206 protein-coding genes, 1 tRNA gene, 4 pseudogenes and 3 riboswitches (1 of these 214 cut by a window edge) are annotated in these 230,686 nt (G+C 52.8%); of the genes and pseudogenes, 110 read left to right on the plus strand and 101 right to left on the minus strand.

What is annotated here, in order from left to right:
- The 3 genes and pseudogenes from OGX93_RS03230 to OGX93_RS03240 form a co-directional block, all read right to left on the minus strand.
- The coding region (locus OGX93_RS03230) for a dimethylsulfoxide reductase iron-sulfur subunit DmsB (RefSeq protein ID WP_012132456.1) at positions 1–614 on the minus strand (614 nt) is incomplete at its 3' end.
- 10 nt (positions 615–624) lie between these two features.
- Positions 625–3,060 carry a selenate/tellurate reductase subunit YnfF gene (gene ynfF, locus OGX93_RS03235; protein ID WP_049011015.1) on the minus strand — a complete coding sequence of 812 codons (2,436 nt, stop codon included), beginning with the start codon at positions 3,058–3,060 and terminating at the stop codon, positions 625–627.
- A gap of 142 nt (positions 3,061–3,202) precedes the next feature.
- Positions 3,203–4,237: pseudogene (locus OGX93_RS03240) on the minus strand (molybdopterin dinucleotide binding domain-containing protein); the annotation flags it as partial.
- A gap of 57 nt (positions 4,238–4,294) precedes the next feature.
- Here OGX93_RS03240 and OGX93_RS03245 point away from each other — a divergent pair.
- The 7 genes from OGX93_RS03245 (at position 4,295) to OGX93_RS03275 (ending at position 10,116) form a co-directional block, all read left to right on the plus strand.
- Positions 4,295–5,902 carry a site-specific integrase gene (locus OGX93_RS03245; protein WP_170955165.1) on the plus strand — a complete coding sequence of 536 codons (1,608 nt, stop codon included), beginning with the start codon at positions 4,295–4,297 and terminating at the stop codon, positions 5,900–5,902.
- A gap of 494 nt (positions 5,903–6,396) precedes the next feature.
- Positions 6,397–6,765, plus strand: a complete 369-nt coding sequence (locus OGX93_RS03250; RefSeq protein WP_000113586.1) for a hypothetical protein — start codon at positions 6,397–6,399, stop codon at positions 6,763–6,765.
- A gap of 432 nt (positions 6,766–7,197) precedes the next feature.
- Positions 7,198–7,713, plus strand: a complete 516-nt coding sequence (locus OGX93_RS03255; protein ID WP_001091024.1) for a hypothetical protein — start codon at positions 7,198–7,200, stop codon at positions 7,711–7,713.
- Positions 7,703–8,203 (plus strand): hypothetical protein, encoded by a 501-nt coding sequence (locus tag OGX93_RS03260; RefSeq protein WP_000199921.1) that lies wholly within the window; start codon positions 7,703–7,705, stop codon positions 8,201–8,203. Before OGX93_RS03255 ends, OGX93_RS03260 begins: the two co-directional genes overlap by 11 nt.
- Before the next feature lie 6 nt (positions 8,204–8,209).
- Positions 8,210–8,434: a hypothetical protein gene (locus tag OGX93_RS03265; RefSeq protein ID WP_286487771.1), complete on the plus strand. Its 225-nt coding sequence runs from the start codon at positions 8,210–8,212 to the stop codon at positions 8,432–8,434.
- 128 nt (positions 8,435–8,562) lie between these two features.
- Positions 8,563–9,054, plus strand: coding sequence for a DUF6971 family protein (locus OGX93_RS03270; protein ID WP_078309555.1), 492 nt, complete (start codon positions 8,563–8,565; stop codon positions 9,052–9,054).
- A 75-nt stretch (positions 9,055–9,129) separates the two neighbouring features.
- Positions 9,130–10,116, plus strand: a complete 987-nt coding sequence (locus OGX93_RS03275) for a hypothetical protein (RefSeq protein WP_078309553.1) — start codon at positions 9,130–9,132, stop codon at positions 10,114–10,116.
- A 601-nt stretch (positions 10,117–10,717) separates the two neighbouring features.
- Here the strand turns inward: OGX93_RS03275 and OGX93_RS03280 are convergent.
- Positions 10,718–12,142 (minus strand): annotated as a pseudogene (locus OGX93_RS03280) (molybdopterin-dependent oxidoreductase); the annotation flags it as partial.
- 171 nt (positions 12,143–12,313) lie between these two features.
- Positions 12,314–12,622, minus strand: coding sequence for a DUF1161 domain-containing protein (locus OGX93_RS03285; protein WP_012132453.1), 309 nt, complete (start codon positions 12,620–12,622; stop codon positions 12,314–12,316).
- Positions 12,623–12,725: 103 nt separating this feature from the next.
- On the opposite strand from OGX93_RS03285, the gene OGX93_RS03290 reads away from it, so the two are divergent.
- Complete coding sequence (locus tag OGX93_RS03290; RefSeq protein WP_286449506.1) at positions 12,726–13,460, plus strand: YnfC family lipoprotein; 735 nt, start codon at positions 12,726–12,728, stop codon at positions 13,458–13,460.
- A gap of 4 nt (positions 13,461–13,464) precedes the next feature.
- On the opposite strand, the gene speG is transcribed toward OGX93_RS03290, so the two are convergent.
- Together speG and OGX93_RS03300 are read right to left on the minus strand one after the other, a co-directional pair.
- Complete coding sequence (gene speG, locus OGX93_RS03295; RefSeq protein WP_012132451.1) at positions 13,465–14,025, minus strand: spermidine N1-acetyltransferase; 561 nt, start codon at positions 14,023–14,025, stop codon at positions 13,465–13,467.
- A gap of 34 nt (positions 14,026–14,059) precedes the next feature.
- Positions 14,060–14,401: a DUF1283 family protein gene (locus tag OGX93_RS03300; RefSeq protein ID WP_012132450.1), complete on the minus strand. Its 342-nt coding sequence runs from the start codon at positions 14,399–14,401 to the stop codon at positions 14,060–14,062.
- Positions 14,402–14,546: 145 nt separating this feature from the next.
- Between OGX93_RS03300 and OGX93_RS03305 the strand changes: the two genes are divergently transcribed.
- The 5 genes from OGX93_RS03305 (at position 14,547) to OGX93_RS03325 (ending at position 20,311) form a co-directional block, all read left to right on the plus strand.
- Complete coding sequence (locus OGX93_RS03305) at positions 14,547–14,873, plus strand: YnfA family protein (protein ID WP_024130346.1); 327 nt, start codon at positions 14,547–14,549, stop codon at positions 14,871–14,873.
- A gap of 109 nt (positions 14,874–14,982) precedes the next feature.
- Entirely contained in the window at positions 14,983–16,197 is a 1,215-nt protein-coding gene (gene rspA / locus OGX93_RS03310) for a starvation-sensing protein RspA (protein ID WP_012132448.1), read from the plus strand.
- 13 nt (positions 16,198–16,210) lie between these two features.
- A complete protein-coding gene (locus tag OGX93_RS03315) occupies positions 16,211–17,230 on the plus strand; it encodes a Zn-dependent oxidoreductase (protein WP_012132447.1) in 1,020 nt (339 codons plus the stop codon).
- Positions 17,231–17,283: 53 nt separating this feature from the next.
- On the plus strand, positions 17,284–18,663 hold the full coding sequence (locus tag OGX93_RS03320) for an MFS transporter (protein WP_012132446.1): 1,380 nt from the start codon (positions 17,284–17,286) through the stop codon (positions 18,661–18,663).
- A gap of 175 nt (positions 18,664–18,838) precedes the next feature.
- Positions 18,839–20,311 (plus strand): mannitol dehydrogenase family protein, encoded by a 1,473-nt coding sequence (locus tag OGX93_RS03325; protein WP_286449510.1) that lies wholly within the window; start codon positions 18,839–18,841, stop codon positions 20,309–20,311.
- Between the two features lie 107 nt (positions 20,312–20,418).
- Here the strand turns inward: OGX93_RS03325 and OGX93_RS03330 are convergent, their stop codons facing one another.
- Together OGX93_RS03330 and ydfG are read right to left on the minus strand one after the other, a co-directional pair.
- Positions 20,419–21,105, minus strand: a complete 687-nt coding sequence (locus OGX93_RS03330; RefSeq protein WP_012132443.1) for a GntR family transcriptional regulator — start codon at positions 21,103–21,105, stop codon at positions 20,419–20,421.
- An 87-nt stretch (positions 21,106–21,192) separates the two neighbouring features.
- Positions 21,193–21,939 carry a bifunctional NADP-dependent 3-hydroxy acid dehydrogenase/3-hydroxypropionate dehydrogenase YdfG gene (gene ydfG / locus OGX93_RS03335; protein ID WP_024130344.1) on the minus strand — a complete coding sequence of 249 codons (747 nt, stop codon included), beginning with the start codon at positions 21,937–21,939 and terminating at the stop codon, positions 21,193–21,195.
- A 137-nt stretch (positions 21,940–22,076) separates the two neighbouring features.
- On the opposite strand from ydfG, the gene dcp reads away from it, so the two are divergent.
- The 3 genes from dcp to OGX93_RS03350 all read left to right on the plus strand — a co-directional run bounded on the left by dcp (position 22,077) and on the right by OGX93_RS03350 (position 26,574).
- The gene (gene dcp / locus OGX93_RS03340) at positions 22,077–24,122 is read left to right on the plus strand and encodes a peptidyl-dipeptidase Dcp (RefSeq protein WP_286449512.1); all 2,046 of its coding nucleotides are present in this window, start codon (positions 22,077–22,079) and stop codon (positions 24,120–24,122) included.
- A gap of 200 nt (positions 24,123–24,322) precedes the next feature.
- Positions 24,323–25,501: a serine hydrolase domain-containing protein gene (locus OGX93_RS03345; protein ID WP_286449514.1), complete on the plus strand. Its 1,179-nt coding sequence runs from the start codon at positions 24,323–24,325 to the stop codon at positions 25,499–25,501.
- Positions 25,502–25,683: 182 nt separating this feature from the next.
- Positions 25,684–26,574 carry a diguanylate cyclase gene (locus OGX93_RS03350; protein WP_024130343.1) on the plus strand — a complete coding sequence of 297 codons (891 nt, stop codon included), beginning with the start codon at positions 25,684–25,686 and terminating at the stop codon, positions 26,572–26,574.
- A 332-nt stretch (positions 26,575–26,906) separates the two neighbouring features.
- Here OGX93_RS03350 and mgtS read toward each other — a convergent pair whose 3' ends face one another.
- Entirely contained in the window at positions 26,907–27,002 is a 96-nt protein-coding gene (gene mgtS / locus OGX93_RS03355) for a protein MgtS (protein WP_000901367.1), read from the minus strand.
- A gap of 329 nt (positions 27,003–27,331) precedes the next feature.
- On the opposite strand from mgtS, the gene OGX93_RS03360 reads away from it, so the two are divergent.
- The 6 genes from OGX93_RS03360 (at position 27,332) to urtE (ending at position 34,167) form a co-directional block, all read left to right on the plus strand.
- A complete protein-coding gene (locus OGX93_RS03360) occupies positions 27,332–28,435 on the plus strand; it encodes a cobalamin-independent methionine synthase II family protein (RefSeq protein ID WP_286449516.1) in 1,104 nt (367 codons plus the stop codon).
- Positions 28,436–28,698: 263 nt separating this feature from the next.
- Positions 28,699–29,970 carry an urea ABC transporter substrate-binding protein gene (gene urtA / locus OGX93_RS03365; RefSeq protein ID WP_012132435.1) on the plus strand — a complete coding sequence of 424 codons (1,272 nt, stop codon included), beginning with the start codon at positions 28,699–28,701 and terminating at the stop codon, positions 29,968–29,970.
- A 44-nt stretch (positions 29,971–30,014) separates the two neighbouring features.
- Positions 30,015–31,589 carry an urea ABC transporter permease subunit UrtB gene (gene urtB / locus OGX93_RS03370; protein WP_012132434.1) on the plus strand — a complete coding sequence of 525 codons (1,575 nt, stop codon included), beginning with the start codon at positions 30,015–30,017 and terminating at the stop codon, positions 31,587–31,589.
- The gene (gene urtC / locus OGX93_RS03375) at positions 31,589–32,662 is read left to right on the plus strand and encodes an urea ABC transporter permease subunit UrtC (RefSeq protein ID WP_012132433.1); all 1,074 of its coding nucleotides are present in this window, start codon (positions 31,589–31,591) and stop codon (positions 32,660–32,662) included. Before urtB ends, urtC begins: the two co-directional genes overlap by 1 nt.
- Positions 32,662–33,459 carry an urea ABC transporter ATP-binding protein UrtD gene (gene urtD, locus OGX93_RS03380; protein ID WP_024130341.1) on the plus strand — a complete coding sequence of 266 codons (798 nt, stop codon included), beginning with the start codon at positions 32,662–32,664 and terminating at the stop codon, positions 33,457–33,459. Before urtC ends, urtD begins: the two co-directional genes overlap by 1 nt.
- Before the next feature lie 9 nt (positions 33,460–33,468).
- Entirely contained in the window at positions 33,469–34,167 is a 699-nt protein-coding gene (gene urtE, locus OGX93_RS03385) for an urea ABC transporter ATP-binding subunit UrtE (protein WP_012132431.1), read from the plus strand.
- Positions 34,168–34,213: 46 nt separating this feature from the next.
- On the opposite strand, the gene ydeE is transcribed toward urtE, so the two are convergent.
- Complete coding sequence (ydeE, locus tag OGX93_RS03390; protein ID WP_286449518.1) at positions 34,214–35,401, minus strand: efflux MFS transporter YdeE; 1,188 nt, start codon at positions 35,399–35,401, stop codon at positions 34,214–34,216.
- A gap of 195 nt (positions 35,402–35,596) precedes the next feature.
- On the opposite strand from ydeE, the gene eamA reads away from it, so the two are divergent.
- A complete protein-coding gene (gene eamA / locus OGX93_RS03395; RefSeq protein ID WP_047457143.1) occupies positions 35,597–36,496 on the plus strand; it encodes an O-acetylserine/cysteine exporter in 900 nt (299 codons plus the stop codon).
- Between the two features lie 32 nt (positions 36,497–36,528).
- Here the strand turns inward: eamA and marB are convergent, their stop codons facing one another.
- The 3 genes from marB to marR are packed head-to-tail and all read right to left on the minus strand — an operon-like array spanning position 36,529 to position 37,614.
- Positions 36,529–36,747, minus strand: coding sequence for a multiple antibiotic resistance protein MarB (gene marB / locus OGX93_RS03400; RefSeq protein ID WP_071258310.1), 219 nt, complete (start codon positions 36,745–36,747; stop codon positions 36,529–36,531).
- A 30-nt stretch (positions 36,748–36,777) separates the two neighbouring features.
- On the minus strand, positions 36,778–37,161 hold the full coding sequence (gene marA, locus OGX93_RS03405; protein WP_024130339.1) for an MDR efflux pump AcrAB transcriptional activator MarA: 384 nt from the start codon (positions 37,159–37,161) through the stop codon (positions 36,778–36,780).
- An 18-nt stretch (positions 37,162–37,179) separates the two neighbouring features.
- Positions 37,180–37,614 (minus strand): multiple antibiotic resistance transcriptional regulator MarR, encoded by a 435-nt coding sequence (marR, locus tag OGX93_RS03410; protein WP_012132424.1) that lies wholly within the window; start codon positions 37,612–37,614, stop codon positions 37,180–37,182.
- Between the two features lie 250 nt (positions 37,615–37,864).
- Here marR and OGX93_RS03415 point away from each other — a divergent pair.
- Positions 37,865–38,532, plus strand: a pseudogene (locus OGX93_RS03415) (MarC family NAAT transporter).
- 54 nt (positions 38,533–38,586) lie between these two features.
- Here the strand turns inward: OGX93_RS03415 and OGX93_RS03420 are convergent.
- From OGX93_RS03420 to ptrR, 3 genes are all read right to left on the minus strand, one after another.
- Positions 38,587–39,780 carry a sugar transporter gene (locus OGX93_RS03420; protein WP_012132421.1) on the minus strand — a complete coding sequence of 398 codons (1,194 nt, stop codon included), beginning with the start codon at positions 39,778–39,780 and terminating at the stop codon, positions 38,587–38,589.
- A 164-nt stretch (positions 39,781–39,944) separates the two neighbouring features.
- Positions 39,945–40,889: an L-lactate dehydrogenase gene (locus OGX93_RS03425; RefSeq protein WP_024130338.1), complete on the minus strand. Its 945-nt coding sequence runs from the start codon at positions 40,887–40,889 to the stop codon at positions 39,945–39,947.
- Between the two features lie 81 nt (positions 40,890–40,970).
- A complete protein-coding gene (gene ptrR / locus OGX93_RS03430) occupies positions 40,971–41,837 on the minus strand; it encodes a putrescine utilization regulator PtrR (RefSeq protein ID WP_115626687.1) in 867 nt (288 codons plus the stop codon).
- Positions 41,838–41,941: 104 nt separating this feature from the next.
- Between ptrR and sad the strand changes: the two genes are divergently transcribed.
- The 5 genes from sad to OGX93_RS03455 all read left to right on the plus strand — a co-directional run bounded on the left by sad (position 41,942) and on the right by OGX93_RS03455 (position 47,972).
- Positions 41,942–43,330, plus strand: coding sequence for a succinate-semialdehyde dehydrogenase (gene sad, locus OGX93_RS03435; protein WP_012132418.1), 1,389 nt, complete (start codon positions 41,942–41,944; stop codon positions 43,328–43,330).
- Positions 43,331–43,432: 102 nt separating this feature from the next.
- A complete protein-coding gene (locus OGX93_RS03440) occupies positions 43,433–45,022 on the plus strand; it encodes a methyl-accepting chemotaxis protein (RefSeq protein ID WP_286449519.1) in 1,590 nt (529 codons plus the stop codon).
- 63 nt (positions 45,023–45,085) lie between these two features.
- Complete coding sequence (gene glsB / locus OGX93_RS03445; RefSeq protein WP_058669100.1) at positions 45,086–46,012, plus strand: glutaminase B; 927 nt, start codon at positions 45,086–45,088, stop codon at positions 46,010–46,012.
- Positions 46,012–46,371, plus strand: a complete 360-nt coding sequence (locus tag OGX93_RS03450; protein WP_060815906.1) for a DUF4186 domain-containing protein — start codon at positions 46,012–46,014, stop codon at positions 46,369–46,371. The genes glsB and OGX93_RS03450 overlap by 1 nt, the downstream gene beginning before the upstream one ends.
- A 149-nt stretch (positions 46,372–46,520) precedes the next feature.
- Positions 46,521–47,972, plus strand: a complete 1,452-nt coding sequence (locus tag OGX93_RS03455; RefSeq protein ID WP_286449520.1) for a tagaturonate reductase — start codon at positions 46,521–46,523, stop codon at positions 47,970–47,972.
- A gap of 159 nt (positions 47,973–48,131) precedes the next feature.
- Here OGX93_RS03455 and OGX93_RS03460 read toward each other — a convergent pair whose 3' ends face one another.
- Positions 48,132–48,458, minus strand: a complete 327-nt coding sequence (locus OGX93_RS03460) for a GFA family protein (RefSeq protein ID WP_198448198.1) — start codon at positions 48,456–48,458, stop codon at positions 48,132–48,134.
- Between the two features lie 323 nt (positions 48,459–48,781).
- On the opposite strand from OGX93_RS03460, the gene OGX93_RS03465 reads away from it, so the two are divergent.
- Positions 48,782–49,303: a GNAT family N-acetyltransferase gene (locus OGX93_RS03465; protein WP_286449521.1), complete on the plus strand. Its 522-nt coding sequence runs from the start codon at positions 48,782–48,784 to the stop codon at positions 49,301–49,303.
- A 35-nt stretch (positions 49,304–49,338) separates the two neighbouring features.
- Here the strand turns inward: OGX93_RS03465 and OGX93_RS03470 are convergent, their stop codons facing one another.
- Positions 49,339–50,052: a GNAT family N-acetyltransferase gene (locus tag OGX93_RS03470; protein ID WP_012132412.1), complete on the minus strand. Its 714-nt coding sequence runs from the start codon at positions 50,050–50,052 to the stop codon at positions 49,339–49,341.
- 243 nt (positions 50,053–50,295) lie between these two features.
- On the opposite strand from OGX93_RS03470, the gene OGX93_RS03475 reads away from it, so the two are divergent.
- Positions 50,296–50,808: a GNAT family N-acetyltransferase gene (locus OGX93_RS03475; protein ID WP_286449522.1), complete on the plus strand. Its 513-nt coding sequence runs from the start codon at positions 50,296–50,298 to the stop codon at positions 50,806–50,808.
- Positions 50,809–51,165: 357 nt separating this feature from the next.
- Here OGX93_RS03475 and OGX93_RS03480 read toward each other — a convergent pair whose 3' ends face one another.
- Positions 51,166–51,945, minus strand: a complete 780-nt coding sequence (locus OGX93_RS03480) for an HAD-IIB family hydrolase (RefSeq protein ID WP_286449523.1) — start codon at positions 51,943–51,945, stop codon at positions 51,166–51,168.
- A 202-nt stretch (positions 51,946–52,147) separates the two neighbouring features.
- Positions 52,148–52,222, plus strand: a riboswitch (Fluoride riboswitch).
- A gap of 236 nt (positions 52,223–52,458) precedes the next feature.
- Here OGX93_RS03480 and OGX93_RS03485 point away from each other — a divergent pair.
- Together OGX93_RS03485 and eno are read left to right on the plus strand one after the other, a co-directional pair.
- Positions 52,459–52,887 carry a universal stress protein gene (locus tag OGX93_RS03485; protein ID WP_012132409.1) on the plus strand — a complete coding sequence of 143 codons (429 nt, stop codon included), beginning with the start codon at positions 52,459–52,461 and terminating at the stop codon, positions 52,885–52,887.
- Between the two features lie 15 nt (positions 52,888–52,902).
- Positions 52,903–54,189, plus strand: a complete 1,287-nt coding sequence (gene eno, locus OGX93_RS03490) for a phosphopyruvate hydratase (protein ID WP_286449524.1) — start codon at positions 52,903–52,905, stop codon at positions 54,187–54,189.
- Here the strand turns inward: eno and OGX93_RS03495 are convergent.
- Positions 54,186–55,721: a MutS-related protein gene (locus OGX93_RS03495; protein ID WP_286449525.1), complete on the minus strand. Its 1,536-nt coding sequence runs from the start codon at positions 55,719–55,721 to the stop codon at positions 54,186–54,188. The two genes, eno and OGX93_RS03495, sit on opposite strands and share 4 nt — an antisense overlap.
- A complete protein-coding gene (locus tag OGX93_RS03500; RefSeq protein WP_286449526.1) occupies positions 55,718–57,277 on the minus strand; it encodes a MutS-related protein in 1,560 nt (519 codons plus the stop codon). The genes OGX93_RS03495 and OGX93_RS03500 overlap by 4 nt, the downstream gene beginning before the upstream one ends.
- 50 nt (positions 57,278–57,327) lie before the next feature.
- Positions 57,328–57,390: riboswitch (Fluoride riboswitch) on the minus strand.
- A gap of 75 nt (positions 57,391–57,465) precedes the next feature.
- Between OGX93_RS03500 and OGX93_RS03505 the strand changes: the two genes are divergently transcribed.
- Positions 57,466–58,788: a glycoside hydrolase family 10-like protein gene (locus tag OGX93_RS03505; protein ID WP_286449527.1), complete on the plus strand. Its 1,323-nt coding sequence runs from the start codon at positions 57,466–57,468 to the stop codon at positions 58,786–58,788.
- Positions 58,789–58,826: 38 nt separating this feature from the next.
- On the opposite strand, the gene OGX93_RS03510 is transcribed toward OGX93_RS03505, so the two are convergent.
- The 3 genes from OGX93_RS03510 to OGX93_RS03520 form a co-directional block, all read right to left on the minus strand.
- The gene (locus OGX93_RS03510) at positions 58,827–60,095 is read right to left on the minus strand and encodes a type II toxin-antitoxin system HipA family toxin (protein WP_286449528.1); all 1,269 of its coding nucleotides are present in this window, start codon (positions 60,093–60,095) and stop codon (positions 58,827–58,829) included.
- Positions 60,088–60,402 (minus strand): helix-turn-helix domain-containing protein, encoded by a 315-nt coding sequence (locus tag OGX93_RS03515; RefSeq protein WP_286449593.1) that lies wholly within the window; start codon positions 60,400–60,402, stop codon positions 60,088–60,090. The genes OGX93_RS03510 and OGX93_RS03515 overlap by 8 nt, the downstream gene beginning before the upstream one ends.
- Positions 60,403–60,606: 204 nt before the next feature.
- Positions 60,607–62,550, minus strand: a complete 1,944-nt coding sequence (locus tag OGX93_RS03520) for a methyl-accepting chemotaxis protein (protein WP_275375336.1) — start codon at positions 62,548–62,550, stop codon at positions 60,607–60,609.
- Positions 62,551–63,276: 726 nt separating this feature from the next.
- Between OGX93_RS03520 and OGX93_RS03525 the strand changes: the two genes are divergently transcribed.
- From OGX93_RS03525 to OGX93_RS03555, 7 genes are read left to right on the plus strand one after another with little or no spacing between them, the layout of a single operon-like run.
- Complete coding sequence (locus OGX93_RS03525; RefSeq protein ID WP_012132399.1) at positions 63,277–64,143, plus strand: MurR/RpiR family transcriptional regulator; 867 nt, start codon at positions 63,277–63,279, stop codon at positions 64,141–64,143.
- Between the two features lie 14 nt (positions 64,144–64,157).
- Positions 64,158–64,745 (plus strand): D-alanyl-D-alanine dipeptidase, encoded by a 588-nt coding sequence (ddpX, locus tag OGX93_RS03530; protein ID WP_286449529.1) that lies wholly within the window; start codon positions 64,158–64,160, stop codon positions 64,743–64,745.
- A gap of 16 nt (positions 64,746–64,761) precedes the next feature.
- Positions 64,762–66,324, plus strand: coding sequence for an ABC transporter substrate-binding protein (locus OGX93_RS03535; RefSeq protein WP_047463668.1), 1,563 nt, complete (start codon positions 64,762–64,764; stop codon positions 66,322–66,324).
- Between the two features lie 44 nt (positions 66,325–66,368).
- Positions 66,369–67,391, plus strand: a complete 1,023-nt coding sequence (locus tag OGX93_RS03540) for an ABC transporter permease (RefSeq protein WP_012132396.1) — start codon at positions 66,369–66,371, stop codon at positions 67,389–67,391.
- Positions 67,388–68,284: a D,D-dipeptide ABC transporter permease gene (gene ddpC / locus OGX93_RS03545; protein WP_012132395.1), complete on the plus strand. Its 897-nt coding sequence runs from the start codon at positions 67,388–67,390 to the stop codon at positions 68,282–68,284. The genes OGX93_RS03540 and ddpC overlap by 4 nt, the downstream gene beginning before the upstream one ends.
- Complete coding sequence (locus OGX93_RS03550; protein ID WP_047463664.1) at positions 68,281–69,267, plus strand: ABC transporter ATP-binding protein; 987 nt, start codon at positions 68,281–68,283, stop codon at positions 69,265–69,267. The genes ddpC and OGX93_RS03550 overlap by 4 nt, the downstream gene beginning before the upstream one ends.
- Positions 69,260–70,204, plus strand: coding sequence for an oligopeptide/dipeptide ABC transporter ATP-binding protein (locus OGX93_RS03555; RefSeq protein WP_286449530.1), 945 nt, complete (start codon positions 69,260–69,262; stop codon positions 70,202–70,204). Before OGX93_RS03550 ends, OGX93_RS03555 begins: the two co-directional genes overlap by 8 nt.
- Before the next feature lie 102 nt (positions 70,205–70,306).
- On the opposite strand, the gene osmC is transcribed toward OGX93_RS03555, so the two are convergent.
- Positions 70,307–70,738 (minus strand): peroxiredoxin OsmC, encoded by a 432-nt coding sequence (gene osmC / locus OGX93_RS03560; protein ID WP_012132392.1) that lies wholly within the window; start codon positions 70,736–70,738, stop codon positions 70,307–70,309.
- 169 nt (positions 70,739–70,907) lie between these two features.
- On the opposite strand from osmC, the gene sra reads away from it, so the two are divergent.
- Together sra and maeA are read left to right on the plus strand one after the other, a co-directional pair.
- On the plus strand, positions 70,908–71,051 hold the full coding sequence (sra, locus tag OGX93_RS03565; protein WP_024130331.1) for a stationary-phase-induced ribosome-associated protein: 144 nt from the start codon (positions 70,908–70,910) through the stop codon (positions 71,049–71,051).
- Positions 71,052–71,224: 173 nt separating this feature from the next.
- Positions 71,225–72,922 carry a malate dehydrogenase gene (maeA, locus tag OGX93_RS03570; RefSeq protein ID WP_012132390.1) on the plus strand — a complete coding sequence of 566 codons (1,698 nt, stop codon included), beginning with the start codon at positions 71,225–71,227 and terminating at the stop codon, positions 72,920–72,922.
- A 137-nt stretch (positions 72,923–73,059) separates the two neighbouring features.
- Here the strand turns inward: maeA and fdnI are convergent, their stop codons facing one another.
- Genes fdnI through fdnG form a run of 3 tightly spaced genes read right to left on the minus strand, consistent with a single transcriptional unit; the run spans position 73,060 to position 77,654 of the window.
- Complete coding sequence (gene fdnI / locus OGX93_RS03575; protein WP_012132388.1) at positions 73,060–73,716, minus strand: formate dehydrogenase-N subunit gamma; 657 nt, start codon at positions 73,714–73,716, stop codon at positions 73,060–73,062.
- Positions 73,709–74,593, minus strand: a complete 885-nt coding sequence (fdxH, locus tag OGX93_RS03580; protein ID WP_012132387.1) for a formate dehydrogenase subunit beta — start codon at positions 74,591–74,593, stop codon at positions 73,709–73,711. Before fdxH ends, fdnI begins: the two co-directional genes overlap by 8 nt.
- A gap of 13 nt (positions 74,594–74,606) precedes the next feature.
- Positions 74,607–77,654 (minus strand): formate dehydrogenase-N subunit alpha, encoded by a 3,048-nt coding sequence (gene fdnG / locus OGX93_RS03585; protein ID WP_077956900.1) that lies wholly within the window; start codon positions 77,652–77,654, stop codon positions 74,607–74,609.
- A gap of 233 nt (positions 77,655–77,887) precedes the next feature.
- Here fdnG and yddG point away from each other — a divergent pair, with 233 nt between their 5' ends.
- From yddG to OGX93_RS03600, 3 genes are all read left to right on the plus strand, one after another.
- On the plus strand, positions 77,888–78,769 hold the full coding sequence (yddG, locus tag OGX93_RS03590; RefSeq protein ID WP_012132385.1) for an aromatic amino acid efflux DMT transporter YddG: 882 nt from the start codon (positions 77,888–77,890) through the stop codon (positions 78,767–78,769).
- A gap of 568 nt (positions 78,770–79,337) precedes the next feature.
- Positions 79,338–80,411: a porin OmpD gene (ompD, locus tag OGX93_RS03595; protein ID WP_248622957.1), complete on the plus strand. Its 1,074-nt coding sequence runs from the start codon at positions 79,338–79,340 to the stop codon at positions 80,409–80,411.
- Positions 80,412–80,494: 83 nt separating this feature from the next.
- Entirely contained in the window at positions 80,495–80,935 is a 441-nt protein-coding gene (locus OGX93_RS03600) for a GFA family protein (RefSeq protein ID WP_024130326.1), read from the plus strand.
- 1 nt (position 80,936) lies between these two features.
- Here the strand turns inward: OGX93_RS03600 and OGX93_RS03605 are convergent, their stop codons facing one another.
- Positions 80,937–82,424, minus strand: coding sequence for an MFS transporter (locus OGX93_RS03605; protein WP_012132380.1), 1,488 nt, complete (start codon positions 82,422–82,424; stop codon positions 80,937–80,939).
- A 118-nt stretch (positions 82,425–82,542) separates the two neighbouring features.
- Here OGX93_RS03605 and OGX93_RS03610 point away from each other — a divergent pair, with 118 nt between their 5' ends.
- The 9 genes from OGX93_RS03610 (at position 82,543) to OGX93_RS03650 (ending at position 95,322) form a co-directional block, all read left to right on the plus strand.
- Complete coding sequence (locus OGX93_RS03610) at positions 82,543–83,121, plus strand: TetR family transcriptional regulator (protein ID WP_058669179.1); 579 nt, start codon at positions 82,543–82,545, stop codon at positions 83,119–83,121.
- A gap of 215 nt (positions 83,122–83,336) precedes the next feature.
- Positions 83,337–84,731, plus strand: a complete 1,395-nt coding sequence (locus OGX93_RS03615; RefSeq protein WP_286449531.1) for a NarK family nitrate/nitrite MFS transporter — start codon at positions 83,337–83,339, stop codon at positions 84,729–84,731.
- A gap of 124 nt (positions 84,732–84,855) precedes the next feature.
- Positions 84,856–88,596 (plus strand): nitrate reductase subunit alpha, encoded by a 3,741-nt coding sequence (locus tag OGX93_RS03620; protein WP_114847899.1) that lies wholly within the window; start codon positions 84,856–84,858, stop codon positions 88,594–88,596.
- Positions 88,593–90,137: a nitrate reductase subunit beta gene (gene narH / locus OGX93_RS03625; RefSeq protein ID WP_012132376.1), complete on the plus strand. Its 1,545-nt coding sequence runs from the start codon at positions 88,593–88,595 to the stop codon at positions 90,135–90,137. The genes OGX93_RS03620 and narH overlap by 4 nt, the downstream gene beginning before the upstream one ends.
- Positions 90,137–90,832 carry a nitrate reductase molybdenum cofactor assembly chaperone gene (gene narW / locus OGX93_RS03630; protein WP_286449533.1) on the plus strand — a complete coding sequence of 232 codons (696 nt, stop codon included), beginning with the start codon at positions 90,137–90,139 and terminating at the stop codon, positions 90,830–90,832. Before narH ends, narW begins: the two co-directional genes overlap by 1 nt.
- Positions 90,829–91,509 (plus strand): respiratory nitrate reductase subunit gamma, encoded by a 681-nt coding sequence (gene narI / locus OGX93_RS03635; protein ID WP_012132374.1) that lies wholly within the window; start codon positions 90,829–90,831, stop codon positions 91,507–91,509. The genes narW and narI overlap by 4 nt, the downstream gene beginning before the upstream one ends.
- Positions 91,510–91,825: 316 nt before the next feature.
- Positions 91,826–93,034, plus strand: coding sequence for a ribokinase (gene rbsK / locus OGX93_RS03640; RefSeq protein ID WP_115614784.1), 1,209 nt, complete (start codon positions 91,826–91,828; stop codon positions 93,032–93,034).
- A 13-nt stretch (positions 93,035–93,047) separates the two neighbouring features.
- Positions 93,048–93,974, plus strand: coding sequence for a nucleoside hydrolase (locus OGX93_RS03645; RefSeq protein WP_049009887.1), 927 nt, complete (start codon positions 93,048–93,050; stop codon positions 93,972–93,974).
- Positions 93,975–93,996: 22 nt separating this feature from the next.
- Positions 93,997–95,322, plus strand: a complete 1,326-nt coding sequence (locus tag OGX93_RS03650) for an APC family permease (protein WP_286449534.1) — start codon at positions 93,997–93,999, stop codon at positions 95,320–95,322.
- 35 nt (positions 95,323–95,357) lie between these two features.
- Here OGX93_RS03650 and nhoA read toward each other — a convergent pair whose 3' ends face one another.
- The gene (gene nhoA, locus OGX93_RS03655) at positions 95,358–96,203 is read right to left on the minus strand and encodes an N-hydroxyarylamine O-acetyltransferase (RefSeq protein WP_047463652.1); all 846 of its coding nucleotides are present in this window, start codon (positions 96,201–96,203) and stop codon (positions 95,358–95,360) included.
- A 234-nt stretch (positions 96,204–96,437) separates the two neighbouring features.
- Here nhoA and OGX93_RS03660 point away from each other — a divergent pair, with 234 nt between their 5' ends.
- Together OGX93_RS03660 and OGX93_RS03665 are read left to right on the plus strand one after the other, a co-directional pair.
- On the plus strand, positions 96,438–97,007 hold the full coding sequence (locus tag OGX93_RS03660) for a flavin reductase family protein (RefSeq protein ID WP_049009885.1): 570 nt from the start codon (positions 96,438–96,440) through the stop codon (positions 97,005–97,007).
- A 107-nt stretch (positions 97,008–97,114) separates the two neighbouring features.
- Positions 97,115–98,164: a GGDEF domain-containing protein gene (locus tag OGX93_RS03665; RefSeq protein WP_286449594.1), complete on the plus strand. Its 1,050-nt coding sequence runs from the start codon at positions 97,115–97,117 to the stop codon at positions 98,162–98,164.
- Between the two features lie 24 nt (positions 98,165–98,188).
- On the opposite strand, the gene OGX93_RS03670 is transcribed toward OGX93_RS03665, so the two are convergent.
- Complete coding sequence (locus OGX93_RS03670; RefSeq protein WP_286449535.1) at positions 98,189–98,806, minus strand: glutathione S-transferase family protein; 618 nt, start codon at positions 98,804–98,806, stop codon at positions 98,189–98,191.
- Between the two features lie 296 nt (positions 98,807–99,102).
- Here OGX93_RS03670 and ansP point away from each other — a divergent pair, with 296 nt between their 5' ends.
- The gene (ansP, locus tag OGX93_RS03675; protein ID WP_024130324.1) at positions 99,103–100,602 is read left to right on the plus strand and encodes an L-asparagine permease; all 1,500 of its coding nucleotides are present in this window, start codon (positions 99,103–99,105) and stop codon (positions 100,600–100,602) included.
- 104 nt (positions 100,603–100,706) lie between these two features.
- On the opposite strand, the gene yncE is transcribed toward ansP, so the two are convergent.
- Positions 100,707–101,768: a 7-bladed beta-propeller protein YncE gene (gene yncE / locus OGX93_RS03680; protein WP_286449536.1), complete on the minus strand. Its 1,062-nt coding sequence runs from the start codon at positions 101,766–101,768 to the stop codon at positions 100,707–100,709.
- Between the two features lie 265 nt (positions 101,769–102,033).
- Between yncE and pqqU the strand changes: the two genes are divergently transcribed.
- On the plus strand, positions 102,034–104,157 hold the full coding sequence (pqqU, locus tag OGX93_RS03685) for a TonB-dependent receptor PqqU (protein WP_286449537.1): 2,124 nt from the start codon (positions 102,034–102,036) through the stop codon (positions 104,155–104,157).
- A gap of 75 nt (positions 104,158–104,232) precedes the next feature.
- On the opposite strand, the gene curA is transcribed toward pqqU, so the two are convergent.
- Together curA and OGX93_RS03695 are read right to left on the minus strand one after the other, a co-directional pair.
- The gene (curA, locus tag OGX93_RS03690; RefSeq protein WP_049008493.1) at positions 104,233–105,270 is read right to left on the minus strand and encodes an NADPH-dependent curcumin/dihydrocurcumin reductase; all 1,038 of its coding nucleotides are present in this window, start codon (positions 105,268–105,270) and stop codon (positions 104,233–104,235) included.
- A gap of 48 nt (positions 105,271–105,318) precedes the next feature.
- Complete coding sequence (locus OGX93_RS03695; protein WP_286487772.1) at positions 105,319–105,894, minus strand: helix-turn-helix domain-containing protein; 576 nt, start codon at positions 105,892–105,894, stop codon at positions 105,319–105,321.
- Between the two features lie 37 nt (positions 105,895–105,931).
- Between OGX93_RS03695 and OGX93_RS03700 the strand changes: the two genes are divergently transcribed.
- Both OGX93_RS03700 and OGX93_RS03705 read left to right on the plus strand, forming a co-directional pair.
- Positions 105,932–106,450 (plus strand): GNAT family N-acetyltransferase, encoded by a 519-nt coding sequence (locus OGX93_RS03700; protein ID WP_286449538.1) that lies wholly within the window; start codon positions 105,932–105,934, stop codon positions 106,448–106,450.
- Positions 106,447–106,896, plus strand: coding sequence for a DMT family transporter (locus OGX93_RS03705; protein WP_047463644.1), 450 nt, complete (start codon positions 106,447–106,449; stop codon positions 106,894–106,896). The genes OGX93_RS03700 and OGX93_RS03705 overlap by 4 nt, the downstream gene beginning before the upstream one ends.
- A gap of 82 nt (positions 106,897–106,978) precedes the next feature.
- On the opposite strand, the gene OGX93_RS03710 is transcribed toward OGX93_RS03705, so the two are convergent.
- Together OGX93_RS03710 and OGX93_RS03715 are read right to left on the minus strand one after the other, a co-directional pair.
- Positions 106,979–107,212, minus strand: a complete 234-nt coding sequence (locus OGX93_RS03710; protein ID WP_012132361.1) for a YdcY family protein — start codon at positions 107,210–107,212, stop codon at positions 106,979–106,981.
- Between the two features lie 17 nt (positions 107,213–107,229).
- A complete protein-coding gene (locus OGX93_RS03715; RefSeq protein WP_286449539.1) occupies positions 107,230–108,828 on the minus strand; it encodes an ABC transporter substrate-binding protein in 1,599 nt (532 codons plus the stop codon).
- Positions 108,829–109,110: 282 nt separating this feature from the next.
- Here OGX93_RS03715 and OGX93_RS03720 point away from each other — a divergent pair, with 282 nt between their 5' ends.
- Genes OGX93_RS03720 through OGX93_RS03730 form a run of 3 tightly spaced genes read left to right on the plus strand, consistent with a single transcriptional unit; the run spans position 109,111 to position 115,587 of the window.
- A complete protein-coding gene (locus OGX93_RS03720; protein WP_286449540.1) occupies positions 109,111–110,442 on the plus strand; it encodes an SrfA family protein in 1,332 nt (443 codons plus the stop codon).
- Positions 110,443–110,446: 4 nt separating this feature from the next.
- Positions 110,447–113,428 (plus strand): virulence factor SrfB, encoded by a 2,982-nt coding sequence (locus tag OGX93_RS03725; protein ID WP_286449541.1) that lies wholly within the window; start codon positions 110,447–110,449, stop codon positions 113,426–113,428.
- Complete coding sequence (locus OGX93_RS03730) at positions 113,425–115,587, plus strand: virulence factor SrfC family protein (protein WP_286449542.1); 2,163 nt, start codon at positions 113,425–113,427, stop codon at positions 115,585–115,587. Before OGX93_RS03725 ends, OGX93_RS03730 begins: the two co-directional genes overlap by 4 nt.
- Before the next feature lie 64 nt (positions 115,588–115,651).
- Here OGX93_RS03730 and OGX93_RS03735 read toward each other — a convergent pair whose 3' ends face one another.
- Positions 115,652–115,825: a GhoT/OrtT family toxin gene (locus OGX93_RS03735; protein ID WP_049008504.1), complete on the minus strand. Its 174-nt coding sequence runs from the start codon at positions 115,823–115,825 to the stop codon at positions 115,652–115,654.
- Positions 115,826–116,016: 191 nt separating this feature from the next.
- Here OGX93_RS03735 and yncL point away from each other — a divergent pair, with 191 nt between their 5' ends.
- On the plus strand, positions 116,017–116,112 hold the full coding sequence (gene yncL / locus OGX93_RS03740) for a stress response membrane protein YncL (RefSeq protein WP_071818853.1): 96 nt from the start codon (positions 116,017–116,019) through the stop codon (positions 116,110–116,112).
- A 98-nt stretch (positions 116,113–116,210) separates the two neighbouring features.
- Here yncL and patD read toward each other — a convergent pair whose 3' ends face one another.
- From patD to OGX93_RS03770, 6 genes are all read right to left on the minus strand, one after another.
- Positions 116,211–117,635 (minus strand): aminobutyraldehyde dehydrogenase, encoded by a 1,425-nt coding sequence (patD, locus tag OGX93_RS03745; protein ID WP_286449543.1) that lies wholly within the window; start codon positions 117,633–117,635, stop codon positions 116,211–116,213.
- 319 nt (positions 117,636–117,954) lie between these two features.
- Positions 117,955–119,364 (minus strand): aminotransferase-like domain-containing protein, encoded by a 1,410-nt coding sequence (locus OGX93_RS03750; RefSeq protein ID WP_110494249.1) that lies wholly within the window; start codon positions 119,362–119,364, stop codon positions 117,955–117,957.
- A 51-nt stretch (positions 119,365–119,415) separates the two neighbouring features.
- Complete coding sequence (locus tag OGX93_RS03755; protein ID WP_286449595.1) at positions 119,416–119,832, minus strand: type II toxin-antitoxin system HicB family antitoxin; 417 nt, start codon at positions 119,830–119,832, stop codon at positions 119,416–119,418.
- Positions 119,833–119,878: 46 nt separating this feature from the next.
- Positions 119,879–120,055, minus strand: a complete 177-nt coding sequence (locus tag OGX93_RS03760; RefSeq protein ID WP_071818852.1) for a type II toxin-antitoxin system HicA family toxin — start codon at positions 120,053–120,055, stop codon at positions 119,879–119,881.
- A gap of 221 nt (positions 120,056–120,276) precedes the next feature.
- Positions 120,277–122,238 carry a peptidase U32 family protein gene (locus tag OGX93_RS03765; RefSeq protein ID WP_286449544.1) on the minus strand — a complete coding sequence of 654 codons (1,962 nt, stop codon included), beginning with the start codon at positions 122,236–122,238 and terminating at the stop codon, positions 120,277–120,279.
- 78 nt (positions 122,239–122,316) lie between these two features.
- Positions 122,317–122,853 (minus strand): helix-turn-helix domain-containing protein, encoded by a 537-nt coding sequence (locus tag OGX93_RS03770; protein ID WP_286449545.1) that lies wholly within the window; start codon positions 122,851–122,853, stop codon positions 122,317–122,319.
- Positions 122,854–122,945: 92 nt separating this feature from the next.
- Between OGX93_RS03770 and OGX93_RS03775 the strand changes: the two genes are divergently transcribed.
- Positions 122,946–124,112 carry a benzoate/H(+) symporter BenE family transporter gene (locus OGX93_RS03775; RefSeq protein ID WP_286449546.1) on the plus strand — a complete coding sequence of 389 codons (1,167 nt, stop codon included), beginning with the start codon at positions 122,946–122,948 and terminating at the stop codon, positions 124,110–124,112.
- Here OGX93_RS03775 and OGX93_RS03780 read toward each other — a convergent pair.
- Positions 124,089–124,964, minus strand: a complete 876-nt coding sequence (locus OGX93_RS03780) for an AraC family transcriptional regulator (protein ID WP_283314193.1) — start codon at positions 124,962–124,964, stop codon at positions 124,089–124,091. The two genes, OGX93_RS03775 and OGX93_RS03780, sit on opposite strands and share 24 nt — an antisense overlap.
- Positions 124,965–125,157: 193 nt before the next feature.
- Between OGX93_RS03780 and OGX93_RS03785 the strand changes: the two genes are divergently transcribed.
- Positions 125,158–126,066 carry a DMT family transporter gene (locus OGX93_RS03785; RefSeq protein WP_286449547.1) on the plus strand — a complete coding sequence of 303 codons (909 nt, stop codon included), beginning with the start codon at positions 125,158–125,160 and terminating at the stop codon, positions 126,064–126,066.
- 32 nt (positions 126,067–126,098) lie between these two features.
- Here the strand turns inward: OGX93_RS03785 and OGX93_RS03790 are convergent, their stop codons facing one another.
- From OGX93_RS03790 to tehA, 3 genes are all read right to left on the minus strand, one after another.
- On the minus strand, positions 126,099–126,767 hold the full coding sequence (locus OGX93_RS03790; protein WP_047463635.1) for a DUF3313 domain-containing protein: 669 nt from the start codon (positions 126,765–126,767) through the stop codon (positions 126,099–126,101).
- Between the two features lie 151 nt (positions 126,768–126,918).
- Positions 126,919–127,515: a tellurite resistance methyltransferase TehB gene (tehB, locus tag OGX93_RS03795; RefSeq protein WP_012132341.1), complete on the minus strand. Its 597-nt coding sequence runs from the start codon at positions 127,513–127,515 to the stop codon at positions 126,919–126,921.
- Positions 127,515–128,516, minus strand: coding sequence for a dicarboxylate transporter/tellurite-resistance protein TehA (gene tehA / locus OGX93_RS03800; protein ID WP_058669188.1), 1,002 nt, complete (start codon positions 128,514–128,516; stop codon positions 127,515–127,517). Before tehA ends, tehB begins: the two co-directional genes overlap by 1 nt.
- A gap of 112 nt (positions 128,517–128,628) precedes the next feature.
- Here tehA and ydcK point away from each other — a divergent pair, with 112 nt between their 5' ends.
- Positions 128,629–129,609: a YdcK family protein gene (ydcK, locus tag OGX93_RS03805; protein ID WP_286449548.1), complete on the plus strand. Its 981-nt coding sequence runs from the start codon at positions 128,629–128,631 to the stop codon at positions 129,607–129,609.
- Here ydcK and rimL read toward each other — a convergent pair.
- From rimL to OGX93_RS03835, 6 genes are all read right to left on the minus strand, one after another.
- Positions 129,601–130,146 carry a 50S ribosomal protein L7/L12-serine acetyltransferase gene (gene rimL, locus OGX93_RS03810; protein ID WP_286449549.1) on the minus strand — a complete coding sequence of 182 codons (546 nt, stop codon included), beginning with the start codon at positions 130,144–130,146 and terminating at the stop codon, positions 129,601–129,603. The genes ydcK and rimL overlap by 9 nt on opposite strands.
- Positions 130,147–130,287: 141 nt before the next feature.
- Positions 130,288–130,512: an HP1242/YdcH family protein gene (locus OGX93_RS03815; protein WP_012132337.1), complete on the minus strand. Its 225-nt coding sequence runs from the start codon at positions 130,510–130,512 to the stop codon at positions 130,288–130,290.
- Positions 130,513–130,690: 178 nt separating this feature from the next.
- Positions 130,691–132,346, minus strand: a complete 1,656-nt coding sequence (locus OGX93_RS03820) for a glucan biosynthesis protein D (RefSeq protein WP_115626704.1) — start codon at positions 132,344–132,346, stop codon at positions 130,691–130,693.
- Positions 132,347–132,590: 244 nt separating this feature from the next.
- Complete coding sequence (locus tag OGX93_RS03825; protein ID WP_283314188.1) at positions 132,591–134,099, minus strand: carboxylesterase/lipase family protein; 1,509 nt, start codon at positions 134,097–134,099, stop codon at positions 132,591–132,593.
- A gap of 41 nt (positions 134,100–134,140) precedes the next feature.
- Positions 134,141–135,484: a 2-oxoadipate dioxygenase/decarboxylase HglS gene (hglS, locus tag OGX93_RS03830; RefSeq protein ID WP_275055020.1), complete on the minus strand. Its 1,344-nt coding sequence runs from the start codon at positions 135,482–135,484 to the stop codon at positions 134,141–134,143.
- 81 nt (positions 135,485–135,565) lie between these two features.
- Positions 135,566–136,468, minus strand: coding sequence for a DHHA2 domain-containing protein (locus tag OGX93_RS03835; RefSeq protein WP_071258352.1), 903 nt, complete (start codon positions 136,466–136,468; stop codon positions 135,566–135,568).
- Positions 136,469–136,543: 75 nt separating this feature from the next.
- A riboswitch (Fluoride riboswitch) is annotated at positions 136,544–136,616 on the minus strand.
- Positions 136,617–136,846: 230 nt separating this feature from the next.
- Here OGX93_RS03835 and OGX93_RS03840 point away from each other — a divergent pair.
- On the plus strand, positions 136,847–137,770 hold the full coding sequence (locus OGX93_RS03840; protein WP_012132331.1) for a LysR substrate-binding domain-containing protein: 924 nt from the start codon (positions 136,847–136,849) through the stop codon (positions 137,768–137,770).
- 62 nt (positions 137,771–137,832) lie between these two features.
- Here the strand turns inward: OGX93_RS03840 and OGX93_RS03845 are convergent, their stop codons facing one another.
- The 4 genes from OGX93_RS03845 to cybB all read right to left on the minus strand — a co-directional run bounded on the left by OGX93_RS03845 (position 137,833) and on the right by cybB (position 141,851).
- The gene (locus OGX93_RS03845; RefSeq protein WP_012132330.1) at positions 137,833–139,521 is read right to left on the minus strand and encodes a methyl-accepting chemotaxis protein; all 1,689 of its coding nucleotides are present in this window, start codon (positions 139,519–139,521) and stop codon (positions 137,833–137,835) included.
- Between the two features lie 169 nt (positions 139,522–139,690).
- Positions 139,691–140,809, minus strand: a complete 1,119-nt coding sequence (locus OGX93_RS03850) for an S-(hydroxymethyl)glutathione dehydrogenase/class III alcohol dehydrogenase (protein WP_012132329.1) — start codon at positions 140,807–140,809, stop codon at positions 139,691–139,693.
- Positions 140,810–140,841: 32 nt separating this feature from the next.
- Positions 140,842–141,117: a metal/formaldehyde-sensitive transcriptional repressor gene (locus OGX93_RS03855; protein ID WP_012132328.1), complete on the minus strand. Its 276-nt coding sequence runs from the start codon at positions 141,115–141,117 to the stop codon at positions 140,842–140,844.
- Between the two features lie 203 nt (positions 141,118–141,320).
- On the minus strand, positions 141,321–141,851 hold the full coding sequence (gene cybB / locus OGX93_RS03860; RefSeq protein WP_286449550.1) for a cytochrome b561: 531 nt from the start codon (positions 141,849–141,851) through the stop codon (positions 141,321–141,323).
- A 190-nt stretch (positions 141,852–142,041) separates the two neighbouring features.
- On the opposite strand from cybB, the gene gap reads away from it, so the two are divergent.
- On the plus strand, positions 142,042–143,043 hold the full coding sequence (gene gap / locus OGX93_RS03865) for a type I glyceraldehyde-3-phosphate dehydrogenase (RefSeq protein ID WP_104868635.1): 1,002 nt from the start codon (positions 142,042–142,044) through the stop codon (positions 143,041–143,043).
- Positions 143,044–143,175: 132 nt separating this feature from the next.
- Positions 143,176–144,102: an alpha/beta hydrolase gene (locus OGX93_RS03870; protein ID WP_286449551.1), complete on the plus strand. Its 927-nt coding sequence runs from the start codon at positions 143,176–143,178 to the stop codon at positions 144,100–144,102.
- 39 nt (positions 144,103–144,141) lie between these two features.
- Here OGX93_RS03870 and aldA read toward each other — a convergent pair whose 3' ends face one another.
- On the minus strand, positions 144,142–145,581 hold the full coding sequence (gene aldA, locus OGX93_RS03875) for an aldehyde dehydrogenase (RefSeq protein ID WP_275166124.1): 1,440 nt from the start codon (positions 145,579–145,581) through the stop codon (positions 144,142–144,144).
- A gap of 204 nt (positions 145,582–145,785) precedes the next feature.
- Complete coding sequence (locus tag OGX93_RS03880; protein ID WP_047463612.1) at positions 145,786–146,586, minus strand: YdcF family protein; 801 nt, start codon at positions 146,584–146,586, stop codon at positions 145,786–145,788.
- A 270-nt stretch (positions 146,587–146,856) separates the two neighbouring features.
- Between OGX93_RS03880 and OGX93_RS03885 the strand changes: the two genes are divergently transcribed.
- The 3 genes from OGX93_RS03885 to OGX93_RS03895 are packed head-to-tail and all read left to right on the plus strand — an operon-like array spanning position 146,857 to position 151,006.
- Entirely contained in the window at positions 146,857–148,509 is a 1,653-nt protein-coding gene (locus OGX93_RS03885) for an MFS transporter (RefSeq protein ID WP_047463611.1), read from the plus strand.
- A gap of 41 nt (positions 148,510–148,550) precedes the next feature.
- Positions 148,551–149,633 (plus strand): HlyD family secretion protein, encoded by a 1,083-nt coding sequence (locus OGX93_RS03890; RefSeq protein ID WP_104868631.1) that lies wholly within the window; start codon positions 148,551–148,553, stop codon positions 149,631–149,633.
- Positions 149,630–151,006 (plus strand): efflux transporter outer membrane subunit, encoded by a 1,377-nt coding sequence (locus OGX93_RS03895; protein WP_286449552.1) that lies wholly within the window; start codon positions 149,630–149,632, stop codon positions 151,004–151,006. Before OGX93_RS03890 ends, OGX93_RS03895 begins: the two co-directional genes overlap by 4 nt.
- Positions 151,007–151,008: 2 nt before the next feature.
- On the opposite strand, the gene OGX93_RS03900 is transcribed toward OGX93_RS03895, so the two are convergent.
- Entirely contained in the window at positions 151,009–151,644 is a 636-nt protein-coding gene (locus OGX93_RS03900; RefSeq protein WP_114847928.1) for a LysE family translocator, read from the minus strand.
- 128 nt (positions 151,645–151,772) lie between these two features.
- Here OGX93_RS03900 and OGX93_RS03905 point away from each other — a divergent pair, with 128 nt between their 5' ends.
- Positions 151,773–152,678: a LysR family transcriptional regulator gene (locus OGX93_RS03905; RefSeq protein ID WP_047463606.1), complete on the plus strand. Its 906-nt coding sequence runs from the start codon at positions 151,773–151,775 to the stop codon at positions 152,676–152,678.
- A gap of 8 nt (positions 152,679–152,686) precedes the next feature.
- Here the strand turns inward: OGX93_RS03905 and hrpA are convergent, their stop codons facing one another.
- Positions 152,687–156,589, minus strand: a complete 3,903-nt coding sequence (hrpA, locus tag OGX93_RS03910) for an ATP-dependent RNA helicase HrpA (RefSeq protein ID WP_286449553.1) — start codon at positions 156,587–156,589, stop codon at positions 152,687–152,689.
- 201 nt (positions 156,590–156,790) lie between these two features.
- On the opposite strand from hrpA, the gene azoR reads away from it, so the two are divergent.
- The gene (gene azoR / locus OGX93_RS03915) at positions 156,791–157,396 is read left to right on the plus strand and encodes an FMN-dependent NADH-azoreductase (protein WP_012132314.1); all 606 of its coding nucleotides are present in this window, start codon (positions 156,791–156,793) and stop codon (positions 157,394–157,396) included.
- 72 nt (positions 157,397–157,468) lie between these two features.
- On the opposite strand, the gene OGX93_RS03920 is transcribed toward azoR, so the two are convergent.
- The 7 genes from OGX93_RS03920 to OGX93_RS03950 form a co-directional block, all read right to left on the minus strand.
- The gene (locus OGX93_RS03920) at positions 157,469–158,338 is read right to left on the minus strand and encodes an aldo/keto reductase family oxidoreductase (RefSeq protein WP_047463600.1); all 870 of its coding nucleotides are present in this window, start codon (positions 158,336–158,338) and stop codon (positions 157,469–157,471) included.
- Positions 158,339–158,455: 117 nt separating this feature from the next.
- The gene (locus OGX93_RS03925; RefSeq protein WP_024130313.1) at positions 158,456–158,779 is read right to left on the minus strand and encodes a YdbL family probable chaperone protein; all 324 of its coding nucleotides are present in this window, start codon (positions 158,777–158,779) and stop codon (positions 158,456–158,458) included.
- A 7-nt stretch (positions 158,780–158,786) separates the two neighbouring features.
- A complete protein-coding gene (locus tag OGX93_RS03930) occupies positions 158,787–158,969 on the minus strand; it encodes a YnbE family lipoprotein (protein WP_012132311.1) in 183 nt (60 codons plus the stop codon).
- The gene (locus OGX93_RS03935; RefSeq protein WP_286449554.1) at positions 158,966–161,605 is read right to left on the minus strand and encodes a YdbH family protein; all 2,640 of its coding nucleotides are present in this window, start codon (positions 161,603–161,605) and stop codon (positions 158,966–158,968) included. The genes OGX93_RS03930 and OGX93_RS03935 overlap by 4 nt, the downstream gene beginning before the upstream one ends.
- 344 nt (positions 161,606–161,949) lie before the next feature.
- Positions 161,950–162,393, minus strand: coding sequence for a DUF417 family protein (locus tag OGX93_RS03940; protein WP_110494236.1), 444 nt, complete (start codon positions 162,391–162,393; stop codon positions 161,950–161,952).
- Between the two features lie 47 nt (positions 162,394–162,440).
- On the minus strand, positions 162,441–162,902 hold the full coding sequence (locus OGX93_RS03945; protein WP_110494235.1) for a helix-turn-helix transcriptional regulator: 462 nt from the start codon (positions 162,900–162,902) through the stop codon (positions 162,441–162,443).
- A 48-nt stretch (positions 162,903–162,950) separates the two neighbouring features.
- Positions 162,951–163,973 carry a YadA-like family protein gene (locus OGX93_RS03950; protein WP_286449555.1) on the minus strand — a complete coding sequence of 341 codons (1,023 nt, stop codon included), beginning with the start codon at positions 163,971–163,973 and terminating at the stop codon, positions 162,951–162,953.
- Between the two features lie 1,458 nt (positions 163,974–165,431).
- Here OGX93_RS03950 and ldhA point away from each other — a divergent pair.
- Complete coding sequence (ldhA, locus tag OGX93_RS03955; protein ID WP_012132304.1) at positions 165,432–166,421, plus strand: D-lactate dehydrogenase; 990 nt, start codon at positions 165,432–165,434, stop codon at positions 166,419–166,421.
- Positions 166,422–166,534: 113 nt separating this feature from the next.
- Positions 166,535–166,957 (plus strand): heat shock protein HslJ, encoded by a 423-nt coding sequence (gene hslJ / locus OGX93_RS03960; protein ID WP_012132303.1) that lies wholly within the window; start codon positions 166,535–166,537, stop codon positions 166,955–166,957.
- On the opposite strand, the gene OGX93_RS03965 is transcribed toward hslJ, so the two are convergent.
- Positions 166,954–167,220, minus strand: a complete 267-nt coding sequence (locus tag OGX93_RS03965; protein ID WP_286449556.1) for a putative hemolysin — start codon at positions 167,218–167,220, stop codon at positions 166,954–166,956. The genes hslJ and OGX93_RS03965 overlap by 4 nt on opposite strands.
- 275 nt (positions 167,221–167,495) lie before the next feature.
- Between OGX93_RS03965 and nifJ the strand changes: the two genes are divergently transcribed.
- The 5 genes from nifJ (at position 167,496) to ttcA (ending at position 174,533) form a co-directional block, all read left to right on the plus strand.
- Positions 167,496–171,020 (plus strand): pyruvate:ferredoxin (flavodoxin) oxidoreductase, encoded by a 3,525-nt coding sequence (nifJ, locus tag OGX93_RS03970; protein WP_115181609.1) that lies wholly within the window; start codon positions 167,496–167,498, stop codon positions 171,018–171,020.
- A 364-nt stretch (positions 171,021–171,384) separates the two neighbouring features.
- A complete protein-coding gene (gene ompC, locus OGX93_RS03975; protein ID WP_104868624.1) occupies positions 171,385–172,509 on the plus strand; it encodes a porin OmpC in 1,125 nt (374 codons plus the stop codon).
- 141 nt (positions 172,510–172,650) lie between these two features.
- On the plus strand, positions 172,651–172,869 hold the full coding sequence (locus OGX93_RS03980) for a KTSC domain-containing protein (protein WP_012132297.1): 219 nt from the start codon (positions 172,651–172,653) through the stop codon (positions 172,867–172,869).
- Positions 172,870–172,944: 75 nt separating this feature from the next.
- Complete coding sequence (gene uspF, locus OGX93_RS03985; RefSeq protein ID WP_012132296.1) at positions 172,945–173,379, plus strand: universal stress protein UspF; 435 nt, start codon at positions 172,945–172,947, stop codon at positions 173,377–173,379.
- A gap of 218 nt (positions 173,380–173,597) precedes the next feature.
- The gene (ttcA, locus tag OGX93_RS03990) at positions 173,598–174,533 is read left to right on the plus strand and encodes a tRNA 2-thiocytidine(32) synthetase TtcA (protein WP_012132294.1); all 936 of its coding nucleotides are present in this window, start codon (positions 173,598–173,600) and stop codon (positions 174,531–174,533) included.
- 81 nt (positions 174,534–174,614) lie between these two features.
- Here ttcA and dbpA read toward each other — a convergent pair whose 3' ends face one another.
- The 3 genes from dbpA to zntB form a co-directional block, all read right to left on the minus strand.
- Complete coding sequence (gene dbpA / locus OGX93_RS03995; RefSeq protein WP_115609282.1) at positions 174,615–175,988, minus strand: ATP-dependent RNA helicase DbpA; 1,374 nt, start codon at positions 175,986–175,988, stop codon at positions 174,615–174,617.
- 29 nt (positions 175,989–176,017) lie between these two features.
- Positions 176,018–176,200 (minus strand): proline-rich small protein YnaL, encoded by a 183-nt coding sequence (gene ynaL / locus OGX93_RS04000; RefSeq protein ID WP_072025335.1) that lies wholly within the window; start codon positions 176,198–176,200, stop codon positions 176,018–176,020.
- Positions 176,201–176,475: 275 nt separating this feature from the next.
- Positions 176,476–177,459, minus strand: coding sequence for a zinc transporter ZntB (zntB, locus tag OGX93_RS04005; RefSeq protein ID WP_012132292.1), 984 nt, complete (start codon positions 177,457–177,459; stop codon positions 176,476–176,478).
- A 537-nt stretch (positions 177,460–177,996) separates the two neighbouring features.
- On the opposite strand from zntB, the gene OGX93_RS04010 reads away from it, so the two are divergent.
- Positions 177,997–179,229: a sensor domain-containing diguanylate cyclase gene (locus tag OGX93_RS04010; protein ID WP_114847872.1), complete on the plus strand. Its 1,233-nt coding sequence runs from the start codon at positions 177,997–177,999 to the stop codon at positions 179,227–179,229.
- Between the two features lie 40 nt (positions 179,230–179,269).
- On the opposite strand, the gene smrA is transcribed toward OGX93_RS04010, so the two are convergent.
- A complete protein-coding gene (gene smrA / locus OGX93_RS04015) occupies positions 179,270–179,833 on the minus strand; it encodes a DNA endonuclease SmrA (protein WP_012132289.1) in 564 nt (187 codons plus the stop codon).
- A gap of 521 nt (positions 179,834–180,354) precedes the next feature.
- Here smrA and ogt point away from each other — a divergent pair.
- The 4 genes from ogt (at position 180,355) to uspE (ending at position 183,742) form a co-directional block, all read left to right on the plus strand.
- Positions 180,355–180,870 carry a methylated-DNA--[protein]-cysteine S-methyltransferase gene (gene ogt / locus OGX93_RS04020; protein ID WP_110494227.1) on the plus strand — a complete coding sequence of 172 codons (516 nt, stop codon included), beginning with the start codon at positions 180,355–180,357 and terminating at the stop codon, positions 180,868–180,870.
- A gap of 194 nt (positions 180,871–181,064) precedes the next feature.
- Positions 181,065–181,817, plus strand: a complete 753-nt coding sequence (gene fnr / locus OGX93_RS04025) for a fumarate/nitrate reduction transcriptional regulator Fnr (RefSeq protein WP_003020397.1) — start codon at positions 181,065–181,067, stop codon at positions 181,815–181,817.
- Positions 181,818–182,328: 511 nt separating this feature from the next.
- The gene (gene ydfZ, locus OGX93_RS04030; RefSeq protein ID WP_024130312.1) at positions 182,329–182,532 is read left to right on the plus strand and encodes a putative selenium delivery protein YdfZ; all 204 of its coding nucleotides are present in this window, start codon (positions 182,329–182,331) and stop codon (positions 182,530–182,532) included.
- Positions 182,533–182,791: 259 nt separating this feature from the next.
- Positions 182,792–183,742, plus strand: coding sequence for a universal stress protein UspE (uspE, locus tag OGX93_RS04035; RefSeq protein WP_199972051.1), 951 nt, complete (start codon positions 182,792–182,794; stop codon positions 183,740–183,742).
- A 56-nt stretch (positions 183,743–183,798) separates the two neighbouring features.
- Here the strand turns inward: uspE and OGX93_RS04040 are convergent, their stop codons facing one another.
- Positions 183,799–184,059 (minus strand): DUF2534 family protein, encoded by a 261-nt coding sequence (locus tag OGX93_RS04040; RefSeq protein ID WP_012132282.1) that lies wholly within the window; start codon positions 184,057–184,059, stop codon positions 183,799–183,801.
- A gap of 236 nt (positions 184,060–184,295) precedes the next feature.
- On the opposite strand from OGX93_RS04040, the gene OGX93_RS04045 reads away from it, so the two are divergent.
- Positions 184,296–185,327, plus strand: a complete 1,032-nt coding sequence (locus tag OGX93_RS04045; RefSeq protein WP_286449557.1) for a mechanosensitive ion channel family protein — start codon at positions 184,296–184,298, stop codon at positions 185,325–185,327.
- Positions 185,328–185,369: 42 nt separating this feature from the next.
- Here OGX93_RS04045 and OGX93_RS04050 read toward each other — a convergent pair whose 3' ends face one another.
- The gene (locus OGX93_RS04050; protein ID WP_200090644.1) at positions 185,370–186,989 is read right to left on the minus strand and encodes a peptide ABC transporter substrate-binding protein; all 1,620 of its coding nucleotides are present in this window, start codon (positions 186,987–186,989) and stop codon (positions 185,370–185,372) included.
- Between the two features lie 228 nt (positions 186,990–187,217).
- On the opposite strand from OGX93_RS04050, the gene mpaA reads away from it, so the two are divergent.
- On the plus strand, positions 187,218–187,946 hold the full coding sequence (gene mpaA, locus OGX93_RS04055) for a murein tripeptide amidase MpaA (RefSeq protein WP_012132279.1): 729 nt from the start codon (positions 187,218–187,220) through the stop codon (positions 187,944–187,946).
- Here the strand turns inward: mpaA and ycjG are convergent.
- On the minus strand, positions 187,921–188,886 hold the full coding sequence (gene ycjG / locus OGX93_RS04060; protein WP_012132278.1) for an L-Ala-D/L-Glu epimerase: 966 nt from the start codon (positions 188,884–188,886) through the stop codon (positions 187,921–187,923). The genes mpaA and ycjG overlap by 26 nt on opposite strands.
- Before the next feature lie 135 nt (positions 188,887–189,021).
- Here ycjG and tpx point away from each other — a divergent pair, with 135 nt between their 5' ends.
- A complete protein-coding gene (tpx, locus tag OGX93_RS04065) occupies positions 189,022–189,528 on the plus strand; it encodes a thiol peroxidase (protein ID WP_012132276.1) in 507 nt (168 codons plus the stop codon).
- A gap of 57 nt (positions 189,529–189,585) precedes the next feature.
- On the opposite strand, the gene tyrR is transcribed toward tpx, so the two are convergent.
- From tyrR to OGX93_RS04080, 3 genes are all read right to left on the minus strand, one after another.
- Positions 189,586–191,127 (minus strand): transcriptional regulator TyrR, encoded by a 1,542-nt coding sequence (tyrR, locus tag OGX93_RS04070; protein ID WP_200075795.1) that lies wholly within the window; start codon positions 191,125–191,127, stop codon positions 189,586–189,588.
- A 148-nt stretch (positions 191,128–191,275) separates the two neighbouring features.
- On the minus strand, positions 191,276–192,337 hold the full coding sequence (locus tag OGX93_RS04075) for a YcjF family protein (protein ID WP_012132270.1): 1,062 nt from the start codon (positions 192,335–192,337) through the stop codon (positions 191,276–191,278).
- Complete coding sequence (locus tag OGX93_RS04080; protein WP_286449559.1) at positions 192,334–193,731, minus strand: YcjX family GTP-binding protein; 1,398 nt, start codon at positions 193,729–193,731, stop codon at positions 192,334–192,336. The genes OGX93_RS04075 and OGX93_RS04080 overlap by 4 nt, the downstream gene beginning before the upstream one ends.
- Positions 193,732–193,886: 155 nt before the next feature.
- Here OGX93_RS04080 and OGX93_RS04085 point away from each other — a divergent pair, with 155 nt between their 5' ends.
- Positions 193,887–194,897, plus strand: coding sequence for a LacI family DNA-binding transcriptional regulator (locus tag OGX93_RS04085; protein WP_114847868.1), 1,011 nt, complete (start codon positions 193,887–193,889; stop codon positions 194,895–194,897).
- A 31-nt stretch (positions 194,898–194,928) separates the two neighbouring features.
- Here the strand turns inward: OGX93_RS04085 and OGX93_RS04090 are convergent, their stop codons facing one another.
- The 15 genes from OGX93_RS04090 to pspA form a co-directional block, all read right to left on the minus strand.
- Complete coding sequence (locus tag OGX93_RS04090) at positions 194,929–195,834, minus strand: OmpG family monomeric porin (RefSeq protein ID WP_071258376.1); 906 nt, start codon at positions 195,832–195,834, stop codon at positions 194,929–194,931.
- 71 nt (positions 195,835–195,905) lie between these two features.
- Positions 195,906–196,988: an ABC transporter ATP-binding protein gene (locus OGX93_RS04095; protein ID WP_286449560.1), complete on the minus strand. Its 1,083-nt coding sequence runs from the start codon at positions 196,986–196,988 to the stop codon at positions 195,906–195,908.
- Between the two features lie 10 nt (positions 196,989–196,998).
- The gene (pgmB, locus tag OGX93_RS04100; RefSeq protein WP_071258378.1) at positions 196,999–197,661 is read right to left on the minus strand and encodes a beta-phosphoglucomutase; all 663 of its coding nucleotides are present in this window, start codon (positions 197,659–197,661) and stop codon (positions 196,999–197,001) included.
- Positions 197,658–199,928, minus strand: coding sequence for a glycoside hydrolase family 65 protein (locus tag OGX93_RS04105; protein ID WP_286487773.1), 2,271 nt, complete (start codon positions 199,926–199,928; stop codon positions 197,658–197,660). The genes pgmB and OGX93_RS04105 overlap by 4 nt, the downstream gene beginning before the upstream one ends.
- On the minus strand, positions 199,925–200,980 hold the full coding sequence (ycjS, locus tag OGX93_RS04110; RefSeq protein WP_286449561.1) for a D-glucoside 3-dehydrogenase: 1,056 nt from the start codon (positions 200,978–200,980) through the stop codon (positions 199,925–199,927). Before ycjS ends, OGX93_RS04105 begins: the two co-directional genes overlap by 4 nt.
- A gap of 10 nt (positions 200,981–200,990) precedes the next feature.
- Positions 200,991–201,779, minus strand: coding sequence for a 3-dehydro-D-guloside 4-epimerase (gene ycjR, locus OGX93_RS04115; RefSeq protein WP_115181601.1), 789 nt, complete (start codon positions 201,777–201,779; stop codon positions 200,991–200,993).
- 19 nt (positions 201,780–201,798) lie between these two features.
- On the minus strand, positions 201,799–202,851 hold the full coding sequence (gene ycjQ / locus OGX93_RS04120) for a D-guloside 3-dehydrogenase (RefSeq protein ID WP_071258382.1): 1,053 nt from the start codon (positions 202,849–202,851) through the stop codon (positions 201,799–201,801).
- A gap of 28 nt (positions 202,852–202,879) precedes the next feature.
- A complete protein-coding gene (locus OGX93_RS04125; protein WP_071258384.1) occupies positions 202,880–203,722 on the minus strand; it encodes a carbohydrate ABC transporter permease in 843 nt (280 codons plus the stop codon).
- A complete protein-coding gene (locus tag OGX93_RS04130; RefSeq protein WP_286449562.1) occupies positions 203,709–204,590 on the minus strand; it encodes a carbohydrate ABC transporter permease in 882 nt (293 codons plus the stop codon). Before OGX93_RS04130 ends, OGX93_RS04125 begins: the two co-directional genes overlap by 14 nt.
- A 21-nt stretch (positions 204,591–204,611) precedes the next feature.
- Positions 204,612–205,904: an ABC transporter substrate-binding protein gene (locus tag OGX93_RS04135; protein WP_071258387.1), complete on the minus strand. Its 1,293-nt coding sequence runs from the start codon at positions 205,902–205,904 to the stop codon at positions 204,612–204,614.
- 13 nt (positions 205,905–205,917) lie between these two features.
- On the minus strand, positions 205,918–207,627 hold the full coding sequence (locus OGX93_RS04140) for a sugar phosphorylase (protein WP_286449563.1): 1,710 nt from the start codon (positions 207,625–207,627) through the stop codon (positions 205,918–205,920).
- A gap of 164 nt (positions 207,628–207,791) precedes the next feature.
- On the minus strand, positions 207,792–208,022 hold the full coding sequence (gene pspD, locus OGX93_RS04145) for a phage shock protein PspD (RefSeq protein ID WP_198448156.1): 231 nt from the start codon (positions 208,020–208,022) through the stop codon (positions 207,792–207,794).
- 10 nt (positions 208,023–208,032) lie between these two features.
- Positions 208,033–208,392, minus strand: a complete 360-nt coding sequence (pspC, locus tag OGX93_RS04150; protein WP_012132267.1) for an envelope stress response membrane protein PspC — start codon at positions 208,390–208,392, stop codon at positions 208,033–208,035.
- Positions 208,392–208,616, minus strand: a complete 225-nt coding sequence (pspB, locus tag OGX93_RS04155; protein ID WP_012132266.1) for an envelope stress response membrane protein PspB — start codon at positions 208,614–208,616, stop codon at positions 208,392–208,394. Before pspB ends, pspC begins: the two co-directional genes overlap by 1 nt.
- 54 nt (positions 208,617–208,670) lie before the next feature.
- Complete coding sequence (gene pspA / locus OGX93_RS04160; RefSeq protein ID WP_012132265.1) at positions 208,671–209,339, minus strand: phage shock protein PspA; 669 nt, start codon at positions 209,337–209,339, stop codon at positions 208,671–208,673.
- Between the two features lie 172 nt (positions 209,340–209,511).
- Here pspA and pspF point away from each other — a divergent pair, with 172 nt between their 5' ends.
- Both pspF and OGX93_RS04170 read left to right on the plus strand, forming a co-directional pair.
- On the plus strand, positions 209,512–210,486 hold the full coding sequence (gene pspF / locus OGX93_RS04165) for a phage shock protein operon transcriptional activator (RefSeq protein WP_199972032.1): 975 nt from the start codon (positions 209,512–209,514) through the stop codon (positions 210,484–210,486).
- A gap of 178 nt (positions 210,487–210,664) precedes the next feature.
- Positions 210,665–211,165 carry a DUF3828 domain-containing protein gene (locus OGX93_RS04170; protein ID WP_230011015.1) on the plus strand — a complete coding sequence of 167 codons (501 nt, stop codon included), beginning with the start codon at positions 210,665–210,667 and terminating at the stop codon, positions 211,163–211,165.
- Positions 211,166–211,612: 447 nt separating this feature from the next.
- Here OGX93_RS04170 and OGX93_RS04175 read toward each other — a convergent pair whose 3' ends face one another.
- A complete protein-coding gene (locus tag OGX93_RS04175; protein ID WP_373681810.1) occupies positions 211,613–211,834 on the minus strand; it encodes a hypothetical protein in 222 nt (73 codons plus the stop codon).
- Positions 211,835–211,919: 85 nt separating this feature from the next.
- A complete protein-coding gene (locus OGX93_RS04180; protein WP_286449564.1) occupies positions 211,920–212,147 on the minus strand; it encodes a DNA polymerase V in 228 nt (75 codons plus the stop codon).
- A 118-nt stretch (positions 212,148–212,265) separates the two neighbouring features.
- Here OGX93_RS04180 and OGX93_RS04185 point away from each other — a divergent pair, with 118 nt between their 5' ends.
- The 9 genes and pseudogenes from OGX93_RS04185 (at position 212,266) to OGX93_RS04225 (ending at position 220,348) form a co-directional block, all read left to right on the plus strand.
- Entirely contained in the window at positions 212,266–212,748 is a 483-nt protein-coding gene (locus OGX93_RS04185) for an Hcp family type VI secretion system effector (protein ID WP_071258395.1), read from the plus strand.
- The gene (locus OGX93_RS04190) at positions 212,745–213,227 is read left to right on the plus strand and encodes a DUF2778 domain-containing protein (protein ID WP_071258396.1); all 483 of its coding nucleotides are present in this window, start codon (positions 212,745–212,747) and stop codon (positions 213,225–213,227) included. Before OGX93_RS04185 ends, OGX93_RS04190 begins: the two co-directional genes overlap by 4 nt.
- A 466-nt stretch (positions 213,228–213,693) precedes the next feature.
- A pseudogene (locus OGX93_RS04195) lies at positions 213,694–214,074 on the plus strand (tyrosine-type recombinase/integrase); the annotation flags it as partial.
- A 72-nt stretch (positions 214,075–214,146) separates the two neighbouring features.
- Entirely contained in the window at positions 214,147–215,790 is a 1,644-nt protein-coding gene (gene sapA, locus OGX93_RS04200; RefSeq protein WP_115181595.1) for an ABC transporter substrate-binding protein SapA, read from the plus strand.
- Positions 215,787–216,752, plus strand: coding sequence for a peptide ABC transporter permease SapB (gene sapB, locus OGX93_RS04205; RefSeq protein ID WP_047463560.1), 966 nt, complete (start codon positions 215,787–215,789; stop codon positions 216,750–216,752). Before sapA ends, sapB begins: the two co-directional genes overlap by 4 nt.
- Positions 216,739–217,629: a peptide ABC transporter permease SapC gene (gene sapC / locus OGX93_RS04210; protein WP_012132258.1), complete on the plus strand. Its 891-nt coding sequence runs from the start codon at positions 216,739–216,741 to the stop codon at positions 217,627–217,629. Before sapB ends, sapC begins: the two co-directional genes overlap by 14 nt.
- On the plus strand, positions 217,629–218,621 hold the full coding sequence (gene sapD / locus OGX93_RS04215; protein WP_012132257.1) for a peptide ABC transporter ATP-binding protein SapD: 993 nt from the start codon (positions 217,629–217,631) through the stop codon (positions 218,619–218,621). Before sapC ends, sapD begins: the two co-directional genes overlap by 1 nt.
- A gap of 1 nt (position 218,622) precedes the next feature.
- Entirely contained in the window at positions 218,623–219,429 is an 807-nt protein-coding gene (sapF, locus tag OGX93_RS04220; RefSeq protein WP_012132256.1) for a peptide ABC transporter ATP-binding protein SapF, read from the plus strand.
- A gap of 85 nt (positions 219,430–219,514) precedes the next feature.
- Positions 219,515–220,348, plus strand: coding sequence for an SdiA-regulated domain-containing protein (locus tag OGX93_RS04225; protein ID WP_012132255.1), 834 nt, complete (start codon positions 219,515–219,517; stop codon positions 220,346–220,348).
- Between the two features lie 109 nt (positions 220,349–220,457).
- Here the strand turns inward: OGX93_RS04225 and OGX93_RS04230 are convergent.
- Positions 220,458–220,533: transfer RNA gene (locus tag OGX93_RS04230), tRNA-Thr, on the minus strand.
- A 477-nt stretch (positions 220,534–221,010) separates the two neighbouring features.
- Between OGX93_RS04230 and fabI the strand changes: the two genes are divergently transcribed.
- The 7 genes from fabI (at position 221,011) to osmB (ending at position 229,168) form a co-directional block, all read left to right on the plus strand.
- A complete protein-coding gene (fabI, locus tag OGX93_RS04235; protein WP_024130306.1) occupies positions 221,011–221,799 on the plus strand; it encodes an enoyl-ACP reductase FabI in 789 nt (262 codons plus the stop codon).
- 243 nt (positions 221,800–222,042) lie between these two features.
- Entirely contained in the window at positions 222,043–223,200 is a 1,158-nt protein-coding gene (locus tag OGX93_RS04240; protein WP_286449565.1) for a carboxymuconolactone decarboxylase family protein, read from the plus strand.
- 88 nt (positions 223,201–223,288) lie between these two features.
- Entirely contained in the window at positions 223,289–225,223 is a 1,935-nt protein-coding gene (locus tag OGX93_RS04245) for an exoribonuclease II (RefSeq protein ID WP_286449566.1), read from the plus strand.
- A 248-nt stretch (positions 225,224–225,471) separates the two neighbouring features.
- Positions 225,472–227,463 (plus strand): cyclic di-GMP phosphodiesterase, encoded by a 1,992-nt coding sequence (pdeR, locus tag OGX93_RS04250; protein WP_286449567.1) that lies wholly within the window; start codon positions 225,472–225,474, stop codon positions 227,461–227,463.
- A 183-nt stretch (positions 227,464–227,646) separates the two neighbouring features.
- Positions 227,647–227,829: a YciZ family protein gene (locus tag OGX93_RS04255; protein WP_024130304.1), complete on the plus strand. Its 183-nt coding sequence runs from the start codon at positions 227,647–227,649 to the stop codon at positions 227,827–227,829.
- Between the two features lie 88 nt (positions 227,830–227,917).
- Positions 227,918–228,670 (plus strand): DNA-binding transcriptional regulator YciT, encoded by a 753-nt coding sequence (yciT, locus tag OGX93_RS04260; RefSeq protein ID WP_024130303.1) that lies wholly within the window; start codon positions 227,918–227,920, stop codon positions 228,668–228,670.
- A 279-nt stretch (positions 228,671–228,949) separates the two neighbouring features.
- Complete coding sequence (gene osmB / locus OGX93_RS04265) at positions 228,950–229,168, plus strand: osmotically-inducible lipoprotein OsmB (RefSeq protein WP_012132246.1); 219 nt, start codon at positions 228,950–228,952, stop codon at positions 229,166–229,168.
- 112 nt (positions 229,169–229,280) lie between these two features.
- Here osmB and yciH read toward each other — a convergent pair whose 3' ends face one another.
- The 3 genes from yciH to lapB form a co-directional block, all read right to left on the minus strand.
- Positions 229,281–229,607 carry a stress response translation initiation inhibitor YciH gene (yciH, locus tag OGX93_RS04270; RefSeq protein WP_012132245.1) on the minus strand — a complete coding sequence of 109 codons (327 nt, stop codon included), beginning with the start codon at positions 229,605–229,607 and terminating at the stop codon, positions 229,281–229,283.
- Positions 229,607–230,344, minus strand: coding sequence for an orotidine-5'-phosphate decarboxylase (gene pyrF / locus OGX93_RS04275; protein WP_134769376.1), 738 nt, complete (start codon positions 230,342–230,344; stop codon positions 229,607–229,609). The genes yciH and pyrF overlap by 1 nt, the downstream gene beginning before the upstream one ends.
- A 189-nt stretch (positions 230,345–230,533) precedes the next feature.
- Positions 230,534–230,686: the 3' end of a lipopolysaccharide assembly protein LapB gene (gene lapB, locus OGX93_RS04280; protein ID WP_012132243.1), read on the minus strand. Its footprint extends 1,017 nt past the window's final position; 153 of the gene's 1,170 nt are visible here — the last part of the coding sequence; its start codon lies off the right edge, out of view — the gene reads right to left on this strand; its stop codon occupies positions 230,534–230,536.

Consider the following 230,686-nt stretch of genomic DNA (forward strand, 5'->3'; position numbering starts at 1 on the left):
ACCTCCTTCGGATTTGCCAGATAACCCGTGGTATCCCCGGTCGGGCGGCTGTTGGCGTTGGGTTTAATCACAATGTTCGGTCTGGTGAAGTGCGCGCCCGGCAGCGGCGCAACGGCCGCCAGCGTGCCATGTTTTTTCCGCAGCTCTTCTATCGGGCCAAAGTCCAGCGCGCGCAGCGGGCAGGACTCGACGCAGATCGGTTTTTTGCCGTCGGCAACGCGGTCATGACAACCGTCGCATTTGGTCATGTGGCCTTTGGCGGCGTTGTACTGCGGCGCACCGTACGGGCAGGCCATATGGCAGTAGCGACAGCCGATGCAGACGTCCTCATCCACCACCACAAAGCCGTCCTCGCGTTTGTGCATCGCGCCACTCGGGCACACTTTCGTGCAGGCCGGGTCTTCGCAGTGGTTGCAGGAGATGGAAAGATAGTAGGCAAAGACATTCTGGTGCCAGACGCCGTTATCCTCCTGCCAGTCGCCGCCCGCATATTCATAGATGCGGCGGAAGCTGACGTCCGGGGTTAAATCTTTGTAGTCTTTGCAGGCCAGTTCGCAGGTTTTGCAACCGGTGCAACGACTGGAGTCAATAAAAAATCCATATTGGGTTGTCATCGGTTACTCCTTATACCTTCTCAACCTGAACGAGATTGCTGTGAGACGGGTTCCCCTTCGCCAGCGGAGAAGGACGATGTGATGTCAGAATGTTGATGGAACCGCCGTGATCGACCTGGTCGCCAAACATATCCGCCTTGAGCCAGGCGCCTTGCCCGATGGCGGTAACGCCCGGCAAAATGCGCGGCGTGACTTTTGCCGGGATCAGCATCTGCCCGTTATTGTTAAATACGCGCACCGTGTCGCCCTGTTTGATGTTGCGCGCTTTCGCGTCAATGGGGTTAATCCAGATCTCTTGCGGGCACGCTTGCTGCAACACGTCAATATTGCCGTAGCTGGAGTGGGTGCGGGCTTTATAGTGGAAGCCGGTCAATTGCAGTGGATAGGTTATTCGGATGGGATCGTCCCAGCCATCAAACCCTGGCGCATAGGCGGGCAGCGGATGAACGATCTCATCGTTTTCCAGCTCCCAGGTGTCGGCGATGGTCGCCAGCCGCTCGGAGTAGATTTCAATCTTCCCTGATGGCGTTTTCAGCGGACTGGAGGCAGGATCTTCGCGGAATGCGCGGAAGGCGACATAGTGTTCCTCCGGGCATTTTTTCTTGAAGATGCCGGTGGTTTTCATCTCTTCGTAGTCCGGCATTTCCGGGTTACGCGCTTTGGTTTTGGCATGCAGGTATTTCACCCACTCGTGCTGGGTACGGCCTTCCGTAAATGTCTGGTAGACGTCCGGGCCGAGGCGTCTGGCGATTTCGCTCAGCGTCCAGTAGATCGGCTTTCTTTCAAATTTTGGTGAGGTGGCCGGTTGCCCCAGGATGACATAACCCATGTTGCCTGCGGATTCGTGCGAAATAAGATCTTCCTGTTCCGTTGGCATCAGATCCGGCAGCAGAATGTCGCAGTATTTGGCGGACGCCGTCATGAAGTGCTCAATCCCGACGATCATTTCGCACTTGCTGTCGTCCTGTAATACGTCATGGGTGTGGGCGATGTTGCCATGCTGGTTAATCAGCGTATTGCTGGCGTAGCACCACATAAATTTGATCGGGACGTCAAGCTTATCTTTACCGCGCACGCCGTCGCGTGTGGCGGTCATTTCCGCGCCATGATCGATGGCGTCTGTCCAGGTAAAGACGGAGATCTGCGTTTTTACCGGGTTATCCAGCATAGAAAACCACTCTACGCCGAGGTCCCAGGTGCCTTCACGCACGCCGGAGTTGCCGCCGTTGATCCCGACGTTGCCGGTCAGGATAGAGAGCATGGCGATCGCGCGCGCAGTCTGTTCGCCATTGGAGTGACGCTGCGGCCCCCAGCCCTGACAGATATACGCCGGTTTTGCCGAGCCGATTTCCCGTGCCAGCTGGATGATTTTTTCCGCCGGGATACTGGTGATATGCGCGGCCCATTCCGGTGTTTTGGCAATACCGTCCGGGCTATCGCCCAGAATATAGGCTTTATAGTGCGCATTACGCGGCGCGCTGGCGGGTAAGGTCGTTTCGTCGTAACCGACGCAGTATTTATCGAGGAAAGGCTTGTCGATCAGATTTTCGGTGATGAGCACCCAGGCGATCCCCGCCGCCAGCGCGGCATCAGTACCGGGACGAATAGGGAGCCATTCATCTTCGCGACCCGCCGCCGTATCGTTATAACGCGGATCGATGACGATCATTCTGGCGTTGGAGCGTTCGCGAGCCTGTTCCACATAGTAGGTCACGCCGCCGCCGCTCATGCGCGTTTCTGCCGGGTTGTTGCCGAACATTACCACCAGTTTACTGTTGGCGATGTCATCCGGGCTGTTGCCGTCATTCGTGCCGAACATATAACTCATTGCGGCGCTGATTTGTGCGGTACTGTAGCTGCCGTAACGGCTGAGATAACCGCCGCATGAGTTCATCAGACGATAAGGCACGTTGGAGTTCGTGATGTTCCCGCCATCCACGCCGGTGCCATACAGCACATGTACGGCTTCGTTGCCGTAGTCTTTCAGAATACGCTTCAGGTTGTCGCCAATGGTATCCAGCGCTTCGTCCCAGCTGATACGTTCAAATTTGCCTTCGCCGCGTTTACCGACGCGTTTCATCGGGTATTTAAGGCGATCCGGGTGATTCATGCGGCGACGGATCGAGCGTCCGCGCAGGCAGGCCCGCACCTGATGATTGCCGTAGACGTCATCGCCGGTGGTGTCGGACTCGACCCAGTACACCGCATCATCTTTCACATGCAGCCGTAGCAGACAGCGACTCCCGCAGTTGACGGTACAGGAACTCCAGACCGCTTTTTCTTCCACTGGCGCAGGCGAAAGGCCGTCAGCGGCGCGGGCGATTCGGGAGAAAGGAAGCGTGAAGGCGCTACTGGCGAGCGCGAGACCGCTAATGGCGGATGTTTTCACCAGACTACGACGGCTGATAGTGGCCGTCATGAGCGCCTCAGGCGTGGTGATTTTCATAGTTACTCACTTTGCTTATTGATTAAAAAAAAGAAACGCGATTTATAAAATTTGTTTTTACAGGACGTTGGTTTGTTCGCATGACCGATGGACGTGCGAACACATCCCCCGAAACGCCTGTAATCGTTTCAGGGGATGGGGGTTACACTTTCTCGATTTCGACCAGATTGGTGTGCTGCGGATTTCCTTTCGCCAGCGGAGAGGGGCGCTGCGTCGTTAACGTATTCACGCAGGCGCCATGATCGATGCGGTCGCCTGACATATCGGCATCGTGCCAGGCGCCCTGGCCCATCGCGCTCACGCCGGGGAGAATGCGTGGCGTGACTTTCGCCGGAATGCGGACTTCACCGCGATCGTTAAATACCCGCACCATATCCCCGTTGGCGATACCGCGTTTTTGCGCATCCACGGGGTTAATCCAGACTTCCTGACGGCAGGCGGATTTGAGAACATCAATGTTGCCGTAAGAGGAGTGCGTGCGTGATTTATAATGAAAACCAAAGAGTTGCAGTGGGAATACGCTGCGCTTAGGATCGTCCCATCCTTCGAACGTTGAAGCATAAATGGGAAGCGGGCTGATGACGTCGCCTTTTTCCAGCTCCCAGGTTTGGGCGATTTTAGCCAGGCGGCTGGAGTAAATTTCTATCTTGCCGGACGGCGTTTTCAGCGGGTTTGCCTGTGGGTCTTCACGGAATTTTTTATAGGCCACGAAATGGCCGTTGGGATCTTTACGCTTGTAGATCCCCATTTTTTTCAGCTCGTCATAGCCCGGTAACTCCGGGTCTTTAGCCAGCATTTTGGCGTACAGATATTGCAGCCACTGTTCCTGGGTTCGCCCCTCGGTAAACCTCTGGTGCACGTCCGGGCCCAGCCGCTTCGCGACTTCGCTCATTATCCAGTAAATGGGCTTACGCTCGAATTTAGGGGCGGTCGCGGGCTGGATGAAGATTAAATAACCCATATTGCCCGCGTAGTCGTTAGGAATGATGTCTTCCTGTTCGACCGTCATCAGGTCCGGCAACAGAATATCGGCGTATTTCGCGGAAGAGGTCATAAAGTTGTCGATGACCACGATCATTTCGCACTTTGATTCGTCTTGCAGGATCGCGTGTGTTTTATTGATATCCGAATGCTGGTTGGTGATGGTATTGCCCGCGTAATTCCAGATGGACTCCACTGTCAGACGGATGGACGGACTTGAAGTAGTTGACTCAACGCTACTTAAGGTCCTGATATGACTGACATTAATCATGATAACACTGTATATCCATCCAGTTTTTCCTCTGGGTCTCCCTATCTGTATCAGCAAGTCTACACCTCAAGCCCTGACACAAGGCTGACACAAATCAATCTACTCAGCGTAGCTAAGCCTCAGTTAGTCCGTAGAGCCAATGGTCGATATACTATCCGCTTCAGACTCAAGGGACAGACCATCCCGTTTCTTTCAGTATCGACCCGAAGCACAGACAGGAGAGTAGCCACAATGCGTCAGAGAGAGCTCGCAGCCACAGCTAAGGCCTTCATGTTGGATAGGCCTGAAGTCTCACTACAGGAGCTTACAGAGCATCTCCGGTCTATGGCTGAGCAGTTCCTGACAGACGCTAGTGACGATTACTGGAATGGACTTGAGGTCGCTACTCTGGTCGACGAGAAGTCCAACCTGAGGGAGCTAGCCGCTACGCAAGCCTTAAGTCTGGACCAGCAGAAGGGCATAAGGTTAGCGCTTGAAGTCCTGACCGCAGCACAGCAGAGGGTAGACACTGGTGATACCTCTGGTCTGATTAAGCTGATTGATGATAATAACCATACTGATTACTCAACTATAGGCGACTCTACGTCAATTCTGAAGAATGAGCAGGGGGATAGACCAGTAGTTTTCACACAGGAGCGCCAACCTGAGGTCACTATCGCTGACCAACCAGCTATCTGTAGTTTTTCTGAGCTAGTGTCCTCGCTGCTGGCTGAGAAGGTCCAGACCCTGAAGTCCTCCAGCTACAAGGACCTCTCGTCCTCACTAAATACTGTCTCCCGGTTCCTGCCTGAAGACATGGACCTGATGTCTCGCTCTGAGTGGCTGGCTGTCAGGGACGCTATGCTGGCTTCTGAGGTGAGACCGTCGACGATTAACAAGCTGCTGACTAAGGCGAAGATGTGTCTGGACTATGGCCTGATGAATGGGCAACTTGAGGGCCGCAACCCGATTGAGCGCATGAAGTTAACTAAGGATGTAGACTCCAAGCGTAGAGCATTCACTGACGAGGAGCTGGAGAGACTTCTGGTCCGTGTTGAGTCTGAGTATCAGTTCACACGACACACGGCTCACACGACCTCTGAGGCCCGTAGATGGGCGTCTCTGGTATCTGTGGTCACTGGAGCTAGGTCTGCTGAGGTCTGCCACCTGACTAAACGTGACATTGTAACCTTGGACAATGGGCTGGTCTGTATCGACATCAATGAAGATGGGGAAGGTAAGTCTGTGAAGAACAAGCATTCAGTCCGACTTGTGCCGTTGACCGATGGGGCCTGTGGTCTTGACCTGAAGTCCTTCCTCGAATGGGTAGACATGCAGCCTGACGAGGGTCCTCTCTTCGGGATGACTCCAAGCGCATACTCAAGCTGGTTTAACTCAAGGGTCATGACTGAAGCTCTGGGAGACGCTACGGATGTCTCTCTCCACAGTCTGAGGCATTGGCTGGCTACACGAATGAAAGAGCGTGGAGTTAATCTGGTGGACGCTCAGGGCATCTTAGGTCACAGTAGTCAGTCCATTACGTATGACCTGTACGGGAAAGGACACGCTGTTGGTAGGCTGGCTGAGGTGCTGAAGACAGCTTTACTTTAAGTAGGAAGACCCAAGGTGTAGACCATATACGGCTTGATGGTTGAGACCTTGGGTCACTGAAGTCTGACTGAAGTTAGGGAGGGTGATAATAATCATAATCCCTCCTGACTATAGGTCCACCGGTTCGCCTTCGGCTGTCCGACTTTAAGTCTGTCTGTTGTCTTATTTAAACTGGTTCCCTAACTCAGGTCCCTCCAAATTCCTATGGTCTCCTCTTGACATTCCTGTTTGACTGTGAGTCGCCTCTGGTCTCTCTTTATATATACTTCCTTAATTCCTGAGGCGTCTTTAGTCCTTGACATTCGGTCCAACCTGTGAGTCACATCCGGTCCTCCCTCTTTATATTTACTTCCTTAATTCCTAGGGTCGCCTTAATCCTTGACATCCAGTCCAGCCTGTGAGTCACATCCTGTCGCGCTACTGTATGTATCACCAGTGGTGGACTTGATTATCACTATAGGGGAACCAACTAATTCAACGACAGGAGATACTCTATGGCACGACCAATCGCAACTCACGACAACACGTTCACCAAAGCCTACTTGCAGCAGCACTGCGGGGACCTGCTGTCATTCGATGGTCAGGGTGACTTGAGTGGCTGGCTGGATGATGTCCTTACTGGTGCTGGTCGCCTGAGCGAATCAATGGCAAGCAATACCAAGCCTGTCAGCCCATACTTGATTCTGACCCAACTACTAACGCACGACACATTAACTGTAAGCGCTGTGCAGGAGTCCCTGAGCCGTAAGCGTGTTGCCTTGGGTGAACCTATGGTTTCAACTCGCTACGCTCGCTACGTCTATGCTGCCGTCGTCAGCGCCAGTAAATCCGTCCAGTACCACGCCAGTAAAGCTGGTTCATGATTACGGACCCTAAACTATCACTATAGGGAGACCTGCTTCCGCCTCTGAGTCTGATGCGTCAGAACATGCGAGCATCTGGTCAACCGACATTAAGTATCTCTCCTAAGTAATCAAGGCCCGTGACCGCCTCTGTCAGACCTCCTGTATCGACCTCCAGCTCGTTAGCGTTCTTTAGTCGTCTGTTAGTAGCTCGTCTACTCACTACTCATTGGCTTAAGTTTATCACCGCTCACCATCTGGAAGTCCTTACAACTCGTCCTGACATGCGGTCCCGCCTTTATACATATGGAGACACCCGGTCACTCCAGACCGTCAACATTTAACCATTCACTTTCGTTAAGCACTTTCTGATGGGGGTCCGTTTAGGATGCGTCTGAATGGTGCGGACTCCATGTGGAGACAGAAAGTGCTTTACCAAAGGAGCATCTTTGTATGAATACCGAATTACCTGTAACTAACCGCCAGTTCTTAATCATCCTGCTGACCAATGCAGAGTCCAGTGTCGATTGCTGTCGCTATAACTTAGACCTGCTGAAGTTATCCCGATGGTATGCCCAAGCGGAAGACTGGGACTATGAGAAAATCCGGGAGATGTACGCGGAGCCTATCCAGTCATACCTCCAGACACACACCGAGGAAGAGCTGAAGCGTGGCCTACAGGACATCTTCTATTTCAACAATCCTTACACCTGTGAGGGTGACTCAGAAGAGATGGATTGGATAGCGTCACGCTCTGATGCCGACTTGAAGCACATCTCTAACGCGATGATGCAGGTGGAGAGCAAATGGTCCCGCCGCCTTCAGGTCCTAACTGAAGATTACGAAAACGGCACCTTTGATAAGCTGGTCCCACCTGATGCCGAACGCCTTCAGGCGAAAGCTGACCAAGAACAGCGCTTCAAGTCCTTTGCCGAAGCTCTGGCGGGAGGTGCCTCTTATGACTTCTGACAATAAGCAGGAATACACCATTCATATCTTCGGTCAGGACATCACCAGTCAGGACGGATTGTTTCGACTGGATGAGATACGCCGGGTAGGCATTCAGATTGGTAAGGTAGAAGATAACCGTAGTACCGAGGTTGCTCGCTTCATGAGGACCAAGGCTGGTAGAAGTCTAACCAACCCAGAAAACGGGTTTGTTAAAAAGATTAACATGGGTCACTTAGGGACCTCGTGGCTGGCTGACCCAGTAGCCGCTATAGAGTTCGGTCGGTGGTTGGACCTTGGGTACGGACTGGCAGTAACCCGAGCCTTCGTGTCTATGACCTCCAGCGCCACCGTGCAGTCTGCTGTAGCGTCTGCTGAGGACATCAAGCCGGAGACCAAGGAATTCATCCAGCGTCATGGCACAGGCCTCTACATCGCCGGACGTGAAGTCTCACAGGCTGAGTATTCAGACTATCAAGCTGTGACCGCTGGTCGCTGTGAGTGGAGGTAAGTAATCATGGCTATGATTGACCCTCGTACACCTATCGGCAAAGCGACCCTTCGTTACCGTGTCCTGCCCACACGTCATCTGCTGTCTCTGCTGAGACTTGGAGTCGAAGACCCTGAGCGTCCTTACTACAGCCGTGACGAGCTGATAGCAATGCTGGTCGACCGTGATTTGAATAATCAGTTACGTCGAGCCTTTGCGAAGTCTAGCGCAGCTAGTGAACTGGAGTCTTAACCTTCCGGAAATCTCCGGATGAACCTAATTTAAACACCTTTTGAGAATGACCGATGCGGGGAGACCCGTAGGCATAACTGTGTCTGCGATACCGATAATTCTCACCTTCTCAATAGGAGTACCACCTTATGTTATTCAACAACAACGACTGGAAACTGTCAGTCACCGACATCAATCTCTACGAGAATACTGTGAGTCTGGACGGTCAGTCCTACCCACTGTCCTTCGCTATCAAGACCCTGATTCCGGGCTACCTGTCAGGCTTACCGTCCACCAGCCGCGAGGCGATGGAGTTACTGGAAGCTCTGGCTGAAGCTGGCGTGACCATTGGTAACTTCTTCAGTAATGACCTGATGACCGCCTACCAACGTCGCCAGCAGAACAAGCGAGCCGAGGCTGAGCGTATCGCTAAAGAGCAGCGCATTCAGGCTGAGCGTATGCGTGAAGAGAACATGACCGATGCAGAGTGGCAGAAAGAGCTACAGCGCCGCGAACAGGTCAAAGCTGAGCGCCGGACCTATGGTGAGAACCTCCGCAGTGCTACCCATTCCGCTGGTCGCTCCCGTGCCGCTATTGTCGCTGACATTGAGTCAGGCGGTAACTGGATGGACAGCCTCTAAGACACAGACACACAAGTGGTCCTGACCCGATGTCGGGACCCACAGTATCCAAACTAATTTAGGAGATTGATTATTATGACTATGACTAAAGACGCTTTCCAGTTCGGCATTGAGCCAGTACGTATCACCGACACCGACAACATTCAGGTTAACGGAGGTCTGCCAACTAACGCTGACCCACAGGTCTATGCCCTCCAGTTAGCTAAGACGGTTAAGGCTATGCTGAACGGTGTACTTAAAGACGCTCAGGATAACATTCCGTTCCCTGTAGAAGTCCTGCCTACCCGCAATAGCCTGCCTACCCCAATCATCGCCCACACTCTGTCTGACCGCTCTGTGGTCGTCCCTGTACGCGGTGGTGAGCGACCTGAAGTCGTGACCGTTCCGTCTGGTCAGGAGATTGTCGTCGAACCTATCGAACAGGCAATCCTCATCTCGGAGCAAACTAAACTGTGGGACGCCAAGTCCTCCACTGGTTTCACTCATGGCACACTCCAGCAGGACGCTATGAACATCTGTGAGAATGTGGTCCGTACCATCAACGCTCGCATGGTTGACGTTCTGGAGTCCTCCAAGCTGCTGAAGACCGTAGAGCTGCCAGTCCTGACTGGAAGCCTGACCACTAAGGCAGACGCTATCATGGACGCTCTGTTTGAGAACACCGAGTCCTCTTTCGGCTCTGAAGTGTCTGATTACGGCATCATCGCCCATGAGTCCCAACTGAAAGCGCTGTCCCGTCTGGCTGCTAAACAGGGCTTCTCTGGTGAAGACGCTATCGTGGATATGCTGGGTACCGACATCGCGTATTACAACGGTGAAGACAAAGGCGTATTCATGCTGGCTAAACGCTTCACGGCCCTGAGCTTCGGCTGCTTCCGTCACGACGGTGAAAATATTACGGTCGTCCTGTCTCGTGATGGTGACACCCAGTCTCACTCTCTGGAAATCCTCGGTAAGGTGTTCGTTGTCGCTGAAGCTGCTACGACAGTTAAGCTGGACACTGGCGCTGCAACCGCAGTCCTGCCTGTAGTCAAACGCCTGAAGTTCACCAAGGCTGAATAATGGGTAAGAGCGTCAGTAAGGGCCTCCGGTCCATCGCTAAGGGCTTCTCTGCTGGTGGTGGTACATCCGTATCACCTCCGGTCCCTGCGCCTGCTGTGGAGCTTCCTGTAGAGCCTGATGCGTCACCAGTGGTGGAGACACAGAGCGACACCCCGGTTAAGACTCCTAGCATGGGTAAGGCTGGGCTGAATGTTGGCAGGACTTCAGGTGGTGGATTATCAATGTAATTAATAACTATGGTCTGGACTTCGGTCTGGACCTTGTTTAATGTAATAATATAACATAACAGGATGGCGCATGGACCTGCATAAAGTCTATCTTGTCGTCTTCCTGCTGAAGCTGGTGCTGGTGGTCGTGCTTACAGTCAGGGTACGATGAGTTTTGGACCAAAAGTTAGAGACCTCATTCAATACAATTAAGACACCAATGTTCCCCGGTGCCACCCTGAGTCCTGACAAAGAGGCCACCGGGGTCCTGACCAGCCGTCTAGACATCCCGTCTAATGACACAAGGCTGACACAAAGCCTGACACAAAGCCTGACACAAAGTCCTTGACTCAATGCAGGACCTCAGGCCTACTAAGGGTCCGCTTCAAGTCCTTGAAGTTCCAGATGAACTTGATCGGCACATCCAGCTTTTCTTTACCGCGCACGCCGTCGCGCAGGGCGGTCATTTCCGGGCCGCGGGCAATGGCGTCCGTCCAGGTAAACACGGAGATCTGCGTTTTTACCGGGTTTTCCGGTAACGGCATGCGTTCAATGGTGATGGTGTAGGTGGATTCGCGCGCGCCGCTGTTCCCGCCGTGAATACCGACATTGCCCGTCAGAATCGGCAGCATCGCAATCGCGCGTGCGGTGAGTTCACCGTTCGCCTGACGCTGCGGGCCCCATCCCTGACAAATACAGGCCGGTTTAGCTGCGCCAATCTCTCTGGCGAGCTTAATGATGCGATCCGCCGGAATACCGGTAATGCGCGACGCCCACTCAGGCGTTTTGGCCGTGCCGTCTTCGCCCTGGCCCAGAATATAGGCTTTATAGTGACCATTCGCTGGCGCATCGGCCGGTAGCGTTTTTTCGTCGTAACCCACGCAGTAGTTGTCGAGGAAAGGCTGGTCGACAAGATCTTCGGTGATGAGCACCCAGGCCAGTCCGGCGACCAGCGCGGCATCGGTGCCGGGACGAATAGGTATCCATTCGTCTTCACGTCCTGCCGCGGTATCGGTATAGCGTGGATCGATAACGATCATGCGCGCATTTGAACGTTCCCTGGCCTGTTCCAGGAACCAGGTAATTCCGCCGCCGCTCATACGGGTTTCTGCCGGGTTATTACCGAACATCACCACCAGTTTGGTGTTTTCGATATCGGAGGTGCTGTTACCCTCGTTCGAACCATAGGTGTAGGGCATAGCCGCCGCGATTTGCGCGGTGCTGTAGGTGCCATAGTGGCTAAGAAAACCGCCGTAACAGTTCATCAGGCGGGCCACCAGAGAGGCGTAAGGCGAGGAGCGGGTGATGTTGCCGCCGACGATACCGGAGGTGTAGTTAATGTACACCGCCTCGTTACCGTATTTATCGACCGTGTTTTTCAGGCTGTTGCTGATGGTATCCAGCGCTTCTTCCCAACTGATGCGCTCAAATTTTCCTTCGCCGCGTTTGCCTGTGCGTTTCATCGGGTAGTTGAGGCGATCAGGATGGTTAATTCGCCGACGGATTGAACGTCCGCGCAGGCAAGCGCGCACCTGGTGATTGCCATAGACATCTTCGCCAGTGTTGTCGGTTTCCACCCACCAGACTTCATCATCTTTGACGTGGAGACGTAGGGCGCAGCGGCTACCGCAGTTGACCGAACATGCTCCCCAGACCACTTTGTCTTTAGCGGGCTGGATTGCCTGCTGCACGGCAGCCGCAGCGGTACGCATCCCGAAAGGCAAGGAGACCCCTCCGGCAGCGAGCGCCAGCGATCCTATCGCGGTGGATTTCACTAACGTCCTGCGGCTGATGCCTCCCTGTTGTTCAACATCGGACATAATTCACTCCATTATAGTTATCGTTATATAATTATGTTTATAACGAAATTAATAGGATACTAATGAAAGAGTGATTTTAACCCCTTATAGGTAGGGGTTATTAATCCATGTCAAAATTGAGGGAATCTTTCTAAGAGGGAGTAAGAGCCTGGTATATCAGGCTCTTATCTGTTATTGAGGTTCGACAGCATGCCCGTCCTGAGAAGGACTGGTACTGGCGGGGGCGTTTCCGCTGCTGGTGCGGGTATACAAAATTTTATGGGTATCGTTTGCACAGTGGCCTACGACCTGGGAATCGGGCTGATCCGCCTGGTCATTAGGAACAATAGTTAACGTAAAACTGGACTCCGCCACACCATTGTTAATGATGCGCTGTTCGATGTCGCTTTTGACTCTTTCACATGACTCCGGCGCCGCCAGTACCTGCGGGGAGGCGACGATGAGCAGACACGCTGCAATTCCTGCTGAGATTTTCATCATTCACTCCTTTTATGAACACGATAATGAAAGCTTAGCATTTCTAGTGTAAACAACTGTATTTGCTAATATGATTGAGAATCATCTCCTTATCCTGGTGAATAACGTGAAGAAACAGACCCTGGTGAGCTTTCTGTGTGTGCTGCTTGTTGGATGTGATAACGCCACTGTTCTGGTCTCCTTTACCCCGGAAATGGCCAGCTTTTCCAATGAGTTCGATTTTGATCCGTTGCGCGGCCCGGTTAAAGATTTCAGCCAGACGTTGATGAACGACAAAGGGGAAGTGACGAAGCGCATCAGCGGAACGCTTTCGCAGGAAGGCTGCTTTGATACGCTGGAACTGCACGATCTGGAAAACAATACCGGGTTGGCGTTGGTACTGGATGCAAACTACTACCGCGATGCCGAGACGATGGAGAAAAGAGTGCGCTTGCAGGGGAAATGTCAGTTGGCGGAGTTGCCCTCGGCAGGCGTGGTCTGGGATACGGACGATAACGGTTTTGTTGTTTCCGCAACGGGAAGAGAGACGAAGGTACAATACCGCTATGATGCGGAAGGGTATCCGTTGGGTAAGACCACCATCAGTAAAGACAAAACGTTATCTATTGATGCAAAACCGTCGGCGGACCCGCTTAAAAAGCTCGACTATACGGCGGTCAGCCTGCTAAACGATCGCCCGTTAGGCAATGTGAAGCAGACGTGTGAATATGATAATTACGCCAATCCGATCAACTGCCAGCTTGTGATCGTTGATGAAAGCGTCGAACCCGCCGTTGCGCGGAGCTATACCATTAAAAATACGATTGATTATTACCCGGCTGTGTCTGACACAGCCGGGTAGCGGCTTACTGTGCGGTAGGCTTCAGCAGGCTTGAGCCCGGCGTTTTGTGATCGTCCAGATATTGCTGCTGGAAAATGCACATACGAATGGTGTTGCGGTATTGGCCATTGATAAAGAACTCATGAATCAGTTCACCTTCAACCATAAAACCTAACTTACGGTAAATGTGAATGGCTTTTTCGTTTTCTTTATCAACGATCAGATACAGCTTATAAAGGTTGAGTACGGTGAATCCGTAGTCCATCGCCAGCTTCGCTGCGCGCGAAGCCAGCCCTTTTCCCTGGTATTCCGGCGAGATGATGATTTGAAACTCAGCCCGGCGGTGAACGTGATTAATTTCTACCAGTTCGACCAGACCGGCTTTTTCGCCGTTGCACTCCACGACAAAGCGCCGTTCGCTCTGGTCATGAATGTGCTTATCATACAGGTCAGACAGCTCGACAAACGCTTCGTACGGCTCTTCAAACCAGTAACGCATTACGCTGGCGTTGTTATCAAGCTGGTGGACGAATCGTAAATCTTCGCGCTCCAGCGGGCGCAACTTAACACTGTTGGCGTGGGTCATTTTGTGTCCTTACCGTCTGTCGCTCAACGCACTGTTATGGCGCAACGGTACGGCCAGTACGACGATCCAGGCAACGCAGCGTATTCGGTTCCCAGTACGCGTTAAGGTTGGCGCTCTGCTCGCACTTGTCGCGGTTATCAAACGCGGCGTCGGCTTTGTCCCACTCTTTCTCCGTGCGCGTGTTCACTTTCTGGCGCAGGCTGCGGGTATCATTCCATTGTTCCTTTTCCATGGCTGCGTGTTGGCGGCTTTGCGCGCTGTCTCCAGATTCAATGATCAGTTTGCTGGTATTCGCGAATGCGGAGGTGGTATACACGACAGCACCCAGCGCAAGCATTGCCGTCAGGCACAGGCGTTTGCTAAGTGTATTGTTCATGGTTAATTCCTTTCATGATAGAGGGACAAAACTTGTTTAAATTCTACACCATTCCTGGCGCAGGGCATACCCATCCTGCGGGTATGGATACGAAGGCGCTATTCTGGCGTATCATGCTTAAACCTGACGTAACGCAATGATGATGATGCTAAAAACAACACTTCTTTTTTTCATGACCGCACTGTGCGAAATCGTGGGCTGTTTTCTGCCCTGGCTATGGTTGAAGCGGGGCGCGACGGCCTGGCTGCTGGTTCCGGCGGGAGTCTCACTGGCGTTATTTGTCTGGCTGCTGACGTTGCATCCGGCCGCCAGCGGCCGCGTCTATGCGGCTTATGGCGGGGTCTATGTCTGTACTGCGCTGTTATGGTTACGCTTTGTTGACGGCGTCAGACTCAGTCTTTATGACTGGTCAGGCGCACTGATCGCACTCTGTGGAATGCTGATTATCGTTGCCGGGTGGGGGCGCGCTTAAGCGCCTTATTTTGTGATCGATGAGCGATTTTTTGATCATTATACTTGTATGGTAGTAGTTCAGGTGTGTAAATTTCCTGCATCGCACAGAAGAGATGTAAGGAACAACAATGAAGATTGTAGGGGCTGAAGTTTTTGTCACATGTCCGGGACGTAACTTTGTCACGCTGAAAATCACCACCGAGGACGGTATCACCGGCCTGGGCGACGCTACCCTGAATGGCCGTGAGCTGTCGGTGGCATCCTATCTGAAAGATCACCTTTGCCCGCAGCTTATTGGCCGCGATGCGCACCGTATCGAAGATATCTGGCAGTTCTTTTATAAAGGCGCCTACTGGCGTCGCGGGCCGGTCACGATGTCTGCTATTTCTGCCGTTGACATGGCGCTGTGGGATATCAAAGCGAAAGCCGCCAACATGCCGCTGTATCAGTTGCTGGGCGGCGCATCCCGCGAAGGCGTGATGGTCTATTGCCACACGACGGGTCACACCATTGATGATGTGCTGGAAGATTATGCGCGTCACAAAGAGATGGGGTTTAAAGCGATTCGCGTGCAGTGCGGCGTGCCGGGTATGAAAACCACCTACGGCATGTCTAAAGGCAAAGGTCTGGCCTACGAACCCGCTACGAAAGGCCAGTGGCCGGAAGAGCAACTCTGGTCAACCGAGAAATATCTCGATTTCACGCCGAAACTGTTTGACGCCGTACGTGCTGAATTTGGTTTTGAAGAGCATTTGCTTCACGACATGCACCACCGCCTGACGCCGATTGAAGCCGCCCGTTTTGGTAAGCGCGTTGAGGATTATCGTCTGTTCTGGATGGAAGACCCGACGCCTGCGGAAAACCAGGAATGCTTCCGTCTGATTCGTCAGCATACGGTGACGCCGATTGCCGTCGGGGAAGTGTTCAACAGCATCTGGGACTGCAAGCAGCTCATTGAAGAGCAACTGATTGACTATATCCGCACCACCATTACCCATGCCGGCGGCATTACGGGGATGCGCCGCATTGCGGATTTTGCCTCGCTTTACCAGGTGCGCACGGGGTCTCATGGGCCTTCTGATTTGTCGCCGGTTTGCATGGCCGCAGCGCTTCACTTTGATCTGTGGGTGCCTAACTTTGGCGTTCAGGAATACATGGGGTACTCCGAACAAATGCTTGATGTCTTCCCGCATAGCTGGACGTTCGATAACGGCTATATGCACCCAGGCGACAAGCCAGGTCTTGGTATTGAGTTTGATGAAAAACTGGCGGCGAAATATCCGTATGACCCTGCGTATTTGCCGGTCGCCCGTCTGGAAGATGGCACGTTGTGGAACTGGTAAGGAGTGATATGACATGAAAAGTATAGTGATTGAAAAACCTGACACGCTGGTTTTAGCGGAGCGTCCTATCCCTGAGCCTGCGGCCGGGGACGTTCGGGTTAAAGTGAAACTGGCGGGGATCTGCGGTTCTGATAGCCATATCTATCGTGGGCATAATCCTTTTGCAAAGTATCCGCGTGTTATCGGGCATGAATTTTTTGGTGTGATTGACGCCGTAGGCGAAGGTGTTAGCCACGCCAGAGTGGGGGAACGCGTATCGGTCGATCCCGTCATCAGTTGCGGGCATTGCTATCCCTGTTCAATAGGCAAGCCCAATGTATGTACCTCGCTGGTTGTTCTGGGCGTACACCGCGACGGCGGATTTAGTGAATATGCGGTCGTTCCGGCGAAAAACGCGTTTACGATCCCGGATGCCATTGCTGATAAGCACGCGGTGATGGTTGAACCTTTCACCATTGCGGCGAACGTCACCGGGCAGGTTAATCCGACAGAGAACGATATTGCGCTGATTTATGGCGCAGGGCCGATGGGACTGACGACGGTTCAGGCGCTGAAGGGCGTTTATAACGTTAAAGAGGTGATTGTTGCCGATCGTATTGATGAACGACTGGAGATGGCGAAAGAAAGCGGCGCCGACTGGGTTATCAATAATGGACAGCAATCTCTGCAAGATTTCCTGGATGAAAAAGGGTTAAAACCGACGCTGATCGTCGATGCGGCGTGTCATCCGTCTATTTTACAAGAAGCTATCTCGCTGGCGTCGCCCGCCGCGCGCATTGTACTGATGGGGTTCTCCAGCGATCCTTGCCAGATTGTGCAGCAGGGGATTACCGGCAAGGAGCTGTCAATTTATTCCTCCCGTTTGAATGCGAATAAATTCCCGGTCGTTATTGGCTGGCTGGAAAAAGGTCTGATCGATCCCGATAAGCTCGTCACGCATACGTTTAATTATCACCATGTCACTGACGCGATTGAATTGTTTGAGAAAGACCAACGGCACTGCTGCAAGGTTTTACTCACATTCTCTGAATAATATTAATAAATGCGAGAGAGTGGTACGCATCTTACCTCTTAGAGATTGCCAATATGACTCAACAAAAACATGAACGGTCAACAAAAGATTTAATCAGAGCCGCCGTATCCGGTTGGCTGGGAACCGCCCTTGAATTTATGGATTTCCAGTTATATTCTCTGGGCGCTGCATTAGTTTTCCATGAAATATTTTTCCCGGAACAGTCCGCCGCAATGGCGCTTATTCTGGCGATGGGAACCTATGGCGCAGGATATATCGCACGTATTGTCGGCGCGTTTATTTTCGGAAAAATGGGCGACAGTATTGGGCGTAAAAAGGTCTTGTTTATCACTATCACCATGATGGGGATTTGTACAACCCTCATTGGGGTTCTGCCGACCTATGCGCAAATTGGTATATTTGCGCCTGTTTTACTGGTGACGTTACGTATTGTTCAGGGGTTAGGCGCCGGGGCGGAGATCTCCGGGGCGGGAACGATGCTGGCTGAGTATGCGCCTAAAGGGAAACGCGGCATTATTTCCTCGCTTGTCGCAATGGGAACAAACTGCGGTACGCTGAGCGCAACGGCAATCTGGGCAGTGATGTTCTTTGCGCTTGACAGAGAACAGCTTCTGGCCTGGGGATGGCGTATCCCATTCCTGGCGAGCGTTGTTGTCATGATCTTCGCTATCTGGCTGCGTATGAACCTCAAAGAAAGCCCGGTATTTGAAAAGGTCAATGAAAGCGAAAATGCGCCGGCGTTAAATAACGCATCAGAAAACACATTGGGTGCCATGTTTAGCAGTAAATCCTTCTGGCTGGCAACTGGTTTACGTTTCGGTCAGGCGGGCAATTCTGGGTTAATTCAGACATTCCTTGCAGGATATTTAGTGCAGACGTTATTATTCAATAAGGCGATTCCTACCGACGCGTTAATGATTAGCTCTGTCATTGGTTTTATTACTATTCCACTTTTAGGGTGGTTATCTGATAAATATGGCCGTCGCCTGCCTTATATTTTATTGAATATATCTGCGATTATTCTTGCGTACCCGATGTTGTCTATCATCGTGGATAAAACCTATAGCCCCGGCGTGATTATGACCGCGCTTATTGTTATTCATAACTTTGCCGTGCTGGGTCTCTTCGCGCTGGAAAACATTACGATGGCCGAGATGTTTGGTTCGCGTAATCGCTTTACCCGGATGGCGATTTCAAAAGAAGCCGGTGGCTTAGTCGCCGTTGGATTTGGTCCTGTACTGGCAGGTATTTTCTGTAATATGACCGATTCCTGGTTGCCTATATTAGCGATGATCATTGCCTATTCTCTTATCGGCTTAATTTCAGCGATTTTGATGCCGGAAGTGAGAGATCGCGATCTGAGCGTGCTGGAGGATGCAGCGGACCTAAAGGCGGCAAGTAGCGTTCAGGGTTCGGCAACGCAGGTAGGGTAACGTCGCACAGGGCATGACCGGAATGGACAGGGAGTGTTGAATTTCGGTCATGTTGTCACATAACTTTAAAATGATGTCATACCAATTGCAAAAAGCTTAATTCAAATCAAATCATACAACCCTACAGGCGTTACTCTGAGACGGTCCTGAATTCATTCATACAATAGGTCATACCATGCAAAACAAGCTCTTAACGGCTAAGGCTTCGCTTCCTCATTACGATCGCGCCAGACTGGTTCCTCGCATTGTGCATTTGGGCTTTGGCGCATTCCATCGCGCGCATCAGGGTGTCTACGCGGATATCCTCGCGGCGGAACACAACAGCGACTGGGGATATTGTGAAGTCAACCTGATTGGCGGCGAGCAGCAGATTGCCGACCTGAAACAGCAAGACAACCTGTATACCGTGGCGGAAATGTCAGCGGATGCCTGGACCTCAAGGGTTGTTGGGGTGGTAAAAAACGCGCTGCACGCGCAGGTTGACGGTCTGGAAACCGTCCTGGCCGCCATGTGCGAGCCGCAGGTGGCGATTGTTTCCCTGACGATAACAGAAAAAGGGTACTGCCACTCTCCGGCGACCGGTCAGTTGATGCTGGATCACCCGATGATCGCCGCCGATCTGCAAAACCCGCAGCAGCCGAAGTCCGCGCCTGGCGTGGTGGTGGAAGCGCTGGCGCGTCGTAAAGCGGCTGGCCAGGCGCCATTTACCGTGATGTCCTGCGATAACATGCCTGAAAATGGACACGTCATGCGCAATGTGGTTACTGCCTATGCCCGTGCGGTAGATGCAGAGCTGGCCGCGTGGATTGAGCAACATGTGACGTTCCCGTCCACGATGGTTGATCGTATTGTACCGGCGGTGACGGCTGACACGCTGGATAAGATCGAACAGTTAACCGGCGTACGCGATCCTGCGGGTGTGGCGTGTGAACCGTTCCGTCAGTGGGTGATTGAGGATAATTTTGTCGCGGGTCGCCCTGAATGGGAAAAAGCGGGCGCTGAACTGGTGGCAGATGTTATCCCGTTCGAAGAGATGAAACTGCGTATGCTTAATGGCAGTCACTCATTCCTGGCGTACCTCGGGTATCTGGCGGGCTATCAGCACATTAATGACTGCATGGAAGATGAGAATTACCGCCTGGCCGCGCATGCGTTGATGTTGCAGGAACAGGCGCCGACGCTGAAAGTGAAGGGGGTGGATCTGAAGCGTTATGCCGATTTGCTGATCGCGCGCTACAGCAACCCGGCGTTGCTTCACCGTACCTGGCAAATTGCGATGGACGGTAGCCAGAAACTGCCGCAGCGTATGCTGGACTCCGTTCGCTGGCATATCGCGCATAACAGCCGTTTCGACCTGCTGGCCTTAGGCGTGGCGGGCTGGATGCGTTACGTTGGCGGCGTTGATGAGCAGGGGAATCCGATTGAAATTAGCGATCCGCTGCTGCCGGTTATTCAGCAAGCGGTTCAGGGCAGTGAAGAAGGGGAAAGTCGCGTTCAGGCGCTGCTGGCCATTGATGCGATTTTCGGTAACGAATTGCCGCACGTTGAGCTGTTTACGGATAAGGTGAAAGAAGCGTATCTGTCGCTGCTTGCCAACGGCGCGAAAGCAACCGTTGCAAAATATGCGGCGAATATCGCATCAGCGTAATCTCTGCGTGGTTGTAGGCCGGATAAGGCCTGCAACGTTCAACATTATTGACTATTGTAGGCCGGATAAGGCGGTTACGCCGCCATCCGGCTTGTTTGTCAGCGGGATTACTCTTCGCTGAACCAGTCGCTGTTTTCCTGGCGGATAAGCTGAACGGACTCGCCAATCTCCTGTAGATGCACAGTCATGGCGCGTTCCACCGCGTCGGCGTCATGCTTTTCCAGGGCGGCAAAAATATCATGATGCTGGCGCAGCAACATTTCAGGCGGTGACACATGATCCAGACTCATATAACGCACGCGGTCGATGGTGGCTTTAATATTTTCAACCGTATCCCACGCCAGCTGACAATCGGCAATTAATGCCAGTTTCTGGTGAAATTCATCATCAAGCTGGAAGAAATCGTTGAGCTGCTTGCGGTCGATGGCGATCCGCTGCTGGTGAAGGTTCTGCTCCAGCTGATAGCACTGGCTGTCGGTGATCATCAACGCCGCGCGACGAACGACCGCACATTCGATGGCCTGTCGGACAAAACACCCATTCTGCACCTGCGATAATGAAATCTTATTCACATAGCTGCCGCGCTGAGGGCGGATTTGAATCAAACCGTTTTCCGCCAGCTTAATAAACGCTTCACGTACAGGCTGGCGCGACACGTTAAAGCGCACGGAAACCTCTTTCTCGGAAAGCGGTGTGCCTGGCGCAATCAGACAGTGCACGATGTCACGTCGGAGAATGCGGTAAATTTGCTGATTTACAGGCTGCGTAGGATTGAGTTGGGTTTCAACGGTCATTCGTTCTTACTTTTTAGAGAGTTAACCAGAGTACTCTACCACTTTTTTGTCACTATCTATACCCGACCCGCAGACCGGGTATAAAAATTAACCCCGATGAACGCTCAGTCCGGCAAAAGACTGCGTAACCGGCATCATTTCCAGCGTATTAATGTTCACATGCGCAGGCAGATTAGCGACCCACCATACCGCTTCTGTGACATCATCCGGCGTGAGCGCGGTTGTGTTCTCGTAGGTTTTACCCGCTTTGTCGTCATCGCCTTTAAAGCGGACGTTAGAAAACTCCGTGCCGCCGACCAGACCGGGTTCAATATCGGTAACGCGTACTGCCGTACCGTGTAAATCCGTGCGCAGATTCAGACTGAACTGGCGCACAAACGCTTTGGTTGCGCCATATACGTTGCCACCCGCGTATGGCCAGCTACCTGCGGTAGAGCCAATATTGATGATGTGGCCGCGATTGCGCTCCACCATGCCAGGCAGAACCGCGCGGGTCATGTAAATAAGACCTTTGTTGTTCGTGTCGATCATGGTTTCCCAGTCTTCCACGCTGGCTTTATGCGCGGGTTCAAGCCCCAGCGCCAGCCCGGCGTTGTTGACCAGCACATCAATGTTGCGCCACTCTGCGGGTAATGACGCCAGCATATCTTCAATGGATGCACGGTTACGCACATCTAAACGAGCGATAAACAGATTGTCGCCCAGCTCATCTTTCAGTTCTTGCAGGCGTTCCTGGCGACGGCCAGTGGCAATCACTTTGTGTCCATTCTCAATAAAACGACGTGTAATGCATTCGCCGAAACCTGCGGTCGCACCGGTGACTAAAACGATCATCTCACTGTTCCTCAACGCTTTTTGTGTTGTATTACCATAGCACGCCATCTCTGTTCAGGGGTAATCCTCGTTAATGGGATTGCGGTCATTTCAAGGGAGACCTACTCTAATGAACAAATCGTTTGCAGGAGTGAAAAATGTCGTTAACGAATCCATTCTTTAGCCAGAGCGTATTGCCTTACCAGGCCCCGCGTTTTGATCTGATTGAAGACCGCCATTACCGCCCGGCGTTTGACGAAGGGATGCGGCAAAAGCGTGCTGAAATTGATGCGATTGTCCAAAACCCGCAGGCGCCTGATTTTGAGAACACGTATCTGGCGCTGGAGCAAAGCGGCGCGTTGCTCACCCGTGTGACAAGCGTGTTTTTCGCCATGACAGCGGCGCATACCAATGACGAATTACAGCGCCTTGATGAAGCCTTTTCCGCTGAACTGGCGGCGCTGGCAAATGATATTTATCTCAACAGTACGCTCTTTGCGCGTGTGGATGCGGTCTGGCAACAGCGGGAGACGCTGGCGCTGGATGCCGAGTCGTTGCGTCTTGTGGAGGTTATCCACCAGCGTTTTGTACTTTCCGGCGCGCAGCTTGGCGATGACGATAAAGCGCAGCTCAGGAGCCTGAATACCGAATCCGCCACGCTGACCAGCCAGTTTAATCAGCGGCTGTTGGCGGCGAATAAATCCGGTGGGATGGTGGTTGATTATCGCCATCAACTGGACGGATTGAGTCAGGAGGAGGTCGCTCTTGCCGCTGGTGCCGCCAGGGAAAAAGGGCTGGCGGATCGCTGGCTTATTCCGCTTCTCAATACCACACAACAACCGACACTGGCCGTTTTACGCGATCGCCAGACCCGTGAAAATCTGTTTAACGCCGCATGGACTCGTGCGGAAAAGAACGACGCCAACGACACGCGTGCGATTGTTCAGCGTCTGGTGGACATCCGTACCCGGCAGGCAACATTACTCGGGTTTGCCAGTTATGCCGCCTGGAAAACCGCCGATCAGATGGCGAAGACGCCTGACGTGGCGCTCGCTTTTATGCGCGCCATTGTCCCGGCCGCGCGTCAGCGCGCGCTGGATGAGCAGGCTGAGATCCAGAAAGTGATCGATGATGAGCAGGGAGGATTCACGACCCAGGCGTGGGACTGGGCGTACTATGCTGAGCAGGTACGCCGTGGAAAATACGTGCTGGATGAAGCGCAGCTCAAACCTTACTTTGCGTTAGATACGGTACTGAACGACGGCGTGTTCTGGACGGCAAACCAGCTGTTCGGCATTAAATTTATCGAGCGCTTTGATATCCCGGTTTACCATCCTGATGTGCGCGTCTGGGAAATTTTCGATCATGATGGCGTCGGCCTGGCGTTGTTTTATGGTGATTTCTTTGCCCGCGAGTCAAAAAGCGGCGGCGCATGGATGGGCAATTTTATTGAACAATCCACGCTTAACGAAACCAGACCGGTTATCTACAATGTCTGTAATTACCAGAAGCCAGCGGCAGGGCAGCCCGCATTGTTGCTTTGGGATGATGTGATCACCTTGTTCCATGAATTTGGTCACACGCTGCACGGCCTGTTTGCGACACAGCGCTATGCGACGCTGTCGGGGACGAACACCCCGCGCGATTTTGTCGAATTTCCTTCGCAGATTAATGAGCACTGGGCGAGTCATCCGCAGGTGTTCGAACGCTATGCGCGCCACGTCGGGACGGGTGAAAAAATGCCTGAAGCGTTGCAGGAAAAAATGCGGCGGGCAAGCCTGTTTAACAAAGGCTATGACATGACGGAACTGCTCAGCGCCGCATTGCTGGATATGCGCTGGCACAGTCTTGAAACCTTTTCGGCATCGCAGTCGGTCGATCTCTTTGAACAGCAGGCGCTGGCGGCGGAAGAACTCGATCTTCCGGCAGTGCCGCCGCGCTACCGGAGCAGCTATTTCGCCCATATTTTCGGTGGCGGGTATGCGGCAGGCTATTACGCCTATTTGTGGACGCAAATGCTGGCAGACGACGGCTACCAGTGGTTTGTTGAACAGGGAGGGTTAACGCGTGAGAACGGACAGCGTTTCCGTGATGCCATCTTGTCACGCGGCAACAGTACGGACCTGGAACGCCTCTACCCGGCGTGGCGGGGTCATGAACCGCGTATCGAACCCATGTTAAAACACCGGGGTTTAGACCGCTAAGCGCAAGGGCGCTGCCTGAATGTTTATCAGGTAACGCTCTGATTTTTTGTCAATGTTAAGTAAGCTGCCGGGATACTGGTGTACAATGCGGGCTTCTTTTTATCCGGGGCCCCTGTTTTCATGTGTTCGTATTCTCTTCCGCTTTTCTCTTTGTTTGAGAAAAAACCTGTTGTGTCTGTGAATCAGAACTGATGCGAACAATGAAAATTAAACACCAGATGCTCTGCGTATCCTTATTTGCGCTCATCGGGTGTGGCAACAGTACGCTTTCACAGCTGGATATGCCTGCGCAAAAAAGCGCGCAAGTTGTGGTGGGATACTACGGACGCGGTATTGATCCGATGATTCGGCAATATATGCGGGAAAAAGAGGTGACTGGCGTCGTTGTTGCTGTTATTCAGAATAATGGCCCGGCAGAATTTCACAGTTACGGGATAACCGATGATAAAAATCGTTATCCCATCACGCCAGATACGCTGTTCGCTTTAGGTTCGCTGAGTAAAGGCGTGACGGCAGAAGTGACGACGATGCTGGTGGATGAAGGGGTGTTTAACTGGACGGATACACTGGAAACGTTGCTTCCACAGAATACGCCTTTAAGCCCTGACGCCAAAAATATTACGCTCCTCCAGTTGGTGACTCACACTTCCGGTTTACCCCGGCAGCCTATGGATTTGCTGACGCTGGAAAACTTAATGCGCTATTTCAGTAACGGCGAGAACTTTTATACGCAGCTGGACAGCGACGCCGTGCTGGGTTATCTCAGTGATTTTACTGCGCCGGACGCGCGCGTTCCGCAGTATTCCAACATCGGCTACGCCATCCTGGGGTATATTTTGCAGCGCAGAACGGGAGAGCCGATCCAGGCGCTGGCGCAACGCATGATATTTGAACCGCTGGCGATGGCAAACAGCAGTTATACGCCCATGTTATTGAAGGCATACCCGCGAAGAGCGCTGGGCCATGCTGGCGATCAGCCTAAGCTCATTACCCGTGGTCATCTGACGCCAGACTGGGTTTTTAACAAAAATATGATGGGGGCGGCCAGTTTATATAGTAGCGCCCGCGATCTGGCTAATTATGCCCGCGCGCATTTTACATCCACAACCGTTTCGGCTATCGATCGGGCTTTTGCTGAAGCCACACAGACTTATTATTATCGACAGAAAGAAGCAGCGAATATTGCGTGGGTGAGTGATGAGTTTTCTGCGCAAAAGATCACCTATCAGGTCGGATATATTGGTGGGTATTCCAGCTATATTGGGTTTGATAAAAGAAATCGCAACGCGGTAGTGGTTTTGCAAAATAGTTTCAACTGGAGTAATTATATCGGTCAGACGATCCTGACTCGCCTGGCGCAGCAGGGGAAGGGCGATTAAAGATGTTAAGCGCATTGCAAATATTCCAGGATTATTCACTTTTTTCCTTTATTACCGCTTTAAAATCATAACGTTATAGATTCTCCATTTCCTGGTTCGGCCTTCTATTAATAAATTGACATAAATTTGCTTTTGTACCGCTAGACTACGGTACATCAAGGATGTATGCCCAAGGAGTGGCAATGATTAAAAAAACGATAGAAATCGATACCATCTTGTTAGATCTGAACCAGTCTATTGATGCCCACTATCAGTGGCTGGTGAAAATGTTTCGTTGCACAGTGTCTGGCGATGTCAATCAACCCGATATTTTCGATATCAATTCTCACTGTCTGTGTCAGTTCAGCCAATGGCTAAATAATCATCCGGTACACGAACCTGAAGAAAAGGGCTTTGTTATCAAGATTATTATTGCTCATGAACACATGCATACACGAGGTCGGGAATTACTGCGGGCGATCGCAGAGAAACGTTCGGAAGATCACCATTTTGACCGTTTTCAGGAAGCGTTATTAGCATTTACCTCGGCGGTGATGGACTACAAAATATATCTGCTCAATATTCGCAGTAATATGGATATATTAACCGGATTACCCGGGCGCAGAGTCCTTGATGAATCTTTCGATCGTCAGCTTATTGATGCGCAACCGCTTAATTTATATTTGCTGCTTTTTGATATTGACCGCTTTAAATTGGTCAATGACAACTATGGTCATCTGGTCGGTGATAGCGTGCTGCGCACCCTGGCGTCGAATTTATCCGTCTGGACGCGCTACGATGAAACGCCTTACCGCTATGGCGGGGAGGAGTTTGTGATTATCATCCGTACAAAAACGGATGAACAGGCCTGTCGGGCAGGGTTACGTATCTGCCAGCTAGTGGCGGATAATCCGATTAACTACCCTGACGGAGAACTTTCGATAACGGTAACTGCGGGCATTACCCAGGCGCAGCAGGGAGAGCCGCTGGATGTCGTCATCGGACGCGCAGACAGGGCAATGTACCGGGGTAAACAAACCGGAAGGAATCGCTGCATGTTTATGGACAAAGATCAGCAAATCACGCGTGTGTAGCATGAGCCGAACGGCACGCTCTTTACATAACCGGTTATTCACTGACATAAGTGTGCAAAGGGATGGAAGCGCGAAACGCCGGTTTTGCTGGTTTAGTTCTATGTTGTTTAACCTTCATTGATATTGTCTGTGTCAGGATGGTAAACGATCCGTTATCTGCGCAGGGAATTGCCTGATAACGCATAAGGTAAAAACACAAATCTATCCATGCAAGCATTCACCGCTGGTTTATCCGGCGGTTTTTTTTGTCTGTCTGCCGGGCGGGTAAAAAAATGGCCCCTTGTGCAGTTACGCTACAAGGGGCCTTGTCGGTGAGGAGCTATCTCCGTTCATTAATCATCCCATTTATGGCTGAAATACGCGGCCAGAAAACCAGAAAATAAAATAATTCCCAGAACGGCCATGAAAACGTTCATATTACCCAGCATATAATGCCTCCTTTTATTTGTGTGTTTCCTCTCTTACCTTAATTCACCTCATGAGCACCCATAGTAGCAGATTAAATCTAAACAAATGCTGAATTAGGTGATTATTTCAACGTTAACGTCAGGATTTTTCCGGTATGGGATTTCAGACTATGAAAAAGCGTCACAAAGCGATGAGGCAATGTGAATTTATTTCAAGGGTGATGAATTTTTCTCGGTTGTCAGTGAGCAGGTTGCATGTCATTTTTAGACGCATAGCCATCCAGAAGTCTAAACTTCAAATAATAAATTATCACGTCAGGCAACTAATGCCGGGTGAATGAGGAGATCACATGCAAAAACAACAGGCCCCGTTTCGCGCAGACATCGTCGGCAGTTTTTTACGCCCGGACGCGATCAAACAAGCTCGTTTGCAATTTGCACGCGGCGAGATAACGGCGCAACAATTGCGTACGGTGGAAGATGACGCTATCCGCACCGTTGTGGAGCAGCAGTGTGCCTGCGGGCTGCATGTCGTCACGGATGGCGAGTTTCGCCGCGCCTGGTGGCATTTTGATTTCTTCGATGGACTGCAAGGCGTTGAACGCTATGACGCTGAGAAGGGGATCCAGTTTAATGGCGTGCAGACAAAAGCGCACGGCGTGCGCGTTACCGGAAAACTGGGGTTTGGCGATCACCCTATGCTGGAAGACTTCCGCTATCTGAAAAGCATTAGCGGCGCAGCCGAGCCCAAAATGACCATTCCATCCCCCAGCGTGCTGCATTTCCGTGGCGGGCGCAAAGATATCGATGCTACCGTTTATCCGCATCTGGACGCTTATTTTGATGATTTGGCTACCACCTGGCGCGATGCGATTCATGCTTTTTATGAAGCTGGCTGTCGTTATCTGCAATTGGATGACACCGTCTGGGCTTACTTGTGCTCCGACCAGCAACGTCAGCAGATTCGTGAGCGGGGTGACGATCCTGACGAACTGGCGCAGATTTATGCCCGCGTGATTAACCGTGCGCTGGAGGATAAACCAGCCGATCTGACGGTCGGGCTGCATGTTTGCAGAGGAAATTTCCGTTCGACGTGGATCTCTGAAGGGGGCTATGAACCGGTGGCGGAAGTGTTGTTCGGCACGGTGAACGTTGATGCGTTTTTCCTGGAATATGATAACGATCGCTCCGGTGATTTCGCGCCGCTGCGCTTTGTTCGACCCGGACGTCAGCAGGTGGTTCTGGGTCTGGTGACCACGAAAAACGGCGATCTGGAAAACCCGGAAGGGGTGAAAGCCCGCTTGCAGGAGGCAGAGCGCTATGTCGCAAAAGAGCAGATCTGCCTTAGCCCACAGTGCGGATTTGCCTCCACGGAAGAGGGGAATACGCTGACGGAAGCCCAACAATGGGGCAAAGTACGCCTCATCACCGAAATCGCCAGTCAGGTCTGGTAAGTTGCCTCTCTTTATTACACAGCGTTGCACATTCGTAATGCAACGCTGTTTCATTCTGGATCATTTTCCTCGTTGTATTTCCCGCCTTGTGGTTTCCGATTTTCTTGTTTCAGCCCTGTTGCCGGTTAATAAATTGATATTTATAGATATTTAAAAATCTGGCACCGATTTTGCCTTATCACTTCTGAACATCCTTAATTTGCACCATTTGCCCGTCCGGTTGCACCGGGACTTCCAGCAAGCTTAATTTCAGGAGTGAAACTATGCAGCGTCGTACATTATTAAAAGCCTTTGCACTGTCCGCCTCGGTGGTTGCGATGGGGCTGAGCTTTAGCGTTCAGGCGGCCGATACGATTAAGGTCGGCATCATGCATTCGCTATCCGGCACGATGGCCATTTCGGAAACCCCGCTTAAAGATATGGCGTTGATGACGATTGATGAGATCAATGCTAAAGGCGGCGTGCTGGGCAAAAAGCTGGAACCGGTGGTGGTTGACCCGGCCTCAAACTGGCCGTTGTTTGCAGAGAAAGCGCGTCAGCTGCTGAGCCAGGATAAAGTCGCGGTCGTGTTTGGCTGCTGGACGTCGGTATCGCGTAAATCGGTGTTGCCGGTATTTGAAGAGTTAAACGGGCTGCTGTTTTACCCTGTGCAATACGAAGGGGAAGAGTTATCGCCGAATGTTTTCTATACCGGCGCAGCGCCAAATCAGCAGGCTATTCCGGCTGTCGAATATCTGATGAGTGAAGACGGCGGCAGCGCGAAACGCTTTTTCCTGCTGGGAACCGATTATGTCTACCCTCGTACCACCAATAAGATCCTTCGCGCCTGGCTGCATGCCAAAGGCGTCGAGGATAAAGATATTGAAGAGGTGTATACCCCGTTCGGACACAGCGATTACCAGACTATCGTCGCCAATATCAAAAAATTCTCTGCGGGCGGTAAAACGGCGGTGGTCTCCACCATTAACGGCGACTCAAATGTTCCGTTCTACAAAGAGCTGGCGAATCAGGGGATAAAAGCGACAGACGTGCCGGTCGTGGCATTCTCGGTCGGTGAAGAGGAGTTGCGCGGTATCGATACCAGACCGCTGGTGGGCAACCTGGCGGCGTGGAACTATTTTGAATCTGTCGACAACCCCACTAACCAGAAATTCGTTGCGGATTACCGGGCATACGCCAAAGCGCATAAGCTGCCGAATGCCGACACCGTCGTGACCAACGATCCGATGGAAGCGACCTATGTGGGCCTGCATATGTGGGCGCAGGCAGTAGAAAAAGCCGGTACGACCGACGTCGATAAAGTCCGCGAGGCGATGGCGGGGCAATCCTTCGCTGCGCCGTCTGGCTTTACCCTGACGATGGACGCCACCAACCACCATCTGCATAAACCCGTCATGATTGGCGAAATTGAAGATAACGGCCAGTTCAATGTGGTATGGCAAACCGACGAACCGGTTCGCGCCCAGCCCTGGAGCCCGTTTATCGCCGGTAACGATAAAAAATCAGACCAGCCTGTTAAAACCGCCAGCAACTGATCTTTTGCCCTCCTGCGGGAGGGCACATTCTGGAGAACACTTTCATGAAAGCCATGCGCTTTATTCGGGGTGTGTTGCTAATGACGTGGCTGGTGCCGTGGATCGTGCAGGCAACCGATGCCGATGTATTTGTTGGCGCCAGCCGGGCGCAACAGGCGACGTTATTAGAACAATGGGCCATCACGCCTGAGGCGCAGCGTTTGCCTTTGTTGAACGCATTAGCGCGTGAGAATGTGCTGACTGATAGCGCAAAGCACGCTTTCATTCGGCAGGGTACGCAGGTTCTGCCGCTCGGCGCTGTCGCCGCACCCGATGGCGAACTGAAAAAAGTTCGTCTGACTAACCGTCTGCGAAACCTGGTCAGTGGGGCGTTAGCCACGCATCAACTATTAAGTGACAATGTCACGGAAAGAGCCGCTGCCGCCAGCCTGTTACAGCGGGAGGCCACGCCCGCGATGCTGCCGCTTTTACAGCAGCGGCTGGCGCAGGAAACGGAAAGCGAAGTGACATCACGTCTGGAGATTGCGCTGGCTAACCTGCAACTGGTGAGTCCTTCCGCTGACGTCCGGCGTCAGGCGATTGTCTTACTGGGGCAGTCGGGCGACCCGGAAACGCAATCACGCCTGCAACCCTTTACGGATGCTGAACATGAACCGGATGCGCGTGTTCGCGAGGCCGCGACAGAAAGCCTGAACGCAATCGCGCAGCGGATGGTGATTGGCGATCTCCTGGGGCAGGCATTTATGGGGCTGTCGCTGGGATCGATTCTGCTGCTGGCGGCCCTGGGGCTGGCGATCACCTATGGATTACTGGGCGTAATCAATATGGCTCACGGTGAAATGCTGATGCTTGGCGCGTACAGCACATGGATGGTTCAGCAGTTTATGGGGCAGTTCATGCCACAGTGGCTGGCGTTTTATCCCGTTGTGGCGTTGCCGGTTGCCTTCCTGATCGCTGCCGGAACTGGAATGGCGCTGGAGCGCGGCATTATTCGCCATCTTTATGGTCGTCCTCTCGAAACGCTGCTGGCGACCTGGGGGATTAGCCTGATGCTGATCCAACTGGTACGCATGACCTTTGGCGCGCAAAACCTGGAGGTTGCCAACCCTGCGTGGCTTTCTGGCGGGGTGCAGGTCTATGCCAACCTGACGTTGCCCTGGAACCGTATCGTGGTGCTGGGGTTCGCCATGCTGGTGCTGTTTTTCACCTGGCTATTGCTGAATAAAACCCGCCTCGGGATGCGCGTTCGCGCGGTAACGCAGAACCGCAGTATGGCGGCGTGTTGCGGCGTGCCGACGGGGCGCGTGGACATGCTGGCGTTTGGCCTCGGGTCGGGGATCGCCGGATTGGGCGGCGTGGCCTTGTCGCAACTGGGCAACGTCGGGCCGGAACTGGGTCAGGGATACATTATTGATTCATTTTTAGTGGTGGTGCTCGGTGGCGTCGGACAACTGGCGGGAAGCGTGGCCGCCGCATTTGGGTTGGGTATCTTCAATAAGATTCTGGAACCGCAAATGGGCGCGGTGCTGGGCAAAATCGTCATTCTGATTGCGATCGTTCTGTTTATCCAGAAACGGCCTCAGGGATTGTTTGCGCTGAAAGGGAGGGTTATTGATTAATGACCATGCCAATGACATTAACACTGGCGCGTAGAGCGCCGCGTACTGTCCAGGTTTTTGGCCTTTGCCTGCTGGCGGCGCTGCTGATTCTGCCTTTTCTGGCGCTGCTGCCTGCGGATCACCCGCTGGCTGTCCCGGTCTGGGTGTTAACGCTGGCCGGGAAGATCCTCTGTTACGCCATTGTCGCTGTGGCGCTGGATCTGGTGTGGGGGTATGCCGGAATGCTGTCGCTGGGGCACGGTATTTTCTTCGCGCTGGGCGGGTATGCGATGGGAATGTATCTGATGCGTCAGGCCTCTGGCGACGGACTTCCCGCGTTTATGTCTTTCCTCTCCTGGAGTGAATTACCGTGGTTCTGGTGGGGAACGCAGCACTTCGCCTGGGCGATGCTGCTGGTCGTGCTGGTTCCGGGACTGCTGGCGCTGGTGTTCGGCTATTTTGCCTTTCGCTCAAAAATCAAAGGCGTCTATTTTTCCATTATGACCCAGGCGCTGACGTTCGCAGGCATGCTGCTGTTTTTCCGTAACGAAACCGGGTTTGGCGGCAATAACGGGTTTACGGGGTTTACCACGTTGCTGGGCTTTCCTGTTGCGGCGACCTCCACGCGCGTTGCGCTGTTTCTCGCGACCGTCATATTACTGGTGCTGGCGCTGTGGCTGGGGTATCTCCTTGCGCGCAGTAAGTTTGGCCGCGTTCTGACCGCCGTGCGCGATGCGGAAAATCGCCTGATGTTTTGTGGGTACGATCCGCGTGGCTTCAAACTGCTGGTATGGACGCTCTCCGCTGTTCTGTGCGGTCTGGCGGGCGCTCTGTACGTTCCTCAGGTCGGCATCATTAACCCCAGCGAAATGTCGCCGACCAACTCTATTGAAGCGGCCATCTGGGTCGCGCTGGGCGGGCGCGGCACCTTAATTGGCCCGGTGTTTGGCGCAGTGCTGGTGAACGGCGCTAAAAGTCTGTTTACGGTGATTATGCCGGAGTACTGGCAGCTGTTTCTCGGCCTGATCTTTATTGGCGTTACGCTGTTTTTACCGCGCGGCGTCATTGGTCTGTTTCGCAAAGGAGAAAAATGATGCAACCGGATGACGGACTTTTTACCCGCCAGTTGCCGGGGGATCGTTTTCGCGATCAAACAGACCCGGTTCTGCAACTGGAAGGGATCAACGTCAATTTTGACGGCTTCCAGGCGCTGACGGATTTAACCCTGAACATTGGCGTAGGGGAATTGCGCTGCGTTATTGGCCCTAATGGCGCCGGAAAAACCACCTTAATGGACGTGATTACCGGTAAAACCCGGCCGCAAAGCGGACGCGCGATTTACGATCAGTCCACGGACTTAACTTCGCTCGATCCTATTGCGATTGCCCGCCAGGGCATTGGGCGTAAATTTCAGAAACCGACCGTGTTTGAGGCCCTGACGGTGGAGGAGAATCTGGAACTGGCGATGAAAGAGGATAAATCCGTCTGGGCCACGTTAAGAGCGCGCCTCTCGGGCGAACAGCGGGATCGCATTGACGAGATGCTCGGGTTATTGCGCCTGGGCGCGGAGCGTGGGCGTCGCGCCGGGCTGCTTTCGCACGGACAAAAGCAGTTTCTGGAAATCGGTATGCTGCTGGTACAGGAGCCGCACCTGCTGCTGCTGGATGAACCTGCGGCGGGAATGACGGACGCGGAAACGGAGTATACCGCCGAACTGTTCCGCACTCTGGCAGGGAAACACTCGCTGATGGTGGTGGAGCATGACATGGGGTTTGTCGAAACCATTGCCGACCATGTTACCGTTTTGCATCAGGGGCGCGTGCTGGCGGAAGGGAGCCTGCGCGACGTCCAGGCCAATGAACAGGTTATTGAAGTTTACCTCGGGCGATAGGGAGGACGGATGTTACAGGTGAATGAACTGAATCAATATTACGGCGGCAGTCATATCCTGCGCGGGGTAAGTTTTGAGGCCCGCATTGGCGAAGTAACCTGTTTGCTTGGGCGTAACGGCGTGGGAAAAACCACCTTACTGAAGTGTCTGATGGGGTTAATCCCGGCACGCACCGGCAATGTGATCTGGCAGGGGAAGAACATCACCCAGCGTAAACCGCATCAGCGCGTGCGGGCCGGTGTCGCCTATGTGCCGCAAGGGCGGGAGATTTTTCCTCGCCTGACGGTAGAGGAAAACCTGCTGTTGGGGCTGTCGCGTTTTTCCGCCCGCGATGCAAAACAGGTGCCGGATGATATTTACGCGCTTTTCCCGGTGCTTAAAGAGATGAAGCACCGGCGAGGGGGCGATCTTTCCGGGGGGCAACAGCAGCAGCTGGCAATTGGCCGGGCGCTGGCCTGCCGTCCTCAGCTGTTAATTCTGGATGAACCGACCGAAGGGATACAGCCGTCGGTGATCAAAGAGATTGGGCAGGTGATTTCACATCTGGCGCGTCAGGGGGATATGGCGATTTTGCTGGTGGAGCAGTTCTATGATTTTGCTGCCCAACTGGCGGATCACTACTTATTGATGTCGCGGGGAAGCATTATTCAGAGCGGCAGGGGCGAGAATATGGAAGCGGAGGGCGTCCGCGGGCTGGTCGCGATCTGAGTTCCGGGACTGCACCGGACGTTATCCGGCACAGTCTGGCGTGCCGTCAGCACATTGCGGGCTGCCCCCAGGGTCTGGCCCGCATCCCTTTTAGCATTAGCGCCCAGGCAAGAATAATCGCAACGATCAGCACCGCAAACAGGGACCAGGGGGGCAAGGTGGTGAGGATCACGCCGCTGACCAGCGGGTTGACCGCCGCGCCGAGCCAGCCAAGCGACTGCGCTGAGAAGTAGCTTGCTTTCATCCCCGCCGGAGCAATGTTATCGATCAGCATATATTCGCCCGGGGCATAAATAACCTCGCCAATGGTAAATACGGCGGCGGAGAGCCCCCAGAGCAGAAGGCTGTTTCCTGAAATCATAAAACCAACCAGCCCAGCCACAAAACAGATTGTGCCGGCCGCCATCGAGGGTCTGATATTTGCGGTCGTTAACCGACGGCCTACGGCATATTGCAGACTAACAACAATCGCCGCGTTGACGGGGAGTACGACAGCCACCACTTTTTCGGCAAAATTACCGTTCGCGACGACCATGACATACTGGGAAATACATGAGGCGAACGCGCCGCTGACAAATGACGCCAGGAAGGCCGACAGGGTAAACCAGAACAGGGCTTTATCGCGTAACAGCACCGATGGCGACCAGACTGACGCCGTTGTTCCTTCAACGGGCGTCTCTGCGCGCTTCACCCAGGTCTGGATAAACACCAGCGGGAAAGCAGAGCAAATGGCCGCAAGCCAGAACGGCAGGTTGATGCTTTGCATGACCAGCAGGGTGCCAAGCGGCGGCCCGACGGTCCAGCCAATATTGAGCACGGTATAGTTGAGGGAAAATATTTTGCTCCTGGTTGTGGCGGAAAGATTGTCGGCAAACCAGGCTTTCAACACGGTGGCAAAGACGGAGTAGGCGCAGTTTATCAGGGCGAAAAGCAGCACCACCAGCGTGACGCTGTGCACCAGGGGGATGGCGATAAAGCCCAGCAAGAACGCCGAAATTGCCAGAAGCATATAGCGCTTTTTATCGAACTTATCCGCGAGGATGCCGAAACCCAGGCTGAAAATCACGCCGATGGTTAACGCTACCGTCATGGCATAGCCGATCAGATCGACGCTCAGATCGTACTGGCGGTTAAGATAGATCGTCATGAACGGAAGCGTGGCGCCGCGCCCAATGGTCAATAACAGTGATGAGGCGAGTAAAGCGAGGGTGGAGCGTCTCAGCGTTGTGTTCATTTTCCTGCCCGACAATGCGTTTCATTATATTTATTGGTGATTTAAAGCAATAGCACGGCAAAAGTGTGATGTATACCCAGGATGTTGTTCGAAAGTACTCGTCCCGCCCTACCTGAATTAATGATCTGTTCCGGGGCGATGATTTCCGTTAACTTAACTTGTTTACAAAAATTTAATATTTGCAGGGGCCGTGGTATGTCGCGTAAAGACGGGTTATTGGCATTACTGGTCGTGGTGGTGTGGGGGCTTAACTTTGTCGTCATCAAAGTCGGGCTGCACAATATGCCGCCGCTGATGCTGGCGGGATTACGTTTTTTGCTGGTCGCGTTTCCGGCTATCTTCTTCGTTGCGCGTCCGAAAATCCCGCTGTCGCTGTTACTCGGCTACGGCCTGACCATCAGTTTTGGTCAATTCGCGTTTCTCTTTTGTGCGATTAAATTCGGAATGCCTGCCGGGCTGGCGTCACTGGTGCTACAGGCGCAGGCGTTTTTTACCATCGTACTGGGCGCGTTTGCGTTCGGCGAGCGCTTGCAGGGCAAACAGGTGGCCGGTATCGCCCTGGCGGTGTTTGGCGTTCTGCTGCTGATAGAAGCCAGCCTCAATGGGCAACATATTGCGATGCTCGGGTTTATGTTAACGCTGGCGGCGGCGTTCTGCTGGGCGTGCGGGAATATTTTCAATAAGAAGATCATGCAACATGCCACTCGCCCGGCGGTGATGTCGCTGGTGGTCTGGAGTGCGCTGATCCCGATTATTCCCTTCTTTCTGGCCTCTTTGATTCTGGACGGTTCTGCGCAGATGGTTCAGAGCCTGATCGCGATTGATATGACGACGATTTTATCGCTGGTGTATCTGGCGTTTGTCGCCACGATTGTCGGTTACGGGATCTGGGGAACGTTGCTCGGACGCTATGAAACCTGGCGTGTGGCGCCGCTGTCTTTGCTGGTGCCGGTTGTGGGGTTGGCCAGCGCGGCCGTGTTGCTTAATGAGACGCTTACCGGGTTACAGTTTCTTGGCGCAGTGCTGATTATGGCGGGTTTGTACATCAACGTGTTTGGTTTTCGGCTGCGCAAAGCGGCGCAGGTAAGGGGATAAAAAAAGCCCCGCAGTGGCGGGGCAAAAACGAATTACAGGCTGTGTCCGTTGTAATACGGCACGCCTAATTCGTCGGATTTATCGCTTCCCGCACCCATATGATTGAAATCGAATGGCGACTGATCATGCGCAGACGGCATGACCATCGCATCGCGATTATTTTGTGTTCCAGGTTGTGCTGTTTGCTCCGCAATGCTTTGGCCAGAGACGACAAGCAGCACAGCCAGCATTGCGGAAGACAGAGATTTCATGATTTCCTCGATTACGTCATTAACAGGCGATTAGCAATTACAATGGTTGAGTGGATGCAAATACCGGGATTCGCCATGCATATTGGTAATACGGTACTTATGCGGTGGAACGTCGAAATAGTTTTTAAATGTCCGGGTCAGCGTCTGCTGTGACTCAAAGCCATAACGTTCCGCCAGGTACAGGATCGGCTCGTTACTTTCTTTTAATTTCTGGGCTATTTCAGTCATTTTGCGACTGCGGATGTACTGGCCTAATGAGTGACCGGTCTCTTTTTTAAACATCCGTTGCAGGTGCCATTTGGAGTAACCTGAACGCTCTGACACTTTTTCCAGTGAGAGCGGCGATTCCAGGTTATCTTCGATCCAGTCCAAAATGCTATGAATGGTAATAGCGTCAGTATTGCGTCTGGACATCGTCATACCTCTTTCTGTTTACGGCAGGATTTTCTTAAGCAAAAGCTCAAGTGTTGCCACTTCATCCGCCGTTAAGTTTTTTGTTAGTTCCTGGTGCAGGTCTTGTCCTACTAACTGATGACATTGCTCACAAATTGCCGCGCCGTGTTCGGTGAGTTTCACCAGCACGCCGCGTTTGTCATGTGGATTTGGCAGTCTTTCGATCCAGCCTTTACAGACCAGCCGATCAAGCATGCGCGTCAATGCGCCGAGATCGACAGACAGCACTTTCTTCAGCTCGACCGGGGTAATGCATACCGCGCAACGGATAGAACAGAGCACCTTAAACTGCGATGCGGTGATATCCAGCGGCGACAGATAGTCGTTCAACAGACGATCTTTTTTCTGATTGACCATGTAGATCAAGCGACCCAGCGGGATGATTTCGTTGAATAGGTCACTGGTGCTTTTCACAATGGTTGCCCCGGCAAGTAGTTAGTCACGGCAGATACTATTGCCCAGGCAAATATAAGTCAATCGAATGAATAAGGGGATGCCACGATTTGCTAAAACGCGTCAGTGCAGGGGCTGCATCACGGGGTAATTTATTAATAATAATTACTGGTTATGCTTATTCGGCATAATGAATGCTTAATGGCGAAACGCCGCGTTTTCCCTTTATACTTGCCGCTTACAACGAGCTTGATGGGGAAGAGATGGCATTATGATGGATTTGTTTAAAGCGATAGGGCTTGGGCTGGTTGTCCTGCTGCCTTTGGCGAACCCGCTAACCACGGTGGCGTTGTTTTTAGGCCTGGCCGGTAATATGAACAGCGCGGAGCGTAACCGTCAGTCGCTGATGGCCTCCGTGTATGTGTTCGCCATCATGATGGTTGCGTATTACGCCGGTCAACTGGTGATGAACACCTTTGGAATTTCCATCCCCGGTTTGCGCATTGCGGGTGGGCTGATTGTCGCCTTTATCGGCTTTCGGATGTTGTTCCCGCAGCAGAAGGCGCACGAATCGCCGGAGGCGAAAAGCAAGTCAGAAGAGCTGGAGGATGAGCCTTCTGCCAATATCGCTTTTGTTCCGCTGGCGATGCCGAGCACCGCAGGGCCGGGGACGATCGCGATGATCATCAGTTCGGCCTCTACCGTACGTCACGGCGTCGATTTTCCTGGCTGGGTTATTCTGGTGGCGCCACCGCTTATTTTTCTGGCGGTGTCAGTGATTCTGTGGGGTTCTCTGCGCAGCTCAGGGGCGATTATGCGCCTGGTCGGCAAGGGGGGAATTGAAGCTATTTCCCCCGCCTGATGGGCTTCTTACTGGTCTGTATGGGCGTGCAGTTTATCATTAACGGCGTGCTGGAAATTATTAAGACTTACCATTAAGTCAGGATTCCCCCCCGAAAGTCTCAGTAGTATTCAGTCGGGGGGAACTTATCCTCAATGCTGCGGCTGTTCTTCCAGCGAAACAGGCCAGCGGCGAAAGATAATGATCGACCACACCAGCGCCGCCAGGGCTGGCACTGCGCCAACGTAGCCAATAGTGGACATCGACCAGTGTAAACTCACCTGATTCCCCACCAATGCGCCAGCGCCAATGCCAATATTAAAAATGCCTGAGAACAGCGCCATTGCCACATCGGTGGCGTCCGGCGCCAGTGCCAGGACTTTCACCTGCATCCCCAGGCCTATCACCATAATGGCGATGCCCCAGAAAATACTCAGCACGGCAAGATGGCTTTCGCTGTCTGCTGCGGGCAGCAGGAGCATCAGGCAAATCACCAGCAGCATAATGGCAATGCTGATAAGCGGCGAGGCGTACTGATTACCCAGTTTGCCGAATACCACGCTGCCGATAATCCCGGCGCCGCCGAGGATCAGCAGTAATACCGTGGCAAAGTTTGCGCTCAGACCCGCCACCGTTTGTACAAACGGTTCAATATAGCTGTATGCCGTATAGTGTGCGGTGACCACTACGACCGTCAGTAAATAAATACTCATTAGCGCCGGGCGACGGAACAGCAGCGGCAGACTTTTTAGTGACCCAGAATGTTCGCTGGGCAATTTCGGCAGCAGTTTGATCAGGCATACCAGCGTGATTAACGCCCCTATACCAATGGCGAAGAACGTTGTTCGCCAGCCGAAGTATTGACCAACAATACGCCCGATAGGCAGCCCCAGCACCATCGCCAGCGCGGTTCCGGTGGCGATCAGACTCAGTGCCTGCGCGCGTTTGCCTGGCGGCGCAAGGCGAATGGCCAGCGAAGCGGTAATAGACCAGAAGACAGCGTGTGCAAACGCGATCCCGATGCGGCTGATTACCAGCACGGTAAAATTCCATGCCAGGAAGGAGAGCACATGGCTGGCAATGAAGAGAACAAACAGGCAGATTAGCAGTTTACGCCGCTCAACCTGACTGGTCAGCAACATAAAGGGCAACGACATCAGCGCCACAACCCAGGCATAGATCGTCAGCATAATCCCGACCTGCGCGGTCGGCATAGCAAAACTTCGGGCGATGTCCGACAGTAAGCCAACAGGGACAAACTCTGTGGTATTGAAAATAAAAGCGGCAATAGCAAGCGTAACTACCCGTAGCCACGCGACCTTGCGGGAAACAGTGTTTGTTGTCATAAGAGTAAATCGGGTTAGTTGCGAAAAGGCGAGGTCACGATCTTAAAACGTTTGCTGGCGAAAATACAATCATTTTGTGATGTATGTCTCATTATCGTTGGTGAGCCGATTGATGAAACAAACGAAATGGCGTCCGGGTATGGAAATCATCCCGGACACCGTATTCAGGGGAGTTTTGCGATATTCGCTTTGATGACTTCGGCGGAGTATCTGAATTTCGCCAGCTCATCATCGGCTAACTGTAATTCGATAATTTGTTGAACACCGCTTTGAGTCAGCACCGCCGGTACGCCGATGGCGACGCCGTCAACGCCGTATTCCCCCTCCAGTACGCAGGAGATGGCCAGCGCCCGATGGCTTCCGGTGAAGACGTTCCGGCAAATTTCCGCAATGGTTCCGGCAATACCATATTCAGTGCAGCCCTTGCGGTTATAGATTTCAAACCCATGTTTGCGCACTTTTTCCGCCATCGCCTCGACGTCCAGGATTTTACCCGTACGGCGTTGATAAACGTCTGCAATCGGAGAACCGTAGACGGAGGAGTGGGACCAGACCGGGAATTGCGTATCGCCATGCTCTCCCAGAATAAAGGCATCGATGCTTTGCGCGCCGATATCCAGTTCCTGCGCCAGCGCGCGCCGTAAACGGGTGGTGTCCAGCCAGACGCCAGTGCCGATTACCTGGCTGCGCGGCAGGCCTGATAGCGTCCATACCTGCCAGGTAATGATATCGCAAGGATTGGTGGCGATAAGAAAGATGCCGTTAAAGCCGCCATCCATCATTTCCGGCACGATCTTTTGGACGATCCGCGCAGTGTTGTTCAGCTCATCAAGCCGTGTTTGCCCTGGTTTTAATGCGCCGCCGGAAACGGTAATCACGGCGATATCGACATCGGCGCATTCATGCGCCTCCCGGGTGGAAATGGTCATCATCCCCGGCATATAGGCCGCTGCATCGGCGAGATCCAAAGCATGGCCTTCCGAACGATCTCTGTTCAAATCGACCAGAATCAGTTCTTCACAAATATTCTGATTGAGCAGAGCGTAAGCTGCTGATGCGCCAACATTACCTGCCCCAATGATCATCACTTTACGCGCTTTGGTGTTCATGACTGTTCCATATCCGTTTTCGTCTTGCGCAGTATAAAACGCTTCTCCCGGCAGGCGTAGCCCCAAACCCATAGGATAATGCTATGGCTGCGAGGACGGATTCAGCAGGGCGATAAACGCGTCCAGTTGACGGGTCATTGCCCCGCGACGCCACACAAGCCAGGTGTCCAGCCATCGCCACTCTTCGCTCAACGGCCAGGCTTCAACCTGATGATGCCCGGGCATACTTTCCAGCATGGTACGAGGGATCAGCGCGATGCCCGCTCCGGCGATAACGCACGCCAGCATGCCGTGGTACGACTCCATTTCATGAATGGTGCCGGGCATCGCGCGATCGGCATGAAACCAGCTTTCAAAGTGACGGCGATAAGAGCAGTTTGCGCGAAAGGCGTAGATATTGCTGCCATTCACGTCTTTTGCCCGCCGTACGGGGGAATGCCCATGAGGGGCGACAATCATCATCTCTTCACGGTATACCGGCATACCTTCAAGACCCGGATGAGTAATCGGGCCATCAACAAACGCTGCGTTAAGTCTGCCTTTCAGAACGCCTTCGAGCATTGTCCCGGAAGGCCCGGTAGAGAGGGCGAACTGGATTTTGGGGTAACGCTGATTGTACCCGGCAAGCGTGGCCGGGATGCGTACCGCTGCGGTGCTTTCCAGCGCGCCGAGTGAAAATAGTCCCTGAGGTTCATCACCGGCGACCACCATTCGCGCTTCATCAACCAGCGCCAGGATCTGCTGGCTGTAGCGCAGAAAGTTATGTCCGGCGGGAGAAAGGCGCAGCCGCTGACTTTCACGAATAAACAGATCCACGCCAAGATCGGCCTCAAGCTGGCGGATTCGCGTAGTGAGGTTCGACGGGACGCGATGCACCTTCGCCGCCGCCTGCGTAATACTGCCGGTTTCGGCCACGGCATTGAACATTTCCAGCTGAGTCAGATCCATAGTTTTCTCTTTTTGTGAACGCAGTGCTTAATATTATTCATTTTTCAGAAAGAGTAAATGCGCCCATTATGCAGGCATATCCCGCAACGTAGAGAGACAAACCGATGACGATGACACCTGCTACACATGCGATTTCCGTGGACCCGACAACCGGTGAAACGCTGGCGATGATGCCGTGGGCCAGCGCTGATGATATTGAAAATGCACTCACTCTGGCTGCCCGTGGATTTGAGGAATGGAAACGCACGACGGTGGCATACCGGGCGCAGAAACTTCGCGATATCGGGCAAGCGCTGCGTAATCATACAGACGAGATGGCGCACAGTATTTCCCGTGAGATGGGAAAACCGATCCGGCAGGCGCGCGCCGAGGTGGCGAAATCTGCGGCGCTCTGTGACTGGTATGCAGAACATGGCCCCGCGATGCTTAACCCGGAACCGACGCTGGTGGAAAATCAGCAGGCGGTGATTGCATATCGTCCGCTGGGGACAATACTGGCGGTCATGCCGTGGAACTTTCCGCTCTGGCAGGTATTACGCGGGGCGATTCCCATCCTGCTGGCGGGTAACGGCTATTTACTAAAACATGCGCCGAATGTGATCGGTTGCGCTGAACGTATTGCGCAGATCTTCGCCGATGCCGATATTCCGGCGGGCGTTTATGGCTGGGTAAATGCCAGTAACGACGGCGTTAGCCAGATGATTAACGATCCCCGTATTGCCGCCGTGACGGTAACGGGCAGCGTGCGTGCCGGGGCCGCGATTGGTGCGCAGGCCGGGGCTGCGCTGAAAAAATGCGTGCTTGAACTGGGCGGTTCCGATCCGTTTATCGTTCTTAACGATGCCGACCTGGATCTGGCTGTTAAAGCCGCTGTCGCCGGTCGCTATCAAAATACCGGGCAGGTATGCGCGGCGGCGAAGCGCTTTATTGTTGAAGAGGGGATTGCCGGGGAATTTACTGAACGGTTTGTTGCCGCCGCCAGCGCACTGAAAATGGGCGATCCGCTGGCGGAAGAGAACGATCTCGGTCCTATGGCGCGTTTTGATCTACGGGATGAGCTGCATCAGCAAGTGGAGGCATCAATAGCAGAAGGCGCGCGTTTATTACTGGGCGGTGAAAAGCTCGCCGGGGAAGGCAACTATTATGCCATTACGGTTCTGGGCGATGTGACGCCTGAGATGACGGCATTTCGTCAGGAGTTGTTTGGACCCGTGGCGGCGATTACCGTGGCGAAGAATGCCGAACATGCCTTGCAACTGGCTAATGACAGCGACTTTGGGTTGTCGGCGACGCTGTTCACTGCGCGTGATGCACTGGCTCAGGAGATGGCATCGCGCCTGGAATGTGGCGGGGTGTTTATCAATGGATACAGCGCCAGCGATCCGCGAGTGGCATTTGGCGGCGTGAAGAAAAGCGGCTTTGGTCGTGAGCTCTCCCATTTTGGCCTGCATGAGTTTTGCAACGTACAAACTGTCTGGAAAAACCGTCTGTGATCATTCTGGCGTCTTCTTGAGGCGCCATGTCACATTACTGCAATAGTTCTGTCATTTTCTCTCCGTACACTCGCGCATAACGCATTGATACAGAAGAATATCATGAACTTAACGCAAATTTTTCGAGGCTTAATTCGTCGTTTCACTCCCCGCCAGTTTGGTCTGTTAACGGGAATATTTTGCATTATCGCGCTGTTTTCTATTTTGCAGGTTGCGTCATCCCTGATGCTGTCGTTTTCCGTGCGAGACGCTCAGCGTAACGAACAACGTAACCAGCAGGCACTGCTGCAACAAACGAAGGTGGATGAGGCGAGGGTAGCGCTGTTGTCCGCAAGCGATCTGCTGAACCGGGCGGGCGTTTACTTTATGCAGGATGCCGCAACGGGATCAGAAGGCAGCTGGCGCCCGTTGATGGATGAAGCTCAGCAGGCGCTGGTAGAGTCAAAAACGGCCTGGGATGCCTGGCTTGCAATGGCCCCTCATAAAGACGACGGCCTGATTGAGAGTTATCAGCGTTTTTATAGCGGTATTCAGGAACAGGCGGATGGTTTGAGCCAGACTAACGCCATCGACGCGTTCTTTGCTGTTCCTGTTCAGGCGTTTCAGACAGATTTCAATGAAAACTATGCTCGCTTTCAGCAAGAGAGCGGGCGTCAGACAGAGGGTGGCAGGCAGCAGCTGATTGCCAGCCTGGAAGGGTTGCAGCACCTCTTTTTGTTCATCCCGTTTGTGCTGGTGGTGATTGCCCTGCTGGTCTGGAGCGGCATGTCTCGTTGGGTTATTTCTCCGCTGCGCCGCCTGATCGCCCATATTAATATTCTGGCCGCAGGCGATCTGTCCGAACCAATGCCGAAGGTGAGCGGGTTTAACCGCGAGGTCGCGCAACTCAGTTCACGCATTGATGCGATGCAACAGGGGCTGAGGCAGCTGGTGCAGCAGGTGAGCGATGCCACCGCCGCAATGGTCGGCAACATCGATCAGCTTGCGCAGAGCAACAAACAGCTTTATCAGCAATCGGCGAAACAGAGCGAAGAGTTAAGTAGTGTCACCTCGCATATCTCGTTTCTGGAAACGCATGTCGAGGACAATAGCGGCTTTGCCAGACTGGCTAATCAACGTGCAGCCGAGGCGCGTCAGGTAGCGGCTGGCGGCGATCGTATGATGGAAACTGTTAACCGTTCGATGCAGGCGATTGTTGAGCGATCGTCAGAAATGCGCGGGATCATCTCTCTGATTGACAGCGTCGCGTTCCAGACCAATATCCTGGCGCTGAACGCGGCTATCGAAGCGGCCCATGCCGGAGAACAAGGTCGCGGATTTGCCGTGGTGGCAAAAGAAGTGGGGCTGCTGGCTCGTAAAAGCAGTCAGTCCACGCAGAACATACAGGAACTTATCCACCACTCCTTGCAGGGAATCGAGGAAGGTTCACATGCGGTTAATCGTCTGGAAGAAAATTTACAGCAGGTGATTTCGTTAGTAGACAATCTGGGCATACTGTTGAATGACATCTCTGGCGCCACGTTAAGCCAGGGGGACAGCATCCACCAGATGACGGGGCAGCTACAGGCGCTTAACCGTGCGGCGCAAGAGACCAGCAGCCTGGTAAATACCGCATCGGCGTCATCGCTGCAACTGCATCATGAATCTCATCAGCTTCTGAACGCGGTGGCGCGATTTCGTCTTTCTGCCTGACGCCGCACATTCAGCTCTGTTATACTCGCAGGCCTTTTCAGACCTGCGAGCAAGGAGCACATTGTGGCCAGGGCCATGGACAATTCAATTTTAGAGACCATCCTTCAGCAGGTGCGCCCGTTGATTGGACAGGGGAAAGTGGCTGATTACATCCCTGCGCTGGCTTCTGTCGATGGATCAAAACTGGGGATCGCCATTTGCACCGTTGACGGGCAATACTATCAGGCTGGCGATGCGCAGGAACGCTTCTCAATACAATCCATATCAAAGGTGCTGAGTCTGGTGGTGGCGATGCGTCACTACCCGGAAGAGGAAATCTGGCAACGTGTCGGAAAAGATCCCTCCGGGTCGCCATTCAATTCCTTGGTGCAACTGGAACTGGAGCAAGGGATACCGCGTAACCCGTTCATTAATGCCGGCGCGCTGGTGGTTTGCGATATGCTGCAAGGGCGACTGAGCGCGCCGCGCCAGCGTATGCTGGAAGTGGTTCGGGCGCTTAGCGGCGTATCGGATATTGCGTATGACGTCACAGTTGCCCGTTCTGAATTTGAGCACTCCGCACGCAATGCCGCTATTGCCTGGCTGATGAAGTCATTTGGTAATTTCCAGCATGATGTCACTACCGTTTTGCAAAATTACTTTCACTACTGCGCGTTGAAAATGAGCTGTGCGGAACTGGCGCGTACATTTGTTTTTCTGGCCAGACAGGGGCAGGCGTTTCACCTTGATGAACCGGTTGTCTCGCCGATGCAGGCCCGACAAATCAACGCGCTGATGGCAACCAGTGGAATGTACCAGAACGCAGGCGAATTTGCCTGGCGAGTAGGATTACCTGCCAAGTCAGGCGTTGGCGGTGGGATTGTGGCGATTGTCCCGCACGAAATGGCGATTGCGGTATGGAGCCCTGAACTGGATCCGGCGGGCAACTCCCTGGCGGGTATTGCGGTACTCGAACAACTCACCCAACAATTAGGTCGTTCGGTTTACTGATGAACGCGCTTGATCCACTTTTTTCTCGCCTGTCACGTTCGCCATTTCGCTCGCGGTTTCGTCTTGGCGCAAAAGAAAGGCAGTATTGCTGGGATAAAGGCGCGCAGGTTATTGATCAACATGCCGCCGAGTTTATTGCTAAGCGGCTGGCCCCGGCTTTTCCGCGCAACGATGGTAAACAAACGCCGATGCGCGGCCACCCCGTATTTATTGCCCAACACGCGACGGCGACCTGCTGCCGTGGTTGTCTGGCGAAATGGCACAACATTCCTCAGGGAGAATCGCTGAGTGAAGAACAGCAGCAGTATGTTGTCGCCGTCATTCACCACTGGCTGGTTATCCAGATGAATCAGCCGTAAATCTCCGCGTCGTGAGAGATGTTAAAGCATAAAACAGTTTTGATTAATCGTGACTACTTGATCAAAACAGGGTTTCAATATCATAAAGTTTGCTAACCTGTTCTACCAATTCAAACAGGTTGTATGACTAATTAAGAAGGGAACCCATTGTGAAAACTCTAAACCGTCGCGATTTTCCCGGTGCCTGCTATCCTGAGCGCATCATTCAGTTTGGTGAGGGAAACTTCCTGCGCGCCTTTGTTGACTGGCAAGTTGATCTGCTGAATGAACATACCGATTTGAACGCCGGAGTGGTCATTGTTCGCCCTATCGAAAGCACGTTTCCGCCGTCATTGAGTACCCAGGACGGGCTCTATACCACGATTATTCGTGGTTTGAATGAAAAGGGCGAGGCGGTTAGCGACGCGCGTTTGATCCGTTCTGTTAACCGTGAAATCAGCGTCTATGAGGATTACGATGAATTCCTGAAACTGGCGCATAACCCGGACATGCGTTTTGTTTTCTCTAATACCACAGAAGCCGGTATTAGCTACCATGCCGGTGACGCATTTGATGACACGCCCGCGGTCAGCTACCCCGCGAAGCTGACGCGGCTGCTGTTTGAACGTTATACCTGTTTTGACGGCGCGCTTGATAAAGGCTGGATTATCATTCCTTGTGAACTGATTGATTACAATGGCGAGGCGTTGCGCGAGCTGGTACTGCGTTACGCTCAGGAGTGGAGCTTGTCCGCTGCGTTTGTGCAGTGGCTGGATCAGGCGAACACCTTTTGTTCCACGCTGGTTGACCGGATTGTGACCGGATATCCGCGTGATGAAGTGACGCAACTTGAAGCGGAACTTGGCTATCACGATGCTTTTCTCGATACTGCGGAACATTTTTATCTGTTTGTGATTCAGGGGCCAAAAAAGGTAGCGTCTGAGCTGCGTCTTGATAAGTATCCGCTCAACGTGCTGATTGTTGATGACATCAAGCCGTACAAAGAGCGTAAGGTCGCGATCCTGAATGGTGCGCATACGGCGCTGGTGCCCGTTGCGTTCCAGGCCGGGCTGGATACCGTTGGTGAAGCCATGAATGACCGCGACATTTGCGCCTTTGTTGAAAAAGCCATCTATGAAGAGATTATTCCGGTGCTGGACTTACCTCGCGACGAGCTAATGTCGTTCGCCAGTGCGGTGACGGGGCGTTTCCAGAATCCGTATATTAAACACCAGTTGTTGTCGATTGCGTTAAATGGCATGACTAAATTTCGCACCCGTATTTTACCGCAGCTACTGGCAGGGCAGCAGGTCAGCGGCGTTTTACCGGCGCGCCTGACGTTTGCGCTTGCGGCGCTGATCGCATTTTATCGTGGTGAACGTCGCGGCGAGACGTATCCGCTCCAGGATGATGCGCACTGGATTGAGCGCTATCAACAGTTGTGGCATCAACATAGCGACGGTCTTATCAGCACACAGGATTTGGTTCATGCCGTGCTGGCCGTGGACGCGCATTGGGAGCAGGATCTGACGCACGTTGCAGGTCTGGTCGAACAGGTTACGACCGACCTGGATGCAATCCTGACGAAAGGGATGCGTGAAGCGGTAAAACCGCTGTGCTAATCATCTGACCCGGCTGCGGCCGGGTTTTGTTTTCATGTTATTTAGTTACAACATACTTTTGAGGGGAAATTAATCGCTGTCTGAAACTTCCGTGCGTTTACCCGTCAGGCAGAAAAGGGAGGGCTGGCGAAACAGGCAGACAGGGTGAGGGCGATGCGCTCAATGCGCATGAAGATCTTCATCCTGAGGCTCGTCAAATACGCCAGTTAACAACGCAACGGTAGGCGCATCATCAATTGCGCCTACTGAACTTCCGCAGTGAGAACAAAATGCCCGACTGGAGATATTCGAAGAGCGCCAGACCGCAGGCTTGTCTCCTTGTCCTGTCCACGTCACATCCTGAGCGTCGAACTCGACCCAACTGACAGAATATGCACCTGTATGTTTTTGGCAAATCGAGCAGGAACAGGTATGTGGATTTTTCGGCGCTACCGCCGAAAAACGGATAAAACCGCACAGACAGCCGCCAGTATAGACTTTGCTCATCGTCATTTCCGTTAAACATTCATTTCCCGACACTATCAGATGATCCCACACTCAACCAGTGATGAATGGCAGAAAGGAGAACAGACGCAGGACCATAATGACAAAGCGGGATCTGTGTTGCAACGGAGGCTAAACAGATATCTCAATGGCTGGAAAACCGTGTCTATCTGTCTATTGGAATTTGCCAGCGACAGCGCATTTGTTGCGTTTTTCCGTCAACACACGGGATTAACGCCAACGCGTTATCCACAGAAAGTTTTGGACGGAATGAGTGGATAACTCAGTTACAATAGAAGCAACGTAAGCATAATGAGTGGAAAATAATGTCTGCTATCGTCACGGAAAGATTCATTTTGCGCCCTCAAGTCATCACAGATTATGGTGTATGGTATCCGATGTATTCAGACCCTAAAATATTTCATCTGGTTAATGCCCCAGGCTTTACGCCAGAAGAGGCATGGAACCGCCTGTTGAGAAACATCGGGCATTGGTCTGTTTTTGGTTACGGTATATTTTCTATTTTTCAAAAGTCTGACGGCACGTTTTTAGGCGAAACAGGACTGGCTAATTTTCATCGTGGCATTGATGAAAACTTTGAGAACTGTGTCGAGGCATCATGGGTTATTTCACGTTCAGCTCAGGGGGCTGGCGTAGCAAAGGAAGCCGCTGCCGCTGCACATCAGTGGTTTGTCCATTTGTTTTCACCCTCGAAGACAATTTGTCTTATCGCAAAGAATAACATTCCGTCCATTCGTGTTGCTGAGCATGTGGGCTACCGTATTTATGATGAATGCTTATACAAAGGCGCTGAGTGTTTAAAACTTGAATGCTTATGGGATAAATAAAAGCATGGGCCGTCGTCACGGCCCCGTATTCCTGATTACACTTCAGGCTCCGCCAGATAGTGCCGTAAAGGGTGAATCTGATGTCCACGTTCGTCGAGATTTTCCGTTCTTAGCCAGACAGATATCGCACTGGATATCTTCGGCCACTCGGCGCTAATAATTGAATATGTTGCGATATCCACGCTCCTTGATTTTATGATTTGCTTATCACGTAAGATACCTTCTTTCCGAAACCCAATTCTTTCAGCAGCATTCATTCCAGCATGATTAAGCGTGTCTGTTTGCCACTCACAACGACGATATTTAAGGACATCAAAAACATACATCAGTAAAAGATAAATTGCTTCCGTGCTTAAAAAGGTGCGTTTTATCGCTGGCGTGAGATGTACATATCCGATTTCCGCAACGCCATTATTCTTGTCTATATTAAAAAGGGCGAGGGTGCCTCGGGCTTTCGCAGATTTATTTTCTATTATGGCATAATATGAAATTCCGCCCTGACTGATGATGCGTTTGATATAGTCAAAGGTTGCTTGCCTTGTCTCGGGGCGTTCATCAGGAAGATAAGTCCAGTCCCGTGGGTCTTCTATGCTATGCCAGCCCTGATAAAGATCATCACAGTGGTAAGTCGCAAGGGGTTGTAAGTGACAGTAACGGCCTGACAACTGGCGCGTGTCAGGTAAAATAAAATCAAGGTTACCCTCAAGATGTCTGCCTACATATTGACCGAAGATATTAAGCTCTTTCATACTCTTCTCCTTAAAATAATAACGACAAGGATTTAAACGAGTAATATCGGTATGTTTATGTGAGTAAGCGACAGGTTCCTTAGTATGTTAACAACAACTGATGGATGTACCCGATGAAAACATTATATATTAACCATAGCATATTTTAATCTTGCTACAGCACTTCTGAGCGCTTTGTGATAAATATCATATTCAGCATTATGTTGTGCGTTAACTTAAATTTAAGCCATTTCAGGAGAGTGTATGAACTTGACCATACGTTATGCTGTACCTGCCGATACCCCGACATTGCAAACGCTGGGGAAGTCAAGTTATTACCATCATTTCAAAGAGTTATGGGATTGTCCTGTAGAGCTTCGACAATTTATTGACAGTGAGTACGCGCCGGACCAACTTGAAAATAGTTTAAATGATCAGTCAGTTACCTGGCTCATTGCGGAAAGCGATAAGCCAGTAGGTTTTGCAAAGATAAGCTGGGACCGTCCAGTTAGCGGTGGTAATCACTCAGGAGCGCTCTTAAACAAACTGTATTTTGCACCCGGAGAAACCGGTAAAGGATATGGCCGAATTCTTTTCGAAAAAGCTATCGAGATAGCAAGGCATAAGGAGCAGCATTTTTTCTGGTTGCAGGTTCTTAAGGGTAACGACAGCGGGCGTCGGTTTTATGAATCCCTGGGGATGCAGCATCTTGCGGATGAGGAATTCACAACGCCTAAGCAAAAAAGCGTGCTACATGTATTTGGAAAATGTATTTAGACATCGCGGGAAGTGCCGGAGATGTGAAACAGAGCCCCAGAATCAACGGAGTCGTGCTGGAGAAAGTGCTTCAGAGACTATAGCGACCAGCACAAGGATGACTACAAAACCACAGATTCTCCCTTTATCCTCTTTAGTGCGCATAATGTATATTATGTTAAATTGAATTTATGACGCCCAATACAGGCTTACTCCCTTGACTCATAATGCATCCCTCGCCTTTTTCTGCATGCCTTCCATCGTGTCCTGTGTGAATTCTGCAAACTGTTCGGTTATCCTGCGTCAGATTTCATGTAGCGCACGCATTAAAAACCCGGCCACTGTGACCGGATAAGCCAATGGGATCTGCGTTTCTCACTATCTGGCGGCAATTACCGCATCTGCAATTTCCACAAAACCAGCACCTCCCGGGCCACGGGTAATCCACTGCGGAGGTTTCGGGATTTGATCAAGGTAATCTGATACCGTGCTCACTCCAACCGTATGTTCAAAGAATGAAAACATCGGCGCATCATTCGTCGAGTCGCCGCTATACAATACGGCAGAACGTTCGGCATCAATGTCGAGATCGTAAAAATCCCTGAGCACTCGTCGGGCCATAGATAACTTGTCATATTCTCCAGACCAGCCAAGAATCCAGAGATTGTTTACGGTGGTTGTAGCGCCTGCTTGCGTCAATGCGTTAAGTATTAATGAACACTGATGGGCTTCTGGCGGTTTAGCAAAGGCAATGGACGTCATCCTGAAAGGTTGATCGTCGGCAAAATGAGCGGTAGGAATTTCCCTTTTTATCTGTTCCCCAATTTGCGTCAGGCGCTCAGCGACGTCAGGATATTTTTCTGTGCCGTGCCAGAAGAAACGCTCAATGCCATGACCGTCATTTCGCCTTCTGAAAAACACACCGCCATTTTCACCAATGACGCCATCAACTGGCCACATCCGTGCCATCTGGTCGCACCAGCCTGCGGGCGCGGCTGTGACCGGTATCACTTTGACTCCCGCGTTCTGCAATCGTTCCAGCGCCAGATAGGTTTCAGCCGCAAGGCGCCCCTTGTAAGTCAGCGTTTCATCCATGTCTGTGAGAACAAAACGCACATGTTTAAATGTTGACGAATCTGCGGAACAGATCTCTTTCATAAGCACACTCGAAGACTTGTAGATACAATAATTGTCTATAATTAAACGACTTATGGAATTGTTAAAGTCAAAATCGTACTAAGTTATAATTTTTATTGCGTTATTTACGCCGCAGATTTCGTTGACTACCCTCTCCTTCTTCGCGATCCATGCGCAACAGATTTACTTCTCATTGATTTCCGCCTGAACCTGCTATACGCTTAGTTCACAAGGTGATGGTGTTCCACCTTTCCCAACCGCCGGTTCGCTCGAATCGGATGATGACGCCTGATATACAACTGTTGCTGTTTTTCTTAGGCATGTATGTCGGGTATCGCTATGAATAGTAAAACAACCACTTCATTACTTCCTGAATCTCATCTTTTTGAAAAGAAAGATGTTATCCATGCCTTTGACTATCACAACATCAGTAACAACGTAGCGCTCACCGGCTCTTGTTATGTCCATCGGCCCGTCTGCAACACATTGTTCATTTGCGATGCTGAGCGTTTCTCATTACTTGAGAGGTGGCGTATGCATATGTACAAACACGCATTATTACTGGTCCAGAATGAAATCGATGGTGTGCTGTTGCTGCACCATGCTGAACGTCTGGCAAAAGAAATGGGGACTCAGATCACCCTCGGGCATATCAGTTCTGATTACCGGGAGCTGGATTACACGAGTGATGCTTTAACCCGGGATCGGCAATCACATGAAGTGATCGAGGCCAAAGCGATGCTCAGTCGCCTGGCGGAATCCAGCAGTATTCATGTGCAAGTGAAATCAATTATCAGCATTCAACGTTTCAAAGATGTTGAAGCGGTTATCCAACATGAGGATATCGACCTGGTCATGCTGGGTCATAAGAATCGCCTGTTTGGGGTTTTTTCCTCGTTCTCTTTTGAGTTCATCAATCATCTCTCGGTTGATGTGCTGATTAAACATATATCCACTCCATAAAATAAGGTCATTTCTATGAGCTATGAAATTGAACGTGTGATCGCAAGAGAAATTCTGGACTCCCGAGGTAATCCGACCGTTGAAGTCGAAGTCTCCGCCATCGGCGGCGGTGCTGCGCGCGCGTCAGTCCCTTCCGGTGCCAGTACCGGTTCGCGCGAAGCCATTGAGCGCCGTGATGGAGATAAGTCGCGTTTTGGCGGCAAAGGTGTATTGGGCGCGGTTCAGAGTATCAATACTGAGATCGATAATGCGCTACGGGGATATGATGTCCGCCGTCAGAAAGATATCGATAACTGCCTGATAACTCTTGATGGTACGGAAAATAAAAGTCGTCTCGGGGCCAATGCTATTCTCGGGGTATCGCTTGCCGTGGCGCGTCTGGCCGCGCAGCTATCAAACATTCCGCTGTATCGTTACCTCGGCGGCGTTGGCGCTAACCTCCTCCCGGTTCCTTGTATGAATATCATCAATGGCGGCGTTCACGCTCGCTGGCAAGGCGCCGATTTTCAGGAGTTCATGATTGCCCCCTGGGGCGCAAGCTCTGTTCGGGAAGCCATTCGCTGGGGTAGCGAGGTGTATCAGAATTTACGTCAGGTCTTACTGGAGAAAGGTTTGTCTACTGGCGTGGGCGATGAAGGTGGATTCGCGCCAGCCGTCTCGTCAAACCGGCAACCGCTGGAATTGATTGTCGAAGCGATCGAAAAAGCCGGTTATAAACCCGGCGAGGATATTGTTATTTGCATGGACCCTGCATCCAGCGAATTTTATTCAGACGGAAAATACACCCTGCGCAGCGAAAATGCGCAATTCGGTGCGGAAGAGATGACGCGCTATTATGAGCGGCTGGTCAACGAATTCCCCATTGTTCTGATTGAAGATGGCCTGGCTGAAGATGACTGGGCTGGCTGGCGAATTCTGAGTGATACGCTTGGCAATAAGATTGAACTGGTGGGTGACGATCTTTTTGTGACTAACGTAAAATATATCCAGCGAGGAATTGATGAAAATCTGGCGAATGCCGCGCTGATCAAATTGAACCAGATTGGTACGTTAAGCGAGACAATCGAAGCGGTTCAATTGTGTCATGATCATCACTGGGGCAGCTTTATCTCACACCGTAGCGGAGAAACAATAGACAGTTTCATTGCTGATATGACGGTAGGCTTACGCGCCGGACACCTCAAAACGGGAGCGCCAAGCCGTGGAGAACGCATCGAAAAATACAATCAGCTAATGCGTATTGAAGATGAACTTGGCGATGCCGCCGTTTTCGCCGGTAAATCTGCCTTCAGAAAAGGTTAACGCTCTGAAACCTCTCCCGTATTCCGGTATGCGGGAGAGGCATCAAAAACATCCCGGTACAGATCTTCGCCATAACTGATATCCAGAGGCACGCCTTCTGCTATTTTGTATGTCCTTTCTCCATCGTCGCGTCGTTCGGCGCACAGGTATACCGTGTCCTGGCGATCCTCCTGATAAAACGAACATGCAAATTCCGCAGTATGTGTAACAAAAAAGAGCTTCACGTTGCTTTCTGCCAGTGCGGTTACCACGCCTCTGATGATTTCGGCCCCTTCCCGACTGTTTGTTGCAGAGAACGATTCGTTAAACAGCACCAGGTCATCACGTTGTAGAGCATCAACAATATCACTCATTCGTCGGAGCTCTTCATCCAGCTTTCCGCTGACCATATGGCTGTCTTCTTCACATTTGTAATGCGTGAATATCTGCCGACAAAGATCTGCGCTATAACATTCAGCAGAAACGAACATCCCCGTTTGCATCATTATCTGCGCCAGTCCGATACTGCGTAAAAACGTGGATTTCCCTCCCTGGTTTGCGCCAGTGATGATAAAAGTATTTTTATTATCCGTTCTTAATGTGTTGCTAACGATTTCCCGATCCGATGTCAGTGCAAGGCAGGGATCAAAGAGTGCCTCAAACACATGATGGCGTTCTCTTTGATATATCGGGACAGGAAAGCACAGTGGAATATTGCGTTTGTTTAAGGCCTGCGCAAGATTAAGGCATGAAATATAAAATCCTAATTCAGTGCGCAGTGACTTTAGAAAATTAAGCAAATGCGCGGTGGATTGCGCCATTGCGTTGGCGATCAATACGAGCCCTTCGTCCTTTAAGTCGCTTAATGCCCTGAAGCCATTTTCATCACGCGCGGCTAGCTGTACGGTGTAATGCGCTGGCCTTTTTGTCCAAAGACGCCGGAACCATCCTTTTTGCGGGGGATTGGGCCGCCTGAGTACATAGTCTTTGCCCTGATTACCCTGCCCCAATCGTGCGCTGATTAATACGCCTTTTTTGAAAGTCATCTGCTTCAGATGTCTTTCAATAGTGCTCATATAATCATCGTTTAACTCCTGAACAAGCATCGAGAAAAGACGAACCATCCCCGGAGATTCAACGTGATGGATGTTTTCTTGTGCGATAATTTTTATTTTCTGTAAATAGATCATCAGGAATTGGGTAAACGAAAGAGACTGATGCAGCACAGCGGAAGGATAATGACCAAAAACGCCGTAGTGAAGTTTCTCTTTTTCCATTTGCAGGCATTCAACCACCACGTTATAGAATGTTCTGATGACGTCCTCGTTATACAGGCAATCCCGCAGAATAGCCTGCCTGTACTCAATGTCAGGAATGCCCGATAGCAGCACAGAACATGCCTTCCTGACGACAGAATAAAGAAAATCATCTCCATCAGACAACGCATGAAACAACACCGCCAGCTCCAGATCTTTCATGGCAAATTTGATGTTCTCTGGGATATTATCGTCAACGATAAAATCGTTATCTTTATACATCAGATACGCGTTCATCCGTTTAACCTCGTTTTTATCTGCTCATATGTCAGCCCATGCTTTATCACCAGCGTCGTTGACCATGCTATGCCATCGGCCGGTTTCCTGGTGATTTTATAGGTTCTTAATGCTGCATTATTATGCTCAACCGTACTCATTAAGCTGACGATGGACGGGTCTAATGCCGTAAGCTCGTCGATAAACGTTACGCAGACACAAAGCGCATCGAGCATGACTATTTTCTTGATTACCCGTGTTCCCAGATAAATGGCGTCTCGCGATGTGGTTGACGTAAAAATCTCATTCATGATAATCAAACTGTGTGATGTGGCAGCATCAAGGATCGCTTTTATTCTCACCAGGTCGTCATACAGTTTTCCCCGGAGGTTATAAATATTTTCGATTTTCTCAAAATGCGTAAAAATAGTGTCTGTCAGAAAGAGCTTTGCCTGCCTGGCAGGGACATAAATGCCCAGCAAGGCAAGAAAATGCAGTTGCCCTATCATGCGGGCAAAGGTGGTTTTCCCGCCCTGGTTGGGGCCCGATATGACGAAAATACGTTCATGCTCCTGGAAGCTGAAATCATTGCAGACAACCTTCTCCTTTTTCTCAAGGATGACCTCTGCAAGCGCGAGATCGAAAGCCGCAACAGCCGAAATAGCCTTTTCATCTCGTTGTACCTCCGGGATACAAAATGGCAGCCCTTTCTGCCGAAATTTTTCAATGTATTCCACAACAGCCAGATAAAACTGCACTTCACGTTCAAAAAGATCCAGCGTGTTATCTCTGTAGCGTTTGTTGGCATCTATAAACACATCAAGTTGATGAAACTCGGTGGGAAATAGTCTGGCAACACAATCCAGAACTTGTGCTTCAATATGGTTCATCCCGAAGCTGTGATGTCTACTCTCCACCTCGACATTCACATCATGCTGCTTAAACTTTGAGAACACATCGAGGATCTCATCGCTATAGTTTTTCTCCTGGTGATACCGTTCAACAATAATGGTGTCGCCTTTAATTTTCAGGCCGTACTGAACCGCCTCCAGACTTTTTCTTATCATAGTGGCGGTTGAATATAACCCGGTAAAATTTTCACTCTCGATATACTGACGAAGATAATGCCTGAAATTAATCATACCGTCGGAAGACAAAGACAGCGGCGCTATACGCTCATACAGCGCCGTAACGGCCTGGCAATACAACAAAATGCACTCAAGCTCCCAGCGCCGCTGTTGATAGAAGTAAAACCGGTTTGTTTTTTCTTCTGAAATCTCCCTGATATTCTTCATCTCTGCGGAATATGCCATTAGCGCCTTATAGAGCGCATGTATTGTCACATCCTGAATAATTTCCTGTCGATAGAGGATATCCTCCAGACATTCAAGTGGTGAATAAAAGAAAGCGCTGATGCCGTACTCTTCCCGTCCCTGAACAATGCGATCGACGATTTTATCAAGATTCAGATCGACAAAATATGCAGGAGCACGATCGCCCGAAGGGGGGGTATGACGACGACCAGAGGCATACAAAACGGTAATAAATTGCAGCGATGTTGTTGAGGTACGGCGCATAATGACTCCTACACAATACACGTTGACTTGTCCACGCGGGGCAACGTCCAGAATGTGCAGGCATCATCAGCCAGAGGGCGGTTATGAGGAGGAATGCCATCTCCTGTAAAAAACGTAGCAATGAACTCTGTAATTAGCCAGATCTCGTGTAAGATTTTTTGGATTAACCAAACGGAAAATTGGCAAATATGATCATCAGCTCTCGTCACGCTCGTCTTGTCAGCAAAGTAAAAAAACGGGCTACGCTTGTCGCCACCGCGTTTTTACTTGCCAGTTGCGCCTCAAAACCTCCCGTTTCGCTGGTTACGCCCCCTTCTTCCGCGACGCCAGCCCCATCCCAGAAAAATCAGCAGCCGGTTCGTGGTATCTGGCTGGCAACCGTTTCGCGTCTTGACTGGCCTCCGGTCAGTTCCGTGAATACGAGTAATGCGGCGGTTCGGGTGCGTCAACAACAGAACGCGTTGATCGAAAAGCTGGATAAGCTAAAAAGTCTGGGAATCAATACCGTGTTTTTCCAGGTCAAGCCGGATGGAACGGCGCTCTGGCCGTCAAAAATTTTGCCGTGGTCAGATATGCTGACCGGAAAGATTGGTGAAGATCCGGGCTACGATCCGCTACAGTTTATGCTTGATGAAGCGCATAAGCGGGGAATGAAAGTACACGCCTGGTTTAACCCCTACCGCGTATCGGTAAACACCAAACCAGCAACGGTGGCGCAGTTAAACGCGACGGTGACGTCAAATCCGGCGAGCGTGTTTGTGCTGCATCGCGACTGGGTGCGCATCTCTGGAGATCGTTTTGTTCTTGATCCCGGCATTCCTGACGTCCGGGACTGGATCACCAGTATCGTGGCGGAAGTGGTCACACGTTATCCCATCGATGGCGTACAGTTTGATGACTATTTCTATACCGAAACGCCAGGCTCCACGCTTAACGACAATTCCACCTTTGCCCGATATGGTCAGGCGTTTGCCTCAAAAGCGGACTGGCGGCGACACAATACGCAACTGCTGATTGAGCAGGTGTCCCGCACGGTCAAAAACCTGAAACCGGATGTTGAATTTGGCGTCAGCCCCGCTGGTGTATGGCGTAACCGCTCGCATGATCCGGCAGGTTCGGATACGAGGGGCGCGGCGGCGTATGATGAATCCTATGCCGATACTCGCCGCTGGGTGCAACTGGGATTACTGGATTACATTGCGCCGCAGCTCTACTGGCCCTTTGCGCGTGACGCGGCCCGTTATGATGTGCTGGCGAAATGGTGGGCGGATGTGGTGAAACCCACGAATACCCATCTCTATATTGGCGTGGCGTTGTATAAAGTCGGCGAACCGTCAAAGAATGAGCCGGACTGGATGATTAATGGCGGCGTCCCGGAGCTTAAGAAGCAACTGGATCTGAATGAATCCGTCTCACAAATCAAAGGCACAATCCTGTTCAGAGAAAGCTATCTTGATCAGCCGCAAACCCAGCAAGCGGTGAACTATCTGAAAAGTCGGTGGGGAAGCTAACCTCCCCACACCCTCTTTCCGTGAGACTGACTCAGCCGTCATCCCTTCAGGCGGCTGATATTCCCATCAATCTGTTTTTGGATATAGTTCAGCGTGTCGCCCGTGATTTGCCCCGGGTAGAGGTCGGTAGCAATTGCGCTGAACGTCGCCGCAACGTCGCAAATAGTCGCGATGATCTCTGCGACTCTGGTGGCTGGTAATTCGGCTTCCTGTTCACCCAGCGCCTGAAGATGCTTTCTTTCAATATCCAGAGCTTCACCCATCACATCCATCTGATGATAGCCGCCAGGCCCATCGCAATAGGTCACATCATAGGCGGGCGCCAGGGTCCATTGCCCATCTGCGGACATCAGATAAGCGAAGTTCTTAGGATGATCGTCCCGGTTGTTGAACACGACATTAAAGACCACTCGTTCGAAGGCAAGCGCTTTTTCCCGAATATCGTTGGTGCATATTTGCGTCGCACGTAAAAAACTTCGGTAGTCGAGCGAACCCGGCGTCTGGTAATTCGCGCCAGTGAAGGCGGCCAGACTTTGCATGGGCACGCGCATCCCTTGTTCATGATCAAAACGGCGGGTGGCGAATGCCGCTTGCCCTTCCGGCAAGGCGAAATACGTAACGTCAGGCGTCTGGATGCCGCATTTGCGCAGACACGCTGAATAGACGGCTTCGATGGCGCAGACCTCGGCATGTTCCTGTCTGGCCGGGAATTTGACCAGCCAGCTTTCCGCGCCTGCTAACGGCGAGGTTGTGAATTTTGACGTGACAGTGTCACGATGGAGTAATGCTTTTGGCCGTGCCCCCTGTGGTGAACCGCCCATCTGCAATAATTTTTGCAGGAACTCCCCGCCTTCTCCGCTCAGAACCTCCTGCACCTCTGCGGCCAGCTGCACCAGCGGGATCTCTTCTTGCGAGGTAAGTTCTGCCTCTGCCTGTACCGGCTGGAATGTCATTGCCCCCATTGCGTTGCCGCCTACCCAGGTGAGCCGCTCCAGGGGGCCAATTCGGGCGGCATTGAGTCCTCTGCGTTTGAATAAGCGATCCATCAGCAGCATTCCCCAGCCATCAGGCAGAGCGTCGTAAACCGGCCCCGGAAGATGTAATTGATGAGCCGGAAAGTCCCTGCGTAATCGCGGCCCCTCAAGCGGTAATGTTAAGCGGGACAGCTCAAAACCTTTGCGAACGGCCTCGTCACTGTATTCAAAGGCGATGACTGGCCGACCGGTCAATGCCGTTGATGAGACCAGCTTGCCCCAGAGCCATCGTTCCCCCCATCCTTCATAGAAGACGTCTATCTGCTCAGGCATCGTTATTTTTCCTCTTCACCCGCTGACGCGTCGCGCTCTTCTCATAACGTAAGATATCATCCAGGCTATCAATTTTGGGCTTGAACAGCGCTTTCAACGCGTCGCCATAACCTAATACCACCGCTACTCTGACCAGATTCTCGAAGCCCACATTTTTGCCTGCTTCAAGGTTTGAAACCGTATTGACGCCAACTCCCGCCCGGGCGGCCACGTCAGCCTGAGTCATCTGTTTTGCCAGGCGTTCTTTGCGTAACCGGTCGCACAGCAGCGTAACAATCTCGGCTGGAGAACTAAGGGTTAAATCCATCATAGTGTCCCTTATCGCAATATTTCTGACGTAATACACAATATTATAGAGTTAATGTGCAACGAAGGCAAAAAGCATAAACCACTATATAATGGAGTTATTGGCTATTCATGGAGATAAAACACTAAATAATGGATTTAGTTATCTGACTGACACAAGCAGAACGTCTGCAATTTGCAGACGTTCTGTGAGGGAGAGAGAAAATTATGCCGCTGTGGGTTCAGGCAATCTGAATGAAGAGACCAGTAGCGCCAGTTGTTCAGCCTCTTCTTTCAGGACCTGGGTTCGCGCAGCGGCATCATCAATCAGCGACGCGTTCTGCTGAACCGTACTGTCCATTTCGGTTACCGCCAGCGTAACCTCAGAGACACCTTTACGCTGTTCTTCACCCGCCACGCGAATTTCACCCATCAATTGTCTGACCTGACGCACGTTGCCGACCAACTCGCCAAGACGATCCCCGGCGTTATGGATCTGCTGACTGCTGCTGTCTACGTGTGAAACCGACTCATCGATTAACGCCTTGATCTCCTGCGCGGCAGTGGCGCTGCGCTGTGCCAGCGTGCGCACTTCAGAGGCGACGACGGCAAATCCGCGACCGGCATCACCCGCTCGTGCGGCTTCCACCGCCGCATTCAGCGCGAGAATGTTGGTCTGAAACGCGATGCTGTCGATAACGGCGACAATTTCCACCATCCTGCCGGACGACGCGCTGACGTTATCCATCGTGGAAATCACGCCCTGCATGACATCGCCACAGCGGTTAGCCGTTTGCGCCGTGTTTTCGGAAAGCTCATCGGCTAACTGTGTATTCCCGGTATTTTGATGAACGGTCGCATTTAATTGCTCCATCGCCGACGCGCTTTCCTCCAGCGCGGCTGCCTGCTGCGTTACGCGAGAGGATAACTCCATATTACTGTCAGCCAGACTGACGGCGTTATTCGCAACCACCACGCTACTGCTGCGAACGGTAATCAGGATTGCGGATATTTTATCCACAAAGAGGTTAAAGGCCTGAGCAATATCGGAAATCTCATCTTTACCCCGGACGTCCAGGCGGCGAGTCAGATCGCCTTCGCCCTGGGCGATATCATCCAGCGCGCGACGCGTATCGTCCAGACGAGAGATAAGACGGCGCACCACCAGCCAGGAGCCCACCAGCAGAATGGCCATGATCGGAATCAGCACTTCCAGTACATCCTTCATCATCACTTTTGCCAGTCCGACAACGCGTTCTTCAGGCGTCACCAGCCCAACGATCCACCCGGTATCCGCCATCGGGAAAAGCATCACCCGGGAAGGCCCGTCCAGTATGCCGTCGTGTGCAAGGGGAATGGTGGCGACATCGGCCGAGGCATTCAGCGTTTTCAGCGATCCGGCTACCGGGGCGAGCCAGTCAGAGGCTTTGACCAGGTCAGTAAACGTTTTAAACTGCGCGTGATCGGCCTGCGGGAAATAGAGGATTTGCCCCTGTTTATCCACCACAAAGGCGTAACCGCCCGTGCTGTTCCCCTGCTGTTGCATAAAGGTGGCGACGTTATCCAGTCGGATATCGGTTGTGGCGACGCCGGCAAATTTCCCTGCCAGTTGATAAGGAATGCTACAGGTCACCATGTTAACCCCGGAAATCGTATCCTGGTAAACATCAGACCAGACGCAACTGTTCTGTGAGTGCCCTTTCGCCTGGATATACCAGCTTTCGTTATGATAACCGCTCCCACCCGCAACGTTGTAGTCGTCGGAAAAGATCAATTTCCCTTCTGCATCACGCGCCCAGAAGAAACTGCGTCGTTCAATGCCGGGCGTAAAGGCATCCGGCTCCGGCCAGATGCCGCCGCCGGTAATGATGGAATCATTCTGTTCGCCAATAAGATGCGGAACGACATGCTGGTATAGCGATTCGTCGTTTGGCAGCACTTCGGCAAGGCGCGACAGGCTTACCGTTTCACCTTCAATACGCGATAAAACAGTACCTAACTGGCGAGTCAGTCCTTGCCCTGTCTCCTCTATCAGGGCGGAGTTGATCTCAACAACGCGCGGCTGACCGCGCCAGAGCATAATGGCAACAATAACCAGCGTGGTCACTGCAAGCAGCGCAATCCCCCCAATCGTCAGACGGGTGGAAATACGTGATGGATACCAGACCATACAAACCCCTTATGTAAACGACTCTCTTTTATTCAGTATCGGCACACAAATTTATATCTTTATGCGGTTTTATGGTTCGTTAAGAAATATTAACACGCTCTTAAATGTGACGCTGTCACTAATAACAAAATCCTGCACTTTCAGATGATTTAAATAGCGTGATAAGTTTATTTTGAATATTATTTTTAATGCGTTGCTTTAATCACTTACGCGCCAGGCCTTGTGTTCTCCTGGTTGTGCCGCACTTCATAAGTCAGGGGGTTTTACGCTTCGCCTGCCTTCATACGTTGCTACAAACCTGTCTGTTATAAAAGAATAATTAATATCGCGTTGTATTTTAATGCGTAAAATGAACAGATTACTTGCCTGATGAATATTTATTAAATCTACAAAAATAATACACTGTTCTTTCCGCTGATAAATAATGTGTCTCGCGCTTTTATATTTCTCTGCTATCCACGTTGGCGTTTGCCATTTTTGACCTTGCAATTTCTGGCATCACAATGTGATCCCTGCGACGGATTCGACACATTCATGCCCTCTCTGACGATCGCTGCACCAAAAGTGAACTAATCTGCACAAATGTTGATCATTCGTTAATTAAATATCACCTCAATTTAACAAAAAAGACGGCAATGCCGTGATCTCCAGGTTGGCATGCGTCCTGCATTGTTAATTCAGTAACAGCGGAACGCTCTCTGACAGCTCACTAACAGCGAGACGGTAATGACATCAAAACCTGAGTTATTTGCCCGAATTGAGAAGAGTTTTAGCCAGCATACGCCCAGCGAAAAGCGCGTTGCAGGCTGGCTGTTAGCGCACGCGGCGCAGATACCGTTTGAAACGGCAGACGGTATCGCCAGAGCGACAGGCACCAGCGGCATCACGGTGGGACGTTATTTACGGAAGCTTGGTTTTCGTAATCTTGAGGATGCCAAAGCCAGTCTACGGGAACTGCCATCCGTGCCCTATCAGCCCTGGGGGATGAATGAACGCCTTGACTCCTGGCAACAGCAGCAGCGACTGCCCGACAGAGCGCGTCAGTCGCTGTCGCTGGAAATTGATGCCATCACCCACGTCTATCAGCTGGCGCAAAGTGAAACGTTCTTGCGAATCGCTCAGCAACTGGCGCATGCGGAGGCCGTGTATGTTCTGGGGATTCAGTCCACGCGCGGCATTGCTAACGCCTTTTTCAGCCATCTGGAATACCTGCGGCCCAAAGTCAGTTATTCCGAAGGGCTATCCGGGAGCTGGGTTGAGTCGCTGAATTCCGGGTTCGCACGGCCATATGTGGTGATCACGGATACCCGCGCCTATTCCGCCGCTGCCCGTCAGTATTGTCGCGTTGCCAGCGAGCGGCGCATTCCGCTGGCGTTAATCACTGATGTCTGGTGTCCGTGGGCCAGAGACTACGCCATCGACTTATTGCAGGTAAAAACCGACACCGGGCACTTCTGGGATTCGCTCGCCCCCGTGAGCTGCCTGTTCAACTTATTGCTGTCAGGCGTGGTGGATCAACTGGGCGATACGCTTGCTGAACGGCTGCGAACCAATCGCCAGTTGCAACAAGAGTTTGGTCAATTCGAACAATAAACAGGAAACGTGCTATGTCAGAAACCCCTGAACTGGTCGATCTGTCAGTGATTTTCCCCTCGCTGCATATCGATCTCAAATACGCCACCGCCGATAACCTCACCGGCGCGCCCATTTACCGGGAGGCCCGTTGCCTGTTGCATACGGATGCCGTCACCGCGCTGGCGAAAAGTATCAGCATCGCGCAGCTGGCAGGACTGTCTCTGGTGGTATACGACGCCTATCGTCCGCAGCAGGCGCAGTCGGTTCTGTGGCATGTCTGTCCCGATCCGCAATACGTGGTGGATGTAGCCATCGGTTCAAACCATAGCCGTGGTACGGCAATTGACGTCACTCTGATTGATGAGCATGGCAACGTGCTTGATATGGGGGCCGGTTTTGATGAAATGCACGATCGCTCGCACTCGTATCACCCTTCTGTTCCACCCGCAGAGCAACGTAATCGATTGTTATTGAACGCTATTATGTTTGGCGGTGGTTTTGTCGGCATCAGCAGTGAATGGTGGCATTTTGAATTGCCGGACGCGGCCAGCTACCCCTTGCTCGACGACTGCATTGCCTGTTTCCCGGCATCACGCACAACAACACAACCCTCCCTGTAAATGATGGAGCACGGTCATGAAGACAACACACGCTTTAACTTCGCTGTTTCGTCCCGCCCTGATTGCCGTGGCACTGGCTGTTGCCCTGCCCGCCGCTCAGGCGGCTGTACCCAAAGATATGCTGGTGATTGGTAAAGCGGCCGATCCGCAAACGCTTGATCCTGCCGTCACTATTGATAACAACGACTGGACGGTGACCTACCCGTCTTATCAACGCCTTGTGCAGTACAAAACCGAGGGAGGTAAAGGTTCCACGGAGGTTGAAGGCGATCTGGCGAGCGACTGGAAGGCCTCTGACGATCAGAAAGAGTGGACGTTTACCCTTAATAAAGATGCCCGATTCGCTGATGGCTCGCCCGTTACGGCAGATGCGGTGCAACAATCTTTTGCGCGTCTGCTGAAAATTGGACAAGGCCCGGCAGAAGCCTTTCCAAAAGATTTGAAAGTCGAAGCCGTCGATGACTATACGGTGAAATTTACGCTGAGCCAGCCGTTTGCGCCCTTCCTGTACACGCTGGCGAATGACGGCGCCTCCATTATTAACCCGGCGGTTCTGAAAGAACATGCCGCAGATGATGCGCGCGGTTTTCTGGCGCAGAACACCGCAGGTTCCGGCCCGTTTATGCTGAAAAGCTGGCAGAAAGGACAGCAGCTGATTCTGGTGCCGAATCCGCATTATGCGGGAGCCAAACCTGCCTTTAAGCGCGTGTCGGTAAAAATTATTGGTGAGAGCGCTTCCCGCCGCCTGCAATTGTCGCGGGGAGACATCGACATTGCCGATGCTCTCCCGGTAGACCAGCTCAACGCGTTAAAACAGGAAGGGAAAGTCAACGTAGCGGATTATCCTTCGCTGCGCGTGACTTATCTCTATCTGAACAACAGTAAAGCGCCGCTGAATCAGGTGGATTTGCGCCGGGCCATCTCATGGTCAACGGACTATCAGGGCATGGTGACGGGTATCCTCAGCGGTAACGGCAAGCAGATGCGCGGCCCGATTCCTGAAGGTATGTGGGGCTATGACGCGAAGGCAATGCAGTACAGTTTTGATGAAGCGAAAGCTAAAGCCGCCTGGGAGCAAGTCGCGACCAAGCCCGACAGCCTGAGCTTCCTCTACTCTGATAACGATCCGAACTGGGAACCGATTGCGCTTTCCACGCAGGCCAGTCTCAGCAAGCTGGGTATTAAGGTGAAGCTGGAAAAACTGGCGAATGCCACCATGCGCGACCGGATCGGCAAAGGTGATTACGACATTGCCATCGGCAACTGGAGCCCGGACTTCGCCGACCCGTACATGTTCATGAACTACTGGTTTGAGTCTGATAAGAAAGGTCTGCCGGGTAATCGTTCGTTTTATGAAAACGCCGGGGTCGATAAACTTCTGCGCAGCGCGCTGACCACTACCGATCAGGCGGCCAGAACGAAGGATTACCAGCAGGCGCAAACCATCGTGATTGATGAGGCCGCCTACGTCTATCTCTTCCAGAAAAACTACCAGCTGGCGATGAACAAAGAGGTCAAAGGCTTTGTCTTCAACCCCATGCTGGAACAGGTCTTTAACATTGGCGCCATGAGTAAATAAGCCACGTTGATGCGGGGCCGTTATGGCTCCGCAAGGGGAAGCCTATGACGTTCTGGAGCATTTTACGCCAGCGATGCTGGGGACTAATTCTGGTGGTCGCCGGTGTTTGCGTAATTACGTTTATTATTTCTCACCTGATTCCTGGCGACCCTGCGCGACTGCTGGCCGGCGATCGCGCCAGCGATGAAATTGTCGAAAACATTCGCCAACAGCTGGGGCTGGATCAGCCGCTGTATGTGCAATTTTTTCGCTATGTCAGCGACGTTTTTCACGGTGATCTGGGCACGTCTATACGCACTGGCCGCCCGGTAATGGAAGAGTTGCGCGTGTTTTTCCCCGCCACGCTTGAACTGGCCTTCTGTTCCCTGCTGCTGGCGTTGGTGATCGGAATTCCGCTGGGGATTTTATCCGCCGTCTGGCGAAACCGCTGGCTGGACCATCTGGTGCGGCTGATGGCGATAACCGGCATTTCCACCCCGGCGTTCTGGCTGGGGCTGGGCGTTATTGTTCTGTTTTACGGGCATCTGCAAATTCTGCCCGGCGGTGGAAGGCTTGATGACTGGCTGGACCCGCCCGCCCACGTCACCGGGTTCTACCTGATTGACGCGCTGCTGGAGGGGAATGGCGAGGTCTTTTTCAACGCGTTACAACACCTTATTTTACCGGCGCTGACTCTGGCGTTTGTCCACCTGGGAATTGTCGCCCGTCAGATTCGTTCCGCCATGCTGGAACAACTCAGTGAGGACTACATTCGCACCGCGCGTGCCAGCGGTCTGCCTGGCTGGTACATCGTGCTCTGCTATGCCTTGCCTAACGCCCTGATTCCGTCGATTACCGTTCTGGGACTGGCGCTGGGCGATTTGCTGTATGGCGCCGTGCTTACCGAGACGGTCTTTGCCTGGCCGGGAATGGGGGCGTGGGTGGTCACCTCTATTCAGGCGCTGGATTTTCCGGCGGTGATGGGATTCGCCGTAGTGGTCTCTTTGGCTTATGTGCTGGTAAACCTGGTCGTCGATTTACTCTATTTGTGGATCGATCCCCGAATCGGTCGCGGAGGTGCTGAATGATGTTAACGCAAGAGACGCCCGCCCCGTCGCAGACCGCCCGCCGCCGGATCGACTGGGCAAAACTCTTCTGGCTGATGAAAAGCAGCCCGCTGACGCTGACCGGCGGCGTGATTATCATCCTGATGTTGCTACTGATGGTGCTGTCGCCCTGGATAACGCCTTACGATCCCAATGCCATTGATTTGACCGCACGCCTGCTTGCGCCCTCTGCGACGCACTGGTTCGGCACTGACGAAGTGGGACGCGATCTGTTCAGCCGCGTACTGGTCGGCAGCCAGCAATCCATTGTCGCCGGGCTGGTCGTCGTAGGGATTGCCGGTGGAATCGGCTCCTTGCTTGGCTGTCTTTCCGGCGTCATGGGCGGGCGCGCCGACGCCATTATTATGCGTCTGATGGATATTATGCTGTCGATTCCTTCGCTGGTGCTGACGATGGCGCTGGCCGCCGCGCTGGGGCCGAGCCTGTTTAACGCCATGATGGCGATCGCCATTGTCCGTATTCCTTTTTATGTGCGCCTGGCGCGAGGGCAAACGCTGGTCGTGCGCCAGTTTACCTATGTACAGGCTGCCCGAACGTATGGCGCTTCTCGCTGGCACCTTATCAGCTGGCATATCTTACGTAATTCGCTGCCGCCGCTTATCGTGCAGGCGTCGCTGGATATTGGCAGCGCGATCCTGATGGCCGCCACGCTGGGCTTTATTGGCCTTGGCGCACAACAGCCCTCCGCTGAATGGGGCGCAATGGTGGCTATTGGTCGTAACTATGTCCTCGACCAGTGGTGGTATTGCGCCTTTCCTGGGGCGGCGATCCTGATTACCGCTGTCGGGTTTAACCTGTTTGGCGATGGTATTCGCGATCTGCTTGACCCTAAAGCCGGAGGAAAACAGTCATGACCCAACCCGTGCTGGAAATTGAGGATTTACACCTGAGCTTTCCGGGTTACAAAGCCGATGTTCACGCCCTTAACCACGTATCGTTGCGTATCGACCGGGGCGAAATCGTCGGCGTGGTCGGCGAGTCCGGGTCAGGTAAATCCGTCACCGCCATGCTGGCAATGCGGCTACTGCCGGAAGGCAGCTATCACATTCATCAGGGCCGCGTATCGCTGCTGGGCGAGGATGTGCTGAATGCCAGCGAAAAACAGATGCGTAAATGGCGCGGCGCGCGCGTGTCGATGATCTTCCAGGAGCCAATGACGGCGCTGAATCCCACCCGGCGCATTGGGCAACAAATGGTGGAAGTCATTCGCCATCATCAGGCGGTGAGCCGCCAGGCGGCGCGGGAAAAAGCCATCGCCCTGCTGGAAGAGATGCAAATTCCCGATGCGGCGCAGGTTATGGCGCGATTTCCGTTTGAGCTTTCCGGCGGGATGCGCCAGCGGGTGATGATCGCGCTGGCATTCTCCTGCGAGCCGGAGCTGATTATTGCCGACGAACCCACTACCGCTCTGGACGTCACGGTGCAGCTACAGGTTCTGCGTTTGCTGAAACTAAAAGCGCGAGCCAGCGGTACTGCGGTGCTGTTTATCAGTCATGATATGGCGGTGGTATCGCAGTTGTGCGATCGGCTGTATGTCATGTATGCCGGAAGCGTGATTGAGAGCGGCCCCACGCAGACGGTTATTCGCCGCCCCACGCATCCCTATTCCATTGGTTTGTTGAAATGCGCGCCGGAACACGGCGAACCTCGCGCGCCGCTGCCCGCGATTCCAGGGACGGTGCCTAACCTGACCTGTCTGCCAACCGGATGCGCCTTCCGCGAACGCTGTTTTGCCGCCGGGACGCTGTGCGAGGCTGTCCCGGCGCTGGAGAATCATGGCGAACCTGAACAACAATCCGCCTGCTGGTATCCACAACAGGAGATGACGCATGTCTGACATATTGCTCTCGTTACGGGATGTCCATATCACCTTCCCCGCCCGTAAAAACTGGTTGGGGCGGGTGACGGAGCGCGTACATGCCCTGAACGGTATGGATTTGCAGATTCGCCAGGGAGAAACGCTTGGCATCGTGGGGGAATCCGGCTGCGGGAAAAGTACGCTGGCGCAACTGCTGATGGGAATGTTAAAACCCAGCCACGGCGAGTGCTCGCGGCCTGGCGTTGCGCGCACCGGCGCCAACAGCGGGATGCAGATGGTCTTTCAGGACCCGCTCTCTTCGCTGGACCCCCGATTACCCGTCTGGCGGATTATCACCGAGCCCGTCTGGCTCCAGAAGCATAACAGCGAACACGAGCGGCGGACGCTGGCAGAGGAACTGGCCTTACAGGTTGGCATCCGGCCTGAGTACCTCGACAGGCTTCCCCATGCGTTTTCCGGCGGACAACGCCAGCGCATCGCCATTGCCCGCGCCTTATCGTCAGAGCCGGACGTTATCGTGCTTGATGAACCGACTTCCGCGCTGGATATCTCCGTGCAGGCGCAGATCCTGAATCTGCTGGTTGCGCTACAGACGCGCCGTAAACTGACGTATGTGCTGATTTCACACAACGTGTCGGTTGTGCGATACATGAGCGATCGGGTGGCGGTGATGTATCTCGGGCAAATTGTTGAACTGGGCGACGCGCAACAGGTGTTAACTACGCCTGCGCATCCCTATACCCGGCTGTTGCTGGATTCCGTGCCGAAAACGGGGGCGCCGCTGGCAGAAGACCTGGTGCTGCGCAAAACGGAATTACCGGGGAACCGCCACCTGCCGCAAGGGTGTTATTTTCGCGATCGCTGTCCGCTGGCAACCCGTGGCTGTGAAAAACCGCAGGCATTATTGACGCGGGGATCGGAGAGCGACGTTCGCTGCTGGCGAGCGGTGGAGTAAAAGTCAGACAATCGCCCGGTGGCGCTGTCGCTTACCGGGCCTACAGAATGTTTTGTGGAGCCGACCCGACGCTCAATCACCGGGCCGTCGAGATTGATGCCGTTATGACGTCAACTGATAATCCAGCGTGATTTCTGCTTTCAGCACCTGCGAAACCGGGCACCCGGCTTTCGCTTTTTGAATAATGCCGTCAAAGGTGGACGCATCAATGCCGGGTACGGCCACTTCACTGTGCAACGCAATTTTCGTGATCGCAAAACCCGCGTCGACTTTATCCAGTGAGACATCGGCTGTCGTGTCGATTGACGATGGGGTAAAACCCGCCTCGCCCAGCATCAGCGAAAGCGCCATCGAGAAACAGGCCGCGTGGGCTGCGCCGATTAACTCTTCCGGGTTGGTCCCTTTTACGCCTTCAAAGCGTGTATTAAAGCCATAGGGTTGTTGATTCAATACGCCGCTTTCGGTCGATACCGTACCTTTTCCACCTTTAATATCGCCTTCCCAGTGTGCCTGACCTTTCTTATGGATTGTCATTCTTGCTCTCCTGTTGGCTCAAAACAGAAAGTATAGACCAACTCTGTTACACGCGTTCGGTCGCCTTCCGGGGAAAACCTGCTATGCTGTACCAGCAACCTAAGGGGTTACGTTTCTTTCGCAATTGCGAATTTGTCCTTAAAACTAGCAACAGGATTGAGGAGTTAAAATGAAATCGAACCGTCAGGCCCGTCATATTCTTGGACTGGACCATAAAATTTCCAACCAACGCAAGCTCGTGACCGAAGGCGACAAAGTCAGCGTGGTCAACAACCCTACTGGCAGAAAACGTCACGCTGACAGCCAAAAGTAAGCGCCCTGTTCTGATATGACGATAAACACCATTGCAACCGCAATGGTGTTTTTGCTTACAAAAGCCTGGATTCATTCACAATGCTTTATACTCTTTGCCCGACGCCCTGGTGAAAACCTAAGTACGCCCATAAAACAGCACCAGGAACGGATATTCGAAAAAGAGTGAGTGACATGGAAACCAAAATCAAGAAACAGCGTTCCCTTTATATTCCTTACGCTGGCCCTGTGCTGCTGGAATTTCCTCTCCTGAATAAAGGAAGCGCTTTCAGTATAGAAGAACGCCGTAACTTCAACCTGCTGGGGTTACTGCCGGAAGTGGTCGAATCGATTGAAGAACAGGCGGAGCGCGCCTGGATCCAGTATCAGGGATTCAAAACGGAAATCGATAAACATATCTATCTGCGCAACATTCAGGATACCAACGAAACCCTGTTCTACCGACTGGTGCAAAACCATCTCGATGAGATGATGCCGGTTATCTATACCCCAACGGTGGGCGCCGCCTGTGAGCGCTTCTCTGAGATCTACCGTCGCGCGCGCGGCGTGTTCATCTCTTATCAGAACCGCCACAACATGGACGATATCCTGCAAAACGTGCCTAACCACAATATCAAAGTGATTGTGGTGACGGACGGGGAACGCATCCTCGGTCTTGGCGACCAGGGCATTGGCGGAATGGGGATTCCAATCGGTAAACTGTCGCTGTACACCGCCTGTGGCGGCATCAGCCCGGCCTATACCCTGCCGGTGGTACTGGACGTCGGCACCAACAATCAGCAGTTGCTGAACGATCCGCTCTATATGGGCTGGCGTAACCCGCGCATCACCGATGACGAATACTATGAATTCGTCGATGAGTTTATTCAGGCGGTGAAACAGCGCTGGCCGGACGTCTTGCTGCAATTCGAAGATTTCGCGCAGAAAAACGCGATGCCGCTGCTTAATCGCTATCGCGATGAAATCTGCTCTTTCAACGATGATATTCAGGGAACGGCGGCCGTGACCGTCGGTACTCTGATTGCCGCCAGCCGTGCTGCGGGCAGCCAGTTGAGCGAGCAGAAAATCGTCTTCCTTGGCGCGGGTTCTGCCGGTTGCGGGATTGCTGAACAGATCATCGCGCAAACCCAACGCGAAGGGCTCAGCGAAGAAGCCGCTCGCCAGAAAGTGTTTATGGTGGATCGCTTTGGTCTGTTGACGGACCAGATGCCTAACCTGCTCTCATTCCAGACGAAGCTGGTGCAAAAACGCGAGAACCTGCAACACTGGGACAGCGAAAGCGAAGTGCTCTCCCTGCTTGATGTCGTGCGCAACGTGAAGCCGGACATTCTGATTGGCGTGTCGGGGCAAACCGGACTCTTTACTGAAGAGATCATTCGCGAGATGCACAAGCACTGCCCACGTCCGATCGTGATGCCGCTGTCTAACCCGACGTCCCGCGTTGAAGCCACGCCTCAGGACATCATCGCCTGGACCGAAGGCAATGCGCTGGTCGCGACCGGCAGTCCTTTCGCGCCGGTGGCCTGGAAAGATAAAATTTACCCTATTGCGCAATGTAATAACGCCTACATCTTCCCGGGGATCGGCCTGGGCGTGATTGCGTCCGGCGCGTCGCGTATTACCGACGAAATGCTGATGTCGGCAAGCGAAACGCTGGCGAAATACTCTCCGCTGGTGCTCAACGGCGAAGGTCTGGTATTGCCGGAGCTGAAAGATATTCAGACCGTGTCGCGAGCGATTGCCTTTGCCGTGGGTAAAATGGCGCAGCAACAGGGCGTGGCGGTAAAAACGTCCGCAGAAGCGCTACAGCAAGCCATCGACGAGAATTTCTGGCAAGCGGAATACCGCGATTACCGCCGTACCTCTATCTGAGTGTTTGCCCGGTGGCGCTACGCTTACCGGGCCTGCGTTTTATACGGTTGTCGGTCGGATAAGCGCAGCGCCATCCGGCATTCTGTTGGCAAAAAAAAAGCGCTACAGACGTAGCGCTTTTGTCTTTTGAAAGCGGGTTATTGTAATCCCTCTTTGCTTTCCTTTTTCGCTTCGACCTTCTCGACGTCGCGATACCAGCGTGGGTGGTGTTTCTTCGCCCAGCGACGACTCACCTTACCTTCGATCATCCCTTTAATTGATCCTTTCACCCAGAATGCCATATACATATGGATGAGGATGGCGTGCATCAGGATGATGCCTGCCGCCGCATGGATCAGCAGGCTGTAACGCACGACCTGCATCGGGAAGAACTGCGCAAAGTACGGACGCCAGATAATTACGCCCGTCACCAGCAGCACGAAAATCATGCTCATGATCGACCAGAACATCATTTTCTGCCCGGCATTGTACTTACCGACATCGGCGACTTTGTGTTCATTGCCCTTCAGTACTTCCACAATATTTTTCAGCCACGGAAGATCTTTCTTGTCCGGGATGTTGTGGTGTACAAAGCGCACAAACATGAACATCAGTGCGACAAAAATCGCTACGCCGAAGAACGGGTGCAAAATACGCCCCATCTGCGGCGTCCCGAAGGTTTGCGTCAGCCATTGCAGCGTCGGGAAGAAAAACGCAATTCCCGACAGCGACACCAGGAAGAAGCAAATCACCACCGTCCAGTGACAGGCGCGATCGATAAATTTCGTGCGCACAATCATTTTCGACTTACTCATGATGGTCCTCCTCTTCATCGTCCACTTCCTTGTTCGGGCCAATACCAATGTAGTGATAGATAAGCCCGGCGAAGGTGGCGATAAACCCGGCGGCAGCCAGAGGTTTCAGCGCCCCTTTCCACAAGTTGATAGAGGTATCGATCTGTGGATCTTTCGGTAAGCCGTGATACAGCTCCGGCTGGTTCGCGTGATGCAGAACGTACATGACGTGCGTACCACCCACACCTTGTGGGTTGTAAACACCGGCATGTTCGAAACCGCGCGCTTTGAGTTTCTCCACGCGCTGCTCCCCCATCTCCAGCATCTCTTTCTTGGTGCCGAAATGGATTGCCCCGGTTGGGCAAGTTTTCACGCAAGCCGGTTCCTGACCGATACTGACGCGATCCACACACAGCGTACATTTATAGACGCGGTTGTCCTCTTTATTGAGGCGCGGAACATTAAATGGACACCCGGCGATGCAGTAGCCACAGCCAATACAATGTTCGGACTGGAAATCAACAATCCCGTTAGCGTACTGGATGATCGCGCCGGCAGACGGGCATGCCTTCAGGCAGCCCGGATCTTCACAGTGCATACAGCCGTCTTTACGAATCAGCCATTCCAGCTTGCCGTTCTGTTCGGTTTCGCTAAAACGCATCACCGTCCAGGATTTCGCGCTGAGATCGGCCGGGTTGTCATACACCCCGACGCAATGACCTACCTCGTCACGAATGTCATTCCACTCGGAACAAGCCACCTGGCAGGCTTTACAGCCTACGCAGGAGGAGACGTCGATCAGTTTTGCGACTTCCGCTTTATAATCACGCGCCTGGGGAGGCGGCGTGATCGGGTTTGTTGCAGACCGTTTGATGATGTCCTGCGTTTCCAAAGACATATGTTCGCCTCCCTTACGCCTTCTCGATGTTAACTAAAAACGCTTTATATTCCGGCGTTTGCGAGTTGGAATCACCGACATTTGGCGTCAGGGTGTTTGCGATATAGCCTTTACGCGCAACCCCTTCAAAGCCCCAGTGCAGCGGAATACCCACGGTTTCAACCTGCTGACCATTGACGTTCAGCGTTTGCAGACGTCGGGTCACCACGGCAACCGCCCGGATAAATCCACGTTTGCTGCTGACTTTCACTGCGTCGCCGTTGGCAATCCCTTTCGAGGCCGCCAGGTTTTCGCTGATTTCCACAAACTGCTCTGGCTGAGCAATCGCATTCAGCAATGCGTGCTTGGTCCAGGTGTGGAAATGTTCGGTCAGACGATAGGTTGTACCGACATACGGGAACTGATCTTTCTTGCCCATACGCCGCGCATCTTCTTCGTACAGACGAACGACCGGGCTGGAGATCACGTTCGGGTGCAGCGGGTTGGTGCCCAGCGGCGTTTCCATCGGCTCGTAGTGTTCCGGGAACGGCCCTTCCGCCAGCTTATCGATGGCGAACAGACGTCCCAGCCCTTCCGGCTGCATGATAAACGGCCCGGTTGCGCTACCCGGTGCGGCGGTGTTGAAGTCCGGGATATCGTTCCCCGTCCACTTCGACCCGTTCCACTGGATCAGCATCCGTTTCGGATCCCACGGTTTACCCTGCGGATCTGCCGAGGCGCGGTTATACAGTACGCGGCGGTTCAGCGGCCATGCCCATGCCCAACCCAACGTATTGCCGAGACCTGACGGGTCGGCGTTGTCACGGTTAGCCATCTGGTTGCCCTGCTCGGTCCAACTGCCGGTATAAATCCAGCAGGAGGAAGACGTCGTTCCGTCATCGCGTAACTGGGCAAAACTGCTCAGCAACTGGCCTTTCTTCGCCAGCAGGACGCCGTTGGCGTCATAGAGATCTTCCAGCGCGTAGCCGTTGTTCTCTTTCGCAATCTCTTCAGATTCAGGATGATCCGGCTGTTTGTAGTCCCAGCTCATCTTCAGCAGCGGTTCAACGCCTTTACCCCCTTCGCTGCGATACATCTCGCGCAGACGGTGGTAAATACCGGCCAGAATTTGGCCGTCGTTGCGGGCTTCGCCCGGCGCATCCTGACCTTTCCAGTGCCACTGCAACCAGCGGCCAGAGTTGGCGATAGAGCCATCTTCTTCGGCAAAACAGGTTGACGGCAGACGGAAGACTTCAGTCTGGATCGACGCCGGATCGACGTCGTTAGACTCGCCGTGGTTCTGCCAGAACGTGGAGGTTTCCGTCACCAGCGGATCAATGACCACCATGTACTTCAGCTTGCTCAGCGACTGCACCACTTTGTTTTTGTCTGGGAAAGACGCAACCGGGTTAAAGCCCTGACAGATGTAGCCGGTCACTTTACCGCTATCCATCATGTTGAAGTATTTAATGACGTCGTAGGCCTGATCCCACTTCGGCAGCCATTCAAAGCCCCAGTCATTCTCTTTCTGCGCTGCATCGCCGTAGAACGATTTCATCAGACTGACGAAGAACTTCGGATAGTTGCCCCAGTAGTTCACCTGGTCGGCCAGCGTGGCCTTCGGCGTGTTTGCGCTCAGATAGGTTTGCAGATCCGCCTGCTTCTCAGACGGCAGGGTCAGATAACCGCTCAGGCTGGTGGAAAGCAGACCTAAATCCGTTAACCCCTGGATGTTAGAGTGGCCGCGTAAGGCGTTGACGCCGCCGCCTGCCATCCCCATGTTGCCGAGCAGCAACTGGATCATCGCCATCGTACGGATGTTCTGCGCACCAACGGTATGTTGCGTCCAGCCCAGCGCGTACAGGAAGGTAGTGGTACGATCGGCGGCGCTGGTGGAGGCCAGCACTTCACACACTTTCAGGAAATCGGCTTTTGGCGTACCGCAGATGTTTTCGACAACATCTGGCGTATAGCGGGAAACGTGTTGTTTCAGCAGATTCCATACGCAGCGCGGATGGCTCAGCGTCTCATCACGTTTTGCATAGCCGTTTTCGTCGAACTGATAGTTCCAGGATGACTTGTCATACTGGCGTTTTTTGGCGTCGTAGCCGCTAAACAGACCATCATCGAAAGCAAAATCGTCCCGCACCAGCAGGCTGGCGTTGGTGTAATGCTTAACGTATTCGGCATTGATTTTATTGTTTTCAATCAGATACAGCAGTACGCCGGACAGGAAGGTAATGTCTGTACCGGAACGAATAGGCGCGTAAATATCCGCGACCGAGGCTGTACGTGTAAAACGTGGATCGACGACAATCAGCGTGGCGTCGTTGTTGTTTTTCGCTTCTATCGCCCAGCGGAATCCCACCGGATGTGCTTCAGCGGCGTTACCGCCCATCACCATAACGACGTTGGCGTTTTTGATATCAACCCAGTGGTTGGTCATCGCACCGCGACCAAATGTTGGAGCAAGACTTGCTACCGTTGGTCCGTGTCAGACGCGTGCCTGGTTGTCTACTGCCAGCATGCCGAGGGAACGCGCGAACTTCTGCGTCAACATGCCTGTTTCGTTACTGGCGGCGGAGGCGCAAAGCATCCCCGTGGAAAGCCAGCGGTTTACCGTTACGCCCTGTTCGTTCTTTTCAATAAAGTTGGCGTCACGGTCGGCTTTCATCAGCTTTGCGATGCGGGTGAACGCGTCATCCCAGCTAATGCGTTGCCATTTATCTGAACCGGGCGCGCGATACTCCGGGTAACGCAAGCGGTTTTCACTGTGTACATAGTCCAGCAAACCTGCGCCCTTCGGACACAATGCGCCACGGCTGACCGGATGATCCGGGTCCCCTTCGATGTGATAAATTGCTTCTTTTGCGTTTTTTGCTCCATCGCCCAGGCTATACATTAATAGCCCGCAACCTACGGAACAGTATGTGCAGGTGTTTCGGATCTCTTTAGCGCGTAACAGCTTATAATTTCGCGCTTGAGCCAGTGCCATTTTGGGTGCAAAACCCAGAGCAGCGACTGTTGTTCCCGCCATACCGCCCGCGCAGATTTTAAAAAATTGTCTGCGGCTGACGTCCATTGCTTTCCTCTTTTTTCCAGGGATGTAACTTCGCGAGGAAACTAACAGCAATATCCATAACTTTTTTGCGTCAAATCAATAACGAATCGGTTCCGCTACTAAATAGTTCTTTTTGTCGAGTTTATATACCACCAAAGGAGTATCAGAAAGACAATGAATTAGCGCGGGAAGGTGTAAAAGTGCTATAAATTTCAGCGATATTTTTTGACCAGGAATGGGGATAAACGGAGAGAATGACGACACAAAAAGCAACGTTAATTGGACTTATTGCCATCGTACTCTGGAGCACGATGGTCGGGCTTATTCGTGGGGTAAGTGAAGGACTTGGGCCTGTTGGCGGCGCCGCCGCTATTTATTCGCTAAGCGGATTATTGCTCATCTTTACCGTTGGGTTCCCCAATATTCGTCGTTTTCCTGTTCGTTATTTAATCGCTGGCAGCGTACTGTTTGTCAGTTATGAAATATGTCTGGCGCTCTCGCTGGGATATGCAGCAACGCGTCACCAGGCGATTGAAGTCGGCATGGTCAACTATTTATGGCCCAGCCTGACGATTCTTTTTGCTATTTTGTTCAATGGACAAAAAACAACCTGGCTGGTTGTTCCTGGATTAATTGTCGCGTTAACCGGCGTCTGTTGGGTTTTAGGCGGTGAACATGGACTCCATGCTGATGAAATTATCAGCAATATTGCAACCAGCCCATTAAGCTATTTTCTCGCTTTTCTCGGCGCGTTTATCTGGGCAACCTACTGTACCGTCACTAACAAATATGCCAGAGGGTTTAATGGCATTACGATATTTGTCCTCCTCACTGCTGCAAGTTTATGGGTACATTATTTTCTGACGCCGCAGCCGGAGATGATTTTTAGCACGCCTGTCGTTATCAAACTGTTTTCTGCTGCCCTGACGTTAGGATTTGCTTATGCAGCATGGAACGTGGGTATTTTGCATGGCAACGTCACGATTATGGCTGTGGGGTCCTATTTTACCCCGGTACTGTCATCTGCGCTGGCCGCTGTCCTGTTAAGCGCGCCGCTGTCATTTTCATTCTGGCAAGGTGCGGTTATGGTGTGTGCGGGTTCCCTGCTTTGTTGGTTAGCGACGCGTCGCGCCTGAAGTCAGTGGTTGGGGCGGATTATCTTTCGAGTTCTGTGGCTGCCCCGACTCTCTTCCTGCTGTATTAATTTCGGTTAAATGAATATTGCGATCGGCGTTATTTCTTCGAAAATTCTTATTTGCTTTTTTTCTGGCTTCTTGCCATATAGTTATTTAAATGAAAATTTGTTGTTGCTGATGAATGACGAACGGAGTGTATAATACTTCATCACTTGTTTTGTTTTTGTTAAAATTATGATATTCAATTGATAAAATAAAGCATTTTATGTTCATTTGTAACTGTATTTTCGTATATAGTCAGCAAGCGTGACTAGAGACAATAAAACCATCACCCGCAAAACAATTCCTTTTGAAAATATATTATCTCAGGATATACCCATCTAAAATTAATACCATGAGATCTATTATGTAGATCTGGATCACACAACTTCAAATAATTTGTAATCTTATGAAACTTATTATTGAATTAGTACCACGACGTCTATTAAAAATAGTCTGCCATTGACAAGCGGCCTCGTTTAGAAATGGTTTAGGAAACACGCTAAGAAAATTATAAGGATTAATTAAAATGAAACTTAAATTAGTTGCAGTGGCAGTGACTACCCTGTTGGCAGCAGGTGCGGTAAACGCAGCTGAGGTATATAACAAAGACGGCAACAAACTGGACCTGTACGGTAAAGTTCACGCTCAGCATTACTTCTCTGATGATACCGGTAGTGATGGTGATAAAACTTATGCGCGTCTGGGCTTCAAAGGTGAAACTCAGATTAACGACCAACTGACCGGTTTCGGCCAGTGGGAATATGAATTTAAAGGCAACCGTTCTGAAAACCAGGGTTCTGACAAAGACAAAACTCGTCTGGCATTTGCAGGCCTGAAATTCGCTGAATTTGGTTCCTTCGATTACGGTCGTAACTACGGTGTTGCATACGACATCGGCGCATGGACCGACGTACTGCCTGAGTTCGGTGGCGATACCTGGACCCAGACTGACGTGTTCATGACTGGCCGTACTACCGGTGTTGCAACTTACCGTAATACTGACTTCTTCGGTCTGGTTGAAGGTCTGAACTTTGCTGCTCAGTACCAGGGCAAAAACGACCGTGACGGTGTTCAAGAAGCTAATGGTGATGGTTTCGGTCTGTCTGCAACTTATGAATACGAAGGCTTCGGTGTAGGTGCTACCTATGCGAAATCTGACCGTACTGACAAACAAGTCAATGCAGCAAGCAATTTTAACGCTAACGGTAAAAATGCAGAAGTATGGGCAGCAGGTCTGAAATATGATGCAAACGACATCTATTTGGCTGCAACTTACTCTGAAACGCTGAACATGACCACTTTCGGTGACGATTATATTGCTAACAAGACTCAGAACTTTGAAGCTGTTGCTCAGTACCAGTTCGACTTCGGTCTGCGTCCGTCCATCGCTTACCTGAAATCCAAAGGTAAAGACATCGGTAGCTGGGGCGACCAGGATCTGGTTGAATACATTGATTTAGGTGCGACCTACTACTTCAATAAAAACATGTCTACCTTCGTTGATTACAAAATCAACCTGCTGGACGATACCAACTTCACTAAAGATGCTCGTGTGAGCACTGACAACGTGGTTGCTGTTGGTCTGAACTACCAGTTCTAAGTCTGTTGTAGCGTAATTCTAAGCCAGTCCATAGCGGGCTGGCTTTTTATCTTGTTGTATGCCTCGGTCATAAGGAGTATGCCGTGCAAACGTTCACAGGACGTTGCCTCTGTGGGCAGAGTCATTTTACCGTTGACGTTGAAATGCTCGATGTTTATGCCTGTCACTGCACGCTGTGTCAAAAATGGTCTGGTGGTATTGCGATGTACCTGGAAGCCTGCGGTCGTCCGCTTATGGCTCCCCATTCACCAGAGCCCTCTCACTTCTCTTCTTCTTTGCGTGGCGAACGCTACTTCTGTTCAGGTTGTGGGTGTCCGCTGTGGTTCCGGCTGACGGAAAGCGACCGCTATTTTATGCCCTGGACGCTGTTGGAATTAACCGAAGATGAGCGGCGTCGTCTGATCCTGGCAGCCGAAATCTATACCGAAACGCAACCTGCGTTCTGGCGGTTGACGGGGCAATACGCTCGCCTGAGCGGTAAAGAGATCGAAGCGATGGATTACCCCTGTCAATTAGCACATTAGGTTAGCCGCGTTTTACTTTTGCCAGACTAAACCACATCCCTACCGCTAACAGAATTAACATGCTTCCGGCACTGCTCAGCGCCACGCTGTGCGACCAGGTAAACGCCTGTCTGGCGGCGTCCAGTATCGCCTCACCAAGTGAAGGCGAGAGCGTATCCGCCAGCTGCACCGCTTCTCCCATTGACGACGATGCGCGTTCGATTTCCTCTGCGTTCAGGCCGGAAGGAAGCAGGATAGATGCGGAAAAGCTGCGGCTTAACAACAAGCCAAAGATTGCAATGCCAAGCCCGGCGCCCAGTTCATAGGCCATGGTTTCTATCGCCCCGGCCGCCGCCGCTTTTTCTGCGGGCGCAGCGGCCATAATGGCGGCAGTAGAGGCGAGCAACGCGCTGGCGGCGCTAAAACCCAGCAGCGCCATCAGGCACCAGGCCTGCCATTGCTGCGTGCTGAAATCCGTCATTGCCAGGCCATAAAAGCTCAGCGCGCTTAGCGCCATGCCGCCAGTCGCCACTGTTCGCAATCCCAGTCGTGAAACCAGCATCCCGGCAAGGGGGCCGCTGAATCCACTTGCGAGCATCACTGGCAGCATAAACAGCCCTGCTTCATACGGCGTTAAGCCATGAACAAACTGAAGCTCCTGCGCCATCAGCAACTCGAAGCCGACCAGCGTGATCATCGCCGTCATCGCCATCACAACGCCGCTCAGAATGATGCGATGCGTAAACAGACGCATATCGATCATCGGGCGCGCTGCGGCGAGCTGCGTGCGGATAAACATGCCCAACAACAGCGCGCCGATCATCAGCGTCAGGGCGATAACGCCGCTGGCCAGTTGCCCTTTCAGCGCGGTTTTCGCGCTGTATACCAGCAGCAGGATGGCGATAATCAGCATGACCGCATGGCTAAAGTTCAATGGCTGATCGCGGCGACCGGACTGGCGAGGCACAAAGCGCGCCGTTAACGCCATCACCACCAGAACAATGGGTACATTGATCAGAAAGACCGATCCCCAGTAAAAGTGCTCCAGTAACATACCGCCGACCAGCGGGCCGAACGCGGCGCCGCCCGACCCTACGGCCGCCCAGACGCCAAGCGCCATATTACGGTGACGGGCCTCAGAAAACGTGGCGCGGATACCGGCCAGCGTCGCCGGAACAATCATCGCCGCGCCGATAGCCAGAATCGCGCGGGTAGCGATCAGCCAACTGGCGCTGTGGGCGAACGCTGCCGCCAGCGACGCAAGACCGAATAAGCCTCCCCCCAGCAACAGCAGGCGTTTAAAGCCGATTCGATCGCCCAGCGCGCCCATCGGCAATACCATCCCTGCCATCACCAGAGAATAAATATCAATGATCCACAACAGCTCGTTGCCACTGGCGCCCAACGTCATGCTCAGCGTGGGTGCGGCAACGTGCAGCACCGTTGCATCAATCGCAACAGGGATGTAGACCAGTACAATAATCATTAACGTTAACCACTGACGAAACATAAAACGTCCTTTGAAAGCAAAAACTGAACACATGTTCAACTCTCGCGATCCTACGGAAAGTTGAACGCATGTCCAGCTTTTTGTTACACTGCGCCAACTGCGAAAATGGGAGAAAGCCATGAGTTATCTGAATCGGGATGAGCGCCGTGAAGTGATCCTGCAAGCGGCAATGCGCGTCGCGCTGGAGGAGGGATTGAGCGGCATGACGGTAAGGCGAATCGCGCAGGAAGCCGGCGTCGCGACCGGACAACTCCACCACCATTTCAGCAGTTCGGGCGAGCTTAAATCTCAGGTATTCGTTCGTCTGATTCGCACCTTGCTGGATGCCAGCCTGGTGCCCGAGCACTGCACCTGGCGCATGCGGCTGCACGCCATGCTGGGGAGTGACGATGGCGGATTAGAGCCCTACATTAAACTCTGGCGGGAAGCGCAGATCCTGGCGGATAACGACCCGGAAATTAAAAGTGCCTACCTGCTGACCATGCAAATGTGGCATGAAGAAACGACCGCCATCATTGAAGGCGGTCAGGAAGCAGGAGAATTTTCATTGGCCTCAGCCGCCGCTGATGTCGCCTGGCGATTAATCGCATTAGCCTGCGGGCTGGACGGCATGTACGCCCTCGGTATGCCTGAAATGACCGATCCTGCCTACCAGCAGCATCTGGACCGCATGATTACACTGGAGTTATTTCGCTGATGTTATACGTTAGTTAACAATACATCTTTTGTGTTTACATTTGGTAACACTTAAGCAACTTATTAACCGCCCTTCACTCCTCGTGGTCTCGCTTTTTTATCTATCCTTTCAATCAATATTCTTAAAAGTCTTCAATAAATTCTAAAAAGGGCCCGCGCGCCCTTCTTGGACTTATTTCTTTTTTTTCATGAACGACGTGTGCGTGTGAGGGCAATATGGCGCTACAAAATGAGAAAAATAATCGTTATCTTTTGAGTGACTGGAGGCCAGAACAACCCGCTTTCTGGGAAAACAAAGGTAAACACATTGCCCGAAGAAATCTTTGGATATCAGTGGCTTGTTTATTGCTCGCATTCTGCGTCTGGATGTTGTTTAGCGCCGTCGCCGTTAATTTGAATAAAATTGGTTTTAATTTCACCACTGACCAGCTCTTTTTATTAACCGCTTTACCTTCGCTGTCCGGGGCTATATTACGCGTGCCCTACTCCTTTATGGTACCTATATTTGGCGGGCGTCGCTGGACGATTTTTAGCACAGTTATTCTGATTATTCCCTGTATCTGGCTCGGTTTTGCGGTGCAAAATACATCCACCCCTTTTGGAGTATTTATTATCATTGCGCTGCTGTGCGGTTTTGCTGGCGCTAACTTTGCCTCCAGTATGGGCAACATCAGCTTTTTCTTCCCGAAAGCAAAGCAAGGTAGCGCCCTCGGCGTGAACGGCGGTTTAGGCAACCTTGGCGTCAGCGTGATGCAACTTGTCGCCCCGCTGGTGATTTTCCTGCCCATGTTCACTTTTCTGGGCGTACAGGGCGTGCCGCAGCCCGATGGCTCGCTGCTTTCGCTGACGAACGCCGCGTGGATCTGGGTGCCGTTATTGCTTATCGCAACCCTCGCAGCCTGGACCGGGATGAATGATATCGCCAGTTCGAAAGCCTCTGTCGCGTCTCAACTGCCGGTGCTGAAACGCTTTCACCTTTGGCTGCTCAGCCTGCTCTATCTCGCCACCTTCGGTTCTTTTATCGGTTTCTCCGCAGGATTCGCCATGCTGGCGAAAACCCAGTTTCCCGACGTCAATATTCTGCAACTGGCCTTCTTTGGCCCGTTTATCGGCGCGCTTGCGCGTTCTGCGGGTGGCGTTATTTCTGACAAGTTCGGCGGCGTTCGCGTCACGCTGATTAACTTCGTTTTCATGGCGCTGTTTACCGCCCTGCTGTTTCTGACATTACCGGGCTCCGGCTCAGGAAGTTTTATCGCCTTCTATCTGGTGTTTATGGGGCTTTTCCTGACGGCGGGCCTGGGAAGCGGCTCGACCTTCCAGATGATTGCGGTCATTTTCCGCCAGATCACGATCTACAGGGTGAAACTGCGCGGCGGCTCAGATGCGCAGGCCCAGCGTGAAGCCGTGACCGATACGGCTGCCGCCCTCGGTTTTATCTCTGCGATTGGCGCAGTCGGCGGTTTCTTTATCCCTAAAGCTTTTGGTTCTTCTCTGGCGTTGACCGGCTCGCCGGTTGGCGCAATGAAAATCTTTCTGGTGTTTTACATCGTTTGCGTACTGGTGACCTGGCTGGTTTATGGTCGCCGTAAACAGGCAGCAACAAAAAAATAAAACATATTCATCACAGGTTCGGACGTAGGCCGGATAAGACGCCGGGCGTCGCCATCAGGCAATCGCGCAGCGCCTTATCCGGCCTACAAGACCGCCTGACACATTATGGAGCAGGAGAAATGTCATGAGTAAACTGTTGGATCGCTTTCGCTATTTTAAGCAAAAAGGCGACACTTTTGCGGACGGTCACGGGCAGGTGATGCACACCAACCGGGACTGGGAGGACAGTTATCGTCAGCGCTGGCAGTTCGATAAAATCGTGCGCTCCACGCATGGCGTGAACTGCACCGGCTCCTGTAGCTGGAAAATCTACGTTAAAAATGGTCTGGTGACCTGGGAAACGCAGCAGACGGACTACCCCCGAACCCGCCCGGATCTGCCTAATCATGAACCGCGCGGCTGCCCACGCGGCGCCAGTTATTCCTGGTATCTCTATAGCGCTAACCGCCTGAAGTATCCGCTGGTGCGTAAACGCCTGATTGAACTGTGGCGTGACGCCCTTTCCCGCCAGCCTGATCCGGTGCTGGCGTGGGAGTCGATCATGAACGATCCGCAAAAGTGCCAAAGCTACAAGCAGGTGCGCGGACGCGGTGGGTTTATTCGTTCTAACTGGAAAGAACTTAATCAGCTGATCGCGGCGGCCAACGTCTGGACCGTCAAAAACTATGGGCCTGACCGTGTCGCCGGGTTCTCGCCGATTCCGGCGATGTCGATGGTCTCCTACGCCGCCGGAACCCGTTATCTCTCGTTGCTCGGCGGAACCTGCCTGAGTTTCTATGACTGGTACTGCGATCTGCCGCCCGCATCGCCGATGACGTGGGGCGAGCAAACCGATGTCCCGGAATCCGCAGACTGGTACAACTCCAGCTATATCATCGCCTGGGGCTCTAACGTGCCGCAAACGCGCACGCCGGACGCGCACTTCTTCACAGAAGTGCGTTACAAAGGCACCAAGACGATTGCCATTACGCCGGACTACTCAGAAGTCGCCAAGCTGTGCGACCAGTGGCTGGCGCCGAAGCAAGGTACTGACAGCGCGCTGGCGATGGCAATGGGCCACGTCATCCTCAAAGAGTTTCATCTCGATAACCCCAGCGACTATTTCCTGAATTACTGTCGCCGCTATACCGACATGCCGATGCTGGTCATGCTTGAAGCGCGCGAAGACGGCAGCTATGTGCCGGGTCGCATGATGCGGGCGTCCGATCTGGTCGACGGGCTGGGTGAAACCAATAACCCGGAATGGAAAACCGTCGCTTATAACCGCGCGGGTGAACTGGTGGTGCCAAACGGTTCCATCGGCTTTCGCTGGGGCGAGAAAGGCAAGTGGAATCTTGAGCCGCTGGCGGCAGGCAACGAAACGGAACTGACCCTCTCCTTGCTGGGCCAGCATGATGATGTCGCTGGCGTGGCGTTCCCTTACTTTGGCGGTAATGAGAACCCGCATTTTCGCAGCGTGAAGCAAGAACCGGTTCTGGTGCGCCAGTTGCCGGTGAAGCGTCTTACCCTGGCCGATGGCAGCCTCTGCCCGGTCGTCAGCGTCTACGACCTGGTGCTGGCGAATTATGGCCTGGATCGTGGTCTGGATGACGATCACAGCGCCAAAGATTACGCGGAAATTAAGGCCTACACTCCCGCCTGGGGCGAACAGATTACCGGCGTACCGCGTCGTCACATCGAAACGATCGCCCGGGAATTTGCCGATACCGCGCATAAAACGCATGGCCGTTCCATGATCATCCTCGGCGCCGGTGTGAACCACTGGTATCACATGGATATGAACTATCGCGGGATGATTAACATCCTCGTGTTCTGCGGCTGCGTGGGGCAAAGCGGCGGCGGCTGGGCGCACTACGTGGGGCAGGAAAAGTTACGCCCGCAAACCGGCTGGCTGCCGCTGGCGTTTGCGCTGGACTGGAACCGCCCGCCGCGTCAGATGAACAGCACGTCGTTTTTCTATAATCACGCCAGCCAGTGGCGTTATGAAAAACTGACCGCGCAGGAACTGCTGTCGCCGCTGGCTGATTCCTCACGCTTTACCGGCCATTTAATTGATTTCAACGTGCGAGCTGAACGTATGGGCTGGCTGCCCTCCGCGCCTCAGCTCAATCTCAACCCGCTCACGCTGAAAAACAAAGCGGAACAGGCCGGATTATCCCCTGCCGATTACACCGTACAGGCGCTGAAGTCGGGGGATATTCGTTTTGCCTGCGAGCAGCCGGACAGCGGTAAAAACCACCCGCGCAACCTCTTCGTCTGGCGCTCGAATTTGCTGGGTTCATCCGGCAAGGGGCATGAATACATGCTCAAATACCTGCTGGGCACTGAAAGCGGCATTCAGGGAGAGGCGCTGGGGTCCAGTGACGGCGTCAAACCGGAAGATGTGGAGTGGCAAACGGCCGCCATTGAAGGCAAGCTCGACCTGCTGGTGACGCTGGATTTCCGCATGTCCAGCACCTGCCTGTTCTCGGATATTGTGCTGCCGACCGCCACCTGGTATGAAAAAGACGACATGAATACCTCGGATATGCATCCGTTTATTCATCCGCTGTCTGCTGCCGTTGACCCGGCGTGGGAATCGAAAAGCGACTGGGAAATCTATAAAGGGATCGCCAAAGTGTTCTCCGACGTCTGCGTGGGGCATCTTGGCAAAGAAACCGATGTGGTGCTGCAACCGCTACAGCATGACTCCCCGGCGGAGCTGGCGCAGCCGTTTGATATTCTCGACTGGCGCAAAGGTGAATGCGATCTTATCCCCGGTAAAACCGCGCCGAACATCGCGGTGGTGGAACGCGACTATCCGGCGACGTATGAACGGTTCACCTCCCTCGGCCCGTTGATGGATACGCTGGGCAACGGCGGGAAAGGCATTTCCTGGAATACGGAAAACGAAGTCGATTTCCTCGGTAAACTCAATTACACCAAACGCGAAGGCCCGGCGAAAGGTCGTCCGCTGATTGACACCGCGCTGGACGCCTCTGAGGTCATTCTTGCGCTGGCGCCGGAAACCAACGGCCAGGTGGCGGTCAAAGCCTGGGAGGCGCTGGGCGCGATGACCGGGCGCGATCATACTCATCTGGCGCTGAACAAAGAAGACGAGAAAATCCGCTTCCGGGATATTCAGGCCCAGCCGCGCAAAATTATCTCCAGCCCGACCTGGTCCGGTCTTGAAAGCGAGCATGTCTCTTACAATGCCGGGTACACCAACGTTCATGAGCTGATCCCGTGGCGCACGCTGTCCGGTCGTCAGCAGCTCTATCAGGATCACGCCTGGATGCGCGCCTTCGGGGAAAGTCTGGTGGCCTACCGTCCGCCGATTGACACCCGTAGCGTCAGCGAAATGCGCGAAATCCCGCCGAACGGTTTCCCGGAAAAAGCGCTGAACTTCCTCACGCCGCACCAGAAATGGGGCATTCACTCCACCTATAGCGAAAACCTGCTCATGCTGACGCTGTCGCGCGGCGGGCCGATTGTCTGGATCAGTGAAACCGATGCCCGTGAGCTGGGCATTGAGGATAACGACTGGATCGAGGCCTTCAACGCCAACGGCGCCCTCACCGCGCGTGCGGTGGTCAGCCAGCGCGTGCCGCCGGGTATGACCATGATGTACCACGCTCAGGAACGCATCATGAATATTCCGGGTTCTGAAGTCACAGGGATGCGCGGCGGGATCCACAACTCCGTTACGCGCGTCTGCCCGAAACCGACCCATATGATCGGCGGCTATGCGCAGCTGGCCTACAGCTTTAACTACTACGGTACGGTCGGATCGAACCGCGACGAGTTCATCATGATTAGAAAAATGAAAAATATTAACTGGCTGGATGATGAAGGTCGGGATCAGGTACAGGAGGCGAAAAAATGAAAATACGCTCACAGGTAGGCATGGTTCTCAACCTTGATAAGTGCATCGGCTGCCACACCTGCTCCGTCACCTGTAAAAACGTCTGGACCGGGCGTGAAGGTATGGAGTACGCGTGGTTTAACAACGTTGAGACAAAACCTGGTATCGGCTATCCGAAAAACTGGGAAGATCAGGAGGAGTGGCAAGGCGGCTGGGTTCGCGATGTCAACGGCAAGATAAGACCGCGTCTGGGCGGCAAGATGGGCGTTATCACCAAAATCTTCGCCAACCCGGTGATCCCGCAAATCGATGATTACTACGAACCGTTTACCTACGATTATCAGCATCTGCACAGCGCGCCGGAGAGCAAAAACCAGCCCACCGCCCGCCCGCGTTCGCTGATTGACGGCAAAAGGATGGACAAAATTGTCTGGGGGCCAAACTGGGAAGAACTGCTCGGCGGCGAATTTTCAAAACGTGCCCGCGATCGTAACTTCGAGAAGATGCAAAAGGAGATGTACGGCCAGTTCGAAAACACCTTCATGATGTATCTGCCGCGTCTGTGCGAGCACTGCCTGAACCCAAGCTGTGTGGCGACCTGCCCGAGCGGCGCGATTTATAAGCGTGAAGAAGATGGCATTGTGCTGATCGACCAGGACAAATGTCGCGGCTGGCGTCTGTGCATCAGCGGTTGTCCGTACAAAAAAATCTACTTCAACTGGAAAAGCGGCAAATCAGAAAAATGTATTTTCTGTTATCCGCGTATCGAATCCGGTCAGCCGACCGTCTGCTCGGAAACCTGTGTTGGCCGTATTCGCTATCTCGGCGTGTTGCTGTATGACGCGGACCGCATTGAAGAAGCGGCCAGCACCGAACACGAAACCGATCTCTATGAGCGCCAGTGCGACGTGTTCCTTGACCCGAACGATCCGGCGGTGATTGAAGAAGCGTTGAAACAGGGTATTCCGCAAAACGTGATTGAGGCCGCTCAGCGTTCCCCGGTCTACAAAATGGCGATGGACTGGAAGCTGGCGCTGCCGTTACACCCGGAATACCGCACCCTGCCGATGGTCTGGTACGTGCCGCCGCTGTCGCCAATTCAGTCTTATGCCGATGCTGGCGGCCTGCCGCAAACCGAAGGTGTGCTTCCGGCGATCGAAAGCCTGCGTATTCCGGTGCAGTACCTTGCCAATATGCTGAGCGCAGGCGATACCGGCCCGGTGCTGCGCGCCCTGAAACGGATGATGGCGATGCGCCACTATATGCGTTCGCAGACGGTGGAAGGCGTTACGGACACCCGCGCTATTGAGGAAGTCGGCTTAAGTGTGGAACAGGTGGAAGAGATGTATCGCTACCTGGCGATCGCCAACTACGAAGATCGTTTCGTGATCCCAACCAGCCACCGCGAAATGGCGCGTGACGCCTTCCCTGAGCGTAACGGCTGCGGCTTCACCTTCGGCGATGGCTGCCACGGTTCCGACACCAAATTTAACCTGTTTAACAGCAGCCGCATTGACGCCATCAACATCACCGAAGTACGCGATAAGGCGGAGGGCGAATAATGCAGATCCTCAAGATTATCGGCTTGCTGATGGAGTACCCGGATGAGCTGTTGTGGGTGTGCCGTGACGACGCCATCGCGCTTATTCGCCATGACGCGCCAATGCTCACCGACTTCACCACTGAGCTGTTAAACGCCCCGCTGCTGGATAAGCAGGCGCAGTGGTGCGAAGTCTTTGATCGCGGGCGCGCGACGTCGCTGTTGCTGTTTGAACACGTTCATGCGGAATCGCGCGATCGGGGTCAGGCGATGGTCGATCTGCTGGCCCAGTATGAAAAGGTGGGACTGCAACTTGACTGCCGCGAGTTACCCGACCATCTGCCGCTCTATCTGGAGTATTTGAGCGTGCTGCCGGAAGCAGAAGCGCGGGAGGGATTGCAGAACATCGCGCCGATCCTCGCGCTGCTGGGCGGGCGTTTAAAACAACGGGAAACGCCGTGGTATCAGCTGTTTGACGCCCTGCTGTCGCTGGCGGGCAGTCCACTTTCAAGTGACAGCGTCACGCAGCAAATCGGCGGCGAGGCGCGTGACGATACGCGTCAGGCGCTGGATGCCGTCTGGGAAGAGGAACAGGTGAAGTTTATCGAAGATAACGCCACCGCCTGTGACAGTTCTCCGTTACAACACTATCAACGACGCTTTAGCCAGGACGTGGCGCCACAGTATGTCGACGTCAGCGCGGGAGGCCCGAAATGATACAGTACCTGAACGTCTTTTTTTACGACATCTACCCCTACCTCTGCGGCACGGTGTTTATTCTCGGCAGTTGGTTGCGCTATGACTACGGACAGTACACCTGGCGCGCCTCGTCCAGCCAGATGCTGGACAAACGCGGCATGGTGCTATGGTCAAACCTGTTCCATATCGGCATCCTGGGGATCTTCTTCGGCCATCTGTTCGGTATGCTAACGCCCCACTGGATGTACGCCTGGTTCCTGCCCATTGCGGTGAAACAGCAAATGGCGATGATTCTTGGCGGGGTCTGCGGTGTGCTGACGCTGGTCGGCGGCGCTGGTCTGCTGATTCGGCGCCTGTTTAATCAGCGCGTGCGCGCCAGCTCATCCACGGCGGATATTTTGATCCTCTGTATCCTGCTGATCCAGTGCATCCTCGGGCTGACGACAATACCGTTCTCCGCGCAACACCCGGACGGAAGCGAGATGCTGAAACTGGTCGGTTGGGCGCAGGCGGTTGTGACGTTCCAGGGCGGCGCTTCGGCGCATCTGGACGGCGTGGCGCCAATTTTCCGCGCGCATCTGGTGTTGGGAATGACCATCTTCCTGATTTTCCCGTTCACGCGTCTGGTGCATGTCTGGAGCGCGCCGTTTGAGTATTTCACTCGCCGCTACCAGATTGTCCGCTCACGTCGCTGACCCTATGCCCGGTGGCGCGACGCTTACCGGGCCTACAAAATACTCCCTGTAAGCCGCCATCCGGCATATACCCGGAATCTCTTCTCTTGTAAAACGTAAGCCCCCTCTTTTCCCTGCCTGCCGTATATACATTACAAATTCATTAGACTCGCTATTTAACTTACTCATTCATCTAATACCCGTTACTCAAAATACAAATTGTTACTTCTTCAATCTTCGCCTGTTTGCTTCCGTTTTGCTCTAATTAATGAGATTACGGTCACTTTTTCATATCCACAGTAATTAATAGTATTATTCAACCGACGAGGACAACCCTATGCTTTTAGAAGAACGACGTGCAAAAATATTAGCAATTCTTATTAAAAATGAACGCGTGCTGGTTAATAATTTAGCCGAATTATTCTCTGTATCAAAGGAAACAATTCGTCGCGACCTGTCTTATCTCGAAAAAAATCAGGCTATTGAACGATGCTATGGTGGCGCAATTCTTAATAAAAAGAATGTCATGGTCTCTTTCAGAAAAGAGATGCTTTCAAATATTAGTGATTTGTTAAAACATCAGGATGCAATAAAAGTTATGACTGAAGAAAAAAAAGGTAAGGTATGTGTTTTTGGATCTTTCAATGTAGATATTGTTTCCTATGTTGCAAGACTTCCACACCCAGGAGAAACTATTGTATCACAAAGTTGCTCATTTGGGCCTGGGGGAAAAGGCGCTAACCAGGCCATTGCAGCAAGTAATGCAATGTGCAAAGTTGATTTTATTACAAAAGTGGGTAACGATCAGCTAAGTTCACATGCTTACTCTCATTTAGAAGCATCAAACATAGACTCATTAACGATATATGTTTCAGACTCCGCACCTACAGGTAATGCATTAATATACGTTTCTGAATTAGATGGCGAAAATATGATTGCTATTAATCAAGGAGCTAATGTAACAATTACCGATGAGGAGATTATAAATTCACATAAAAACATATTAAATTCCAACATATTGCTGGTACAGCTTGAGAATAATCTTTCCGCAACCATCAACGCAATAAAGTATGCCAGAGAGAACGATGTTACGGTTATCTTAAATCCCGCCCCTTTTACTTCAGATGCGAAAATAATGTTACCGTTCGTCGATATAGTCACCCCAAACCAAACAGAAGCTACGCTTCTCAGCGGCATTAATATTACTGATATTGAAACAGCAAAAAAAGCCGCTGAACGAATCGCTCAAATGGGACCGCAATGCGTAATCGTGACGCTTGGGAATAAAGGTGCACTTTTATATGATAAGGGACAATTTTATATGATTCCTGCTTATCCGGCGATGGTCGTTGATACTACGGGTGCTGGTGATGCTTTCAATGGGGCGTTAGCTGCTTCCTTATCTAAAGGTGAAACAATAAAACATGCCTGTCATTATGCTGCTGCATTTTCTTCTCTGGCCGTAGAGCTAAATGGGGCATCAAATATGCCTGAACATAAAAATGTTCTCATTCGATTGAACGAATCAAGCTATTCAAAAATGTAACGAGAGAAAAACTATGACTAAAGTAATTATTGATACTGATATTGGCGTCGACGATGCTTTTGCGATCGCCTATGCAGCAGGATATTTAGATATTATTGGCATTACTACTGTTTTTGGTAATGTTCCGGTTGAACAGGCGGTTAAAAACGCAAAGCTTTTCTGCGAGAAGATCAATCTTGGAACAAAAATATATCGGGGATGCTCAAGACCTCTGGCTATTGAACCTGCTCCGCCAGGGACAAAAGTACATGGAGAAGATGGTCTTGGCGGCGTTTTTTCAAACCCGCATGATAGTCATGCAGAGGATGCAATTTCATTCATCATTGACAGTATCAAGTCTAACCCTGGAGAGATTACATTAATCCTTATTGGGCCATTAACAAACATTAGCGTTGCACTGAATCAAGCACCAGAAATCGCGGAGTTAGTTAAACAAGTTGTTATCATGGGGGGAGCATACGGTACTCATGGTCACTCCGGTAATTCGACACCATTTGCTGAGTTCAATTTCTGGAAAGATCCTCATGCTGCCGATCAGGTTCTTTCTTCGGCGCTGCCAGTAACCATCGTCCCTTTGGATGTTACGCATCAGGTATTAATTACAGGGAAAGAAATCCGTGATACTGGAAATGAATTATTTACAAGCATAGCCGATTTTTATCTGCAATATAGCCTCAAGGAAGAAGGTTTTGAAGGAATGGCACTACATGATTCCTTAGCCGTATCTTATCTTTTAAATCCTGAGTGGTTTGATACAGTTGAAAGTTCTCTACGCGTCGTTACCGAAGGTATCTGTATTGGTCAGTCGCTGCTGAAGCCTAAGTATAGAGCAACACGAGTTGATCCTTTTGCAAATTTGAAATCTCAACAAATTTGTCTTGATGTGGACGTTAATGAAGTGAAGAAACACTTCCTGAACGCACTTGCTAATAATTATTAGTTTATCGAGTAACGGGGGCGTTATGAATTCAGATAACAATACCGCAGCAAAGTTTGGTTTAATTGGTGCGGTTATTTATGGTGTTAACTCGATTATTGGATCTGGTATATTTCTTTTGCCTGGAGAGTTATATAAGTTAACGGGACCGGCTTCAATTATTATGATTCTCATCGATGTTTTTGTGGTGCTTTGTTTTGCACTCTGTTTTGCTGAGTGCTCTAAGTATTTTGACAAAAATGGTGGAGCATATCAGTACGCAAAATTTTCGATGGGAGATCTCGCTGGGTTTAATATTGGTGTGCTTGGTTGGCTTACTAATGTTATTGGTTGGGGCGTTATGGCGGTTGGCTTTGCTAAACTATTTCTTGCTTTTTTTCCCGAACTCCCACTGACAGTTTCGCAAACAGCACTACTTATCATCTGGGTGTTTGCTATCTCAAACTTATTTGGTATGAGGACGTCTAAAAATCTCACATTGGTTATTACTGTCATAAAACTCATTCCAATTATAGGGTTCTGTTTTGTCTCGCTATTTTTTCTTAAATCTGGAATTGAAAATGCCAACTTCACACCATTTGTTCAACTCCCGACAGATAAAAGCCTATTTGATGGTGTAAGCCAGAGCACATTGCTACTTTTTTATGCCTTTCTCGGATTTGAAGCACTACCCATAATTGCGGCTGAAATTAAATCTCCAGAGAAAAATGTCTCTCGTGCTATTCTTATTACTGTTTTCTTTGTGTCATTAATTTATTTTCTCATTATCGCAGGCGCTGTTGCAATTTTAGGTAAAGACATTATTCATTATGACAGCCCTATTCAGCAGGCAGCCAAATTAACATTGGGTTCGGTAGGCGGAAGCATAATAGCTCTTGGCGCAATCATTTCAATTGCCGGGTTAAACATGTCATGCTCGATTATCACACCTCGCATTGCCAGTGCTATTGCTGATGATGGTATGCTGCCAGGTATTTTTGCAAGAAAAAATAACGCAGGAGCACCTGTATTTTCAACCTTAATCTCAGCGCTTATCGCATCTGTTATTGTTATGAGTGGAACATTTGCACAACTGGCTGAGTTGGCGGTTTTAATGTTTTTCTTGCAATATATTCCAACGCCGATAGCGACTATCATTATGAAGTACCGCAGGAAGAAAAATAATGAAGTAGAGAAAGAAGGATTTGTTCTGCCTCTTGGATATATCTTTCCAGTATTAGCGCTGGCAATTAGTTTTATCATCATCTGTAACTCACGACCTGTTAATATTATTTTTATGCTGTCGTCAATTATCTTATCTAGTGTCGTTTGGTTTATTTCTTTCAGAAGACAAAGTGTTCGCAGTGAGTAGTCTGTTACAGGCCGGATAAGATCCGGCCTGCAATTTTATTTCCCTGCCTCCGGGTGGGTATCAAACGCCGCCATGACGGCCGCTAATTCCGCCTCGGTAAACCCGTGCTTCGCATCATCAACCCCCAGCCCAAACTGCTCCTGCAATAGCGCGTAAAGAGACGCCACATCCGGCACATTACGCTGTTCTATCGCATGGCCTTCCTGATAATGGGTGAAATGGAAATTGGTCAACGTCAGTTTACCGCCATCCGGCAAATGGCGGCACATCAACAGGTGATGGCGAAAATGCGACTGCGGCCAGTGCGCTGACCAGAAGTTGCCCATCACGTAATCGCTCTGCTGCTGAACTCCCAGATCGAAGCAATACATCGACTGCCAGTGATCGTGATGGCGGAACTGCAAAATCCAGTTATTCCCCTCTTGTCGCAAACGGTATTTGCCATGCGGCGTCTGTTGTTCACATTCTGCCTGCAAACGGATGGGCGCGGTCAATGTCTGCCCGCCAAATCCGACGTCTGCAATCCACGGTTCGCCTTGCAGTTCGACCAGTAACAGTCGGTGCGTGCGTGGCGGCAAGCTGGTCGGGTTTGTTAGTACGACGCGCCCCAGCAGGCTGCGCACGGTAAAGCCTGTCTCCCGTAAAGCACGTTCAAACAGCCCATTTTGTTCGAAGCAATAGCCGCCGCGACGGGCGGTCAGCAATTTTTCTTCCAGCGACAAATCGTCGAGCTGAATTTCGCGCGGCAGTAAGACATCCAGATTTTCAAACGGAATGGTGCTGTTATGCTGCAAATGCAGCGCTCGTAAAGTGTCAAGATTAGCTTCGGCAGCGCCCGACCAATTTATGCGGGCAAAATAGGCGGTCAAAAAAGACGTCATAAGGCATTCCTGTCTGTAGGGGTTCACGCAAAAAAGCTGATTCTACGCTGATGGCGGCAATCTGTTACCCCGCCGCCTGACGTAATATGTCACGGATGCGGTTCTCAACCTGGAGTATGATTGATTTTTGGCGGTATTACGTACAATAACGTGCGTTGCACATGTATCCTTTAGCCACTATTTTCAATAGTGTCGTTACGATAAGACGATAATCCCCCTGAACGAGGCATACCTATGAGTCGTTTTCGTCCTGTAGAGCTACATCATGCCAGCCGTCTGTTAAATCACGGCCCGACGGTTCTGATCACCAGCCGGGACGATCGCACGGAGCGGCGGAATGTTATGGCGGCGGCGTGGTCTATGCCCGTCGAGTTTGAGCCTCCCCGTCTTGCCATTGTGCTGGATAAAACCACCTGGTCGCGCGAGCTTATAGAACGCAGCGGTATGTTTGGCATCGTGATTCCCGGCGTAGCGGCAACGAACTGGACGTATGCGGTAGGCAGCGTCTCTGGCCGCGAAGAAGATAAATTCAACTGCTATGGCATCCCGGTGGTAAAAGGCCCGGTGCTCGGTTTACCCATGATCGAAGAGAAATGCCTCGCCTGGATGGAATGCCGACTGCTGCCCGCAACGTCGGCACAGGAAAAATATGACACGCTTTTTGGCGAAGTGGTTTCGGCTGCGGCGGATGAACGTGTTTTTATTGAAGGCCGCTGGCAGTTTGATGACGATAAACTGAATACCCTGCATCATTTAGGCGCGGGAACCTTCGTTACCTCGGGCAAAAAAATCACCGCAGGCTGAAGGCGAAATGCCCTCCGGCATCCCCGTTTATCATCCACTCTTCAGATAACGCTATGGCTCAGGATAACAGAAAAGCGAAACATACCATCTGGACCACTCGCGAGGATATGGTGAGACGAGGAATGGCTCTCAGCCTGCCGTGGTTTGCTTTTGTGAATATCAGTTTTGCGCTGATGATCTTTTTTCGTGACGCGTTATTCCACGATACCCACGCGCGCTATCTGGCAGAGATGCGTATTGTCCGCACTATTGATGACGCTGTTATCGGCATTATGCTGGTCTGTGCCCTGCTGTTGATTACCTCCCGGCGGCAATCCTGGCTGACGCAGGGATTATTAATCACCCTTAGCCTGTTCTGGTCCTGGTGCAGTTATTATTTCATCAGCCACTGGCAATTAACGTTCGCCTATCCTCTCTGTGCGGTGTTATTACTCAGCGCCGTGATCGCACTTTATTTTCATACGCCGAGCGTACTCGCTTTTCTGCTCCCGCTATGGCTGACCGTCCCCGTCGCCAGCGTTGTTTTGAATCAGAAAGTGAATATTCATTTCGCGGTGATCTGGGGCATTTTCTCGCTTATTTTGCTGGGCGGCCGTTTTATGCTGATTCGCTGGTTTGATGAAGCCTGGCGACAAAATCAACACAACAACCTGCTTATTTCGCGCCTGGATAACCTTGCGCATCGCGACCCGCTCACCGGTACGGCAAACCGGCGCGCAATGGAAAAACTGCTGCATAGCGCAACGGCACAGCAAAATGCGTTTGCGCTGATCATGCTCGATGTCGATTTTTTTAAACGCTATAACGACGCCTACGGGCACCCGGCCGGCGATGCCTGCCTGAGTCAGGTCGCGGATATACTCGCTCAGTCGGTGCGTAGCCCGGAAGATGTGGTCGCCCGGTATGGCGGCGAAGAGTTCGCTGTTATTTTGTTTGACGCGACGTTGCAAGACGCAGAACGCGTGGCGGCGAGAATACAGCAAGCGCTGGAAGCGGCGGCGATCCCTCACCCGGCGTCAACGGTAAGTGACACTGTCACGGTAAGTCAGGGTATCGCCTGCTCAGAGAAAGGAAAAACCGCTGAACAGACGATCGCGGATGCCGATGCCGCGCTGTACCGGGCTAAAGAGGCCGGACGGAATCGTTGGGTGCGCTGACGGCCATCATCGGCGCCGCCCGTGCTAAATGATGTCGTTATTTTTCAGCACCGTCTGGAGCGGTGGATGCTGGCAGACCGCATCGGCAATCGCGCTAATGTTCGAGGCGTTGTCCTGAAACCAGTCATGGCCCGGCCCCCAGGTGCGCATCACGCACAGATAACAGTCCAGCAGCGTTAGCTGTCCGCCAAAGGCGTAGGGTTCCGCTATCAGCCGATCGTTGAGCCACATATACAGCGCCTTACGGTATTCAAGGCAGCTTTTCTTCAACTGCTCCGGGGCATTTTGCACCCAGCGTTCAGGGTAATCAGCATACGTGAATGTGGGATAAACATTCGCTACCAGCCAGATTAACAAACGCTGAAACTGCTGACGCTCGGCGTGTCCGACCGGCGGCGCGAGATCGGGACGGCGATCGAGGATCATCAGCGCAATGGCGGCGCTCTCCGTCATGATTTCTCCGTTTTCCAGCGCCAGCGTTGGAATCTGGCACAGCGGGTTGAGCTTCTGGAGCAGATCCCGCTGCGGCCCCTCGGCATCAAACCCTTTCACATCGATAAATTGATAGGGAATCTCCGCCAGAGTCAGCATGACTTCGCTAATTGCCGAGCCCCAGCCGGGTACGCCATAAACTTTGATCATGCGGCCTCCACAACGTGTAAAACGCTAAGTGTAGTTGATTAACCGTGCTGCTGGCTGAATCGTGACCACAGCGCGGCTGAGCTGACCACACGTAAAAGCACGACGTCTTAACGCTGTGCTTCCGGGTATGTTTTGCGTCGTTTAACAATTGCAGGTAGGATGCTCCGCCGATGGTTTTATCCCTACCACAGAATGATGGGAAAAACCGTTTCAGCGTTAGCCAGGCAATCGTTTGGTTAGCAAAAGGTGCGGCACAAAAAGTATCTCTTCTGTCCGACAGGTCAACAGGTAACACAATGAAAACACACAATACAAACGCGCTTGAACAACATGCCGCGAAACGACGCTGGTTGAACGCCCATGAAGAGGGTTATCACAAGGCGATGGGCAACCGACAGGTACAAATGATTGCCATTGGCGGCGCAATTGGCACCGGATTGTTTTTAGGGGCTGGCGCACGACTGCAAATGGCTGGCCCTGCCCTGGCGCTGGTTTATCTGGTATGCGGTATTTTCTCATTCTTTATTCTTCGCGCGCTTGGCGAGCTGGTTTTGCATCGCCCTTCCAGTGGCAGCTTCGTCTCCTACGCCCGTGAATTTTTAGGCGAGAAAGCGGCATACGTCGCAGGCTGGATGTACTTCATCAACTGGGCGATGACCGGGATCGTCGATATCACCGCAGTAGCGCTGTATATGCACTACTGGGGCGCATTCGGTGACGTTCCGCAATGGGTGTTTGCCCTGGGCGCGCTGGCGATCGTGGGCACAATGAACATGATTGGCGTGAAGTGGTTCGCCGAGATGGAGTTCTGGTTCGCGCTGGTAAAAGTGCTGGCGATTGTCCTGTTTCTGGTTGTCGGCACAATCTTTTTAGGAAGCGGTAAACCGCTGGATGGCAACACAACAGGCTTCCATCTGATCACCGATAACGGCGGGTTCTTCCCGCATGGCCTGTTGCCTGCTCTGGTGCTGGTTCAGGGCGTTGTCTTCGCCTTCGCGTCGATTGAGCTTGTTGGTACGGCGGCCGGAGAGTGCAAAGATCCGCAAACGATGGTGCCAAAAGCGATCAACAGCGTGATCTGGCGTATTGGCCTGTTCTATGTCGGTTCTGTTGTCCTGTTGGTGTTGCTGCTGCCGTGGAACGCGTATCAGGCCGGTCAGAGTCCCTTCGTGACCTTCTTCTCAAAACTGGGCGTGCCTTACATCGGCAGCATTATGAACATTGTGGTGCTGACGGCGGCCCTCTCCAGTCTGAATTCAGGCCTGTACTGCACCGGCCGTATTTTACGTTCGATGTCGATGGGCGGTTCCGCGCCGAAATTTATGGCGAAAATGAGCCGTCAACAGGTGCCGTACGCCGGTATTCTGGCGACGCTGGGCGTGTATGTCATCGGGGTGTTGCTCAACTATCTGGTGCCTTCTCAGGTCTTTGAAATCGTCCTTAACTTCGCATCGCTGGGTATTATCGCCTCCTGGGGCTTCATCGTGGTGTGCCAGATGCGTTTGCGTAAGGCGATTAAAGAAGGCAAAGCGGCAGACGTCAGCTTTAAGTTACCGGGCGCGCCATTTACCTCCTGGCTCACCCTGCTGTTCCTGCTGAGCGTTCTGGTGCTGATGGCGTTTGATTACCCTAACGGCACCTATACCATCGCTTCACTTCCGCTGATTGCCATTCTGCTGGTCGCTGGCTGGTTTGGCGTGCGCAACCGCGTGGCGGAAATTCACCGTACCGCGCCGGTTGTGCCGCAGGAAGAGAGTAAGCAGGACATGGTATTACGAGAAGAGACGGCGAGTTAACACTGGCAGCCCGGTGGCGTGACGTTTATCGGGATGTTGTTACGCAATAAAAAGGAGGGGCAAGCCCCTCCTTTTTACTTAATGCTTACAGCGTTATTTAACCGTTACAGCGCGATGCGGATAACATCATCTGGCTGAGTGGCTTCCTGCTCACGGGTTGATTTCTGCTTCACGCTCACGAACAGCGTTTGCCCGTCCGCAGACAGCGCCAGGCTATTCGGGAATGTCGGCGTGTCGTAAGTTTTCACGACCTTATAGCTTTTCGCGTCAATCACGCTCACTTTACCGGCCTGGCGGTGCGTCACATAGGCTTCGTTGCGGGTCGGGTTGAACAGCACGGCCAGTGATTCCGGCGCGGCTACTTTTGCCAGCACATTGCCATTACGGGTATCCACCACCAGAACTTCAGCCGTTTTGGAATCGGTGATAAAAGCGCGATGGCCTGCGGTGTCGAGGCTCAGGTTGATAAAGAAGTGCTCTTTCCCGTCATCCAGCAATGTCTTGCGGCTCAGGATCTTGTTGTCCGCAGTATCGATGGTGATGAACTCGCCGTCTGCGTTAGTGGTGTAAAGACGCTTCGCTTTACTGTCAATGGCCAGACCCGTGCTCATTTTACCGGTATTCTGGATGGTCGTTTTCAGGGCGATTTTTTCACCGTCAACCACCCAAATCACGCTCTCTTTACCGATACCGCTGATATATACGGTGTTGGTCGCATCATCGCTGACCAGTTCGCGTGGTTGCAGCGGACGGACATCTTCGGAACGCTTGCGCTCATCCAGCACCAGACGCCCTTTTACATCACCTGTTTTGGCATCGATTGCCGTCAGCGCGCTGTTTACGGTGTTACCAAACCACAGCGTTTGCGTCGCGTTGTTGATGGTCGCGCCAAACGGTTTGAGATCGTTATGGATGGCCTGCGTCACCTCAAGGGTAACCGGGTCGAGGCGATAAACCACCCCGCCTTTGTCCGTTTTGCGGCTTTGCGAAGTAGCCAGCCACAGCGCATTTTCCTGCTGGCTATAGGCCATTTCATAAGCGCCCTTGCCGACGGCTTTACGCAGCATTTCTTCTGCCGCCTGCGTGCTAAATGAAGACGCGACCAGCAGTGAACCTAACAGTAAAGAACCACGCAGGCGCGGCGAAAACAGATGACGTAAATGCATGACGACTCCCTTTGATAAACACGTTTGTAGCTGCTTCACATGGCTTCGGCGAGTGAATCCGTGTCCCACTCGCTGTACGTAGATGCGAATAGTAATCATTATTTAGTGCAAAGTGGAGCGTTTCTTTGCAGGCAGTCTACAATTTCTTTAATTTTTTCATGTTCCATTAACGCATCGTGCTATTAAATTTTTCATATATTTACAAAGTAATTAAAGTATTCATTAAATTTCATTTGGCACGTTTACTCGTGATTGGTTTTTTTTCATGAAGATCATTACCGCTCGTCAGGCCGCATTTCCCGCCCTTCTATTCCCTTTCGTTTTCTCGCCGGTGAGCCTGGCGGCCACGGCTGAAGATGAACAAACGATGATTGTTAGCGCGACGCCGCAAACGGTGTCTGAACTGGACACGCCCGCCGCCGTCACCGTAGTTGAAGGGGAAGATATGCGACTGGCGACGCCGCGTATTAATCTGTCTGAATCCTTAAACGGCGTGCCCGGTTTGCAGGTGCAAAACCGTCAGAATTATGCGCAAGATTTACAGTTGTCAATTCGCGGATTTGGCTCCCGTTCTGCATACGGCATTCGCGGTATTCGTCTGTATGTTGACGGCATCCCGGCCACCATGCCGGACGGACAAGGGCAGACGTCCAATATCGATCTGAGCAGCGTCCAGAATGTGGAAGTGCTGCGCGGCCCCTTCTCCGCGCTGTACGGCAACTCTTCCGGCGGCGTGATGAACGTGACGACGGAAACCGGACGCCAGCCGCCGACGATTGAAGCCAGCAGCTATTACGGCAGTTTCGGGAGCTGGCGCTATGGCATGAAAGCCACGGGGGCGATGGGTGACGGAACGCAGGCGGGTGACGTGGATTACACCGTCTCCACGACCCGATTCACCACCCACGGTTTTCGCGATCGCAGCAGCGCGCAAAAGAATCTGGCTAACGCAAAACTGGGGGTGCGTCTGGACGATGCCAGTAAGTTAAGCCTGATTTTCAATAGCGTAGACATTCACGCGAACGACCCCGGCGGCCTGACCGAATCCGAATGGAAAGCCAACCCGCAGCAGTCGCCGCGCGCCGAACAGTTCAACACGCGAAAGACCATCAAGCAGACTCAGGCAGGCCTGCGCTATGAGCGTCAGCTCAGCGAACACGACGATCTGAGCGTGATGATGTATGCCGGTGAACGTGAAACCACACAATACCAGTCCATACCGATGGCGCCGCAGCGGGATAACCCCGCGCATGCAGGCGGCGTAATCGTGCTTCAGCGTCATTATCAGGGTATCGACACCCGCTGGACGCACCGGGGCGAACTGGGCGTACCTGTGACGTTCACCACCGGCCTGAACTATGAAAATATGAGCGAAAATCGCAAAGGATACGAGAACTACCGCCTGAATAACGGCGTGCCGCAGTTTGGCGTAAAAGGCGATTTGCGTCGTAATGAGCGCAACCTGATGTGGAACGCCGATCCCTACCTGCAAACGCAGTGGCAGCTGACTGAAAAACTTTCGCTTGATGCCGGCGTGCGGTACAGCTCAGTCTGGTTTGACTCTAACGATCACTACGTTACGCCTGGAAACAGAGATGACAGCGGCGAGGCCAGCTACCATCAATGGCTCCCTGCCGGGGCGCTCAAGTATGCGTTCACCGATGCGTGGAACGTTTATCTGGCCGCAGGGCGCGGTTTTGAAACGCCGACCATCAATGAACTCTCCTATCGCCCGGACGGACAAAGCGGCCTGAATTTCGGCCTGAAACCCGCCACCAATGACACGGTGGAAATTGGCAGTAAAACGCGTATTGGCGATGGTTTACTGACGGCGGCGCTCTTCCAGACGGATACGGATGATGAAATTGTCGTCGCCACCAGCGGCGGCGGGCGCACCACATATAAAAACGCCGGTAAAACCCGTCGCCAGGGCGCGGAATTATCATGGGATCAGCGTTTCGCCGGTAACTGGCGGGTAAACGCCTCCTGGACCTGGCTGGATGCGACCTACCGCAGCAACGTCTGCAAAAGTGGCGATTGCAACGGTAACCGCATGCCGGGCATTGCACGTAATATGGGGTTCGCCTCGTTGGGATATGTACCGGATGAAGGCTGGTATGCCGGCACCGATGCCCGCTATATGGGGGACATCATGGCAGACGATCAAAACACGGCAAAAGCGCCCTCGTATACCGTGGTTGGCCTGAACACCGGGTATAAGTTTAACTACAGCAACTTAACGGTCGATGTGTTTGGCCGGGTCGATAACCTGTTTGATAAAGAGTATGTTGGTTCAGTGATCGTCAACGAATCAAACGGACGCTATTACGAACCGGCGCCGGGAAGAAACTACGGCGTTGGCGTCAATCTGGCATGGCGTTTTGAGTAAGCACCAGAGCTAAAAAAGCTAAAAAAATAGCGGGGAATCACCCCGCTATTTTTTAATGTCATGCAGCGTCAATTCTCAGGCATCATCCGCCAGGCGAATCACGACCTTGCCGAAGTTCTTCCCGGTCAGCAGACCGATAAACGCCCCCGGCGCTTTTTCCAGTCCGTCGGTGATCTGTTCGCGGTAGTGGATCTTCCCTTCTTTGACCCAGCGCCCCATCTCCTGCTGAAACTCATGAATCCGGTGCCCGTAGTCCTGACCAATAATAAACCCTTGCAGGCGGATGCGTTTTTTTAACAGCGTCGCCATTAATAGTGGCAGCCGGTCAGGTCCGTCGGGGAGTTTTGTGGCGTTATACCCGCTCACCAGACCACACAACGGGATACGTGCCGAAGTATTCAACAGCGGCAGAACCGCATCAAACACCTTGCCGCCGACATTTTCATAATACACATCAATTCCCTGCGGGCAGGCTTTCGCCAGTTGTTCCGCAAAATCCGCCGCGTGGTGATCGAGGCATATGTCAAAACCGAGAATCTCGGTCGCGTAGCGGCATTTTTCTGCGCCGCCTGCGACACCCACCACATGACAGCCTTTCAGTTTGCCGATTTGCCCGACGGTTGCGCCGACCGGCCCGGTGGCGGCCGCAACGACCAGCGTTTCCCCTGCTTTGGGCTGGCCGATATCCAGCAGTCCCATATAGGCGGTAAAGCCCGGCATCCCCAGCACGCCCAGCGCCCATGACGGATGCTCAGGGTTGTCACCGAGTTTCACCAGCCCTTTCCCGTCGGAAATATCATAATCCTGCCAGCCGCTGTAACTTAATACCCATTCTCCCGGACGGTAATCAGGGTGACTGGACTCCACGACCCGGCTGACCGTTCCGCCAACCATCACGCCGTCGATCTCCACCGGCGGTGAGTAGGACGGTTCGTCGCTCATTCTTCCGCGCATGTAGGGATCGAGGGACAGGAAAATTGTACGTAACAGCACTTGCCCTTCACCGGGCGTCGCCACGTCGTCCTCTTCCATGCGGAAGTTGCTCTCAACCGGCGCGCCATGCGGACGCGAAGCCAGAACCCAACGACGATTACGGTATGCTTGTTGGCCCATGATGTTCTCCTCTGCTTGTGGCATGAATCCCTCAATAGTAGCCGAACATTAATTACCCGCGTGGTTTAAGCGCACAACCAGGTAAACGCATGTTTCCTGCGTCTCATTGATAAAACGGCAGTCGTTTGGCGGCCCCAGCTCCAGGCAGTCGCCCGCTTTCATCTCATGGCGAACCCCGCCTTCGACAAAGACCAGATCTCCCTGCTGTAGCCAGATAAGCTGTCTTGCCAGCGCGTAGGATGCCGCAGGCATCGGTACGTCACTCCCCGCCGGAAGCGAGATTTGTACGAGATCGATGGGCAGGTCGCTGCGCGGTGAGACGTGGCGGCGCAGATAGTGCGTCTGCGGGTCGTGCCAGACGGGTTGATCGGCAAAACGCAGCAGCTTGCCCTCCTGCATTTCTGCACGCGCGATCAGCGTCGACATGCTGATGCCAAACGCCCCGGAAAGCCGCCCCAGCAGCGTGGCCGTCGGGCTGCTCTCTCCGCGTTCGATTTTGTGGATCATGGCGCGCGATACGCCTGCCCGCTCGGCAAGCTCCGTCAGCGACCAGCCCCGCGATTCACGCTCAATGCGAATTCTTGCACTGATCCGTTGATTTATGCTGTCTTCGATAGTATTCATATCGTAATACTATAGTGAACAACAACTGAGGTTCAACATGTCTATTCGATTTGCTGGCAAAGAAGACTGCGCCGCCATCGCCGAAATCTACAATCACGCGGTATTGCACACGGCGGCAATCTGGAACGATCAAACGGTCGATGTGGATAACCGCATCGCATGGTTTGATGCGCGTCAGCTATCAGGCTATCCGGTTCTGGTCAGTGAAGAGAATGGCGTCGTCACCGGGTACGCCTCCTTTGGCGACTGGCGTAACTTTGACGGTTTCCGCCATACGGTTGAACATTCCGTATATGTCCACCCGGATCATCAGGGGAAAGGCCTCGGACGAGCGCTTCTCAGCCGTCTGATCGAGGAAGCGCGCGCATGTGGCAAGCATGTGATGGTCGCCGGAATCGAGTCGCAAAATCAGGCATCGCTGCATCTGCACGAAACGCTGGGGTTCCGCATTACCGCCCAAATGCCGCAGGTTGGCACCAAATTCGGCCGCTGGCTGGATCTGACGTTTATGCAGCTTCAGCTTGACGATCGCCGCGACCCGGATGCGCGCGAATGAACCAGACGCTGACCCTCGCCTTTCTGATTGCCGCCGGTATTGGGCTGGTTGTGCAAAACACGCTTATGGTGCGCATCACACAGAACTCGTCAACGATTCTCATCGCTATGCTGCTGAACTCGTTGGTCGGGATTGTCCTGTTTGTCAGCATTTTGTGGTTTAAACAAGGCGCGGCGGGGTTTAGCGAACTGGCTTCCAGCGTGCGCTGGTGGACGTTGATTCCCGGCTTGCTCGGATCGTTTTTCGTTTTCGCCAGTATTAGCGGGTATCAGTACGTTGGCGCGGCGACGACTATCGCGGTTCTGGTTGCCAGCCAGCTTATTGGCGGCCTGGTATTGGACATTTTGAGAAGTCATGGCGTGCCGTTACGTGCGCTGGCAGGCCCGGTTTGCGGCGCGGTGTTGTTGGTGATCGGCGCGTGGCTGGTCGCCAGACGCCAGTTTTAACTGCCGCTTCGCCGGATGGCGGCGTCGCGGCGTAAACGCCTTATCCGGCCTGTACATCCCTCACAGGCCGTGATTATCAACGTCAGAGAATGCTACCGCCTTTGGTAAGCTGTTCGCGACGCGCTTCCATATCTTCCTTGTACTGACGACCGTGATGCGCAATCGCCGTCCGTAGCCGCTGTTGCTGGGTGTAACGATCTTCCCGGCTCAGTTCGGCGTCATCGCTCAGCGCGATCAGCAGTTCGTTCATATGGGTAATGACGCTCTCTTCGATAGCGGCATCTACGCGCGCAGTGACCTCTTCCAGGTGCGACATAAACTCTCCTTAAACCATCAATTCAATTTAGCTTTTGAAAAATCACTGCCCATCAGGCTTACGCTGTATCCGGTTACGTTGCTGCGTGTGGCGTAGAACGTTTTGCCGTTTGCCAGCGCGATCCACGGCGCTTGCTGATAGAAAATATCCTGCGCCTGCTGGTAGAGCTGCGCACGTTCTTCCGGCTTGCTCACCTGTTTCGCTTTCTGGACGAGATCATCATACCCTTTATCGCACCAGCGCGCGGCATTTGAGCCGGTTTTTATGCTGTTGCAGCCCAGCAGCACATCGGCAAAGTTATCTGGATCGCCATTGTCAGACATCCAGCCGAACAGCGCGGTATCGTGCTCGCCTTTACGCATCCCGGACAGATACTCTCCCCATTCGTAAGAGACAATTTTCGCCGTCACGCCGACTTTTGCCCAGTCGCTCTGGATCATTTCCGCAATGCGCCGGGAATTGGGGTTATAAGGGCGTTGCACCGGCATCGACCAGAGCGTTGCCTCAAACCCCTTCTCCAGCCCCGCCTGCTTCAGCAAATCTTTGGCTTTTTGCGGATCGTAGTCGTAATCCTTCAGGTTGTTATTAAAGCCCATCATATTTGGCGGAATGGGCGATTTCGCCACCGTACCGGAACCGAGGAACACCGCGTTGATAATGGCTTTTTTATCAGTGGCGTAATTTAACGCCTGGCGCACCAGTACGTTATCAAACGGTTTTTTCTCGGTATTAAAGGCCAGATAGCCGACGTTCAGCGCATCGACCGAATGCAGCGTTAACGCGTTATTCTTTTTAATCTCGTCAAACTGTACGGGTGATGGCGCCGGAATAATCTGGCACTCGTTGGTTTGCAGTTTTGCCAGGCGCGTCTGGGCGTTAGGCGTAATCGAGAAAATAAGATGTCTGGTCGGCACTTCGCCATCCCAGTAGTTCGGGTTCGCCAGGTAGCGAATCTGTGAATCCTGCTTGTAGTGTTGCAGTACGTAAGGGCCAGTGCCGACAGGCCAGTTATCGACGTTTTCCGGTGTGCCTTTTTTCAGCATCGCATCGGCATACTCTGCGGAGAGAATGGAGGCGAAATCCATGCCCCAGTCAGCGAGGAATGCCGCATTGGGTTCGTTCAGCACAAACTGGACGTGATAATCGTCGACCTTTTTCACCTCTTTAATCAACTTATCGAGGCCGACATCATTGAAGTATTCGTAGCTGCCCTGCGACACATTATGGTACGGATGATCTGCATCCTTCTGGCGCAGCACCGAGAAAATAACGTCATCGGCATTAAAATCGCGCGTCGGTTTAAAGAATTTATTGCTGTTGAACTTCACGCCCTGACGCAACGTAAACGTGTATGTTTTCCCGTCCGGGGAAATCGTCCAGTCGGTCGCCAGCGACGGCACCGGCGTATTTTTTACCGGATCGAAATTGATCAGTCGGTTGTACAGCACCTGCGAACTGGCCACGAATGACGGGCCGGAACTGGCGATTTGCGGGTTAAACGATTCGGGTGAGGCTTCAGAACAGTAGATGATGGTATCGGTATTGGCCGCAAATGCCGCCCCTGCCGGTAAAAGTGCGCTGAGCGCCAGCGCGAGCAACGTTTTCCCTGTGGACATCGTTATAAGCCTTTTCATTTGATTATAAAGAGAGTCATATGAGCATAGCTTACAAAAGCTGACAAATAACGAATCACTCTCAGGTTATTCCGTTCTGGTATTTTTCGCTAATGAATGCGTCCTGCGGCGTGAAATAATTTCCCTTAAGTCTTTTTGAAAACGTCAAGATTTTTCCCCCGGCGCTATGCCATGAAAATTAGCCCCTTTTTGCCTCTCTTCCGCCGTTTGCTTGTCTTTGTAATCCGTAAAGTAGATGCGTGAAGAAGTCTAAGGGACAACAACGTGGCAAAAACTCTCTTACGTAGCGGCAATCTGGACGACTATCAGGCCGTGGGCGGCGGCGGTCAGGCCGTATTTGATTCCGCATTGCAAATTCGTGAAACGCTTCGTCTGCGTAAACAGCAGGCAATGGTGGATTGTCTGGCGATCCCGCAAATTAATGACAGCGGCGATCGCGTCGACTGGTATTCCCCGGTAGAGGGAAAAGCCATCGCATGGAAGGCCGCAGAGGAAGAAGCGCGATTTCGGGCGCTGCGCTACCTGAGCAGCACACTGGAAAACGCGGCGGCGCTGAGCCGCAAAAGTCTGCAATCCGGGAAAACTTCGTTGCAGCTGTTCGGTTCCCTGCTGGAAAAAGCGGTTCAGTTCCCTGGGGAAAACCACGTTTTTCTGGTTGATGGCAAACCGGTCATCACCTTCTGGGGGTTTGTGAATCTTAATGAAAACACCCGTGATGACGTGCTTGACTGCCTGCGCGCCATTGATGTTCCGCCCGTTCTGCCGCCTGCCGCTGAACCCGAGCAGGAGGTGGAAGATGAGCCGTTGCCAGAGGTGACGTTTGCCCGTTCCGATGAGCCATTACTGATGCCGGTGATGATTGAACGCCCCCAGGAACCCGAACCTGAACCGGTCGCCCCTGTTGTTGTCAGCGAACCGCAGGCGCCTTCACCATCTCCGACCGCTCCCGTGAAGCCCTCTTTGCGTCTGCCGCTATGGAGCCTGCCGGTTGCCGCCGTGATTGTCGCCGCCGTTGCGGCGCCGCTGTTGTGGAAACCGTCTGTCCCCGTCGCCGAGGCCACAACGGTCAGTACGCCGGTTGTCGCCGCGAAAGTAGACAGTAAACCGTTGCCGAAGATGATTGCCCAACTGCCGCTGCATCAGGCGGAAGTGATTCCGCCGGTGAAAAAAGCGAAGCCCGCAGATGAACCGGTGGTGATCGCCGCCATCCCCAAAGATGCGCTGGTGATGGATGCCGGTCAGATGAAAGCGGGAGTCACGCGCTTTTTGAATGGAAACTGGCGCGTACTGATTGACGTTAAAGATCCGGTCAGCGGAAAAGCGCCTTCGCTGCGTTACCAGATCCAGAACAATAAAGGCACCGCCCGGGTGGTACACGGTGACAACATCGTCTGCCGGGCGGACATTTTCTCCGGCCTGCATCAGACCGGAGAGCTGATGATCAAGAGCCGTGGTCACGCACGTTGCACCGATGGTTCGCGCTACCCGATGCCGGAAATCACCTGTAAAGCCAGCACGAATGACGTTGCGGCTTGCTCAGCGCGTTATGACGCCCATGCGGAAGTCCCGTTGACGATCAAAAAGATAGGTGCCTGATTTTATGTTGGTGAATCTGTGTGATTACAAACAAAGCGTAACGCTCATCGCAAACAGCGGCGTACAATTCCTCGACTTCGGCCTGACGCCGCAGGAGTCTGCCCATCTTGGTCGTTTCGTGCGTAAAACGGCGAACGGCCCCCTGCTCCGGCTCGACTTTGATCTGACCAACGGGCGCTATACGGTACCGGGGCGCACGGGGGGGCAACCTGAAGTGGTCAAACCGGAAAGCACCCAGATGTTGCACTATTCGCTGGATGTGCTGGATGGCGTCTGGTTGCCGCTCCCTTTCCTGCGCTTTAACCCTCCCCGTACGTTTGTGGAAGGCCCCGACAACTGGGCGCGCGTACAGGTGCGTAAGCTGCCTGAACCCGACAGCGCGGGCCATACGCACCGCATTACCGTGGCGCTGGACAGCCAGTTGAGCGAGAACGCGCCGGCGGCGCTGGCACCTAACGAAAACGACCTGCTCAATGGCACGCGGTTCGCGCTGGCCTGGCGCGATGATGAAATTGCCGATTTTCTTGACCAGACGTGGATTGACGGCTGGCTGCGCGAATCCTTCCTTCACCACGTCACCCAGGAGGAGAACCGCTCCGAGCAGGAGATTCAGCAGGCGCTGCGTAACTTTGAGTACCAGGCGCACTGGTTGAATCTGATGACGTTACTGGGGGAACAGCTTTCCGTACCAGAAGTGAAGCTGGTCACCCACACGCTCAGCACGCCTGCGATTCCGGTAGATCTGATTCTGGACGTCGGCAATACCCATACCTGCGGCGTATTGATTGAAGATCACGGCGACGCCAATGACGGTTTACGCCAGACGGCGGAATTACAGGTACGCTCTTTAAGTGAGCCGCAATGTCTTAACGATCCGCTGTTCACCAGCCGACTGGAGTTCTCTGAAGCGCGTTTCGGCAAACAGCATTTCTCGGTTGAAAGCGGCCGCGCCGACGCCTTTATCTGGCCATCGATTGTGCGCGTGGGCGACGAAGCCCGCAAACTGGCTATGCAGCGTCTGGGAACGGAAGGCAGCAGCGGGATCTCCAGCCCGCGTCGTTATTTGTGGGACGAAACCCCGGTTTTACAGGACTGGCGCTTCAGCCAGATGAACAGCAAAACGCAGCGAGAACCGCTCGCCACCGCCTTCCCGCTGATGAATCTGATGAATGACGACGGACAACCGTTATTCAGCCTGCCGCCCGATGACCGGTTGCCGGTCTTTTCGCCGCAGTACAGCCGCAGCACGCTGATGACGCACATGCTGTGCGAAATTCTGTCGCAGGCGCTGGGGCAAATGAACAGCGTGGCGACGCGGTTACGCCTCGGTTTTCCGGCGTCGCCGCGTCAGTTGCGCACGCTGATTCTGACCCTGCCATCGGCAATGCCGAAACAGGAACGCGAAATTTTCCGCCAGCGTATGTTCGAAGCCATCGCACTGGTATGGAAAGCGATGGGCTGGCATCCGCAGGATGAGGATTTTTCCTCCCGTAAACAGCAGGAAAAGAGCGTTGTTCCGGTGCCGGACATTCAGATGGAATGGGATGAAGCCAGCTGCGGACAACTGGTATGGCTGTATAACGAAGCGATTTCCCATTACGCCGGGCGCACGGAGACGTTCTTCAACGCCCTGGCTCGCCCGGACCGTTTGCCGGAACCGGGCGAAACCAAAGGTCGGGCGCTACGCGTGGCGTCTATCGACATCGGCGGCGGCACGACGGATATGGCGGTCGTCCACTACCAGCTTGATGACGGCGTCGGCGCGAACGTCAAGATTACCCCGCACTTACTGTTCCGTGAAGGGTTTAAAGTCGCGGGCGATGACATGCTGCTGGACGTCATCCAGAAATGCATATTGCCTGCGCTGCAAACCCGCTTACAGCAGGCCGGCGTGACGGACGCCGCCGCCCTGCTGGCAACGCTGTTTGGAGATTCAGGCCGCATTGATACGCAGGCGATTTTGCGTCAACAAACGGCGCTACAGCTGTTTATGCCGCTGGGGCACGCCGTACTGGCCGCCTGGGAACAGAGCGATGTTAACGATCCGCTCGCGGGTCTACACGCGACCTTCGGCGAACTGCTGACTCAACGCCCTACGCGCAACGTGATGAATTACATCCAGCAGGCGATCGACCATGCGCTGCCTTCAGGCTCACCGGCGTTCGATCTGCTGAGCGTACCGTTGCAGGTGCAGTTCAGTCACTTACAGGAGGCATTACTGGCCGGTCAGTTTACCCTGACCTCGCCGCTGCATGCCGTTTGCGAAGCGATTTCTCATTACCGCTGCGACATTCTGCTGGTGACGGGCAGACCAACCTGCCTGCCCGGCGTGCAGGCGCTGATCCGCCATTTACAGCCGGTTCCCGTTAACCGCATCGTCTGGATGGACAAGTATCGCGTCCATGAATGGTATCCCTTCAGCCAACAGGGGCGGATTGGCAACCCGAAATCAACCGCCGCCGTGGGGGCAATGCTGTGCAGCCTGGCGCTGGATTTACGGCTACCGCGCTTTAACTTTAAAGCCGCCGATATCGGCGCCTATTCCACCGTACGCTATCTCGGCGTTCTGGATAACACGGTCAATACCTTGCGTGATGAAAACGTCTGGTATCAGGAGATCGACCTCGATAAACCCGGCGCGAAGCTGGATACCCGTCTGCACTTCCCGCTTCGCGGCAATGTGACGCTCGGTTTCCGCCAACTGGCGAACAGCCGCTGGCCCGCGACCCCACTCTATACCCTGGGCATTAACTCAGCAGAGCTGGCGAAAACCATCGCCGGTGATGGCGTTCTCAATGTCCGGCTGCAACTGCGCGGCGGGAACAAAGAGACGGGGCCGGAATCGTTTGTGCTGAGTGACGCCTGGCTACAGGATGGAACGCCCGTCGCCGCGAATGCCCTGACCTTAAAACTGAATACCCTGGCCGACCGTCGTCATAGCGGCAGCCACTACTGGATCGACAGCGGGAGCGTGTACCTGAAATGAGCAAGACGTTAAACACCACACAGGCCGCCATTGCGTGGGTTAACCATACACGTCAGCACGCAGTACGCCTGGATGATGAAGCGGACGCCCTGCTGGCGCAGCTCACACTCGCCGCCGCCGGTGAATCGGCGCTGAATGCCGCGCAACAGGCAAGAGGCAGCATCGGTCTGTATGGCCATTCACAATCCTCAAAAGCGCATCTGCTTGGCGCGCTGTGCGGTAACGGCGAGGGAAAACTGAACATCGCCACGCCGGATCGCTGCTTTGACTATTTTACCCATATCAACCCAGGCCATGCGCCAGCCAATATGGCGATCCGTTTTACGCAGGATGAAAGCGCGGCGGTTGATAGCGAATGGCCGCTACGTCTGCGGCTCATCAGTGAAGCTGAACTGGTACAACTGTTTATCACCTGGGCCAGCGCCTCGCCCGATAACCGGCAGGTCGAAAAATCCATTATTGAGACGCGGTTAGAAAAGTGGCAGGCGCTGCGTCAGCGTCAGCCGGTTCAGGGCGTGACCGCAGAGGACGTCGCCGCCATTGCCCGTTTCTGGCGCGCCTGCGTTCCTGTCGGGCAACAGCAAATCGACGATGCGCTCTGGCATCAGTTCGCCTCCCTGCTGCCCTCGGTGGATCTGACGACCCGCGCCAGCGCCTGGGCATTACTCTGGGGCGAACAGCCTGAATTAACGCAACAGTGGCTAACGCTGGCGCGTACGCTGCAACAGACCGGCCATGCGCAAGAGTTAGCGGCGCCGTTGAGTCTGCTGGTCGATCATTTTGGCCTTCCGGCAGAAAGTTTTCTGACCCAGGGCGCGTTATCCGGCAACGACGCGCAGAGCGACGTCGTTGTACATCCTGTTGAGCACCATCAGTTACTCAATGCGGTGAGCCTATCTCTGGATTCACTGGCTTTGCTGACGCGTGAACTGGTGCTTAGCGTTGAAAACACGGCGCTGGATAATGTCGATCTGCTTGATATTCCGCTGGCGCCGGATGCGCACCCGCATCCACTCTGGCGGGCAAAACTCGGCTGGATGCTGGAACATTATCGCCAACATTTGCAGCCCGATGTGCTGGTCATTTGCAATGCCACCTCCGCCCGATCGCAGACGCCCGCTGCCGCCCGCACGCTGCTGGGCTGGGTGAACGATACACAACCGCTGCGCGACGCCGCGCTACCGGGCGTGGTCTGGGCCATTACGCCGCAGGATGCGCGTTTCACAACGCAGCAGAATCTTGATGAAGCCGTGCAGCAGTTAATGGGGAAACCCGGCCTTCACTGGGGCACCCTTCAGGCGCTAGATAAACACAGCTTGCAGCGTCTGGTGGAATGGCTGTCACAGGCGACATCGCCGTTACAGCGCCAGGCGCGGCTGGCCTCCCTGTGTGAGCAGCATCAACAACAGCTTCATGACCTGCTGTTGAGCCATATCACCCCAAAAGACAGCGGCAATAAGGCGACGGAATCCGTTATTCGCCAGCTTCAGGGGCAAGCCGCCCGGCATGGCGAGTTGCTCGACGGGCTTCTGCCGCCGATACACCATTTTGAGTCGCTTTTGCGTATCCAGCAGCCGCGCGAGGAGCAGGTCAGCGGCCTGTTTAATGAAGAGATCGATCTGTTTGCGGATGAGCCAGACGCTCCCCGCCCGGCAGAAAACAAAGAGACAGGGTATCTGGCCCACAAAATGTGGATTAACCATGTGCGCCAGTGGAGCCGAAATGAGAGCAACGCCCGTCGTTTAGGTCTGGAGTCGCATACGCTCAGGCTGGTCGTGGATATTCTGATTACCGCCAGCTATCGGCTTAACGTGCCTCAGCAGTTACAGCAGATTATGCAGCGTGAAGAGGTTTGCGGCGCGCAGCTGCATGCCGGGATCGGTAACTTTATCGCCTGGCTTGGCTACGAAAATGTGGCGGAGGACGCCCGACCCGCCAGCCGGTTCCAGAAAGGATCGGCGATCTTCAGTGCGCCTCGCCTGCAACCGATGGCCCGGCTCACCCAACTGGATGAACAGCCGGTACATGCCGCCAGTCGCTATGTGTATGACTGGCTGGTCGCGCTCTATACCCGGGCAAATGAAAATAAGGGGTATCAGCATCCGCAGGATGTGTCCGACGCCGACAAAAAACGGCTGATGGCGCTGCTCAATGCCTGATGGCGCTACGCAACATCGTAAGCCGGATAAGGCGCTCGCCCGCCATCCGGCAATCTTCATCTCATCAAAACAACGAAAATAACAATGCGACGGGCAGACTCATCGGCCAGGTTGCGCCCACGAGAATGGCGCTCAGAAAGCGGATACGTTTTTTATCGTGGGAAAGAAACCAGGTAATCAGGCAGGCAATCGCCGCCATCACTGCGTAAAAAACCAACATTTTTTGGTAGAGCGACATTTCGGGCATCCGAACCAGAGGGGAAAAACGCGCGCAATATGCTCTTTTTTTTGACGTACATCAAGTTTTATCCGTACTATTCAGCAAAACGCTGAAATAGCGGCACCATTCACCATGTTCATATTTTGTCTTATTGCGGATTGCCTGAACCCGTACTATACACAAAGGGGTCATAACGAAAGGTGGCAAAAATGAATGTTTCCAGTAAAACCGTGGTGCTGATAAATGTCTTTGCTGCTATTGGACTTTTTGGCCTTATCTCATTGAGATTCGGCTGGTTTGCCTGATGTACTGAGTGCTTGCTGCGCATACTGGCAGAGAGCGTTCCTCCTCTCTGCCATCGATTTACGATCTTCCCATACCGCGCCGGAACGGTAAATTATCCTTAATGTTTAACCATTATGTGGCGGATAACCGTATAGTCTTCCAGCCCATAAAGTGACATATCCTTGCCGTAGCCCGAGCGTTTTTGCCCACCGTGCGGCATCTCGCTCACCAGCATGAAATGCGTATTAACCCAGGTGCAGCCATACTGCAATCGCGCGCTCAGGCGATGCGCCCGACCCACATCTTTCGTCCAGACGGATGATGCCAGCCCGTACTGAGTATCATTTGCCCACGCCAGCACCTGCTCTTCATCATCAAACACCGTCATGCTGACAACCGGGCCGAACACTTCTCGCTGCACGATGGCGTCCTCCTGTTTTGCGCCGGCCAGCAGCGTTGGCGCAAAATAGTATCCTGCGCCGTCCAGTTTCTGGCCGCCGGTCACCACGTTGATATGTCCGAGCGCTTTCGCCTCTTCCACCGCTTTTGTCACTCGCTCAAGGTGCGCCTGCGAGCTGAGCGGCCCAAGCTCAGTCGATTCGTTGTTTGGCGAACCGGTTTTCAGGCTGGCGACCGCCGCGCCGAGTTTCTCAACCAGCGCGTCATAGATCCCTTTTTGCGCATAGATACGACAGGCCGCCGTACAATCCTGCCCGGCATTGTAGAAACCGAACGTTCGCACACCTTCGACAACGGCATCCAGATCGGCATCATCAAAGACAATCACCGGAGCCTTACCGCCTAATTCCATGTGCGTGCGCTTAATGGAGGGCGCGGTATGTTGAATAATGTGCTCGCCCGTCGCAATCGAGCCGGTCAGGGAGACCATCCGTACTTTTTCATGCCCGGTGAGTGGATCGCCGACCGTCTTGCCCCGCCCGAACAGCACGTTAAGCACGCCTGGCGGGAAAATATCCTTCGCAAACTCCGCCAGCTTCAATGCCGTCAGCGGCGTGATTTCAGACGGTTTTATCACCACACAGTTACCCGCCGCCAGCGCTGGCGCCAGTTTCCAGGCCGCCATCATCAGCGGATAGTTCCACGGCGCGATCGAGGCGACGACCCCAACCGGATCGCGGCGGATCATCGAGGTATGCCCTTCCAGATACTCCCCCGCCGCCAGGCCGTTCAGACAGCGTGCGGCGCCGGCAAAGAAGCGAAATACATCGACAATCGCCGGGATCTCATCATTGAGCGCGCAATGCAGCGGCTTCCCGCAGTTTTGCGACTCCAGTTCGGCGAATGTCTGCGCATTTTCCTCAATCACGTCCGCCAGCGTTAGCAGCAGCTCCGCTCTGGCTTTTGGCGTGGTTTGCCCCCATTCCGCGAATGCCCGGTCTGCGGCGCGAACGGCGGCATCTACCTGTGCGGGCGACGCCTCTGCAATCTCCAGAATCACCTCGCCCGTCGCCGGGTTGTAGACGGGCTGTTTTTCACCTTCACCGCTGACCAGCTCGCCGTTAATCAGTAATTGATGTGGCATACATCTTACTCCTGTCGCAAAATATTGAGCGGCAGCCTTGCCGTAAATATATGTCCTTTCCTAAAAATAGTCGGCGGGTCTGCCGCGCACCTGTTGGGATAAGGAATTTTAATCAGGTTGTGAGCTGACGCGCATTACGCAGCTCCACGCGGCGCACATGTTCCATCTTTCGGAGTATAGACAAGGAGTTAGGCTGAGGATGGAAAAGACGGGGGGTATTGATATTTCCTATGGCGAGTCAGCGATAAATAACGTTCTGCCCTGATAATCGATACGTTTTCTCTATTTTGGCTAAAACCAAAAGATGGCAACGCGTATTTTATTTCAGCATATCGCGAATAAGTTTCCCCAGTTGAGATACCGCCTGCTCCTCTCTTTCTCCCCACCCCCATGCGGTATTAAACCGGAAAAAATGCGACCAGGTATCAGAGGTCGAAAACATTTTACCAGGGGCGATACTGATCTGATGCGCCAGAGCCTGCGCACTGAGTTCCCCGGCATCAAGAGATTCGGGCAGTTCCAGCCAGAGAAAATAGCCGCTGTCATTGTGGTGAATCTTCACCTCAGCGGGCAGATGGCGCAGCAGCGTTTGCCAGGCCTGCTGTTTTCGCTCCGCCAACTGGCGGCGCAGACGACGCAAATGCGCGTCATAGCGGCGTGTCGAAAGGTAATCGACCAGAGCAAGCTGCATTGGTGAACTGGTGGATAGCGTACTCATCAGCTGTAGCCGCTGAATTTGTCTGGCGTACTTTCCCGCTGCAACCCAACCGATACGAAAACCGGGAACCAGACATTTCGAGAATGACGAGCAATGCAATATTTTGTCGTGGCGATCCCAGGCTTTGGCAGGCAGCGGTTTGTCGCGGCCAAAATAGAGCTCGCTGTACACGTCATCCTCAATCAGCACGACGTTGTACTGATCCAGTAACGCGACCAGCCGCGCTTTTTTCTCCGGGCTAAGGGTGAAGCCGAGCGGGTTTTGGCTATTGGTCATCAGCCAGCACGCCTTCACCGGATACTCCTGTAATGCCTGTTCCAGCGCAGCTAAATCGATCCCCTCTTTTACATCCGTGGCGACAGAAAGCGCTTTCAGGCGGAGTCGCTCCAGCGCCTGTAACGCGCCATAAAAGCAGGGATTCTCCACAATAACCCAGTCGCCCGGTTCGGTAACCGCCTGAAGGCTGAGGTTCAGGGCTTCCAGCGCCCCGGCGGTAATGACGATTTCATCAGGAGAGACGGTAATTCCCTGCTGCGCATAGCGTCGGGCGATGGCATGGCGCAGCTCGCTGTTCCCCGGCGGCAGGTTCTCAATCACGCTCATGGCCGTGGCGGTTTTACTGACCTGCGCCAGGGAACGGTTAAGCTGCTGCAACGGAAACAGACGCGGGTCTGGAAAGGCTGAGGCGAACGGCATCACCGACGCATCCCGGCTGGCCTGCAACATTTCGAAAATATAGGTATTAATATCAACGGATTCATCGCGCATTACCTGCACGGGCGGCATCGCAGGCTGGCGCACCGGGCGCGCCGCCACGTAATAACCCGACTGCGGACGCGCAATAATGCGCCCCTGGCTTTCCAGCAACTGATACGCGTGTCCTACGGTCATAAAGCTCATGCCGCTGCTGACCACCTGCTCACGCAAGGAGGGTAATCGATCGCCAGGCTGCCACACGCCGGAGGCGATTTGATCGCAAATTTGTTCCGCCAGTCGCTGATATTTCTTCATCGTTTTTTTATTTCACACAATATGTAATGCCTGCTGGAACAACCGGAAAAGCTAAAGCATAGTCAGCGATAACTCTTTACCCAATGCTCTGGCCGCAATCTGTACAGCATCGATTTTCGTTGCGTGTTTTAAGTCGAATAGTCGGGTAATTTCCTGCTTGGGTCTGCCAATGCGCCTCGCCAGCTCCTGCTGCGTGATTTTTGATTCAAGGAACGCATTCAACAAAAGGACTTTAGACGCAATGCTAAGAGGAATCTCCACATAATCATCAGCGTCATCAACCATTGAAGGTAAAGGAATTGGCTGGTTATCTTCAAAATAAAATTCAAAGGCGGTGACTAATGCGCCCTGCGCGGCTTCGAGAGACTCATGGCGGGTGTCACCTTGTGTTAACGCTTCTGGAATGTCCGGGAACGACACAACATAACCCCCTTCTTCTGCGGGAATGAGATTGACGGGATAACGCATAGTTTCTGGTAACGCTCTCATGTGATCAACCTTATATATCTGATGATTAATTCAAACCAAGCTGCTTTAGTATTGCTTTACGCAGGGTGTCTTTAATTTCATCACCAGGATGTCTGGGCATGACGCTTCGTTTGTCGTGATATCTCAACTTCAAATGATTCGTTCCATTTGTTACATCGACTCCCTGAGATTCAAGCCAGCGTCTGAACTCGCTCTGCTTCACCGTGCCTCCCTGCCATGTATTATAACCATAAGGTAAACATTTTTGTTTACCTTTTCTCTTTTTTTGAATGTTATACACCCCGAAATGGCTTTTGGCTGATTAACACTCAAAAACCGGAAAGCCGGTTCCAGTTTTGCGGGAAGGTTAACTATGGTGAGAGGGGGTTTAAGGTACATCAGGCGTGGCCGGGTGACGCTCAGCGTTCCCGGCCAGCCGCTGACTTAGTTTTTACGTTTTGGCAGCGTTTTCATCAGTTCTTCCGGGCTTACGGAGGCGACAACGCTGCCGGGCAAGGGCATTTTCAGAATATGATTTTTGATCTTGCCGATAACGTGCATTTCGCACGGACGGCAATCAAACTTCAGCGTCAATACTTCATCGCCGTGCACCAGTTGCATCGGCGTTGCTTTCCAGCTTTTGATATTCCCTTTCGCCTGTTTCGGGCACAGGTTAAAGGCAAAGCGCAAACAATGTTTGGTGATCATCACCGGCACATCGCCCTTCTCCTGGTGCGCCTCATACGCCGCGTCGATCAGCTGGACGCCGTAGCGATGATAAAACGCGCGCGCTTTGTGATTGTAGACGTTAGCCAGGAAGCTCAAATGCGTTTCCGGGTAGACCGGGGCTGGTTGCGCCACCGGCTTACGGCTGCCGCGTTGATAGTTCGCCAGACGCGCCGCATCCAGCATCTCTGCCGCTTCGCGACGGAACTGGTTGAGTAAACTGTTCGGCACGAACAGTGCGCCGGGGAGATTCACCTCGACATTACGCGCGTAGTACATCGTCTGTCCCAGCTTCGCCACGCCTTCTTTCAGGTTGTTCAACGCTTTTTCGGCGTTGTTCGCCTCGTCAAACTGACCCTCCAGCGTATGGGTGACGCTCACGCCCTCTTCGCTGGTCAGCGTCAGAATTAGCTGTTCCTGCCAGCCGCCTAACGCGATATCCACCGCCACCCGGCGTTCGCTGGAGGTTTTGGTTAACGCCTGCTGCCAGTTGTGGTCGAGATTACGGTTCAGCGGATGATGCGGGCGCACTTTATGCAGGTCGGACGGCATTTCATTCGGCCAGACGCGATAACGGTTCTGCCCCGTCTTTTCCACCGTATTAGCGCGAAATCCCACCACTTCACGTTTGATCAGCACATTCAGGCCATCGCCGTTGGATAACGGTTCCGTCACCTCAACGTCCAGGTGATCTTTTGTCACTTTGACGACTTCGCCTACCGGCAAACCAATAAATTTTGGCGAATCGAACGCGCCGATATCCCCTTTACGGGCGTTAACAAAATAGTCGGTACTGCCGCGATGGAAGGTTTTATCCGTAGAAGGAATAAAAAAGTGCTCAGTACGACCGGCGGAAGCCCGCGCCAGGTCGCCACGCTCCTCGATAATCGCATCCAGCATCTGGCGATAGTGCGCCGTGATGTTCTTCACATAGCTCATGTCTTTGTAGCGTCCTTCAATTTTGAAGGAGCGCACGCCGGCATCGATCAACGCGCCCAGATTGGCCGTCTGGTCATTATCTTTCATCGACAACAGGTGTTTTTCGTACGAGACCACCCGCCCCTGATCGTCTTTTAAGGTGTACGGCAGGCGACAGGCCTGAGAGCAGTCGCCACGGTTAGCGCTGCGACCGGTCTGCGCATGAGAGATATAGCACTGCCCGGAATAAGCCACGCACAGCGCGCCGTGGATGAAAAACTCAATAGTAGCGTCGGTGGCCTGATGAATCGCCTGGATCTGGCTCAGACTCAGTTCGCGCGCCAGCACAATCTGGGTGAAACCGACGTCGGCAAGGAATTTCGCCTTTTCAACGCTGCGGATATCACACTGCGTACTGGCATGCAGTTCAATGGGAGGAATGTCCAGTTCCAGGATGCCCATATCCTGCACAATCAGCGCATCGACGCCGGTCTGGTACAGATCGGTAATCAGCCGTTGCGCGGGCTCAAGCTCATCATCATGCAGAATGGTGTTTAACGTCACAAAGATCTTCGCGCCATAGCGATGCGCAAAAGGCACCAGTTCCGCGATATCTTTCAGGCTGTTACTGGCATTATGCCGCGCGCCGAAGCCAGGCCCGCCGATGTAAACAGCATCGGCGCCATGTAAGATCGCTTCACGAGCAATGGCGGTATCGCGTGCCGGACTTAACAGTTCAAGGTGATGAGGTTGCTGGCGCATACGGTTAATATCATCCAATAACAGCAAAATGGCGGCTATTGTAGTCAGAAGCGCGACGTTTCGGAATACTTTTCCCGTCTAACTATGTGGGTAATGGATCAAGGAGTGAAAGTGAACCGTCTGGTCGCTGTTATTGCGATACGCATGGGCGGCATCTCCCGCAAAACGCACGCCTTCGCCGGATTTGAGCGTGCGCCATTCCCCGGCAATACACATATCCAGCGTTCCCTGAATCACCACCACATGTTCGATGACGCCTGCCTCATGCGGCGTCGATTCGCTAAGCGCGCCCGGGGCCATCAATATTGAAAAATGGTCAAAACAGAGCTGCGGGTCCCACGGAAACAGCGGCGTGATCACCATTGCCTGCTGCTGCGGGTCGAAGGTCGGGAGATCCTCCGCTTCCGGCGGGGAGATAAACGTTGAAAACGGGACATTCAATCCGGTGGCAATCTTCCATAATGTCGATACCGTCGGGCTGGATTCGTTGCGCTCTATCTGGCCGAGCATTGCTTTTGAAACCCCTGTCGCTTCCGCCAGACGCGACAGACTCCATTCTCGCTGTTGGCGCAGCGCCTTCAGCGTCGTCGCCAGATAATGGGTCAGGTTGTCCATTTTTCTCCTCCGGTAAAGCCGCAGTCTATCACTTGTGCGCTATAGCGCTCAATGCTACAGTTTGTGACCGTTATAACGCACAAGGGGCAATTATGCGTTCGTTTTCACTTCCTCTGCCAACCGTGTTGTCTGGTTTTGTTGCGGTCCTGGTCGGCTATGCAAGCTCAGCGGCAATCATCTGGCAAGCCGCTATTGCCGCCGGCGCATCAACCGGACAAATTGCCGGATGGATGACGGCGCTTGGCATCGCGATGGGCATCAGTACGCTGGCGCTAACCCTATGGTATCGTGCTCCGGTACTGACGGCATGGTCAACGCCCGGCGCCGCGTTACTGGTTACCGGCTTGCAGGGGCTCACGCTGGCGGAGGCCATCGGCGTATTTATTGTCGCGAATGCGTTAATCGTCCTGTGCGGCGTAACCGGGTTGTTTGCCCGCTTAATGCAGGTGATTCCGCATTCTCTTGCCGCCGCGATGCTGGCCGGTATTTTATTGCGTTTTGGTTTGCAGGCGTTCGGTCATCTGGATGGCGAGCTGTTTCTGTGCGGCAGTATGCTGCTGGCGTGGTTAGCGCTGAAAGTGCTGGCGCCGCGCTATGCGGTTATCGCCGCAATGGTTGTCGGTATTCTGGTTGCAAGCATGAAAGGTGACATTGTCACGTCCAGCATAACCTTCTCCCCGGTGCTACCGGCGTTTATCGCGCCCCATTTCTCGCTTGCTCATAGCCTCGGCGTCGCCATTCCACTGTTTCTGGTGACAATGGCGTCACAAAACGCGCCCGGTATCGCCACGATGAAAGCCTCCGGTTACTCCCTTCCGGTTTCGCCGCTGATCGTATTTACAGGGCTGCTGGCGCTGGTTTTATCTCCTTTTGGCGTCTACTCCATATGCATTGCCGCTATTACCGCCGCCATTTGCCAGAGTCCCGAAGCGCACCCGGACGCCGGGCGTCGCTGGCTGGCTGCGGCTGTCGCAGGCGGGTTCTATCTGCTGGCGGGATTGTTCGGCGGTTCCGTCACCGCTCTGATGGCCGCCCTGCCCGTAAGCTGGATTCAGATGCTGGCCGGGCTGGCGCTGCTGGGAACAATCAGCGGCAGTCTGTACCAGGCATTGCTTAATGAAACGGAGCGTGATGCCGCTATCGTGACCTTTCTCGTCACCGCAAGCGGGCTGACGCTGCTGGGCATTGGCTCTGCGTTTTGGGGACTGGTAGTCGGAGGCGTCTGCTACGGGGTGCTATCGTTTGCTCGCCGCGCGTAACTGCGACGGCGTCTTACCGGTCACCTGCTTAAAGCGATTGCTGAAATGGCTCGCCGAACTGAATCCGCAGGCCATCGCGATCTCTGACAGCGAACGGGTTGAATGACAGACCCATTGCTGTGCCAGCGCCATACGCCGCTGCATCACGTACTGGTGCGGCGCCATGTTCATCGACTGGCGAAACATTCTGGCGAAATGAAATTCGCTCAATGCCGCCTCGCGCGCCAGGTCGCTTAGCGTCAGCGGCTCAGCAAGATGCGCTTCAATGTACGCCAGCACATTGCGCAGCGTGGCGGGCGCCAACCCGCCAGTAACCGTCGGGAGACGCCACTGCACGTTACTGTAATGCTGCACCAGATGCGTCAACAGCAGTGACGAGGCGGCGCTGAGAGTCATATGATTCGCCGATTGCTGCCAGTCATTTCCCAGCAGGAACTGGCGATAAACCGCCGTTATTCCCGGATCGTTGCCAAAGGTGCGCTCATCCAGGGTAAAGCTGTACGGGCTTTTATCCCAGACCTTTTCCCCAACATCCCGCAGATGGGCATCTGTACAGTAGAGATGGACAAACGACAGGTCGTCGCGAATATCCCAGACGGACTCACTCTCTTTTGGCATCAGACAGAAGCGATCCGGCCCCCCGCCATTCTTCCAGCCGCCCGGCGTTTTGTGGTAGCTCTCGTAGCCGTCAGCGACATACAGGCTGAGAGTATGGTGATCGCAATATTGCGTAATGTTGTCACGTTTATTTGACCATGCCGCCAGCTGGACACCCGAATGCAACGCAACCGAGTCATGCAGCACGGCATTATGTTTGCGTAAATTTTCAAAGGCATCATAAGACTGAGACATACCATCACATCACAAAGCAGTAATAAGTAGAATCTCAGTCTATAACAGCCACGACCCGTTTCCAGCCCTCACCGCTCAGACAGCGGCAAAAAAGCGCAAGATTTTGCAAGTCATCCGCAAACCGGTGCAAGCGCGCGCATTTTTTACATGTCACATTCCTTCTTCGGATAATAAAGATAAAGAAGAGAGTGTTATGAACGCATTATTATACTGTCTGGTGGTTGTCATTTGGGGAACCACCTGGATTGCGATTTATCTGCAACAAGGCCCGGTATCGGCGCCCGTGTCCATTTTCTGGCGGTTTGCCGTCGCCAGCGCGTTAATGATGCTCATCCTGCTGGCGAGCGGGAAATTACGAAAATTATCCGGGCGCGACCACCTGTTTTGCCTGTTACAGGGCGGATGCGTCTTCTGCTTTAATTTCTGGTGTTTTTATAGCGCCGCCGCCTGGATCAATACGGGGCTGGAGTCCGTCATTTTCTCAATGGCCGTACTGTTCAATGCGGTTAACAGCTTTGTGTTCTTCGGGCATAAACCGCCGCTACGCTTTTATTACGCTGCCGGTCTGGGATTAACGGGCATTATCACGTTGTTCTGGCAGGATCTGGCCAACAGCGGCTGGAACCACTCGCTGTTACTGGGGATTGGTCTGAGCGCGCTGGGAACGTTTGGCTTCTCTTTGGGCAATATGATCAGCATGCGCCATCAGAGAAAAGGTCTGGAAGTCATGACCACCAACAGCTGGGCGATGCTGTACGGCACGCTGCTGATCGCCGCCATTGCCTGTATACGCGGCGATAACTTCACGCCGCAATGGACGTTGAGCTACCTCGGCGCCCTGCTGTATCTGGCAATATTCGGTTCCGTTATCGCGTTTGGCGCGTATTTTACTCTGGTGGGACGCATCGGCCCTGGCAACGCGGCCTACAGTACGCTGCTGTTTCCTCTGGTGGCGCTGACAATATCCACACTCTACGAAGGTTACGTCTGGAAAATGAATGCCGTTGTTGGATTAGTGCTGATTCTGGTTGGAAATCTGGTGATGTTCACCCGTCCAGAGGCGTTAATGAGTAAGTTAATTTACCGTCGCCGGGCGGCATAAAAAAACGCGCCATCCAAAGATGGCGCGTGAACTTATTTTTTACCGACATCAAACATGGTGGCATCAGTCGCCATGTCATCAATCACTTCTTTCAACGTTTCAAACGCCATCGGCGTATTTTCGTTGCTCAGGTCTTTACCCTCGCCCTGACGAACCACTTTCACCACCGGTTTATTGGTGGCGGCATCAATCAGCTCGCCTTCAAAGTAAAGATGCGTATCCATTGTGCGATGACCTGTCGCCATCTGCGTACCCGCAACCACCAGGGCGACCGGCACCACTTCATAGAATTGCAGCCCCTCTTTGCTGGTATCAACGCCGGTTATCGCGCCGCGGAAAATCAGGCTACGCGGCCCTGGGGTCGTTACCAGAGGTTTACGTTTCTCAATGGCCGTTTTCAGTTGGGTATCGGTATAGCTTCGTAATTTATCCAGAACCTGCTGCCCGACCTGCGTCGTGGGTTTTGGCACCGGATAGTAGGTTATCGGGTTCCAGACGATGCTGTCATATTTAGACTCATCAAAGCTGGAGTCAACCCAACGGAGCACCGGTTTTCCCGTTGCGGAGGTTGTTTCTTTCAGCCCTGAATAATCTTTTAAGAACCCAGAATATTTATCCGGCTGAGTGATTTTTGACGCACAGCCAGATAAAGCCAATAAGCCAGAAAGCACTGCAACTTTAAATAAAGTATGAGTACGCATGGAAACTATCCCTTTTGTTTTTGCAGATATGCAATTGGAATAGTAGCAAAAGGAAACTAATCTGGATGGACTATAAATGGTATCGCCAGCACAAATTCAACACGGCGAGTTGCAGGCCGTATCAGGCCTGCAACGCTATCGTAAAATTGCGTTATGCGCTTTTACGCGCCAGCAGCGTCGCAAAACGCAGTTTGATGCGGTTGCCGTTGGCGTCCGTGCGGTGAAGTTCACCCACATCCTCGTTGTATTTCAGCAATTCCCAGCCTTCGTAGTAACGGCGCAGTTCCCCTTCTTTAAACGCAAACGGGAAACCCACGGTGCAGGGGAAATCTTCCGTATCCATTGCCGCCACAATCAGGTTATGCCCGCCCGGTTTGGTGCAGCGCTGCATATTGGCAATCAGCCCCGGAATGGTTTTCGCTTCCAGGAACATCATCACGACCGTTGAGAGAATAAAATCGTAGTCGCCTTCGAAGCTTAACGCGTTAAGGTCAACTACCTTTGCTTGCAGGTTTTCCAGCCCTTCCGCCGCTTTGATGCGCTCAACGTTGGCGATGCTCATCGGATTCTTATCCCAGGCGGTAACGTCATAGCCGTTCGCTGCCAGATAGAGGCTATTACGGCCATTTCCGCAGCCCAGATCCAACGTTTTACCCGGCGCGACCACCTTTGCCGCCTCAACGACGTCGGAGTGCGTGCGGGTTAAATCGTATTTTTCAGTAAAGTAATTTTCGTCACGAAGGGTCATTAGTTATCCTCAGATTTCAGTAATGCGGCGCGTTCTGTGCGCACGAGAAGTTTCCCCTGCATCAGCAGCGCAAACGTGCGTACGAGCAATAACGCTATGATAAAATTGGTAAAAATAAACAACGGAATCGCCAGCGTATGAAAAAATCCCGACGCGCTGGCGTGCCCTAAATGCAGCCCTGTCGTCGCCAGCGCTGAAACGCCGAACGAGAAGCTCCAGAAAGAGGCATTAAACGGCTGCGACAGATACCACGGCATCAGGCGCAGCATGAAAAGCAGTTGCAGCAAGCCATAGCCAAACAGCATTTTTGCCAGCGTATCGCCTTCTCCGCCGTTGACGCTCAGCCAGGCGCTACAGGCCACTAACGCCGGAGCCAACTGAATGCCCAGCGATGTGCGCAGTACCGCCGGTAATTCACCGGAACTGCGCAAACGTTGCAAAATAACGGGTTCCAGACTCAGCCACGAGAATACGCCAGCTCCTAAAAAGACCAGCCCGGCGTCGTTGTAACCCAACGCGCCGCAGGCCATCGCGCTAATAAAATTGTTCGCTACCGTCGGCAGATACAGCCCCGGCGTTGTCGCCTCTTCAGGATGCGAACCGCGCCAGAGTCCCGCCGTTTGCCATGCGGCATAAGCCAGTTGCACCACGACGCCAATGCTGAACAATCCCACGGCTAACCCACGACACCAGGGGACAAAACCAATCGCCACCAGCATCGTGGTCGCAGGAAAAAGGCTGACAAAACTGCTCTTTACCGGATGCCGTACCTCCGCCAGTACGCTCTGTGGAAAACGCAGCAGACGGTTAAGAAAGGCAAGCGTCAGCAAGCTCCAGATGATCATTGCCAGGATCACCAGGCCATCGCCAATCCAGTGACTGACGGGCCAGATATGGCTGGCATAGCGCCACGCGAAGCCCATGCCAATGGTGCCCAGTACCATCCCAAAATAGCCAGCCGGAAGATTGAGCACCCGGTCGCTCTGCTTGTTCTTACTCATTTTGTTTAATTTATAAAGTATATTTTAAATGCATTTTATGGAATTTCGCCCTGTTTAGCCAGTGCTGAAAAATTTGCTACGGTTATCTTAAGCGAGCAAAGGGAAATTCCCCATGAGCAAATATCACCTGAGTGAAGAATCGCGTGCCTTTAGTTATCAGGATAACGGCCACAAGAAAAGCGTCCTGCTGCGCCAGATCATTGCCCTTACCGACTTTAACGACGTCAAAGCCGGAACCACTGGCGGCTGGGTAGACGATGAAAGCGTGCTGGCGCAAGAAGGACACTGCTGGATTTACGACGAGAATGCCCTCGCATTCGCCGGGGCGATGATTTCAGGCAACGCCCGCATCACCCAGGCCTGCATCATCAGAGATCGTGCGCAAATCGGTGATAACGTCTGGATTGATCTGGCCGAGGTCAGTCACGGCGCCCGGATAAGCAACAACGTCACCGTGCAGAATTCGGTCGTTCGCGGTGAATGTCATCTGTCTGGCGACGCTCGTATTCTGCACCATTCGGAGATTATCGCCGCAAAAGGCCTAACCCAGGAAAGCGACCTGACGCTGCAAATCTACGATCGCGCCACCGTCAGCAGCTCGCGCATTGTGCACCAGGCGCAAATCTACGGTGATGCGATAGTCACCCAGGCGTTTATTGAACACCGCGCGGAAGTGTTTGATTTCGCGATCGTCGAAGGAAATGAAGAGAATAACGTCTGGCTTTGCGACTGTGCCAAAGTGTACGGTCACGCCCGCGTTATTGCGGGAACGGAGGAAGATGCCATCCCTACGCTGCGTTACAGTGCTCAGGTGGCGGAGCACGCGACGGTTGAAGGTAACTGCGTATTGAAACATCACGTTCTGGTCGGTGGTCATGCCGAACTACGCGGCGGCCCGGTCCTGCTTGACGATCATATCCTGATCGAAGGCCATGCCCGCATTCTGGGGGACGTGCTGATTGAGCATCATGTGGAAATCACCGATCGGGCGACGATCGAAACCTTCGATGGCGACAGCATCCATCTGCGTGGCCCAAAAGTGGTTAACGGTGAACAGCATATTACACGAACACCGTTGGCAGGGTTACTCTGAGGCGTTCTCGATAATGCGGGCGTACAGGTTAACGTCGTAATACTCCCCGTTGAGAAACTCCGCTTGTTTCAGGCATCCTTCCAGTTCAAAACCATTGCGGCGCGCCACCTGGTTGCTCGCCTGGTTCGCAACCCGACATTTAATCACAAAGCGTCGAAGCTCGCCGCGCCCGGCATAATGGCCGATAAACGCCTGAAGCGCGCGCGACATAATGCCCTGCCGCTGGTGAGATTCATCCAGCCAGTAACCGATATAGGCGGTTTTATTCAACGGCTCTATCAGATTAAACGAGATGACGCCCACCACCTCCTCTTCCTGAAAGATAAGGAACATTTTGGCGTAGCCGCGCTGGTGCAACATCATATTACCCTGCACATTTTTGCGCGTATCGTCTTCGCTGGCGACAAACTGCGGCCAGTTTAGCGATGCCTGTAGCCAGTCTTTGTTTTTAAGCACCAGTTGATGTAACGGCGTAACATGGCACTCTTCCACCGCTCGCAGTTCCAGTGTTTCGCTGATCGTGATGACTTCAGCCATTTCTCCATCCTTTACGGTGACAACAGCAGGATTTATTAGCTTATCACAGACTTGCCCGCATACCTGAAAACAGGAAGGGCTTCCTTGTCTGTCAGGAAGCCCTTTTAAGCAGGACAAAGACTGCGCAGTGCCTACAACGAATCAGCTCTCATTCAAACTTTCTTTCTGCAATATTCTGAGCAGATCCTCCTTCAGATGGAGTTTCTCTTTCTTCAGACGAACGATATCCAAACTGTATCCCCTGCCGTCAGAACCTTCCAGCCGGGCAATCTCATGATCAAGGGTGTTGTGTTTTTCGAACAAGGAAAGAAAGCGAGGATTCTCGGTTTTCAGTCGTGAAATCAGATCTCTGTATTCTGGAAACATACGCACTCCCTGTTAGTGGCTGTAAAACGTGTACTGAAGTACACACCGTCAGCTTACGCATTTGACATAAGGAATAATGCGAACGGGATCGAGTTTAAATAATGAGCAGAAAATGCGCCGGGAATCGTCGGGAGAAAAGAGCCGCCAGCAGTGTGGCGGCTCGGGGCAGCAGAGCGGATTAACGCATCACGCGATCATCAACGTAGCGACGCTTATCCGGCGTCGGCGGGAAATACTGATACAGCCAGGTTTCGCTAATGGCGTCCCCCTGGCAGCGCAGGAACATACGCATATCCACCGGGTCGGTCGAATCTGACGTCGGATACCAGTCAAACTGGATGCGATAACCATCGAACGGTTCGACGTAGAGGATCTCAATCTGTTTCGCTTCGCCGTTAGACAGCGTAATGACAGGTTCGATCCCCTTCGGCGCAGCGGCTTTCAGATCGCCGCCGACAAAATCAATGGCAAAGCGGCGCGCCCATTTTTCCGGGTAGTGTTCACCCGGCGCCCACCCTTCGGGGAAACCGCCCATACCGGTACGGGTCGCCATCACGCGCGCCAACGGCGAGCGAACCGGCGGTTGCGCGCTCCAGTAAAGACGGTATTTGAATGCCAGATCATCACCCGCTTTGATCGCTTTTTCCGGCTGCCAGAAGCACACCACGTTATCGAGCGTTTCACCGGTCGTCGGGATTTCCATCAGGCCGATAGACCCTTTCCCCCATTTGTTACGCGGCTCCACCCACAGGCTTGGGCGTTTGTTATACCAGCCCATGATGTCCTGATAGTGGGAAAAGTCACGGTCAAGTTGCAGCAGGCCGAACCCTTTCGGGTTATTGTCGAGATAGGCGTTGAACTGCAATTTCTGCGGGTTATTCAGCGGACGGCAGATCCATTCGCCATTGCCCAGCCACATTGCCAGGCGGTCAGAGTCGTGAATTTGCGGATGAATGGTGTCGCACATCCGGCGTTCATTGTTGCCGCAGCTGAACATGCTGGTCATTGGCGCGATACCCAGCTGCTTGATGTCTTTACGCGCATAGATGTGGTTTTCCACATCCATGATCACCTGACTCTCTTCGCAGTGGATCACAAATTTATAGGCGCCAGTGACGCTTGGGCTATCCAGCAGCGCGTACACGGTAAACGTGGTGTCGCCCGGTTTCGCCGTCTCAAACCAGAATGCGGTGAAGTCCGGGAACTCTTCTTTGCTGTCGGTATAGGTGTCTATCGCCAGGCCTCGCGCGGACAGCCCGTACTGATAAGTGTCATCCACCGCGCGGAAGTAGCTTGCCCCCAGGAAGGAGACGATGTCGCGACGCGCCAGTTCAGGCGCTTTAAAGGCGCGAAAGCCCGCGAAGCCAAGGTCGGTTTGCCCTTCCAGTTGACGGGTATCGACACCGGCATCGTTGTATTTGAACAGTTCCGGGCGGAAATGAATTTCGCGCGCCTGATGTGTGCTGGCATCAAGCGAGAACATACGCACGCGACGACGAAAGCCCATTCCTACGTGGAAAAATTGCACATCCAGCTTGCGGCCTTCGATGTTGTTCCACAGAGAGTGCGCCGCATCGTACTGAATGCTGTTGTAGGCCTGCGGCGTCAGATTCGCCAGCGTATTGGGTAACGCCCGGGGTTCGCCGCCCCACGGCTTTTGCGCTAAATCGTTCGCCATTGATTGCAGAACGGAAAAGTCAAAACGGACGGTTTGACCATCTGCAATATCAGACTCTGCCGCGAAAGCGGCGCGGGAAAAGAGTGAAGCAATACCGCTCGTACCGCACACGGCGGCCATTGCCATTGAACCTTTAATAAATCGTCTACGATCCATACCTGAAAGTGAGTCCTTCTGGTCGTGTGAATGGTCCCGCGCTGGTCTCTATCAGCGGCAAGAAGTGCAACGTTTCTGACCGCTCACTCTAGACAAAATTCATTAATAATCCAATTGTTGGCTGTCGATAATCTGTACAAAAGCCAAAATATTTTATGTCGATAAGAACAGACTGAATACCGTGTAAATACAGATGGGCGCGCTTTCAGGTTATGAAAAGCGCAACCTGCCAGACATCTCACCATTATTCCAGACTGACGTGATGTTTCATCACCCGTTTGAACAGCGCCATCCGCGCGCCCATAAAGCGGTTCTCTACTTTAAAACCGGCAAATTTATTCAGTCCGATACGTAACAAGCGATCCCGCCCCTGAACGCTGGCGGGCCAGCGCACCGGACCATGCAGAACATCGCAGGTCCGGCTGGCGTGACGGGCGAAATTAACCCAGTAATCGGCGATATGCCGGGCAAACGCCAGATCGTTGTCATTCACGTAATTGCGCGCGGGTTCCGCCAGCGTCAGCGTATCAAAGACATACGGCACTTCATTTCCGTGCCAGGCGCCGTTGGCGTAGGTTGTGTGTTCAGTTTCCGCGACATAGTCAAACCAGTATCGCCAGCACGGTTCGCCTACCCGCTGCTGCGCCTGCATCACCACATAGCCCAACGTGGTGAACGCCATATCGCGGCAGACCTGACGCCCCAGCTCTTCATCGCCTTTCACGCCGGGATAGAGCAGCTTGATCAGCCCTAACCCCAGTCGGCGTTCGCGCCGCAATTTCGCGATCTGCCCGGCGAGATCAACGCCAAACACCGCCATCACGCTCGCTTCGTCGCTGTTGGAGCCAATCAGAACCGGCATTGGGTGCTGTTTTCCGGCAAAGAAGGTCTCCATCATCGGCTGTGGCAATACCGCATCGCCGGAAATCGGCGTCGGCGCGATTTTCAACGGCGCGCCCAGCGGCCAGAATGCCTCCGCCGGTAGCGCCCGCAACTGTTCAGCAGTAGCGTTCGGCAAATTAAAATGCGCCGCCAGTTCGATGCCCTTTTGCAGCGCGACCTCGCGCGGCGTATCCGGTAACGTATAACCACTCTGAATAATGGCTTTATGGAACAGGCCCTGTGCCCGTGGGGACGCCATCAGCGACAGAACGCTACGCGCGCCAGCGGACTCGCCGAACAGCGTCACATTCTGCGCATCGCCGCCGAAAGCGGCAATATTGTCCTGCACCCAGCGTAGCGCCGCGATCTGATCGAGCAAGGCGAAGTTATGCACGCATTCGCCGTCCTCGCCATCAAGGGCCGGATGAGCAAAAAATCCCAGGTGACCAAGACGATAATTGAGCGTGACTACCACGACATCGCGCTTCGCCAGCGCACAACCGTCGTAAGGCGGTAATCCTCCCGCGCCGATGGTGTAGCCGCCGCCATGCAGCCAGACCATCACCGGCAACGGCTGCGGGCGCATCGCGGGCGCCCAGATGTTCAGATACAGGCAATCCTCGGAAAAACGCCCTGGATCGCCCCCGCCAAGCTCGCGACAATATTCAATATCCTGCCAGCTGGCGCATGAAAATGTATTCGCAGGGCGTTCGCCCTGCCAGGGTGCGGCAGGCTGTGGCGCCCGCCAGCGGAGCTGACCCGTAGGCGGTGCGGCATACGGTATACCGCGCCAGATGTGGATATCGTTTTGCACGACACCCATGACATTTCCCTGTTGCGTTTCGACAAGCGGGATGGAGGGATTCAACATGACGCATTCCTTTTCCTTCACATCCCGACAGCATACCGCGATCAGAGCAGTCCGCAACGCCGTTTACTGCGTTCTTCCGCCGCCTGATAAAGCGCAAACTCATCATATACCGGACACCCTAACGCCTGCTCAAAGGCGTCGCGGCTGGCATTGCCGTGGCTGCGCGCCTGGGTTTCGTTACCCAGGTTAGACTGGAATATTCCGGCCGCGCTTACCGGCAGAAAATCTTCATAGGTAATGGGTTGTGCCACCACCCAACCGCGTTCAATCAGCGGCTGTGGGTCGTCGCCCGGATGAATAGACTGGCGGTGCGATTCACCGGCAGGCGTTAACCGGTAGCGAAACCAGGCGAGCCCCTGCTGGCGCAGTAAAAATTCGCTGTCCGGGAAAGCGTTAAATACCGCCTGCAAATGCAGCTGATGCGTAAGATTATCTTTGCCCGTCCCCGCCTTATGCAGTAACGCATCGTACAACCGCCGTCCTTCAGGCGTCAGCGCCACGCCGCGCTGTTCAATCTCACCAAAACGTGCCGTATGGCTGCCCTCCGTTTCACCGGCAAACAGCACCGACTCTTCCAGCGCCTTGAAACTGGTCTGGCGTAACAGAATCGGCACCTCACGGCGCGGCGGCCCTTCAATCAGGATCTTGGGTTCGATACCGCATTCCGGCATCATCAACTGCACTTTGTCGATATCCAGCGTGCGCGGCGTCAGGTGGTTAATGTGGCACCCCGGAAAACACACCACGTCAGCAATCAGACGGTGTTCATCATGTAATGCCTGATACGTTTCCCTGTCCACCGTGGCGTGCCGGTGCCAGCGGAAAGTCTCCAGCGCCTCCTGCACAAACTCCCGCGCCTGCGCCCCGGTAAAATTGCCCTGCGCATCGAAGACGTCCAGAAGTTCGCGACAGCGCGGCGTAAAGATATCGCGCCTCGCCAGAATGTCCGCCGCGCGTTGGCGCAGCGTCGCGTTCTCAATTAACTCCAGCCGTAATAGCGAGGTGAAGACGCGAAACGGGTTGCGGGAAAGCGACGCATCGTCAATGGGGCGAAAGGCGGTGGAATGAACGGGAACGCCCGCCTGAGAAAGGTCGTAATAACTGACGGGATACATCCCCATAATCGCAAACATTCGGCGCAAGGTGGAAAGCTCCTGCGCCGTACCCACCCGAATCGCGCCATGCCGCTCAACGTTCAGCCGCGCCAGCTCATCCGCGTTGGCCAGCTTTTCATGCAGCGTGGGATTATTTTCCAGTACCGTCAGATTCACATCAGCGACAAGTTCCAGCAATGTACCGTACTGTGGAACTTCCTGCTGGTACATTGCTGACATTGCCTGCGAAAAGTGTTCCCGAATCTCATCAGCCGCGATGGTGTTCGCCATAATGTCATGCCTCCAGTGAATATTACCTGGAGTGTAGAAAACGCCGTTCACTCTGGTGGGAAGAATTTACAAAGTGTGATCTCACCTGTGCGGATTCAGGTGATGTTCCAGCCAGGGGAGCATCTGTTTCTTACGGCTCAGCATCCCTTCCACCTCGCAGGGGTGCGGGACGTCCGGCTGGGCATCTCCGGCAAACCAGAGGCGGGAATAACCGAGATTGATATCCGTGAGCATCAGAACAACCAGCGCCGCATCTGCCCCGGCGGCATAGCGCGCCATTTCCTCACGCAGGTCGTCCATCATCGCATCAACCTGTTCCAGCGCATACAGCTCAAGCTGCGCCACGCAAACCCGCTGCCCGTGGACAGTAAAGGTTTTCATGTCCTTCTGAAGAAGCTGGCTGGCGCTCATCCCTTCCACGCTGGTTTTCGCGTACAGAAGATCGCGGCTAAAGCGTTCAAGAGACAAACCGGCGAGCTGGCTGAGCGATTCCACCGCAAGGCGGTCATCCGGGGTCGTTGTCGGCGAACGAAGCGTGACAGTGTCACTCAGAACGGCGCCCAGTAATAACGTCGCTTCTGCGGGTGAAAGCTGTTTTCGAATGGCATCCGTCATCAGTTGCCACAGTAATGTTGCGCTACTGCCAACAGGTTTTACCCACACTTCCGGCGGCAGTCGGGTGATCAACCCGCCTAAGCGGTGATGGTCAATAATGCCAACAACGTTACTCTGCGCTAAAGAATCCGGCCCCTGGGCTGGTTCGGTAAAATCAACCAGCCAGACGTCCCGATCGGTGAGCGGAACGCTTAATCGTTCAGGAATGGGCAACCCCGCCTGCGCAAAAATAAACTGCGTCTCACGGTTGGCTTCCCCCGTGCGGAACGCCACTGCCTCCTGCCCGCGTAACGTCAGCCAGCGCGCCGTCATCATAGCCGTACAGATAGCATCGCTATCAGGATTGAGGTGACCAATTACATATATCATTGTTGTTTCCTGTTGGAAAAAGCATGAGGAACCGGAAGAGTATTGACCAGCCCGACACGCTCCTGGTGATAAAGAGTCATATCAGGCGTCATCAGCCTACTGAAACGAGGCGGTTGGAATAAGGTGGAACGCCATCACCCTGCACAGGATTGTGAACCCGCTTGATGTCTCTTTCAAGTATGAACTCACGTTATGACCTGTCGCTTTCTGCGCCACGCATTGTCATTATTCTCACATCACTGTGAATCGTACAAAACATAAGCAAAACAAACTTCTTGTAAAAGAAATGAGTTAGATGTTAATAATATTTTGCTATCAGGTTATCAAAAACCAATAACTTTACTTGTCACCGGCACCGCTCTGTTTTTAACATCGCTTATGGAAAAAAATAGCTTGTTTAGTCAGCGCATCCGTTTGCGCCATCTTCATACTTTTGTAGCTGTCGCCCAACAAGGAACACTGGGGCGCGCGGCTGAAACCCTTAACCTGAGTCAACCTGCACTCTCTAAAACGCTTAACGAGCTGGAGCAACTGACCGGAACCCGCCTTTTTGAGCGCGGTCGCCTCGGCGCGCAGTTAACGTTGCCCGGCGAACAGTTCCTCACCCATGCGGTAAAAGTGCTTGATGCGCTTAATACCGCGGGCCAGGCGTTGAATCGCAAAGAAAGCCTCAATAATGATGTGGTGCGCATTGGCGCATTGCCCACCGCCGCGTTGGGTATCCTTCCGGCCGTTATTGGTCAGTTCCATAAGCAGCAAAAAGAGACGACGTTACAGGTCGCCACCATGAATAACCCGATGCTGCTCGCTGGCTTAAAAACGGGGGAAATCGACCTCGGTATTGGCCGGATGTCCGACCCGGAATTGATGAGCGGTCTGAATTACGAGCTGCTGTTTCTGGAGTCGCTGAAGCTGGTTGTGCGCCCTAATCACCCACTATTACAGGAAACCGTCACCTTAAGCCGTGTGATGGAATGGCCAGTGGTCGTGTCGCCCAAAGGCACCGCTCCCCGGCAGAATGCGGAAGGTCTGCTACAAAGTCAGGGCTGCAAAATGCCCGTTGGCTGCATCGAAACGCTGTCGGCCTCGCTGTCTCGCCAGCTTACCGTTGATTATGACTACGTCTGGTTTGTCCCTTCAGGCGCGGTGAAAGAAGATCTGCGCCAGGCTACGCTGGTATCACTGCCGATTCCCACCCTGGGCGCTGGCGAACCGATTGGCATCCTCACCCGTGTGGACACGCCGCTTTCTCCCGGCGCGCAGGCGCTGATCGCCGCTATCCGCAAATCCATGCCGCACTGAATGCGCCCTCAAATAAATGCCGGATAAGACGCGTTAGCGTCGTTACCCGGCAATATTAAGGCTTAAAACGTTTCCCAGTTATCACCGCTGGTTGTTACCGGTTGCGGTGATGAACTGGCGACGACGTCCACAGACGGCGCGCGTTTAATCGCACTTCCCCCCTGCAAACGAAACGCCCCGACCGCTTCGGTTAAGCGAGCAGCCTGCTCTTCCAGAGATGCGGCGGCGGCAGAGGCCTCTTCGACCAGCGAGGCGTTTTGCTGCGTGACCTTATCCATCTCGGAAATCGCCTGGCTCACCTGCACAATCCCACGGCTCTGTTCATCAGAGGCTGCGGCGATCTCCAGCATAATGTCCGTTACGCGCCGCACGGCATCGACAATATCATTCATGGTGTTGCCTGCTGCGACAACTTCCCCGGAGCCCTGGTCAATCAGTCTGACCGATTCGCTGATCAGCCCTTCAATTTCTTTCGCCGCCTGCGCACTGCGGCTTGCCAGCGTGCGCACTTCACTGGCGACCACGGCGAAACCGCGCCCTTGTTCACCCGCTCGCGCCGCTTCGACCGCCGCGTTAAGCGCCAGGATATTGGTCTGGAAAGCGATGCTGTTGATGACGGCGGTGATCTCGGAAATTTTCTTCGAACTATTGGAGATGTTGCCCATTGTTTTCACGACGCCAGACACCATCTGACCGCCGTGACTGGCTTTGCCGGAGGCGTCTTCCGCCAGTTTGCTGGCATGGTGCGCGTTGTCCGCATTCTGTTTCACCGTGGCCGTGAGTTCTTCCATGCTGGCTGCGGTCTGTTCAATTGCTGCGGCCTGCTCTTCCGTACGCGATGACAAATCGGTATTGCCGGCGGAAATCTCACTGGTGCCGCGATAAATCTCTTCCGCCCCCTGACGTACCGTTCCCACCGTTTGCCCCAGAGAGGACTGCATCTTCTGGAGATGGCGGCTTAAGCGACCGATTTCGCTGCGTCCGGTTGGATCATCCGGCATGGTGAGATCGCCTGCGGCAATCTGTTCAATACGCTGCGCAGCACGTTGCAGAGGGTTGATTACCGTCCGGCGGAGCGCGATAAACGTCAGTAGCGTAAGCACCAGCGCCAGCGCGAACGCCCCAATCATGAACATCAATCCCAGTTGGCTGCGCTGATGCGCCTGGTCGCTAAGCTGATTCGCGCGCGCCGTGCGTAGCTCAATCGCCTTGAGCAATACGGTGTTATACGCGGTATCGAGCGGTCTGGCCTGTTCGTTTTCATGGTTGATAATCGCCTCGAACATACCGTTTCTGGCGTATTTCAACATAGGTTGCAGGCCATCAATATAGGCTTTGAAGCGGGTATTCAGCTCCGCATCCAGCGCTTCGTCCGCCGGTGTTTTTACCGCCCGCGCCATAAAGACGTTAAAGCCTTCCTGCGACTGCTTAATCCGCTTCTCCGCCTCAGCGATATTGGCTTTCATGTCGTCCATTTCAGCAATGCGGCTCGCCGCGCCTGCATGGATCATATTGATACGCGCGGTACGCAGATGGTTAGAACTGTTGGATAAGCCCATCCGCACCTGAATTTCGTCCGTCACATCCCGCTGGTCACGATCTGCCTGTAGCAGGAAGTACCCCGCCAGCCCGGAACTGAGTGCGAACAGAAGAAGGATGCCACCGAGAATGGAGGAAAACAGCGGAACCAGCCGAATATGATGCAGAAAACCCAGCTTATGCGGTGCTTGCATCGTTGATGTGTTGTCCATGACCGTCGACTCTCTTGTAGGTTATTGCGTATAAAACACGCCCGTTAGATAGTCATCGGCATTCCAGGAAGTTTGCTTACGGTGAAAATCGGAATGTTTGTCACATTTTCACAACATTTATTCCTGAAAATTCAGGAAAGTGCCAGCGGCAGACCCGCTGGCATGTGAATCAGTTATCACCGAAATGGATAACGGTACGAATGGACTTGCCCTGATGCATTAAATCAAAGGCATCGTTGATTTGATCAAGCGGCAAGCGATGGGTAATGAACGGGTCCAGACGAATTTTCCCCGCCATCGCCTCTTCCACCATGCCTGGCAGTTGGCTACGCCCTTTCACACCGCCAAAAGCGGAACCGCGCCAGACGCGCCCGGTAACAAGCTGGAACGGACGGGTTTTAATTTCCTGGCCTGCGCCAGCCACGCCGATGATGATGCTCTCGCCCCAGCCTTTGTGGCAGCATTCCAGCGCTGCGCGCATCACATTGACGTTACCGATACATTCAAAACTGAAATCGACGCCGCCATCGGTCAGCTCAACAATCACATCCTGGATGGGTTTGTCATAGTCATTCGGATTAATGAAATCGGTCGCGCCCATTTCTTCCGCCAGTTTGAATTTCTCCGGGTTGGTGTCAACCGCCAGAATACGCCCGGCTTTCGCCTGCACCGCTCCCTGAATCACCGCCAGGCCGATACCGCCCAGGCCAAAGACCGCAACGCTATCCCCTTCTTTTACTTTTGCCGTGTTATGTACCGCGCCAATCCCTGTGGTGACGCCGCACCCCAGCAGACAGACTTTATCCAGCGGCGCCTGCGGATTGACTTTCGCCAGGGAAATTTCAGCACAAACGGTATATTCACTGAATGTGCTGGTGCCCATATAGTGATAGACAGGTTCGCCGTTGTAAGAAAAACGGGTGGTGCCATCCGGCATCAGCCCTTTGCCCTGCGTGGCGCGCACCGCCTGACACAGGTTGGTTTTGCCGGATTTACAGAACTTACACTCGCCGCATTCTGCGGTGTACAGCGGAATAACATGATCGCCAGGCTTCAGACTGGTGACGCCTTCACCAACGTCAACCACCACGCCACCGCCTTCGTGACCCAGCACCGCCGGGAACACGCCTTCCGGGTCGTCGCCGGAGAGCGTAAACGCATCCGTATGGCAAACGCCGGTATGGGTAATTTTGACCAGCACTTCGCCTTTTTGCGGCGGCGCGACGTCAATTTCAACAATCTTTAACGGCTGGCCGGGGCCAAATGCAACTGCTGCACGTGATTTCATTTGTCTCTTCCCATTATTGTGAGGTGATCTGTTTATTTTAGATAAGCGCGCAGAAGGTGGCCGATTTCAGCCATGCGCACGGCGCGTTGATCCGGCGTGGTGTCGCCGCTGACCAGTTCATCTTTCAGGTGAATCTCAACCATCTCTCCCATCAGCCCGTTAGATGCGCCGCGAACGGCGGCAATCTGTTGCAGGATCGCCAGACAAGGTTCCCCTGACTCCAGCGCCCGTTCCAGCGCGTCAACCTGCCCGCGGATACGGCGAACCCGAGTGAGAATACGTTTTTTATCTTCAGGTGAATGCGGCATACGCCCTCCATACTATAGGGGGGTATACTATCAGATTTGTTATGTGGCTGTAAAACCAACAGCAGCATCTCGCTATTTGTATGACAAATAGCTATACTGCCCGCTTCCGATGTAGACCCGTTTTCTTCACCTGCGTCACGGGTCTGGTTACACGCAGGTGTTTTCTAAAAGAAACCCCGCATTACGCGGGGTGGTGAGAAGAGTCAGGAACGTTTGCGCGGCATCATGCGCAATAGCGTATTGTCTTTCCAGACGTAGTGATGCATCAGCGCCGCTGCGGCATGCAAACCAATGACAAAATACCCCAGTTTCGCCAGCGTGATATGCCAGGTTTTCAGCATATCCACCACCTCAAAATTAGCGTCTGACGCATGCGGCATCACCAGGCCGAACGCAACCCAGGGATTGCCCCGGTTATACATCATCACCAGGCCAATAATCGGCAAGACAATAAACATCAGATAGATCACCAGATGCCCAAGATGCGCCATTCCGGTCACCATCGGCTTTGGTTTTGGCACAATGGGCGGCGCCGGGTATTTCAGTCTGACCAGCAGGCGCGTCACCATCAACACCAGGATGGTCATCCCGCACGAGACATGAACCATATTGATCCACGGACGATAGCTGCGGGGCGCAAATCCCCTCAACTCCATCGCACAGTAGGTCACAATAACCAGTAAAAAGACCAGCCAGTGGATGCCAATTTGCAGGCTTGTGTACTTATTGCTCATAACACGTCCTGAGTAAAAAAATAAAGCGTCAACATAGCGAGCTTTTGTTAAAAATTCATTAACTTTTGTTCACCCAATTTCAACCAGTTACGCTTAGCCGCAAAATCTGTTATTGCCCTGGACGCCTGACTGGACTATGCCTGGTAGGGAAAAAATGTGTCGTACCGTTGCATCCTGACAGGAGAAAACCATGAGTAAAATTGGCATTAACGGCTTTGGTCGTATCGGTCGTCTGGTGTTACGTCGTCTGCTGGAAGTGAAAAGCGACATTGATGTCGTCGCCATCAATGACCTGACCTCCCCTAAAATCCTCGCGTATCTGTTGAAATATGACTCAAACTACGGCGTATTCCCCTGGAGTGTGGATTTCACCGAAGACGCGCTGATTGTGGACGGCAAGAAAATTGCGGTTTACGCAGAAAAAGAGGCTAAAAATATTCCGTGGAAAACCACCGGCGCCGGGATCATTGTCGAGTGCACCGGCTTCTATACCTCAGCCGAGAAGTCCAAAGCGCACCTCGACGCTGGCGCTAAAAAAGTGCTGATTTCCGCCCCGGCTGGCGATATGAAAACCATTGTCTTCAACGTGAATGACGACACGCTGGATGCCAGCGACCAGATTGTTTCTGTCGCATCCTGCACCACTAACTGCCTGGCGCCGATGGCGAAAGCGCTGAATGACAACTTTGGCATTCAGGTTGGCACCATGACCACAATTCACGCCTACACCGGAACCCAGTCGCTGGTTGACGGGCCGCGCGGGAAGGATCTGCGCGCTTCGCGGGCGGCGGCGGAAAACATCATCCCCCACACCACCGGCGCGGCGAAGGCCATTGGTCTGGTGATTCCTGAACTGAGCGGAAAACTTAAAGGCCATGCTCAGCGCGTTCCGGTGAAAACCGGCTCTGTAACCGAACTGGTCTCGATTCTGGAGAAAAAAGTCACTGCGGAAGAGATCAACGCGGTGCTGAAGAAAGCGACAACCCATAATCCGTCGTTCGGCTATACCGATGAAGAGATCGTCTCTTCCGATATCATCGGCTCACATTTCGGTTCGGTGTTCGATGCCACGCAAACTGAAATCAGCACAGTGGGCGATCTGCAACTGGTGAAAACCGTCGCCTGGTACGATAACGAGTACGGTTTTGTGACCCAACTTATTCGCACGCTGGATAAATTTGCCAAACTCTGACCTTCTGGCGGAGGCATTGTTCCTCCGCCGTTTTCACCATTTATCTGGTCATTCAAGACGATGTGAATCCCTTCCGATTTTCAATGGATTAACTGTGTTATAGATAACGTTTATCACTGAGTGAGCACAGTCATGGACGTATTCAGCCGCGAAACCTTAGAAGAAATGATGGCGCAAGCCGTCTCCCGCTCAGCCACATTTACCCTCTGGCCTGATGGCGAAGCCCCCGGAGCGAAAAACAGCGATGCTGTTTTTACGCCAGAACCGCGGCATACCGGTACATCCATCTTCGATCGCGCCGTCACGGGCGTCCGATCTCCTGAAATCACCGTTTACGCGCCAGATAAACCCAACGGCGTGGGGCTTCTCGTGACGCCAGGCGGTTCCTACCGGCGCGTCGTGCTGGACAAAGAAGGCAGCGCGCTGGCGCCCTTTTTTAATGTGCGTGGTTATACCCTGTTCGTGATGACCTACCGGATGCCCGGAGATGGCCATGATGAGGGGGCAAACGCGCCGCTGGCGGATGTGCAGCGTGCGATGCGCTATCTTCGCGCCAATGCGCAAGCGTGGAAGATCGACCCGGAACGCATCGGGGTGCTGGGTTTTTCTGCCGGTGCGCATGTCGCCGCCAGTCTAGGAACGCGCTTTGCTGAACCCGCCTGTCCCCCCATCGACAGCCTGGATAAAATCAACGCCCGCCCTGCTTTTATGGCGCTGGTCTATCCGGTCATCACCATGCGTGACGACATTCATCATCCCGGCTCACGCCTTGAGCTGATGGGTGCGGAACCTGACGATGAACAGATTCGCCACTACTCGCTTGAGGAACGCGTGGATGCCGCTACGCCGCCCACATTTCTGCTGCATGCCATCGACGATCCGGCGGTAAAGGTGGAAAACAGCCTGGTATTTTTTAACGCGCTGCGCCGTTCTGGCGTAGCGGTGGAAATGCATCTGTTTGAGCGAGGAAAACACGGGTTTGGCATTCGTGATACGCAGGGATTGCCGGTCGCGGTCTGGCCGGAACTGATGATGAACTGGATTGCGACCAAAGTGTGACCGCCATTAGCAGGCCGGGGAAAACCCCGGCCTGTTACATCAGGACTGCAAATAGACCACCTGCGTTTGCAGATACTCGTTCAGACCGTGTTTGCCATCCGCCCCGCCAATACCTGACTTGCGCCAGCCAGCATGGAATCCCTGCATCGCCTCAAAGTTTTCGCGATTGATGTAGGTCTCGCCGAATTTCAGCCCGCCGATCGCCTTCATCGCAACATTCAGGTTTTGCGTATATACAGACGATGTCAGACCGTAATCGCTGTCGTTCGCCATCTCCAGCGCCTCTTCCAGCGTATCAAACGCCACAACCGGCAGCACGGGGCCAAATGTCTCCTCATGCATGATGGTCATCTCCTGGCGAACGTCCAGCAGCAGCGTCGGTGGATAATAATAACCTTTGCCCTCCACGGCCTTGCCGCCCAACGCCACGCGAGCGCCCTCCTGTACAGCGCGCGCCACTTTCTGCTCTACCCGCTCCAGCGCGGCAGCGTTAATCAGCGGCCCCATTGCGATGTCATCACGCTGTGCCGGATCGCCAAACTGAACCGCTTTCATCGCCTCGCCCAGACGATTCACAAAGCGATCGTAAATCCCTTTTTGTACATAAACGCGCTCAGCACAGTTACAGACCTGTCCGGTGTTGATCACTCTGGAATCCACAATCGCTTTCACGGCCAGCTCAAGATCCGCATCGTCCATCACGATTGCCGGGGCTTTCCCGCCCAGTTCCAGGCAAACTTTAGTGATGTTTTTCGCTGCCGCCGCCATAATTTTCTCGCCAGCAGCCACGCTGCCAGTCATGCTCACCATCGCGACTTTCGGGTTCCCCGCCAGCTCCTGCCCAACCGTTTCACCGCGTCCCAGCACCAGGTTGAATACGCCTTTCGGTAAGCCGATGTCATGCACGATCTGCGCGAAAGCAATGGCATTGTTTGGCGTAAATTCGCTGGGTTTAATGACGATGGTATTCCCGGTCAACAACGCCGGAGCGAGCTTCCGGGCAATCAAAAAGAACGGAAAGTTCCACGGCAGAATCCCGGTGGTGACGCCCAGCGCGCGTTTAAAGACCAGAATATTTTCTCCGGGGCGGTCGCTTTGCAGGATCTCGCCTTCATAACGGCGCGCCCACTCGGCCATATATTCGATGTAGTCGGCGGTGAACGCGACTTCCACCTGCGCCAGCTGCTGGATTTTTCCGCCTTCCGCGACAATCAGCGCGCTGATCTCTTCTGCCCGCTCACGAATCCCTGCCGCGATCTTTCTCAGCCACCCCGCGCGTTCAATCGCAGGCAGCGCCTCCCATTCCGGCTGAGCGCGCGCAGCGGCGTCAATGGCCTGACGCGCCTCTTGCGCGCCGCCATCAGGAATACGGGAGAGCAGTTCTTCGGTGGCAGGATTCACCACATCAATCCATGCGTCTCCCTGCCAGCTAACAAATTGACCATTGATATACATCGGGTGTTGTACGGGTGCGGACATGCGCTGCTCCTGTAATTGAATTGTTTTTAACAAGTAAAATCATTATTAAGTAATAACAATCACATGTTCTCAGGGTCGTCTGCGGTGCTGGTTTTGTGATGTGCTTCATAAAAGCAGCCAGGAAGGTTCTGTCAGAGGGGCGATATCGGGGAGAGAGTTTGCCCGTTTGAGCGTAAATTTCCGCAAACGGGCAAGAAAGTAACATTAACGCAACGAACGACTGTTCATGGTCTCAATCAGGTCAGCGTCATTTTGCAGCGTCTGCCACGCCGCCTCAACGTCAGCGGGAATATCAACGTGCACAATAAAGTCGCGGCCACGCGGCCCGTAGCCGGTTTCATCATCCCGTAAGCGCGGAAGCTCTCCCGCAATCAGGGAGAGATAGCGATCCACGGACCACAACCCCTTCTGTTCTCCGGCAAAATCCACGCCGTCATCGTGCTGGCACAGCGTCGGGACAATACCAGGATAGCTCAACCAGCGGGGCGAATCGGGATCGTCGCAGGTGACGCGGCGGAACGTCGCCATCGTCCGGCGTTGCATTGTCGGGTCCTGTACGATAATGGCGGTGTTAATGGGCGCCGATACCTGACCAATCAGGGCGCAGCTAAACTGCGCGTTCTCACCGCAGTTTGTTGATTTGTCTTCTGGCCAAATTTTCTCCGTCGGGATCTGCCAGAACTGATGAGCGATATCCGCAAGAATTTTGGCTTCCGTACGCCCGGTGGTGCGTATGGTGTTGTAGCGCGGGTGCCCGGCGATGGCGGCATAGAGAAACGTGGTGGAATGGCCGATGCCGCCGCTGATCAACAGCGGGATCTGCTGCGCTTTCGCTATGTTGCAGGCGGCGTCTATCGCCGGGATGACGGCATTCCCCGCCAGCACAACGCAGTCAGCCTGATACGGCGCGTCACCAGAGAAGTCATTTTGGGCCAGCCAATGCCCCAGCGTGTTCGCTGCTTCCAGCGTTGCACTGGATAATGCCGGAAACGGTCTCATTCTCATGGTTCTTCCTCCTGTGTTCCTTGCAGAGTACCGGAGTGGCTTCTGGTGAGTACCAGATCACTCCGAAAGACGATCCGCTGATTATCCTGTGGTGCGAGGGTGAGATAAAGCGTTGATGTCAAACAACGTTCAATGAACGAAAATCCCGGCTTAACGGCAATGAATATTTGATTTACCAGGCATTTTCATATTCACTTGAATTATGGTTTACGTCAGACGTAGAATCATTAGCCCGCTAACCATTCAAATAATACAAAGGTATACGACGTTATGCGCCTGCCCCAACGCGATCCTTATGCTCCTCGCGAGTGGCAGCCTCACGAAAAGCCCGCGCTGTTAGGCTCACCTTCGACTCCCATTCACAGCACGCCGAAACGCATCGCCTACGGCGTGGTCGGCCTGCTGGTGTGTCTGACCGGCGCACTCGGGAACGCGGTCGTGACCGCGAATCTGCAAAATTTACAGGGCACCTTTGCCGCCTGGTCGACAGAGATCGCCTGGCTGCCTGCCGTTTATGTCATGACCAATGTCTCAATTAACCTGCTGCTGGTGAAATTTCGCCAGCAGTTTGGTCTGCGGGCATTTACCGAAGGTTTTCTGGTGCTGTATGTGCTGGTCACCTTTTTTCACCTCTTCGTCAACGATCTGAGTTCCGCGCTAATGGTACGCGCGGCGCACGGTATGGTCGCCGCCGCGCTCAGTTCGCTGGGTATTTATTATCAGATACAGGCCTGGCCTGCGAAACACCGTCTGAAAGCGTTAACGATCGGTATTACCGGGTCGTCGCTGGCTATTCCCCTCGCCCGGTTGTTCTCTACCGAACTGCTGCAACTGGATGAGTGGCGCGGCCTGTACTTCTTTGAGCTGGGACTGGCGCTGGTTTCGCTGGGCTGCGTCATCGCCTTAAAACTGCCTCCCGGCGACAGACGTAAGGTTTTTGAAAAGAAAGACTTTATTACTTTTATTCTGCTCGCGCCCGGCATGGCGCTGGTCTGTGCCGTGCTGTCGCTGGGGCGACTGGACTGGTGGTTTGAAGCGCCCTGGATTGGCTGGTCTCTGGCGCTGGCGACGGTACTCATCATCAGCGCAATTGTGTTCGAGCATAACCGCAGCAATCCGCTGTTGAATACGCGCTGGCTCTCCAGCGGCAGTATTCTCCGCCTGGGGCTGATTATGTTGCTGATCCGCATTGTGCTGGCGGAGCAAAACACCGGCGTAATTGGCTGGCTGCAATACGCTGGCTTACAGAATGAGCAAATGACGCATCTGGCCTGGTCAATTTTCGCTGGCATTGTGTGCGGCATCATCACCAGTTGCCTGACGATTAAACCGACGCGGCTGGCCTGGCCCGTGATTACGTCGCTGGCATTGATGATCGTCGCCTCGCTGCTCGACAGCCACTCCACAAACCTGACGCGCCCCGACCAGTTAATGGTCAGCCAATTCTTACTCGGCTTTGGCAGCGCGTTTTTCCTTGCCCCGGCAATGCTGGCGGGTATCGGCGGCGTCATCGCCGATCCGCGCAACCTGGTCAGTTTTTCCGTCTTATTTGGGATGAGTCAGAACATCGGCGGTCTGCTGGGCTCCGCCATTCTCGGCACGTTCCAGACCTGGCGTGAAAAATATCACTCCAGCCTGCTGGCCGATCAGCTCACCACGCTAAATCCGCTGGTGAATGAGCGTCTACAGATGTACAGCCAGATGTACAAAAACTTGATTGGCGATAGCGCATTGCTGAACACCCAGGCGATCGCCCAGCTACAAACCGTTACGTCGCTTGAGGCAAATATCCTCGCCTATAACGATACTTATTTACTGACGGCCAGCATTGCCGCCGCTACGCTAATCTGGATTTTATGGCGCTTGCTGCGACTGCGTATTACCGCCCGGATGGCGCTGAAAAAAGCCACCGGAACCAAGTAACAAATGAAAATTATGTTTATCGCTTTACCTCAGGAGCCGCTATGAGTCAGCAGGATGCCGCCAAAGAGCAGGCAAATACCCGAAACAATCTCCGTGTGGTGTCAATTTTTGCCGCTGCCGCCATTGGCCTCGTCGGGGTTCTGGTGATCCTCTACGCCTGGCAATTACCGCCGTTTACCCGCCATACGCAATTTACGGATAACGCCTATGTGCGTGGGCAAACCACCTTTATTAGCCCGCAGGTGAATGGATATATCACGCAGGTGAATGTGCAGGACTTTGTGCAGGTGAAAAAAGGCGAACTGCTGATGCAGATCGACGACCGTATTTATCGCCAGCGTGTCCATCAGGGCGAAGCGCAGTTGGCCATGAAAATCGCCGCGTTAAATAACAACCTGCAACAGCGTAAAAGCGCCGAAGCCGTGATTGCGCGCAATGAAGCGGTACTGAAGAACGCCAAAGCGCAAAGTCTGAAAACCCAGGCAGATTTGAAACGCGTGAAAGATCTCACCGCCGACGGTTCACTGTCGATTCGTGAACGCGATGCGGCGCTGGCCAGCGCCGCGCAAGGCAGCGCGGATATCGACCAGGCGAAAGCCACGCTGGAGATGTCACGACAGGATTTACAAACGGTGATCGTCAACCGGGGAGCGCTGGAAGCCGACGTTGAAAATGCCCGCGCAGCGTTAGAGCTGGCGCAGATCGATTTGCAAAATACCCGCATTGTCGCGCCGCGCGACGGCCAGCTTGGGCAGATTGCCGTCCGCCTCGGCGCGTACGTCACCGCCGGAACGCACCTCACCACGCTGGTGCCGCCGCAGCACTGGGTTATCGCCAATATTAAAGAGACGCAACTGGCGGAGCTGCGCGTGGGTCAGCCGGTACGGTTTACCGTCGATGCGCTGAATGATCGGGCTTATGAAGGCCGGGTGGAGAGCATTTCTCCGGCAACCGGCGTGGAGTTCAGCGCCATTACGCCGGATAACGCGACCGGCAACTTTGTCAAAATCGCCCAGCGCATTCCGGTTCGGGTGGAGGTACTGGGTAAACCGGAGGAGATTGCGCGATTGCGTCCGGGCATGTCGGTGCAGGTACATATCGATACCCGGGAGGCGAAACAATGACGCGCCGTCCCGTTGCCGCTTTGTTGTTCGTCCTGCTGCTCAGTGGCTGTCAGTCGGTTGATGTGGCACCCGCAAAACCGTCTTTGCAAATCCCCGCCGCCTGGCGAACCGCCACCGGCCCCGCCAGCGCAACAGAACAGGTATGGTGGAGAAATTTTCACGACGGTCATCTGAATCATTATGTCGATCAGGCACTGCAAAATAACAGCGACGTGCTGATTGCCCGCGAACGGGTAAATGAATACCAGGCCAGGGTCTATGCCGCCGAAGGCAGCCTGTTCCCCTCGCTGGATGCGGGCGTTAGCGGAGCGCGGGCGCGAACGCAGTCTGCGGCAACCGGACTTCCGATCTACAGCACGTTGTATAAGGGCAGCCTGACGGCAAGCTACGATGTCGATATCTGGGGCGTTAATCGCAGCACCGCCAGTGCGGCGCAGGCCTCGCTGGCGGCGCAAAAAGCGGCGGCCGCCGCCGCCGATCTGACCGTTGCCTCGTCCGTTGCGTCCGGTTATGTCACGCTGCTGGCGCTGGATGAGCAGCTCAACGTGACAAAATCGACGCTGAAATCGCGTGAAGAAGCTTGGAATCTGGCAAAACGGCAATATGAAACAGGCTACAGCTCGCGCCTGGAATTGATGCAGTCGGATTCTGAGCTTCGCTCGACGCGCGCGCAAATTCCCCTGCTTGAGCACCAGATCGCACAACAGGAAAACGCGCTGAGTCTTCTGCTGGGCAGTAACCCGACGCGGCTGGCCCGTAGCGACCGTTTTGATGCGCTGACGCCCTTAACGTTGCCGTCACAGTTGCCCTCTTCGTTGCTCAACCGCCGTCCTGATGTTGTGCAGGCCGAGAGACAGCTTATTGCGGCCGATGCGACGCTTGCCGCCTCTCGCGCCAGCCTGCTGCCGTCGATCAACCTGACGGCGACCGGATCGGCGCAGGATCGCACGCTTCCCGGTCTGCTTGACGACCCGCTCCGCTTATGGAGTATCGGCGGCAGCATTCTCGCCCCTCTGCTTAACCGTCAGGCATTGAATGCGCAGGTTGATATTTCCCAGTCCCAGCGTAATCAGGCGCTGTACAGTTATGAAAAAACCGTGCGTAACGCCTTCAGAGAGGTAAACGATAGCCTCGACGCCATCACCCGCTATCAGGAACAGCTCAGTGAATTACAGGCGCAGCAGGATGTGGCGCAGGAAACATTGCGCATCGCCCAGAATCGCTATCGCAATGGCTATTCGTCTTATCTGGATGTACTGGACGCCCAGCGCACGCTGTTCTCAGTGCAAACCAATGTGGTGCAGGTGAAAAATAATCTGCTGCTGGCACAGATTGATCTCTACAAAGCGCTGGGCGGCGGCTGGTCAGTCTGACGTCATCCGTACGGCAAGTGGTGAATGATTTCGCGGACGTTATAGACCAGGCCAGACAGCGATATCACCAGCAAAAACAGCGATGACGCCAGCCCAATACGCCGGCTGTGATGCGGTGACAACCAGTTATTGATGAGCAGGATGTACAGCGATAAAACAGCAAAATCAAAAATGATCCACACCACCGTCAGCGTCATAATGCTGGCGGCGAAGTTCTGCGTTACCGCAATAAACTGAGGGAAGAAAGCGACAAAGAAAAGAATGTCTTTCGGATTTGAAATGCCGGTAATAAATCCCCGGATCACCCCGCCGTCGCCCGCAGCGACCGTGTTTTCTTGCGCATTTGCCTGCGGATTCCCCGCCCGCAGGCTGATTAACGCGCCGTAGCCGATATACAACGACCCTGCGATCCCCAGCAAAGACAGAAACAAACCGGAGATCGACACCACCCCGGCCAGCATCAGCGCCGCCAGGATAATCAGCACCAGAGAGGCGCTGTTCGTTCCGATCACCGTCGCAAAGGCTTTACGCGCACCGTGCCGGGCCGCCGTTCCGGTTACCAGCGCAACCACCGGGCCGGGCGTGACCAGCAACAGTAAAACCGATAAACTATACGCACTCAGCAATGTCAGATTAATCAACGCCTTTTCTCCTTCATAACGTACACAGGCCCGGAAACTCCCGGCATTATTCAGCGAGCGATGACGTTTGAAAAACGAATAAAACTGCTATTTAATGTGAGTAAAACTCACAATAGCGTATCGCCATGACTCTGCCGCCACTGTATGCCCTGCGCGCTTTTGAAGCCGCCGCCCGCCTCGGATCATTCAGCAAAGCCGCTGACGCGCTGAACGTCACTCCGGGCGCGATCAGCAGACATATCCGTACTCTGGAGACAACGTTTGACTGCCCGCTGTTTCACCGCAACGGCCCGCAGGTTGAGGTAACGGAAGCGGGACGCGTGCTGGCGGAGCAGCTGGCCGCAGGCTTTCGGACGCTGGAAAACGCCTGCTCCGCGTTTCGCAACCAGCAGCACGGTCTGCGCTTAAAGGCACCCTCAACCCTGACAATGGGCTGGTTGCTGGACGTGCTGAACAGCGTACATCAGCAGGAGCCCTCGCTTAACGTGGAGCTTTCCAGCGTCTGGATGGACACCGATACGGTGGATTTCAATCGCGAACCCTTTCACTGCGCCATCCTGTTAGGCAACGGTCATTTTGGTTTCGGCACGCAAAGCAGGCAGCTTTTTAAAGAGTGGCTGATCCCGATATGCGCCCCCGCGCTGCTTGAACAGGTACGAGAAAACATTGCCGACTGCGAGCTTATTCACCCTTCGCCAGACCGGCGCGACTGGACGCGATGGCTGGCACGCAGCGGTAAATTTAACGGGCTGAATACCCGTCGGGGAAAAGTGTTCGACACGCTGGAACAGGGAAATCAGGCGGCGATAAGGGGGCATGGCGTCTCCGTGGGCGATCTGCTGCTCAGTCTGGAGGCGGTAAAAAGCGGTCTGCTCGCCCTTCCGTTCAATGAAGCGGTGGCAACCGGAGAAGGCTACTATCTGGTCTGGCCGCAAGATACGGCATTTGAAAAAGACATTGCGCTGCTTTATGACAGGCTAAAGCGCGCCGTGCCGCAGGAGATACCCGAAGGTATCTCCTGCCTGAGCTGAGCACGGAGCTACAGGCTGATTTGCTCCATCGCCTGTAAAATGCGCTTATCGGAGATCGGGTACGGCGTACCGAGCTGTTGTGCAAAGTAGCTGACGCGCAGCTCCTCAATCATCCAGCGGATTTCTTTGACGTCGTCGTCATCACGGCGGGCTGGCGGCAGCTTGTTAATCCACTGCTGCCAGGCCTGCTGCACGCTTTCGATTTTCAGCATCTGCGCCCTGTCACGGTGCGGATCAACCGCCAGTTTCTCCAGCCGTTTTTCAATCGCCTGCAAATAGCGCAGCGTATCGCCGAGGCGCTTAAAGCCGTTGCCGGTGACAAAACCGCGATACACCAGCCCGCCCATTTGCGCTTTGATATCAGACAGCCCCAGCGCCATCGTCATATCCACGCGTCCTTTCAGACGTTTGTTGATCGTGAACACGGCGGTCAGGATCTGCTCGACCTGCTTCGCGATATCGACAACGGTGTCGTTCAGCTCAGCGCGCACCTTCTCATGCAGCGCGGCAAAAGCCTCTTCCGTCCATACCGGGCCGCCATTGGCGTCGATCAGCTTGTCCACGCCGCAGGAGATGCAGTCGTCAATCAACTCCAGCACTTTGCCATACGGGTTAAAGTACAGACCGAGCTTGGCTTTGTTCGGCAGCTTTTCGTGCAGATACTTAATCGGCGACGGAATATTCAGCAGCAGCAAGCGGCGTAAACCGCACCACATTGCCTGTTGCTGCTCCAGCGGATTGTCGAACAGCCTGATGGCGACGCTATCACGCTCATCGACCAGCGCAGGCCACGCCTTCACTTTGTAATTGCCGCGTTTCTGCTCATAGCTTTCCGGCAGCTGACCGAAACTCCAGATGTGCAGCCCACTCTGCTCGATGCCGTCATCTGCCACCGCCGAGAGCGTCTCCTGGACTTTCCCTTTCAGCGCCTCTTTCAGCCCCTGCAAAGCGCGCCCTTCCTGCAACTTCTTGTTTTTGTCATCCACCACGCGGAAGGTGATCTTCAGATGATCGGGCACCTGATCCCAGTGCCAGTCTTCGCGATCTACCGTCACGCCGGTCATCCGCCGCAATTCACGCTCCAGCGCATCCATCAACGGTAGCTCCAGCGGCGTTACGCGACCTAAAAACGCTTCGGCATAGTTCGGCGCCGGAACAAAGTTCCGTCGTACCGGTTTCGGCAGCGATTTAATCAGCGCAATCACCAGCTCACGGCGCAGACCTGGAATTTGCCATTCAAACCCGGACTCTTCCACCTGGTTTAACAACGGAAGCGGGATATGGACGGTGACGCCGTCGGCGTCGGCGCCCGGTTCAAACTGATAGCTCAGCCGCAGCTTAAGATTTCCCTGGTGCCAGAAGTTCGGGTAATCCAGCTTGCTGATTTTTTCCGCGCCCTCTTTGATAAGCATACTCTTTTCAAAGTTGAGCAGATCCGGCGTTTCACGGCTGACTTTTTTCCACCAGTTGTCGAAGTGGCGCGCGGAGATCACGTCATGACTGATGCGCTGGTCGTAGAACTCAAACAGCGTCTCATCATCGACCAGAATGTCGCGGCGACGCGATTTGTGCTCCAGCTCTTCCACTTCCGCACGCAACTTCAGGTTGTCGCGGAAGAAGGCGTGGCGCGTCTGCCAGTCGCCCTCTACCAGCGCATGACGAATAAACAACTCGCGACACAGCGCCGGGTCGATCTGGCTGTAATTCACCTTGCGCGCGGCCACTATCGGCAGACCGTACACGGTCACTTTCTCCGTCGCCATCACCGCGCCCTGCGCCCGTTCCCAGTGCGGTTCGCTGTAAGAACGCTTAATCAGATGCTGGGCAACCGGTTCCACCCACTCGGGATCGATGCGCGCCGCAATGCGCCCCCACAGGCGGCTGGTTTCCACCAGTTCTGCGACCATCGCCCACTTCGGCGGCTTCTTGAACAAACCGGAACCCGGGAAGATGGAGAAACGGGCGTTACGCGCGCCGGTATACTCCTGCTTGTCGGCATCTTTCATCCCGATATGCGACAGCAGCCCGGTCAGCAGCGCGATATGCACTTCACGGTATTGCGCCGGTTCGCTGTTTACCGGAATACCCAGCTCTTTCACCACCTGGCGCAATTGGGTGTAGATATCCTGCCATTCGCGCACGCGCAGATAGTTCAGGTAATCAGTGCGACACAAGCGGCGGAACTGGTTCGACGACAGCGCTTTCTGCTGCTCGCCGAGATAATTCCACAGATTCACAAAGGCGAGGAAGTCAGACTCTTTATCGTGGAAACGACGGTGCTTCTCATCGGACGCCTGCTGTTTATCCATCGGGCGCTCACGCGGGTCCTGAATAGACAGCGCGGAGGTGATGATCATCGCCTCACGTACGCAGCCGTGTTTCTGCGCTTCCAGTACCATCCGCGCCAGACGCGGGTCTACCGGCAACTGCGACAACTGGCGGCCTAAAGGCGTCAGTTTATAAGCCGTTTGCTGCTCATCGGTCGTAATCGCCCCAAGCTCTTCCAGCAGACGCACGCCGTCCTGAATGTTGCGTTTATCCGGCGCTTCAACAAACGGGAATGCAGCGATATCGCCCAGCCCCAGCGCCGTCATTTGCAAAATAACCGAAGCCAGGTTGGTACGCAGAATCTCCGGGTCGGTAAATTCCGGGCGCGACAGGAAGTCATCTTCCGAATACAGGCGGATGCAGATCCCTTCCGACACACGTCCACAGCGGCCTTTACGCTGGTTAGCGGAAGCCTGTGAAACCGGTTCAATCGGCAGCCGCTGCACTTTGGTACGGTAGCTATAGCGACTGATGCGCGCGGTGCCGGGATCGATAACGTACTTAATGCCCGGTACGGTCAGCGAGGTTTCCGCCACGTTAGTCGCCAGCACGATGCGACGTCCGCTGTGCGACTGGAACACGCGGTTCTGCTCGCTGTTAGAGAGGCGTGCATACAGCGGCAATACTTCGGTATGGCGCAAATTGAGTTTATTGAGCGCATCGGCGGTATCGCGGATTTCACGCTCGCCGCTCATAAAGATCAGGATATCGCCGGGACTTTCACGCCCCAGTTCATCCACCGCGTCAAAAATCGCCTGAAGCTGATCGCGCTCGGTATCGTCCGCTTCTTCGACAATCGGACGATAGCGCACCTCAACCGGGTACGTTCTGCCGGAAACTTCAATGATCGGCGCATTGTTAAAATGACGCGAGAAGCGCTCCGGGTCGATGGTCGCGGAGGTGATGATGATTTTCAGATCCGGGCGACGCGGCAACAGCTCTTTCAGGTAGCCAAGCAGAAAGTCGATATTCAGGCTGCGCTCGTGCGCTTCATCAATGATGATGGTGTCGTACTGCATCAGCAGCCTGTCCTGCTGGATTTCCGCCAGCAGGATACCGTCCGTCATCAGCTTGACCATCGTGTTGTCGCTGACGTGATCGCTGAAACGGACTTTATAACCGATGCAGCCGCCCGGTTCCGTTTGCAGCTCTTCGGCAATACGGTTGGCAACGGTACGCGCCGCCAGACGACGCGGCTGCGTATGGCCGATCAGCCCTTTAATACCGCGCCCCAGCTCCATACAAATTTTCGGCAATTGCGTGGTTTTACCCGAGCCGGTCTCCCCCGCCACAATCACCACCTGGTGGTCGCGAACGGCCTCCAGGATGGCCTGTTTTTTCTGGCTGACAGGCAGGTTTTCTGGATACGTTATTTCCGGTCTGGCGGCTTCGCGCAGCACAATTTTACCTGCCGCCTGTTCAATCTCTTTCGCCATCTCCAGGAAAATGGCCTGTTGTGCATCAGGTTTTTTAACCTTCTTCACGCCATGCAGACGGCGGGCAAAGCGCTGCCTGTCACGCAGCATCAGCGTATCCAGCTGTTGCTGAAGTACGGCGAAGGTGATTTTCTGTTGTTCTGTCATAGCATTAGAGGGCAGTGCTCTGCCGGGTAAAATCTCTTTTTAATGATTGGTATAGAGTACCACATCGGCGCTTTTCGTGTGTTGTTCAATAATTTCGAACATAGGATTCGATATATTGCGCTATCTCTGCGACAGGATTGTGAATAGAGTGTCAACAAGCAACGGGGCTCACCCCATTCAAACACATAAAAGGAAACACCCATGAGCAAAGTATTAGTTCTTAAATCCAGTATTCTGGCAGGGTACTCTCAGTCTGGTCAGTTGTCTGATTATTTTGTTGAACAGTGGCGCGAAAAGCATCCTGCGGATGCGATCACCGTGCGCGACCTGGCCGCGAATCCTGTTCCGGTACTGGATGGCGAACTGGTGGGTGCCCTGCGCCCGAGCGACGCTCCGCTGACTCCGCGTCAACAGGACGCGCTGGCGTTGTCCGACGAGCTGATCGCGGAACTGCAAGCGCACGATGTGATCGTCATTGCGGCGCCGATGTACAACTTCAACATCCCGACTCAGTTGAAAAACTATTTTGACCTGGTTGCCCGCGCAGGCGTCACCTTCCGTTACACCGAGAAAGGGCCGGAAGGTCTGGTGACCGGTAAACGTGCGGTGATTCTCTCCAGCCGTGGCGGTATCCACAAAGATACGCCGACAGACCTGATCGCGCCGTACCTGAAAGTCTTCCTGGGCTTTATTGGTATCACCGACGTGAACTTCGTGTTTGCTGAAGGGATTGCTTACGGCCCGGAAGTCGCGGCCAAAGCGCAGTCTGATGCCAAAGCGGCGATTGACAGCGTTGTTGCTGCATAAGATTTTTCATCGCTAATTTGCCTCATCCGGCCTGCAAGGGGTGTCATCCTCCCGCAGGCCGGATAACCTCCATCAGGCATTCATGCCATTCAGCACCGCAAGAACCTCATCCGAAAGTTGCAAATCCCCTGCCGCCATATTTTCACGCAAATGCGTCACTGACGACGTTCCCGGAATTAACAGGATATTGGCTGAACGTTGTAGCAACCATGCCAGCGCAACCTGCATTGGCGTCGCATTCAGGCTGGCGGCAACGTCGGAGAGCGTTGATGACTGCAACGGCGTAAACCCGCCCAGCGGGAAGAACGGCACATAAGCGATACCCTCGCCCGCCAGCGCGTCAATGAGTGCGTCATCCTGGCGATGGGCGATATTGTACTCATTCTGCACGCAAACAATTTCGGCAATCTTCCTCGCCTCAGCCACCTGGTTCGCGGTGACATTGCTCAGACCGATATGCTTCACCAGCCCCTGCTGCTGAAGTTCTGCCAGCACGCTAAAACTCTCTTCGATAGATCCTTCATGCGGGCCATGACCGTCGCCGAACATAACGCGCAGGTTGACCACATCCAGCACATCAAGTCCGAGATTACGCAGATTATCGTGAACCGCCTGCTTCAGTTCCGCAGGCGAGAAAGCGGGCAACCACGACGCATCTTCCCCGCGACGGGCGCCAATTTTGGTGACGATCGCCAGATCGTCAGGATACGGATGCAGCGCTTCTCGAATGATTTGGTTCGTAACATGCGGGCCGTAAAAATCGCTGGTATCAATGTGATTCACACCCAGCGAAATCGCCTCCCGAAGCACCGTCAGCGCGACGTGACGGTCTCTCGGCGGGCCAAATACACCAGGTCCTGCCAGTTGCATTGCCCCATAGCCCAGCCGTTTTACCTGCCGGGAACCGAGAGAAAACGTCGCTGAATTACCGTGACTTGCCATAACTGCCCCTCTTGCTGAATATCGCTTCGGAGCAGACAGTATAGAAACTTACCCTGCAAATTATCGCGCTTTATCATACAAAACAGAAAATACGTAGAAGCTACGCACTGTTGCCAGTTACTTTTTCAGCCACTTACCGTTAATGCCCTGCACATACTCACCCGGCTTTGCACGGTCGACCAGCTTTTGTCCGGCCATTTTCGCCACCTCATCCACCGGAATCTGATGGCTTTTCGCCAGCTGTTGATAACTGGCGCTACGCTCTTTATTAATCTCGCTGACGAGCGAGCGCGTTTCTGGATCGGTTGCCAGCGCCACCAGATAACCATTAAGCGTTTCCCCCACTCGCCCTTGCGTTCTTGCTTCGCTCAGGGTCAACGCGATGGCGTTGCAGCTCAATAAACTCAGGATAAGAACGGTCGCTCTAAGCTGTTTTTTCATCATGACCTCAGAACAAATCACTGCGTGACTTCAATAAACTTTCCACGTCCTTATCAACCTTGATATGAATTTCATGCTCAATTTTGACGTTCATATTGATGGTGATCGGTTCCTTCGGCGCTGCAACTTCAATACGCGGCGTACAGCCCGCCAGTAAGAAGAGCGCCAGCATGGCAATCATCGTTTTCATTGTTGTTCCTCACATTCCTTGCCTTCCGGGCAACGGGTTTCCGGCAACGCGGTGTTTTGTTCAAGCCATGCCTGTAAGTTGTCGCCAAAACGCAAACTGCGCCAGAGCGTAAAGACATTTTCTTCATGGGTATAGTTCAGGTTAACCGTGCCGACTTTACCGTCCACATGGCTTTTACCCGTGACCGTCGCCTGCATGGTCAGCACGCCCAGATTGTCCAGATTAATCTTCGTCCACGAACGGGCAATCTCCATATAGCGTAGCCAGTTGATTGCCGCGCCTGCCGCCATATTGTCTTTGACGACCGCATCGGCGGTATCTTTATCGATACGCAGCGTCATCGGGCCTGGATTGGTTAACCAGCCGTCTTTAATGATCCATTTTTCATTGCTCAGCCACAGCGGAAGCGCGCCGCTAACCGGGCCGGACATCGCAAATTGTTTGGGATTCACCGCGCTGATCAGTTCGCTGGAAGAGACATTTTGCACCCGCAGCAGTGCCGGATCGTGCTGTGGCATACGCAGCTGTTTCATTATGATTTTGCCGCCCAGCACATCCACGCTCACGTCACTCAGCAATAAAGGATTCTCTTCGCTCCACGGATAACCTCCCTGGAGATCGGCCGTGATATTTTTCGCGGTGACCTGGTTTACCACCTCTGCGATGCGTAATGACACCGGCCCGCGCGTCCCCAGTTGCCAGGCGCCCTGACTGAAACGGAACGGCAACACAAAATCGACGCCGTTGATTTGGTTATCCGGCATCCAGGCGCTACCGCCTTTCAGTACGCCGTGTCCACCCGCTTCGAACCCCTGATCCTCTGCGGCGGAAAAAGCCACCTGCGCGTACAGTTCGCCTGCGCGCAAATTCATTTTCCAGTCAGGAGGCAGCAAGGGCTGGAAGACCGTAACCGACTGTTTTGGCCACCAGGCCTGCCCGCGTAAACGAATGCCGTCCCAGCGCCCATTTACCCGCACTGGCCCAATCGCCCCGGCATGCAGGTCGCCTTTGAACTGGAATACCGTTGGGTCCGTTCCTTCAACGCTGAATTTGAGCGTTGACGGCGGTAAGACGCTGCCGCCGGTGAACACGGTATTGCCCGCATCCAGCGATAACGCGCCGCTGAAGGTCGGGTTCCCGGCATCACGAACCCACACGATCGGTTTATCCAGCATCAGGCGCGGAGACGCCACCGTCATCGTGCCGTATTGCAGTTGATTGAATCCGGTGGACAGGTCGGTAAGCGTGATGGTGTTGTCGTGCCATTCTCCTTTCCCGGCGACATCCCAACCGGCGTTCATCGGGGTGAAGCTGCCCTCGCCCCAGTAGCGCCACTGCCAGCGCCCCGCATCGGGAAGAAAATCATTCGCCAGCCCATCAAGATGCAGGACAAAGTCGCCCATCTTATTTTCGTGCGCGCGTAAAATTGCCTGTAATCGGCCATCAACTCCGCGTTGAGTGACTTTTACGCCAGCCAGCGGCCAGCGAATTTCGTCAATATCCAGAGAGTCAATCACCCGGCCACGAGAACGCAACAGCGCGCCGGGTTCAAAGGTCAGTTGTGGATCGGCCAGACTGCCGGTGAGCTGTGTCGGCAGTACCGCATAAAAGATCAGATCGTCCTGTTTCGCTTCACCGGTTAAACGCAAGGGCATGTCGCTGTTATCCATACTCAGCTTGCCTGGCCCAATCGTCAGCACCGCATTGCCTTTACCCGCATCGCCTTGCGTCAGAACATTCAACCGGCCGCTTATCACCGCATTTTCAAGACCTGCCTGCCAGTTATCAATGTTGATCCCCAGACGTCCGCTCAGCGGAAAGCCCTGATACGGCCAGTTCCAGCGTCCATCGCTGATGGCAAGTTGCTGGCGAGTAACCTGCCAGGGGAGATCGAGCAGCGGCTCCAGGTTACCGCGCGCCATGACGATCAGCTGTCCGGTGTTGTCCCGCCACTCCAGTTCCGCATCTACCAGCGACGGTTCCTGCGGCAGGCTCAGCGTTGCGACGGCGTGTCCGTTCACCGGCAGCCCGTCCGGCACCAGAGGCAGCGTAAATTCCCCTTCCAGTTTTACAGGGGGCTGATTTTCGAAGGCGCTCACCTCCAGTTGGCTGACGGTGAAGTTTTGCCCGTGCAGCCGCCCCTGAAAGTTGACCTTCTCGCCCTGATAACGAATCTGTTGGAGGGCTGGCGTCAACGAAAGCGACAATTTCCCCTGCCATTCCTGCCAGGGAGAAAGAATAAGCCTGTCGATATTAACCCAGGTATTAGGCAGCATAGACTGCCATTCTGCGAGCGTGCGCGGCGCCGCGGGCGATGGTTCAGATTCAGGGAGTTTTGCCAGACAGGCGGAGTCCAGTTCAAGCGTACCGATATTCAGCTGCCAGCGGCTGGGATGGGTGAGTTCCGCGCCGCTCATGCGTGCTAACGGGCAGTCCTCCACCAGATAACGCAGCTCCGGGATATGCAGGCCGTGGCGCGTAAGTTTCGGGCTTTCATCCAGCGCGATACGCGTACCAACCGGTAACCAGATGCCCGCCAGCGTAGGAAGCCACAGGCCAAGCGTCATGAGCAGCATTAACGGTATAAGGATCAATAATAAAAGTAGCGCGAGAACGGCTTTGTATTTACCCTTCATGGGTAGTTAATATCCTGATTTAGCAAAAATTAAGCCGGTAAGGCCCGTATTGTGGCATGTTTGGGCGCTCAGTTGAAGGCGTCGCCCTCACTAAGGATAGATGTTCTGCCGCGACCCAACAATTTTGAGGTCGTCTTAGAAATGATAAAGTTGATGATATAACAGAGCGTTAGTATCCGATCCTTCTGCCATCTCACCATGATGGCGCACATCCGCAGTCAGGCAAACATTTTGTACTGAATTAACTCAGTCTCCTGATTTATTACGGAAAACAGAGGCGCAGAGGACTGACCATTTGCAGATCCTCTGCCTGGGCTCACATTCCTGCCATCCTGTAGCAGCGTTTATACCCGGTATGTTCCATTCCTGAATGCCAGATACCGGGTAAGGTCATATTTCAGCAAAACTGCGCCAGCGCCAATCAAGAGAACATCCTTGATAATGAAGCTGTCAATTTTCCCCAGTTGTGGCAGCAGGCTCAGAGTCGTTACTCCTGTAGTGATAACAATGAGATCGCCTGGTATGCCAACACCAGGTCGGGCGAAGCCAATGATCAACGCAAGAAATGTAATGGTTTCCATAACGCCAAGGAAATAACTTCCCCCGTGGACACCAAAAATCAAATACAGAATATTGAGCCATGTTGATGAAATCAGAGGCTCCAGGGCCATAACTTCAAAGTCAAACCATTTATAAGTACCAAACAACATAAATACACCGATAACGCTCAGGCGAAGAATGACGATATCGTAATCTGAGCGAATGAATCGATTAATGAAATTCTTCATTCATATTCTCCGGGAAGATAATAATGAGATGCCAGCCAGATTTTATCTCAGATGAGAAATATCAGTTCAAAAAAAGCATTCCGATCAATGCCGTTACTTTTAAATGGCAGGTGCATTCCATTTTTTAAGCCAATTTTTTTCTTGATATTGTAAATATGCGAATATACTGTTTTCTTACTTCGACCTCTCACCCTGGCGATTTGCTCTACACTAAAGTGTTTATAGTATAAAAGGAAAGCGATAATTCTTTCATTATGTGTTAATGATTTACCTTGATCACTCAAACAAGATCCATGCTTCATATTGCAAGGCTCTGACTTGCAGGCAAGGTAAAAATCATACCCGAAGAAAAGTATGCTCATGAGTCCGGCGAACTCATTATCACAGATAATAAAGTACGTTTCTTTTTTGCTGTTAAAATGTTCAACGCCAAGTGCCTCACACGAGTTGAATAATACTTCAGCGCCTTGCTGAAAATAAAAATCATGCGTCGCGATGATAATTTTCATTATTGCTCCATGAGCAGGGAGTAAAATACCCCCTACTGTAAGCTTTAATCAGAACTCCAGACTAATACCCGTGTTCCATGAAACGGAATCTCCACCGGCCGCAACTGCCATTTTACCTGCAACATTGTCTGTAAAGCGGTAGCCGATCCCAACGGCTACTGCCTGCTTATCTGAATATCCTCCCAATGCCGCAGTAGCATTAAATTTACCCACGCTATAAGGCTGGAATAAACCTGCAAGCGCCGCATTCTGAGCTGCACTTTCACGAATTTCTTTGCGGTTGTTAGATATCTGTTTTTGCAGACCATTCATTCTGTCTGTCGCCATTTTTTGCCAGGATTCATGAAGATCTAAACGGCGACTATTCTTACTGGCCGCAGACTGGTTAGCATTGATTTTTCCAGATAAATATTTGCTGGTCTGAGAAAGCTCGCCACGAACAGCTTCCGTATTGTTGTCTATACGCGCATAAGCATCCCTTTTGACACTGCCGATTTCGCCGCGCAGGGAATCACCCTGCTGCTTAAGCTCGCCACGCACGGCTTTTGCATTACTGTCGGCCCGTGCGTAGGCATCCCTTTTGGCGCTGCCGATTTCACCACGCAGGGAATCACCCTGCTGCTTAAGCTCGCCACGCACGACTTTCGCATTATTGTCAGCCTGTGCAATTGCATCAGCTTTGGCCTGGCCGATTTCGCCGCGCAGAACATCCTTTTGTTCATCCAGTTCTTTATTAACCTTCCCAACGCTTACGGTCACGTCCTGTTTCACCGTATTTATTGCGTCCCGCTGTGAAGCCAGCGAGCGATTTTGAGCATTAATTTGTTCATTAATATAATTTTTCGTCGTATTTGCAGCATCATTTACACGCCCATTTACATATCTAACCACCTCGTTTCGATAATTCTCCCCTTTTTGAGAAAGAGATCGGGCTAATTCGATCAGTTCATTATTTAGTTCTCCCCTGGTAATTGTTTTGTTGGGATCGATCTGCTCTTCTGCCCAACTGATATTGCTTAGAGCACCAAACAAAACCACACCTAACATAGAGGCCATAACATTCTTATGCATGTAAACACCCTTAAATTAAAATTAGGAACAATTTTTATCTATTGCAGAAATAAACAGACTCAACCAGAGAACAACAATCTGGAATTCGCCATCTTTTGCGTAGGAAGTTTTCAATCAACCAGACTTGCCTGATTCCAACTTTTAAATTAATTGCTATCATCTCTCGACTGAAGCCAGAAAGTATTAGTGCAAGAACACTTTTAGACAGCTTCGATAACCTCCCGGAAGAAAGTCGCGCATGTGTTATTTCATTAAGTAAAGGTACTGTATCCGTAAGATATGCTGTATCCTGAACAGATTCTTTCCTTAGTAAAACGGGAGGAAGAAAATAAATTACACGCTGTATTGTTTTCTCGTGGTGTTTTACACCGCTTCTCCCTTCAATAGTGAAGTAGTTAAAAAACTCAGCAATGGTCTCATCCACAGGCAAAAAATAGCCATGCTTAAATATCAATGCTGCGCACGGGTAACACTCCCGAACATGCAGCCAGAAACTCAAAAATAAAGACGGCCGCCCATATATTACGACAGTAGCTGAAGGATACCTGTGAAGCTGCTCCAGTAGACTACATGTAGAGCAGGCATTTTCAGTTATTGAAATTGGTTTATTCAATAAGGTTATCTTGCTTACTGTACCAGGCTTATTCATCGACAGATTCATCGCGTACATTTTTATTCCATTAAAAAGTCGCTACGATACTGCGCGCAGTCATAATAACACCTCCAACTTAACTTAGCCGGATAAGACAGGATTTAACATGCTGTGTTGTTAATAGTATGTATTAAGTTACGGCAATATCACCCCTCCACTCTTGTTTGTATTAAACGTGTTAATAAAAATCACGAGGATTCAAGTTAAAATAACAAAACTAATTTCTTGGTTAAATTATGCTTATTTGGAATCCTTTGACAATCCCTTGATAAACGGGATAACAGGAGCATATCAACGCCTGTTTAAATAAGTGCAAAAAATAAAAGGGAAATTACTGCTGGTCACACCAGACAGGACAATTGGTGAAATTTACAGAAATGTGATAAACATCACAGCAAATGAAAAAGTGCATTAAATTCATCATGGAATGGAGCGATGAGCGGAGCAATTATCAATTTTTGTCAATCAATTGAAGCGATAGGTTATTTCGTATGAAAGTGAGGGTTTGCAGGTTATGTCTGTCGGTTGTTCGACGTTACGAACGTCTATCAGCCTGATTCGCTACAGAAAGGATACGTCAGTCTGTGGAAGAGTAACTGACCCACTGATAAGGCGTGGGTTCAGAATGACCGAAAGGGAAATATGTGTTAAAGAAAGTTGTTTAATTTTAGTATGATAGGTGCCTTAAGAAGAGATGTTCTAAAATTATTCATTATGTCATGGTCACGCCTATCAATTATTTTTTAAATTTTGTAAGATAATTTTAATTGATTCAATGTTATTCCACCATCGCTGGAGAAAGTCTTATGAAACTCGCTGTTTACAGTACAAAGCAGTACGACAAGAAGTACCTGCAACATGTTAACGAGTCCTTTGGTTTTGAACTTGAATTTTTTGACTTTCTGCTGACTGAAAAAACGGCAAAAACCGCCAACGGTTGCGAGGCGGTATGCATCTTCGTTAACGACGACGGCAGCCGCCCGGTTCTGGAAGAGCTGAAAAAGCACGGCGTAAAATACATTGCGCTGCGTTGCGCTGGCTTCAATAACGTCGATCTGGACGCCGCAAAAGAGCTGGGTCTGCAAGTCGTGCGCGTCCCGGCCTATTCTCCTGAAGCCGTCGCCGAACATGCGATTGGTATGATGATGACGCTGAACCGTCGCATTCATCGCGCTTATCAACGTACCCGTGATGCAAACTTTTCACTGGAAGGCCTGACCGGTTTTACCATGCACGGTAAAACGGCTGGCGTGATCGGGACGGGCAAGATCGGCGTCGCCGCGCTGCGTATTCTGAAAGGTTTTGGTATGCGACTGCTGGCGTTTGATCCTTACCCAAGCGCCGCCGCGCTGGAGCTTGGCGTGGAGTATGTCGATCTGCCGACGCTGTTTGCGGAGTCTGATGTCATTTCTCTGCATTGCCCGCTGACAGCTGAAAACTACCATTTGCTTAATCATGCCGCGTTTGATCAGATGAAAAACGGGGTGATGGTGATCAACACCAGTCGTGGGGCGTTGATTGATTCGCAGGCGGCAATTGAAGCGCTGAAAAACCAGAAGATTGGCTCACTGGGGATGGATGTCTATGAAAACGAACGCGATCTGTTCTTTGAGGACAAGTCCAACGATGTGATTCAGGATGACGTATTCCGTCGTCTGTCTGCCTGCCATAACGTGCTATTCACCGGGCACCAGGCTTTCCTGACCGCGGAAGCGTTGACCAGCATCTCGGAAACCACTCTGCAAAATCTGGAACAGCTCTCAAAAGGTGAAACCTGCCCGAACGCCCTGTTCTGACCCTTCTGCTCCCCTGCGTTCAGGGGAGCACTTTCAGATAATCCCCGATGATATACCAGGCTATATCATTACAATTATGAATGATTTCCCGTCAGCAAATGTAGAGAGTTTTAATGAAGAAGATCGTCGCACTGGTTGCACTCAGCATGCTTATGGCAGGCTGCGTCAGCAATGGAAAAGTCTCCGTTAACCGTGATCAGCTACAGCATCACCGTTTTGTTCTGGAGAGTGTAAACGGAAAACCAGTCGCTGCGGGTAAGAACGCCCCGGAGTTAAGCTTCGGTGAAAAAATGACGGTTTCTGGCCGCATGTGCAACCGCTTCAGCGGCCAGGGCAAGCTGTCTGATGGCGAGCTGAAAGTCAAAGACATGGCGATGACGCGTATGATGTGCGCCGACCCGCAGTTAAATGAACTGGATCACACCATTAGCGCGATGCTCAAACAAGGCGCGCAGGTCGACTTAACGGCTAACCAGTTGACGCTGGCGACCGCAGAACAAACGCTGATGTTCCGACTGGCTGATTTAGTGCATTAATAGCTGCCGCAGCTTCCAGCGGCGAGCGACTGTTCACTACAGCGTTTGCCGTTGGGTAATGCGCACATGCCGATCGCCGACCCGTCAAGCTGACGGGCAACAGAGAGCGACCCGCCAATCATGGCGCAGTTAGCGTCCCCGGAACTGGACATTGCCGCCTTTAACCCCGGCGCAACATGCGCTGCCGTCGCCTGCTGAACAGGCTCATTACTACAGGCCGACAATAATAACGCGGCACACCCCACTAAAAACGCTGCGCGCATCTCTCTCCCCTCTGAACGTTAGCCAAAACGACACCGCCATAAATAATAGGCAGGTAGCCCTGCGTCGTCGAGAGGCAAACTGCCCATTTATGCGGTTCATTGACATTTTTTAGCAATTTTTTTGCCCTCTCTTTGATCAAATCATTCATTCCCTCTATTCCAGGGACACAAAAGCGAAAATGGTAGAGATCGGGGTTTGCTAAAATAGAGGAATAACTATCAGGGCCCGCCGATGTTTCGCGAGTCCCTCTTTTTGTGCAATGTAAGGGTGTCATATGATCACTATTGACGGTAATGGCGCGGTTGCTTCGGTCGCATTCCGTACCAGCGAAGTTATCGCCATCTACCCAATTACGCCCAGTTCGACAATGGCTGAGCAGGCGGATGCCTGGGCCGGAAACGGGCTTAAGAACGTCTGGGGCGATACCCCTCGCGTCGTAGAAATGCAGTCGGAAGGCGGCGCCATCGCCACCGTTCACGGGGCATTACAGACCGGCGCGCTCTCGACCTCATTTACCTCATCTCAGGGCCTGCTGCTGATGATCCCAACGTTGTACAAACTGGCGGGACAGCTCACGCCGTTTGTACTCCACGTCGCCGCACGCACCATTGCTACTCATGCCTTGTCTATTTTTGGCGATCACTCTGATGTGATGGCGGTTCGCCAGACCGGCTGCGCCATGCTGAGCGCCGGTAGCGTTCAGGAAGCGCAGGATTTCGCGCTCATTTCGCAGATTGCCACGCTGAAAAGCCGCGTGCCATTTATTCATTTCTTTGATGGTTTCCGTACCTCGCATGAAATCAATAAAATTGTGCCGCTGGCAGATGACACCATTCTGAAACTGATGCCGCAGGCTGAAATTGACGCGCACCGCTCCCGCGCGCTCAATCCTGAACATCCGGTGATTCGCGGCACGTCTGCCAACCCGGATACCTACTTCCAGTCCCGTGAAGCCACGAACCCGTGGTACAACGCGGTTTATGACCACGTTGAACAGGCAATGAATGATTTCGCCGGGGCCACCGGTCGCCAGTACAAGCCGTTTGAATACTATGGCCACCCGCAGGCGGAACGCGTCATTATTCTGATGGGTTCCGCAATCGGCACCTGTGAGGAAGTGGTGGACGAGCTGCTGGCGCGCGGCGAAAAAGTGGGCGTACTGAAAGTCCGTCTGTTCCGTCCGTTCTCAGCAAAACATTTATTACAGGCGCTGCCGGAAACCGTACGTACCGTCGCCGTACTGGATCGCACCAAAGAGCCTGGCGCACAGGCCGAACCGCTGTATCTGGATGTGATGACCGCGCTGGCGGAGGCATTCAACAGCGGCGAGAGAGAAACCTTACCGCGCGTGATCGGCGGGCGCTATGGCCTCTCTTCAAAAGAGTTTGGCCCCGATTGCGTGCTGGCTGTTTTCAACGAACTGGCGAGCGCCAGACCCAAATCCCGCTTCACGGTTGGCATCTATGATGATGTCACTAATCTGTCTCTGCCCCTGCCGGAAAACACCCTGCCCGGTACAGCGAAACTGGAAGCGCTATTTTACGGTCTGGGCAGCGACGGCAGCGTTTCTGCAACCAAAAACAACATCAAGATTATTGGTAACTCCACGCCGTGGTATGCACAGGGTTACTTTGTCTATGACTCGAAGAAAGCTGGCGGGCTGACGGTCTCTCACCTGCGCGTCAGCGAGCAGCCGATTCGTTCCGCTTATCTGGTGGCGCAGGCTGATTTTGTCGGCTGCCACCAGTTGCAGTTTATTGATAAGTATCAGATGGCGGAACGTCTGAAACCAGGCGGTATTTTCCTGCTCAATACGCCGTACAACGCAGATGAAGTCTGGGCACGTCTGCCGCAGGAAGTTCAGGCGGTGCTGAACCAGAAAAAAGCGCGGTTCTTTGTGATTAACGCGGCTAAAATCGCCCGCGAATGCGGGCTGGCGGCACGTATTAATACCGTGATGCAGATGGCCTTCTTCCACCTGACGCAGATTCTGCCTGGCGATAGCGCGCTGGCGGAATTACAGGGGGCGATAGCGAAAAGCTACAGCAGTAAAGGTCAGGAGCTGGTTGAGCGTAACTGGCAGGCGCTGGCGCTGGCTCGCGAATCGGTAACAGAAGTTCCGTTGCAGGCGGTGGACCCGCACAGCGCAAATCGTCCTCCGGTGGTGTCTGACGCAGCGCCCGATTTCGTTAAAACGGTTACAGCCGCCATGCTCGCCGGGCTTGGTGACGCCCTGCCCGTTTCGGCGTTGCCGCCAGACGGCACCTGGCCGATGGGGACGACCCGTTGGGAAAAACGCAATATCGCCGAAGAGATCCCTATCTGGAAAGAAGAGCTGTGTACCCAGTGTAACCACTGTGTCGCCGCCTGCCCGCACTCGGCGATCCGCGCTAAAGTGGTTTCGCCGGAAGCAATGGAGAACGCCCCGGCCAGCCTGCACTCGCTGGATGTGAAATCACGCGATATGCGTGGTCAGAAATACGTGTTGCAGGTGGCGCCGGAAGACTGCACGGGTTGTAACCTGTGTGTTGAAGTTTGCCCGGCGAAAGACCGCCAGAACCCTGAAATCAAGGCCATCAATATGATGTCCCGCCTTGAACATGTCGAAGAAGAAAAAGTGAATTATGACTTCTTCCTCAATCTGCCGGAAATCGACAAGAGCAAGCTGGAGCGTATTGATATTCGCACCTCTCAGTTGATCACGCCGCTGTTCGAATACTCCGGCGCCTGCTCCGGTTGTGGTGAAACGCCGTATATCAAGCTGCTGACCCAGCTGTATGGCGACCGCATGTTAATTGCCAACGCGACCGGCTGTTCTTCTATTTATGGCGGTAATCTGCCTTCAACGCCTTACACCACCGATGCCAACGGTCGCGGCCCTGCATGGGCGAACTCGCTGTTTGAAGATAACGCCGAATTCGGTCTGGGCTTCCGCCTGACGGTTGATCAACATCGCGTGCGCGTCATGCGCCTGCTGGAACAGTTCGCCGATCGCATCCCAACGGATTTAAACGACGCATTGCACGCCGAAGCGACGCCGGAAGTTCGTCGTGAACAGGTCGCCGCATTACGCCAGCATCTGAAAGATGTCGACGGCGCGCATGAACTGTTAACCGATGCCGATGCGCTGATTGAGAAATCAATCTGGCTGATTGGCGGTGACGGCTGGGCCTACGATATTGGCTTTGGCGGTCTGGATCATGTGCTGAGCCTGACCGAGAACGTCAATATTCTGGTTCTGGACACGCAGTGTTATTCCAATACCGGCGGACAGGCGTCGAAAGCGACGCCGCTTGGCGCGGTCACGAAGTTTGGCGAACACGGCAAGCGCAAAGCGCGTAAGGATCTGGGTGTGAGCATGATGATGTACGGTCATGTGTATGTCGCGCAGATCTCGCTGGGCGCGCAGTTAAACCAGACGGTGAAAGCAATCCAGGAAGCGGAAGCGTATCCGGGGCCATCGCTGATCATTGCCTACAGCCCATGTGAAGAACACGGCTACGACCTGGCGCTGAGCCACGATCAGATGCGTCAGTTAACGGCTACCGGCTTCTGGCCACTGTACCGCTTTGACCCGCGTCGCGCCGATGAGGGTAAACTGCCGCTGGCGCTGGACTCCCGTCCACCGTCAGACGCGCTGGCAGAGACGCTGCTCAACGAGCAACGCTTCCGCCGTCTGAATGCACAGCAGCCAGACGTTGCTGAACAGCTCTGGAAGGATGCGACGGCGGATCTGCAAAAACGCTATGACTTCCTTGCTCAACTGGCAGGTAAAGCGGAAAAGAGCGGTGCTGAATAATACGGCTGTTTGAGTATTCGTCAGAACGAAAAAAAGCCCGAACCAAGGTTCGGGCTTGTCAATTCATTCGCTGGAAGATCAGTACTTATCGCAATGGCCCAACGAAAAAAGCAAAATGTGACAATAAAGGCATATAACCCGCGCAGAATATCGCAACAAATTTAAATTGTATAATTTTTATTTTATATGTTTTATTAAAAAACATTCATGTCAATTATCATCGTTTCTGTAGAATTATTTAATTAAGATTTTACTTAAGACGTAACAATTCATATTTATCTCTTTACGGAACTTCTCCTTTAGCATGATTTCACTTCCCTTATGGGGAGTCACAGGTAAATAAAAAAACTAAAGGGTTATTTCAATGAAAAGAAAAGTACTGGCTCTCGTAATCCCTGCCCTGTTAGCAGCAGGCGCGGCCCACGCCGCTGAAGTTTATAATAAAGACGGCAATAAATTAGATCTCTATGGCAAAGTAGACGGTCTGCATTATTTCTCTGATGACGCAAATTCTGACGGCGATCAAACATACATGCGTATGGGTTTCAAGGGTGAAACTCAGGTTAACGATATGATCACGGGTTACGGCCAGTGGGAATATCAGGTTCAGGCTAACGGTACCGAAGGTGATAAAGGTGACTCCTGGACTCGTCTGGCATTCGCAGGTATTAAAGTCGGTGACTATGGTTCATTCGACTACGGCCGTAACTACGGCGTACTGTACGACGTGGAAGGCTGGACCGATATGCTGCCAGAATTCGGCGGCGACTCTTATACCAAAGCAGACAACTTCATGACCGGTCGTGCTAACGGCGTAGCAACCTACCGTAATACCGACTTCTTCGGTCTGGTGGATGGTCTGAGCTTTGCGCTGCAATATCAGGGGGCGAATGAAAACCAGGTTACCAACGAGCAGGAAGGTACGGGCAACGGCGGCGACCGCGATGTGAAAAACTCCAACGGTGACGGCTTCGGTATCTCCTCAACTTACGATCTGGGTATGGGCGTCAGCTTCGGTGCGGCATATACCACTTCCGACCGAACGAATCAGCAAGCAAATCACTCTACTGCTGGCGGTGATAAAGCAGATGCGTGGACTGCTGGCCTGAAATATGACGCTAACAACATCTATCTGGCGACCATGTATTCTGAAACCCGTAATATGACTCCTTACGGTGGCTCAAACGGCAGTGATAACACCATTGCCAACAAAACCCAGAACTTTGAAGTTACAGCGCAGTACCAGTTCGACTTCGGTCTGCGTCCTGCCGTATCTTTCCTGATGTCTAAAGGTAAGGATCTGGCCGGCGGTGAAGATAAAGACCTGGTTAAATATGCTGACGTAGGCGCGACCTACTACTTCAACAAAAACTTCTCCACTTATGTTGATTACAAAATCAACCTGCTGGATGAAGACGACAGCTTCTACACTCGCAACGATATGTCTACTGACGACGTCGTTGCTCTGGGTATGGTTTACCAGTTCTAAGTCCGTCAGCCCGCTGGCAACGGCGGGCTTTTCTCATAACAACAGTGTTTTATCTATACTAAAACAATATATTTGTTGCGCTAAAACTCTCCATTGATAGATGATATATTGCATAAAGATCTGCTGTAGAGGACGCCGGCAATGAACCATCATCCCGTTAAATCATCCCGTATTGCATCCGTCGGCTATGACGAAACCTCCAGCACGCTGGAAATTCGTTTTCATCGAACCGGTACTCTGCAATATCTCGGCGTCCCGTCGCGTATTTTTCGTGATTTTCTTGTCGTGGTTTCTAAAGGCCGCTTTTATGACGGCGTGATCAAAGGGAAATTTCCAGAGCAGAAACCAAACTCACGCTAAAATGTGACTCCTGTCATTGTACATAAAGTGCCATTAAGGGTTAAACTTTAATCGGATACTTAAACAGGAGGTTTTATGAGCAGAACGATTCTTGTGCCCATCGATATTTCAGATTCAGAATTAACTCAACGCGTTATCACCCATGTTGAAGCCGAGGCAAAAATAGATGACGCAGAGGTCCATTTCCTGACCGTTATTCCGTCACTGCCCTATTACGCCTCTTTAGGCCTGGCCTACTCAGCAGAGTTACCGGCTATGGACGATCTGAAAGCCGAAGCAAAATCTCAACTGGAAGAGATTATCAAGAAGTTCAGTATTCCTGCCGACAGAGTACAGATTCATATCGCGGAAGGTTCTCCGAAAGATAAAATTCTGGAAATGGCTAAAAAATTACCGGCAGACATGGTGATTATTGCTTCTCACCGCCCGGACATCACCACGTATCTGCTGGGCTCCAACGCCGCAGCGGTCGTACGCCATGCCGAATGTTCCGTCCTAGTGGTTCGCTAAACGCATCAGCCCGCACGCCGTTGCGGGCTTTTCATATCCACTTTTCAACCCTGCACGCTTACCTGCAACCTGAGGTATAACGGGTATAAATGTGCTGACATTCTTCTCGCCAATCCGTACCATACACGCCACAGTTTTTATATCAGATTTCTTTTGCCGGTCTTTCCGGCGTGATGCATACTTTTCTGATGCCACACAATGAATTGAGCCTCTATTAAATGTCGCAAAATCAAGATATTAGCAAGAAAGAACAGTACAACCTGAACAAATTACAAAAGCGTCTGCGTCGTAACGTGGGCGAAGCGATTGCTGACTTCAATATGATCGAAGAAGGCGATCGCATCATGGTGTGCCTTTCCGGTGGGAAAGACAGCTATACCATGCTGGAAATTCTGCGTAATTTGCAGCAAAGCGCACCCGTCAACTTTTCACTGGTCGCCGTTAACCTTGACCAGAAGCAACCGGGTTTTCCCGAACACATTCTGCCGGAATATCTTGAGAACCTGGGCGTAGAGTATAAGATCGTTGAAGAAAACACCTATGGGATCGTTAAAGAGAAAATTCCTGAAGGCAAAACGACCTGCTCTCTGTGCTCCCGACTGCGCCGCGGTATTCTCTATCGCACCGCAACAGAACTGGGTGCAACCAAAATTGCGTTAGGCCACCACCGCGACGATATTCTGCAAACGTTATTCCTGAACATGTTCTACGGCGGGAAAATGAAAGGGATGCCGCCGAAGCTGATGAGCGATGACGGCAAACACATCGTTATCCGCCCGCTGGCCTACTGCCGCGAGAAAGATATTGAGCGTTTTTCAGAAGCCAAAGCGTTCCCTATTATTCCGTGCAACCTGTGCGGGTCGCAGCCAAACCTGCAACGCCAGGTCATCGCCGACATGCTGCGCGACTGGGATAAGCGTTATCCAGGGCGTATTGAAACCATGTTCAGCGCGATGCAGAACGTGGTGCCTTCTCATCTGAGCGATATTAATCTTTTTGATTTCAAAGGCATTAATCATGATTCCGACGTAGTAGACGGTGGTGATTTAGCCTTTGACCGCGAAGAGATCCCTCTGCAACCCGCAGGCTGGCAGCCAGAGGAAGACGATAACCAACTGGATGAACTGCGTCTGAACGTCGTGGAAGTGAAGTAATTTCTGACTCAGCCGGATGGCGACGTAAACGTCTTATCCGGCCTACGATGCGCATAAGCACCTGTAGGCCGGAACGGGCATTTATTTCAATAAACGAACCCGACAGCTCTTCCCTTTTATCTTTCCGTTCTGCAATTGCTTCCAGGCTTTCTGCGCCACAGGCTGGCGAACCGCCACATAAACGTGGGCCGGATGTACGGTAATTTTGCCAATATCAGCGCCATCCAGACCAATATCTCCCGTTAACGCTCCCAGCACGTCGCCCGGGCGCATTTTTGCTTTTTTACCGCCATCAATGCACAGCGTCGCCATTTCAGCTTCCAGCGGTACAACCGGAACGTTGCCCGGCGGCGTCAGCCAGTTCAGTTTAAGCTGCAACATTTCAGACAGAATATTGGCGCGCTGCGCCTCTTCCGGCGCGCAAAAACTGATCGCCAGACCGCTGTTGCCTGCACGGGCGGTACGACCAATACGGTGTACGTGAACTTCCGGGTCCCACGCCAGCTCGAAGTTTACGACCAGCTCCAGCGACTTGATATCCAGCCCACGCGCGGCGACGTCCGTCGCTACCAGTACGCGCGCGCTGCCGTTTGCAAAACGAACCAGCGTCTGGTCACGATCGCGCTGCTCAAGGTCGCCATGCAGCGATAATGCGCTCTGCCCGACAGAATTGAGCGCATCACAAACCGCCTGACAATCTTTTTTGGTATTACAGAAAACAACGCATGACGCAGGCTGATGCTGGCTCAGCAGCTTTTGCAGCAGCGGGATTTTCCCCTGCGAAGATGTTTCAAAAAACTGCTGCTCGATAGATGGCAACGCATCCACCGAATCAATTTCAATCGTCAGTGGATTTTGCTGAACCCGACCGCTGATCGCCGCGATGGCCTCAGGCCAGGTGGCGGAAAACAGCAGAGTCTGACGGCGTGACGGCGCAAAGCGAATCACCTCGTCAATGGCGTCGCTAAAGCCCATATCCAGCATCCTGTCGGCTTCATCCATCACCAGCGTTTGCAGGGCATCCAGAGAAATGGTGCCTTTTTGCAGATGGTCAAGCAGGCGACCCGGCGTCGCGACAATAATATGCGGCGCATGCTGGAGAGAGTCTCGCTGCGCGCCGAAAGGTTGCCCGCCGCACAACGTCAGGATTTTGGTATTAGGCAGAAAACGCGCCAGACGACGCAGCTCCCCTGCCACCTGATCGGCCAGTTCGCGCGTAGGACAAAGCACCAGCGACTGGGTCTGGAACAGACTGGCATCAATATGCTGTAAAAGCCCGAGACCAAATGCAGCCGTTTTTCCGCTGCCGGTTTTTGCCTGCACGCGCACATCTTTTCCGGCCAGGATCGCCGGTAACGCAGCGGCCTGGACAGGCGTCATCTCAAGATAACCCAACTCGTTAAGATTCTCGAGTTGGGCGGCAGGCAGGACATTCAGAGTAGAAAAAGCGGTCACAATTTAATCTCGCGGTAAAAGACACACAATCAGCAGGCGCGTATCCTCGCAGATCTCCGCTCTTGATGCGACAATTTAATCGGTTCTTCATCCGGCGGCGGATCTGGCATAGGTTGTGGGCGCGGGATAGGATCGGGAATCGGCACCGGATCGGTTGGTACGGAATCCGACTGGCGCGTTTGCATTTGCAACAACGTGAACAGGCTGGTCATATTACCCTCCGGTCATACAGATTGACTCTTTTAGGGTAGACGCTGATATCCCGCAGGCAAAAAAAAGCCGACTAATCTAAGTCGGCGTCGTACGAATCAATTGTGCTATGCAGTAATTCAAAAAAGGAAGTAAGACAATATGGAGCGCAACGCCCATCGCTTGACGTTGCATTCACCTGCGAGAGAGATATTGCCCCGAATGGGTAGATTGTTTATTGACTTCGCTCAAATTATGCGGCGTTTTTCTGCTCAAAGGACGATGAAAAGCGTTGTTGTTACAACCATTTACTACGATGCAACCATAAGGTAACACCACCAATCAGGACAACTAACAGAATACAGAACATAGAAAATCCAAAATGCCATGCGCCGCCCGGAATTCCCCCGAGATTCACGCCGAACAATCCGGTTAAAAATGTGCTGGGCAGAAAGACCATCGCCATCAGCGACATCGTATAGGTTCTGCGCGCTAAGGACTCCTGCATGACTTGCGCAATTTCATCGGCCATCACGCCTGTGCGCGCAATACACGCGTCGATCTCATCCAGCCCCCTTCCCAGACGATCCGCGATATCCTGCATTCGACGACGCTGATCATCATTCATCCAGGCCAGACGCTCGCTTGCCAGTCGCGCATAAACATCACGCTGAGGCGCCATGTATCGACGCATCACAATCAGTTGCTTACGCAGTAACGCCAGGAATCCACGCGGCGGGATCTGCTGATCGAGCAGATTGTCTTCCAGGTCGATAATTTTATCGTGTAATTGCTCGATAAATTCGCTGGCGTGATCCGTCAGGGCGTCACACACGTCGACCAGCCAGCCGCCGCAATCGGACGGGCCAGTCCCTTCCTGCAAGTCGCTAACCACCTCATCAAGCGCCAGAACTTTTCGCTGTCGCGTTGAGACGATAAAACGTTCATCCATATATACACGCATCGCCACTAGCTGGTCAGGGCGTTCATCGGTACTGCCGTTGATGCAGCGTAAGGTGATCAGCGTGCCTTCCCCCATCCGACTGACGCGTGGGCGCGAACTCTCGCCAGCCAGCGCATCGCGTACAGAATTCGGTAACAAAGGCGTCGACGCCAGCCACTGCGCGCTGTCAGGGTGGGTGTAATTGAGATGCAACCAGCAGGGATGCTGGCTGTCGATAATATCGTCATTTTCAAGCGGCTTAATGCCGCCGCGACCATCCAGTAGCCAGGCAAAAACGGCATCCGGCACATTGACTTCCGATCCCTTGATGGCTTCCACAACGCCTCCACATTCATTCAACGCTTTTTCGTTAGTCTAGCCTTCGGCGTATGTTAAGCAATACCTCATTATCCCATTGCGCTGAAATGATTCAGAAAAGTACGATATGGCAGGAAAGGCGCCGGCATCACCGCCGCAAATGTGTTGTGCGAGACAATATGGGGTGTTCAACGGATGATAATTTACTTAATCGAAATTTATGAATTTTAGTCTGTAGATCGATAACCTTGCGTTGCATCATCAGCTTTAATATGTCGTACGGGAAAGGGTTAACCTCTTTCAGAATGATTAGCCTGAGTAATGTTTATATAAGTCGCCATCAACCTTTCTTCCTTTTTACTCGTTCACACTTATATCGACCATTGAAAAAAAACTTATCATTCGTGGATTTGTCCTGGTTCCCTGCTAGATTTATCTGCACGTCTATTGTTGTCTCCCGATTTGTGAAAAAACGCTCCATATCACTGTAAGCTGTTAATAAAAAAGCCATTCACCAATAAACCGGCAACACAGCATGTGAAGATAACGGGATTATCGATGATTGCTCACGAACTCAATGCTCTGGATTTATTAAGTTTTCCTGTCTGGATTGTTTTACCACACACAGAAGAGTTAGTTTTCGCTAATACCGCCGCACGCGAACTGACACAGGAACAGACTTTCAGCCGTCTCAGAAAGGGGATATTTTCAACTTATGCGCAAAATGAACTGCGCATGTACGTTGCTGATTTACACCACCATCACGATATTGTTGAAATTCTGACGGTCTGTCGTGATGGTAAAGAAATCGCCTTAACCTGCCGCCTCTCGGTTAAAACCCTGTCGACGCAGGGAGACGTTATTATTTTTGAAGGCATAGAGACACCCACGGCGCAAGGTCTCAAGGCCAGCCGTTCGGCAAACTATCAGCGTAAAAAACAAGGGTTTTACGCCCGTTTTTTCCTGACGAACTCCGCGCCGATGCTGTTGATAGACCCTTCACGGGACGGTCTGATCGTCGATGCCAATCTGGCCGCACTCAATTTCTATGGCTACAGCCATGAAGCGATGTGCCAGAAACATACATGGGAAATCAACGTATTAGGCCGCCAGATCTTACCCGTTATGCATGAGATTGCCCGTCTGCCCGGCGGGCATAAGCCCTTAAACTTCGTCCATAAACTCTCTGACGGCACCACCCGGCACGTACAAACCTATGCGGGTCCCCTTGAGATATACGGCGATAAGCTCATGTTATGTATCATTCATGACATTACCGAGCAAAAACGGCTGGAACAGGAGCTGGAACGCGCTGCCCTGCATGATGCGCTGACCGGCTTACTGAACCGCAGGCAATTTTATCTTCTTACTGAGCAAAACCATACGCCCCATCTGTCGATGACAATGGATTACAGCCTGCTGCTCATCGATACCGATCGCTTCAAAAGCATTAACGATTTATACGGTCATTTGAAAGGCGATGAAGTGCTGTGCGCTCTGGCGCGAACGCTGGAAGCCTGCGCACGTAAAGGCGACCTGGTCTTTCGCTGGGGCGGTGAAGAATTTGTCTTGCTGCTGCCGCGAACCTCGCTGGAGGTTGCGCTTAATCTTGCAGAATCAATACGCGCCGCCGTAGCGAAAGTCTGTATTCCTGGCCTGCCCCGTTTTACCGTCAGCATCGGCGTCGCACGGCACGAATCGAATGAAAGTATTGATGAATTATTTAAGCGGGTGGACGATGCCCTGTACAAAGCCAAAAACGACGGCAGAAATCGGGTGCTGGCGGCGTAATAAACGTCACAGGCTGCCCGTAAGTAGCCTGTGAACACCCTTAACGGCTGCGTTTCGCGTGACGCTCCCAGTTTTCCTGCTTTGCCTGCGCCGTTTTACGCAACGCAACATAACACGCTCCGCTGCCGCCATGATGAGGCAGCGCCGTACAGTAAGCCTGAACGTCGTCAAATTCCGTCAGCCAACGCGCCACATAACTGCGCACAATATTGGCATGCGCGTTATCTTCCCGCCCTTTGCCATGAATGATCAGCACGTTGCGTAAACCATCCTGACGCGCCTGGCAGATGAAGCTAAACAGCATCTTGCGACATTCCTCAACCGGCTGACGAAGCAAATTGAGACTCGCCTGCTGGCTGTATTTTCCCGAACGCAGTTTGTCGAGCACGCCCTGCTGCAACCCTTCCCGGCGAAATTCCAGCGGTTCGCCCAAAGGAAGAATATCCAGAAACCCGGTGGTAAGAAAATTGTCGAGCTGGAGCGTATCGATACGCTGCGGCGCCCGTGAATTGCGTGTGGGCTGCCAGTGTACATCAGCGCAACGTTTCAACGGTTGGACATCCTCCATGGCGTCAAGAAACAGCGTTTTGTCGTCAAGGTTCATGATTCCTCCTCCAGCGCGTTAAGACAGGCACTATCATAACCGCGCGCTATTATACCGACAACGGTTTACAGTTATTTCCAATAAACGACACTGGCTCAATTATCTGGCTATGCGCATCTCACTATTTCATCCCCGGTAAAGCCACGTTTTATCCTGCGTTAACCGACAATTTCAGCGAGGCTTTTGTAAAATCAATTATGCCCTGAAAGTGGAATATCTCTTTTATAGCCGTTATAACTTTATTACCCGCTGAGGGAAAACCAGGCCGGGAAAAGGTTAAGGAAGCACTGCTGTGTAGATTTTAGGGGCTGGCGGATGTCGACAGTCCCTGTTTTTTATTCTCCTGCCGTGCTTCATTTTTTCAGCATCTTTATTTGTTCGCTTTTTCAACAAACAATGACGCTAAACGTATTATGCCCGCTTATCTTTTTAGGGGTATGGTTGCGGATATTGGTCGCATGGTATCTTGTTGAACTGCTGATAAGTCCGGGAATTATCCCGCCTGCAATGAGAGATAACGGATGCTGAGATTACTTGAAGACAATATCACGACCCCGCTGGGGCCGTTATGGGTGATTTGCGATGAGCAATTCCGCCTGCGCGCCGTCGAATGGGAGCAACACAGCGACCGTATGGAACAGCTACTGGACATACATTATCGTTCAGAGGGATACGAGCGCATCGCCGCCAAAAATCCGGGTGGCCTGAGCGATAAGCTCACCGCGTATTTTGAGGGAAATCTCAGCATCATTGATACGCTGGAGACCGCCACCGGGGGAACACCTTTTCAGCGGGAAGTGTGGCAGACGCTGCGCACCATCCCCTGCGGTCAGGTTATGCATTATGGTCAACTTGCCGAAAAATTAGGCCGTCCGGGAGCCGCTCGCGCCGTAGGCGCCGCTAACGGATCTAACCCGGTCAGTATCGTTGTACCCTGCCATCGCGTGATCGGACGCAACGGGACAATGACGGGATATGCTGGCGGCGTGCAGAGAAAAGAGTGGTTATTACGCCATGAAGGGTATCTGCTGCTGTAGAAACCAGGCATTTTGTGCCTTACCCGTCACACTTTGATGTAAAGTAACCACTTATAAAGCATGGGTTTTCAAAGGGATATAAATATTTCTCCTGCTTATGCCTGAATTATCCTCTATTGGGAGTAGCTCAGGCTTACGTGCTCACCAAAAAGATGTTAAAATTGACAAATATCAATTACGGCTTGAGCAGACCTATGATCCCGGAAAAGCGAATTATACGGCGCATTCAGTCTGGCGGTTGTGCTATCCATTGCCAGGATTGCAGTATCAGCCAGCTTTGCATCCCGTTCACACTTAACGAACATGAGCTTGATCAGCTTGATAATATCATCGAGCGTAAAAAGCCTATTCAGAAAGGGCAAACGCTGTTTAAAGCAGGTGATGAACTGAAATCGCTCTATGCTATCCGCTCCGGTACGATTAAAAGCTACACCATTACCGAGCAGGGCGACGAGCAAATCACTGGTTTTCATTTAGCGGGCGACCTGGTCGGCTTTGACGCGATTGGCAGCGGGCACCACCCGAGCTTTGCCCAGGCGCTGGAAACCTCAATGGTATGTGAAATCCCGTTTGAGACTCTGGACGATCTCTCCGGTAAGATGCCTAACCTGCGTCAACAGATGATGCGTCTGATGAGCGGCGAGATCAAAGGCGACCAGGATATGATCCTGTTGCTGTCGAAGAAAAATGCGGAAGAACGTCTGGCAGCCTTTATCTACAATCTGTCCCGTCGTTTTGCCCAGCGCGGTTTCTCTCCGCGTGAATTCCGCCTGACGATGACCCGTGGCGATATCGGTAACTACCTTGGCTTAACGGTCGAAACGATCAGCCGTCTGCTGGGTCGTTTCCAGAAAAGCGGTATGCTGGCGGTGAAAGGTAAATACATCACCATCGAAAACAGCGATGCGCTCGCAGTGCTTGCTGGTCATACTCGCAACGTTGCTTAATCTTTCCGCAAGTAAGTCAGTTATCCTTCTGTTAAATCATTAAATTTTCCTGATTTATTGGTTTGACAGAAGGAATCACACCACGTCAATAAGCTAAAGAAATCTCAAATACGTAGCCATCACTCCAGTTGGACACCACTGGCATGGTTTACGCCCTGCCAGGCCATTTTCGGATTAACCACATTGATTCATCATGCCGGAAAAGTACAATCCGCAGCGGCTGGCAACCGTTCTATATTCATTCGCACTATCGAACGATCGCCAGCTGGCCGCAGTTGCGTTCTTGCATACGACGCAACTGCGGCAACCCTAACACCTTGTCATTTACAATGATTATTGATTTAACTCCCCCCGAAAACTGCGGTTTGGTGGGTATAGAAAAAGTGTGACCTTGATCAAAAACAAAAAAAGATTATGGCAAAGGTGTATTTATATTACGTTCGCTTCTGGACTGCGGCCCGGATTGTTAAGCGAATTTTTTGATACCCAGATATTAAGAGGAGAAATAACCATGATCACTTATGATCGTAACCATAATCCTATTACTAATGGCAGTCGGGTTATGATTAATGGGACGGGCAGAACGGGTAAAATCGTTGCCATACATTCTAACGGGTTAACTCCAGCCCAGTTACGCCGCAACAAAACCGTCGAAGTGGAAGGCTGTGAAGGCCAGTTCGAACCCGTTGAACTGATCCGTCTTGGTTCCCACTAACGATAAGAATGCCGCTATGGCGGCATTCATGAATCAAACAGATTTAATTACAGACTCTACTAAGCCGCTATTTACCCCAGGTATGCCCCGGAAGTCTGATTTTACTGATAGAAATTGTTTACATTCAATACACTGCCCTATAGAACAGCAAATTTTCCTGATTTATTGATCTGGCAGAAGGTTCCCCCCTGTTTCATTCAACATATATGGGTTACTCTTTTAATTACAAACTGCGGTGACAGTTGTAAGGAGACCCTGTATGGCTATGTATCAAAATATGCTGGTGGTCATCGACCCAAACCAGGACGATCAACCCGCATTACGACGCGCTGTTTATTTGCATCAACGGATTGGTGGCAAAATTAAAGCCTTTTTGCCGATCTATGATTTTTCTTATGAAATGACTACCCTGCTCTCGCCTGATGAGCGTACCGCGATGCGTCAGGGCGTCATCAGCCAGCGAACAGCCTGGATACGCGAACAAGCGAAATACTACATCGAAGCAGGTGTTCCCGTTGAGATAAAAGTGGTCTGGCACAACCGTCCCTTTGAAGCCATTATCCAGGAAGTGATCAGCGACGATCACGATCTGGTGCTCAAAATGGCGCACCAGCATGACCGCCTGGAAGCGGTAATCTTTACGCCGACTGACTGGCATTTGTTGCGTAAATGCCCAAGCCCGGTATGGATGGTCAAGGACCAACCGTGGCCTGAAGGCGGTAAAGCGCTGGTGGCCGTGAACCTGGCGAGCGAAGAACCTTATCACAATGCGCTGAATGAAAAGCTGGTCAAAGAAACGCTGCAACTCGCAGAACAGGTGAACCACACCGAAGTCCATCTGGTTGGCGCCTACCCCGTGACGCCCATCAATATCGCAATCGAACTGCCTGAATTTGATCCGAGCGTTTACAACGACGCGATTCGCGGTCAGCATTTGCTGGCGATGAAGGCGCTACGTCAGAAATTCAGCATTGATGAGAAAGTGACGCATGTTGAAAAAGGGTTGCCTGAAGAGGTTATCCCGGATTTAGCCGAGCACCTACAGGCGGGTATTGTTGTACTGGGTACGGTTGGTCGTACCGGGATATCTGCGGCCTTCCTGGGCAATACGGCGGAACAGGTTATCGACCATTTGCGCTGCGATCTGCTTGTCATTAAACCCGATCAGTATCAGACACCGGTCGAACTGGACGACGACGAAGACGATTAAGCCTATTTTCGTGCCGGGTAGCGCTTATGCCTACCCGGCGAAGCCGCTCACTCACGTTACTGTTTGTCCTCACCACCGAGGAAATAGATCCCCAGCGGAATGGCCAGCAGAATGGTGAAAACCAGACTGTAGACGCAAATCATTGATGACTGGATGAAATACATCGAGGTTGTCCACTCGGACAACGGAATATCATACTGTTCGATCACGCCGCCGATAGTCGCCCGCGTAACCACTGATGCCGCAATAATAAACACCGCCAGCAGGCCCAACAGAAATTTCTTCCCCTTTGCTGTCTTCAGCTTTGTCATGATCATGGTATCGTCCTTTTGCAGATGAAAGCTCTGTTACTTGCGCGTAACAATACCATGACAATCCCTCGTTGTCTGCCACACAAGTCGTGACATAATATTCACATCGCGCGTCCCTGTCTGAAAATGCGCTACGTCTTATTCTTTTTGATCAATGACCAGCGCATTCGAAGCGGATAAAATATCTGCACCTCAGAATCTTTTAGCGTTATATCAACCATACGGGGTAGTGACAGACCAAAATGATTGCAGAATTTTTTTTCAAAAACGCGTTTAATCTGGCAATAATTTTTGGCAGTGGCGCCGCCTTACTTCTGATGAGTATTGTGTTTCGTCGTGGCGAGAAAAGAAGAAAAGGATTTATATTTCATGCCGTACAGTTCTTCGTTTATGCCCTTATCATCGGCACGCTGGGCAGTATCGCCAATAATGTTATTGAAAACTACGATCTGAAATTCATCTCTCCAAATGCCGTCGATTTTATCTGCACATCTCTGATTGCGCTGATTCTGACAATAAAACTGTTTTTACTCATCAACCGCTTTGAAAAATCACAGATCGGTAAAGGCAGAGATGTCACCAGTGCGAAGATCCTGTCTCGCATTATTAAGATCACCATTATTATCGCCATCGTTTTACTCTATGGCGAACACTTTGGCATGAGTCTGTCCGGGTTGCTGACTTTTGGCGGCATTGGCGGCATCGCTGTTGGGATGGCGGGTAAGGACATTCTGAGCAACTTTTTCTCGGGGATTATGCTCTATTTTGATCGCCCCTTTAGCATTGGCGACTGGGTCCGTTCCCCGGACAGAAATATTGAAGGCACCGTGACTGAAATCGGCTGGCGAATGACCAAAATTAACACCTTCGACCACCGCCCTTTATATGTGCCGAATTCGATTTTCTCCTCCATTAGCGTGGAGAATCCCGGCAGGATGACCAACCGACGTATTAAAACGGTGATCGGGTTACGTTATCAGGATGCCAGTAAAACAGGTGTTATTGTTGATGCGGTCAGAACGATGCTGCAAAACCACCCTGATATCGATCAGCACCAGACGCTGCTGGTCTATTTCAATGAATTCGGCGAATCATCGCTGAATATCATGGTCTATTGCTTTAGCAAAACCACCGAATGGGAAGCCTGGCTTGCGGTTCAGCAGGATGTTTACCTGAAGATTATCGACATTGTTCAGGCGAACGGCGCAGATTTTGCGTTTCCAAGCCAGACGCTTTATCTGGATAACGCCGCGTCACCGCAATCCGCAAATTAAAAAAGACGCGGTATTCCGCGTCTTTTCGCTCACTATTGCATATTATTTGTCGTGCTTCACAATATACATTGTCCGACTATACGCCACGTCTTCCGGGTTATTAATGGGATAACCTTTCAGCCACGGTTTGATCAAACGTCCGTTGGTATACTGGTAAATCGGCGCAATCGGCGCCTGTTCCATCAGGATTTTCTCTGCCGCGTTATAGTCCGCATTGCGCGCCTTCGTCGTATTTTCTACTGTCGCCTGCGTCATGATTTTATCGTAGGCCGGGTTATTGAAGCGCGAGATATTGCCCGTATGGGTCGAGGTTAACAATGACAGGAAAGTAGACGGTTCATTGTAGTCCCCCACCCAAGAGGCGCGGATAACATCAAAATTACCGGTGTTGCGGCTGTCGATATAGGTTTTCCATTCCTGGTTTTGCAGCTTCACCTCTACGCCCAGATTCTTTTTCCACATCGAGGCGACCGCAATCGCGATTTTCTGATGATTTTCAGACGTGTTATATAACAGCGTCAATTTGAGCGGTTTCTGCGGGCCATAGCCAGCCGCAAGCAATAACGTTTTCGCCTGAGCATTGAGTTCTTCCTGGCTCATTTGTTCAAATGGCGAAGGATCGGGAGTAAAGCCTGCCGTCACGTCCGGGGTGAAACGCCAGGCCGGTTTCTCCCCGGTTCCTAACACTTTTTCCGCCATGATGCGGCGATCAATCGTCATGCTCAGCGCCAGACGAACGCGGGAATCCGCCGTCGGGCCTTTTTGGGTGTTAAACGCATAATAATAGGTGCCCAACTGCGGCGGCGTATAAACCTGCCCCGGTATATCCTTCAGCAACTTCTGATACAGATTTTTCGGGAAAGATTCGGTGATATCGATATCGCCAGCCAGATAACGTTTAGTCGCTGACGACTCCTGATTAATCGGCAGGAAAGTCACTTTTTGCAGCACCGTCTTCGCATTGTCCCAGTAATGGGTATTAGGCACCACCACCAGTTTCTCGTTAACCACGCGATCATTCAACACATAGGCGCCATTGCCGATCAGGTTTCCGGGCTTCGTCCAGTCTTTACCGCTTTCTACATTGGCTTTCTGTACCGGGTAAAAAGCAAAGTTGGCAGTCAGGTTAACAAACCACGGCAGCGGTTTATCCAGCTGTATTTTTAGCGTGCGGGCGTCCACGGCGCTAACCCCAAGCGTATCCGGCGACGCTTTACCATCAATAATCGCCTGGGCGTTATTAATGCCAGCAAGGGCGGCAAACCAGGCAAACGGTGACAGGGTTTTCGGATCAACCAGACGTTGCCAGCTGTAGACAAAATCCTGCGCGGTCACCGGAGTGCCGTCCGACCACTTTGCGTTATTGCGCAGGGTAAACGTCCAGATCCGGTTATCATTGGTCTTCCAGCGCGTAGCGACGCCAGGAATGATTTCCCCTTTCTCGTTCTGATTCACCAGACCTTCAAACAAATCGCGAATGACCTGAATCTCCGGCAGTCCAACCGCTTTTGCCGGATCTAACGACGCCGGTTCATCTTTAATATGGCGGACCAGTTCTTGCTTCTCTGCCAGTACCGTTCCGCCGGGAACATCCGCAGCGTGTGTCAGGGAGACGCTGCTAATCAACAGCGCACAACAGGTAACTGAAACAGAGTGCTTCATAAGATGCCCTTAAATGATGAAGTTAGATGACTGCGTAATTATTTGTTTCGCATGAAGGAAATGCAAACGTCTTCCTACAGAAAGTTGATATTAACCCGATATACGCATCCGCTTCCAGGAAGCCAGACAGAGGATATTGCATAGCGCGCGCAACGCGTGAAAACGATTTGATTATCTGGACAATTTGCACAACACTGCGAGTAATAACAACAGCATTCAGAGACACTTATGACCGTTACCCGTCCTCGTGCCGAGCGCGGCGCATTTCCGCCAGGAACCGAACATTATGGGCGTTCATTGCTGGGAGCGCCGTTGATCTGGTTTCCGGCTCCGGCTGCCGATCGCGAAAGCGGCCTGATTCTGGCCGGAACGCACGGCGATGAGAACGCGTCGGTGGTGACGCTCTCGTGTGCGCTGCGTACGCTGAATCCTTCACTCCGCCGTCATCATGTGGTGCTGGCGGTGAACCCGGACGGTTGCCAGCTTGGTCTGCGCGCCAATGCCAATGGCGTCGATTTGAACCGTAATTTTCCGGCGGCGAACTGGAAAGCGGGTGAGACGGTTTATCGCTGGAACAGCAGCGCCGAGGAGCGCGATGTGGTGCTGCTTACCGGCGAACATCCGGGGTCCGAACCCGAAACCCAGGCGCTGTGCCAACTGATACACCGGGTGCATCCTGCCTGGGTGGTCTCCTTTCACGATCCTCTTGCCTGTATTGAAGATCCCAGACATAGCGAGTTAGGCGAATGGCTGGCCCGGGCATTTGAGCTGCCGCTGGTCTCCAGCGTAGGTTACGAAACGCCCGGTTCGTTTGGAAGCTGGTGCGCCGACCTCAATCTGCACTGTATTACCGCAGAGTTCCCGCCGATCTCGTCCGATGAAGCCAGCGAAAAGTATCTGATGGCGATGTCTACTCTGCTGCGCTGGCACCCTAAAGATGAAGTTGCCCGGTCGTAAACCGTAGAGCGGGCTCGACATCCACCGCCAGCCAGGTGGGGCCATCGAGGTCAGCAAAACGCACCTGTGGGGCCAGCGGCAACGCTGCGCTAATGGCCCTGGAGGTACACAGCATACATCCCAGCATCAGCCCAAAACCCTGTTCTCTGGCTTCGGCGGCCAGCGCCAGCGCTTCCGTCAGACCACCGGTTTTATCCAGTTTGATATTGACCATATCGTAGCGCCCCTGTAACGCTTTCAGGCTACTGCGGGTATGGCAACTTTCATCCGCACAAATAGGGAGCGGATGAACAAAATTTTCCAGCGCGGCGTCATCCTGCGCAGGTAACGGTTGTTCCAGCATCGCGACGCCTAAATCCGCCAGCAGCTGGCATCGCGCCGCCAGCCCCTCTGTACGCCAGGACTCGTTTGCATCCACGATTAGCGTCGCATCGGGCACGACGGAGCGAATCGCGACCATTCGTTCGCTGATCAGGCGATCGTCCAGCTTAATTTTGAGCAGTTTCGCCCCTTTTTCCCACAGTGCCGCCGCGCTGGCCGCCATCTGTTCAGGCGTACCGATCACGACAGTCTGTGCTGTTGTCAGCGTAGCGGGCAATTCAACGGCCACAAACTCCGCCAGCGTTTGCTGCTGCTGGCGAGCGCTCAGATCCCACAGCGCGCAATCGACCGCATTTCTGGCCGCGCCGGCAGGCAGCAATTTTTGTAGTGCTTCGCGGGTCAGCCCCTGTTCCAGTTGCGGCGCGATACTCATGATCTGCGCCAGCACCGAGGCATCGCTTTCGCCATAACGTGGATAAGGCGTACATTCCCCTACGCCTTTTACGCCCTCTTCCTCCAGCTCCACGACCACAACATGCGCTTCGGTACGACTTCCCCGGGCAATCACAAAGGGCGTGTGCAGCGGCCAGGCCTCCTCATACACCTTAACAGATCTCATTGGTTCTCCTTTTCTCGCCGTTTTTCACGTTGCAGATGCGTGGCGGTGGATTAAACACAAATAGCGTTTGCCGTGTTAACTGCTGATGGCATAAACTAGCCACGACGTTAACTATATGTAAACAGGAAGATAACCATGTCACAAACCGTTCATTTCCAGGGCAATCCAGTCGCCGTCGCCAACACCATTCCTCAAGCTGGTAGCAAAGCACAGGCTTTTACCCTCGTGGCAAAAGATCTGTCTGACGTCACACTGGCTCAGTTTGCAGGCAAGCGCAAGGTGCTGAATATTTTCCCAAGTATTGATACCGGCGTTTGTGCGGCATCGGTACGTAAGTTTAACCAACTGGCGACAGAAATCGACAACACCGTCGTACTGTGCGTTTCTGCGGATCTGCCGTTCGCCCAGTCTCGTTTCTGCGGCGCGGAAGGTCTGAGCAACGTCATTACCCTTTCCACTCTGCGTAATCCTGACTTCCTGAAAGACTACGGCGTTGAAATCACTGAAGGCCCGCTGAAAGGTCTGGCGGCGCGTGCCGTGGTGGTCATTGATGAAAACGACAACGTCATTTTCAGCCAGTTGGTGAACGAAATCACCAACGAACCTGACTATGCTGCTGCGCTGGACGTGCTGAAAGCGTAAGACGGTAAAAAAGCCCGATGGCGCAACGCTCATCGGGCTTCTAATTCTTTGTCGTTTCTACTCTTCGCTTTTCTTCTGATTCAAACCGTATTCACGTAACTTATTGGCAATCGCGGTATGTGAGACGCCCAGGCGTTTCGCCAGTTTGCGCGTGCTCGGATAATTGCGATAAAGCTGCGTCAGCACGGAACGTTCAAAACGACTGGTGATATCATCCAGCGAGCCTTCCATCGCATCTTCACCAACGGCAACGGTCGTGGCGTCGTAATCCGGCAGCAAGATATCCTGCGGACGTAATTCGTACCCTTCAAGCTGCGTCAGCGCCCGGTAGATGGCGTTTTTAAGCTGGCGCACGTTGCCCGGCCAGCCATAACGGGTTAATACGGTGCTGAGATCGGCAGAGAGTTTTGGACGCGGCACGCCCTGCTCATCGGCAAAACGCGCCACGAAAAGTTCAGTGAGCGGCATGATATCCTGCGGGCAATCACGCAGCGGCGGCAGATTGAGCGTCAGCACATTCAGACGGTAGTAGAGATCCTCGCGGAACAGCCCTTTTTGCACCAGTTCCACCAGATTCTTCTGCGTGGCGCAGATCACCCGGACATCAACGTGAACCTCATGATCCTCGCCAACGCGACGGAAAGTGCCGTCGTTAAGAAAACGCAGCAATTTGGTCTGCATGCGTGGCGACATCTCACCAATCTCATCCAGCAGCACCGACCCCCCGTTGGCCTGTTCAAAGAAGCCTTTTTTACCTTCCGGCGCATGACCAAACAGTTCGCTTTCAACCGCATCTTCAGGAATGGAGGCGCAGTTCAATGCCAGATACGGTTTTGCCGCACGCGGGCTTGCCAGGTGGCAGGCATGGGCGAAGAGATCTTTACCGGTTCCGGTATCGCCGGTAATCAGCAGTGGCGCGCTCAGCGTAGCCAGCTTACGAGCCAGCTCTACGACATGCTTCATTTTCGCGCTGACGGCGATAATCTGGCTAAACGCGCTCAAATCCTGGGTCGTCAAATTCTGCAACTGACGCCCCATTCGGATGGTAGAACGTAGCATAACGACAGCGCCCGTGAGCATGTACTCGTCATTTTCCCCTTGCAAATGAACCGGGGTAATCTCCATCAGGAAGTTCTGCCCATTGATCACCACATGCTCGTTGTGAGAGACCTGCGGGTTGCTCTCCAGCCAACGCTGGAAGTTGAAGCCGTTGATCAACTGCGCGGCAGTGTGATTGCGCATACGCTCCTGATTTTGTGCGAAAAGCTGACAGCTCGCGGGGTTCGCCATCTCTATTTTACTTTTCATATCCAGAGAGAGGACGGGTTCCGGCAACGCTTCGAGCAGTGCGCTCAGCGCCAGATGCTCGCGTTCAGACGGCATCCACGGCACCGTACGGACATCGGTCACGCCGGAAATGCGGCGGATCTCCGCCATCAGGCTGCTGAAGTTGGTGAACTCCAGTTCAGCAAAATTAAGGTAAATTCGCCCGATGGGGTCAATCTCAATACCGCGTAAATCAATGCTACGAAGCACCAGCAAATCGAGTAACTCGCGGGTCAGACCAAGACGGTCTTCACAAAAGACTTCCAGACGCATGGGAACTTTCACCTAAAACAATGAGCTATTAGATAGATGATAAGCCAGTATTCGATTAGCAGGAAGGATTCTGTCAACAATTATTGACAGCATGACGGAAAATTGGGCGCCGGGCCGTAAAGTTATACGGTCAGCGCCCTTCCAGCGATCAGTTTTCGCGCGGGGTTTTGCTTTTCTGCAAGGTCTCTTTGACTTGAACGATAAGCTGGCGACGAAAATCCCCCAGACGCGGCTTATCATCGTCGATCCACGGTAAAGGACGACACAGCTCCATCGCTTTAATGCCCAGACGAGCGGTTAACAGCCCGGCGCCAATACCCTGCGCCGCACGGGCAGACAAACGCGCCGCCAGATCCTGCGACATCCAGTCCATCCCGACTTCACGCACCAGCTCGCTGGCACCCGCAAACGCAATATTGAGCAACACCAGACGAAACAGGCGCAGACGGCTGTAATACCCCAGTTCAATGCCATACAGCGTCGCAATGCGATTGATCAGCCGCAAATTTCGCCAGGCGATAAATGCCATATCCACCAACGCCAGCGGGCTGACGGCAATCATTAACGTGGATTCGGCGGCCGAACGGCTGATTTCACGTCGCGCCTGGGCATCCAGCACCGGTTGCACCAGTTGAGCGTATAAGCTGACCACTTCCCGATCGTTTTGCGTTTCATGAATCGAAGCATACCAGCGCTGCAACGCCGGGTGAGACTGATCGATACCGGCCTGCTGCGCCAGCTTTTCGCAAAACGCACGGCCCTTTCCCGTACCGTGGCTGTGCAACAGGTCGCGCGCTTCATCCCGTTCATGCGCCCGCTGGCGTAATCGCCATAGCCGACGCCATTCTGTCGCGACCGAGCCAACGCCTGCGCCAATGATCAACGCCCCGGCGGCACAACCGCCCAGCGCCACCCAGTCCTGGGTTTGCCATGCGTTCATGGTCCATTGCACGCCCTGGCCCACAACGCTGACGCCAAACAACGCCAGTCCCCCCATCACCATCTTGCGCCACAAACTGCGTTTCGGGCGCAGTGCGGCGTCAATGACCGCTTCCGCCTGCCCCTCGTCTTCCAGAGGTTCATCCACCTGCGCGGGGGCAAAGGTCTGCGCCTGCGTCTCGCTGAAGGTCTGTTGCGTTTTAAGCGTCTGGTTTTGCTCCACCTCCAGTGGACCTGCGAAATCGATACGCGGTTTTAACGGTTCGCTCATCGCAATTTGTCTCCTATTAAAAATTCCAGCGCGGCATCCAGACGAATGTGCGGCAATGGTTTGTCCACATCCATCACCTGCGGGCGAAACGCTTCAAACTGGAAACCCTGACTGTCCCAGAACGCTTGTCCCGGCAGACGTGCGGGCACTTCGCCGGGGTATACCGTTAACGGCGTTCCATCGCTTAAACGGTTACCGCGTAAGGCCGGGATCTTTTCACCATTTACGTCGATCAATCCACTGGTCGTCGCCTGTACGGACGCCAGTCCCAGACAATCCATGCTGATGCCTTCAAACGCCGCGTTTTGCCAGGCATCCTGAATCAGTTGCTGGAGCAAAGAGACCATATTGGCATGTTGATCGACAGTCACATGGTCTGCCTTGGTCGCCGCAAACAGCAGTTTATCAATCACCGGGGAAAAGAGTCGGCGAAATAGCGTTCGCTGACCATAGTGGAAACTCTGCATCAATTGCGTCAGCGCCAGACGCATATCGTTGAACGCCTGCGGCCCGCTGTTCAACGGTTGCAGGCAATCCACCAGTACAATCTGGCGATCAAACCGCAGGAAATGGTTTTTATAGAACCCTTTCACCACTTTTTCACAGTAGTAATTAAAGCGTTCACGCAACATTCCGGCGTTGGTGTGTTTATCCGCCTGCGCCAGTATCGATTCGCCATGCGCATCCACATCCGGCCACGGGAAAAACTGCAACGCAGGCGCGCCCGCCATATCACCCGGCAGCACAAAGCGACCAGGCTGAATAAAGTGCAGCCCTTGCTGTTTACATTGGTGCAGATACGCCGTCCAGGCCGCGGTGATCTCCGCCAGGCGATTTTCATCAGCAGGCGCCAGCGGGTCCAGCCCCTGGCATAGCTGACGCCATTTGGCCGACCATTCGCCCCACTGCCCTTGCAGTAAGCCGGTCATTTGCCGGGACCAGCTCAGGTAATCCTGCGCCAGCATCGGCAAGTCGAGCAGCCATTCGCCGGGATAATCGACAATCTCCAGGTATAACGTCGAGGTGTCTTTAAAATGGCGCAGCAAAGAATCATTGGATTTGTAGCGTAACGCGAGACGGATTTCGCTCACGCCGCGCGTTGGCGTCGGCCAGGCAGGCGGCTGGCCATAAAGCTGGGCCAGCCCTTCATCGTAGGTAAAACGAGGAATACCAAAATCACGTTGTGGAACGCGTTTCACGCCCAGCAAACGCTCCTCACGCACCGCGCTTAGCAGCGGCAGTCGCGATCCGGCATGGATGTTGAGCAGTTGGTTAACCATCGCAGTAATAAACGCGGTTTTCCCACTGCGGCTAAGTCCGGTAACGGCCAGACGTAAATGCCTGTCTACACCGCGATTAACCAGCGAGTTAAGTTCGTTTTTGAGTCGCTTCATCGCCATCCTGTTGTGCCTGAAGACCAGAAAAAAATTATAACCTATGCGTATTGATGTGGGGGCAGGCTGTTGATAATCAACCGCCTTGTGTTGTCATCCGCCAGTTAACTCCATAAGATGTGCGTCATTAACTCTCGAACGGAGTTCCCCCGACTATGTCCCCTACTATTTATGATATCGCGCGCGTCGCCGGAGTATCAAAATCCACGGTATCGCGCGTGCTGAATAAACAAACCAATATCTCCCCGGAAGCACGGGAGAAAGTATTACGCGCCATTGATGAACTGCAATACCAACCGAATAAACTGGCGCGCGCCCTGACCTCTTCCGGGTTTGACGCCATTATGGTTATTTCTACTCGTTCAGCAAAAACAACGGCCGGTAATCCTTTTTTCTCTGAAGTTCTGCATGCGATTACGGCAAAGGCCGAAGAGGAAGGTTTTGATGTCATATTACAGACCTCCCGCAGTACAGAAGATGACTTGCAAAAATGCGAAAGCAAAATTAAGCAGAAAATGATCAAAGGCATTATTATGCTGAGCTCCCCGGCGGATGAGTTCTTCTTTTCGCGTCTGGATAAGTATGATGTTCCTGTTGTCGTCATTGGCAAAGTGGAAGGCGAATACGCTCATGTTTACTCTGTCGATACGGATAATTTCCAGGACAGTATTCAACTCACAAATGCATTAATTGACAGTGGTCATCAGCATATTGCCTGTTTGCATGCGCCACTTGATTTCCATGTTTCCATCGACCGTGTTAATGGTTATAAAGCCAGTCTGGAAGTCCATAAAATCCAGTGCCGTGATGAATGGATCGTTGATGGTGGATACACGCATGAAAGCGCGCTACTGGCCGCCAGAAAACTGTTAAGCCAGACCCCATTGCCAAATGCCGTTTTCGCAACAGACAGCTTAAAGTTAATGAGTTTATACCGGGTGGCGGCAGAGAAAAATATCGCGATTCCACAACAACTCGCCGTTGTCGGTTACAGTAATGAACTGCTCTCGTTTATGCTGACTCCCGCCCCAGGCGGCATTGACGTTCCCACGCAGGAATTAGGCGAGCAAAGTTGTAATCTGTTATTTAACCTGATTGCCGGCAAGAAAGGCCTGCAAAATATTATCGTAAAAACGCAAATATCATTAGCCGGCTCCCTCGCTTAAAAACTGGGGCATGAATATGCCCCAGTACATTTTAGAACGCGTAGTTGATGCCGATCCCCGCATAATGGAATTTGTCACTCTCACCTTCGTCGTGATCTTCCCACTCAAAGGCATATTCCAGCGACATTGATAACCCATTCTGGAAATCATACGCATAAAGCAAACCGAGACGGTTAAAGTCGTGACCTTCACGCTCAGGATCATCCTGCCAGTCCCAGTTGGACCAGCGATCCAGACCGATACGGGTATAAGGCGTGAGAGTGGTATTGCCTAATGCTATCGGTAAATAGGCACGGATTTCCTGTGTGGAGAATTCACCGTTATCACGGTTTTCGGCAAGATTGAAGCCACGTTCCAGGTAATAATTCACCGTCAGACCAACCGTTTCATTAAAAGTGTAATTCAGGCCGGTTTCACTTTCGACACGACTGTCTGAGTAGCCGGTGATACTCAGGTCATTGACGAATTGATACATCGCCAGCCAGCCGCTGAAACGTAAATCGTCGGTCAGTTTCACATCCCAGTCCGGCTGTACTTTCCAGCGTTGCATATTGGCGGTGTCTTTACCCGCTTCATTTACGTAATGGTAGCCATAGTTACGAAAACCGCCGGTTAAACCGAAATTAACATCATCGCTTTCGAGGAATTGATAACGAACTTCCAGTTCCGGGCGATCAAACCATGTACCGCGTTTACCGGCACTATAATCGAAAGGTCCTTCCTGATAATACGCCAGTGAAATTTTCCACGGACCGGTTGCCGCATTAAAATAGATGGACGGTTCACCCAGCCCATCCATATCTTCACCATAGCCTTCGACGTTTTCTATTTCATACATAGCACCGATATTAAAATGCCAGTCGTTGTTTTCAGCGGCCTGCGCGCAAGCCATTCCTGCGCATATGACCAGCGCAGTAGAGTACAGTAAGGTTTTCATTTTTATTCCTTGTTAAAATACCGACAAAAAATGCACCTGCTACCGGGGGATAATTCCCCCGGAGGAATTATTTATTGAATAGCCAGTTCGGTTTCAGCATCAAAGAAATGGCATTTCGCCATATCAAAATGTATGGTGATATTTTCTCCCGCAGAATAATCGTTAATCGCCCCGGCACGGACGACCAGCTCGTGCCCCCCAACGGTGGTATAAAGCATAAATTCCGCACCGGTTAATTCAGCCACGCTAATACGCGCCGTTATGCTATTACCATCCTGTTTTTCAGGATGGATATCCTCCGGGCGAATCCCCATTACCACCGCTTTATGCTCGTGGCCTTGTTTTATTAACGCGTTCAGCTTGTCATCCGGGATTGTTAATTTCAGCGTTTCGGTAACGAATTTATCGCCATCAATTGCACCACGAATAAAGTTCATTGCAGGAGAACCAATAAATCCTGCGACAAACATATTGGCCGGATGGTTATATACCATCTTAGGCGCACCGACCTGCTGAACAATGCCATCTTTCATAATGACGATTCGCGTTGCCATCGTCATGGCTTCAGTCTGATCGTGCGTAACGTAAATCATGGTGGTATTCAGCTTCTGGTGCAGCTTACTGATCTCTGCGCGCATCTGGACACGTAATTTTGCATCCAGGTTAGACAGCGGTTCATCCATCAGGAACACACCCGCTTCACGAACGATGGCGCGCCCAAGCGCAACACGCTGACGCTGTCCGCCGGAAAGCGCGCCCGGTTTGCGTTTCAGGTAATCCCGCAATCCAAGAATTTGCGCCGCCCAGTTCACGCGTTCATCAATAATGCCCGGGTCCATCTTTTGCATTTTCAGCCCAAACGCCATGTTGTCGTAAACGGTCATGTGCGGATATAAGGCGTAATTCTGAAAGACCATGGCAATATTGCGCGCTTTTGCCGGTACATCATTCATCCGCTTACCGTCGATCAATAATTCACCGGCGCTGATCTCTTCCAGCCCCGCAATCATGCGTAGCGTGGTGGATTTGCCGCAGCCCGACGGACCGACAAAAACGATGAACTCTTTATCCCCAATCTCCAGGTTAAAGTCTTTAACCACATGCACCTGGTTATCGTATATTTTTTGGATATGTTGCAACGAAAGCTGTGCCATATTGATTCCTTTACTTTGCGTTTAGCCAGAAAGCCGATAAGCACGGCCACGTCAGAAATTCCGTTGAAGGAAGATGTAACTCCGCGCCGGTTAACCCCGGACCGATACCGACAGAATGCATACCGCAGGCATTGATGGCATCAATACCCGCCTGTGCATCTTCAATACCGATGCACGCATCAGGCCTCACCCCAAGACCGTTGCAGGCGGCAAGAAAAATCTCAGGATCCGGTTTCGAGCGGGATATGTGCGCTGCGTCTGCACAAAAATCAAAAAAGTCAGCAATCTCCAGCGCCTGTAAGATTGCAGGGGCATTGAGAGAGACGGATGCCAGCCCTACCGGAATCTGTAATTCATGCAGCGAGGTCAATAACGCCCGAATACCGGGCAGGACAGAGTCGGTCGTTAACTGGCGCAGAGCGTGAACGTACAGGGCATTTTTACGCGCAGCTAGCTGCAAACATTCAGCATCGGTAAACACCCCTTCTTTACCGCCATGCTGCAAAATGCGGCACAACGATTCATTACGGCTAATGCCTTTCAAACGTTCATTGAACGCCTCATCAATCACGATCCCCGTCTCATCGGCTATCTGTTTCCACGCCAGAAAATGCAGATGCGCGGTATCAGTAATCACGCCGTCTAAATCAAAAATGATGGCCTGAGGTTTCATTCCCCCTCCCTGGTAGCGGTCCCATTAACAGGTAAAATAACGTCACTGCATTTGAATGACCGCTCACCGTCAACAGTAACCTTACGGTTGTAAATCCACACATCGACGGGGCCGATGCTGGTGATGCTGATGTTATCTGCATCCATGGTGATAAACAGTTCTCTGCCCTGCCACTGCAACGGAAAAGCGAGGCGTTTCCACTGCGCCGGGAGCGCCGGATGCAGATGCAGTTCGCCATGGCGCACGCTTAACCCTGCAAATCCTTGTATCGCGCCCAGCCAGATAGCCCCTGTCGCTGCGGCATGAATACCGTCATCGCAACTGTGCGGATCGTCGCCAAGATCGATTTGCCCTCCATCGCGCCAGAACTGATACCCCATTGCTGGATCTTTACAGCGCGCAGCCACGATACCGTGGATCGCTTTACTCAGAGAGGAGTCATGAATCGTGCGCGCCTCATAAAAGCGCAGGTTCGCCAGGCATGTCTGCGGCGTAAACAGCTCCGGCAGCATATACATCAGCATTACCACGTCCGCCTGCTTGAGAATTTGCATCTCATTAACTTCAGCGCGTGAATAATCAAGCAGGATCGTCTGCTTGCCCGCATTGGCTTTATATTTCGCTAAATCGATAACCGGTTTACTGAGAAACGCATCATCCTGCGGCAAAATGCCATCCTGCTGAATGTCAGGCCGCCAAAGTTTCTGCAAAAAGTATTCCGCGCGATAAATAAACGTGTCGTCAGCACAACCCTGCGCACGCGCAAAACGCAGCGCCTGCTCCACGTTGTACCAGGCCATGTAGTTGGTGAAGGCATTGTTATTAACGTGCTCGGTGTACTCATCCGGGCCAATAACGTCATGAATCTCCAGACGTCCGTTCACGTCAACCGAACGACTTATCCAGAATTTGGCGGTTTCCAGCAGCAGCGCCATACCTTCACGCGCCATAAAACTCATGTCGCCTGTGGCTTGCCAGTAGCCGATAACAGCCCAGGCAATATCGGCGACAAGATGGTGTTCCGCTAATGCCGACGCCACTTTTTGCCGCAGGCCAGTACGGATGTTGATCGCCGCAAACTCCGGCGTCTCTTCCTCACCGCTACGCGCGCTTTCCCATGGAAACAACGCGCCTTGCCAACCGTTACGTCTCGCTTTCTCACGCGCACCGGGCAGATTATGCCAACGGTAACGTAACAGGCCTCTGGCAGTGTCTGGCTCGGTAAACAGATGAAACGGCAGCAGGAAAACCTCGGTATCCCAGAATACGTGGCCCTTGTAACCTTCTCCGGTTAATCCTTTTGCCGCGATGCTGCTGCGCTCATCATGAACCGGCGTCATGATGCGTAAGTGATAGAGCGCGAAATCCAACGCGCGCTGATCGCCAGGCACCACGCTGCTGACCTGGACACGGCGACGCTGCCACCAGCGATGCCAGTTAGCGGCGGTTTCTGCTCTTAGCGCGTCGTACCCCTGCTCAGCACAGGCTTCCAGTTGACGAAGGGCCTGACTCCCCCAGATTTCAGGCGAGGTATTCCGTTCAGATGTCCACTCAATCCAGACCAATTTCTCCAGCGTGATACGATGGCCCGCTTTTACACACAAACTGTTGTGTTGCATCAGGCGGCGATCTTTTGCCGTAAAGCAACGTTGCACATCGCCTTTCACGCGGCAGAAAGCGGAAATGGAAATATCGTTGCGGCCATCCTGAGTCGTATAGACCCCCTGCAAAAGGTGCTGTCCGAACACTCTGACCTGTGTTTCGTCCAGATGCTGACGGCCATGATTAGTTATCGTCGCGTCAATGCCGGTCGAGAGAGAAAGCGTGGCGTCGGCGTCCAACGGCGTAATAGTCATTTCCATCGCAAACAGCGGTAACTTTTCTGCGGATGCAAAACGGCGGCTTTCGATCGCAAAGCGCATGCCGCCAGGCGAGCGCCATATCAGCGAACGGCGCAACTCTCCGGTGGCAAAATCCACATCGCGCCGCCAGCTTTCAATTGTGCCGCTCAGCAGGGAGAAAATATCGCCATTCAGCGTTATCTCTACGCCAACCACATCGGGGAGATTGACCAGTTCATTAATCTCTCCCTTGCCAGCCTGATGATAGAGACCCGCCAGAAACATGCCGCGAGTCTGTACTGTATACGCTTCTTCGTGGCTTGCGCGGATCCCCATATAACCATTACCTGACGCCATAAGTGAGGCATATTTATTCAGGCTGTGCAGGCAAAAAAACGGGTCTGTTAACATTACAGGCTTCATCATAATTCCACGCAGGTTCCTGTTTCAGCAGAGTGATACAACGCAGCCACAATTTGTTGAATGACAAAACCTTGTTCTGCATCGGCGATCGTCACTGGCTCCCCTTTCACATGATTGACAAAAGCATCCATACTCCGAAAATGGCGGTGATCATCCGCAACGTCACGCTGAAACAGGACCGCCAGCCCCCCCTCCCGGTCGGTGTAAACCTGTGCCGGGAAAAGCGTTGCTCCGGCCTTATCACCGCAAAAATTCACGTTCATGACCGACTGCTCTGGAATGTTGAGCGCAAAGGAGGTTTCCAGCCGCAAGATGCCGCCATTGTGAAATTCGATTGTGCCGAACAGCGCATCTTCAACGGTGTACGTTGCCGGGTCCCATTCACCAAACTGCCCGCTGTTTTTGCAGGTGCCGATTTTTTGAAAGCTGTGCGCGCAAACCCGTTTAACCGCCGGGAACCCTAAGACATACATTGCCGCATCCAGCATATGCACGCCGATATCGATCAACGGCCCCCCGCCCTGCAAGGCTTTGTTGGTGAATACACCCCAGCCGGGCACTCCGCAGCGGCGCAAGGCTCTGGCATTGGTGACATAGATTTCACCCAGCACGCCAGCCACAACCTGTTCACGCAACAATTGCGTGTCCAGCGCAAAGCGATGATGAAAATCGTAGGCCAACACCTTTCCCATTCGTCGCGCGGTTTTGCACATCTCCAGCGCCTGTTCTGGCGTCATGGCGGGAGGCTTCTCGCACATCACATGACAACCGGCTTCCAGGGCCAGCATGGTGTGTTCGTAATGAAAACGATTTGGCGAACAGACGCTGACGATATCCGGCTGAGCGTCGCGCAGCATCTTCTCTGGGTCATCCCAGACCTGTGCATTACCGTATTTATCTGCCAACGCTTGCGCCTGGGACAGGCGGCTGTCACAGACAGCCACCAGTTCCAGATCCTCGCGGGTGCAGTAGTACGAAGCATGAACTTTATCCGCCACCTGCCCGGCGCCAATGATGGCGACACGCAACGGCGCGCTTGTCATTGCACTTTTCACGGGAACCCTCTTAGCAGGTACGCAACCAGGCCAATGACTGACGGTAGGCTTCCGGCAGATTATCTGCGCGTACCCGCCCTTCATACACCACATACCCCTGATAATTGTCCTGCCGCAACTGCTCAAACAGCGCGCCGAAATTCAGGGTGCCGGTTCCCGGCTGATAGCGGTGGTTGTCGGCAATATGCACATGGCCGAGCAGATCCCGGTTGTCATGCAGCGCCTTCGCCATATCGTCTTCTTCGATGTTCATGTGATAAAAATCACCGATAATCTCTACATGTTTGAGATCGTTTTCGACGATATAGCGACGAGCGTCGGCAAGCGTATTGATCATGTGATCCTGGTAGCGGTTAAGCGGTTCCAGGTACACCACCGTTCCAGTGCGCTCAGCCACGTTGTCAAGGAAACGCAGCGAGTCGCTCACCGCTTTGCGATCGCCTTCCAGGCTGCGCGGCGAGGCCATTGGCGGCAAACGGAAGGTAAACATTCCCCACGCGGCCGGCACGATAATGCCTTTGCCGCCCACTTCCGCCAGCGCTTCAAGAATGCGTTCAATTTGTTTCAGGCCGTTCAGACGGCGCTCTTCAATAAAATCGCCAATCCAGCCGTCGTAACCACCGCAGGCTGTGGTAACAGGCAGACCCGTTTCTTTAATCGCCGCTTTGACGTCATCAAGGTTATTGACCAGCAATTTGCCGTCGATCTCAAACCCGTCAAACCCCATCTCTTTGATATAGCGAAATTTATCCAGAATATTTTCTGGAAAGAAAGCCTGATTCTGAGTTCCAATTTTCATAGTATTCATTCCCTTAGAATTAAAACGTCACGCCCATTTTGATGCTCTTTTCCGGGTGCTTGTCGACAAACTCCATATAGCTTTCCGGGCTGTTGGCAAACGTTACGATGGGGTCGATAATCTCTTCGCAATCGAGATAACCATTCATCAGCAATTCCCAGCAGGTTTCTTCAATACGCTTACGGTTCCAGCGCGGGTAATCAGGGTTCGGCTCACTACAGGCACGAGCGAAAACGATTTTGGCGTTATTGAAGTGCGCTTCACGCCCGAGATTGAATCCCGCCGCAAACGGTTTAGCGAAAGCCACGTAGGAGATAGTGCCGCCGTAGGCCAGCCCGCGCAGCGCCGACTGTAACGCGTCAGCATAACCACAGGTTTCGATGATCACATCAGCGCCCTGTTTCCCGGTCAGTTTTTTAATTTCCATACCGACATCCGTGCCGACCGGGTTCAGGCAGTAATCCGCGCCATGACGACGCGCAATATCACAGCGGTGAGCGATCGGGTCTACGCCGATAACCACTGACGCTCCCGCTTTTTTCGCCAGTTGCACCGCAATCTGACCAATCGCGCCCAGCCCGACAATCACGACAAAGTCACCCACGCGCACATTCGCGTCACGCACGCCGCTCATCGCGAATTGTGCCGGGTCATAGCAGACTGCGTTTTTCCAGGAACACCCTTCCGGCATTTTGCGCAGCTTATAGTTATTAACGGCGTTGATGATGACCGTCTCAGAAAGCGGACCATAACCACATACGCGATCGCCCACGGCATAGTCCGTCACGTCACTGCCGCATTCGATAATGTCGCCCACCACCATGTTACCGAGCTGGAACTTACCGAATTCGATACCGCGCGGCGCGCCTTCCGGGCGTGGCATAAACATCTGCCATTGCGCATCAAAATCTTCATCAATGAACGGGCTGGCAGCGCGGAAATCAACCACCTCAGTACCATGCTTCGGCGCGCCAAACAGAACGCGGATTTTCACTTCGTTGGCTAAAATCGCGCGATCTTCATACTCCACAAGCGCCGCAACGCGCGGTTCGGTGGCAACTAACTTTTTCATTTACAACTCCTTAATTAAACTGGCCGCCTTAGCCCTTCACGCCACCAGCGGTCAAACCACTCTTAATAAAACGTTCGGAAAGCGCATACATAATGACGACAGGTAATGCCGTTACCAGCGACGCCGCCATCATGCGTCCCCAGATATAATCCGGCGTGCTAAACAGCGTATTCAGCCCTACCGGAAGGGTGAAATTGCTGGCGCTGGAGAGGAAAATCGACGCAAACAGATAGTCATTCCAGGCCACCATAAAGCAGTAGACAAACACCGAGACCAGGCCAGACATCGCCAGCGGAACGGTAATGCGAAAAATAATTTGCAGACGGTTCAAGCCATCCATCATGGCGGCCTCTTCAATCTCATCCGGGATGGTGTCGAAGTAGCTTTTCAGCATGAACACTGCGGTCGGTAGCGTCTGAGTGACCATCGTGATAATGAGCGCCATTTCGGTGTCATAAATGCCTAACGCAGTGATGATTTTGAACAACGGCACCACCAGCAAAATGCCGGAGAACATGTACACGGTGTAAAAGCTGGCATTAATGGTCATGCGACCTTTAAAGCGCAGACGTGACAGCGCGTACGCGCCAAGCGTGCCCAAAAATACGGCCACAACGGATGACACTACCGACACCACCATGCTGTTACGGAAATAATCGACAAACGGGAAAATCAGCGGATTAAAAATGTCGATATAGTGTTCCAGCGTCCAGTGCTGCGGGAAAAGGGTCGGATGCAGTGAAATCGCCTCTTTCGCGCTTTTAAACGAGGTCATCAGCATCACAAAGAAAGGAAACAGCGTGATGAGAAGAAAGACGATCAGGCCACAGTAAAAGCCGACACGCTCAAGTTTGCGTTTATTTGTTGCCATTGAGATTCACCCGTTTTCTGGTCAGCAAGATGACGGCAAAAATAATGATGAAGAGCACCACGGAAATGGCGGCTGCTTTACCTAAGTCATTAAATGCAAATGCTGTTTTGTAGAGATACACCCCGAGAATATCGACCTTCGTCGTCAACAGATAAACATCGGCGAACATGTAGAACATCCAGATGGTGCGTAAGGTCACGACCGTCGCCAGCACCGGCATGATGGCGGGCAGCGTTACGATGCGAAATCGCTGCCAGGCATTCGCGCCATCCATTTCGGCTGCTTCATACAGCGATTTATCGATAGTCTGTAAGATCGCCAGGAATGAAATGAACGCATACGGGAAGTAACGCCAGATCGCAAACAACACCACCAGCGCGAAACTACTGCCCGGATTGTCGAACCACAGCGGCGCATGATCGTAGAGATGCAGCAGATCCACGCCGAGGTAGTTCACAATGCCGTAGCCGTTGTTGAACATGTACTTCCAGGCGAACACCAGCGAGATGGACGGCGTCACATAAGAGAGGATCACCAGCGAACGTGCCGTTTTACGCAGGCGAAACTCCCGGTTAAAGAACATCGCGACGCCCAGCCCCAGTGTGGTACTACCGGCCACAACCAGCGCGGTATACCAGATCGTCATCCACAGCGCGTGCCAGAACCCAGGATCGGAGAGAATGTTAATGTAGTTGCTAAACCCCACGAACGTTGAGGCAATTCGCGGATTAAGCGGCAAACGCAAAAAACTGATTTCGATATTCGATATCATCGGCCATGCCACCAGACCGCCCAGCAGTAATAAACTGGGCGCCAGCAGCAACATCGCGAATGGCATATCGGAACGACCGGAAAAAAGCCTGGTCATAACTGCTTTCCTCTTTCCGCATTAGCGCTGTTCAACAAGGGTATCCAGCTTTTTCTGGCTTTCCTTAAGGGCCGAAGACAGGCTGGCGTTACCCACCGTCACGTTATGCACCAGCGAACTCACCACGCCAGAGCCCGTCACGTCGCCCATACGGGTAAAGTTCTTGTCGCCCACCGCGCCAAACACCTGGATATTAGGCAGTTTTGCAATCAACTGATAAGGCAGATCGCCAAGCGCGTTGATCACATCGTTTTCCTTCCACACGGGCGTGTTCACCACGGCTTTGTTGACCGGCAGTGCCGCTCCCGGAGACATCATCACCCAGTCCGCAATGTTGTCCGCCTGCTCCATAAAGGTGACAAATTTCTCGGCCGCCTCCGTCTCTTCCGCTTTCTGTCCGCTGGTGATGGTCAGCGAAGTCAACATGCCATAGACGGCAGAGGTTTTTTCCGTCGGAACGACAAACCCCACGTTCTGCGGTTCGCCTTCTTTAATGACGGCCGGGAGGATATAGGTGGAATAAATCGCCATTGGTGCAGTCCCGTTCATGAAAGCGTCTTTCACTTCCATGATGTCGTTAGAACCCGGCATCGTATTTGCCGCCAGCGCACGATAATATTCCAGCGCCTGCGCCATCTCTGGCGTATCAAGGGTTATTTTTCCTTGTGCATCAAAGACGTTGGCCTGATTTGACAACGCAAACTGCGAGAAAGACTGTTCAGTCAGCACGCTCTCCGCCGTCGGTAGTGCAATACCGTATTTCTTACTGGCGGGATCGTTGAGTTTTTGCGCGACGGTCAGCAATTGCTGCCAGTTTTTTGGCTCTTCCAGCCCGGCTTTCGCCAGAACATCTTTGCGATACCAGATACCGCCAATCCAGGCACTTACCGGAACGCCGGTCCACGCCGCGCTATCTTCAGTACGCACAATGCGCAGCACACCGTCATAAAACGCGCTTTCACCCACGTTCTGAATAACATCCGCAACAGCATCACGGTCGATCAGTTGCTCTTTATCCATCACTTTGGCGTAATCATGGCTGGTCTCAATAACCTCCGGCAGCGAGCCGCTGCGCGCCAGCGTGATCACTTTGGTGTTATAGGCATCTTCCTCAACAGGAACCTGTTTCACGGTGATTCCAGGATTTTCTTTTTCAAAACGCGTAATCAGTTTTGTAATAACGGCCTGACGCTCCTGTTCCACCGACGAATGCATAAATTCAATGGAGACATGAGATTGTTTGTCATCTTTGCACCCTGAAATCAGGGCGCAGGAAACCAGTGCTGATAACAGCACAACGTTAGATTTAAGCATTAGATGTTCCTTATTATTTTTTAATCCACATAACCTGCCATGGGTGCAGTGTTAATGTTTCCCCGGTGATATAACTTTCACTAATTAAGTCATAACCACCCGAGCAACAAATATTCACAGTTTGAATTTGATCGCTCACATTAAACAATGCAGTAATGGCTTCGCCATCTTTTGTTGTACGCGTCACTCGCATAACTTCTGATGTGAGACTCTCTATTTCAAAAGCGCTGTTCGGATGAAAGGCATTATTATGACGACGTATAATAATAAGCTTTGATAATGTCTGAAAGACGTTATGTCTTAGCGTGTCGTCATCGTTTAAAGCCGATCCAATTGTTGCCAGATCATATTTTTTACGATTAATAGCGCGGTTATACCCCAGTTGTTCCACACCATCATAGTCATTACGAGAACCCAGAATACTTTGAATATATACCGCAGGTACGCCAGGGAAACTCAATAATATGGCATGCGCTAAAATAAACCGGGCGAGTCTCTCATCATCACTACTGTCGCGCTTGCTGAGCGCATCCATATAAGTAACATTGATTTCGTAAGGGCTTCGACTCCCGTCCGGGTTGTTTTTCCAGTTGACTAACGCCCCTTCCTGCTGCAACGCTTCAACTAATTGCAGTATTTCCTCTTCCGGCAAAATACCGCGTAATGGATTCAGGCCTATTCCGTCATGGGAAGCCAGAAAGTTAAACCAGGTCGTTTTCGAGGATGGCAGCGACAGCGTTTTCGCCCAGTCGCACAACGCACGCGTATCCTGGCGTTGCACGGCATGCAATACCAGCGGCGGAAGAGAAAACTGGTAGACCATGTGCGCTTCATCATAGCCATTACCCAGATAGGAAATGTTATCCTGATGCGGAACGTTGGTCTCAGTAATGATGACGGTCCCCGGAGCCACCTCATCAGCAATAGCCCGGAACAGCTTGATTAACTGGTGCGTTTTTTCCAGGTGAATACACGTTGTACCCGGTGCTTTCCACATAAACCCGACGGCGTCCAGACGAATATAGTCCGCCCCTTGTTCGAGGTAGGTCAGTAAAACATCAACCATCGCCAGCAGCACGTCAGGGCAAGCATAATTCAGGTCAATCTGATCATCACTGAATGTCGTCCATAAATGACGGACGGTGCCATCGTGCAATGTAAAAGGCGTCAGTAACGGTAATGCGCGCGGACGCGTCACTGCACTCAGGTCTGTCGAAGGGGCCATTTCAATAAAGAAATGCTCATAGCCCGGCTTTTGCTGTAAATAGTTTTTAAACCATTCACTTTTGGCAGACATATGATTGCAGACAAAATCAAACATTAATTGACTTGTTTGATTCAGTTCACCGATATCTTTCCACTCCCCTGTTTCCTGCGCCACCTGGTGATAATCAATGACCGAAAATCCATCATCAGATGACCATGGATAAAAAGGTAACAGATGGACATGAGAAAAACTCGCGTTTAGCCGTTTACGGAAGAACTGATTAAATGCGGGAAGCGGTTTTGACGTCTCACAGTGAAATTGGTCGGCATAGGTAATAAGCACAACATCACTTTCATCCCAATGCAACTTACGCTGTTTTTTAATTAATGAACGTGATTTTTCAATACGCCTTTCCAGTACGTCGTAGTGGCGTTGCGAAAATGTTTCCCCATAGACTTCAAGCAGGTATTTCTGGATTTTTTGGCTCACTTTTGTTTTCCGTGGTAGCGGTCCCATGAAAGAAGAGACTACTCCGTGAAAAATAAGCTGTCAATCAGGCGAGCGGGTTTAGAGGGAGGATAAAAAAGAATTTTGGCAGCCCAAAAATCGTATTTGTGAGCTGCCGCAAATTACCGGGGAATATGTAATCGAAGTGTTACTCTGCGTACACAGAATCGTAGTCAGGGATGATTTCCGGTATAACGCCGGGATAATTTAGCCGCTGCCCGACTCAGTAAAGGCTCAAGCGCCACCGCCAGCAACATCTTCAGCGGGCGCCGGGCCACGGATTTCACCGCCCACCCCGCTACGCCTGCGGGACCGTAGCGTAACGCGGTCAGGAGAACCAGCTTCCCTGCAAGTTTAAAGCCCGGCTTCACCTTTTGCCCGGCGCGTTGCCAGCGAGTATTCATCTCTGTCCTCTTACAATTGACGGAAGCGGCTGCGTAACGTGAAGGTATCAGAGGTCACATAGCGCTCCATTTCGCGTAAACGTTTTTCGCCTGCGGCCAGTTCACGATCCACCGCATCTAACAGTTCACCGCTGGAAGGCTGTTGCTCGCCCGTTGCCATGCTGTCCGGCATCGGGTCCAGTACAAAAGAGAGAATGATGTAAGCCACCAGGGTGAAAAATGCCAGACCAAAGAAGATCGATAACACCACCAGGATACGCACCAGTTTCACCGGTACATCAAGGTACTGCGCGATACCGGCACACACCCCTCGCACCATCCCCTGCTGCGGCATACGCCATAATTTCTTGTTCAGGTTAATTCCTCCCATTAGCGATCCCTCCAGTTCGGATGTTCGGCGTCAAGAATGGCTTCCAGCGCCTGAATACGCTCGCGCATGCGTTGCGCTTCGTCGGTTAGCTGCATTAAACGTTGCTGTTCGCTTTGCGACAGTTCGCCCCGACCGGAACGGTTGCTGTAATGCAGCCATAACCAAATCGGTAACACGAACAGCACGAAAATGGTTAACGGTATGGCCAGAAATAACGCGCTCATGAGTGCTCCTTACAGGTGATGAGCGGCGGCGCGTTCGGGCGCCGCCAGGTATTATTATTGGTTATCTTGCTTCATTTTGGCTTTCAACTGCGCCAGTTGTTCGCTGATTTCATCATCTGCTTTCAGATCGGCAAACTGCTGATCCAGGGTTCTCTGCTTGCCAAAGTTTTGGCTTTCCGCTTCCGCCTCCATCTGATCGATACGGCGTTCAAACGATTCAAAACGCGCCATAGCCTCATCCAGTTTGCCGCTGTCCAGTTGACGACGGACATCACGGGAAGAGCTTGCCGCCTGGTGGCGCAACGTCAATGCCTGCTGACGGGCACGGGTTTCACTGAGTTTATTTTCCAGCTCGCCAATCTCTTTCTTCATCCGCACCAGCGTGTCGTCAACCAGTGCCGCTTCCTGATCGAGGGTGGCGATCAAATCCGTCAGTTTTTGTTTCTCAATCAGCGCGGCGCGCGCCAGATCCTCTTTATCTTTACGCAGCGCCAGCTCGGCTTTCTCCTGCCACTCCGCCTGTTGCGCGGCGGCCTGCTCAATGCGACGGGATAACTGTTTCTTTTCTGCCAGCGCGCGCGCGGAATTAGAACGGACTTCCACCAGCGTATCTTCCATTTCCTGAATCATCAGGCGCACCAGCTTTTGCGGATCTTCCGCTTTTTCCAGCAGCGCATTAATGTTGGCGTTCACGATGTCGGCAAAACGAGAAAAAATACCCATAATTCAATCCTCACACGGTATGTTCTGATATCGGGCTATGCCCTGCTACAGGGTTAATACAATCTGCGTGCCAACTTTTTAATCTATTGATTATTAAAATAATGTACGATTTTACCTCACGAGAAAAATAGGCTAAAGTGGTGAATAACACTAACAAGTGGTGAATCTCATCATGGCAGAATACAAAGATAACCTTCTCGGCGAAGCCAACAGCTTTCTTGAAGTGCTGGAGCAGGTTTCCCATCTGGCGCCGCTGGATAAACCCGTGCTTATCATTGGCGAACGCGGAACAGGGAAAGAGCTGATCGCCAACCGGCTGCATTTTCTCTCAACGCGCTGGCAAGGGCCGTTCATCTCCCTTAACTGCGCCGCGCTCAATGAAAACCTGCTCGACTCCGAGTTATTTGGTCATGAAGCAGGCGCATTTACTGGCGCGCAAAAACGTCATCCCGGGCGCTTTGAACGCGCCGATGGTGGTACGCTCTTTTTGGATGAGCTGGCGACCGCTCCCATGCTGGTTCAGGAAAAACTGCTGCGGGTGATCGAATACGGCGAGCTGGAGCGCGTCGGCGGCAGCCAGCCGTTGCAGGTTAATGTGCGTCTGGTCTGTGCGACAAATGCCGATTTGCCGCAAATGGTGAGCGAAGGGACATTTCGCGCCGATCTGCTGGACCGGCTCGCTTTCGACGTCGTACAGCTTCCCCCTTTACGCCAGCGTCAAAGCGACATCATGTTAATGGCCGAACACTTTGCCATTCAGATGTGCCGTGAGATTCATCTGCCCCTCTTCCCGGGTTTTACCGCGCGGGCGAGAGAAACCCTGCTTCAGTACCGCTGGCCGGGAAATATTCGTGAGCTGAAAAACGTGGTTGAGCGTTCGGTTTATCGGCATGGCAGCAGCGATTATCCGTTAGATGAAATTATCATCGACCCGTTTAAGCGTGACACTCCCGAACCGACGCCGCCGGAAACGCCCGTTTCTGTGCCATCATTGCCGCTGGATTTACGCGAATTTCAGCAACAGCAGGAGAAAGACTTTCTGCAAATCAGTCTGCAACAGGCGAAATTTAATCAAAAACGGGCAGCAGAATTGCTGGGTCTGACCTACCACCAGTTGCGCGCATTGCTCAAAAAACATCAGATTTAGCGCTCATGCCCGGGACAGTTGTTCTCATTCTGTGGGGGTAATATGTTAAGTGAATTAATTAGGTTTTCTTTATAATTAATTTCGATATTGGTTAATAACATAATAAAAATAATTACAAAGGTGATTGAATTTCCAGCGTAATGTTATACCCAACGATTTTGCATACAAGGGAAATGCTATGAATTGGGATAAACACGCAGCCGTAGAATACGCACGCAGACATGCTATGATGGGTGCGAGCCTGGCTGGCTTGTTAATCAGCTCTTCTGCTTTTGCGGCGTTGTCTCCCGGCGGACCCGAAGCTACAGCTTTAACATTTAATTGCTGGTACATATCCCAGTTAATACAGGAGAAAAATCCACTGGCTGATTATGAGGGACTCCAGCCCTACGTTACAGCAAACACCATTGCTGCGTTAAAGACCTCAAATACAGCAGACCCAGGCTCCGAAGATGTACCCGATTCTGATATGTTCATCAAAGCCCAGGATTTTGACGATGACTGGCAGCAAATAGAGATCGTCTCATCAGACTTAGATCCCGTATGTACACAGGTCTATGTCTCTTTCGGCGCTGAACAGAAACACACAGTAATAGACTGCATGGTGAAAGAAAACGGTACCTGGAAAGTACAATCTGTCGCAGGCCAGAAAATATTGCGAAACGTAAGCCTGAAGTAATCATGTATCAAAGCCCGTAACTTAACTGAACGGGCATTTCCTTTGGTGTTTATTCAACCAGTATGACGATTCCTTCATCGCAATTGTGTACATTTACGCCAGTTGTCCGCAGTCATTTTTACCTGGCGGGCCGAAGTGCGATACACTTTGCAGATCGAATCTAAAAACCTTAAAAATTATTTGCGCATTTTAAATCTCTCTTGCGAATCAATAATTTATACAATAAACAATTAGTTAGAACAATCACCATTAAGACAATGTGAGTCATTACTGGTCATTTTACTGCCCCAAAACCTGTCCCCAGGCAATTTTCGCCCCCAAATTTGCCCCCAAAAATCCCACTTTGCGTAGCTCCTTCCAGTTTCGAAACACCCAGTTTTACCGGCTCCTGATCTTGCTTCATGATGTTCGTGTTTAAAATCATAAAGTTTCGGTGCACACCGCTTTTTAGACAGGGATATCATCTTCAGTTGCACGGTTAATGAAAAACGTTACACGTCCCAACACCTCAACTTCAGCCAGAGCAGTACCTTCGATCGCTTCGCCATCGTCTGTGATAAGCACCTCCCCAAACTGAGTGTTTCCATCGAATAGAATCAGCAGCACGTCACCTGGTGTCTTTCTGGTTGCAGGCTCAATGACAGCAAACCCGACGTCAGTTTCAAGCACTCTGCTTTCCGCCCCTATATTGCATAGAACTGCAGGTGAGAGCGCGCACTCAACGTAATCGGTAGCTGGTGAAGGGAAACCCATCTCATAGCCCTCCGTTCGGATTGAAAAGCTGGAAAGTACGATCTTTGCCTTCGTGGTCAGTAACATCCTTGAACGTCGTCACATACGTTTCTATCCAGGTGTTGGCCTGTCCCAGAGACCAGTTCCAGTTCACTTTTCCCAGCCCGCTCAAGAATGCCTGAGTAGTGACAGTTCTGCGTCCATTCGGTTCAATGCGGATAATTGAAAAAATCAATATTGCAAACCTCATCAATAATCAACTGAAATATATAGATTTTGCATAACACATTTTGCCTAATAATCTTAATAATTAGGGGTTTATTAACGTTTCTAGCATATGAACCGTTAATAAAAAAAGGAGTTTTGAAATGGCAATCCCGGCATATCTTTGGCTGAAAGATGATGGCGGCGCAGATATCAAAAGCGCTGTTGATGTACAAGATCGCGAAGGAAGTATTGAGGTTTTGGGGTTCGGTCATGGACTACATCTGCCGACCGATAATATGACAGGGAAGATCACCGGCACACGCGTACATAGCGCTCTTGTATTTGAAAAGGAGTTCGACAGCTCAAGCCCATATCTGTACAAAGCAGTGGCAAAGGGTCAGACATTGAAAAGTGCGAAGTTCAAATGGTACCGCATTAATGACGCCGGGCAGGAGGTGGAATACATCAACATGCTGCTAGAGAACGTCAAAGTCGTCTCGATTTGCCCGATGATGCACGACGTGAAGACCCCTGCCACCGAGAAGCATAACCATCTCGAAAGCGTTGCGCTACGATACGAGAAAATCACCTGGAAGCACTGCGACGGCAACATCATCTTTTCTGATGAATGGAAAGACAGATGATCCGCTGCACGTTTCATCTCAATAGCGGACAGCTGTCGACGCTGAGCTGCCCTGGCGTGGGATTCTTTCCGGCTTACTCTGGAAACGCGGGTGAGAACAGAAACAATCCGGGCAAAACCGGCGTTCCGGAGAAGGGGCCGCTTCCACCCGGCAAATACTATATTGTCGCCAGACCGGGTAGCGGCGCGGTGCATTTCATCAAAAACGTGGCATATTCGGTAGCGTCTGGCTCGAATTATTTCAACTGGTTCGCGTTATATCGTGAAGACTCGAATATTGATGATTATACGTTCGTCGAGGAAGTAAAGAGAGGGAATTTCAGACTGCATCCCGCGGGATACAAAGGAGTAAGCAACGGCTGTATAACGTTCGTCAGCACTACTCATTACAACATATTGAGAGAAGCCATTTTAAGACAGCCGACATTTAGAATAAACGGGACGCACCTCGTCGCGTTCGGCACGGTGCAGGTGTACTGATGAATACTTTGAAATTTACAGTGTTATGGCATATTTATTTATTATCGTATGCTTGCATTTTTATTGTATTTTTTGCGGTAGTACCAGAGCAACAATTGTTCACATGGCTGTCAAATAAATATGGGTTTATTGATATTGAGAAGTGGGATATTTACTATTCATTATTCACTCTATTGACTACAGCCTTGCTGAATAGTTTATTCATTATCATAACCTTTCGACTTGTTAGAAAAAACAGTCGAGCGAATAACAACTATTAATACACATAGGGGAGGATTCCCTCCCCCTGTTCATCTTTAAGTTTTTGCCGCATTAATTATTACGTCAATGCCAGCCAGTTCAGCCCCGTTTTTACCTGAGCCGAAATTCGTCACAGTATTGTACTGGCTATACGACGGTAGAGCAGCATCTTTATCCGCAGCGGCTTTTCTGACTGCAGCTGTTGCAGCGTACTCTGCTGCTTTGGCTTACCGGGCATATGGAAAAGACAGATATCGTTTTCAATCATAGAGAGCATGGACACACTGAACAACAAAGCCTCAGATTCGTGTTTGTTCCAGGAAAACAGTCAAAGGATGGGAGCACTTATTTTTCGCGGGGTTCCATCGCAAGCAGTTGGAAACGATCCGGCATCAGGAGGTGCCCACCCTATCAGTCGCGCCATACTTACGCCTGCTGGCTATTGTCCACCGGGGCTAACCCTTCGTTTATTGCGAGTCAGATGGGCCATGAAAATGCTAAGATGGTTTATGAGGTATATTCGAAGTGGATAGCTGGTATGAACGCTGATCAGGTTGCAATGTTAAACGCCCGATTACCATCACTACTGCCCCCATTATGCCCCTAAACACAAACGGCAATGGCAAATGTCATTAAATATTAGTAAGATAGCATCTTTATACATAATCCCTTAAAAATTATGCGCCTGGTTTTATCGTCTCTGATCGTGATGGCTGGACTCCTGAGTGGTCAGGCTGCGGCTGCGCCTGAACCGACTATGCATGCTGATATTCGCGACAGCGGTTTTGTCTATTGCGTCAGTGGGCAGGTCAACACCTTCAATCCACAAAAAGCGAGCAGCGGCCTGATCGTTGATACGCTTGCCGCCCAGCTGTATGACAGACTGCTGGATGTGGACCCTTATACTTATCGTCTGGTGCCGGAACTGGCAGAAAGCTGGGAAGTGCTGGACAACGGCGCGACCTACCGTTTCCACCTGCGTCGCAACGTCTCTTTCCAGAAGACCGCCTGGTTCACCCCTACCCGCAAGCTGAACGCGGATGACGTGGTGTTTACCTTCGAGCGCATTTTTGATCGCAAACATCCCTGGCATAACGTTAACGGCGGCAGTTTTCCCTATTTCGACAGTTTGCAGTTTGCCGATAACGTCCAGAGCGTGCGTAAGCTGGACAACAATATCGTCGAATTTCGCCTGACCCAACCAGACGCCTCCTTCTTATGGCATCTGGCGACGCACTATGCGTCGGTCATGTCAGCGGAATATGCGGCGCAGCTGACAAAGCAGGATCACCCGGAACTGATTGACCGCCAGCCGGTCGGCACCGGCCCGTTCCAGCTCTCGGAATATCGCGCCGGACAATATATTCGTCTGCAACGTCATGAGGGATTCTGGCGTGGTAAACCGCTGATGCCGCAGGTGGTGGTTGACTTAGGCTCCGGCGGCACAGGCCGTTTATCGAAATTGCTCACCGGCGAATGCGATGTGCTGGCCTGGCCCGCCGCCAGTCAGCTCACGATTCTGCGCGACGATCCGCGCCTGCGTTTGACGCTGCGCCCCGGTATGAACATCGCCTACCTGGCCTTTAATACCGATAAGCCGCCGCTGAATAATCCCGCCGTACGCCATGCGCTGGCGTTGTCGATCAACAACCAGCGGTTGATGCAGTCGATCTACTACGGTACAGCGGAAACCGCCGCCTCTATTTTGCCGCGCGCCTCGTGGGCCTATGACAACGAGGCTAAAATTACAGAATACAATCCGGCTAAATCCCGCGAGCAGTTGAAAGCGCTGGGGCTGGAAAACTTAACGCTACAGCTGTGGGTGCCGACCAGTTCCCAGGCCTGGAACCCCAGCCCGCTGAAAACCGCCGAGCTGATCCAGGCGGATATGGCGCAGGTCGGCGTAAAAGTGGTGATTGTTCCGGTAGAAGGTCGTTTCCAGGAGGCGCGGTTGATGGACATGAACCATGATCTGACGTTGTCCGGTTGGGCAACCGACAGTAACGATCCAGACAGTTTCTTCAGGCCGTTGCTGAGCTGCGCCGCCATTAACTCACAAACCAACTTTGCACACTGGTGCCATCCTGAGTTTGACGGCATTCTGCGAAAAGCGCTCTCGTCCCAGCAGCTTGCGGCGCGTATTGACGCGTATGATGAAGCGCAAAATATTCTGGCAAAAGAGCTGCCGATACTGCCGCTCGCCTCCTCGCTGCGTTTACAGGCTTATCGCTATGATATTAAAGGGCTGGTTTTAAGTCCCTTTGGTAACGCCTCGTTTGCCGGTGTTTCGCGGGAAAAAGAAGATGAGGTGAAAAAACCATGATTATTTTCACCCTGCGTCGGTTTCTGCTGCTGTTGGTCACGCTGTTCTTTCTGACCTTTATCGGCTTTAGCCTGAGCTATTTCACGCCCCATGCGCCATTACAGGGCGCATCGTTGTGGAACGCCTGGGTTTTCTGGTTTAACAGCCTGATCCACTGGGATTTTGGCGTTTCCAGCATTAACGGCCAGCTGATCTCTGAACAGCTCAAAGAGGTTTTTCCCGCCACGATGGAGCTGTGCATTCTCGCTTTCGGCTTTGCCCTGATGGTCGGAATCCCCGTGGGGATGCTGGCAGGCGTAACGCGGAATAAATGGCCAGACCGTTTCATCAGCGCCCTCGCCTTAGTGGGATTTTCGATTCCGGTCTTCTGGCTGGCGCTGCTGTTGACGCTGTTTTTCTCGCTCACGCTCGGCTGGCTGCCGGTATCAGGTCGTTTTGATCTGCTTTACGAAGTGAAGCCGGTCACCGGTTTCGCCATTATTGATGCCTGGATTTCCGACTCGCCCTGGCGCGATGAGATGGTGATGAGCGCAGTGCGCCACATGGTATTGCCGGTGCTGACGCTGGCCGTCGCCCCCACCACGGAAGTGATTCGTCTGATGCGCATCAGCACTATTGAAGTGTATGACCAGAATTACGTGAAGGCAGCGGCGACGCGCGGTCTGTCACGGCTGACGATTCTGCGTCGGCATGTGCTACACAACGCGCTGCCGCCGGTGATCCCGCGTCTCGGCTTGCAGTTTTCCACCATGCTGACGCTGGCGATGATCACCGAGATGGTCTTTAGCTGGCCGGGGCTGGGACGCTGGTTGATCAACGCTATCCGCCAGCAGGACTACGCCGCTATTTCCGCAGGCGTAATGGTGGTTGGTTCGCTGGTGATTATCGTCAACGTGATCTCTGATATTTTGGGTGCTATGGCTAACCCTCTGAAACATAAGGAATGGTATGCCTTACGATAGTGTGTACAGCGAAAAGCGCCCACCGGGAACGCTGCGCACTGCCTGGCGCAAATTTTATGGCGACGCTTCTGCGATGGTCGGTCTTTACGGCTGCGCAGGTCTGGTGGTGCTGTGTATTTTTGGCAGCTGGTTTGCTCCCTACGGCATCGATCAGCAGTTCCTCGGCTACCAGTTGCTGCCGCCGTCCTGGTCGCGCTATGGCGAAGTCTCGTTTTTTCTGGGCACGGACGATCTGGGGCGTGACGTTTTAAGTCGCCTGCTGAGCGGCGCGGCGCCCACCGTCGGCGGCGCGTTTATCGTCACGCTGGCGGCAACGCTGTGCGGCCTGATTCTGGGCGTTGTCGCCGGGGCTACGCACGGCTTACGCTCCGCCGTACTCAACCATATTCTGGACACCCTGCTCTCTATTCCGTCGTTGCTGTTGGCGATTATCGTTGTTGCCTTTGCCGGGCCGCATCTGAGTCACGCAATGTTTGCCGTCTGGCTCGCACTGCTGCCGCGTATGGTGCGCTCGGTCTACAGCATGGTGCATGACGAGCTGGAAAAAGAGTATGTGATCGCCGCGCGCCTCGATGGCGCCACCACGCTCAATATTCTCTGGTTTGCCATTCTTCCCAATATTACCGCCGGTCTGATTACCGAAATCACCCGCGCGTTGTCGATGGCGATCCTCGATATCGCCGCGCTCGGTTTTCTCGACCTCGGCGCGCAACTCCCCTCTCCTGAATGGGGCGCCATGCTCGGCGACGCGCTGGAGCTGATATATGTCGCGCCGTGGACGGTGATGTTACCAGGCGCGGCAATTATGATCAGCGTTCTGCTGGTGAACCTGCTTGGCGACGGCATCCGGCGCGCGATTATCGCGGGGGTGGAATAATGCCGTTACTGGATATCCGTAACCTGACCATTGAATTTAAAACCGGCGAAGACTGGGTTAAAGCCGTAGATCGGGTCAGTATGACGTTAAATGAAGGGGAAATTCGTGGACTGGTCGGCGAATCCGGCTCCGGGAAAAGCCTGATTGCGAAAGCCATTTGCGGTGTGGCGAAAGACAACTGGCGCGTCACCGCCGACCGTATGCGCTTTGACGATATCGACCTGCTGCGTCTTTCCGCACGCGAGCGCCGCAAACTGGTCGGCCATAACGTGTCGATGATCTTTCAGGAACCGCAGTCGTGCCTTGATCCTTCGGAGCGCATTGGCCGTCAACTGATGCAGAATATTCCCGCCTGGACCTATAAAGGTCGCTGGTGGCAGCGTATTGGCTGGCGAAAACGCCGTGCCATTGAACTGTTGCACCGGGTCGGCATTAAAGATCACAAAGACGCGATGCGCAGTTTTCCGTATGAGCTGACGGATGGCGAATGTCAGAAAGTCATGATCGCCATTGCGCTCGCCAATCAACCGCGCTTGCTGATTGCCGACGAACCGACCAACGCGATGGAACCCACCACCCAGGCGCAGATTTTCCGCCTGCTGACGCGCCTGAACCAGAACAGCAATACCACTATTTTGCTGATCAGCCATGACCTGCAAATGCTCAGCCAGTGGGCAGACAAAATTAACGTTCTGTATTGCGGGCAGACGGTCGAAACTGCGCCCAGTAAGGATCTGGTGGCTACGCCTCACCACCCTTATACTCAGGCGCTCATCCGCGCGATACCGGATTTTGGCAGCGCCATGCCGCATAAAAGCCGCCTGAATACCATGCCAGGGGCAATCCCGCTGCTGGAACAATTACCGATAGGTTGTCGTCTGGGGCCGCGTTGCCCGTATGCTCAACGAGAATGCATTGAAACCCCGCGTCTGACCGGGGCGAAGAATCATCTCTACGCCTGTCATTTTCCGCTGAATATGGAGAAAGAGTGACATGGTGGAAACCCTGCTCGAAGTGCGTAACCTGAGTAAAACCTTCCGCTACCGTACAGGATGGTTCCGGCGTCAGACCGTCGAGGCGGTAAAGCCGCTCAGCTTCACCTTACGCGAACGCCAGACGCTCGCCATTATTGGCGAGAATGGCTCCGGCAAATCCACGCTGGCGAAAATGCTGGCAGGAATGATCGCGCCGACCAGCGGCGAACTGCTGATTGACGATCATCCGCTGAAATACGGCGACTACTCGTTTCGCAGCCAGCGTATCCGCATGATTTTTCAGGACCCGTCAACGTCACTCAATCCGCGACAGCGCATCTCGCAGATTCTGGATTTCCCGCTGCGGTTGAACACCGATCTGGAACCGGAGCAGCGACGTAAGCAGATTATTGAAACCATGCGGATGGTCGGTCTTCTCCCTGACCACGTCAGCTATTATCCGCACATGCTGGCGCCAGGGCAGAAACAGCGTCTGGGATTAGCCCGCGCCCTGATTTTACGCCCGAAGGTGATCATCGCCGACGAAGCGCTGGCTTCGCTCGATATGTCGATGCGCTCGCAGCTCATCAACCTGATGCTGGAACTCCAGGAAAAACAGGGGATTTCGTATATCTACGTCACTCAGCATCTGGGGATGATGAAACACATCAGCGATCAGGTGCTGGTCATGCACCAGGGCGAAGTGGTCGAACGCGGCAGCACCGCTGATGTTCTCGCCTCTCCGTTACATGAACTCACCCGCCGTTTGATCGCAGGACACTTCGGCGAAGCCCTCACCGCCGACGCCTGGCGAAAAGATCGCTAGCCTGAAGGAGCGTTATGATGTTGTTGTCTGAATCAATTAACGGCCATTTGGTCATCCACCACGCGCCCCGAATGCAGGAGCGCCCATGAGAAAATATTCCTGGCTGATCCTGTGTCTGGCGCTGGCTGTGCTACTGGCGTCCGCTTTCGCATTCACTCGTGCTGACAACCAGACTGAACCGGCATTCGGCTACACTCTGGACTTCAAAAAACCGTTGTCCGGGATCGACAATTTATCCTCCCTGAGCTACGTGCCCGAAGAAGATGTTTTTGTCGCCACCCTCAACAGACCCGCCACCATCCTCAAACTGTCTAAAAATGGAGAAATACTCGCCAGAAAAAGCATCGCAGATCGGATTAAAGATGCTGAATCAATCGAATACGCGGGTAACGGGACATACTTACTGGTCGATGAAGCAGACTCCGCGATGTATGTTTACCAGCTCAGCCAGGATCTGGACATCAGGTCAGTGAGAAAAATAGAAACAGACCTGTTTGAGAACGCGCGCAATCGGGGAATCGAAGGCATTGCCTGGATGGCCGGACGAAATGAACTCTATTTCGCCAAAGAACGTAAACCGGTCATGCTGTACCGAACCCAAAGCGACGGCGGCCTTACTCATTTTTCTGAGATCGTCCCACTGGATGATCTGATTAAAAATCTGGACGTAGACGATATCTCCGCCCTTCACATCCACGGTGAACATCTGCTGATCTTATCTGATGAGTCACGCAGCCTGACAGAGATAGACCTGAACGGCAATGTGCTGCGCCGGATGTCATTAACGCAGGGCGAAAATGGTCTTGAGGAAGATATCCCGCAACCTGAAGGCGTGTCGATGGATAAGGCCGGCAACATTTATATTATGAGTGAGCCGAACCTGTTTTATCGATTTGAAAAGGTCTCGACTGGCAGGTAAACCGTAAGTTCAGACTCTTCTTTCCCGTTGAAGCGCGGTTTTGACGGGAGAGAAGAAACGGCGATACGCGGGCTTTTATGAAGTCAGAAAACACTGGAAACGTTTGAAATGGTGCCGACTACCGGAATCGAACTGGTGACCTACTGATTACAAGTCAGTTGCTCTACCTACTGAGCTAAGTCGGCCTGGGCCGCCATCGAGGCCTCGAACCCCGTTCCCTACAACACCCACAACAAATGTCGTTCGCTCTTCCAGATGAGCTAATGGCGGTTTGACGGTTCTTGTGAGTTATCACGCACTTACGCGTCATAACGAACCGGCTGCGAATAATACATAAGTAGAATTAGTCATGCAACCATTATGATTCGTCCAAATGTATTTATCCCTTATATTCGCAGCGCGTCACCCGCTCGTGCTGGTTGGATGAGGCGAACCTGATAGCGGGTGATATACTGGACGGATGCAGGAAAATATCGAAAGTAAACAGGCTCGTCCTGCGCCGCCCCGGAGCTAAGTCACGGGAAATGACGGAAAAATATCGTGACACAAAGGGCTGTGAGTGGGATATAATTTCGAGCTAATTTCGAATAACTTTGAAATGTTGCTTTTAATTTATTGATATTAAAAGCAAAAAATAAGTAATGACTATAAGGATTAAAGCTATGGGTTTTCTTTCCGGTAAGCGCATTCTGGTAACGGGTGTTGCCAGCAAATTGTCCATCGCCTACGGTATCGCTCAGGCGATGCGCCGCGAAGGAGCTGAACTGGCGTTCACCTACCAGAACGACAAACTGAAAGGCCGCGTGGAAGAGTTTGCCGCTCAACTGGATTCCAGCATCGTGTTGCAGTGTGATGTGGCTGAAGATGCCAGCATCGACGCTATGTTTGCCGAACTGGGTAAAGTCTGGCCGAAATTCGACGGTTTCGTTCACTCTATCGGCTTCGCGCCTGGCGATCAGCTGGATGGCGACTATGTGAATGCCGTTACCCGTGAAGGCTTTAAAATCGCGCACGACATCAGCTCTTACAGCTTTGTGGCGATGGCAAAAGCTTGCCGTACCATGCTGAATCCGGGTTCCGCCCTGCTGACCCTGTCTTATCTGGGTGCTGAGCGCGCAATCCCGAACTACAACGTCATGGGTCTGGCAAAAGCGTCTCTGGAAGCAAACGTGCGTTACATGGCTAACGCGATGGGCCCGGAAGGTGTTCGTGTTAACGCAATCTCCGCAGGTCCGATCCGTACTCTGGCCGCGTCCGGCATCAAAGATTTCCGTAAAATGCTGTCGCATTGCGAAGCGGTTACGCCGATTCGCCGCACCGTTACCATTGAAGATGTGGGCAACTCTGCCGCCTTCCTGTGCTCCGATCTGTCTGCCGGTATCTCCGGTGAAGTCGTTCACGTCGACGGCGGTTTCAGCATCGCAGCCATGAACGAACTGGAACTGAAATAATCGTTTCACTTCCCGCAATGGGCGGCGCAGCGTCGCCCATTATTCCCTTCTCTGATGACGCCTTTCCCCCCCTTCCATTCTTCGCGCGCTGTCGCATCGCGGTATATATCATTCTGATATTTATTATCACCTAACAATCTTTTATCCCCTCTCTTGCTTACGCCAGGATAATGCAGCGAAAACGATCCGGCGTGATTCGACGACGACGTGTCCGGGTCGCCACTTTTAGACCAAGGAACGCCCATGGAACAACGCCGAATTGAAGGCAAAAGCCACTGGTATCATGAAACCCAGTCCAGCACTTATCCGCAAGAGGTTCTCCCGCTGGTGCCGGAAGCCGCGAACGTCGAGGACAGTTTTCTGCTGGATTTAGCGATCGCCGAAGACGTGCTTTTACCCTTTCAGTCCTGGTTGCACCCTGCCCGTCAACTTGCTCAACGCCTCTTTCCCGAGCGCGTCACACAGAATCGTCTCCACACGTTCAGCGCCTATGAACGGATGAGCACCGCATTGACCGTTGCCCAGGTCTATGGCGTACAGCGGCTCTGTAACCATTACGCCGCACGACTAACCCCGCTTCCCGGCCCGGACTCTTCCCGGGAGAGTAACCACCGACTGGCGCAAATCACGCAATACGCGCGTCAACTGGCCAGTTCCCCTGCGGTCATTAATGCCCGCGACCGCCAGCACCTTGACGATGTGGGTCTGACGACCAGCGACATCATTCTGATAAACCAGATTATTGGTTTTGTGGGTTTTCAGGCGCGCGTCGTGGCGATATTCCAGGCTTATCATGGACACCCCGTCCGCTGGGTGCCGGGTCTGGATATACAGCAATTCGCCGATGCGCAGCTTTTCCAGGAAAAGGACGCGCAATGGCACCCGGCTCAGGAAGGCGTGGAAATACGTTACGCCAGCGCCGAACAGCTGGAGTGCCTGTCTCACCATCAGCCGGTTGCAGAACTGCTGACGCTCGCGCCAGTCCTGGTTCACGAACCCGCCCTGCTTTCTTTGCTTGGCACACTGCTCACCAGCGCCCTGCGTACGGATGCGCCACCGGCGTCGCTCCCACTCGCCACGCTGCTCACGTCGCGCATCAATGGCAGCGTCGCCTGTTTTAATGAACAGTCACGCCACGCGAGCGAATGGGCAGAGACAATTTCGGTGTTCCGCCGGGGTGAACGGGAGATACAGCACTGGGAAAGCCAACATCCGGTTGAGCGTCCTGTCACGCAAGCGATACAATGGCTGACCAGGGCGCCCGATCGTTTTAGCGCTGCGCAATTCACGCCGTTACTCGAACAAGGGGCGTCACTGGAACAGGCCGTCAACTTGCTGGGCTGGTGCGGATTGTGCGGTTGGTTGAACCGTTTAAAAATCGCGTTGGGCGAAACACATTAACCGCGCCTTTACTGAAAGAGCGCTTGCTGCGCCAGGCAGAATCGCGTAAAACTGTCAGCCGCTCTTTTGGCCACGAAAATAGACAATTATGTTTCAGGACAACCCGCTGCTAGCGCAGCTTAAACAGCAACTACATTCCCAGACGCCGCGTGCTGAAGGGGTGGTAAAAGCCACGGAAAAAGGCTTTGGCTTCCTGGAAGTCGATGCACAAAAAAGTTATTTCATCCCGCCGCCGCAGATGAAAAAAGTCATGCATGGCGACCGTATTGTCGCGGTGATCCATACGGAAAAAGAACGCGAGTCCGCCGAGCCAGAAGAACTGATCGAGCCGTTCCTGACCCGCTTCGTGGGCAAAATCCAGGGTAAAAACGATCGTCTGTCCATCGTACCGGATCATCCGTTGCTGAAAGACGCTATCCCATGCCGTGCCGCCCGTGGCGTGGAACACGAATTTAAAGAGGGTGACTGGGCCGTTGCTGAAATGCGCCGTCATCCGCTGAAAGGCGACCGCTCTTTCTACGCCGAGTTAACCCAGTTCATCACCTTCGCCGACGACCACTTCGTACCGTGGTGGGTCACGCTGGCCCGCCATAATCTCGAAAAAGAAGCGCCGAACGGCGCGGCGACAGAAATGCTTGATGAAGGTCTGGTACGCCAGGACCTGACCGCGCTGGATTTTGTCACTATCGACAGCGCCAGCACCGAAGATATGGATGACGCCCTTTATGCGCAAGAGTTGGGCGGAGGTAAGCTGCAACTGACGGTTGCGATTGCTGACCCGACCGCGTGGATTGCGGAAGGCAGCAAGCTGGATAACATCGCAAAAATCCGGGCGTTTACCAACTATCTGCCGGGCTTCAACATCCCGATGTTGCCGCGCGAACTGTCTGACGACCTCTGTTCCCTGCGCGCGCAGGAAGTTCGTCCGGCACTGGCCTGCCGCATGACCATTGCCTCCGACGGCACTATTGAAGATGACATCACCTTCTTTGCGGCCACGATCAAGTCGAAAGCCAAACTGGCCTACGACAATGTCTCCGACTGGCTGGAAAATACCGGCAGCTGGCAGCCTGAAAGTGACGCTATCGCCCAACAGATCCGCCTGCTCCAGCGCATTTGCCTGAGCCGTGGCGAATGGCGTCACAACCATGCGCTGGTGTTCAAAGATCGCCCGGACTATCGCTTTATTCTTGGAGAGAAAGGCGAAGTGCTGGATATCGTCGCGGAACCTCGCCGCATTGCGAACCGCATTGTGGAAGAGTCCATGATCGCGGCGAACATTTGCGCCGCCCGCGTGCTGCGCGACAAACTGGGCTTTGGTATTTACAACGTTCACATGGGCTTTGACCCGGCCAACGCCGACGCGCTGGCAGCGTTGTTGAAAACGCATGGCCTGCACGTTGACGCAGGAGACGTATTAACCCTGGAAGGCTTCTGCAAACTGCGCCGCGAGCTGGATGCCCAACCGTCCGGTTTCCTGGACAGCCGTATTCGTCGCTTCCAGTCATTCGCAGAGATCAGCACCGAACCGGGCCCTCACTTCGGACTGGGTCTGGAAGCGTATGCGACCTGGACCTCTCCGATTCGTAAATACGGCGACATGATTAACCACCGCCTGCTGAAGGCCGTCATCAAAGGCGAAACCATCGCGCGTCCGCAGGAAGAGACAACGCAGCAGATGGCTGAACGCCGCCGCCTGAACCGTATGGCGGAACGTGACGTCGGAGACTGGTTATATGCGCGCTTCCTGAATGATAAAGCCGGTACAGAAACACGCTTTGCGGCGGAAATCGTTGATATCAGCCGCGGCGGGATGCGCGTTCGCCTGGTCGATAATGGCGCAATGGCCTTTATCCCGGCGCCGTTCCTGCATGCCGTACGTGACGAGCTGGTTTGCAGCCAGGAAAGCGGCTCCGTGCAGATCAAAGGTGAAACGGTATACAAAGTGACGGATGTGATCGATGTAACGATCGCGGAAGTTCGCATGGAAACCCGTAGCATTATCGCCCGGCCTGTCGCCTGACGTTTTTGATGTAGCGGCCTTTCTTTAACCGGAAAGGCCGTTTTTTTTCTGCCCGCCCCACCCACCGCACGCTACACTTCACTCATCCGTTCAGAATTATTTTTATCCGCTCGCTATGCTTTTTTCTGAATCTGGATTACATATAAATACATAAGTAAAACAATATGTTCAGCCATAATTACCTCGTACGAATCATGGCTAACCTTTCTCCTGAGGCTGTATGCGCTTTAAACGGGATGGTAAGCATCATGAAAGACGTTCTGGAGCCTGTTTCATTGTTTAGCGATTTGGGAACCCATAGCCCTTACTGGCGTTTATCGGATGACTGCGACACCCTGCGTTTATCCGCGACTGAGGCTGCCGACGCTGACCAGATCGTTGCGTTATCTTCCGAGCAGGCTGACCGCATCCGGGAGATGACCGTCATCACGTCAAGCCTGTTACTCACCCTTCCCGGTGAACATAATGCCGTTCCCGTGCAACTTGTCGGGCGAAAAATCAACAAGCGCGAATGGGCAGGAAACGTATCGGTCTGGCATGATGCACCCTCAGATATGCAGGAGGCCGTTCTGGGACTCTCCTTTGCCGAGCAGGTGGTATCAGAGGCCAACTCAGCGATCGTAATCCTTGACAGCCGCGGGAATATCCAGCGTTTTAACCGTCTTTGCGAAGAATACACCGGGTTAAAAGAGCATGACGTCATTGGGCAAAGCGTCTTCAAATTATTTATGAGCCGGCGCGAAGCCGCGGCCTCCAGGCGCAACATCAGCGGTTTTTTCCGCAACGGCAACTCTTATGAGATCGAACGCTGGGTAAAGACCCGCAAAGGCCAGCGCCTGTTTCTGTTTCGGAATAAATTTGTCCATAGCGGCAGCGGTAAGAACGAAATCTTTTTAATCTGTTCAGGCACCGACATTACCGAGGAGCGGCGTACGCAGGAGCGTTTACGCGTACTGGCGAATACGGACACAATCACCGGGCTGCCTAACCGGAATGCCATTCATGAGCTGATTAACGATGCCATTGAAAACGCGGGCGACAATCAGGTTGGTATCGTCTATCTGGACCTGGACAACTTCAAAAGGGTGAACGATGCCTACGGGCATATGTTTGGAGACCAGCTGCTACAGGCCGTCTCGCTGGCGATCCTGAGTTGCCTTGAGGAGAATCAACTGCTGGCCCGCCTCGGCGGCGATGAGTTTATCGTTCTCGCCACGCAGACTTCGCAAGGGTCGCTGGAGGCCATGGCATCGCGAATTCTCACACGCTTGCGTCAACCCTTTCGCATTGGCCTTATCGAGGTGTATACCGGCTGTTCTATCGGTATCGCCCTTGCGCCGCAGCACGGGCATGACAGTGAAAGCGTGATTCGTAATGCGGATACCGCAATGTACACCGCGAAAGAAGGCGGACGTGGACAGTTTTGCGTGTTCTCTCCCGAGATGAACCAGCGCGTCTTTGAGTATCTTTGGCTGGACACTAATCTGCGCAAAGCGCTGGAAAACGATCAACTCCTGATCCACTACCAGCCGAAGATGACCTGGCGCGGCGAAGTCCGCAGCCTCGAAGCACTGGTGCGCTGGCAATCACCGGAACGCGGGTTAATTCCCCCGCTGGAGTTTATCTCCTACGCCGAAGAGTCTGGGCTGATTGTCCCGCTGGGGCGATGGGTGATGATGGATGTTGTACGGCAGGTCGCCAAATGGCGCAGCAAAGGCATCAACCTGCGCGTCGCGGTGAATGTATCCGCCCGCCAGCTCGCGGATCAAACTATTTTTACCGACCTGAAGCAGGTGCTTCATGAACTGAACTTCGAATATTGCCCGATTGATGTCGAACTGACAGAAAGCTGTTTGATTGAAAACGAAGAGCTGGCGCTGACCGTCATCCAGCAATTCAGCCAGCTTGGCGCGCAGATACATCTGGACGATTTTGGCACCGGCTACTCGTCGCTTTCTCAGCTTGCCCGCTTCCCCATTGATGCGGTCAAGCTGGATCAGACGTTTGTCAGAGACATTCATAAGCGGTCGGTTTCGCAATCGTTAGTACGCGCGATCGTCGCCGTAGCGCAGGCGTTAAATCTACAGGTGATTGCGGAAGGCGTCGAAAGCGCAAAAGAAGATGCGTTTTTAACCAAGAATGGCGTCAACGAGCGCCAGGGGTTCCTGTTTGCCAAACCCATGCCCGCCGCCGCTTTTGAACGCTGGTATAAACGCTATCTGAATAAAAAGATGCGCTGAGATGGGCAAAAAACAGGCGTTCGGGACAGGGTAAGAGGCCTCTGATAACAAACTTATCTGCATGTAATAACAGAATATATAATATTACCCAATGGTTTTGGCGAATCCTGTTTTTCCCCTTCTCTTTTGGCATTATTTTTTGCATCATGAAATTCATACATTTTTGACGTAAGGATGATAACCATGTCTGATATCGACGCCCAACGTGTTGCCGAACGCATTGATACCGTGCTGGATATCCTTGTTGCTGGCGATTACCACTCTGCCATCCACAACCTTGAAATTCTTAAAGCGGAGTTGTTAAGTCAGGTGAAAGAAGATACCGACGCCTCCTCGACGAAACCCCGGGCTCCGTGGGAGATCTAAGTGACGCGAGCTTTTCGTGGCACCTGACTCAGGAAACGCAGCATCCCTTATACTCCCCGGTACTGATACCGTTATAAAAATTAAAATTATGAATTCCCGACAACAATCAATTTTGCAAATGGTCATTGATAAAGGCCAGATGAGCGTGGCTGAGCTGGCAAAAATCACCGGCGTCTCTGAAGTCACGATCCGACAGGATCTTAACACCCTGGAAAAACAGAGCTATCTGCGCCGTGCGCATGGTTTTGCCGTCTCGCTGGACAGCGATGACGTCGAAACGCGCATGATGACCAATTACACGCTCAAACGCGAACTGGCTGAATTTGCCGCGTCACTGGTCAGCCCCGGCGAATCCGTATTTATTGAAAACGGCAGCAGCAATGCCCTGCTGGCCAGAACGTTAGCGGAACAAAAGGATGTCACCATTATTACGGTGAGTAGCTATATCGCTCACTTGCTCAAAGAGACGCCGTGCGAAGTGATCCTCCTTGGCGGAATCTACCAGAAAAAAAGTGAAAGTATGGTCGGGCCATTGACCCGCCAGTTTATCCAGCAGGTTCACTTCAGTAAGGCCTTCATCGGTATCGATGGCTGGCAGCCGGATACCGGTTTTACCGGACGGGACATGATGCGATCGGATGTGGTTAATGCCGTACTGGAAAAAGGCTCTGAAGCCATTGTTCTGACGGACAGCTCTAAATTCGGCGCAGTACATCCTTATACGCTGGGGCCGTTAACACGTTTTAGCCGCGTGATCACCGATTCCAGAATAAGTGCGGACCATCAAATGCAACTGGAACGCACCGGGCTGACGGTGAACATCATCGAACCTCGCGCCTGAGCGCATTGCAGATGATTTGCCGGATGGCAAATCATCTCTCCCCTCTGAGATTTTTCCGACAATCTAATTAAGACTATTTACCTGTTATTAACAGGGTAAAGTCGTAAAATTTATATTAGCGATATAACAGGAAGTGACTATCACCTGCGTGATTTTAAGCTGTTACCCCTGCGCAACAAGGTTTTGCGGACAGTCTCTTTAATGGCTTTAATGAACATCATTTTAGCTATAATTAAAGAGAACTTACTTCCGTGAATCAATTATTCAGGAGAAAGTATTATGTTTATGACGAGCAAAAAAATGACCGCCGCTGTTCTGGCAATTACCCTGGCGATGTCTCTGAGCGCTTGCTCTAATTGGTCTAAACGTGACCGTAACACTGCGATCGGTGCAGGGGCTGGGGCGTTGGGCGGTGCTATTTTAACTGACGGTAGCACGCTGGGTACGCTTGGCGGGGCTGCGGTAGGTGGTGTTATCGGCCATCAGGTAGGTAAATAATCTACGGTCGACCGGCTCGAAATAATAATACGGTAATTCTTTACAGGTCTTTACTCTAAATATACACAGTGAAATTTAAAGCCACGATAAATAACTATCGTGGCTTTTTTCATTAGCCGCCCGCCAGTTTAACTTTCATTCCTTTGGCTTCCAGTAATGATTTAATCAGATCGCGCTTATCGCCCTGAATTTCAATTATTCCCTCTTTAACCGCCCCACCGCAGCCGCATTTTTTCTTCAGCTCTGCGGCCAGTTTGGTCAGTTCAGCATCATCCATATCAATGCCGGTAACGAGGCACACCCCCTTACCTTTCCGCCCACTGGTCTGGCGCTGAATACGGACGATACCATCACCCTTTGGGCGTTCAACCGCCGCTTTCGGTTCGTCAATCCGGCCCGTTTCCGTGGAATAGACCAGACGGCTGTCAGAATTGTTCATCAGGCTCCCCGTTTCAGTGATGCATTAATGGCCTTCAGGGTTTGCGCAGGGTCAGCAGACTGCGTAACCGGTCGTCCTATAACCATATAGTCCACGCCCGCCGCCAGCGCCTGTTCCGGCGTCATGATACGGCGCTGATCGCCAGCGTCAGATCCCTGAGGACGAATACCCGGCGTTACCAGCTTAAACTCTGTGCCAAATTCCTGCTTAAAGCGCACCGCTTCCTGCGCCGAGCAGACCACGCCATCCAGCCCGCAATTTTGCGTCAGGCGCGCCAGACGTTCCGCATGCTCAGCCGGTGACAACGTCACGCCAAGATCCGCCAGATCGCTGGCCTCCATGCTGGTCAGTACCGTCACCGCAATCAGCAATGGCGCATCCTTACCCAGCGGCAGTAAGGCTTCGCGCGCTGCGGTCATCATCCTAGCCCCACCCGACGCATGGACGTTAACCATCCATACGCCCAGATCTGCCGCCGCCGCAACGGCATGTGCCGTGGTATTTGGAATATCATGAAATTTCAGGTCAAGAAAGATATCGAAGCCGCGCTGCTGCAAATCACGAACCAACTGCGGGCCGAACAGCGTGAACATCTCTTTGCCGACTTTCAGGCGGCAATCACGCGGGTCGATTCTGTCGACGAAAGCCAGCGCGTTATCACGATTATTGTAATCCAGAGCAACAACGACAGGAGAATCGGTAACAGCGCGGGAAGAAGATGAAGCAGTAAACGTCATGACCAGACCTTCTTGATGATGGGCACCGGGTGCGGCGCGAAATGGGTAAACGGCGTGCATTCTACCTGCGCAAGGGCAAAATGAACAGGCGCGATTGTACCTCTGCGAGGCGATATTGCCCGGATGCCAATGTGAGGAACAGGTAAAAACCAACAGGATGTTGTAACTAAAATACAGTTTTTTTTTAAACTACTGCCCGTCAAGGCCGCGAATAGGTTTAATCGTCGACCACGCCCGGCAGGAAGGACAATGCCAGTACATGGTATAGGCGGTAAACCCGCACTTCTGGCAGCGATAACGCGGCTTGCTGCGTACCTGCTCACCGACCATATCACGCAGCAC

Origin of the sequence: Citrobacter sp. CK195 (assembly GCF_030333365.1) — a bacterium.
Taxonomy (GTDB): Bacteria; Pseudomonadota; Gammaproteobacteria; order Enterobacterales; family Enterobacteriaceae; genus Citrobacter_B; species Citrobacter_B koseri.

Excerpts from the sequence above, each read along its gene's own strand:
- ynaL (WP_072025335.1), bottom strand. The coding sequence starts at position 176,200 with ATGACCAGCCTGTTCACGTTGTTGCAAATGCAAACGCGCCAGTCGGAT.
- tpx (WP_012132276.1), top strand. The coding sequence starts at position 189,022 with ATGTCACAAACCGTTCATTTCCAGGGCAATCCAGTCGCCGTCGCCAAC.
- cybB (WP_286449550.1), bottom strand. The coding sequence starts at position 141,851 with ATGAGCAATAAGTACACAAGCCTGCAAATTGGCATCCACTGGCTGGTC.
- OGX93_RS04170 (WP_230011015.1), top strand. The coding sequence starts at position 210,665 with ATGAATTGGGATAAACACGCAGCCGTAGAATACGCACGCAGACATGCT.
- OGX93_RS03555 (WP_286449530.1), top strand. The coding sequence starts at position 69,260 with ATGTCTGACATATTGCTCTCGTTACGGGATGTCCATATCACCTTCCCC.
- OGX93_RS03950 (WP_286449555.1), bottom strand. The coding sequence starts at position 163,973 with ATGCATAAGAATGTTATGGCCTCTATGTTAGGTGTGGTTTTGTTTGGT.
- OGX93_RS03250 (WP_000113586.1), top strand. The coding sequence starts at position 6,397 with ATGGCACGACCAATCGCAACTCACGACAACACGTTCACCAAAGCCTAC.
- pspC (WP_012132267.1), bottom strand. The coding sequence starts at position 208,392 with ATGGGAGGAATTAACCTGAACAAGAAATTATGGCGTATGCCGCAGCAG.
- pspD (WP_198448156.1), bottom strand. The coding sequence starts at position 208,022 with ATGAATACTCGCTGGCAACGCGCCGGGCAAAAGGTGAAGCCGGGCTTT.
- OGX93_RS03510 (WP_286449528.1), bottom strand. The coding sequence starts at position 60,095 with ATGCCTGAGCAGATAGACGTCTTCTATGAAGGATGGGGGGAACGATGG.
- azoR (WP_012132314.1), top strand. The coding sequence starts at position 156,791 with ATGAGCAAAGTATTAGTTCTTAAATCCAGTATTCTGGCAGGGTACTCT.
- OGX93_RS03360 (WP_286449516.1), top strand. The coding sequence starts at position 27,332 with ATGCAAAAACAACAGGCCCCGTTTCGCGCAGACATCGTCGGCAGTTTT.
- OGX93_RS03850 (WP_012132329.1), bottom strand. The coding sequence starts at position 140,809 with ATGAAATCACGTGCAGCAGTTGCATTTGGCCCCGGCCAGCCGTTAAAG.
- eamA (WP_047457143.1), top strand. The coding sequence starts at position 35,597 with ATGTCGCGTAAAGACGGGTTATTGGCATTACTGGTCGTGGTGGTGTGG.
- tehA (WP_058669188.1), bottom strand. The coding sequence starts at position 128,516 with ATGAGTAAGAACAAGCAGAGCGACCGGGTGCTCAATCTTCCGGCTGGC.
- OGX93_RS03265 (WP_286487771.1), top strand. The coding sequence starts at position 8,210 with ATGGCTATGATTGACCCTCGTACACCTATCGGCAAAGCGACCCTTCGT.
- OGX93_RS03285 (WP_012132453.1), bottom strand. The coding sequence starts at position 12,622 with ATGATGAAAATCTCAGCAGGAATTGCAGCGTGTCTGCTCATCGTCGCC.
- OGX93_RS04010 (WP_114847872.1), top strand. The coding sequence starts at position 177,997 with ATGATTGCTCACGAACTCAATGCTCTGGATTTATTAAGTTTTCCTGTC.
- OGX93_RS03725 (WP_286449541.1), top strand. The coding sequence starts at position 110,447 with ATGTTGGTGAATCTGTGTGATTACAAACAAAGCGTAACGCTCATCGCA.
- OGX93_RS03650 (WP_286449534.1), top strand. The coding sequence starts at position 93,997 with ATGAATTCAGATAACAATACCGCAGCAAAGTTTGGTTTAATTGGTGCG.
- ydcK (WP_286449548.1), top strand. The coding sequence starts at position 128,629 with ATGAGCAAATATCACCTGAGTGAAGAATCGCGTGCCTTTAGTTATCAG.
- tyrR (WP_200075795.1), bottom strand. The coding sequence starts at position 191,127 with ATGCGTCTGGAAGTCTTTTGTGAAGACCGTCTTGGTCTGACCCGCGAG.
- mgtS (WP_000901367.1), bottom strand. The coding sequence starts at position 27,002 with ATGCTGGGTAATATGAACGTTTTCATGGCCGTTCTGGGAATTATTTTA.
- ansP (WP_024130324.1), top strand. The coding sequence starts at position 99,103 with ATGAAAACACACAATACAAACGCGCTTGAACAACATGCCGCGAAACGA.
- OGX93_RS03440 (WP_286449519.1), top strand. The coding sequence starts at position 43,433 with ATGAACTTAACGCAAATTTTTCGAGGCTTAATTCGTCGTTTCACTCCC.
- OGX93_RS03730 (WP_286449542.1), top strand. The coding sequence starts at position 113,425 with ATGAGCAAGACGTTAAACACCACACAGGCCGCCATTGCGTGGGTTAAC.
- OGX93_RS03660 (WP_049009885.1), top strand. The coding sequence starts at position 96,438 with ATGAGTCGTTTTCGTCCTGTAGAGCTACATCATGCCAGCCGTCTGTTA.
- OGX93_RS03790 (WP_047463635.1), bottom strand. The coding sequence starts at position 126,767 with ATGCGTACTCATACTTTATTTAAAGTTGCAGTGCTTTCTGGCTTATTG.
- hglS (WP_275055020.1), bottom strand. The coding sequence starts at position 135,484 with ATGGCGAACACCATCGCGGCTGATGAGATTCGGGAACACTTTTCGCAG.
- OGX93_RS03605 (WP_012132380.1), bottom strand. The coding sequence starts at position 82,424 with ATGTTTCGTCAGTGGTTAACGTTAATGATTATTGTACTGGTCTACATC.
- OGX93_RS03820 (WP_115626704.1), bottom strand. The coding sequence starts at position 132,346 with ATGGATCGTAGACGATTTATTAAAGGTTCAATGGCAATGGCCGCCGTG.
- OGX93_RS04225 (WP_012132255.1), top strand. The coding sequence starts at position 219,515 with ATGAGAAAATATTCCTGGCTGATCCTGTGTCTGGCGCTGGCTGTGCTA.
- uspF (WP_012132296.1), top strand. The coding sequence starts at position 172,945 with ATGAGCAGAACGATTCTTGTGCCCATCGATATTTCAGATTCAGAATTA.
- ddpX (WP_286449529.1), top strand. The coding sequence starts at position 64,158 with ATGTCAGAAACCCCTGAACTGGTCGATCTGTCAGTGATTTTCCCCTCG.
- OGX93_RS03505 (WP_286449527.1), top strand. The coding sequence starts at position 57,466 with ATGATCATCAGCTCTCGTCACGCTCGTCTTGTCAGCAAAGTAAAAAAA.
- maeA (WP_012132390.1), top strand. The coding sequence starts at position 71,225 with ATGGAAACCAAAATCAAGAAACAGCGTTCCCTTTATATTCCTTACGCT.
- urtC (WP_012132433.1), top strand. The coding sequence starts at position 31,589 with ATGACCATGCCAATGACATTAACACTGGCGCGTAGAGCGCCGCGTACT.
- OGX93_RS03420 (WP_012132421.1), bottom strand. The coding sequence starts at position 39,780 with ATGACAACAAACACTGTTTCCCGCAAGGTCGCGTGGCTACGGGTAGTT.
- OGX93_RS04085 (WP_114847868.1), top strand. The coding sequence starts at position 193,887 with ATGTCCCCTACTATTTATGATATCGCGCGCGTCGCCGGAGTATCAAAA.
- OGX93_RS04140 (WP_286449563.1), bottom strand. The coding sequence starts at position 207,627 with ATGGGACCGCTACCACGGAAAACAAAAGTGAGCCAAAAAATCCAGAAA.
- dcp (WP_286449512.1), top strand. The coding sequence starts at position 22,077 with ATGTCGTTAACGAATCCATTCTTTAGCCAGAGCGTATTGCCTTACCAG.
- OGX93_RS04135 (WP_071258387.1), bottom strand. The coding sequence starts at position 205,904 with ATGCTTAAATCTAACGTTGTGCTGTTATCAGCACTGGTTTCCTGCGCC.
- pspF (WP_199972032.1), top strand. The coding sequence starts at position 209,512 with ATGGCAGAATACAAAGATAACCTTCTCGGCGAAGCCAACAGCTTTCTT.
- OGX93_RS03465 (WP_286449521.1), top strand. The coding sequence starts at position 48,782 with ATGTCTGCTATCGTCACGGAAAGATTCATTTTGCGCCCTCAAGTCATC.
- gap (WP_104868635.1), top strand. The coding sequence starts at position 142,042 with ATGAGTAAAATTGGCATTAACGGCTTTGGTCGTATCGGTCGTCTGGTG.
- urtE (WP_012132431.1), top strand. The coding sequence starts at position 33,469 with ATGTTACAGGTGAATGAACTGAATCAATATTACGGCGGCAGTCATATC.
- OGX93_RS03485 (WP_012132409.1), top strand. The coding sequence starts at position 52,459 with ATGCATATGTACAAACACGCATTATTACTGGTCCAGAATGAAATCGAT.
- OGX93_RS03920 (WP_047463600.1), bottom strand. The coding sequence starts at position 158,338 with ATGGCAAGTCACGGTAATTCAGCGACGTTTTCTCTCGGTTCCCGGCAG.
- OGX93_RS03890 (WP_104868631.1), top strand. The coding sequence starts at position 148,551 with ATGAGTCAGCAGGATGCCGCCAAAGAGCAGGCAAATACCCGAAACAAT.
- OGX93_RS03255 (WP_001091024.1), top strand. The coding sequence starts at position 7,198 with ATGAATACCGAATTACCTGTAACTAACCGCCAGTTCTTAATCATCCTG.
- sra (WP_024130331.1), top strand. The coding sequence starts at position 70,908 with ATGAAATCGAACCGTCAGGCCCGTCATATTCTTGGACTGGACCATAAA.
- eno (WP_286449524.1), top strand. The coding sequence starts at position 52,903 with ATGAGCTATGAAATTGAACGTGTGATCGCAAGAGAAATTCTGGACTCC.
- yncE (WP_286449536.1), bottom strand. The coding sequence starts at position 101,768 with ATGCATTTACGTCATCTGTTTTCGCCGCGCCTGCGTGGTTCTTTACTG.
- OGX93_RS04180 (WP_286449564.1), bottom strand. The coding sequence starts at position 212,147 with ATGAGGTTTGCAATATTGATTTTTTCAATTATCCGCATTGAACCGAAT.
- OGX93_RS03815 (WP_012132337.1), bottom strand. The coding sequence starts at position 130,512 with ATGTTTCCAGAATACAGAGATCTGATTTCACGACTGAAAACCGAGAAT.
- OGX93_RS03345 (WP_286449514.1), top strand. The coding sequence starts at position 24,323 with ATGAAAATTAAACACCAGATGCTCTGCGTATCCTTATTTGCGCTCATC.
- ycjR (WP_115181601.1), bottom strand. The coding sequence starts at position 201,779 with ATGAAAATTGGAACTCAGAATCAGGCTTTCTTTCCAGAAAATATTCTG.
- pspA (WP_012132265.1), bottom strand. The coding sequence starts at position 209,339 with ATGGGTATTTTTTCTCGTTTTGCCGACATCGTGAACGCCAACATTAAT.
- OGX93_RS03710 (WP_012132361.1), bottom strand. The coding sequence starts at position 107,212 with ATGTCGCACCTGGAAGAGGTCACTGCGCGCGTAGATGCCGCTATCGAA.
- nifJ (WP_115181609.1), top strand. The coding sequence starts at position 167,496 with ATGATCACTATTGACGGTAATGGCGCGGTTGCTTCGGTCGCATTCCGT.
- urtD (WP_024130341.1), top strand. The coding sequence starts at position 32,662 with ATGCAACCGGATGACGGACTTTTTACCCGCCAGTTGCCGGGGGATCGT.
- OGX93_RS03610 (WP_058669179.1), top strand. The coding sequence starts at position 82,543 with ATGAGTTATCTGAATCGGGATGAGCGCCGTGAAGTGATCCTGCAAGCG.
- rbsK (WP_115614784.1), top strand. The coding sequence starts at position 91,826 with ATGCTTTTAGAAGAACGACGTGCAAAAATATTAGCAATTCTTATTAAA.
- sapB (WP_047463560.1), top strand. The coding sequence starts at position 215,787 with ATGATTATTTTCACCCTGCGTCGGTTTCTGCTGCTGTTGGTCACGCTG.
- hrpA (WP_286449553.1), bottom strand. The coding sequence starts at position 156,589 with ATGACAGAACAACAGAAAATCACCTTCGCCGTACTTCAGCAACAGCTG.
- OGX93_RS03825 (WP_283314188.1), bottom strand. The coding sequence starts at position 134,099 with ATGTTGAATCCCTCCATCCCGCTTGTCGAAACGCAACAGGGAAATGTC.
- osmC (WP_012132392.1), bottom strand. The coding sequence starts at position 70,738 with ATGACAATCCATAAGAAAGGTCAGGCACACTGGGAAGGCGATATTAAA.
- OGX93_RS03775 (WP_286449546.1), top strand. The coding sequence starts at position 122,946 with ATGCGTTCGTTTTCACTTCCTCTGCCAACCGTGTTGTCTGGTTTTGTT.
- fabI (WP_024130306.1), top strand. The coding sequence starts at position 221,011 with ATGGGTTTTCTTTCCGGTAAGCGCATTCTGGTAACGGGTGTTGCCAGC.
- OGX93_RS03495 (WP_286449525.1), bottom strand. The coding sequence starts at position 55,721 with ATGAACGCGTATCTGATGTATAAAGATAACGATTTTATCGTTGACGAT.
- uspE (WP_199972051.1), top strand. The coding sequence starts at position 182,792 with ATGGCTATGTATCAAAATATGCTGGTGGTCATCGACCCAAACCAGGAC.
- ompD (WP_248622957.1), top strand. The coding sequence starts at position 79,338 with ATGAAACTTAAATTAGTTGCAGTGGCAGTGACTACCCTGTTGGCAGCA.
- yciH (WP_012132245.1), bottom strand. The coding sequence starts at position 229,607 with ATGAACAATTCTGACAGCCGTCTGGTCTATTCCACGGAAACGGGCCGG.
- OGX93_RS03835 (WP_071258352.1), bottom strand. The coding sequence starts at position 136,468 with ATGATATATGTAATTGGTCACCTCAATCCTGATAGCGATGCTATCTGT.
- sapA (WP_115181595.1), top strand. The coding sequence starts at position 214,147 with ATGCGCCTGGTTTTATCGTCTCTGATCGTGATGGCTGGACTCCTGAGT.
- ydeE (WP_286449518.1), bottom strand. The coding sequence starts at position 35,401 with ATGAACACAACGCTGAGACGCTCCACCCTCGCTTTACTCGCCTCATCA.
- OGX93_RS03520 (WP_275375336.1), bottom strand. The coding sequence starts at position 62,550 with ATGGTCTGGTATCCATCACGTATTTCCACCCGTCTGACGATTGGGGGG.
- OGX93_RS04245 (WP_286449566.1), top strand. The coding sequence starts at position 223,289 with ATGTTTCAGGACAACCCGCTGCTAGCGCAGCTTAAACAGCAACTACAT.
- OGX93_RS03315 (WP_012132447.1), top strand. The coding sequence starts at position 16,211 with ATGAAAAGTATAGTGATTGAAAAACCTGACACGCTGGTTTTAGCGGAG.
- OGX93_RS03480 (WP_286449523.1), bottom strand. The coding sequence starts at position 51,945 with ATGAAAGAGATCTGTTCCGCAGATTCGTCAACATTTAAACATGTGCGT.
- OGX93_RS03540 (WP_012132396.1), top strand. The coding sequence starts at position 66,369 with ATGACGTTCTGGAGCATTTTACGCCAGCGATGCTGGGGACTAATTCTG.
- sad (WP_012132418.1), top strand. The coding sequence starts at position 41,942 with ATGACGATGACACCTGCTACACATGCGATTTCCGTGGACCCGACAACC.
- pdeR (WP_286449567.1), top strand. The coding sequence starts at position 225,472 with ATGAAAGACGTTCTGGAGCCTGTTTCATTGTTTAGCGATTTGGGAACC.
- OGX93_RS03525 (WP_012132399.1), top strand. The coding sequence starts at position 63,277 with ATGACATCAAAACCTGAGTTATTTGCCCGAATTGAGAAGAGTTTTAGC.
- OGX93_RS03695 (WP_286487772.1), bottom strand. The coding sequence starts at position 105,894 with ATGAATACTATCGAAGACAGCATAAATCAACGGATCAGTGCAAGAATT.
- mpaA (WP_012132279.1), top strand. The coding sequence starts at position 187,218 with ATGACCGTTACCCGTCCTCGTGCCGAGCGCGGCGCATTTCCGCCAGGA.
- smrA (WP_012132289.1), bottom strand. The coding sequence starts at position 179,833 with ATGAACCTTGACGACAAAACGCTGTTTCTTGACGCCATGGAGGATGTC.
- urtB (WP_012132434.1), top strand. The coding sequence starts at position 30,015 with ATGAAAGCCATGCGCTTTATTCGGGGTGTGTTGCTAATGACGTGGCTG.
- OGX93_RS03330 (WP_012132443.1), bottom strand. The coding sequence starts at position 21,105 with ATGACCGTTGAAACCCAACTCAATCCTACGCAGCCTGTAAATCAGCAA.
- sapF (WP_012132256.1), top strand. The coding sequence starts at position 218,623 with ATGGTGGAAACCCTGCTCGAAGTGCGTAACCTGAGTAAAACCTTCCGC.
- OGX93_RS03885 (WP_047463611.1), top strand. The coding sequence starts at position 146,857 with ATGCGCCTGCCCCAACGCGATCCTTATGCTCCTCGCGAGTGGCAGCCT.
- pyrF (WP_134769376.1), bottom strand. The coding sequence starts at position 230,344 with ATGACGTTTACTGCTTCATCTTCTTCCCGCGCTGTTACCGATTCTCCT.
- OGX93_RS03765 (WP_286449544.1), bottom strand. The coding sequence starts at position 122,238 with ATGCGCCAGCAACCTCATCACCTTGAACTGTTAAGTCCGGCACGCGAT.
- OGX93_RS04185 (WP_071258395.1), top strand. The coding sequence starts at position 212,266 with ATGGCAATCCCGGCATATCTTTGGCTGAAAGATGATGGCGGCGCAGAT.
- OGX93_RS03705 (WP_047463644.1), top strand. The coding sequence starts at position 106,447 with ATGAACCAGACGCTGACCCTCGCCTTTCTGATTGCCGCCGGTATTGGG.
- fnr (WP_003020397.1), top strand. The coding sequence starts at position 181,065 with ATGATCCCGGAAAAGCGAATTATACGGCGCATTCAGTCTGGCGGTTGT.
- OGX93_RS03275 (WP_078309553.1), top strand. The coding sequence starts at position 9,130 with ATGACTATGACTAAAGACGCTTTCCAGTTCGGCATTGAGCCAGTACGT.
- OGX93_RS03645 (WP_049009887.1), top strand. The coding sequence starts at position 93,048 with ATGACTAAAGTAATTATTGATACTGATATTGGCGTCGACGATGCTTTT.
- OGX93_RS03550 (WP_047463664.1), top strand. The coding sequence starts at position 68,281 with ATGACCCAACCCGTGCTGGAAATTGAGGATTTACACCTGAGCTTTCCG.
- pspB (WP_012132266.1), bottom strand. The coding sequence starts at position 208,616 with ATGAGCGCGTTATTTCTGGCCATACCGTTAACCATTTTCGTGCTGTTC.
- OGX93_RS03785 (WP_286449547.1), top strand. The coding sequence starts at position 125,158 with ATGAACGCATTATTATACTGTCTGGTGGTTGTCATTTGGGGAACCACC.
- OGX93_RS03735 (WP_049008504.1), bottom strand. The coding sequence starts at position 115,825 with ATGTCGCTCTACCAAAAAATGTTGGTTTTTTACGCAGTGATGGCGGCG.
- OGX93_RS03320 (WP_012132446.1), top strand. The coding sequence starts at position 17,284 with ATGACTCAACAAAAACATGAACGGTCAACAAAAGATTTAATCAGAGCC.
- OGX93_RS03895 (WP_286449552.1), top strand. The coding sequence starts at position 149,630 with ATGACGCGCCGTCCCGTTGCCGCTTTGTTGTTCGTCCTGCTGCTCAGT.
- OGX93_RS04105 (WP_286487773.1), bottom strand. The coding sequence starts at position 199,928 with ATGATGAAGCCTGTAATGTTAACAGACCCGTTTTTTTGCCTGCACAGC.
- OGX93_RS03500 (WP_286449526.1), bottom strand. The coding sequence starts at position 57,277 with ATGCGCCGTACCTCAACAACATCGCTGCAATTTATTACCGTTTTGTAT.
- yddG (WP_012132385.1), top strand. The coding sequence starts at position 77,888 with ATGACGACACAAAAAGCAACGTTAATTGGACTTATTGCCATCGTACTC.
- narI (WP_012132374.1), top strand. The coding sequence starts at position 90,829 with ATGATACAGTACCTGAACGTCTTTTTTTACGACATCTACCCCTACCTC.
- OGX93_RS04240 (WP_286449565.1), top strand. The coding sequence starts at position 222,043 with ATGGAACAACGCCGAATTGAAGGCAAAAGCCACTGGTATCATGAAACC.
- tehB (WP_012132341.1), bottom strand. The coding sequence starts at position 127,515 with ATGACCCTTCGTGACGAAAATTACTTTACTGAAAAATACGATTTAACC.
- OGX93_RS03460 (WP_198448198.1), bottom strand. The coding sequence starts at position 48,458 with ATGAGCAAAGTCTATACTGGCGGCTGTCTGTGCGGTTTTATCCGTTTT.
- OGX93_RS03945 (WP_110494235.1), bottom strand. The coding sequence starts at position 162,902 with ATGAAAATTATCATCGCGACGCATGATTTTTATTTTCAGCAAGGCGCT.
- OGX93_RS03870 (WP_286449551.1), top strand. The coding sequence starts at position 143,176 with ATGGACGTATTCAGCCGCGAAACCTTAGAAGAAATGATGGCGCAAGCC.
- ddpC (WP_012132395.1), top strand. The coding sequence starts at position 67,388 with ATGATGTTAACGCAAGAGACGCCCGCCCCGTCGCAGACCGCCCGCCGC.
- OGX93_RS03780 (WP_283314193.1), bottom strand. The coding sequence starts at position 124,964 with ATGTCTCAGTCTTATGATGCCTTTGAAAATTTACGCAAACATAATGCC.
- sapC (WP_012132258.1), top strand. The coding sequence starts at position 216,739 with ATGCCTTACGATAGTGTGTACAGCGAAAAGCGCCCACCGGGAACGCTG.
- OGX93_RS03905 (WP_047463606.1), top strand. The coding sequence starts at position 151,773 with ATGACTCTGCCGCCACTGTATGCCCTGCGCGCTTTTGAAGCCGCCGCC.
- marB (WP_071258310.1), bottom strand. The coding sequence starts at position 36,747 with ATGAAATCTCTGTCTTCCGCAATGCTGGCTGTGCTGCTTGTCGTCTCT.
- OGX93_RS04255 (WP_024130304.1), top strand. The coding sequence starts at position 227,647 with ATGTCTGATATCGACGCCCAACGTGTTGCCGAACGCATTGATACCGTG.
- osmB (WP_012132246.1), top strand. The coding sequence starts at position 228,950 with ATGTTTATGACGAGCAAAAAAATGACCGCCGCTGTTCTGGCAATTACC.
- OGX93_RS03840 (WP_012132331.1), top strand. The coding sequence starts at position 136,847 with ATGGAAAAAAATAGCTTGTTTAGTCAGCGCATCCGTTTGCGCCATCTT.
- narH (WP_012132376.1), top strand. The coding sequence starts at position 88,593 with ATGAAAATACGCTCACAGGTAGGCATGGTTCTCAACCTTGATAAGTGC.
- rspA (WP_012132448.1), top strand. The coding sequence starts at position 14,983 with ATGAAGATTGTAGGGGCTGAAGTTTTTGTCACATGTCCGGGACGTAAC.
- rimL (WP_286449549.1), bottom strand. The coding sequence starts at position 130,146 with ATGGCTGAAGTCATCACGATCAGCGAAACACTGGAACTGCGAGCGGTG.
- OGX93_RS03715 (WP_286449539.1), bottom strand. The coding sequence starts at position 108,828 with ATGTCCACAGGGAAAACGTTGCTCGCGCTGGCGCTCAGCGCACTTTTA.
- fdnI (WP_012132388.1), bottom strand. The coding sequence starts at position 73,716 with ATGAGTAAGTCGAAAATGATTGTGCGCACGAAATTTATCGATCGCGCC.
- hslJ (WP_012132303.1), top strand. The coding sequence starts at position 166,535 with ATGAAGAAGATCGTCGCACTGGTTGCACTCAGCATGCTTATGGCAGGC.
- OGX93_RS03925 (WP_024130313.1), bottom strand. The coding sequence starts at position 158,779 with ATGAAAAAACAGCTTAGAGCGACCGTTCTTATCCTGAGTTTATTGAGC.
- sapD (WP_012132257.1), top strand. The coding sequence starts at position 217,629 with ATGCCGTTACTGGATATCCGTAACCTGACCATTGAATTTAAAACCGGC.
- narW (WP_286449533.1), top strand. The coding sequence starts at position 90,137 with ATGCAGATCCTCAAGATTATCGGCTTGCTGATGGAGTACCCGGATGAG.
- ydfZ (WP_024130312.1), top strand. The coding sequence starts at position 182,329 with ATGATCACTTATGATCGTAACCATAATCCTATTACTAATGGCAGTCGG.
- fdxH (WP_012132387.1), bottom strand. The coding sequence starts at position 74,593 with ATGTCTTTGGAAACGCAGGACATCATCAAACGGTCTGCAACAAACCCG.
- OGX93_RS03325 (WP_286449510.1), top strand. The coding sequence starts at position 18,839 with ATGCAAAACAAGCTCTTAACGGCTAAGGCTTCGCTTCCTCATTACGAT.
- OGX93_RS03350 (WP_024130343.1), top strand. The coding sequence starts at position 25,684 with ATGATTAAAAAAACGATAGAAATCGATACCATCTTGTTAGATCTGAAC.
- OGX93_RS03855 (WP_012132328.1), bottom strand. The coding sequence starts at position 141,117 with ATGCCGCATTCACCTGAAGATAAAAAACGTATTCTCACTCGGGTTCGC.
- OGX93_RS03270 (WP_078309555.1), top strand. The coding sequence starts at position 8,563 with ATGTTATTCAACAACAACGACTGGAAACTGTCAGTCACCGACATCAAT.
- OGX93_RS03450 (WP_060815906.1), top strand. The coding sequence starts at position 46,012 with ATGAACGCGCTTGATCCACTTTTTTCTCGCCTGTCACGTTCGCCATTT.
- OGX93_RS04130 (WP_286449562.1), bottom strand. The coding sequence starts at position 204,590 with ATGACCAGGCTTTTTTCCGGTCGTTCCGATATGCCATTCGCGATGTTG.
- OGX93_RS03770 (WP_286449545.1), bottom strand. The coding sequence starts at position 122,853 with ATGGACAACCTGACCCATTATCTGGCGACGACGCTGAAGGCGCTGCGC.
- OGX93_RS03935 (WP_286449554.1), bottom strand. The coding sequence starts at position 161,605 with ATGAAGGGTAAATACAAAGCCGTTCTCGCGCTACTTTTATTATTGATC.
- OGX93_RS03535 (WP_047463668.1), top strand. The coding sequence starts at position 64,762 with ATGAAGACAACACACGCTTTAACTTCGCTGTTTCGTCCCGCCCTGATT.
- marA (WP_024130339.1), bottom strand. The coding sequence starts at position 37,161 with ATGTCCAGACGCAATACTGACGCTATTACCATTCATAGCATTTTGGAC.
- OGX93_RS04075 (WP_012132270.1), bottom strand. The coding sequence starts at position 192,337 with ATGAGCGAACCGTTAAAACCGCGTATCGATTTCGCAGGTCCACTGGAG.
- OGX93_RS04045 (WP_286449557.1), top strand. The coding sequence starts at position 184,296 with ATGATTGCAGAATTTTTTTTCAAAAACGCGTTTAATCTGGCAATAATT.
- urtA (WP_012132435.1), top strand. The coding sequence starts at position 28,699 with ATGCAGCGTCGTACATTATTAAAAGCCTTTGCACTGTCCGCCTCGGTG.
- ogt (WP_110494227.1), top strand. The coding sequence starts at position 180,355 with ATGCTGAGATTACTTGAAGACAATATCACGACCCCGCTGGGGCCGTTA.
- ycjG (WP_012132278.1), bottom strand. The coding sequence starts at position 188,886 with ATGAGATCTGTTAAGGTGTATGAGGAGGCCTGGCCGCTGCACACGCCC.
- ptrR (WP_115626687.1), bottom strand. The coding sequence starts at position 41,837 with ATGGATCTGACTCAGCTGGAAATGTTCAATGCCGTGGCCGAAACCGGC.
- OGX93_RS03425 (WP_024130338.1), bottom strand. The coding sequence starts at position 40,889 with ATGAACACCAAAGCGCGTAAAGTGATGATCATTGGGGCAGGTAATGTT.
- aldA (WP_275166124.1), bottom strand. The coding sequence starts at position 145,581 with ATGTCCGCACCCGTACAACACCCGATGTATATCAATGGTCAATTTGTT.
- OGX93_RS03615 (WP_286449531.1), top strand. The coding sequence starts at position 83,337 with ATGGCGCTACAAAATGAGAAAAATAATCGTTATCTTTTGAGTGACTGG.
- OGX93_RS03620 (WP_114847899.1), top strand. The coding sequence starts at position 84,856 with ATGAGTAAACTGTTGGATCGCTTTCGCTATTTTAAGCAAAAAGGCGAC.
- OGX93_RS04095 (WP_286449560.1), bottom strand. The coding sequence starts at position 196,988 with ATGGCACAGCTTTCGTTGCAACATATCCAAAAAATATACGATAACCAG.
- OGX93_RS04080 (WP_286449559.1), bottom strand. The coding sequence starts at position 193,731 with ATGAAGCGACTCAAAAACGAACTTAACTCGCTGGTTAATCGCGGTGTA.
- OGX93_RS03515 (WP_286449593.1), bottom strand. The coding sequence starts at position 60,402 with ATGGATTTAACCCTTAGTTCTCCAGCCGAGATTGTTACGCTGCTGTGC.
- ynfF (WP_049011015.1), bottom strand. The coding sequence starts at position 3,060 with ATGAAAATCACCACGCCTGAGGCGCTCATGACGGCCACTATCAGCCGT.
- OGX93_RS03470 (WP_012132412.1), bottom strand. The coding sequence starts at position 50,052 with ATGAAAGAGCTTAATATCTTCGGTCAATATGTAGGCAGACATCTTGAG.
- ttcA (WP_012132294.1), top strand. The coding sequence starts at position 173,598 with ATGTCGCAAAATCAAGATATTAGCAAGAAAGAACAGTACAACCTGAAC.
- ompC (WP_104868624.1), top strand. The coding sequence starts at position 171,385 with ATGAAAAGAAAAGTACTGGCTCTCGTAATCCCTGCCCTGTTAGCAGCA.
- OGX93_RS04190 (WP_071258396.1), top strand. The coding sequence starts at position 212,745 with ATGATCCGCTGCACGTTTCATCTCAATAGCGGACAGCTGTCGACGCTG.
- pqqU (WP_286449537.1), top strand. The coding sequence starts at position 102,034 with ATGAAGATCATTACCGCTCGTCAGGCCGCATTTCCCGCCCTTCTATTC.
- OGX93_RS03845 (WP_012132330.1), bottom strand. The coding sequence starts at position 139,521 with ATGGACAACACATCAACGATGCAAGCACCGCATAAGCTGGGTTTTCTG.
- OGX93_RS03665 (WP_286449594.1), top strand. The coding sequence starts at position 97,115 with ATGGTGAGACGAGGAATGGCTCTCAGCCTGCCGTGGTTTGCTTTTGTG.
- patD (WP_286449543.1), bottom strand. The coding sequence starts at position 117,635 with ATGCCACATCAATTACTGATTAACGGCGAGCTGGTCAGCGGTGAAGGT.
- speG (WP_012132451.1), bottom strand. The coding sequence starts at position 14,025 with ATGACCCACGCCAACAGTGTTAAGTTGCGCCCGCTGGAGCGCGAAGAT.
- OGX93_RS03300 (WP_012132450.1), bottom strand. The coding sequence starts at position 14,401 with ATGAACAATACACTTAGCAAACGCCTGTGCCTGACGGCAATGCTTGCG.
- OGX93_RS03475 (WP_286449522.1), top strand. The coding sequence starts at position 50,296 with ATGAACTTGACCATACGTTATGCTGTACCTGCCGATACCCCGACATTG.
- yciT (WP_024130303.1), top strand. The coding sequence starts at position 227,918 with ATGAATTCCCGACAACAATCAATTTTGCAAATGGTCATTGATAAAGGC.
- OGX93_RS03880 (WP_047463612.1), bottom strand. The coding sequence starts at position 146,586 with ATGAGAATGAGACCGTTTCCGGCATTATCCAGTGCAACGCTGGAAGCA.
- OGX93_RS03980 (WP_012132297.1), top strand. The coding sequence starts at position 172,651 with ATGAACCATCATCCCGTTAAATCATCCCGTATTGCATCCGTCGGCTAT.
- OGX93_RS03940 (WP_110494236.1), bottom strand. The coding sequence starts at position 162,393 with ATGAAGAATTTCATTAATCGATTCATTCGCTCAGATTACGATATCGTC.
- OGX93_RS03965 (WP_286449556.1), bottom strand. The coding sequence starts at position 167,220 with ATGCGCGCAGCGTTTTTAGTGGGGTGTGCCGCGTTATTATTGTCGGCC.
- OGX93_RS04050 (WP_200090644.1), bottom strand. The coding sequence starts at position 186,989 with ATGAAGCACTCTGTTTCAGTTACCTGTTGTGCGCTGTTGATTAGCAGC.
- ycjQ (WP_071258382.1), bottom strand. The coding sequence starts at position 202,851 with ATGAAAAAGTTAGTTGCCACCGAACCGCGCGTTGCGGCGCTTGTGGAG.
- ydfG (WP_024130344.1), bottom strand. The coding sequence starts at position 21,939 with ATGATCGTTTTAGTCACCGGTGCGACCGCAGGTTTCGGCGAATGCATT.
- ldhA (WP_012132304.1), top strand. The coding sequence starts at position 165,432 with ATGAAACTCGCTGTTTACAGTACAAAGCAGTACGACAAGAAGTACCTG.
- OGX93_RS03700 (WP_286449538.1), top strand. The coding sequence starts at position 105,932 with ATGTCTATTCGATTTGCTGGCAAAGAAGACTGCGCCGCCATCGCCGAA.
- nhoA (WP_047463652.1), bottom strand. The coding sequence starts at position 96,203 with ATGACGTCTTTTTTGACCGCCTATTTTGCCCGCATAAATTGGTCGGGC.
- OGX93_RS03750 (WP_110494249.1), bottom strand. The coding sequence starts at position 119,364 with ATGAAGAAATATCAGCGACTGGCGGAACAAATTTGCGATCAAATCGCC.
- OGX93_RS03930 (WP_012132311.1), bottom strand. The coding sequence starts at position 158,969 with ATGAAAACGATGATTGCCATGCTGGCGCTCTTCTTACTGGCGGGCTGT.
- OGX93_RS04090 (WP_071258376.1), bottom strand. The coding sequence starts at position 195,834 with ATGAAAACCTTACTGTACTCTACTGCGCTGGTCATATGCGCAGGAATG.
- OGX93_RS03245 (WP_170955165.1), top strand. The coding sequence starts at position 4,295 with ATGACTGACATTAATCATGATAACACTGTATATCCATCCAGTTTTTCC.
- OGX93_RS04040 (WP_012132282.1), bottom strand. The coding sequence starts at position 184,059 with ATGATCATGACAAAGCTGAAGACAGCAAAGGGGAAGAAATTTCTGTTG.
- curA (WP_049008493.1), bottom strand. The coding sequence starts at position 105,270 with ATGGGCCAACAAGCATACCGTAATCGTCGTTGGGTTCTGGCTTCGCGT.
- OGX93_RS03260 (WP_000199921.1), top strand. The coding sequence starts at position 7,703 with ATGACTTCTGACAATAAGCAGGAATACACCATTCATATCTTCGGTCAG.
- OGX93_RS04125 (WP_071258384.1), bottom strand. The coding sequence starts at position 203,722 with ATGGCAACAAATAAACGCAAACTTGAGCGTGTCGGCTTTTACTGTGGC.
- OGX93_RS03305 (WP_024130346.1), top strand. The coding sequence starts at position 14,547 with ATGCTAAAAACAACACTTCTTTTTTTCATGACCGCACTGTGCGAAATC.
- pgmB (WP_071258378.1), bottom strand. The coding sequence starts at position 197,661 with ATGAAACCTCAGGCCATCATTTTTGATTTAGACGGCGTGATTACTGAT.
- OGX93_RS03755 (WP_286449595.1), bottom strand. The coding sequence starts at position 119,832 with ATGCGTTATCCCGTCAATCTCATTCCCGCAGAAGAAGGGGGTTATGTT.
- OGX93_RS03670 (WP_286449535.1), bottom strand. The coding sequence starts at position 98,806 with ATGATCAAAGTTTATGGCGTACCCGGCTGGGGCTCGGCAATTAGCGAA.
- yncL (WP_071818853.1), top strand. The coding sequence starts at position 116,017 with ATGAATGTTTCCAGTAAAACCGTGGTGCTGATAAATGTCTTTGCTGCT.